The organism is Candidatus Accumulibacter sp. ACC012 (genome assembly GCF_907163155.1).
In the GTDB taxonomy this organism is placed as follows: domain Bacteria; phylum Pseudomonadota; class Gammaproteobacteria; order Burkholderiales; family Rhodocyclaceae; genus Accumulibacter; species Accumulibacter delftensis.
In genome coordinates this window covers 57672-288357 of the sequence record NZ_CAJQUC010000002.1, presented here as the reverse complement: position 1 = coordinate 288357, position 230686 = coordinate 57672, and the positions used below count along the sequence as shown (strand labels likewise).

201 protein-coding genes, 2 tRNA genes and 3 pseudogenes (2 of these 206 only partly in view) are annotated in these 230686 nt (G+C 62.3%); 111 read left to right on the top strand and 95 right to left on the bottom strand.

Translation table 11 applies throughout. From position 1 onward, the window contains the following. Window positions 1-499 carry the 3' portion of an O-acetyl-ADP-ribose deacetylase gene (locus QZ648_RS01815; RefSeq protein ID WP_169067512.1) on the top strand. The gene continues 32 nt to the left of window position 1, outside the view, so only the last 499 of its 531 coding nucleotides appear in the window; the start codon falls outside the window, past its left edge; the stop codon is at window positions 497-499. A gap of 373 nt (window positions 500-872) precedes the next feature. Here QZ648_RS01815 and QZ648_RS01810 read toward each other — a convergent pair whose 3' ends face one another. After that, window positions 873-1325: a rhodanese-like domain-containing protein gene (locus QZ648_RS01810; protein ID WP_169067513.1), complete on the bottom strand. Its 453-nt coding sequence runs from the start codon at window positions 1323-1325 to the stop codon at window positions 873-875. Between the two features lie 214 nt (window positions 1326-1539). Between QZ648_RS01810 and QZ648_RS01805 the strand changes: the two are divergent. The 10 genes and pseudogenes from QZ648_RS01805 to panD form a co-directional block, all read left to right on the top strand. Further along, window positions 1540-3336, top strand: a pseudogene (locus tag QZ648_RS01805) (FAD-dependent oxidoreductase); the annotation flags it as partial. A 138-nt stretch (window positions 3337-3474) separates the two neighbouring features. Continuing rightward, window positions 3475-5310 (top strand): 2-oxoacid:acceptor oxidoreductase subunit alpha, encoded by a 1836-nt coding sequence (locus QZ648_RS01800; RefSeq protein WP_291995917.1) that lies wholly within the window; start codon window positions 3475-3477, stop codon window positions 5308-5310. 1 nt (window position 5311) lies between these two features. Continuing rightward, complete coding sequence (locus tag QZ648_RS01795) at window positions 5312-6367, top strand: 2-oxoacid:ferredoxin oxidoreductase subunit beta (RefSeq protein ID WP_169067516.1); 1056 nt, start codon at window positions 5312-5314, stop codon at window positions 6365-6367. Window positions 6368-6519: 152 nt separating this feature from the next. Then, entirely contained in the window at window positions 6520-7380 is an 861-nt protein-coding gene (asd, locus tag QZ648_RS01790) for an archaetidylserine decarboxylase (RefSeq protein WP_169067517.1), read from the top strand. Then, window positions 7380-8168 carry a pentapeptide repeat-containing protein gene (locus QZ648_RS01785; RefSeq protein ID WP_291995916.1) on the top strand — a complete coding sequence of 263 codons (789 nt, stop codon included), beginning with the start codon at window positions 7380-7382 and terminating at the stop codon, window positions 8166-8168. The genes asd and QZ648_RS01785 overlap by 1 nt, the downstream gene beginning before the upstream one ends. A gap of 348 nt (window positions 8169-8516) precedes the next feature. Further along, window positions 8517-9638: a methyl-accepting chemotaxis protein gene (locus QZ648_RS01780; RefSeq protein WP_291995915.1), complete on the top strand. Its 1122-nt coding sequence runs from the start codon at window positions 8517-8519 to the stop codon at window positions 9636-9638. A 24-nt stretch (window positions 9639-9662) separates the two neighbouring features. After that, a complete protein-coding gene (locus tag QZ648_RS01775; protein WP_169067521.1) occupies window positions 9663-10316 on the top strand; it encodes a deoxynucleoside kinase in 654 nt (217 codons plus the stop codon). A 4-nt stretch (window positions 10317-10320) separates the two neighbouring features. Continuing rightward, the gene (gene panB / locus QZ648_RS01770; RefSeq protein ID WP_291995914.1) at window positions 10321-11133 is read left to right on the top strand and encodes a 3-methyl-2-oxobutanoate hydroxymethyltransferase; all 813 of its coding nucleotides are present in this window, start codon (window positions 10321-10323) and stop codon (window positions 11131-11133) included. A gap of 114 nt (window positions 11134-11247) precedes the next feature. Then, window positions 11248-12093, top strand: coding sequence for a pantoate--beta-alanine ligase (gene panC, locus QZ648_RS01765; RefSeq protein ID WP_291995913.1), 846 nt, complete (start codon window positions 11248-11250; stop codon window positions 12091-12093). Window positions 12094-12152: 59 nt separating this feature from the next. Beyond that, the gene (gene panD, locus QZ648_RS01760; protein ID WP_169067524.1) at window positions 12153-12536 is read left to right on the top strand and encodes an aspartate 1-decarboxylase; all 384 of its coding nucleotides are present in this window, start codon (window positions 12153-12155) and stop codon (window positions 12534-12536) included. A 189-nt stretch (window positions 12537-12725) separates the two neighbouring features. Here panD and QZ648_RS01755 read toward each other — a convergent pair whose 3' ends face one another. Then, window positions 12726-14291 (bottom strand): NYN domain-containing protein, encoded by a 1566-nt coding sequence (locus QZ648_RS01755; protein ID WP_291995912.1) that lies wholly within the window; start codon window positions 14289-14291, stop codon window positions 12726-12728. 447 nt (window positions 14292-14738) lie between these two features. Here QZ648_RS01755 and QZ648_RS01750 point away from each other — a divergent pair, with 447 nt between their 5' ends. Both QZ648_RS01750 and QZ648_RS01745 read left to right on the top strand, forming a co-directional pair. Further along, window positions 14739-15608, top strand: coding sequence for a patatin-like phospholipase family protein (locus QZ648_RS01750; protein ID WP_291995911.1), 870 nt, complete (start codon window positions 14739-14741; stop codon window positions 15606-15608). Between the two features lie 94 nt (window positions 15609-15702). Further along, window positions 15703-16884: a benzoate/H(+) symporter BenE family transporter gene (locus QZ648_RS01745; protein ID WP_291995910.1), complete on the top strand. Its 1182-nt coding sequence runs from the start codon at window positions 15703-15705 to the stop codon at window positions 16882-16884. On the opposite strand, the gene QZ648_RS01740 is transcribed toward QZ648_RS01745, so the two are convergent. Then, window positions 16881-18803: an ATP-binding cassette domain-containing protein gene (locus QZ648_RS01740; RefSeq protein ID WP_291995909.1), complete on the bottom strand. Its 1923-nt coding sequence runs from the start codon at window positions 18801-18803 to the stop codon at window positions 16881-16883. The genes QZ648_RS01745 and QZ648_RS01740 overlap by 4 nt on opposite strands. Before the next feature lie 249 nt (window positions 18804-19052). Between QZ648_RS01740 and QZ648_RS01735 the strand changes: the two genes are divergently transcribed. Then, window positions 19053-19124 (top strand) — tRNA-Arg (locus QZ648_RS01735). A gap of 585 nt (window positions 19125-19709) precedes the next feature. On the opposite strand, the gene QZ648_RS01730 is transcribed toward QZ648_RS01735, so the two are convergent. Beyond that, the gene (locus QZ648_RS01730; RefSeq protein WP_291995908.1) at window positions 19710-20249 is read right to left on the bottom strand and encodes a hypothetical protein; all 540 of its coding nucleotides are present in this window, start codon (window positions 20247-20249) and stop codon (window positions 19710-19712) included. 337 nt (window positions 20250-20586) lie between these two features. Here QZ648_RS01730 and bla point away from each other — a divergent pair, with 337 nt between their 5' ends. After that, complete coding sequence (bla, locus tag QZ648_RS01725; RefSeq protein WP_366144040.1) at window positions 20587-21471, top strand: class A beta-lactamase; 885 nt, start codon at window positions 20587-20589, stop codon at window positions 21469-21471. A gap of 210 nt (window positions 21472-21681) precedes the next feature. Here bla and QZ648_RS01720 read toward each other — a convergent pair whose 3' ends face one another. The 9 genes from QZ648_RS01720 to QZ648_RS01680 form a co-directional block, all read right to left on the bottom strand. Then, window positions 21682-23526, bottom strand: a complete 1845-nt coding sequence (locus tag QZ648_RS01720; protein ID WP_291995907.1) for an IS1634 family transposase — start codon at window positions 23524-23526, stop codon at window positions 21682-21684. 353 nt (window positions 23527-23879) lie between these two features. Continuing rightward, window positions 23880-24755 carry a DMT family transporter gene (locus QZ648_RS01715; protein WP_291995906.1) on the bottom strand — a complete coding sequence of 292 codons (876 nt, stop codon included), beginning with the start codon at window positions 24753-24755 and terminating at the stop codon, window positions 23880-23882. A gap of 183 nt (window positions 24756-24938) precedes the next feature. Next, the gene (locus tag QZ648_RS01710) at window positions 24939-26669 is read right to left on the bottom strand and encodes an ABC transporter substrate-binding protein (protein ID WP_291995905.1); all 1731 of its coding nucleotides are present in this window, start codon (window positions 26667-26669) and stop codon (window positions 24939-24941) included. Between the two features lie 89 nt (window positions 26670-26758). Continuing rightward, the gene (locus QZ648_RS01705) at window positions 26759-27067 is read right to left on the bottom strand and encodes a DUF2160 domain-containing protein (protein ID WP_291995904.1); all 309 of its coding nucleotides are present in this window, start codon (window positions 27065-27067) and stop codon (window positions 26759-26761) included. A 68-nt stretch (window positions 27068-27135) separates the two neighbouring features. Then, window positions 27136-27948: a carbohydrate ABC transporter permease gene (locus QZ648_RS01700; protein WP_169067531.1), complete on the bottom strand. Its 813-nt coding sequence runs from the start codon at window positions 27946-27948 to the stop codon at window positions 27136-27138. Beyond that, window positions 27941-28834, bottom strand: coding sequence for a sugar ABC transporter permease (locus QZ648_RS01695; protein WP_291995903.1), 894 nt, complete (start codon window positions 28832-28834; stop codon window positions 27941-27943). Before QZ648_RS01695 ends, QZ648_RS01700 begins: the two co-directional genes overlap by 8 nt. After that, entirely contained in the window at window positions 28828-29907 is a 1080-nt protein-coding gene (locus QZ648_RS01690; protein ID WP_169067533.1) for an ABC transporter ATP-binding protein, read from the bottom strand. The genes QZ648_RS01695 and QZ648_RS01690 overlap by 7 nt, the downstream gene beginning before the upstream one ends. A gap of 1 nt (window position 29908) precedes the next feature. Next, complete coding sequence (locus QZ648_RS01685; RefSeq protein ID WP_169067534.1) at window positions 29909-30994, bottom strand: ABC transporter ATP-binding protein; 1086 nt, start codon at window positions 30992-30994, stop codon at window positions 29909-29911. A gap of 98 nt (window positions 30995-31092) precedes the next feature. Further along, window positions 31093-32271, bottom strand: a complete 1179-nt coding sequence (locus tag QZ648_RS01680) for an iron-containing alcohol dehydrogenase (protein WP_291995902.1) — start codon at window positions 32269-32271, stop codon at window positions 31093-31095. Window positions 32272-32660: 389 nt separating this feature from the next. Between QZ648_RS01680 and QZ648_RS01675 the strand changes: the two genes are divergently transcribed. From QZ648_RS01675 to QZ648_RS01645, 7 genes are all read left to right on the top strand, one after another. After that, window positions 32661-32900: an oxidoreductase-like domain-containing protein gene (locus QZ648_RS01675; protein ID WP_248595496.1), complete on the top strand. Its 240-nt coding sequence runs from the start codon at window positions 32661-32663 to the stop codon at window positions 32898-32900. Between the two features lie 240 nt (window positions 32901-33140). Continuing rightward, entirely contained in the window at window positions 33141-34883 is a 1743-nt protein-coding gene (locus tag QZ648_RS01670; protein WP_291995901.1) for an ATP-binding protein, read from the top strand. Window positions 34884-34956: 73 nt separating this feature from the next. Beyond that, window positions 34957-35760 carry a sulfite exporter TauE/SafE family protein gene (locus tag QZ648_RS01665; RefSeq protein ID WP_291995900.1) on the top strand — a complete coding sequence of 268 codons (804 nt, stop codon included), beginning with the start codon at window positions 34957-34959 and terminating at the stop codon, window positions 35758-35760. Between the two features lie 197 nt (window positions 35761-35957). After that, on the top strand, window positions 35958-36548 hold the full coding sequence (locus QZ648_RS01660; RefSeq protein WP_169067537.1) for a YiiX/YebB-like N1pC/P60 family cysteine hydrolase: 591 nt from the start codon (window positions 35958-35960) through the stop codon (window positions 36546-36548). A gap of 72 nt (window positions 36549-36620) precedes the next feature. Then, window positions 36621-37076: a peroxiredoxin gene (locus QZ648_RS01655; protein WP_169067538.1), complete on the top strand. Its 456-nt coding sequence runs from the start codon at window positions 36621-36623 to the stop codon at window positions 37074-37076. Between the two features lie 43 nt (window positions 37077-37119). Further along, complete coding sequence (locus QZ648_RS01650; protein ID WP_291995899.1) at window positions 37120-38544, top strand: PhoH family protein; 1425 nt, start codon at window positions 37120-37122, stop codon at window positions 38542-38544. A 109-nt stretch (window positions 38545-38653) separates the two neighbouring features. Further along, the gene (locus QZ648_RS01645; RefSeq protein WP_291995898.1) at window positions 38654-39874 is read left to right on the top strand and encodes a transglutaminase-like domain-containing protein; all 1221 of its coding nucleotides are present in this window, start codon (window positions 38654-38656) and stop codon (window positions 39872-39874) included. Window positions 39875-39910: 36 nt separating this feature from the next. On the opposite strand, the gene dnaB is transcribed toward QZ648_RS01645, so the two are convergent. From dnaB to rpsF, 5 genes are all read right to left on the bottom strand, one after another. Further along, window positions 39911-41377, bottom strand: coding sequence for a replicative DNA helicase (gene dnaB, locus QZ648_RS01640; protein WP_248595497.1), 1467 nt, complete (start codon window positions 41375-41377; stop codon window positions 39911-39913). Between the two features lie 300 nt (window positions 41378-41677). After that, on the bottom strand, window positions 41678-42136 hold the full coding sequence (gene rplI / locus QZ648_RS01635) for a 50S ribosomal protein L9 (protein ID WP_291995897.1): 459 nt from the start codon (window positions 42134-42136) through the stop codon (window positions 41678-41680). Between the two features lie 14 nt (window positions 42137-42150). Further along, on the bottom strand, window positions 42151-42426 hold the full coding sequence (gene rpsR / locus QZ648_RS01630; protein ID WP_046531352.1) for a 30S ribosomal protein S18: 276 nt from the start codon (window positions 42424-42426) through the stop codon (window positions 42151-42153). Further along, on the bottom strand, window positions 42398-42727 hold the full coding sequence (gene priB, locus QZ648_RS01625; protein WP_169067590.1) for a primosomal replication protein N: 330 nt from the start codon (window positions 42725-42727) through the stop codon (window positions 42398-42400). Before priB ends, rpsR begins: the two co-directional genes overlap by 29 nt. Before the next feature lie 14 nt (window positions 42728-42741). Then, window positions 42742-43143: a 30S ribosomal protein S6 gene (gene rpsF, locus QZ648_RS01620; RefSeq protein ID WP_169067541.1), complete on the bottom strand. Its 402-nt coding sequence runs from the start codon at window positions 43141-43143 to the stop codon at window positions 42742-42744. Between the two features lie 471 nt (window positions 43144-43614). Between rpsF and glgA the strand changes: the two genes are divergently transcribed. Together glgA and QZ648_RS01610 are read left to right on the top strand one after the other, a co-directional pair. Beyond that, entirely contained in the window at window positions 43615-44823 is a 1209-nt protein-coding gene (glgA, locus tag QZ648_RS01615) for a glycogen synthase (protein WP_169067542.1), read from the top strand. 163 nt (window positions 44824-44986) lie between these two features. Then, window positions 44987-46945, top strand: a complete 1959-nt coding sequence (locus tag QZ648_RS01610; protein WP_291995896.1) for an alpha-1,4-glucan--maltose-1-phosphate maltosyltransferase — start codon at window positions 44987-44989, stop codon at window positions 46943-46945. A gap of 145 nt (window positions 46946-47090) precedes the next feature. Here QZ648_RS01610 and QZ648_RS01605 read toward each other — a convergent pair whose 3' ends face one another. Continuing rightward, the gene (locus tag QZ648_RS01605) at window positions 47091-49589 is read right to left on the bottom strand and encodes a glycogen/starch/alpha-glucan phosphorylase (RefSeq protein WP_248595503.1); all 2499 of its coding nucleotides are present in this window, start codon (window positions 49587-49589) and stop codon (window positions 47091-47093) included. Between the two features lie 516 nt (window positions 49590-50105). Between QZ648_RS01605 and QZ648_RS01600 the strand changes: the two genes are divergently transcribed. Together QZ648_RS01600 and QZ648_RS01595 are read left to right on the top strand one after the other, a co-directional pair. Beyond that, window positions 50106-51044 carry an N-acetylmuramoyl-L-alanine amidase gene (locus QZ648_RS01600; protein WP_169067545.1) on the top strand — a complete coding sequence of 313 codons (939 nt, stop codon included), beginning with the start codon at window positions 50106-50108 and terminating at the stop codon, window positions 51042-51044. Between the two features lie 74 nt (window positions 51045-51118). After that, window positions 51119-52144, top strand: a complete 1026-nt coding sequence (locus QZ648_RS01595) for a TIR domain-containing protein (protein WP_169067546.1) — start codon at window positions 51119-51121, stop codon at window positions 52142-52144. A gap of 116 nt (window positions 52145-52260) precedes the next feature. On the opposite strand, the gene ispF is transcribed toward QZ648_RS01595, so the two are convergent. Next, window positions 52261-52740 carry a 2-C-methyl-D-erythritol 2,4-cyclodiphosphate synthase gene (ispF, locus tag QZ648_RS01590; RefSeq protein WP_169067547.1) on the bottom strand — a complete coding sequence of 160 codons (480 nt, stop codon included), beginning with the start codon at window positions 52738-52740 and terminating at the stop codon, window positions 52261-52263. Continuing rightward, window positions 52737-53435 carry a 2-C-methyl-D-erythritol 4-phosphate cytidylyltransferase gene (ispD, locus tag QZ648_RS01585; protein ID WP_169067548.1) on the bottom strand — a complete coding sequence of 233 codons (699 nt, stop codon included), beginning with the start codon at window positions 53433-53435 and terminating at the stop codon, window positions 52737-52739. Before ispD ends, ispF begins: the two co-directional genes overlap by 4 nt. Window positions 53436-53580: 145 nt before the next feature. Between ispD and amrB the strand changes: the two genes are divergently transcribed. The 4 genes from amrB to glgB all read left to right on the top strand — a co-directional run bounded on the left by amrB (window position 53581) and on the right by glgB (window position 59104). Beyond that, the gene (gene amrB / locus QZ648_RS01580; RefSeq protein WP_169067549.1) at window positions 53581-54948 is read left to right on the top strand and encodes an AmmeMemoRadiSam system protein B; all 1368 of its coding nucleotides are present in this window, start codon (window positions 53581-53583) and stop codon (window positions 54946-54948) included. After that, window positions 54933-56042, top strand: a complete 1110-nt coding sequence (amrS, locus tag QZ648_RS01575) for an AmmeMemoRadiSam system radical SAM enzyme (protein ID WP_169067550.1) — start codon at window positions 54933-54935, stop codon at window positions 56040-56042. The genes amrB and amrS overlap by 16 nt, the downstream gene beginning before the upstream one ends. A gap of 8 nt (window positions 56043-56050) precedes the next feature. After that, entirely contained in the window at window positions 56051-56722 is a 672-nt protein-coding gene (locus tag QZ648_RS01570) for a hypothetical protein (RefSeq protein WP_169067551.1), read from the top strand. Window positions 56723-56914: 192 nt separating this feature from the next. After that, window positions 56915-59104, top strand: coding sequence for a 1,4-alpha-glucan branching protein GlgB (glgB, locus tag QZ648_RS01565; protein WP_169067552.1), 2190 nt, complete (start codon window positions 56915-56917; stop codon window positions 59102-59104). 117 nt (window positions 59105-59221) lie between these two features. On the opposite strand, the gene QZ648_RS01560 is transcribed toward glgB, so the two are convergent. Both QZ648_RS01560 and QZ648_RS01555 read right to left on the bottom strand, forming a co-directional pair. Next, window positions 59222-60274: a DUF3616 domain-containing protein gene (locus QZ648_RS01560; RefSeq protein WP_291995895.1), complete on the bottom strand. Its 1053-nt coding sequence runs from the start codon at window positions 60272-60274 to the stop codon at window positions 59222-59224. Between the two features lie 145 nt (window positions 60275-60419). Continuing rightward, window positions 60420-61265 carry a PA4780 family RIO1-like protein kinase gene (locus QZ648_RS01555; protein WP_169067554.1) on the bottom strand — a complete coding sequence of 282 codons (846 nt, stop codon included), beginning with the start codon at window positions 61263-61265 and terminating at the stop codon, window positions 60420-60422. A 247-nt stretch (window positions 61266-61512) separates the two neighbouring features. Between QZ648_RS01555 and QZ648_RS01550 the strand changes: the two genes are divergently transcribed. The 9 genes from QZ648_RS01550 (at window position 61513) to QZ648_RS01510 (ending at window position 70459) form a co-directional block, all read left to right on the top strand. Next, window positions 61513-62244, top strand: coding sequence for a methyl-accepting chemotaxis protein (locus QZ648_RS01550; RefSeq protein WP_169067555.1), 732 nt, complete (start codon window positions 61513-61515; stop codon window positions 62242-62244). A gap of 15 nt (window positions 62245-62259) precedes the next feature. Then, window positions 62260-63975 (top strand): phosphate ABC transporter substrate-binding/OmpA family protein, encoded by a 1716-nt coding sequence (locus QZ648_RS01545; protein WP_169067556.1) that lies wholly within the window; start codon window positions 62260-62262, stop codon window positions 63973-63975. Between the two features lie 19 nt (window positions 63976-63994). Further along, window positions 63995-64792, top strand: a complete 798-nt coding sequence (locus QZ648_RS01540) for an ABC transporter permease (RefSeq protein WP_169067557.1) — start codon at window positions 63995-63997, stop codon at window positions 64790-64792. Then, window positions 64789-65658 (top strand): ATP-binding cassette domain-containing protein, encoded by an 870-nt coding sequence (locus QZ648_RS01535; RefSeq protein ID WP_291995894.1) that lies wholly within the window; start codon window positions 64789-64791, stop codon window positions 65656-65658. The genes QZ648_RS01540 and QZ648_RS01535 overlap by 4 nt, the downstream gene beginning before the upstream one ends. A gap of 2 nt (window positions 65659-65660) precedes the next feature. Beyond that, a complete protein-coding gene (locus QZ648_RS01530; RefSeq protein ID WP_169067559.1) occupies window positions 65661-66536 on the top strand; it encodes a hypothetical protein in 876 nt (291 codons plus the stop codon). A gap of 107 nt (window positions 66537-66643) precedes the next feature. Then, on the top strand, window positions 66644-67357 hold the full coding sequence (locus QZ648_RS01525; RefSeq protein WP_169067560.1) for a PspA/IM30 family protein: 714 nt from the start codon (window positions 66644-66646) through the stop codon (window positions 67355-67357). Between the two features lie 15 nt (window positions 67358-67372). After that, window positions 67373-69232 carry an AAA family ATPase gene (locus QZ648_RS01520; RefSeq protein WP_169067561.1) on the top strand — a complete coding sequence of 620 codons (1860 nt, stop codon included), beginning with the start codon at window positions 67373-67375 and terminating at the stop codon, window positions 69230-69232. 10 nt (window positions 69233-69242) lie between these two features. Further along, the gene (locus QZ648_RS01515; protein WP_169067562.1) at window positions 69243-69695 is read left to right on the top strand and encodes a TerB family tellurite resistance protein; all 453 of its coding nucleotides are present in this window, start codon (window positions 69243-69245) and stop codon (window positions 69693-69695) included. Window positions 69696-70000: 305 nt separating this feature from the next. Further along, window positions 70001-70459 (top strand): hemerythrin family protein, encoded by a 459-nt coding sequence (locus QZ648_RS01510; protein ID WP_169067563.1) that lies wholly within the window; start codon window positions 70001-70003, stop codon window positions 70457-70459. 28 nt (window positions 70460-70487) lie between these two features. Here the strand turns inward: QZ648_RS01510 and QZ648_RS24780 are convergent, their stop codons facing one another. Genes QZ648_RS24780 through QZ648_RS01500 form a run of 3 tightly spaced genes read right to left on the bottom strand, consistent with a single transcriptional unit; the run spans window position 70488 to window position 73178 of the window. Continuing rightward, on the bottom strand, window positions 70488-70646 hold the full coding sequence (locus QZ648_RS24780) for an RCC1 domain-containing protein (protein WP_366144049.1): 159 nt from the start codon (window positions 70644-70646) through the stop codon (window positions 70488-70490). A 20-nt stretch (window positions 70647-70666) separates the two neighbouring features. Continuing rightward, on the bottom strand, window positions 70667-71710 hold the full coding sequence (locus QZ648_RS01505; protein WP_169067565.1) for a M14 family metallopeptidase: 1044 nt from the start codon (window positions 71708-71710) through the stop codon (window positions 70667-70669). A gap of 10 nt (window positions 71711-71720) precedes the next feature. Next, window positions 71721-73178 (bottom strand): glutamate-cysteine ligase family protein, encoded by a 1458-nt coding sequence (locus QZ648_RS01500; protein WP_291995893.1) that lies wholly within the window; start codon window positions 73176-73178, stop codon window positions 71721-71723. Window positions 73179-73578: 400 nt separating this feature from the next. Here QZ648_RS01500 and QZ648_RS01495 point away from each other — a divergent pair, with 400 nt between their 5' ends. After that, window positions 73579-74400 carry a formylglycine-generating enzyme family protein gene (locus tag QZ648_RS01495; protein WP_169067566.1) on the top strand — a complete coding sequence of 274 codons (822 nt, stop codon included), beginning with the start codon at window positions 73579-73581 and terminating at the stop codon, window positions 74398-74400. A 65-nt stretch (window positions 74401-74465) separates the two neighbouring features. Here the strand turns inward: QZ648_RS01495 and QZ648_RS24775 are convergent, their stop codons facing one another. The 13 genes from QZ648_RS24775 to QZ648_RS01430 all read right to left on the bottom strand — a co-directional run bounded on the left by QZ648_RS24775 (window position 74466) and on the right by QZ648_RS01430 (window position 88570). Further along, the gene (locus QZ648_RS24775; RefSeq protein ID WP_366144039.1) at window positions 74466-75338 is read right to left on the bottom strand and encodes a low molecular weight protein-tyrosine-phosphatase; all 873 of its coding nucleotides are present in this window, start codon (window positions 75336-75338) and stop codon (window positions 74466-74468) included. Between the two features lie 111 nt (window positions 75339-75449). Continuing rightward, window positions 75450-76916 carry a ribosome biogenesis GTPase Der gene (gene der / locus QZ648_RS01485; protein WP_291995892.1) on the bottom strand — a complete coding sequence of 489 codons (1467 nt, stop codon included), beginning with the start codon at window positions 76914-76916 and terminating at the stop codon, window positions 75450-75452. 61 nt (window positions 76917-76977) lie between these two features. After that, window positions 76978-78129 (bottom strand): outer membrane protein assembly factor BamB, encoded by a 1152-nt coding sequence (gene bamB, locus QZ648_RS01480; protein WP_291995891.1) that lies wholly within the window; start codon window positions 78127-78129, stop codon window positions 76978-76980. Beyond that, complete coding sequence (locus QZ648_RS01475) at window positions 78129-78812, bottom strand: tetratricopeptide repeat protein (protein ID WP_169067570.1); 684 nt, start codon at window positions 78810-78812, stop codon at window positions 78129-78131. The genes bamB and QZ648_RS01475 overlap by 1 nt, the downstream gene beginning before the upstream one ends. Then, entirely contained in the window at window positions 78812-80107 is a 1296-nt protein-coding gene (gene hisS, locus QZ648_RS01470) for a histidine--tRNA ligase (RefSeq protein WP_169067592.1), read from the bottom strand. The genes QZ648_RS01475 and hisS overlap by 1 nt, the downstream gene beginning before the upstream one ends. Next, window positions 80107-81351 carry a flavodoxin-dependent (E)-4-hydroxy-3-methylbut-2-enyl-diphosphate synthase gene (gene ispG, locus QZ648_RS01465; protein WP_291995890.1) on the bottom strand — a complete coding sequence of 415 codons (1245 nt, stop codon included), beginning with the start codon at window positions 81349-81351 and terminating at the stop codon, window positions 80107-80109. Before ispG ends, hisS begins: the two co-directional genes overlap by 1 nt. A gap of 25 nt (window positions 81352-81376) precedes the next feature. Beyond that, window positions 81377-82414 carry a RodZ domain-containing protein gene (locus QZ648_RS01460; RefSeq protein WP_291995889.1) on the bottom strand — a complete coding sequence of 346 codons (1038 nt, stop codon included), beginning with the start codon at window positions 82412-82414 and terminating at the stop codon, window positions 81377-81379. Further along, window positions 82411-83220 carry a type IV pilus biogenesis/stability protein PilW gene (gene pilW / locus QZ648_RS01455; protein ID WP_169067573.1) on the bottom strand — a complete coding sequence of 270 codons (810 nt, stop codon included), beginning with the start codon at window positions 83218-83220 and terminating at the stop codon, window positions 82411-82413. Before pilW ends, QZ648_RS01460 begins: the two co-directional genes overlap by 4 nt. Continuing rightward, the gene (gene rlmN / locus QZ648_RS01450; protein ID WP_291995888.1) at window positions 83217-84332 is read right to left on the bottom strand and encodes a 23S rRNA (adenine(2503)-C(2))-methyltransferase RlmN; all 1116 of its coding nucleotides are present in this window, start codon (window positions 84330-84332) and stop codon (window positions 83217-83219) included. Before rlmN ends, pilW begins: the two co-directional genes overlap by 4 nt. A 22-nt stretch (window positions 84333-84354) precedes the next feature. Next, window positions 84355-84783 (bottom strand): nucleoside-diphosphate kinase, encoded by a 429-nt coding sequence (ndk, locus tag QZ648_RS01445; RefSeq protein WP_169067574.1) that lies wholly within the window; start codon window positions 84781-84783, stop codon window positions 84355-84357. A gap of 709 nt (window positions 84784-85492) precedes the next feature. Beyond that, the gene (locus QZ648_RS01440; protein WP_169067575.1) at window positions 85493-86776 is read right to left on the bottom strand and encodes a TRAP transporter large permease subunit; all 1284 of its coding nucleotides are present in this window, start codon (window positions 86774-86776) and stop codon (window positions 85493-85495) included. Further along, the gene (locus tag QZ648_RS01435) at window positions 86773-87477 is read right to left on the bottom strand and encodes a TRAP transporter small permease (RefSeq protein ID WP_169067576.1); all 705 of its coding nucleotides are present in this window, start codon (window positions 87475-87477) and stop codon (window positions 86773-86775) included. The genes QZ648_RS01440 and QZ648_RS01435 overlap by 4 nt, the downstream gene beginning before the upstream one ends. 79 nt (window positions 87478-87556) lie before the next feature. After that, window positions 87557-88570, bottom strand: coding sequence for a TRAP transporter substrate-binding protein (locus QZ648_RS01430; protein ID WP_169067577.1), 1014 nt, complete (start codon window positions 88568-88570; stop codon window positions 87557-87559). A gap of 322 nt (window positions 88571-88892) precedes the next feature. Here QZ648_RS01430 and QZ648_RS01425 point away from each other — a divergent pair, with 322 nt between their 5' ends. After that, the gene (locus QZ648_RS01425) at window positions 88893-90887 is read left to right on the top strand and encodes an ATP-binding protein (RefSeq protein WP_169067578.1); all 1995 of its coding nucleotides are present in this window, start codon (window positions 88893-88895) and stop codon (window positions 90885-90887) included. Beyond that, window positions 90884-91483: a response regulator gene (locus tag QZ648_RS01420; RefSeq protein ID WP_169067579.1), complete on the top strand. Its 600-nt coding sequence runs from the start codon at window positions 90884-90886 to the stop codon at window positions 91481-91483. Before QZ648_RS01425 ends, QZ648_RS01420 begins: the two co-directional genes overlap by 4 nt. A gap of 12 nt (window positions 91484-91495) precedes the next feature. Here the strand turns inward: QZ648_RS01420 and tilS are convergent, their stop codons facing one another. From tilS to QZ648_RS01400, 4 genes are all read right to left on the bottom strand, one after another. Then, window positions 91496-92938, bottom strand: a complete 1443-nt coding sequence (tilS, locus tag QZ648_RS01415; protein ID WP_169067580.1) for a tRNA lysidine(34) synthetase TilS — start codon at window positions 92936-92938, stop codon at window positions 91496-91498. Continuing rightward, window positions 92907-93875, bottom strand: coding sequence for an acetyl-CoA carboxylase carboxyltransferase subunit alpha (locus QZ648_RS01410; RefSeq protein WP_169067581.1), 969 nt, complete (start codon window positions 93873-93875; stop codon window positions 92907-92909). Before QZ648_RS01410 ends, tilS begins: the two co-directional genes overlap by 32 nt. Before the next feature lie 410 nt (window positions 93876-94285). Continuing rightward, the gene (locus tag QZ648_RS01405; RefSeq protein WP_291995887.1) at window positions 94286-95896 is read right to left on the bottom strand and encodes a TRAP transporter large permease; all 1611 of its coding nucleotides are present in this window, start codon (window positions 95894-95896) and stop codon (window positions 94286-94288) included. A gap of 18 nt (window positions 95897-95914) precedes the next feature. Next, window positions 95915-96595, bottom strand: a complete 681-nt coding sequence (locus QZ648_RS01400) for a TRAP transporter small permease (protein WP_169067582.1) — start codon at window positions 96593-96595, stop codon at window positions 95915-95917. A gap of 76 nt (window positions 96596-96671) precedes the next feature. On the opposite strand from QZ648_RS01400, the pseudogene QZ648_RS01395 reads away from it, so the two are divergent. Further along, window positions 96672-97834: pseudogene (locus tag QZ648_RS01395) on the top strand (IS3 family transposase); the annotation flags it as partial. A 357-nt stretch (window positions 97835-98191) separates the two neighbouring features. Here QZ648_RS01395 and QZ648_RS01390 read toward each other — a convergent pair. The 4 genes from QZ648_RS01390 to QZ648_RS01375 form a co-directional block, all read right to left on the bottom strand. Beyond that, the gene (locus QZ648_RS01390; RefSeq protein WP_291996125.1) at window positions 98192-99181 is read right to left on the bottom strand and encodes a DctP family TRAP transporter solute-binding subunit; all 990 of its coding nucleotides are present in this window, start codon (window positions 99179-99181) and stop codon (window positions 98192-98194) included. Between the two features lie 50 nt (window positions 99182-99231). Continuing rightward, the gene (locus QZ648_RS01385; protein ID WP_291995886.1) at window positions 99232-100557 is read right to left on the bottom strand and encodes an IS110 family transposase; all 1326 of its coding nucleotides are present in this window, start codon (window positions 100555-100557) and stop codon (window positions 99232-99234) included. Window positions 100558-101740: 1183 nt separating this feature from the next. After that, window positions 101741-102190, bottom strand: a complete 450-nt coding sequence (locus QZ648_RS01380) for a cache domain-containing protein (protein WP_291995885.1) — start codon at window positions 102188-102190, stop codon at window positions 101741-101743. Between the two features lie 223 nt (window positions 102191-102413). Beyond that, window positions 102414-102944: a universal stress protein gene (locus QZ648_RS01375; protein WP_291996124.1), complete on the bottom strand. Its 531-nt coding sequence runs from the start codon at window positions 102942-102944 to the stop codon at window positions 102414-102416. 51 nt (window positions 102945-102995) lie between these two features. Between QZ648_RS01375 and QZ648_RS01370 the strand changes: the two genes are divergently transcribed. Then, window positions 102996-103160: a hypothetical protein gene (locus QZ648_RS01370; protein ID WP_169067912.1), complete on the top strand. Its 165-nt coding sequence runs from the start codon at window positions 102996-102998 to the stop codon at window positions 103158-103160. Window positions 103161-103183: 23 nt separating this feature from the next. On the opposite strand, the gene QZ648_RS01365 is transcribed toward QZ648_RS01370, so the two are convergent. Beyond that, complete coding sequence (locus QZ648_RS01365) at window positions 103184-105397, bottom strand: SulP family inorganic anion transporter (protein WP_291995884.1); 2214 nt, start codon at window positions 105395-105397, stop codon at window positions 103184-103186. Window positions 105398-106213: 816 nt separating this feature from the next. Here QZ648_RS01365 and QZ648_RS01360 point away from each other — a divergent pair. The 8 genes from QZ648_RS01360 to QZ648_RS01325 all read left to right on the top strand — a co-directional run bounded on the left by QZ648_RS01360 (window position 106214) and on the right by QZ648_RS01325 (window position 114932). Further along, a complete protein-coding gene (locus QZ648_RS01360) occupies window positions 106214-106489 on the top strand; it encodes a hypothetical protein (protein ID WP_169067913.1) in 276 nt (91 codons plus the stop codon). A 448-nt stretch (window positions 106490-106937) separates the two neighbouring features. Continuing rightward, window positions 106938-108350 carry a pyruvate kinase gene (pyk, locus tag QZ648_RS01355; protein WP_291995883.1) on the top strand — a complete coding sequence of 471 codons (1413 nt, stop codon included), beginning with the start codon at window positions 106938-106940 and terminating at the stop codon, window positions 108348-108350. 178 nt (window positions 108351-108528) lie between these two features. After that, the gene (locus QZ648_RS01350; protein WP_291995882.1) at window positions 108529-109704 is read left to right on the top strand and encodes a polyamine ABC transporter substrate-binding protein; all 1176 of its coding nucleotides are present in this window, start codon (window positions 108529-108531) and stop codon (window positions 109702-109704) included. 143 nt (window positions 109705-109847) lie between these two features. Next, window positions 109848-110993 carry an ABC transporter ATP-binding protein gene (locus QZ648_RS01345; protein ID WP_291995881.1) on the top strand — a complete coding sequence of 382 codons (1146 nt, stop codon included), beginning with the start codon at window positions 109848-109850 and terminating at the stop codon, window positions 110991-110993. 35 nt (window positions 110994-111028) lie between these two features. Further along, window positions 111029-112015: an ABC transporter permease subunit gene (locus QZ648_RS01340; protein ID WP_291995880.1), complete on the top strand. Its 987-nt coding sequence runs from the start codon at window positions 111029-111031 to the stop codon at window positions 112013-112015. Beyond that, a complete protein-coding gene (locus QZ648_RS01335; RefSeq protein ID WP_291995879.1) occupies window positions 112012-112872 on the top strand; it encodes an ABC transporter permease subunit in 861 nt (286 codons plus the stop codon). The genes QZ648_RS01340 and QZ648_RS01335 overlap by 4 nt, the downstream gene beginning before the upstream one ends. A gap of 225 nt (window positions 112873-113097) precedes the next feature. Further along, a complete protein-coding gene (locus QZ648_RS01330) occupies window positions 113098-114207 on the top strand; it encodes a site-specific DNA-methyltransferase (protein ID WP_291995878.1) in 1110 nt (369 codons plus the stop codon). Next, window positions 114204-114932, top strand: coding sequence for a hypothetical protein (locus QZ648_RS01325; RefSeq protein ID WP_291995877.1), 729 nt, complete (start codon window positions 114204-114206; stop codon window positions 114930-114932). Before QZ648_RS01330 ends, QZ648_RS01325 begins: the two co-directional genes overlap by 4 nt. A gap of 41 nt (window positions 114933-114973) precedes the next feature. Here the strand turns inward: QZ648_RS01325 and selD are convergent, their stop codons facing one another. Then, on the bottom strand, window positions 114974-117259 hold the full coding sequence (gene selD, locus QZ648_RS01320) for a selenide, water dikinase SelD (protein WP_291995876.1): 2286 nt from the start codon (window positions 117257-117259) through the stop codon (window positions 114974-114976). A 15-nt stretch (window positions 117260-117274) separates the two neighbouring features. After that, complete coding sequence (senB, locus tag QZ648_RS01315; protein ID WP_291995875.1) at window positions 117275-118294, bottom strand: selenoneine biosynthesis selenosugar synthase SenB; 1020 nt, start codon at window positions 118292-118294, stop codon at window positions 117275-117277. 14 nt (window positions 118295-118308) lie between these two features. Between senB and senA the strand changes: the two genes are divergently transcribed. Next, window positions 118309-119613: a selenoneine synthase SenA gene (gene senA, locus QZ648_RS01310; RefSeq protein WP_291995874.1), complete on the top strand. Its 1305-nt coding sequence runs from the start codon at window positions 118309-118311 to the stop codon at window positions 119611-119613. Window positions 119614-119793: 180 nt separating this feature from the next. Here the strand turns inward: senA and egtD are convergent, their stop codons facing one another. After that, window positions 119794-120753, bottom strand: a complete 960-nt coding sequence (gene egtD, locus QZ648_RS01305; protein ID WP_291995873.1) for an L-histidine N(alpha)-methyltransferase — start codon at window positions 120751-120753, stop codon at window positions 119794-119796. Between the two features lie 396 nt (window positions 120754-121149). Between egtD and QZ648_RS01300 the strand changes: the two genes are divergently transcribed. Together QZ648_RS01300 and QZ648_RS01295 are read left to right on the top strand one after the other, a co-directional pair. After that, a complete protein-coding gene (locus QZ648_RS01300) occupies window positions 121150-121428 on the top strand; it encodes a hypothetical protein (protein ID WP_291995872.1) in 279 nt (92 codons plus the stop codon). 182 nt (window positions 121429-121610) lie between these two features. Next, window positions 121611-121808 carry a hypothetical protein gene (locus tag QZ648_RS01295; RefSeq protein WP_169067926.1) on the top strand — a complete coding sequence of 66 codons (198 nt, stop codon included), beginning with the start codon at window positions 121611-121613 and terminating at the stop codon, window positions 121806-121808. 69 nt (window positions 121809-121877) lie between these two features. Here QZ648_RS01295 and QZ648_RS01290 read toward each other — a convergent pair whose 3' ends face one another. From QZ648_RS01290 to QZ648_RS01255, 8 genes are all read right to left on the bottom strand, one after another. Continuing rightward, window positions 121878-122681, bottom strand: coding sequence for an SDR family oxidoreductase (locus tag QZ648_RS01290; RefSeq protein ID WP_291995871.1), 804 nt, complete (start codon window positions 122679-122681; stop codon window positions 121878-121880). Window positions 122682-122694: 13 nt separating this feature from the next. Continuing rightward, the gene (locus QZ648_RS01285) at window positions 122695-124245 is read right to left on the bottom strand and encodes an AMP-binding protein (RefSeq protein ID WP_291995870.1); all 1551 of its coding nucleotides are present in this window, start codon (window positions 124243-124245) and stop codon (window positions 122695-122697) included. A gap of 84 nt (window positions 124246-124329) precedes the next feature. Beyond that, window positions 124330-125187 carry an alpha/beta hydrolase gene (locus tag QZ648_RS01280; protein ID WP_169067946.1) on the bottom strand — a complete coding sequence of 286 codons (858 nt, stop codon included), beginning with the start codon at window positions 125185-125187 and terminating at the stop codon, window positions 124330-124332. 305 nt (window positions 125188-125492) lie between these two features. Beyond that, on the bottom strand, window positions 125493-126107 hold the full coding sequence (locus QZ648_RS01275) for a cytochrome b/b6 domain-containing protein (RefSeq protein WP_291995869.1): 615 nt from the start codon (window positions 126105-126107) through the stop codon (window positions 125493-125495). Between the two features lie 142 nt (window positions 126108-126249). Next, window positions 126250-126579, bottom strand: a complete 330-nt coding sequence (locus QZ648_RS01270; RefSeq protein WP_169067930.1) for a PepSY domain-containing protein — start codon at window positions 126577-126579, stop codon at window positions 126250-126252. A 122-nt stretch (window positions 126580-126701) separates the two neighbouring features. Further along, entirely contained in the window at window positions 126702-127244 is a 543-nt protein-coding gene (locus tag QZ648_RS01265) for a hypothetical protein (RefSeq protein WP_291995868.1), read from the bottom strand. Window positions 127245-127339: 95 nt separating this feature from the next. Beyond that, window positions 127340-127648 (bottom strand): chaperone modulator CbpM, encoded by a 309-nt coding sequence (locus QZ648_RS01260; RefSeq protein ID WP_169067932.1) that lies wholly within the window; start codon window positions 127646-127648, stop codon window positions 127340-127342. Window positions 127649-127651: 3 nt separating this feature from the next. Continuing rightward, on the bottom strand, window positions 127652-128605 hold the full coding sequence (locus QZ648_RS01255; protein ID WP_169067933.1) for a DnaJ C-terminal domain-containing protein: 954 nt from the start codon (window positions 128603-128605) through the stop codon (window positions 127652-127654). A gap of 158 nt (window positions 128606-128763) precedes the next feature. On the opposite strand from QZ648_RS01255, the gene QZ648_RS01250 reads away from it, so the two are divergent. From QZ648_RS01250 to QZ648_RS01205, 10 genes are all read left to right on the top strand, one after another. Then, on the top strand, window positions 128764-129198 hold the full coding sequence (locus QZ648_RS01250) for an Hsp20/alpha crystallin family protein (RefSeq protein ID WP_169067947.1): 435 nt from the start codon (window positions 128764-128766) through the stop codon (window positions 129196-129198). 12 nt (window positions 129199-129210) lie between these two features. Further along, entirely contained in the window at window positions 129211-129585 is a 375-nt protein-coding gene (locus tag QZ648_RS01245; protein ID WP_169067934.1) for an Hsp20/alpha crystallin family protein, read from the top strand. 339 nt (window positions 129586-129924) lie between these two features. Continuing rightward, entirely contained in the window at window positions 129925-130104 is a 180-nt protein-coding gene (locus QZ648_RS01240) for a hypothetical protein (protein ID WP_169067935.1), read from the top strand. A 160-nt stretch (window positions 130105-130264) separates the two neighbouring features. Beyond that, window positions 130265-130741 carry a nuclear transport factor 2 family protein gene (locus QZ648_RS01235; protein WP_291995867.1) on the top strand — a complete coding sequence of 159 codons (477 nt, stop codon included), beginning with the start codon at window positions 130265-130267 and terminating at the stop codon, window positions 130739-130741. A 143-nt stretch (window positions 130742-130884) separates the two neighbouring features. Further along, complete coding sequence (locus QZ648_RS01230) at window positions 130885-131799, top strand: TIR domain-containing protein (RefSeq protein WP_291995866.1); 915 nt, start codon at window positions 130885-130887, stop codon at window positions 131797-131799. A 17-nt stretch (window positions 131800-131816) separates the two neighbouring features. Further along, window positions 131817-132104, top strand: a complete 288-nt coding sequence (locus QZ648_RS01225) for a hypothetical protein (RefSeq protein ID WP_291995865.1) — start codon at window positions 131817-131819, stop codon at window positions 132102-132104. A gap of 78 nt (window positions 132105-132182) precedes the next feature. Continuing rightward, the gene (locus QZ648_RS01220; protein ID WP_291995864.1) at window positions 132183-132551 is read left to right on the top strand and encodes a hypothetical protein; all 369 of its coding nucleotides are present in this window, start codon (window positions 132183-132185) and stop codon (window positions 132549-132551) included. 574 nt (window positions 132552-133125) lie between these two features. Next, a complete protein-coding gene (locus tag QZ648_RS01215; protein WP_291995863.1) occupies window positions 133126-133419 on the top strand; it encodes a hypothetical protein in 294 nt (97 codons plus the stop codon). Window positions 133420-133617: 198 nt separating this feature from the next. Further along, window positions 133618-134622 carry a permease gene (locus QZ648_RS01210; RefSeq protein ID WP_291995862.1) on the top strand — a complete coding sequence of 335 codons (1005 nt, stop codon included), beginning with the start codon at window positions 133618-133620 and terminating at the stop codon, window positions 134620-134622. A 215-nt stretch (window positions 134623-134837) separates the two neighbouring features. Then, window positions 134838-135071 carry a thioredoxin family protein gene (locus tag QZ648_RS01205; protein ID WP_169065964.1) on the top strand — a complete coding sequence of 78 codons (234 nt, stop codon included), beginning with the start codon at window positions 134838-134840 and terminating at the stop codon, window positions 135069-135071. A 193-nt stretch (window positions 135072-135264) separates the two neighbouring features. Here QZ648_RS01205 and QZ648_RS01200 read toward each other — a convergent pair whose 3' ends face one another. Beyond that, window positions 135265-135456, bottom strand: coding sequence for a hypothetical protein (locus QZ648_RS01200; RefSeq protein WP_169065963.1), 192 nt, complete (start codon window positions 135454-135456; stop codon window positions 135265-135267). A gap of 83 nt (window positions 135457-135539) precedes the next feature. Here QZ648_RS01200 and QZ648_RS01195 point away from each other — a divergent pair, with 83 nt between their 5' ends. From QZ648_RS01195 to QZ648_RS01185, 3 genes are all read left to right on the top strand, one after another. Beyond that, a complete protein-coding gene (locus QZ648_RS01195) occupies window positions 135540-136757 on the top strand; it encodes a hypothetical protein (protein ID WP_169065962.1) in 1218 nt (405 codons plus the stop codon). Beyond that, window positions 136754-137902 carry a HupE/UreJ family protein gene (locus QZ648_RS01190; RefSeq protein WP_169065961.1) on the top strand — a complete coding sequence of 383 codons (1149 nt, stop codon included), beginning with the start codon at window positions 136754-136756 and terminating at the stop codon, window positions 137900-137902. Before QZ648_RS01195 ends, QZ648_RS01190 begins: the two co-directional genes overlap by 4 nt. Window positions 137903-138386: 484 nt before the next feature. Next, complete coding sequence (locus tag QZ648_RS01185; RefSeq protein WP_291996123.1) at window positions 138387-140453, top strand: ATP-dependent helicase; 2067 nt, start codon at window positions 138387-138389, stop codon at window positions 140451-140453. A 22-nt stretch (window positions 140454-140475) separates the two neighbouring features. Here QZ648_RS01185 and QZ648_RS01180 read toward each other — a convergent pair whose 3' ends face one another. Beyond that, window positions 140476-142260 (bottom strand): TIGR00341 family protein, encoded by a 1785-nt coding sequence (locus tag QZ648_RS01180; protein ID WP_291995861.1) that lies wholly within the window; start codon window positions 142258-142260, stop codon window positions 140476-140478. A 296-nt stretch (window positions 142261-142556) separates the two neighbouring features. Here QZ648_RS01180 and QZ648_RS01175 point away from each other — a divergent pair, with 296 nt between their 5' ends. Together QZ648_RS01175 and QZ648_RS01170 are read left to right on the top strand one after the other, a co-directional pair. Then, a complete protein-coding gene (locus QZ648_RS01175) occupies window positions 142557-143759 on the top strand; it encodes a glycosyl hydrolase (protein WP_169065958.1) in 1203 nt (400 codons plus the stop codon). A 212-nt stretch (window positions 143760-143971) separates the two neighbouring features. After that, the gene (locus QZ648_RS01170; RefSeq protein WP_169065957.1) at window positions 143972-144229 is read left to right on the top strand and encodes a MoaD/ThiS family protein; all 258 of its coding nucleotides are present in this window, start codon (window positions 143972-143974) and stop codon (window positions 144227-144229) included. 89 nt (window positions 144230-144318) lie between these two features. On the opposite strand, the gene QZ648_RS01165 is transcribed toward QZ648_RS01170, so the two are convergent. From QZ648_RS01165 to QZ648_RS01120, 10 genes and pseudogenes are all read right to left on the bottom strand, one after another. Beyond that, window positions 144319-144768 (bottom strand): MaoC family dehydratase, encoded by a 450-nt coding sequence (locus QZ648_RS01165; protein WP_169065956.1) that lies wholly within the window; start codon window positions 144766-144768, stop codon window positions 144319-144321. Window positions 144769-144971: 203 nt separating this feature from the next. Further along, window positions 144972-145949 carry an NADPH:quinone oxidoreductase family protein gene (locus QZ648_RS01160; protein ID WP_169065955.1) on the bottom strand — a complete coding sequence of 326 codons (978 nt, stop codon included), beginning with the start codon at window positions 145947-145949 and terminating at the stop codon, window positions 144972-144974. 139 nt (window positions 145950-146088) lie between these two features. Beyond that, window positions 146089-146451, bottom strand: coding sequence for a CBS domain-containing protein (locus tag QZ648_RS01155; protein ID WP_248595288.1), 363 nt, complete (start codon window positions 146449-146451; stop codon window positions 146089-146091). 159 nt (window positions 146452-146610) lie between these two features. Then, window positions 146611-147843: pseudogene (gene ccrA / locus QZ648_RS01150) on the bottom strand (crotonyl-CoA carboxylase/reductase); the annotation flags it as partial. Between the two features lie 32 nt (window positions 147844-147875). Beyond that, window positions 147876-148874, bottom strand: a complete 999-nt coding sequence (locus tag QZ648_RS01145) for a methylmalonyl Co-A mutase-associated GTPase MeaB (protein ID WP_291995860.1) — start codon at window positions 148872-148874, stop codon at window positions 147876-147878. A 7-nt stretch (window positions 148875-148881) separates the two neighbouring features. After that, window positions 148882-150900, bottom strand: a complete 2019-nt coding sequence (locus QZ648_RS01140) for a protein meaA (protein WP_169065951.1) — start codon at window positions 150898-150900, stop codon at window positions 148882-148884. Between the two features lie 2 nt (window positions 150901-150902). Continuing rightward, window positions 150903-152084 (bottom strand): MaoC family dehydratase, encoded by a 1182-nt coding sequence (locus QZ648_RS01135; RefSeq protein ID WP_291995859.1) that lies wholly within the window; start codon window positions 152082-152084, stop codon window positions 150903-150905. Window positions 152085-152206: 122 nt separating this feature from the next. Next, window positions 152207-153883, bottom strand: a complete 1677-nt coding sequence (locus QZ648_RS01130) for an acyl-CoA dehydrogenase family protein (protein ID WP_169065949.1) — start codon at window positions 153881-153883, stop codon at window positions 152207-152209. A 40-nt stretch (window positions 153884-153923) separates the two neighbouring features. After that, window positions 153924-155375 (bottom strand): phosphoenolpyruvate kinase, encoded by a 1452-nt coding sequence (locus QZ648_RS01125; protein ID WP_169065948.1) that lies wholly within the window; start codon window positions 155373-155375, stop codon window positions 153924-153926. Between the two features lie 594 nt (window positions 155376-155969). After that, entirely contained in the window at window positions 155970-156824 is an 855-nt protein-coding gene (locus QZ648_RS01120) for a MaoC family dehydratase N-terminal domain-containing protein (RefSeq protein ID WP_291995858.1), read from the bottom strand. 375 nt (window positions 156825-157199) lie between these two features. On the opposite strand from QZ648_RS01120, the gene QZ648_RS01115 reads away from it, so the two are divergent. The 12 genes from QZ648_RS01115 (at window position 157200) to secF (ending at window position 172950) form a co-directional block, all read left to right on the top strand. Continuing rightward, window positions 157200-158420 (top strand): 2-methylfumaryl-CoA isomerase, encoded by a 1221-nt coding sequence (locus tag QZ648_RS01115; protein WP_169065969.1) that lies wholly within the window; start codon window positions 157200-157202, stop codon window positions 158418-158420. 88 nt (window positions 158421-158508) lie between these two features. Further along, window positions 158509-159552: a CoA ester lyase gene (locus tag QZ648_RS01110; protein WP_169065945.1), complete on the top strand. Its 1044-nt coding sequence runs from the start codon at window positions 158509-158511 to the stop codon at window positions 159550-159552. 33 nt (window positions 159553-159585) lie between these two features. After that, the gene (locus tag QZ648_RS01105) at window positions 159586-160665 is read left to right on the top strand and encodes a MaoC family dehydratase (RefSeq protein WP_291995857.1); all 1080 of its coding nucleotides are present in this window, start codon (window positions 159586-159588) and stop codon (window positions 160663-160665) included. Window positions 160666-160914: 249 nt separating this feature from the next. Next, window positions 160915-161511 carry a 2-oxoacid:acceptor oxidoreductase family protein gene (locus tag QZ648_RS01100; RefSeq protein WP_169065943.1) on the top strand — a complete coding sequence of 199 codons (597 nt, stop codon included), beginning with the start codon at window positions 160915-160917 and terminating at the stop codon, window positions 161509-161511. Beyond that, the gene (locus QZ648_RS01095) at window positions 161504-162757 is read left to right on the top strand and encodes a transketolase C-terminal domain-containing protein (RefSeq protein ID WP_291995856.1); all 1254 of its coding nucleotides are present in this window, start codon (window positions 161504-161506) and stop codon (window positions 162755-162757) included. The genes QZ648_RS01100 and QZ648_RS01095 overlap by 8 nt, the downstream gene beginning before the upstream one ends. An 11-nt stretch (window positions 162758-162768) precedes the next feature. Beyond that, window positions 162769-163782: a thiamine pyrophosphate-dependent enzyme gene (locus QZ648_RS01090; protein WP_169065941.1), complete on the top strand. Its 1014-nt coding sequence runs from the start codon at window positions 162769-162771 to the stop codon at window positions 163780-163782. Next, window positions 163782-165404: an NAD(P)-binding protein gene (locus tag QZ648_RS01085; protein ID WP_169065940.1), complete on the top strand. Its 1623-nt coding sequence runs from the start codon at window positions 163782-163784 to the stop codon at window positions 165402-165404. Before QZ648_RS01090 ends, QZ648_RS01085 begins: the two co-directional genes overlap by 1 nt. A gap of 162 nt (window positions 165405-165566) precedes the next feature. Beyond that, a complete protein-coding gene (ppdK, locus tag QZ648_RS01080; protein ID WP_169065939.1) occupies window positions 165567-168299 on the top strand; it encodes a pyruvate, phosphate dikinase in 2733 nt (910 codons plus the stop codon). Window positions 168300-168559: 260 nt separating this feature from the next. Then, window positions 168560-169672 (top strand): tRNA guanosine(34) transglycosylase Tgt, encoded by a 1113-nt coding sequence (gene tgt / locus QZ648_RS01075; RefSeq protein ID WP_291995855.1) that lies wholly within the window; start codon window positions 168560-168562, stop codon window positions 169670-169672. Between the two features lie 51 nt (window positions 169673-169723). Then, window positions 169724-170050 (top strand): preprotein translocase subunit YajC, encoded by a 327-nt coding sequence (gene yajC / locus QZ648_RS01070; RefSeq protein WP_169065938.1) that lies wholly within the window; start codon window positions 169724-169726, stop codon window positions 170048-170050. Window positions 170051-170112: 62 nt separating this feature from the next. Beyond that, window positions 170113-171993: a protein translocase subunit SecD gene (secD, locus tag QZ648_RS01065; RefSeq protein WP_169065937.1), complete on the top strand. Its 1881-nt coding sequence runs from the start codon at window positions 170113-170115 to the stop codon at window positions 171991-171993. A 12-nt stretch (window positions 171994-172005) separates the two neighbouring features. Next, complete coding sequence (gene secF / locus QZ648_RS01060) at window positions 172006-172950, top strand: protein translocase subunit SecF (protein WP_291995854.1); 945 nt, start codon at window positions 172006-172008, stop codon at window positions 172948-172950. Between the two features lie 23 nt (window positions 172951-172973). Here the strand turns inward: secF and QZ648_RS01055 are convergent, their stop codons facing one another. Genes QZ648_RS01055 through purB form a run of 3 tightly spaced genes read right to left on the bottom strand, consistent with a single transcriptional unit; the run spans window position 172974 to window position 175029 of the window. Beyond that, on the bottom strand, window positions 172974-173294 hold the full coding sequence (locus QZ648_RS01055; RefSeq protein WP_169065936.1) for a DUF2322 family protein: 321 nt from the start codon (window positions 173292-173294) through the stop codon (window positions 172974-172976). Between the two features lie 2 nt (window positions 173295-173296). Further along, the gene (locus QZ648_RS01050; protein WP_169065935.1) at window positions 173297-173662 is read right to left on the bottom strand and encodes a zinc ribbon domain-containing protein; all 366 of its coding nucleotides are present in this window, start codon (window positions 173660-173662) and stop codon (window positions 173297-173299) included. Next, window positions 173662-175029: an adenylosuccinate lyase gene (gene purB / locus QZ648_RS01045; RefSeq protein WP_169065934.1), complete on the bottom strand. Its 1368-nt coding sequence runs from the start codon at window positions 175027-175029 to the stop codon at window positions 173662-173664. Before purB ends, QZ648_RS01050 begins: the two co-directional genes overlap by 1 nt. A 123-nt stretch (window positions 175030-175152) precedes the next feature. Between purB and QZ648_RS01040 the strand changes: the two genes are divergently transcribed. Next, window positions 175153-175761 (top strand): glutathione S-transferase, encoded by a 609-nt coding sequence (locus QZ648_RS01040; protein ID WP_291995853.1) that lies wholly within the window; start codon window positions 175153-175155, stop codon window positions 175759-175761. An 86-nt stretch (window positions 175762-175847) separates the two neighbouring features. Here QZ648_RS01040 and motB read toward each other — a convergent pair whose 3' ends face one another. Together motB and motA are read right to left on the bottom strand one after the other, a co-directional pair. After that, entirely contained in the window at window positions 175848-176804 is a 957-nt protein-coding gene (motB, locus tag QZ648_RS01035; RefSeq protein WP_291995852.1) for a flagellar motor protein MotB, read from the bottom strand. A 32-nt stretch (window positions 176805-176836) separates the two neighbouring features. Further along, a complete protein-coding gene (motA, locus tag QZ648_RS01030) occupies window positions 176837-177694 on the bottom strand; it encodes a flagellar motor stator protein MotA (RefSeq protein WP_169065933.1) in 858 nt (285 codons plus the stop codon). A 294-nt stretch (window positions 177695-177988) separates the two neighbouring features. On the opposite strand from motA, the gene QZ648_RS01025 reads away from it, so the two are divergent. Further along, window positions 177989-178534 carry an NUDIX hydrolase gene (locus QZ648_RS01025; RefSeq protein WP_169065932.1) on the top strand — a complete coding sequence of 182 codons (546 nt, stop codon included), beginning with the start codon at window positions 177989-177991 and terminating at the stop codon, window positions 178532-178534. 115 nt (window positions 178535-178649) lie between these two features. On the opposite strand, the gene QZ648_RS01020 is transcribed toward QZ648_RS01025, so the two are convergent. The 10 genes from QZ648_RS01020 to QZ648_RS00975 form a co-directional block, all read right to left on the bottom strand. Continuing rightward, the gene (locus tag QZ648_RS01020; RefSeq protein WP_169065931.1) at window positions 178650-178790 is read right to left on the bottom strand and encodes a DUF3149 domain-containing protein; all 141 of its coding nucleotides are present in this window, start codon (window positions 178788-178790) and stop codon (window positions 178650-178652) included. Window positions 178791-178793: 3 nt separating this feature from the next. Continuing rightward, window positions 178794-179351: a FixH family protein gene (locus QZ648_RS01015; RefSeq protein ID WP_169065930.1), complete on the bottom strand. Its 558-nt coding sequence runs from the start codon at window positions 179349-179351 to the stop codon at window positions 178794-178796. Then, window positions 179348-180763 carry a cytochrome c oxidase accessory protein CcoG gene (ccoG, locus tag QZ648_RS01010; protein WP_291995851.1) on the bottom strand — a complete coding sequence of 472 codons (1416 nt, stop codon included), beginning with the start codon at window positions 180761-180763 and terminating at the stop codon, window positions 179348-179350. Before ccoG ends, QZ648_RS01015 begins: the two co-directional genes overlap by 4 nt. Before the next feature lie 165 nt (window positions 180764-180928). Next, window positions 180929-181717 carry a DUF3313 domain-containing protein gene (locus tag QZ648_RS01005; RefSeq protein WP_169065929.1) on the bottom strand — a complete coding sequence of 263 codons (789 nt, stop codon included), beginning with the start codon at window positions 181715-181717 and terminating at the stop codon, window positions 180929-180931. 144 nt (window positions 181718-181861) lie between these two features. Next, complete coding sequence (ccoP, locus tag QZ648_RS01000; protein WP_291995850.1) at window positions 181862-182770, bottom strand: cytochrome-c oxidase, cbb3-type subunit III; 909 nt, start codon at window positions 182768-182770, stop codon at window positions 181862-181864. Then, window positions 182767-182961 (bottom strand): cbb3-type cytochrome c oxidase subunit 3, encoded by a 195-nt coding sequence (locus tag QZ648_RS00995; RefSeq protein ID WP_291995849.1) that lies wholly within the window; start codon window positions 182959-182961, stop codon window positions 182767-182769. Before QZ648_RS00995 ends, ccoP begins: the two co-directional genes overlap by 4 nt. Window positions 182962-182964: 3 nt before the next feature. After that, entirely contained in the window at window positions 182965-183579 is a 615-nt protein-coding gene (ccoO, locus tag QZ648_RS00990; protein ID WP_169065927.1) for a cytochrome-c oxidase, cbb3-type subunit II, read from the bottom strand. 14 nt (window positions 183580-183593) lie between these two features. Further along, window positions 183594-185021, bottom strand: a complete 1428-nt coding sequence (gene ccoN / locus QZ648_RS00985; protein ID WP_169065926.1) for a cytochrome-c oxidase, cbb3-type subunit I — start codon at window positions 185019-185021, stop codon at window positions 183594-183596. 341 nt (window positions 185022-185362) lie between these two features. Beyond that, window positions 185363-185569, bottom strand: a complete 207-nt coding sequence (ccoS, locus tag QZ648_RS00980; RefSeq protein WP_169065925.1) for a cbb3-type cytochrome oxidase assembly protein CcoS — start codon at window positions 185567-185569, stop codon at window positions 185363-185365. Between the two features lie 6 nt (window positions 185570-185575). Then, window positions 185576-188059, bottom strand: a complete 2484-nt coding sequence (locus QZ648_RS00975) for a heavy metal translocating P-type ATPase (RefSeq protein ID WP_169065924.1) — start codon at window positions 188057-188059, stop codon at window positions 185576-185578. Between the two features lie 324 nt (window positions 188060-188383). On the opposite strand from QZ648_RS00975, the gene QZ648_RS00970 reads away from it, so the two are divergent. Genes QZ648_RS00970 through ispH form a run of 5 tightly spaced genes read left to right on the top strand, consistent with a single transcriptional unit; the run spans window position 188384 to window position 194170 of the window. Continuing rightward, the gene (locus QZ648_RS00970) at window positions 188384-189346 is read left to right on the top strand and encodes a bifunctional riboflavin kinase/FAD synthetase (protein ID WP_291995848.1); all 963 of its coding nucleotides are present in this window, start codon (window positions 188384-188386) and stop codon (window positions 189344-189346) included. Continuing rightward, window positions 189316-192174 carry an isoleucine--tRNA ligase gene (gene ileS, locus QZ648_RS00965; RefSeq protein ID WP_291995847.1) on the top strand — a complete coding sequence of 953 codons (2859 nt, stop codon included), beginning with the start codon at window positions 189316-189318 and terminating at the stop codon, window positions 192172-192174. The genes QZ648_RS00970 and ileS overlap by 31 nt, the downstream gene beginning before the upstream one ends. After that, on the top strand, window positions 192161-192685 hold the full coding sequence (gene lspA / locus QZ648_RS00960) for a signal peptidase II (RefSeq protein WP_291995846.1): 525 nt from the start codon (window positions 192161-192163) through the stop codon (window positions 192683-192685). Before ileS ends, lspA begins: the two co-directional genes overlap by 14 nt. A gap of 46 nt (window positions 192686-192731) precedes the next feature. Continuing rightward, window positions 192732-193238: an FKBP-type peptidyl-prolyl cis-trans isomerase gene (locus QZ648_RS00955; RefSeq protein WP_169065921.1), complete on the top strand. Its 507-nt coding sequence runs from the start codon at window positions 192732-192734 to the stop codon at window positions 193236-193238. 8 nt (window positions 193239-193246) lie between these two features. Continuing rightward, window positions 193247-194170, top strand: a complete 924-nt coding sequence (ispH, locus tag QZ648_RS00950; RefSeq protein ID WP_169065920.1) for a 4-hydroxy-3-methylbut-2-enyl diphosphate reductase — start codon at window positions 193247-193249, stop codon at window positions 194168-194170. Here ispH and QZ648_RS00945 read toward each other — a convergent pair. Continuing rightward, entirely contained in the window at window positions 194136-194987 is an 852-nt protein-coding gene (locus QZ648_RS00945; RefSeq protein WP_291995845.1) for a TonB family protein, read from the bottom strand. The two genes, ispH and QZ648_RS00945, sit on opposite strands and share 35 nt — an antisense overlap. 205 nt (window positions 194988-195192) lie before the next feature. On the opposite strand from QZ648_RS00945, the gene QZ648_RS00940 reads away from it, so the two are divergent. From QZ648_RS00940 to aroG, 9 genes are all read left to right on the top strand, one after another. Beyond that, window positions 195193-195639 (top strand): type IV pilin protein, encoded by a 447-nt coding sequence (locus QZ648_RS00940; protein ID WP_291995844.1) that lies wholly within the window; start codon window positions 195193-195195, stop codon window positions 195637-195639. Between the two features lie 5 nt (window positions 195640-195644). Next, window positions 195645-196226 (top strand): GspH/FimT family pseudopilin, encoded by a 582-nt coding sequence (locus QZ648_RS00935; protein ID WP_291996122.1) that lies wholly within the window; start codon window positions 195645-195647, stop codon window positions 196224-196226. A gap of 38 nt (window positions 196227-196264) precedes the next feature. Next, window positions 196265-196672: a hypothetical protein gene (locus QZ648_RS00930; protein ID WP_291995843.1), complete on the top strand. Its 408-nt coding sequence runs from the start codon at window positions 196265-196267 to the stop codon at window positions 196670-196672. 5 nt (window positions 196673-196677) lie between these two features. Further along, complete coding sequence (locus tag QZ648_RS00925) at window positions 196678-197760, top strand: PilW family protein (protein WP_291995842.1); 1083 nt, start codon at window positions 196678-196680, stop codon at window positions 197758-197760. After that, window positions 197751-198413 carry a pilus assembly PilX N-terminal domain-containing protein gene (locus QZ648_RS00920; RefSeq protein ID WP_169065916.1) on the top strand — a complete coding sequence of 221 codons (663 nt, stop codon included), beginning with the start codon at window positions 197751-197753 and terminating at the stop codon, window positions 198411-198413. The genes QZ648_RS00925 and QZ648_RS00920 overlap by 10 nt, the downstream gene beginning before the upstream one ends. 30 nt (window positions 198414-198443) lie before the next feature. Continuing rightward, a complete protein-coding gene (locus QZ648_RS00915; RefSeq protein ID WP_291995841.1) occupies window positions 198444-204518 on the top strand; it encodes a PilC/PilY family type IV pilus protein in 6075 nt (2024 codons plus the stop codon). 408 nt (window positions 204519-204926) lie between these two features. Further along, entirely contained in the window at window positions 204927-205325 is a 399-nt protein-coding gene (locus QZ648_RS00910; RefSeq protein WP_169065914.1) for a hemerythrin domain-containing protein, read from the top strand. A 126-nt stretch (window positions 205326-205451) separates the two neighbouring features. After that, on the top strand, window positions 205452-206600 hold the full coding sequence (locus QZ648_RS00905) for an HD domain-containing phosphohydrolase (RefSeq protein WP_169065913.1): 1149 nt from the start codon (window positions 205452-205454) through the stop codon (window positions 206598-206600). 104 nt (window positions 206601-206704) lie between these two features. Then, on the top strand, window positions 206705-207784 hold the full coding sequence (gene aroG / locus QZ648_RS00900) for a 3-deoxy-7-phosphoheptulonate synthase AroG (RefSeq protein WP_169065912.1): 1080 nt from the start codon (window positions 206705-206707) through the stop codon (window positions 207782-207784). Between the two features lie 184 nt (window positions 207785-207968). Here the strand turns inward: aroG and rpmG are convergent, their stop codons facing one another. From rpmG to QZ648_RS00880, 4 genes are all read right to left on the bottom strand, one after another. Next, entirely contained in the window at window positions 207969-208124 is a 156-nt protein-coding gene (rpmG, locus tag QZ648_RS00895) for a 50S ribosomal protein L33 (protein ID WP_169065911.1), read from the bottom strand. A gap of 14 nt (window positions 208125-208138) precedes the next feature. Continuing rightward, on the bottom strand, window positions 208139-208372 hold the full coding sequence (gene rpmB / locus QZ648_RS00890; RefSeq protein ID WP_169065910.1) for a 50S ribosomal protein L28: 234 nt from the start codon (window positions 208370-208372) through the stop codon (window positions 208139-208141). A 106-nt stretch (window positions 208373-208478) separates the two neighbouring features. After that, window positions 208479-209159: a DNA repair protein RadC gene (gene radC, locus QZ648_RS00885; protein WP_169065909.1), complete on the bottom strand. Its 681-nt coding sequence runs from the start codon at window positions 209157-209159 to the stop codon at window positions 208479-208481. A 214-nt stretch (window positions 209160-209373) separates the two neighbouring features. Next, window positions 209374-210012 carry a glutathione S-transferase family protein gene (locus QZ648_RS00880; RefSeq protein ID WP_169065908.1) on the bottom strand — a complete coding sequence of 213 codons (639 nt, stop codon included), beginning with the start codon at window positions 210010-210012 and terminating at the stop codon, window positions 209374-209376. A 394-nt stretch (window positions 210013-210406) separates the two neighbouring features. Here QZ648_RS00880 and QZ648_RS00875 point away from each other — a divergent pair, with 394 nt between their 5' ends. The 3 genes from QZ648_RS00875 to QZ648_RS00865 all read left to right on the top strand — a co-directional run bounded on the left by QZ648_RS00875 (window position 210407) and on the right by QZ648_RS00865 (window position 214148). Continuing rightward, window positions 210407-211849: an HDOD domain-containing protein gene (locus QZ648_RS00875; RefSeq protein ID WP_291995840.1), complete on the top strand. Its 1443-nt coding sequence runs from the start codon at window positions 210407-210409 to the stop codon at window positions 211847-211849. Window positions 211850-212042: 193 nt separating this feature from the next. Further along, window positions 212043-212119, top strand: a tRNA-Asp gene (locus QZ648_RS00870). 283 nt (window positions 212120-212402) lie between these two features. Next, window positions 212403-214148, top strand: coding sequence for a LysM peptidoglycan-binding domain-containing protein (locus QZ648_RS00865; RefSeq protein WP_291995839.1), 1746 nt, complete (start codon window positions 212403-212405; stop codon window positions 214146-214148). A 120-nt stretch (window positions 214149-214268) separates the two neighbouring features. Here the strand turns inward: QZ648_RS00865 and QZ648_RS00860 are convergent, their stop codons facing one another. From QZ648_RS00860 to QZ648_RS00845, 4 genes are read right to left on the bottom strand one after another with little or no spacing between them, the layout of a single operon-like run. Beyond that, window positions 214269-216272 (bottom strand): ABC transporter ATP-binding protein, encoded by a 2004-nt coding sequence (locus QZ648_RS00860; RefSeq protein WP_291996121.1) that lies wholly within the window; start codon window positions 216270-216272, stop codon window positions 214269-214271. A gap of 29 nt (window positions 216273-216301) precedes the next feature. Continuing rightward, window positions 216302-217774, bottom strand: coding sequence for an ABC transporter permease (locus QZ648_RS00855; protein WP_291995838.1), 1473 nt, complete (start codon window positions 217772-217774; stop codon window positions 216302-216304). After that, window positions 217774-218751 (bottom strand): ABC transporter permease, encoded by a 978-nt coding sequence (locus tag QZ648_RS00850; RefSeq protein WP_291995837.1) that lies wholly within the window; start codon window positions 218749-218751, stop codon window positions 217774-217776. The genes QZ648_RS00855 and QZ648_RS00850 overlap by 1 nt, the downstream gene beginning before the upstream one ends. Window positions 218752-218810: 59 nt before the next feature. Then, the gene (locus QZ648_RS00845; protein ID WP_291995836.1) at window positions 218811-221000 is read right to left on the bottom strand and encodes an ABC transporter substrate-binding protein; all 2190 of its coding nucleotides are present in this window, start codon (window positions 220998-221000) and stop codon (window positions 218811-218813) included. Window positions 221001-221195: 195 nt separating this feature from the next. On the opposite strand from QZ648_RS00845, the gene QZ648_RS00840 reads away from it, so the two are divergent. The 10 genes from QZ648_RS00840 to zwf form a co-directional block, all read left to right on the top strand. Next, the gene (locus QZ648_RS00840; protein WP_169065902.1) at window positions 221196-221996 is read left to right on the top strand and encodes an SDR family oxidoreductase; all 801 of its coding nucleotides are present in this window, start codon (window positions 221196-221198) and stop codon (window positions 221994-221996) included. A gap of 563 nt (window positions 221997-222559) precedes the next feature. Further along, the gene (locus tag QZ648_RS00835) at window positions 222560-222811 is read left to right on the top strand and encodes a type II toxin-antitoxin system ParD family antitoxin (RefSeq protein ID WP_169065900.1); all 252 of its coding nucleotides are present in this window, start codon (window positions 222560-222562) and stop codon (window positions 222809-222811) included. After that, window positions 222808-223140: a type II toxin-antitoxin system RelE/ParE family toxin gene (locus tag QZ648_RS00830; RefSeq protein WP_169065899.1), complete on the top strand. Its 333-nt coding sequence runs from the start codon at window positions 222808-222810 to the stop codon at window positions 223138-223140. The genes QZ648_RS00835 and QZ648_RS00830 overlap by 4 nt, the downstream gene beginning before the upstream one ends. A gap of 132 nt (window positions 223141-223272) precedes the next feature. Then, window positions 223273-223845 carry a hypothetical protein gene (locus QZ648_RS00825; RefSeq protein WP_169065898.1) on the top strand — a complete coding sequence of 191 codons (573 nt, stop codon included), beginning with the start codon at window positions 223273-223275 and terminating at the stop codon, window positions 223843-223845. A gap of 290 nt (window positions 223846-224135) precedes the next feature. Further along, window positions 224136-224588 carry a DUF302 domain-containing protein gene (locus QZ648_RS00820; RefSeq protein WP_291995835.1) on the top strand — a complete coding sequence of 151 codons (453 nt, stop codon included), beginning with the start codon at window positions 224136-224138 and terminating at the stop codon, window positions 224586-224588. Window positions 224589-224976: 388 nt separating this feature from the next. Continuing rightward, window positions 224977-226011 carry an arsenosugar biosynthesis radical SAM (seleno)protein ArsS gene (gene arsS, locus QZ648_RS00815; protein ID WP_169065896.1) on the top strand — a complete coding sequence of 345 codons (1035 nt, stop codon included), beginning with the start codon at window positions 224977-224979 and terminating at the stop codon, window positions 226009-226011. A gap of 176 nt (window positions 226012-226187) precedes the next feature. Continuing rightward, window positions 226188-228332, top strand: coding sequence for an FAD-dependent oxidoreductase (locus QZ648_RS00810; protein ID WP_169065895.1), 2145 nt, complete (start codon window positions 226188-226190; stop codon window positions 228330-228332). Window positions 228333-228413: 81 nt separating this feature from the next. Then, the gene (gene gnd / locus QZ648_RS00805; protein WP_169065894.1) at window positions 228414-229394 is read left to right on the top strand and encodes a phosphogluconate dehydrogenase (NAD(+)-dependent, decarboxylating); all 981 of its coding nucleotides are present in this window, start codon (window positions 228414-228416) and stop codon (window positions 229392-229394) included. 11 nt (window positions 229395-229405) lie between these two features. After that, on the top strand, window positions 229406-230101 hold the full coding sequence (pgl, locus tag QZ648_RS00800) for a 6-phosphogluconolactonase (RefSeq protein WP_169065893.1): 696 nt from the start codon (window positions 229406-229408) through the stop codon (window positions 230099-230101). Window positions 230102-230168: 67 nt separating this feature from the next. After that, a protein-coding gene (gene zwf, locus QZ648_RS00795; protein ID WP_248595283.1) for a glucose-6-phosphate dehydrogenase crosses the window boundary here: on the top strand, window positions 230169-230686 show its 5' end (the start). It continues 1063 nt past the right edge of the window; the window shows 518 of its 1581 coding nt (coding positions 1-518); the start codon lies at window positions 230169-230171; its stop codon lies beyond the right edge, outside the window.

The following is a 230686-nucleotide window of genomic DNA, read 5'->3' as shown; positions in this document are numbered from 1 at the left end:
TATCACCACCCTGGCGGTTGATGCGATCGTCAACGCCGCCAACGCCTCGCTGCTCGGCGGCGGCGGTGTCGACGGGGCCATCCACCGCGCCGCCGGTCGGGACTTGCTCCGCGAGTGCCAGGCGCTCGGCGGCTGCCGGACGGGTGACGCCAAACTCACCAAGGGCTACCAACTTCCGGCCAGGTACATCATTCACGCGGTGGGTCCGGTCTGGCACGGTGGCGATGGCGGCGAGCCCGCGCACCTGGCCTCCTGCTATCGTCGGGCGATCGCGATCGCTGCCGCCAATGGGCTGCGTACGCTCGCCTTTCCGAGCATCAGCACGGGCATCTATGGCTACCCGATCGAAAAAGCGGCAGCGCTTGCCGTGGCGACGGTGCAGGCATCGACAGCTGCGCCTGGCGGCCTTGAAGAGGTGACCTTCTGCTGCTTTTCGAGCGGCGATTTGCGGATCTATGAGCAACTGCTGGCAGCTTTGGACGCTGACCCGGCAGGCTGAGGCGAGCGTGCGGCGTCATCAGCCCGCGTTAATGTGAAAGTCGCGCAAGCGACTCACGAAACTCCCTTCTCCCCTTGCGGGAGAAGGGGCAGGGGAAGAGGGAAACGGTCATGACTTTCATGATTTGGGGTGTCTCCACGTGTCATGACCGTTAATGTGAAAGTCGCGCATGCGACTCACGAACCGCCCTTCTCCCCCTGCGGGAGAAGGGCCGGGGTGAGACGGGGAATTCTGGGCGCATTGCGCCCAGCCCGTCGAACGATTCCGGCGTGCAAGCCGGAATGCGCACTGCAAGTGAGAGGGAAACGGTCATGACTTTCATCATCCGGTGTATCTCGACCGTCATGACCGTTAGCCACTACCCGCAGCACGCTCAGCAGCGAGCACCGGCCGGGCACTGTGCGACGGTACTGGCCAACGGCGTCACTGGCCGCCCTTCCTGCACCCAGGCGCGCATCCCGTCCTTGACGTTGTACACCTTCGCGTAGCCTGCCTGCTGCGACAAGAGCTGGCTCGCCGCTCGCGTCCGGTTGCCGCTACGGCAAATAACGATCACCGGCTGGTCCGGTCTGGCCACGCCCTGCACCTTTGCCAGCCAGGCGGGCGCATCGACGACGCCGCGCTCGTCGACATAGGTAATCAGTTGGCTGCCCTCGACGACGCCGCTTTGCTGCCATTCGCCAAACGTACGGATGTCGATGATCGGCACCCCTGCGGCCCGCAGGCGCAGCAGTTCGGCGTTGTCGATATCGATCACTTCAGCGCGCAGCGGCAACGGTAGCGCCAGCAGCAGGAAAGACAGGGCAACAGCGAGTGTGCGAAGCATGACCAAACCTCCGAGAACTGTGATGCCTTCATCTTACAACGGGTGCCGGCGGACAGGCGTCCAGTGCGAGCTCTGCTCACGCCACTGCGCGAACTTTCGATGACATCACTCTGAAAAATAGCTCTTTTCAGGTCTGCACTGCCGCGCTAGTATGAACCCTTTGGGGCCGGTGACTGCGACCCCGGACTCGTGCCGAAGAAAGGATGCGCTCGCCTTGAAACCGACCGATATCAGCGTCCCCGACTATTTCCACAAAGTCGTTGATTGCCAGTGGGCATGCCCGGCCCATACGCCTGTTCCCGAATACATTCGCTTGATCGCTGCTGGCCACTACAGCGAGGCCTACATGGTCAACTGGGTGTCGAACGTTTTTCCCGGCATCCTCGGGCGAACTTGTGATCGCCCCTGTGAACCGGCGTGTCGACGCGGTCGCGTCGAGGACGAAACGCCGGACGGCCACGGCGAGCGCAAGGCGCCGGTCGCCATCTGCCGCCTGAAGCGCGTCGCCGCCGACTACAAGGAGGACATCCGCCACCTCCTGCCGCCGCCAGCAGCACAGAAAAATGGCCGGCGCATCGCCTGCGTCGGTGCCGGGCCGGCGTCACTGACCGTGGCGCGCGACCTGGCCCCGCTCGGCTACGAGGTGGTGATCTACGACGGCGACGCCCTCGCTGGCGGCATGATGCGCACCCAGATCCCGAAATTTCGCCTGCCTGAAGAAGTCATCGACGAGGAGACCGGTTACGTCCTCGACCTCGGCGTCGAGCTGCGCGGCGGCCAGTACGTCAGTTCGCTGAAGAATCTGATCGGCGAAGGCTACGACGCGATTTTCGTTGGTTCCGGCGCGCCGCGCGGGCACGACCTCGACATTCCCGGACGGAAAGAGGCAGCAAAGTCGATTCACCTGGGCATCGACTGGCTGGCCAGCGTCGCTTTCGGCCACACCACTTCGATCGGCAAGCGGGTGATCGTCCTCGGCGGCGGCAACACCGCCATGGACTGCTGCCGCTCGTCGCGCCGCCTTGGCGGCGAGGACGTCAAGGTCATCGTCCGCTCCGGCTTCGAGCAGATGAAGGCCAGTCCCTGGGAAAAAGAAGACGCGATGCACGAAGGCATCCCGATCCTCAACAACCTGGTGCCCAAGGCCTTCACCCACATCGGCGGACGGCTCACCGGCGCGACCTTCGAGAAAGTACGCGTGGAATTCGACGCGAACGGCCGCCGCAGCCTGGTGCCGACCGGCGAACCCGACGCGCACTTCGATTGTGACGAGGTGCTGGTCGCCGTCGGCCAGGACAATTCCTTCCCCTGGATCGAGCGCGACATCGGCATCGAGTTCGACAAGTGGGAACTGCCCAAGGTCGACGAGGCGACGATGCAATCGACCGTGCCGAACGTCTTTTTCGGCGGTGATGCGGCCTTCGGGCCGAAAAATATCATCTGGGCAGTTGCCCACGGCCACCAGGCGGCGGTCTCCATCGATCGCCTGCTCAACGGCGAGGACCTCGCCGAACGGCCCGCGCCGCAGACCTCGCTGGTCTCGCAGAAGATGGGCATCCACCAGTGGATGTACGACAACGCCATTTCCGCCGATCGGCGCCTGCGCGTGCCGCTGCGTGACTTGAAGGCCGCGTTGAAGAACATCAAGGTCGAGGTCGAACTCGGCTTCGATCCGCAACTGGCTTTCCAGGAAGCGCAACGCTGCCTGAACTGCGATGTGCAGACGGTCTTCGCGCCGAAGCTGTGCATCGAGTGCGACGCGTGCATGGACATCTGCCCGATGGACAGCATCTCCTTCACCGTCAATGGCGACGAGAAAGATCTGCGGCAGCGTCTGAGCGCGCCGGCGCTTGACAAGAGCCAGGATCTTTACGTCTCGGATTCCCTGAAGACCGGGCGGGTGATGGTCAAGGACGAGGATGTCTGTCTGCATTGCGGCCTGTGCGCCGAGCGCTGTCCGACCGGCGCCTGGGACATGCAGAAGTTCCTGTTCGCAAGTACCTACGCCGGACCCGGCTGCCGCAATGCGGGCTCTCCGCCACCTTTTCCCGAGCCCCCGAGCCCCCCGTCATCCGAGCAGAAGCCAAAAGCCAGGCACAAGCCAAAGCCCGCGCCGGCTCCAGACCAGCAAACCGCCTGAGGAAAGACCATGCAGAAGATCGAAGCGGTCAATGATTTCGTCATCAAGTTCGCCAACATCAATGGCTCGGGATCGGCCTCGGCGAACGAACTTGTCGCGCGCGCCATCCTGCGCATGGGAGTACCGGTATCGCCGCGCAACATCTTCCCGTCGAATATCCAGGGACTGCCGACCTGGTTCGAAGTGCGCGTCACCGAACGCGGCTACCTGGGTCGGCGCGGCGGTGTCGATATGATGGTGGCCATGAACCCGCAGACCTGGGACCAGGATGTCCGGGAAGTCGAAACCGGCGGCTACCTGTTCTACGACAATTCCCGACCGCTGCCCCGCTCGCGCTCGCGAGATGACATCCACGTCATCGGCATGCCACTCACCGAGCTCTGCAACAACGCTTACAGCGACCCGCGGCAGCGGCAACTGTTCAAGAACATCATCTACGTGGGCGCTCTGGCGCATTTGCTCGACATCGAAGCGGGCGAAATCGAGAAACTCTTTGCCCAGCAGTTCAAAGGCAAGGAGAAGCTGCTCGATGCCAACGTCCAGGCACTCGCGGTCGGCCGCGATTACGCGCGCGAACACCTCAAGCCGATCGGACTCAAAGTCGAGCGCCGCGACAAGGTTGGCGACCACATTTTTGTCGATGGCAACACCGCCGCGGCTCTGGGCTGCGTCTATGGCGGGGCCACGGTCTGTGCGTGGTATCCGATCACCCCGTCGTCGTCAGTCGCCGAGGCCTTCATCCGCTTCACGCAGAAATTGCGCGTCGACCCGGCGACCGGCCAGCAGCGCTGCGCCGTGGTACAGGCCGAGGACGAACTGGCATCGATCGGCATGGTCGTCGGTGCCGGCTGGAACGGTGCGCGCGCCTTCACCGCGACCTCGGGACCCGGCATCTCGCTGATGTCCGAGTTCATCGGCCTTGCCTTCTTCGCGGAAATCCCGGCGGTGCTGATCAACGTCCAGCGGGGCGGCCCCTCCACCGGCATGCCGACACGCACGCAGCAATCCGACATCCTCGCCTGCGCTTACGCCTCGCACGGTGACACCCGCCACGTGCTGCTGTTTCCGGAAGATCCCTACGAGTGCTTCGAATTGTCAGCGCAGGCGCTCGACCTCGCCGAGCGCCTTCAGACGCCAGTTTTCGTCATGAGCGACCTCGACATCGGCATGAACCAGCGCCTTTGCCGCCCTTTCGCCTGGGACGACAGCGTCGAATATGACCGCGGCAAAGTGATGACCCACGACGCACTCGACGCCGGCACCGACTTCGGCCGCTACCTCGATGTTGACGGCGATGGCATTACCTACCGCACCTATCCGGGAACGCACCCCACCAAGGGCGGCTATTTTACCCGCGGCACGACCAAGAACGCTTACGCCGGCTACTCCGAAGCGGGCCCGGACTACGTCGACAACATGCAGCGACTGCGGCGCAAGTTCGAAACCGCCAAGTCGCTGGTGCCGCTGCCGGTGCTCACCGCGGCCAAATACCCGGCGCGCTTCGCCGTCATCTTCTACGGATCGACCAGTCCGGCGATGCACGAAGCACTCGACACCCTGGCCGAAGACGGGATCTATCTCAATGCCCTGCGCGTGCGCGCTTTCCCCTTCCAGAACGAGATTGCCGACTTCATCGCTGCGCACAGCAAGGTCTTCGTTTTCGAGCAGAACATGGACGGGCAGTTGAGCACCCTGCTGATCAACGAGGCCGGCGTAGAGCCGCATAGTCTGGTAACGGTCGTCCATTACGACGGCACGCCAATCACCGCGCGCTTCATTACGCAGGAGATTGCCAACCGCGTCGCGCGCCTCAACGTGCATCCTCTAAAAGACAGAGTGGCCTGACATGACCTACCTCGCCAAACCCAAACTACACCATCCGACGCTCGCCAAGAACCGCGTCGGCTACACCCGTCGCGACTACGAAGGCAAGATATCGACGCTTTGTGCCGGTTGCGGTCACGACTCGATCTCGGCAGCAATCATCCAGGCCTGCTGGGAACTCGACATCGAGCCACACCGCGTCGCCAAGCTCTCGGGCATTGGCTGCTCATCGAAAACGCCGGACTACTTTCTCGGCAACTCGCATGGCTTCAACACCGTGCACGGGCGCATGCCATCGGTGCTCACCGGCGCCAACCTGGCCAACCGCGAGCTGATCTACCTCGGCGTTTCGGGCGACGGCGATTCGGCGTCGATCGGCCTCGGCCAGTTTGCGCACGTCCTGCGCCGCGGTGTCAACATGACCTACATCGTCGAAAACAACGGTGTCTATGGGCTCACCAAAGGGCAGTTCTCGGCCACCGCGGACAAAGGCTCGAAGTCGAAACGCGGACTGGCCAACAACGACACCCCGATCGACCTCGCCAGCCTGGCGCTGGTGATGGGCGCGACCTATATCGGGCGCAGCTTCTCGGGTGACAAGGCGCAGCTGGTGCCACTGATCCGCGGAGCGATGGCGCATCCCGGCGCGGCGGTCATCGATGTCGTCTCGCCGTGCATCGCCTTCAACAACCATTCCGGAAGCACCAAGAGCTACGACTACGTGCGCGAGCATAATGAAGCAGTCAACCGGCTGGACTTCTTCCCGCAACGCGAGGAAATCACCACCGAGTACGGCGAAGGCGAAGTCATCGATATCCGCCAGCACGACGGCTCGATCCTCCGCCTGCGCAAGCTGCACGCCGAGTACGACCCCGGCGACCGGGTGCGCGCCATGGCCTACGTCCAGGAGCACGCCGCGCGCGGCGAAGTGGTCACCGGCCTGCTCTACGTAGACAACGATGCCTGCGACCTGCACCAGCAGATCAACACTGTGGAACAGGCCCTGAACACGCTGAGTGCCGCTGAACTCTGCCCCGGCTCAGCCGCACTCGAGAAGATCAACGCCTCGCTGCGCTGAGTGCCAGTGTCGTGTTTCATTGTTGAGGAGACCTTAGGCAAGCATCCCCCAGCCACCGTCATTGCTGCCGCCTGCGCGACCGAACAAGTGCGCACTGCTGTCACCCTGCCCAGCCGTTATAATCGCGGCTTGTCCATTTCGCTGGCGCACTCGTGTCCGATCGTCTCGCCGTATCAGCCCAGTACCTGCTGCCCAAGCAGGCCCTTACCACCATCGCCGGCAGCTTCGCCGGCGCGCAAGCGGGCGAGCTCACCACCCGGGTCATCCGCTGGTTCGTAAAGCGTTACCGAGTCGATTTGAGCGAAGCCGCCGATCCAGACCCCGCCAGCTACAAGACCTTCAACGACTTCTTTACGCGCGCGCTGCGCGCCGACGCCCGTCCGCTGGCCAATGCGGACTTCCTGTGCCCGGTCGACGGCGCGATCAGCCAGTTCGGGCGTATCGAAGGTGAGCAGATCTTTCAAGCCAAGGGCCACCAATACTCGACGACAGCGCTGGTCGGTGGCGACGCCCAACTGGCGGCCGGCTTCGCCGATGGCGCGTTCGCGACACTCTACCTCAGCCCGCGCGACTATCACCGCATTCACATGCCGGTCGACGGGCGACTGAAGCGCATGATTCACGTTCCTGGCGAGCTGTTTTCGGTCAATCCGGCGACGGCGCGCGGCGTACCCGGGCTGTTCGCGCGCAACGAACGCGTGGTCTGCGTTTTCGAAGGCGAGTTCGGCAGCTTCATTCTGGTCCTCGTCGGGGCGACCATCGTCGGCAGCATGGCCACTGTCTGGCACGGCCGAGTCAACCCGCCGCGCAGCGGAAAAATTCGCGACTGGCCTTACGATGGGCAGAAAATCCTGCTTACGAAAGGCGAGGAAATGGGGCGCTTCCTGCTCGGTTCGACGGTCGTAATGCTGTTCCCGAAAGATCTGCTGAGCTTCAATCCCGCCTGGGCACCGGGCGGCACAGTCCGCCTGGGCGAGCGCATGGCCTGCAGCGCCGTGAGCACCAGCCACTGATGAAGCGGCTCTCGGCGTTCCCGGTAGTCTCGGCATGCGCCGCTCTGGCGCTCGCGATCGTCGCTCCTGTCGGCGCAGCGGACGCCCTGCCCATCGGCGACTGCGCCGATCCGCAAGCGGCGACCGATCTCTCACAGTGCGACTTCTCGCGCCAGAAGCTGTCCGGCAAGAAGCTGCGCGGCGCGCGTCTGGCGGGCGCACGGATGGAAAGCACGGACTTTAGTCAGGCCGATCTTCGCGACGCCGACTTGCGCGGCAGCAACGCCAAGTGGGCAAATTTCACTGCCGCCAATCTGAGCGCTGCCGACCTTCGCGACGCCGACCTTTTTCATGCCATTTTTGACGACGCCAACCTCAGCAAAAGCAAGCTGCAGCGCGCCAATTTGTTTGGCGCCAACTTCATCAACACGCAAGCGCCAGGCGCCGATTTCTCCGGTGCTTATCTGAAGGACATCCTGATGGAAGGGATTGACCTCAGCGGTGGCTCAATCCGCAACTGCAATGCCTTGCGTGGCGTTTTTTTGGATGCACGACTGGTCGGCACGGACCTCTCCGGCGCCGACCTGACCGGCGCCGCCATGGATAGCGCCGATCTCTCGAACAGCACGCTCAAGGGCACCCGCCTCGCCGGCGCGACCTTGCGGCATGCGCTGTTCAAAGGCGCCAACCTCGACTCGGCCGACTTCAGCAACGCCGATCTCTGGAATGCCAATTTTGAGCAGGCGACGAACCTTGATGATTCAGTGCGCGCAGCCTTGGCCGAGCCTTTCGTGGTCAGGGGACGCTGAGCGGCGTGGCCAGGCCCCTTTCTCGGTTACCGAGCGCCTACCATCGGGAGGAGCGAAGGAAGGCTCCGTTCCTGGCCATGACTCGCGACTTTTGTGTTTTTTCTGGTCTGCGGGCGCAAATTCGACCATCGCGCCGCTGCCCTGTGTATCCTAGACGCCGTTTGACTTGCCTGGCTTTTTTCACCACGCAACCACGACCATCAGCCACTGCATATCTGAAAGTCGCGCACGCGACTCACGAAACGCCCTTCTCCACTCGCGGGAGAAGGGCTGGGGAAGAGGGAAACGGTCATGACTTTCATAATTTTGGGTGTCTCCACGTGTCATGACCGTTAGCGGGAGAACGGAATGATTTTCGGAAGCGGGGGAAAAATCCGCAGCCTTGAGGGGCGCCTCGGCGAGCTTGAGCAGCAGAATCAGGAGCTGCGCGAGCAACTGGCGTCGGCACACGCCGCTCGCGACGACTGCCTGCAAGCCGCGGCAGCCAGCGAAATGCGCAGCCGGGAGGTGCAGCGGCTATTCCTTTCCTTCCAGTCCTATCGGCAATCGCTGGCGGAGTCGCAACAGACCCTCGCCGCATGGGCTCATCGCCTGCGCGACGAGAAGAGAGACACGCTCGCTGCCGCCGGCATTGCCGCGCGCAGCCGCGAATCGGTAACCGCCATCAGCACGGAATTGAACCAGCTCGCTGGCGACTCGCGCAGCGCGCTGGAAAAAGTGCTCAGCCTGCAAGGCAGTACCGAAAAAATCGGCGGCATCGTCCAGCTGATCAAGGAGATTGCCGACCAAACCAACCTCCTGGCACTCAACGCCGCCATCGAAGCGGCGCGTGCGGGTGAAGCCGGCCGCGGTTTCGCTGTCGTCGCCGACGAAGTCCGCAAGCTCGCCGACCGGACAACACAGGCCACCAGCGACATCTCGCGCCTGGTCAGCAATATCCAGGGTGAGACCGTTTCGGCGCAGAGCAGTATCAGCCATCTGGCCGAGCAATCTGATTCCTTCAGTGAGCAGGGGCGGCAGGCATCGACCGCAATCGGTGGCATTACCGGTCTCGCCAGGCAAATGGAACGAACCATTGCCACGGCCGCCCTGCGCAGTTTTGTCGAACTCGCCAAGATCGACCATCTGCTCTTCAAGTTCGACGTCTATCAGGTGTTCATGAGTGCCACGGCCAAGAACGCCAAAGACTTCGCCTCGCATACCGACTGCCGTCTGGGCCAGTGGTACTATGCGGGCGACGGAAAGCGTTACTGCACGCAGCTCGATGCTTACCGGGCAATCGAAACGCCGCATGTCGATGTTCACCGACATGGTCGCCTAGCCGTCGAAGCGCGTTGTGCGGGCGACTTCGCTGGCGGCTTGGACGCTGTCGAGCAAATGGAAACTGCCAGCATGGCCGTGCTGCTTGGCCTCGAACGAATGGCCCAGGCTGGCGAAGCCCGACCCGATACTCTTTTCGTGGAACCCTGACCCGGCAGCAATTGCCGTCACTTCATGTCTGCACGAAATACCCTGACCGCAGCCCGCCACATCGTGGTCGAGGGCCCAATCGGCGCCGGCAAGACGAGTCTTGCGCGCCGTCTCGGTACGTATATCGACGCGCAAATGCTGCTCGAACAACCCGAGCTGAACCCCTTCCTGAGTCGCTTTTATCAGGACCAGCAGCACTTTGCCCTGCAGACGCAGTTGTTCTTTCTGTTTCAGCGCCTCGACAAGCTACGCGAGCTGTCGCAAGCCGATTTCTCCGCTCGCCCGGTGGTTGCCGACTACCTGCTCGAAAAGGATCCGCTGTTCGCGCTGCTGACGCTCAGTGAAGACGAATACGGGCTGTACCGCAGAATCTACGAACAGCTTTCACCCGCAGCGAAGCCACCGGATCTGGTGATCTATCTGCAGGCCAAGCCGGAAACGCTGATCGCCCGCGTCCGGAAACGCGGCATCGACATGGAACGGCGGATCGCTGACGCCTATCTGACGGTTCTTGCGGAAAGCTATATGCGCTTCTTCCACAACTACGACGCAGCGCCGGTCATGGTGGTGAACTCCGAAAACATCAACTTCGTCGACTCCGACGACGATTTTCAACTACTCGTCAAGCGCATCGAATCGATGCGCGGACACCGCGAGTATTTCAACCGGGGAGAGTAAACCCATGTCCACCCATGTCGCGACGCGCAGACGCACACACGTCGACCTCGCCAAAATGCGTGCCAACGGCGAAAAAATCGCCATGCTCACGTGTTATGACGCGAGCTTTGCGCAGCTTTGCGACGCTGCCGACGTCGATGCACTACTGATTGGCGACTCGCTCGGCATGGTCCTGCAAGGGCGCGAGTCGACGCTCGCAGTAACGCTGACCGACATCGCCTACCACACCGCCAGCGTCGTGCGCGGCAGCCAGCGCGCTTTGATAATCGCCGACATGCCTTTCGGCAGCTTCCAGGAAAGCCCGCAGCAAGCGCTACGCAACGCCGTCACCCTGATGACCGCTGGCGCGCAGATGGTCAAGCTCGAAGGCGGTGCCGAGATGGCGGAAACGACGCGCTTCCTTAGCAGCCGAGGCATTCCCGTCTGCGGCCACGTCGGGCTCACCCCGCAATCGGTACACCAGATTGGTGGCTACCGCGTGCAGGGAAAAGACGATTCCGGGGCCGCCCGGCTGCAGGCCGACGCCCTCGCCCAGCAAGAGGCTGGCGCGACGCTGATCGTCCTCGAAGCCATCCCCGAGGCGCTGGCCGCCAAGCTCACTTCCAGCCTCGCCATCCCGACCATCGGCATCGGTGCCAGCCGGGAATGCTCGGGGCAGGTGCTGGTCCTGCACGACATGCTCGATATTTCGGCCGGCAGGAAGGCGCGCTTCGTGAAGAATTTCATGGCCGGTCAGACGTCCATCGCCGCCGCCGTCGCCGCCTACGTGGCTGCCGTCAAGGAGAGCAGTTTTCCGGGGCCCGAACACTGCTACTGACTGCAGTCGTGGCAGCGCAGGGGCCAACAAGGGATGGCTGCACGCGGCAGCGACAGAAAAACCATCGGCAGGCGAAGCGTTTTTTCGGAGTTTCACAAGAGGTCCAGCAAGCGTATGCAGATTCACTCCCCTATCCCCGACCTGCGTCTGGCGCTGAGCAAGCGTCGGCGGGTCGTTTTTGTGCCGACCATGGGCAACCTGCACGCCGGCCACATCGCGCTGATGACCGAGGCGCGCGCGCACGGAGATACCGTCGTCGCCAGCATTTTCGTCAACCGTCTGCAGTTCGGACCCAGTGACGACTTCGACCTCTATCCGCGGACCCTGCAGGAAGACTGCAACAAGCTCGCCGCGGCCGGCGTCGACCTGCTGTTTGCACCGACCGAGAGCGACCTCTACCCGGAGCCGCAGCAATACCACGTCGAGCCGCCAGAGAGTCAAAATCAGCTCGACGGCGAGTTCCGCCCCGGCCATTTCCGTGGTGTCGCCACCGTCGTTCTCAAACTCTTCAACATCGTACAACCGCAGGCGGCACTGTTTGGCAAGAAGGACTACCAGCAATTGATGGTCCTGCGCAACATGACGCGGCAGCTGGCCTTGCCGATCGAAATCATCGGCGGCGAGACGGTTCGTGCCGAGGACGGCCTGGCTCTTTCCTCGCGCAACGGCTACCTGTCGGCCGCCGAACGCGGCGAAGCGCCGCGCCTGCAAAGCCTCCTGCAGCACATCCGAACAGCGATACATGCAGGCGAAACCGATTTCGCCCGGCTCGAACGCGAAGCCGCCGCCGAACTGGACAAGCATGGCTGGAAAACGGACTACGTCGCCGTGCGTCGGCAGGCCGACCTGCAGCTTCCCGACGCTGGCGGTAAGCAAGCGCTGGTGGTGCTCGCAGCTAGCCGGCTGGGCGCTGCGCGACTGATCGACAATCTCGAAATCGATGTCCCAGACGGCCGTTGACAGGCAGCGATTAGCCGCTACAATGCCCTTCCCCCTTTAACTCAACACCCGGTGATTCCATGCAGAGGACAATGCTGAAGTCGAAGCTGCACCGCGTCAGCACCACACACGCCGAACTCCACTATGAAGGTTCTTGCGCCATTGACGAAGACCTTCTGGATGCGGCGAACATTCGCGAGTACGAACAGATCGACATCTGGAACGTCAACAACGGCGAGCGTTTCACGACCTACTCGCTGCGCGCCGAGCGCGGATCTGGCGTCATCTCGGTAAATGGCTCGGCAGCACGGCGCGCCGCGCCGGGTGACATCCTGATCATCGCCAGCTTCGCGGTGTACAACGAAGTCGAACTCGCCAAGTACGCGCCGAAACTGATCTACGTGGACACTCAGAATCGCATCGTCCGCACCGCCGGCATGATTCCGACGCAGGCCGCTGCCTGAACCATGAACCGCGCCAGCTCTGGCGCAGTTACAAAAAAGCCGCGACCCAGTCGCGGCTTTTTTGTTTCAGGGGCGGGTCCGTCAATGAGCACGTCGCGCAAGCAACTCACGAATCTCCCCTCCCCCCATTGCCGGGCCCCTCCCCAACATCATGCGAGCACACACGGCCTGGGGTCAGGCTGTGGGGGGTCAGGCTGTTTCCGGCGCAGCTTTGGGCTTGCGCGGCCGACGTGGACGCGGCGCCGGCTTGTTGACCGGCGCAAGCTCTGCAGGGTCGCTGCTGGCTGTGGCCGCGGCCGCGGCCGTTTCGACAGCGCCGAGGCTCGACTCCGCGGCCGGCTGAGCAGCGGCTTGACCACCTGGCGCAGCCGCAGGCGAATCGCTGCTAGCGTTCTTTGCGGCGGTCCGGCGGCGCCCGGTCGCACGGGGTTTTGCGGCGGGCCTATGCTGCGCGATGGCTTCCGGCGGCGAACCCTCGACTTCGCTTGCCATTTCGACCGAGGCTGGCGGCGTGAAAGCTTCTAGCGATTGGGGAATTTCGGGCGATGGTGACGCTGAAGACAAGGGCAGCGGGTCCGCAGATTTCGCAGATTCTGCATCTTCCAAAGACTCGGAAGATGCAGACGCTGGCCTCACTTCGCGTAGCGTTGGCCGGTCGACGGGTTCGTTGCCGAGAGCAGCTTCCTGGCCTTGACAGCTAGCACCTTCGATACCGTCGCTGCCCGCAGCCGTCGCAGCTGCCTCTTCGTCTTTGCCCGCCTTCTGCTCGCGGCCCCGCTTCGCAGCTTTCTCGCCGCCTTTTCGACGTCCTTGCCCCTTGCGGCGCCCTGCGGCCTGCTCAGCCTGCTCATCGGTCGTCGTCGCGCCCTCGCTGGGTGCTGCGGGCAATACCAGCAGCAGCCCCTCACTGCCCACCAACTCGACTGCCGCTTCGCCGCCGTTACTGCGATACACGTAGGTTCCCGACTTTTCGTCGCGACCAATGACCAGCAGGCCGCGCTTCTGCGCCTCTTCGAGCAGGTTGCCAAACGCCCGGAAGCCGTAGTACGACTCGTTGAAATCCGGCTTGCGCCGCTTGATCGCCTCCTTGAGCATCGACGCCCAGATCTTGCTGCTGTCGCCGCGCTCGCCAATCAGTGCATCGAAAGTGGCAACGGCCAGTTCGACGGCCTTGCTGCGACGTGCATCGAGCTCTGCCTTGCGTTGCGCATCCTCTTCCGGCGAACGCCTGACCGCGGGTTGGGCTTCCTTGGAATCCCGCCGCGCCGAGCGCTGGATCTCGCGCACCAGATCGTCATAGAAAATGAACTCGTCGCAGTTAGCGATCAGGAGGTCCGACGTCGACTGCTTGACGCCGACGCCAATCACCGATTTGGCGTTCTCGCGCAATTTGGAAACCAGTGGCGAAAAATCCGAATCGCCGCTGATGATCACGAAGGTGTCGACGTGCGACTTGGTGTAGCACAGATCGAGGGCATCGACGACCAGCCGGATGTCGGCCGAGTTCTTGCCCGACTGACGCAGGTGCGGAATCTCGATCAGCTCGAAGTTCGCCTCGTGCATCGCGGCTTTGAAGCCCTTGTATCGCTCCCAGTCACAATAGGCTTTTTTGACCACGATACTGCCCTTCAGCAACAACTTTTCCAGTACCGGCTTGATGTCGAACTTATCGTAATTCGCATCGCGAACGCCAAGAGCGACGTTCTCGAAGTCACAAAACAACGCCATGCTGGCGGTTTCGGGCGCTACGGCCATAATTCCATATTCTCCAGTGATTGTTGCGCCACGCCTGAGCATGGCGACTTGATGATCTGGTCCGAGAGCGCAAGGCAGTCGAAAAGCCCCGCCGCGGCAGACGCAGCCAACGAGAAGTGATCGACCAACTGTCAGGAAATGATCCGGAGCTCGACTTTCAGACGGCAGCTTCAGGGGACTCGGGATCCAGAGTCCATGCACGATGGTAAACAATTGCCTGCAGGAAGCAAGGAAAGTCTTTTTTCAGAGCGCTGATGGCGGCATCTGCCGCGAAGTCGTACCATTCGTACCATTCGTAGCCTTTGTACCATTTGTCGCATGAGTACATTGCCGCTCGACCTGGCGCAGTGAGGCGCGCGACCCCAACTTTCCCTGCGCTTGCGCATCGCCTGCGATCAAACGGCTTTAGTGATCGCCACACCCCAAACCTCCCACGAAAGGAACGCCATGCGTCCGCTGCTACTCATTGTTGGCTTGGCCACGCTCATCGTCAGCGGCTGTGCAAGCAAGCCGCCGGCCCCCGCTACGCAGGCAGGCAAACCGGTCAAGCTGGGTCTGGCCCTCGGCGGTGGCGCAGCGCGCGGCTTTGCGCACGTCGGCGTGATCAAGACCCTGGAAAGTCAGGGCATCGTTCCCGACATCATCGTCGGCAGCAGCGCTGGCGCGGTGGTCGGCGCCCTCTACGCCGCCGGCAACAACGGCTTTGAGCTGCAGAAGCTCGCGCACCGCCTCGACGAGACGAAAATCAGCGACTGGTCGCTGCCCGACCGCGGCGTGCTCAAGGGGGACTTGCTGCAGAAGTTCGTCAATGACGCCGTCGGCCAGCGTCCGCTCGAGGCCCTGAACAAGCCTTTCGGGGCCGTGGCCACCGATCTGCGCAACGGCGACAGCGTCGTCTTTCGCACCGGCAACACCGGCATGGCGGTACGCGCTTCGGCGACCGTCCCGGGCGTCTTCCAGCCGGTACGCATCAATGGCCACGAATACGTCGATGGCGGGCTGAGCAGCCTCATTCCGGTGCGCGCCGCACGCGAAATGGGTGCCGACGTGGTCATTGCCGTCGACATTTCGGCCCGCCCCAGCACCCAGCCGGTAAGCAGCACCTTCGACATTCTCATGCAGACCTTCACCATCATGGGGCAAAGCCTTGCTCGCTACGAGCTCAAGGAGGCCGACGTGGTGATTCGCCCGCAGGTCGGCGCCGTCGGCTCGACCGAATTCCAGGCCCGCCACGACGCCATCCTCGAAGGGGAAAAAGCAGCGCAGGCAGCGCTGCCGAAAATTCGCGAAGCGCTCAAGAAAGCGGGGCGCAGCTGAGCTGCGTCGGCTCGCTGACCCGCGCCCCATGCGTCACCGTGGCTAGCCCTCGTCGCAGCACTGACCTGCCGCGACAGCCCTGGTGGACGAAGCAATGCGCCTGATCAAGGATTTCTCGACTTCGGCCGTAACTGCCGGCTTCGTCGCCGTTCTGATCGGCTTCACCAGTTCGGCGGTGATCGTTTTCCAGGCCGCCCAGGCGCTGCACGCAAGCCCTGCCGAGATCGCTTCCTGGATGTGCGCACTCGGCGTTGGCATGGGCTTGACCAGCATCGCCCTGTCGCTGCGCTTCCGGGTGCCGGTGCTGACCGCCTGGTCGACACCCGGTGCGGCGATGCTGATCACGAGTGCCGCCGGCGTCTCGATGCCGGAAGCGATCGGCGCTTTTCTCGTCTCCGCGGCCCTGATCACGGTCTCCGGCTTCAGTGGCTTGTTCGAGCGGATGATCAGCCGCATTCCGATCTCGATTGCTTCGGGAATGCTCGCAGGCGTCCTGCTGCGTTTCGGTCTCGACGCCTTCCTGGCCATGCAAAGCCAGTTCGTCCTCGTTTTCCCGATGTTCTGCGCCTACCTGCTCGGCCGCCGGCTGCTGCCGCGCTACGCGATCATCATGACCTTTCTCGTCGGTGTCGGTATTGCTGCCGGTCAAGGCTCGCTGCGCGTCGACGAGATCCACCTCGAACTGGCGATGCCGGTATTCATCACCCCGGAGTTGTCGTGGCAGGCGCTGATCGGCGTCGCGCTACCGCTCTACGTGGTGACCATGGCCTCCCAGAACCTCCCCGGCGTCGCCGTCATCCGCGCTTCGGGCTATCAGCTACCGATCTCGCCGCTGATCGGCTGGACCGGCGCCGCCAACCTGCTGCTCGCCCCATTCGGCGCTTACGCGCTGAATCTGGCGGCGATTACCGCCGCCATCTGCATGAGCCGCGAAGCGCACGAAGACCCCGAAAAACGCTACGTCGCCGCCATCGCCGCCGGCTTCTTCTATCTGCTGATCGGCGTTTTCGGGGCTACCGTCGGCTCGCTTTTCCTGGCCTTCCCGAAGGAACTGGTGCTGGCCATCGCCGGCTTCGCACTGCTCGGGACCATCGGTAGCGGCCTCGCCGCCGCCCTGAGCCAGGAAGCCGAACGCGAGCCGGCACTGCTGACTTTCCTGGTCACCGCTTCGGGAGTCGCCTTTGCCGGGGTCGGCTCGCCGTTCTGGGGCCTGCTCGCCGGACTGGCGGCATTGATCGTCCTGCGCAGCAAGCGCCGCCCCATCCAGCAGCCCTAGCCTTCGAGCGCCTCCCAGCGTTCGAGCAGCTGCACCAGCTGATCGTCGATTTCACTCAGCCGTGCCGCCAGCCGCTGCGCCTCCTCGGGTTGCGACTGGTACAACCGGGCATCGGCCAGACGCTCGCCGATCGCCTTCTGCTCGCTCTCCAGTGCACTGATCCGCTGTGGCAACTCCTCCAGCTCGCGCGCTTCCTTCCAGGAGAGCTTGCCGCCGCCCGGTTTTTGCGCAGCCGCCTTGGCGTTGGCCGTAGTCTCCGCCGCACGCGCGTCGCTGCGCTTGCCGCTGCTCGCCGCCAGCGCCTCGTCACGCAGGCGGCCCGCCTGGTAGTCGGCCCAGTCCTGATAGCCACCGGCGTACTCGCGCCAGGTGCCGTCGCCTTCCGAAGCGATGGTCTGGGTCACCACGTTGTCGATGAAAGCGCGGTCGTGACTGACCAGGAACAGCGTCCCGGTGTATTCCTGCAGCAACTCCTCGAGCAGTTCAAGGGTCTCGATGTCGAGGTCGTTGGTCGGCTCGTCGAGCACCAGCACATTTGCCGGACGCGCGAACAGGCGCGCCAGCAGCAGCCGGTTGCGCTCGCCGCCGGACAGCGAACTGACCAGCGAACGCGCGCGCTGCGGCGCAAAGAGAAAATCACCGAGGTAGCTGATCACGTGCTTGCGCTGGTTACCGATCTCGACGAAGTCGGAGCCCGGCGAGATGACATCGATCAGCGTCGCCTCTTCGTCGAGCGCACTGCGAAACTGGTCGAAATAGGCCACTTCCACTTTCGTTCCCAGATACACCTTGCCCTGGTCCGGAGACAGCTCGCCGAGAATCATGCGCAACAAGGTCGTCTTGCCGGCGCCGTTCGGGCCGATGACACCGATCTTGTCGCCACGCTGCAAGCGACAGGAGAAATCGCGCACCACCGCCTTGTCGCCGTAGCTCTTGCTGACATGTTCGAGCGCCGCCACCAGCTTGCCGCTCTTGACCCCGGCGTCGAGCGCCAACTCGACCTTGCCCTGGCGCTCGCGTCGCGCCGCCCGATCACGACGCAACTGTTCGAGGCGCAGGACTCGCCCTTCGTTGCGCGTCCGCCGCGCCTTGATACCCTGGCGAATCCAGACTTCTTCCTGGGCCAGGAACTTGTCGGAACGGGCATTGTTCTGCGCCTCGTCGTGCAGCATCATCTCCTTGCGCGACTGGTACTCGCCGAAACTGCCCGGACAGGACATCAGACGACCACGGTCGAGTTCGACGATGCGTGTCGCCACGCGCTCGAGGAAACGCCGGTCGTGAGTGATGAACGCCAGCGTCACCCCCGACGACACCAGCATTTCCTCCAGCCACTCAATGGCGCCGATGTCGAGATGGTTGGTCGGCTCGTCGAGCAGCAACAGCTCCGGCGAGACAGCGAGCGCCTGCGCCAGCGCCAGGCGCTTCTTCTGGCCACCGGAAAGCGTTCCCACCAGCGCGTCGGCGTCCAGCGAGAAGCGCTGGATGACCCGCTCGGCCTGCGCCTCGAAGGACCAGGCGTCACGCGCTTCGAGTTCCGTCTGCAGGAGCTGCATGCGATCGAGCAATTGCTCGTGATCAGCGTCCGCCTCGCCCAGCGCGTGCGACACCGCGTGATACTCGGCGAGCAGCTTCGACAGGTCACCCATGCCGGCAACGACCGCCTCGAAGACGCTCAACGCCGGGTCGAAGGGTGGCTCCTGCGGTACATAGCCGATACGCAATCCCGGCTGTCGCCACACCGCCCCATCGTCGAGCCCCCCCGTGCCCGCCAGCGCGCAGAGCAGCGACGACTTGCCGGTGCCGTTGCGGCCAATCAGCGCCACCCGTTCGCCAGGGTCCAGCTGGAATTCGGCGTGGTCAAGAAGCGGCACATGGCCGAAAGCGAGCGAGGCGTCGGAGAGAATCAGATACGGCATGAGGGCGGGTAAGTTTCCTGTGGGGGGGTGGTCCTGCTGGGGATACTCAGCCAAGATGCGCGCCGGTGGAAGCCAAGAAATCGACGAGAACGGCAGCAGCGCGGCAAGAGCGCGCGATTTTACTCCGATGCGCGCTCCGGCAGGTTCAAATCGGGCCAAGGGCTGCCCTTACAGTTCGCGGCCCACGATGAATATGGCCACAAAGTCGAATTGGCGAAATCGAAGGCAGCGGCTACAATACCCGCCCCTCTCCTCGTAGCACAATGGATAGTGCACGCGCCTCCTAAGCGTGGGATACAGGTTCGATTCCTGTCGAGGGGACGATAACAAGCGCCGCGACCGTCCGCAGCAGTCCATAACTGGTAGTAAATACCAGGAATGGAACGGTTCTTGGCTCCCCGGAGGGCGCGCAGGTGAAACTCGAACAGCAGGCTGCACTTCTGTAGTCAGTCCCACCAGCGACCGGCGGTGCGCCGGTCCGGCGGGCTGCCGAGTGCACGGCGCTGATCGGCGTGTTCGCGCAACAGCCGTTCGAGGTGGGCTTGCTGCACCGACCAGTCATACCAGCGGCGCGCTGCGATGCACGCCGGCGGACGCGAACAGGTGCGCCTACAGCCGGAGCAGCAGTAGCGGCAGATCGGTATCGGATTGAGTGAAACCTGCCCGGCTCGGCGGTCGGCCTTGCGCTCATAGTGCCCAGGATCTTGAGCCCGCAATGCGGGCAGCACGGCGGCCGATACACTTCGGGGGTTTGCCTGATGGCCTCAAGATGCTGCTCGATCGTGTCGATGCCGGCTACAATTCGCTGCATGGGCTGGGCTCTTTTCTATGTGGGTTGTCTCGATAACTTTCCACGATAGCAGCGGTCTCCCGGCCCATCTTTCGTTCACTTCGTCCCAGCCTCGTTCAGGCAGCACCCCTCCCTTCGCTCTCGCCGTTCATGGGATAGGCGACGCAGTCAGTTACTGGAGAGCGGCGGACGTAACACTTGCGACGACGCATCGGAGGCTCGCCGTCGCAGCTCGGAGCCTTGCGCCTGAAGCTCCGAGCCTTGCGCGCGGAGCGCGCTGCCTGTCGCGGCGCACAGGCCGTGGCGACCGGACTTGGCTGACGCTTGCGGCTGTAGCGAGCGGCCATCGCTTCCTTCAAGGCATCGACCCCGGCGCCCTTGCCGAAGACCTTGGCCAGCGCATAACCCTCGAGCGCGGCCGTCAGGATGTCGCTGCCGAGCGCGATTTCGGTGTCGTCGGCCCCGGCTACCCGGCTGCGCTGCGGCGCGGCAAAGGGCCGCGTCGTGCATCGACAACAAGCCGCGCGCCCGGTCGCCCAGTGTCTGACGAACTCACCGGGTACGCCGGCCGCCGAGCAGGCGACGACCGGCAAGGGTGTTTCTTCGCTTCCCGGAATCGTCAACGACAAGCGCCGCACGAGCGCTGATAGCGCCACGTCACAAGAGCCATCGCCATGCCGGCTACTCGTCATTGCCCGATTAATCGGGCGATCCTCATCTCGCCGGCGGCTGCGGCAAATGGAGAACCCAAGTACGATCTTCCGGCTCCAACCCCTCCAAATTGACCGGGCCGGACGGCCGCCCGTGACGCGCGATTGCTTGTCGATGGCCGCTTTGCAGTACGATTACCGGGCGGCGTCTTTCGGCCAAGACCAGACAACGCAGCCTGATAAGATCGAGACGCACGAGCTGCTGATTGCCCTTTCGAAACCGGACTCTTGGGTATCCGTAGCGACGTACGCTTAGCGTGAATTCTTGCTGGAGAAAGTTACATTGATAAGCAAAGCCATTGCTGGAATAAACATCGCGCTTACCTGTGTCTTTGCATCGTTTTTTTCTACCTTTGTCTGCGCTCTAGAAACCACGAAGTTGATTAATGTTGTACAAGCTGCAGAGAATGCGCTACAAGCCAGAGTAGGCATGACGGTGTTTGACGCAAACACAGGGACGACTTGGCAATATCGGGGCGACGAACGGTTCCCTCTGAATAGTACGCACAAGATATTTTCCTGCGCAGCATTGCTCGCGAAGGTCGATGGGAAGTCTCTATCACTAGATCAATCCGTATCCATCTCGAAGGAAATGTTGGTCACCTATTCGCCGATTACCGAAAAATCGCTGTCTCCTCAAACGATGACATTTGGCGAGGTTTGCCGTGCAGCGGTGAGCTATAGCGACAACACGGCCGCAAACGTTGTCTTTGATGCCATTGGAGGAACAACCGGATTCAACTCATACATGCAATCCATCGGCGATGATCAAACCAGGCTCGACCGCAAAGAACCTGAGTTGAACGACGCAACACCGGGTGACGAGCGTGATACCACCACCCCCAACGACATCGTTAGCAGCCTGAGAAAAATCCTCCTTGGGAACGGGCTGTCGGTTTCATCCCGAAACGTGCTGACACAATGGATGCTGGACGATCAAGTCGCCGGTGCGCTACTGCGAGCTTCACTGCCATCCAACTGGAAGATTGCCGACAAGACCGGAGCGGGTGGCTACGGCTCACGCTCGATCGTGGCGGTAATCTGGCCGCCATCGAAGCAGCCAGTGGTGGTTGGCATTTATGTCACGCAAACCAAAGCATCCTTGCAGGCCAGCAATGAGGCGATTGCAAGAATAGGAGCGGCACTGAAAGAAGCGATCGGCCGTTGATGCATCAAACTTTCTGAGGACAAGGGCGAACGGCAGGTATCGGATCTGGAGTCGACTATTGATAAGGAAAAGATCATCCAGCCGTTGTGGGTCGTTTGCTGCAGCAGCAGAACTAACCCGTGTTTAACATTCTCAAAAAAACCTCTTGCATAATCAACTGCTTGCAAGGCACTTGAATCTCTAATGGCACAACAAGCGCGTAATTTCGTGTCAGGCGACCAGTTTTCGGGTTCCTCCGGGGTCTGAGTTGACGCCCAAGGCGCGATAGATCGCCATCAGCTCGGGCTCGGCGGCAGTGGCCTTGCGGACGTGCAGCGTGCGGCCATCGCGTTGCCGGAAAGTCGTCGTCACCCGGCGCTGGATCGAGAGGGTTTCGCGCAGGGTCGCCCAACTGTCGGGAATGCCCGCCGCCTTCAGCTTTAGGCGAAGGAACTGCACACACTGGTAAGCCAGCACGGTAATGAACAGATGGCCGTCGGCGCGCTCTTCCTTGTGATGAAAGACCGGCCGCAAGCCCAGCTCACTCTTGAGGCTGCGAAACACACTCTCCAGGTCAGTCAGCAGGGTGTAGGTGCGCCAGAGCCGCTCCTCGTCCCAGTCGAGTTCATTAGTGCGCAAGCAATAGACGCCCGGGTGCGTCGCTTGGCTCCCCTCGCGCGGCACCTTCTGCCAGGTGATCCCGGTGACCCGCTTGCCCGATTCGTCCGTCACCAGGTCCACCGTGTAATGCTGGCTGGTGCCGCGACTCTTCTGCTTCAGCCGGCCGAGTCGTTCGTGCAATTTGTCGGGGCGCTTCTCGGCACGTGGTTTGGCCAGGCCGTCCTGCATTTGCTGCAGTCCGGCTTCGAAGCGCTGGCTGAAGGATTCGAGCATGGCCTCCTCCTTGAGCTGCCGACCCGGTGAATGGCAAAACAACTGCAGCTCTTTCCCGTCTTCACTGAGCGCCTTTTGCAGCCGCAACGGTTGCTCGTCGGCGGTCTCGATCGTGACCGCCTGTGTTTCATCGAACTGCCGGGTCCCCCCGCGACGAACGACCAGGTAGCGATAGCCATGTTCGACCAGCCAGGCGATGTTGGCTTCGGTAGCGATGCCCGCGTCCATGATCACCAGCGCCCCTGCCGGGGCGTCCAGTCCGGTCAGCATGCCAGCAAGCGTGCCGGCTTCGCTGACATTGCCTTCGAAGGTCTGCGAGCGGCGCACAAAGCCACTGCCGTCGAGCACCAGGCCGAGCGTCACCAACGGGCAGTCGCTGCGCTTCTCCTTGGAACGGGCACGCTTGGCCTTGCGATTACTCGGAACTTCGCCTTCAAAATACGTGTTGGTCAGGTCGTAGAGCGTGATCGTCTCTTCCAGGCCAAAGAGCGTGCGAACGGTGCCGAACAAGCGCGCTTCAATCACTTCCCGATGCTTCATCAGGACGTCCGAAGCACGGTAAAGACTCATGTGCGACATCGACAGGAAGTCGACGTCGATCAGCTCGCCCAAGGCGCTCTGCTTCTGCAGCCAGCTCCAGGTCGCCCGCTCGGAGCCCGGGCGGCCCATTCTCCCGATCAGGTTGCCGATAATCGACGCCCGCAGCACGCCATTGACGCCCAACTCTCGCAATTGGTCGATGATGCCCAGTTCGGTCAGCGCATGCAGACCGACGTGCTCGACGCCAACCGAGCGCGGCTGCATCACTTGCAGCGAGTCAATATCGACTTCCTCGAACGTCACCGGCGGACGCGGCTTTCCGCAGGGCTCACTGGCCTCCGCCGCCGGCGGCGAGTCGCTCATCGGCGACCGCACGATCAGTTGCCCCGCGTAGCGCTGGGCTGCGCTTTCGATAGGGCCCGTGCAGGGCAGTGGCAGGAGCGCTTCCTGGGGATGCAGAAGCTGTTCGATGCGACGACACAGCACCGGCCAGTCCTCCTGCTTGATGGCGAAATTACGCCCGAGATTCAGCAGGGTGATCTGACGGACCTTGCCTGCGACGCGTTCGCCCCGCACCAGCCGAAAGGTGAAGTAGCCCTCGCCGGTGACCTTGTTGTTCGTTCGTGTCTGTCGGATATACATGCCCACGATCGTACAAGAAATGCAAGGGGAAAAACTAGGCTTGAAAAACTATTATGGCACAACATTGCGCCTCAGAAATGCGGCCTATTGAGAATCAATGACTTACAATCGCCGCAGCCCGGAAAAGGCCGCAATATGACAAAGAGTTGTTAAAGAGGGGCTAAGAACCGGCCGTCCAGAATGGTTCTCGGCGTTGCTCGGCCCAAGCTGTCTGCACCGGCCAGCTGAATGGTGAATGCGGCGCGACAAGCAGCCCGCACGTCACTGCGAGGGTGGGCAATGACGGTGGGTGCGAAATGCTTGCCGAAAGTCTCATCAAAAATGCAACACAACACTCGCATCGAGTCGGAAATCTACCGCCCTCCCTTGGCACGTCTCCCGACAACAATCAGCGCGACAGTGGCCACGGCGACAAACAGCATCATCGGCTCAATCGCTTCTCCCAGAAATAATGCGGAAAATCCCAGCGTAAGAAATAGTTGGAGCAACTGTACCTGACTCACTTTGGCAATTCCGCCCATGAGCAATCCGCGATACCAGAAGAAAAATCCGATCCACTGACTCATCAGGCCCAGATAAACAAAAGCCAGCCACCCTGTCAAAGGCACTGCGGCCAGGCTAACCGGGCTTACGTATAACATATAAGGCAGCGTCACTGGAAAGCCCACGAGTAGCGCCCAGGAAATCACTTCCGGACCGCTGATGTACTTTGTGGCGATTGCTCCACAGGCATAGCCAAGCGCTCCGAGCAAAACCCCCAGCAGCAGTAGACCATCAGGGGTATGCAATGTTCCCGAGGCATGAACCCAGGCGTATCCGCAGACCAAGCAAGTGCCAACTGCGGCACAAACCCAGAAGGCGGCTGGCAGGCGTTCGCGATTCAGGCTGGCGCCGATAACGGCGGTGGCCAGAGGAAGAATGCCGTTGATAACCGCCGAGTGACTCGATGACACCCATTGCAGGGCAAGGGTATTGAGCAATGGCCAGCCAAAGACAACGCCTGCTGTTGTGCCAAGCAAAGGCCACCAGGCTTCACGGGGAGGTGGTTTTCGCTTTGTCAGAAGCAGATAGGCCATGCCGGCGAATGCTGCCAACACCGCGCGCCCGGCCCAGACAAACCATGCCGACATCAGGTCGCCGGAAAGCGCGATTTTTGTGATCGGCATTGTTAGGCTGAAAATCAGTACGCCAAGAGCGCCCAATATCAAACCACGGACAGACGGAGTCATCAAGAGTGGGTCCCTGAGTCAAGAGCGCCATCTAAGTCTGCCGGCGATGATGGCAGGCCTCAACTGGCTGGCTGATTATCGCGGCAGAGCCGTCTTCGCCAAAATGCCTTCGCCAAAAAAAATGCCGCGCGCGGCACTCGGCGCGCGCGGGCAATTGCGGGGAGGCGCCCGCCCCCCATTGGATCAGCGAACCTTGCCGGCCTTCCACGCGTTCAGCAGCGTCTCATAGGCGATGGTCTCACCCTTGGGCTTTTCGTTAGCCAGTTTCTTCCACGGAGCGCCCCTGTCGCTCAGCCACTTGCTCGGGTCGCTCTTCGGGTTCAGCTTCGGTGGGCAGTGAGCCATGCCGGCGCGCTCGAGGCGAGCCATCACCTGGTCCATCTCCTCGGCGAGGTTGTCCATCGCCTGTTGTGGAGTCTTCTCGCCGGTCACGGCGACAGCCACGTTCTTCCACCACAACTGCGCCAGCTTCGGGTAATCCGGCACGTTGGTGCCGGTCGGCGTCCACGCGACGCGTGCCGGGCTGCGATAGAACTCGACCAGGCCACCCAGCTTGGGGGCCATGTCGGTCATCGCCTGGCTCTTGATGTCGGACTCACGAATCGGCGTCAGGCCGACGATGGTCTTCTTCAGCGAAGTGGTCTTGGCGGTGATGAACTGCGCGTACAGCCAGGCAGCGGCCGTCTTGTCGGCGTCGTGCGCCGCAAAGAAAGTCCATGAGCCGACGTCCTGGTAGCCGTTCTGCATGCCCTGCTTCCAGTACGGGCCGTTCGGGCCGGGGGCCATGCGCCACTTCGGAGTGCCGTCGGCGTTAACCACCGGCAGGCCGGCCTTGATCATGTCGGCGGTGAACGCCGTGTACCAGAAGATCTGCTGCGCGATCTGGCCTTGCGCGGGCACCGGGCCGGCTTCGCCGAAAGTCATGCCGGTGGCCTCTTTCGGGGCGTATTGCTTCATCCAGTCGACATACTTGGTCAAGGCGTACACCCCGGCCGGCGAGTTGACGGCGCCGCCGCGCGAGACCGAGGCGCCGACCGGCGTGCATTTGTCGTCGGCGACGCGAATCCCCCATTCGTCGACCGGCATGCCGTTCGGGATGCCGATGTCGGCCGTGCCGGCCATCGACAGCCAGGCGTCGGTGAAACGCCAGCCCAGCGAAGGATCTTTCTTGCCGTAGTCCATATGGCCGTACACCGGCTTGCCGTCGATGCTCTTCACCTCATCGCTGAAGAAGGCGGCGATGTCTTCATAGGCGCTCCAGTTCAGCGGTACGCCGAGTTCGTAGCCGTATTTGGCCTTGAACTGGTCTTTCAGGTCCTGGCGCGCGAAGAGGTCGGCGCGAAACCAGTACAGGTTGGCGAACTGCTGGTCGGGAAGCTGATACAGCTTGCCGTCCGGTGCGGTCGTGAAGCTGGTGCCAATGAAATCCTTCAGGTCCAGTCCTGGGTTCGTCCACTCCTTGCCCTTGCCGGCCATGTAGTCGGTCAGGTTCATGATCTTGCCGTAGCGATAGTGGGTGCCAATCAGGTCGGAGTCGGAAATCCAGCCGTCGTAGATGGACCTGCCCGACTGCATCGAGGTCTGCAGTTTCTCGACGACATCGCCCTCCTGGATCAGGTCGTGCTTGACCTTGATGCCGGTGATCTCCTCGAAGGCCCTGGCCAGGGTCTTCGATTCATACTCGTGGGTGGTGATGGTCTCGGATACGACCGAGATCTCATTGACTCCCCTGGCTTGCAGCTTCCTGGCGGCGTCGATGAACCACTTCATCTCGGCCATCTGCTGATCCTTGTTCAGCGTCGATGGCTGGAACTCGGTATCAATCCATTTTTTGGCCTCGGATTCGCCGGCCCAGGCCTGACTGGCGAGCGCGCAAGCGATAGTGAGGGCCATCGTCGTGTGGCGTAGTTTCATTGGTCGTCTCCTCGTGCACATGCATCCCCGTGAATAGCCTTGCTCAGCACGGCCCCGGGGACGCTGCGGGCCGGATTCGAGAAAACCATTCAGCCTTTTCGCATCACCAGTAGCAGCGCGGCGATTGAAATGGCAAAACTGATCCAGATGCTCGGATCCTGCTCAAGCGTCAACCACTCGGCGAATTTTCCCGACAGCCCGACGAAGGCCAGATTGATGTAGGCGGCGCCGAGCAGTCCGATGAACAGGCGATCGCCACGCGTCGTTGCCATGGGCAGAAAGCCCTTGCGCAGCGTCGTCGGTGATTTGATCTCCCACACCGTCATTGCCGCCAGCAGCAGGGCAATGAAGATGAAAAAAACAGCCACCGGTGTGGTCCATACCATCCAGGCAAACATCGTTCAGCTCCTGTAAGCGGCAACACAACGACCTGGCGCTGCCGGAATGCAACTTGCGGCAGCGCCCATCACACCCGCCCCATGGCAAAGCCCTTGGCGATGTAATGGCGGACAAACCAGATCACGATGGCGCCCGGCACGATGGTCAGGACGCCGGCGGCGGCCAGCGTCGCCCAGTCCATGCCCGATGCCGAGACGGTACGCGTCATGGTCGCCACGATAGGTTTGGCATCGACGCTGGTCAGCGTGCGCGCCAGCAACAGTTCCACCCAACTGAACATGAAGCAGAAGAAGGCCGTGACGCCGACGCCGGCCTTGATCAGCGGCAGAAAAATGGTCAGGAAGAAACGCGGGAAGGAATAGCCATCGATATAGGCGGTTTCGTCGATCTCGCGCGGAATACCGCTCATGAAGCCTTCCAGTATCCATACCGCCAATGGCACGTTGAACACCAGATGCGCCAGTGCCACCGCAATATGCGTGTCCATCAGACCGAGGGTCGAGTAGAGCTGAAAGAAGGGCAGCAGGAAAACTGCCGGCGGCGTCATGCGGTTGGTCAGCAGCCAGAAGAAGAGGTGTTTGTCGCCGATAAAGCTGTAGCGCGAAAAAGCGTAGGCCGCGGGCAGAGCCACGCTGATCGAGATCGTCATGTTGATGGCGACGATGATCAGGCTGTTGAGGTAGCCGGAATACCAGGCCGGATCAGTGAAGATGGTGCGGTAGTTGTCCCAGGTGAAGTCCTGCGGGAAAAACGAGAAACTGGAAAGGATTTCCGCGTTGGTCTTGAAGCTCATGTTGACCATCCAGTAGATGGGCAGCAGCGCAAAGACGATATAGAGAATCAGGAACAGGGTGCGCTTCTGGAAGCGGTTTTCATTCATGGCCGGCGCCCTCCTTGTCGGCGGTGCCGACACGCTGCATCCAATTGTAGAGGATGAAACACAAGAGCAGGATGATCAGAAAGTAAATCAGCGAGAAAGCGGCAGCCGGCCCGAGATCGAACTGGCCGACCGCTTTCTGAGTCAGGTACTGGCTGAGAAAAGTGGTCGAATTTCCCGGACCACCGCCCGTCAGAACAAAAGGCTCGGTATAAATCATGAAGCTGTCCATGAAGCGCAGGAGCACGGCGATCATCAATACGCCGCGCATTTTGGGTAGCTGGATGTAGCGGAAGACGGCCAATTTGGAGGCACCGTCTATGCGTGCGGCCTGGTAGTAGGCATCGGGGATGGAGCGTAGTCCGGCAAAGCAGAGTAGCGCCACCAGCGGTGTCCAGTGCCAGACATCCATGCTCAGTACGGTGAGCCAGGCATGCGTGGCATTGCCGGTGTAGCTGTAATCGAAACCCATCTTCTGCAGCATCGCACCCAGCAAACCAATGTCGGCGCGACCGTAGATTTGCCAGATCGTGCCGACCACGTTCCACGGAATCAGCAGCGACAGCGCCACCATCACGAGCACCGCCGAGGCTTTCCAGCCCTTCGCTGGCATGGCCAGGGCGAGCATGATGCCGAGCGGAATCTCCACCGTCAGAACCGCCAGCGAAAAGCCCAGTTGCCGCCACAGGGCGGCATGCAGTTCGTCATCGCGCATGACCAGCGCAAACCATTCCGTGCCCACGAAGACCCGCCGCTCGGGCGAGAAAATGTCCTGCAAGGAATAATTGACCACCGTCATCAAAGGCAGCACGGCGGAGAAGGCGACGCAAATGACCACCGGCAGCACCAGCCACCAGGCCTTTTGGTTAACGGGCTTGGTGCTCAGCACGGGAGGAGTTCCTCATTCTTGTAGAAACAGGTGTGTGATCCCAACACGCCCAGCCAGACCCGGTCGCCGCAGCGGGGTATCTCCTGATCGGGACGCAAGCGCGCCTTGATCGCCAGATCGCCGCATTGGCCGGTCAACAGCACGTGGGTACCGATGTCCAGTGCCTGCGTGACCTTGACCGGCAGGGCCGTCGGGTCTTCGGCAGCGCTGAGCACGACGTATTCGGGCCGGATACCAAGTTTCAGTTCGCCTGCGGGCAAGGCAAGGTCTCGGCCCAGTCCAAGCCGGTGTTCGGCGACCAGCAGTGCCCGCTCATGGACCCGCGCCGGCAGGAAGTTCATGCCCGGCGAACCAATGAAATTGCCCACGAAAGTGTGCTGCGGCCTTTCGAACAACTCCTCGGCGCTTCCCACCTGCACCGAGCGACCGCGCGTCATGACCATCACCTGATCGGCAAAAGTCAAAGCTTCCACCTGATCATGCGTAACGTAGATCAGCGTCAGTTTCAGCTCGAGATGAATCTGTTTCAGTTTTCGCCGCAGCTGCCACTTCAGGTGCGGATCGATGACGGTCAGGGGTTCGTCGAACAACACCGCCGACACGTCGTGCCTGACCAGGCCGCGCCCGAGCGATATCTTCTGCTTGGCGTCGGCGGCAAGGTTCGCGGCGCGCTGATCGAGTTGGCCACTCAGTTCCAGCATTTCGGCAATTTCAGCCACGCGCTTCCTGATCTGATCGCCGGGCATTTTCCGGTTGCGCAGGGGGAAGGCCAGGTTGTCGGCCACGGTCATGGTGTCGTAGATCACGGGAAACTGGAACACCTGGGCGATATTGCGTTGCTGCGGGCTGAGTTGCGTGACGTTGCGGCCGTCGAACTCGACGCTTCCCCGCGACGGCGCCAGCAGGCCCGACATGATGTTGAGCATCGTCGTCTTGCCGCAACCCGAGGGGCCGAGCAGGGCATAGGCGCCGCCATCGGCAAAACTCATCTTCATTGGCAGTAGCGCGTAGTCCTCATCCTGTTGCGGATTGGCCAGGTAGGAATGCGCGAGGTCGAGATCGATGCGCGCCATGTCAATGCCCTCCCCGCCGTTGCGGAGCCACGAGCAAGGTCCCCTGCGCATCGAATACATAGACATGGGCGGGATTGAGCTGCAGGGTCAGCGCTGTGCCCAGCATGAAACGATGCACACCGCCAAGCTGCGCCACCACTTCCCCGACGGCCGTGGACAGGTGCACAAAAGTGTCCGAGCCGGAGATTTCGGCCAGCTCGACGCGGCCGGCCAGGGGCACGTCGCCTGCGCTTTCCTGCAGGCGCAGGGCGCTGGCGCGTACGCCAACGGTCAGGGCGGTCGTCGCTTGTTGCGCAAGGACTGCCGGGAGGCGAATCGAAAGCGCCGGGCCGGCCTTCAATTGCACCCCATGGCTGCTTGCTGCAGCGGCGATCAGGTTCATCGGCGGATCGCTGAAGGCGCGGGCGACGCGCAAGGACTTGGGGGCATGGAAGACCTCGGCGGTGGGTCCATACTGCAGCAGTTCGCCGGCATCCATGACCGCCGTGTGCCCACCCAGCAGCAAGGCCTCGCCCGGCTCGGTGGTGGCGTAGATGACCGTTGAATCGCCGGCCGCAAACAGCTCGCTCAGTTCTTCGCGCAATTCCTCGCGCAGCTTGTAGTCGAGATTGACCAGGGGTTCGTCGAGCAGCATCAGCGGGGCACCCTTGGCCAGCGCACGCGCCAACGCCACGCGCTGTTGCTGGCCGCCGGAAAGCTCGGCCGGGTAGCGGTCCAGGAAGCCATCGATGTGCAGCCGCTGCGCCAGCGCACGCACGCGCTCATCAATATTCTTTTCGCCACGCAGCTTCAATGGCGAAGCGATATTGTCGGCGACCCGTAACGAGGGGTAGTTGATGAATTGCTGATAGACCATCGCCACGTTGCGGTCGCGTACCGAAACACCGGTAACATCCTGGCCATTCACCCTCACCACCCCGCGGGTGGGCGTGTCGAGGCCGGCCATGATGCGCATCAAGCTGGTCTTCCCCGCCTGGGTGGCGCCCAGCAGCACGGTTACCGCGTTGCGCTTCGGCGCGAGGTCCATTGTGTAGAGCCAGGACTGCGCCCCCACCCGCTTGCTGATGCCTTGCAGTTCCAATTCCATGGCGATGGTCTCCCGGAACGCAGTTTGCTTCGAAGTCGGCGCTTCATCAAGCGACTTTTCTCTATTGGCCTCCCGATCCTCACGGACCGTGCCCGCGCCTAAAGCCGCGCCGCGAGAATCTGTGCAATCTCGTCATCAGTGAGCACAATGGGATTGGTCTTCATGCTGCTGCCACGACAATTGGCCACGATGCGCGGGAAGTCGGCGCGGGTGATTCGCCAGTTTGACAGGCGCGGCAAGGCGAGCGTTTGCTCCCATTGGCGCAAGCTCGTGACCAGGAAGCTGCGTGCATCCTGAGCCTTCATTCCCTTCTGCATGGCAAAGCGACGGCCGATCTCGGCGTATTTCGGCAGCGCAGGATTCTCGGGATCGCGCCTTTCCATCGCCGCAATATTGACCGCCGTTGCCGTGGCGACCAGTGTGCCGCAGGCCGCGCCGTGGGGAATCGGAAAAAAGGCGCCGAGGGGCGAGGCGAGGCCATGAACGGCACCGAGACCGGTCTGCGCCAGGCAGATGCCCGACAGCAGCGAGGCGTAGGCCATCTTCTCGCGTGCCGGGGCAGATTGTTCGGCATACAGCGGCAACAGCGCATCCCTGGCCGCCATGATGCCGGAGCGCGCAAGCGCATCCGTCATCGGGTTGCTGCCTGTCGAGACGAAGGATTCGAGGAGTTGCGTGAAGGCATCCATGCCATCGGCGGCGATGAGCTGCGGCGGACAGCTGACGAGCAGGTCAGGATCGACGATCGCCCATTCGGCCACCAGTTGCTCATCGCGAAAGGATTTCTTGAACTGTCCGTGAATTGACAATACGGCGTTCCTGGTGGCTTCCGAGCCAGTGCCGGCCGTGCTTGGTACGGCGATCAAGGGCGTCGACGGGCCGCCATAGGGTAGCTCGGGACCGACGCCCTCGAGATGATCGAGCACCGAATTGCCTGGCTTGAGCAGGCCGGCGATGGCCTTAGCCGCATCAAGGGCGCTGCCGCCGCCGATAGCAATCACGGCATCAAACGCTTCGCCTTGCAATGCCGAGACGGTGGCATCAATAAAAGTCGGCGCTGGCTCGGTGACGATCTTGACGATTTCCCAGCGGCAATCCCGCTGGCGCAAGGCAGCGAAGAGCCGCGGCGCATGCGCCGAGCCGAGAAAGCTCCGTGCGCCCGTGATCAGCAGCAGGCGCTTGCCATAGCTGGCGGCGATGTCCGGCAAGTTGCTCAGGGAACCGCAGCCGAACCTGATCTGCGGCAGACGGGCGATGGCAAACGCAGCGAAGCTCATGCAGGGACCCTCCTTCCATGTTCCAGTGGGTGCATCAAGCAGTGCAATGCAAACCCGGATTTCGCCGGCCAGGCAGTTCTTGAACCCTGTATGCCCGCTTCGCTAGTGCCGGGCTGCGCGAAGTATGGAACCTATAAATTCCGGCTACCGCGTGGGTTTCGCGCCGCTGTAATGCTTGCTGAAGGCCGCATCGGGAACGGTGAATGCGGCACCGCACTAGCTCCGGCCGACGCGCTGCCAGGCACGCCGTGTTGACCTTCGTCATTGCCTCCGCACTTGCTTGTGGCATTCTTCAAGCATGATCGCGGAAAGCGTGGTACGAAATTCCAGCATCGCCAGCCCTCCACAGCCATCCCCCAGCGACGCCAAGCCAGAGCCAAGCCATAGCCATGATGCCCGTTAGCAGCGACCTTCCCGATGCCTTCTGCCGACCCCTGCGGGACCTCGCCGACGCTCAGTCGATCGTCGGCGAAATCGAAGCCCTGCTCAGCACGCGGCAGCTCAGTCTGCGCCTGCCGCCGCCCGTGCCGAACACTTGCTGTGGTCGGGGCTGCAACGGCTGCGTCTGGCAGGGCTACTACCAGGCGCTGGGGTACTGGCGGGATCAGGCCCGGGCCCTCTTGGGCTGATCAAATCGCGTCAGCACAACCACCGCCGTCGGGGAAGGATAGAATAGCCAGTTCCAAGAGGGTGTGACGAGCTCGTTTGCAGAGAAGGGCCGTCGCGACCAGCGGCCGTCCAGTCCTGCCGAATCCACCAATTCCGCCAATTCCGCCAATTCCGCCAATTCCACCAATTCCACCAATTCCACCCAGCGCGAATCCGACAACACCGGAACCGACGCTGCGCCTGACTCGGAGCAAGAAGGTATGAGCATGGATGATCTCGCCCTACTGCGACGGCAGCTCGAAGAGGAGCGCGCAGCGCGCAAGAAAGCCGAGGACTTGCTCGAAGAAACGGTCCGCGAGCTGACGCTTGCCAATCAATTGTTGCAGCGCTATCTCGACGCCGTGCCATGCATCGTGGTCGCTCTGGACACTCGTGCTTGCATCGCGATGATCAATCGTGCGGGCTGCGCCCTGCTCGGCCAGCCGGAGAGCGCGCTACTCGGGCAGCCCTGGTTCGAGCACTGCCTGCCGCAGCCAAGCGGCAAGTCCGTCCTCCTCCCCTGCTTTCTGCAACTTGTCAGCGGCGAGGGACAGGCCCAGGAAGCACTGTCGGAATATCCCGTCGTCGACGCGGATGGGCAGCAGCGTCTGATGGCCTGGCACACGGGTATGCTGACCGACGCTGCCGGGGTAATCGTCGGCACGCTGAGTTCCGGTGAAGAGATCAGCGAACGAAAACTGGCTGAAGCAGCGATCGCCGAATCCAGAAACCTGCTCCTGAAGGTCATTGATACCGTGCCTGCTCGCGTCTTCTGGAAGGACACCGATTTACGCTTTCTTGGCTGTAATAGGAGGTTTGCCGAGGATGCCGGGATGCCGAGTCCTGACGACCTGATCGGCAAGGACGACTATCAGATGGTGTGGGCAGAACAGGCCGATCATTATCGCGCCGACGATCGGGAAGTCATGGCCGCCGGGGCACCGCGACTGTTCTTTGAAGAACAGCAGACCACTGCCAGCGGTGAGACCGTCTGGCTGCGGACGTCCAAGATCCCGCTGATCAATGACGACAATGAAACCTTCGGCGTGCTGGGGGTGTACGAGGACATCACTGAATGCCGCCGGATCGAAGCCGACAATCGCATCCATCTCGCCGAGTTGACTGCCCTCAATGGCATGCTCATCGAAGCGCAAAACCAGATGCTGCGATCGGTGAAGATGGCTTCCGTCGGTCGACTGGCGGCAGGCGTAGCGAACGAGATCGACAAGCCCTTCGCCTTCATCAACTCCAATCTGGAAGCCCTCAAGGGGCACGTGGCGGATCTGTTGAGCGTGCTGGAAGCCTACGAGAAAGCTGAACCGGCGCTGGCCGGGCAGGTGGCTTTCCTGGCCGCCATCGAGCAGGCGAAAGAAAAGGCGCATCTTGCCTTCATGCAGCACGATATCCTGAACCTGATCAGCGAATCGCTCGACGGTGTGCAGCGCGCCAAGACGGCCGTCGAAACTCTCAAGGAGTTTTCGCGCGTGGACACCGCCGAGTGGCAGCTTGCAAACCTTGAGAAAGGCCTGGAGAGCACACTCAACATCGTCTGGAACGAGATCAAGGACAAGGCAAAAATCAAGAAGGACTACGCCGGCATCCCCGACATAGAATGCCTTGCTCCGCAACTCAACCAGGTCTTCCTGAATCTGGTGATCAATGCCGCGCAAGCCATCGACGAGCGCGGCGTGATCATCCTGCGCACCGGCTTCGACGAGCATGAGGTGTGGGTTGAAGTCGGCGATACCGGCAAGGGCATCGAGCCCGAAGACATGGACAAGATCTTCGACCCTTTCTTCACCACCAAAGCGACTGGCAAAGGAAGCGGCCTCGGCCTGTCACTAGCCGACAACATTGTTCGCCGCCATGGTGGGAGACTCGATACGCGCAGCAAACCGGGCAAAGGAAGCGTGTTTCGCGTCACCTTGCCGCGCAACCGCTTGCTCAACAAGGAAGGTTTCTGAACCCACCGCCAACAAGCGCGGCTCGTAAGCTCCCCTCTCGGCCCTTCCTCTCACCGCAACGCTGACCACTCTTATGGACGCCAGCCTGATTGCCACCTACGCTTTGCTCGCCATCGCCGCTTTCTGCGCCGGGGCGATGAACTCGGTTGCCGGTGGCGGCACCTTCCTGTCGTTTCCGGCGCTGCTCGCCGCCGGCGTCCCGCCCGTGATGGCCAACGCCAGCAACTCGGTTGCCCTCTGGCCAGGCAGCCTCGCCGCCGCGTGGGCTTTTCGTACCGAACTGCTGCGCTTTCGCACGGCGCTGCCGCTGCTGACCCTGGTTGCCTTCCTCGGTGGCATCGCCGGTGGCCTGTTGCTGCTCGCCACGTCGAACGCTGCCTTCGCGAACCTGATTCCCTGGCTGCTCCTCGTGGCCACGGTTCTCTTCGCCTTCAGTACGCAGTTTTCGGCCTTGGTCGCTGGCCTGCGCAAACCTGCGCGCGAAGCCGATGGCGGCCCCGCCAACAGCCGGCAAGTTGGCGTCGGCGGCTTCGCGTTTCAGCTCGCGGTGTCGATATACGGTGGCTTCTTTGGCGCCGGCATGGGCATCCTGATGCTCGCCGCGTTGGCGATCCAGGGATTCGACGATGTGCACGAGATCAATGCCCTGAAGAACTGGCTATCGGCGGTGATCTACTCGGTTGCGGTGGTCACCTTCGTCGTCGCCGATGCGGTTTCCTGGCCCCACACGACGGTGATGCTGGTGACCGGAACGCTTGGCGGCTACACGGGCGGCCGCGTCGCGCGCCGCATTCCTGCCCTGTGGTTACGACGCTTCATTGTCGCGCTCGGCAGCTTGCTGACCCTGGCGTATTTCTACAAGAGCGGAGTGAATTAGAAGCAGCAAGCGAAGGCAGCGCTCGATTCGGCCAGGCTCAACCTTTCCTACACCGTCATCTGTTCGCCGGTGAATGGCTCCCGGGGCCAAACGCGCGATTGACGCCGCATGACCGCGGCTCATACACTCTCGCGGGCACCATCTCTCCTCCATTGATGATCTCAGCCCTCACCCCTGCGCCTTGAAGGGAGCCACACATGGCCGATGGCCTTGGCCGCAAAGCAATCGCCAGACTGCCCATCGTCGACTACGATCAGGTTCGCGATCAGCTGCGTACCGGCGACATCGTCTTTTGCTCTGGCACCTACTTCTTCTCGCAGACCATCCAGTGGTTCACGCGATCCGTCTGGAGCCATGTCGGCATCATCTATCGCGACGACAATCTGCAGCGCATCTTCGTGCTCGAGAGCGAAACCGCCATCGGGGTCCGCCTCGCTCCCTTGTCCAAGTATCTGCGCGATTACCACGGTCGCAACAAGCCCTACAAAGGACGCATGGTGATCGCCCGCATCACCCCCGGCCCGGACGACGAGAAACTCAAGTCGGTGATCAGCTTCGGCATGGACGAACTCACCAGGCCTTACGACAACTGGGAGATCTGCCGCATCGCGATGCGGATTCTCTTCAGGCGCGGCCGCAAGAACCGAGACCGCAAGTACATCTGCTCGGAACTGGTCTACGAGGCTTTTCGCAAGGCGGAGGTCGCGTTCAAGTTCCACCGCAATTCGATCAGCCCGGACGACATCTGGAACGATGAACGCGTGATGATGCAGTTCCGTATCATGTGACGGGACTCGTTCCGCGGCCCTCTTCCGCTGCCCTCTTCCTCTTGCATTGAACTCTTTCCGAGAAAGAAAGCCATGATCGACCAGACCGTCGCCGACTTCAGCCTGCCGGCTACCGGCGGCCAGACCTTCACGCTGTCGGCCTGCCCGGGCAGCACCGTCGTACTCTACTTCTACCCCAAGGACAGCACGCCGGGGTGCACCACCGAGGCTCAGCAATTCCGCGATCTCCACCCGCAGTTCGTCGAGGCCGGCGCCATCGTCGTCGGCGTCTCACGCGACAGCATCCGCTCGCACGAGAACTTCAAGGCCAAGCAGGACCTGCCCTTCGCTCTGCTCTCCGATGCCGACGAATTGCTATGCACACGCTTCGCGGTGATCAAAATGAAATCGCTGTACGGCAAGCAGGTCCGCGGTATCGAGCGCAGCACCTTTGTCATCGATGGCAAGGGGGTGTTGCGGCGCGAATGGCGCGCTCTGAAAGTAGCCGGCCATGCGCAGCAAGTGCTGGATTTCGTCGTTCAGCTCTGATCACCAAGCCTGACCGATAAACCCTCATCCGGAAGACCTGCGCATGATCCGCTCATCTGCCACCGCCGCCGGCGACGCCGCTGCCAAGCCGAGGAAACTCTTCGTCCTCGACACCAATGTCCTGATGCACGACCCGAGCAGTGTCTACCGTTTCCAGGAGCACGACATCTTCCTGCCGATCATGACCCTGGAAGAACTGGACAATCACAAGAAGGGGATGTCCGAGATCGCGCGCAATGCTCGCCAGGTGACACGAACGCTCGATGAAATAGTCAGCAGCATCGACGACGCCATCGACCAGGGCATCGAGCTCGACGAAGCTTCGCGCGGACTGGCCAGCGGTCGTCTCTTTCTGCAGACCGAGGCGATCGCCAGTGAGCTCCCGGCAGGACTACCGACAGCCAAGGCCGACAACCAGATTCTGGCGGTTGTCATCCACCTGCAACGCCAGCATCCCGAGCGTTCGGTGATCCTCGTCTCCAAAGACATCAACATGCGCATCAAGGCGCGCACGCTCGGGCTGCAAGCGCAGGACTACTTCAACGACAAGGTTCTCGAAGACAGCGACCTCCTGTACACCGGCATCCGCGAACTGGGCTCGGATTTCTGGGACCAGCATGCGCAGGGGATGGAGTCCTGGCAGCAGGACGGTCACACGCTGTACCGCCTCAAGGGCCCGCTGTGCGCGCAATTTCTGGCCAACCAGTTCCTCATCCAGGACGGCGAGAGCCCGTTGCATGCGATCGTCCGCGACGCCTCTGCAATGAGCGCCGAGATTGCCACCCTGACCGACTATACGCACAGCAGGAACAGCGTCTGGGGAATCACCGCGCGCAACCGCGAGCAGAACTTTGCGTTCAATCTGCTAATGAATCCGGAAATCGATTTTGTCACCCTGCTCGGCCAGGCGGGTACCGGCAAGACGCTGCTCACGCTCGCCGCTGGACTCACCCAGGTGCTCGAAAGCAGGCGCTACAGCGAAATCATCATCACCCGGGTCACCGTGCCGGTCGGTGAGGACATCGGTTTTCTGCCAGGCACCGAAGAAGAGAAGATGGGGCCGTGGATGGGCGCCCTTGAAGACAACCTCGAAGTCCTCAATCAGAGCGATGAAGACGCGGGCGACTGGGGGCGTGCAGCCACCCACGACCTGATTCGCAACCGCATCAAGATCAAGTCGCTCAATTTCATGCGCGGTCGAACGTTCCTCAACAAGTTTCTGATTATCGACGAAGCGCAGAATCTGACTCCGAAGCAGATGAAGACGCTGATTACCCGCGCCGGGCCAGCGACGAAAGTGATCTGCCTCGGCAATATCGCCCAGATCGATACGCCCTATCTTACCGAAGGCAGTTCCGGCCTCGCCTACGTCGTCGATCGTTTCAAGGGCTGGGCGTACGCCGGGCATATCACCCTGCAACGCGGCGAACGCTCCCGCCTCGCCGACTACGCGGCCGAGGTGCTATAATTTTCTGCCATTGGCGGGCCGTGTCTAGGACACGGCCCGGTCGTTTGTAGCCACCGATCCGTGCTACCTGCTCCGTCCGACCAGGATCCCGCGCTTACCGGAGAGTCGATTGAAACGACGCAATTTCCTTGCTGCTTCGGCACTTCTTTCGCTACTGGCGCCGACGTCGGTGTTGGCCGCAAAAAAAAGCAAGACAAGCGCCAAAGCAACGCGTAGAAGCAGCACCAAGAAGAGCAGCCGGCAAAGCGCGCCAGCCACCGCCGAAAAGCCGAAAGCGCCTGCTGCGGCCAGTTCGCCGCAGCCAGGAGCCGAGCAACCCGACGCCACCGGCCTGCCCGATGAACCAGCGACGCCCTGGCGAATCTACGACATCACCTCGACCATCGCTCTCAAGGAGGTCAAGGGCAAGCTGCGGCTGTGGTTGCCGCTGGCGCTGCACAAGGACACGCTCTGGCAGCGTTCGCTGGGCCAGAGCTGGCAAGGTAATTTCACGAATGCCGGCATCTACCGCGACCCGGCCGAGACAATGGTGGTGTTCTACGCCGATTGGAACGAGGGGGTCGATACTCCGCAGTTGCAAATCACCAGCCAGGTCGCCAAACGAGACCGTCATTTCGACATTACCCGACGCGGCAACGCCGCTGAGCGCAGCGAAGTGCTGCGCCAGAACCTGCATGCCAGCAATTTGGTCCCCACCGACGGACTCGTACGCCGCACCGCCGAACGCGCCGTCGGTCGCATCCAGGACCCGCTGGCACGCGGCAAGGCGATTTACGACTGGGTGCTGGAAAACACCACCTACGATCCGTCGCTGCCCGGTAGCGGTCGAGGTGATATCGAAGCCATGCTCGATAGCGGCCAGTTGAGCGGAAAAAGTGCCGATATCACGCTTCTCTTCGTCGGCCTGTGTCGAGCCATTGGCATTCCTGCGCGTCCGTTTTTCGGGCAGCGCATCGACAGCTCACGATTGTTCTCCGGCCTCGGCGCGACAGGCAACCTCAGCACGGAACAGCAGTGCCGCGCCGAATTCTATACGCCGGGCTACGGCTGGATTCCGGTCAATCCGGCCGATGTGCGCAAGGCAATCCACGACGAGCACCTGAGCAGTAACGACCCGAAACTGGTCGTCCTGAGCAAGCTGCTGTTTGGTTTCTGGGAAATGAACTGGGTCGCTTTCAACAGCGCCCTGGATGTCAGGCTGCGCGGCGACAACGGTAAGGCACTACCTTTTCTGGTCGTGCCGCAGGCCGAAGTGGCTGCCAACCGCTTCGACAGCCTGGATACCAAGCGCTTCAGCTACACCGTGCACGCCAGCAGCGTCGAAGGCTAAGGCCATCGCCTGAAAAGGCTGCTCCTTGCCCGGCAATCAGTACGAGCCCGCGCTGGCGAAATTCTCGAAACGCGTGTATTCACCCAGAAAAGTAAGGCGAACGGTACCGATCGGACCGTTACGCTGCTTGCCGATGATGATCTCGGCAACGCCCTTCTCGGCCGTATCCTGGTTATAGACCTCGTCGCGATAGATGAACATGATCACATCAGCATCCTGTTCGATGGCGCCCGATTCGCGCAGGTCGGACATCACCGGGCGCTTGTTCGGACGTTGTTCGAGCGAGCGGTTGAGCTGCGAGAGGGCCATCAGGGGAACATTCAATTCCTTTGCCAGGCTCTTCAGCGAACGCGAAATCTCGGAGATCTCGGTCGCCCGGTTCTCGCCATGGCCGGTCGCGGACATCAGCTGCAGATAGTCGATGACGATCAGGCCGAGTGGACCGCACTGGCGGCGGAGGCGACGCGCGCGGGCGCGCAGATCGATCGGATTGAGCGCTGGCGTTTCGTCGATATAGATCGGCGCTTCGTGCATCTTGCCCAGGGCAAACGATAGTCGTGACCACTCGTCGTCGTTGAGCCGACCGGTACGTACGCGATGCGCGTCGAGCCGGCCCACTGAAGAAAGCATGCGCATGGCGAGTTGCGTACCGCCCATCTCCATCGAAAAAACGGCCACCGGCAGGCCGACCTCGATGGCGACATGCTCGGCGATGTTGAGCGCAAACGAAGTCTTGCCCATCGACGGCCGCCCGGCGACGATCAGCAGATCACCGCCTTGTAGACCGGAAGTCTTGCTGTCAAGATCATGATAGCCGGTGGGAACGCCAGTGATGTCCGACGGATTGTCGCGATCATGCAGTTCCTGAATACGCTCGACAACCTGTGTCAGCAGGGGGTTGATGTGCTGGAAGCCGGTCTGGTGGCGCAAGCCGCCTTCGGCGATGGCAAAGACTTTCCTCTCGGCCTCATCGAGCAAGGTCTTCGGATCGCGACCGAGCGGATTGAGCGCGCTCCCGGCGATCTCGTCACCGGCAGTCACCAGTTGCCGCAGAATCGCTCGCTCACGAACGATCTCCGCGTAACGCCGGATATTCGCCGCCGACGGCGTATTGGCGGCGAGTTCACCTAGATAGGCGAGGCCGCCGGTATCCTTGCCCTCGCCTGCCAGGTCGAGGCTTTCGGCCACGGTCACCGCGTCAGCCGGCTTGCCACGCTCCAGCAGTTTGCAAATCTGGCGGTAGATGCGCTTGTGCTCGTCGCGATAGAAGTCGCCTTCGGCCATCAGGTCGGCGATCTTGTCGAAAGCGGCATTGTCGAGCAAGAGGCCACCAAGAACCGATTGCTCGGCCTCTATCGAGTGCGGTGGCACCCGCAGCGCAGACAACGCCGGGTCAATCTGCGGGCTACGGCCGCCGTCTCGCCGCGCACCGCGACTGCTCGCGCGTGGCCCACGTTCGGAGTTTTCCGAGGGCGATGAATCTGAATCGAAGGGCTTGGCCATGACTGATCAGTGAAAAAAACGGGGCGAGCAAGGCAGCGAGTTTACCCCGCTGATGAAATTTTCCCGTTGCCCGCACGAAAAAAAGCCTTGCCCCAGGGCAAGGCTTTTTCGTGGCGCCAGCAGACGGCGCCGGATCAGACTTAGGCGATTTCTGTCAAGGAATATACCATCTTGCTTGTCTTTTCGCCCGTCTTCTATGTTACGACAACAGTTACATAGTTCGACCATGCGCCTGTTGTCGCGCCTCGAAGCCGACCGAAAATCCGGCGCAATCTGGTACGTTCTTTTCCGGCAATCGCCTTAGATCTTGAACTGTTCGGCAACGACTGAAACCGTGATCGTCGCCAGCACATCGCTATGCAGCGCGACCTGCAACTCGGTTTCGCCAATCATCTTCAGCGGACCCGCAGCCATGCGCACATCGGACTTGTCGACGGCGAAGCCGAGTAGACGCAAGCCATCAGCGATATCGAAGTTGCTCACCGAGCCGAAGAGACGGCCATCGACGCCAGCCTTGCGTTCGATGCGCACGACCACGCCCACGAATTTCTCGGCATAGGCCTGCGCAACCGCCAGTTTCTCGGCTGCCGCGCTCTCGAGTTCGGCGCGCTTGGCTTCGAATTCCTTCAGCGCCATCGGCGTTGCACGCTTGGCTTTACCCGTTGGAATGAGGAAATTACGGGCATAGCCCGCTTTGACGTTGACGAGATCACCAAGGCTGCCGAGGTTGCCAACCTTTTCCATCAGAATTACTTGCATTTCCTTGTCCTCGCTTACTGGTGATTGTCGGTGTACGGCAGCAAGGCCAGGAAGCGGGCACGCTTGATGGCCACCGACAGCATCCGCTGATAACCAGCCTTGGTACCGGTCAGGCGAGCCGGCATGATTTTGCCGTTCTCGGCGACATACTCCTTGAACAGGTCGACATCCTTGTAGTCGATCTCTTCCATCTTCTCAGCGGTGAAGCGGCAGAACTTGCGCCGCTTGAATAGGCCACCACCACGCTTCTTGACGTTCTTGTCATCCTTCTTCTTGAAGAATCTTCCCATTTTGCTTTCCTTCGACAAATTCGATCGTAGTTACATGCAGTCTCGGCTGCTTGCTGTTGCGGCTCCTGGCGGCAAGAAAGCCCGTCAGATGGAGAGCAGCGCCAGGAGTTGCCGCTTGCAGCCACTGTGCCGTTGCACCCAGGGCGATGGCCTGGATTTCGCATTCAACACGCCGTGGGCTACCCGCTTCAAGTTGCTCTGATTGATGCCTGATCAGGCATTCCACTACCGGCACACCGGCCGGTGTAAAACGTTGCGCCTTGCGCTCGATCAGGACACCAACAAGCTCGACGCGGTTCAGCAGAGCCTCGACAATCAGGCGGCCGGTTCCGCAGCCGCTTGTTCAGCGGCAGCTTCAGCCGGTGCAGGCTCGCGCGCTTCCAGCAGCGACTTGGACTTCTCGTCCTTCATCATCGGCGACGGCCCACTGACCGCACGCTTGGTCTTGATCGTCAGATGACGAAGAACCGCGTCGGTGAATTTGAAACCGTGCTCGAGCTCGGTTAACGTAGCGTCATCGCACTCGATGTTCAACAGCAGGTAATGTGCCTTGTGCAGCTTCTGGATCGGGTAGGCGAGCTGGCGGCGTCCCCAGTCTTCGAGACGGTGGATCTGCCCGGCACGCGCTGTGATCACAGCCTTGTACCGCTCGACCATCGCCGGCACCTGTTCACTCTGATCCGGATGGATGATCAGGACGATTTCGTAATGACGCATGAACACTCCTTGTGGTTGAAGCCCCCCGCCATGCAAACGGTGGAGCAAGGTGGAAAACCGAGCATTATAACGGTCTCGCGGCCTTCTCGGCAAACTGCTTTCGCCTTGCCCGGCCCTGCAGCTGCTGTTCCCGAAGATCGACACCCTGCCACACGCCGACACCCTGTTTCGGCTCCTGCGCGACCTTGACCTTCAGCCCCTCAAACAGGCCCTGGGCGGAACCCGAGGCGCAAAAGCAGGATTGCGAACTGCGCGCCTTTGCGCGCTTGAGCGAGTGCCTCAAGACCTGCTTCCCCCGCCTGCGGATTCTGCTCCTGCTCGACGGACTCTACGCCAACGGGCCCGCTTCGGCTGGGTCATGCGTCATGGCCTCCGGCTTGGCCGTCCGACCCCTTTGCCGATACAATGGCAAGGTCTTCGACGCAATGCTGTCGCGTTCGACTCCACAACCTCAGCAGAGAAAGTGCCGCCATGAAAGTACTGCTATTGACCCGCGAGTATCCCCCCAATGTTTACGGTGGAGCCGGCGTTCACGTCGAGTATCTGGCCGATGAACTGGCCAGACTGATGCATGTAGAAGTGCGCTGTTTCGGTGAGCAGGACACTGTCAACGACGGGGTACGGGTCAAGGGCTACCCATTTGGGAAAGGCAGTTTTGCGCACGTAGACAAGAAACTCAGCGGCGCACTCGACACTTTCGAGACCAACCTCGAAACCCTGAGCGAGCAGGTCGACGCCGATCTGGTGCACGTGCACACCTGGTACGCACACCTCGCCGGTATCCTGACCAAGAACCTCTACGGCATTCCTTTGGTGCATACGGTGCACTCGCTGGAACCACTGCGGCCGTGGAAGCGCGAGCAGCTCGGTTGCGGCTACGACATGTCGTCTTGGGTCGAACGCACCTCGCTGCAGATGGCGGACGCGGTGATTGCTGTTTCGGAAGGAACCAAGGCCGACATTCTCGAACATTTCGACATCGATCCGAACAAGATCGCGGTGATCTACAACGGCATCAAGGTCGAGCAGTACCATCCGACGACCGATACCGATGCCCTCGAAAAGCACGGCGTCGACCCGAGCAAGCCCTTCGTGCTCTTCGTTGGCCGCATCACGCGCCAGAAGGGCATCGTGCACCTGGTCAATGCCGTCAAGTACATCAACCCCGATGTGCAGGTCGTCCTCTGTGCCGGCGCCCCGGATACCAAGGAGTACCTTGCCGAGATGGAAGAGGCGATCAAAGCCGTTCGGCGGGAAGGTTTCAAGAACCTGATCTGGGTCCAGGAAATGCTCAGCAAGCCGCAGGTGATCCAGATGTATTCGCATGCCACGGTCTTCTGCTGCCCGTCGATCTACGAGCCTTTCGGAATCATCAACCTGGAAGCGATGGCCTGCCACACAGCCGTCGTGGCCAGCGCCGTCGGCGGCATCAAGGAAGTCGTCGTCGATGGTGAAACGGGTTACCTCGTACCGCTGGAACAATTGCGCGTCGCGCCCTTCGAGCCGGTGAATCCCGATGCCTTCTCGCGCGACCTGGCGACGGCGATCAACAAGGTCCTCGACGACCCGGCGCTCGCCGAATCGATGGCCACTGCCGGCCAGAAACGCGCGCGTGAAGTTTTCAGCTGGTCGAGCATCGCCCAGCAAACCCGCACACTCTACAACTCTCTGCTGAAATAGCGATTCGCCGCACCCTTTCGGCCACCGGCACAGACTCAGCTCAGGGCGAAAGGGATTGCGGCAAGGGATTGCGTATTGACGGCCCGCAGGGGCCGTCGCCGTGCAGATCACCTATCACCCTCTGCTTCCCGCCTCGCCGGGTCAGAATTCAGGAGCGCAAACAATGATTCCCCAGGACTACCCCCGCGTAAATATTGAAGCCGTCAAACCGCAGATCGACTGTGGCCGCTATCCAATCAAACGCGTCGTCGGCGAAAAAGTCGCCGTCAGCGCGGATATCTACAAGGAAGGTCACGACAAGCTGTCGGCCGTGCTCAAGGCCCGCAAGCTGGGCGCTAAGACGTGGCAGGAAAGCCCGATGACGCTGGCCCTCAACGACGACTGGTACGGCGAGTTTTCAGTCACCGAGATCGGTCCCTGGGAATACACCATCGAGGCCTACGCCGACCACTACCGGTCGTGGGTAGAAGAGATCAGCAAGAAGAACGTGCCGGGTGCCAAGCTCGAAAGCGAACTGCTCGAGGGAATGGCGATCATCAGGAAATCGGCCGCCTTGGCCAAGGGTGAGGATCGTGCCCGCATCGAAAGCATCATCGCGGCCATGGACAGTGCGCTGGGTGCCGGCGAGCAGCAGGGCGTGATCGACCTGGGAATCGGCGGCGTCCTGCACAGCCTGATGGCCAGGTATGCTGATCGTAGCGAGGGCTACGAGCTGGCGCCGACGCTGAAAGTGATGGTCAACCGTCCGATCAGTCGTTTTGCCGCCTGGTACGAGTTCTTTCCGCGTTCGCAGAGCACGACCCCGCACCAGCACGGCACCCTGCAGGACTGCCTTCGTCGTCTGCCCGAGGTCAAGGCCATGGGCTTCGACGTCATCTATCTGCCGCCGATTCATCCCATCGGCCACAGTTTCCGCAAGGGCAAGAACAACAGCCTGACCGCCCAGCCCGGTGACGTCGGCAGTCCGTGGGCGATCGGCAATGAGCACGGCGGTCACACCGGCCTCGAACCCAAGCTCGGTACCTGGGAGGACTGGGATCGCTTCGTCGCCACCTGCCGGGAGCTGGAGATCGAGATTGCACTCGACTACGTGATGAATTGCTCGCCCGACCACCCCTACGTCGCCGCTCATCCGGAATGGTTCTTCCATCGTCCCGACGGTTCGATCAAATACGCCGAAAACCCGCCGAAGAAATACCAGGACGTCTATCCGCTGAACTTTGGCACCACGGACCGCGCCGGCCTGTGGCAGGAGATGCTCAGAGTTTTCCTGTTCTGGGTCGACAAGGGGGTGACCACTTTCCGCGTGGACAATCCGCATACCAAGCCGGTGCCGTTCTGGGAATGGGTAATCGCTCAGGTACACCGGCAGCACCCCGGGGTAATCTTCCTTGCCGAAGCCTTTACCAAGCCGAAAATGATGCGCCTGCTGGCCAAGGCCGGCTACGCCCAGTCCTACACCTACTTCACCTGGCGCAACGAGAAAGACGAAATCACCGAGTATGTCAATGAGCTGACAAACGGCGAGATGAAGGAGTACTTTACCGGCAACTTCTTCGCCAATACGCCGGACATCCTGCCGCCAATCCTGCAATACGGCGGTCGGCCGGCATTCATCATGCGCGCTGTTCTGGCGGCGACCCTGTCCTCAGTCTATGGCATTTACAGTGGTTACGAGCTGTGTGAAAACGCGGCGATTCCGGGCAAGGAGGAGTACCTCGACTCGGAGAAATACGAAGTGAAGGTGCGCAATTGGCGGGCTCCGGGCAACATCGTCGACATCATCACCCGCATCAACAAGATCCGCCGCGAATCGCCAGCCCTGCACGGCTACAACAACGTCCTGTTCCTGGCCACCGACAACCCGAACATCCTCGCCTACGCCAAGATAAACGATGATGGCTCGGATATCATCGTCTGCGCGGTCAATCTCGATCCTTACCATCAACAGCCAGCCACTCTGCAGATCCCGCTGGGCACTTTCGGCATCGGCTGGGATGAGCAATACCAGGCACACGATGTGCTGAACGACCAGAGTTATCGCTGGAGCGGCCCGACCGCCTACGTCGAACTTAGCCCGCACAACCTGATGGCGCACATCATCAAGATTCGTCGCTGGTAAGCGCAGGCCAGGGCGCAGTCACTGTCTCACTGTCTCAGGCGCTGACAAATGAAATGGCGGCCTCTATGGCCGCCATTTCATTGTGACGTTCGCTTCTGCGCGCAGCAGGGGAAAAGCATCATTCCCCTGCGCGACTACGCTCTGCTCAAGGCGCGTCCGCAGCGGCGCGCTTGAAGTGCATGTCCTCTTCCGAAAGATCGGTGAGTTCGATGCGCACCGGCTCGACCCGCCAGATGTCCGTGCAATACTCCTGAATCGCACGATCGGCCGAGAAGAATCCGGAGCGTGCAACGTTGAGAATCGACATCCGCGACCAGCGCTCGTAATCGAGGTAGGCCTCGGAAACCTTTTCCTGACAATCGATGTACGACTGAAAGTCCGCCATCAGCATGTACTCGTCCTGGTTGAGAAGGTGTTCAACCAAGGGCCGGAAGACATCGCGGTCACCGCGGGTAAAGAAGCCCGAGCTGATCAGATCGATCACTTCACGCAGCTGCGGGTTCGCCTCGTAGTAGTCGCGCGGTCGGTAGCCGCAGTTGCGGAGTTCCTTGACCTCCGGCGTGTTCATCCCGAACAGAAAGAAGTTTTCTGCGCCAACCTGTTCGAGGATCTCGACGTTGGCGCCGTCGAGCGTGCCAATGGTCAGCGCACCATTCATCTGGAACTTCATGTTGCCAGTGCCCGATGCTTCCTTGCCGGCCAACGAGATCTGCTCCGACAGGTCCGCCGCCGGGAAGATCAACTGACCGTTCTTGACGTTGTAGTTCGGGAAGAAGACCACCTGTAGCCGGCCATGCATGGCCGGGTCCCGGCCAACGATATCGGCCACGGCAGTCGCCAGGCGAATCATCAGCTTGGCCATGCGATAACCCGGCGCAGCCTTGCCACCGAAAATCACCGTGCGCGGAGCAACCACCAGGCCCGGGTTGTCCTTGAGGCGCTTGTAGAGCGAGATCACGTGCAGCAGGTTGAGATGCTGGCGCTTATACTCATGGATGCGCTTGACCTGGACGTCGAACATCGATGCCGGATCGGCGTCGACGTGGGCAAAGCGCTTGATCTCATGGACCAGGCGCTCTTTATTGCCGCGCTTGATGCCGCGCCATGCCTCGCGGAAGGCCGCGTCCTCGGCATAGGGCTCGAGCTCGCGCAGACGCTGCATGTCGGTCACCCAGCCGGAGCCAATGGTGTCGTCGATCAGCTGCGACATCGTTGGATTGGCGAGCAGAACGAAGCGACGCGGGGTCACGCCATTGGTCTTGTTCCTGAATTTTTCCGGCCACAGGTCGTAGAAGTCCTTGAGGATGTCTGACTTGACGAGTTCGCTGTGCAGGGCAGCCACCCCATTGACGGCGAAGCTGCCGACCACCGCCAGGTGTGCCATGCGCACGTAACGTGCGCCATCTTCGTCGATCAACGACATCCGCCTGAGGACTGCTTCGTCACCGGGGAAGCGAATGCGCACTTCGTCAAGGAAACGCTCGTTGATCTCGCAGATGATTTCGTAATGCCGGGGCAGGGTTTTCCGGAACAGGTGCAAGGGCCACTTCTCGAGAGCCTCGGGCAGCAAGGTGTGATTGGTGTAGGCGAAAGTCCGCTGGGTGACCGACCACGCGTCGTCCCAGAGCATCTCGTACTCGTCGACCAGTAAACGCATCAGTTCGGCGACAGCGATCGATGGGTGCGTGTCGTTGAGCTGGACGACGAACTTTTCGTGGAAAGCACTGAGATCTTTCTCGCGTTGCAGTTGCAGACGAATCATGTCGCGCAGCGAGCAGGCGACAAAGAAGTACTGTTGCTCGAGCCGCAGGGTCTGGCCCGCTTCCATCTCGTCGTTCGGATAAAGGACCTTGGTCAGCGTCTCGGAGAGCACTTCTGCATCCACCGCCTGGTAGTAATTGCCGGCGTTGAAGGCGGCAAAATCGAATTCCTCCGGCGCCTCGGCGCTCCACAGTCTGAGCCGGTTCGGGGTATTGACGCCATAGCCGAGCACCGGCATGTCCCAGGCCGTCCCGCGCACGACTTTTGCGGGAATCCACTGCACGCGCAGGCGGCGAGTAGCCGACGCCTCGTACTGGTGTTCGGTATGACCGCCAATCTTGATATCGAAGGCGACATTCGGTCGATGGATCAGCCACGGGCTTCCCGCACGCAACCACTTGTCGGTCACTTCGGCCTGCCAGCCGTCACGGATAACCTGGGTGAAAATGCCGAACTCGTAACGAATGCCGTAGCCGATGGCGGGAATCTCGAGCGTTGCCAGCGAATCAAGGTAACAGGCGGCGAGACGCCCGAGACCGCCGTTGCCCAGTCCGGGCTCCTCTTCCTGATCGAGAAGCATATCCAGATCGAGCCCGAGTTCCGCCATCGCCTGCCGCGCGTTGTCGAAAATGCCCAGATTGATCAGATTGTTGCCAAGCTGTGGACCGATCAGGAACTCGGCCGACAGGTAGCAGACCGTACGGCTGCCCTTGTTGCGGTAGGTGCGCGCGGTTTGCACCCAGCGCTGCAGCAGGCGATCGCGTACCGTCAGGGCGAGTGCCTGGAAGCAGTCACGCCGGGTTGCCACCTCCGGAAAGCGCGCCTGCGAGTAAACCAGTCTGTCCAGAAAGGCGCGCTTGAGCGCGTCTACTCCGAGTCCCATGCGCTCGTCGTCCCTGCCCACCAACGGCACCGCTGCCGGCCCCGCATGCGACTCGCCCTGCCCTTGCTTCTTCTGAATCATGCCCGTCCCTTTCGATAGATCCGTTTGATTATTGCCAACAATTACCCTGGTAGCGTCGTTTTTTGCTGCCTTAAAAGACCCCTGAGGGGCGAGTCTAAAGCATAGTGCGCGCCCATGCCTACCGCCCCAGGCGAGGTTTTTTTCCTGGCCAGCGCTTCGTCGGTGGAGGTGGCAGCGTCGCCAGTGTCCCGGTCGATGCTTAGGCTATTTGATTGCAGTAACAATGAACATGGCAAGCGAACGCTCAATACCTGCCTGCCTGCCTACCTACCTACCGTGAGTCGCTGGCGCGACTTTCATTGTCAGGCGGCGCCGTGACGCTGGTTGGTGCTAGCATTGACGAACAGGCAGGCAGTCGGGTAGGCAGAAGTGCCTTCGGTGGCGCGTTGTCGATGCGCCGTGTTCGATCTTGTTCAAGCACAGCGAGGAAAGCACATGACTCTGAGAATCGAAAACCACCAATTGGTCGGCGAGCTGGTCAGTCATCGCAGCACACCCAACCATGGCGGCATCATGGCCCCCAGTTACCTGATCCTCCATTACACGGCCGGGCGCTCGGTTGAAGGTTCGGTGGAGTCGCTCTGCACACGCAAACCACGCGGCAACGCGTCGGCACATGTGGTGCTCGGGCGTGAGGGACAGATCGTCCAGCTGGCACCCTTCAACGTCGTCACCTGGCATGCCGGTGTCAGCCAGTGGGCCGGGCTGATGGGCCTCAATTCCCACTCCATCGGCATCGAAATGGATAATGCCGGCCTGCTCAAGAAAGTCGGTAAGCAATACCAGGCCTGGTTCGGCAAGGTTTATCCAGAAGACGAAGTCACCCTCGCCGCGCATCGCAATGGTGGCCCGGTCTCGCCCTGGCACGCCTACAGCGAAGCGCAAATCGAACGGGCGATAGAACTCGCCGAGCTGCTCGTCGAGCACTATGATCTGCAGGATGTTCTCGGGCACGAAGACATCGCCCCTGGCCGCAAGATCGACCCGGGCCCAGCCTTTCCGCTGGGCGCCGTACGTAGCCGGGTGCTCGGTCGTGAGCAAGACGAAGCGGCACGCTACGTGGTTACTGCCCGCAGCCTGAACATCCGCAAAGGGCCGGACGCCAGTTTCGAAGCCGTCGCGGCGGCGCTGAAGATCGGCACCGAAGTGCTCCTCCTCGAAGCACGTGACCGCTGGAGCCTGGTCGAGGTCGTCGCCGATCCCGAGATCGAGGGCTGGGTCAGTAACGCCTATATTGCGGCCAGCGGCGGCGGCGACAGCAGCGTCAGCCCGAGATCTGCCGTCACCGGCCCGGCGTCAACGAATCCGGGCACCGCCCCCGTCAGCCGGAAAAACGGTGGCAAGGGGAAGAAAGCACGCCGGCACGCGCAGTGAGGGATCCCCTCTCGGCTGGCAGCCTCCCGGCCCACCAGCCGCGTCGCTGAGCGGCAAAGCGCGAGCACACGCCGATGGCGCAGCTGTTCATCAGCTACCGTTCGTCCGACGGTCGCGACAAGGCAACGGCGCTGGCACGCGATCTCGGCGCCCTGTACGGCGACGCGCAGGTCTTCATCGACAAGGATGACCTGCGCGCCGGGGTCCAGTGGCGCGAAGAGATAGCCGCCACACTCAAGCAACAGCCGGTACTCCTGCTGCTGCTCACCCCGCAGCTGCTGGCCGCCAGCGACGATGACGGCAAGCGGCGCATCGACGACCCCGCTGACCCGGTGCGACGCGAAGTCGCCGACGCCCTGGCGGGCGGTGCACACCTCATCCCGCTGCTTTGCGACGGCGTCACCGCAGCGCCGCCTGCCGCCGAGCTGCCGGCACCCTTCAACCGCATCGGCGAGTTCACCTGGCGGCCGCTGCGCGCATACGACTGGGAGCACGACGTCCGGCGTCTGGTAGACGACTTGCAGGCGCTGGGCATTGCACCCGCGGCGCCGCTTAAGGCGTCCGCGCCGGCGCCAGCCACGGCGCAGCGAAGCGTCGGCGGGACGCGTCGCCGCAGGCTGATCGCCGGCATGGCGGCCGCAGCCGTCGCTCTCGGTATCGGCGGCTACACGCTGCGCCTTGCGCCAACCCCATCGAGCACCGATGTCAGCGGTTCCTGGTCCGCGACCTTGGCGCCCGACGAGACGCTCTCCCTGTCGCTACGACAGACCGGCGATCAGGTCGAGCTCAACAGTCGCCCCGTGCCGATCAGTCGACGGGCTGACTGGGCAGATTACCGCAGCTTCTGGCGCGAGCGTTTCGGCAGCGAACTCGACACCGTCAGCTACCGCGGCAAAGGGAGCGCCAGCACCCTCCCGGGAGAGCAACTGGTCGTCGATATTGCCTTGCAGATTGTCAGCACTCCCGGCGACGTGCTGGTCGATACCGGGAACCTGCACGCCACCATCGCTGCCGATGGCAGCTCGATGTCCGGGACGGTCTGGCTGAACGGAAAACAGGTCGAACGCCCCGTTCGTCTGAAACGCGTGCCGCCCCAGTGATCAGGCTGGCATCCCGCAAAGCCCTTTGCCGCGCGCCGCTTACAGCCCCTCGCGGCAGGGGCCAACGCCGCTCGCCCCCACGGCTCGTAGCGCGAAGCTGAGCGGCGACGCCCGAGTCAGCACAGTTGCGTGATCAGCACCACTGCCTCAGTAGCGATGCCTTCCCCACGCCCGACGAAGCCCAGCTTTTCGGAGGTCTTTGCCTTTACGTTCACGCAGTCGACAGCCACCTGCAGGTCAGCGGCGATGTTGGCGACCATCTGCGCCAGATACGGCGCCATCTTCGGTTGCTGGGCAATGATCGTCGCATCGATGTTGCCGACTTGCCAGCCCGCCTCCGCCAACAGGGCAAACGCGGCGCGCAGCAGCACGCGGCTGTCGGCGCCGCGATAACGCGGGTCGGTGTCGGGAAAGTGGCGGCCGATGTCGCCCAGCGCGGCGGCGCCGAGCAGCGCGTCGATAATCGCGTGTAGCAAGGCGTCGGCGTCGGAATGGCCGAGCAGGCCGCTGCCGTGCGCGATATCGACCCCGCCAAGGATCATCTTGCGACCGGGGACCAGCGCGTGAATGTCGCAACCCTGGCCGACGCGGATCATTCGTCCACCCGCGCCCTGCCCTGCAGGATCAGTTCGGCCAGGCGCAGGTCGGCGGGGAAAGTGACCTTGAAGTTGCTGGCGTCGCCGGCAACCAGGCGCGGCTTGAAGCCGGCGGCCTCGACGGCGGAGGCTTCGTCAGTACCCTGCGGGTGCTCGGCGAGCACCTGACGCAGCAAGCCATAACGAAACATCTGTGGCGTCTGCGCCTGCCACAGGCCGTCGCGCGACACGGTGTGCGCAACGCGCTGTTCGGCGTCGGCACGCTTGAGGGTGTCGGCCAGCGGCGCGGCCAGGAGGCCGCCGACCGGATCGTCGGCGAGCTGCTCGCATAGCGCATTTAAGTTCGCCTGCGACAGACAGGGGCGCGCGGCGTCGTGAACCAGCGCCCAGTCATCGTCGTGAGCGGCCGTAGCCGCCGCAGAGAGGCCATTGGCAACGCTGTCGGAGCGGCTTGCGCCGCCGCAATACACGGTCTCCAGTTTGTGGCCAAGACTCGTCCAATCGTATCGCCGCCACCAGCCGTCGTCCGGAGAGAGCACCACCCAGACGCGATCGATACGCTGGCAGCGACACAGAGCGGCAAGACTGTAGTAGATCAAGGGTCGGCCGGCGAGCAACTGGTATTGCTTTGGCATCTCGCCGCCAAAGCGCGATCCGCTGCCGGCGGCGGGAACGATTGCGTAGTGACGTAGCATGGCGTAATTTTAACCAAAGAAGGCAGGCGGATACCAAAATGAACGCGCAGCGCTGCGCACGGGCTCTCGCCGCCGGGCAACTTTTCGGGAGACCGTCCCGAAGCCGCTCTGCCTTCCCGAGCAGCATGCCCTGAGGATCGACAAGATGACCCACTCGACAGACACAGTTCGTCCGGCCGCAGTCGCCGGCACCTTCTATCCAGGATCGGCCGTCGTTCTGACGCGCACTCTGCGCCAGCTACTCGGCGACACGCCGCCAGCGCAGGAGAGTCGCGAACGGCCACCGAAAGCGATCATCGCGCCGCACGCCGGCTACGTTTATTCCGGCCCCATCGCCGCCACTGTCTATGCGCCGCTGCACGCGCTGCGCGCCACTATCCGGCGCGTCGTTCTACTCGGCCCGACGCACCGCGTCGCGGTCAATGGGCTGGCCGTGCCGTCGGTCAGCGCCTTCGCCACGCCGCTCGGCGAGGTTCCTCTGGACGCCGAGGCCATCGCCCGCATCGCGCCATTGCCTCAGGTCGTCGTCAGCGACGCCGCGCACGCCATGGAACACTCGCTCGAAGTACAACTGCCGTTCCTGCAAACAGTGCTCGAACGCTTTACGCTGGTGCCCCTGGCCGTCGGCAAGGCCTCGCCGAGCGAAGTCGCCGAAGTGCTCGAAACCCTGTGGGGCAGCGATGAGACGCTGATCGTGATCAGCTCCGACCTCTCGCATTACCTTCCCTACCCGCGTGCCTGCGAGACCGACACCGACACCGCCCGGCACATCGTCGCGCTTGACGCCAAGCTCGACCATCAACAGGCCTGCGGCGCGACTCCGGTCAACGGCCTCTTGCTGGCCGCGCGTCGGCACGGACTGCGAGCTCGGTTGCTCGATCTGCGCAATTCGGGAGATACCGCCGGCGACAAGTCACGCGTCGTCGGCTATGGCGCCTTCAGCTTTACGCCGGTGAGCGCCGATGCCCACTGGGACCTCCTCGGCAGCGCCCTGCTCGTCAGTGCGCGCAACGCCATTGCCGCAAAGTTCGGACTATCACCACAGCCGGTGACGCCGATGCCCGAACTCTCCGCGCTGGGAGCGAGCTTCGTCACCCTGACCCGGAACGGCCAACTGCGCGGCTGTATCGGCAGCCTGGAAGCGCATCGGCCACTGGCCACCGACGTCGCCGAGAACGCCTTCGCCGCTGCCTTTCACGACCGGCGCTTCGCGCCGCTGAGCGAGCAGGAGTTGCCGCGCACGCGCGTCGAGGTGTCATTGCTGTCGCCGGCCGAAGCCTTCCCGGTGCGCAACGAGGAAGACGCCCTGGCCCGCCTGCGACCGGGTATCGACGGCCTGATCCTGAGCTACGGCCGGCGGCGAGCGACTTTCCTGCCGCAGGTCTGGGAGTCGCTCGCCGACCCCCGGCAGTTCATGGCCCAGCTCAAGCTGAAAGCCGGCCTGGCCGCCGACTTCTGGGACCCCGAGCTCACCCTGGCGCGTTATGGAGTACGAAAATGGAAAGAGACCTGAACGACTCGCTGAAAACCCCCGCATCGACACACCCCGCGCGCTGGTGGCACGCGCTTGCCGAGGGCCGCATTCAGTGCGACCTCTGCCCCCGCGACTGCAAGCTGCACGCCGGCCAGCGCGGCGCCTGCTTCGTCCGTCAGAACATCGCTGGCGCGATGGTGTTGACCACTTACGGCCGTTCGTCGGGCTTCTGCATCGACCCCATTGAGAAGAAACCGCTCAACCACTTCTACCCGGGCTCGTCGATTCTTTCTTTCGGCACCGCCGGCTGCAACCTGGCGTGCAAGTTCTGCCAGAACTGGGACATCTCCAAGTCGAAAGACATGGACCGCCTGCTCGATACCGCCAGCCCTGAGGGCATCGCTGCCGCTGCGGCGGCCTATGGTGCGCACGCCGTCGCTTTCACCTACAACGACCCGGTAATTTTTGCCGAGTATGCGATCGATACCGCCGTCGCCTGCCGCGCAAAGGGCATCAAGACCGTTGCCGTCACCGCCGGTTACATCCATCCCGAGCCAGCGCGCGAATTCTTTGCGGTCATGGACGCCGCCAACGTCGATCTCAAGGCCTTCACCGACGACTTCTATTTCAAGCTCTGCGGCGGCCACCTGCAAGCGGTGCTCGATACGCTCGCCTACATCCACCATGAGACGAACTGCTGGCTGGAAATAACCACCCTGCTGATCCCCGGCCGAAACGACTCGTCGAGCGAAATCAAGGCCCTTGCCGACTGGGTGGCGCGCGAGCTGGGAGCGAACGTGCCCCTGCACTTCTCGGCCTTCCACCCGGACTGGAAAATGAGCGAACTGCCGCCAACGCCGCCATCAACCCTGACCCAGGCCCGACGCATCGCCATGGACGCCGGTCTGAACTACGTCTACACCGGCAATGTGCATGACACCGAAGGCGGCACCACCTTCTGCCCGCAATGCCAGGCGGCGCTGATCGAGCGCGACTGGTACAACATCCGCCATTACGACCTGCCGAGTGATGGTCGCTGTCCGCACTGCGCGACGCCGATCGCCGGCTATTTCCGCCGCTTCGGCAAACCTTTCGGTCCCCGCCGCGTTCCGGTCAGGCTGGTGCGCCGTTGAGTGAAGCGATGACCACCGCCGACACCAGGACGCTGGCCATCGCCTGCGGCAGCACGCGACTGAACGCCGAGCTGTTCCTGCCCGCGCGGCCTTCTGCACTGGTAATCCTGGCCCACGCCGGACCGAATCCCGAGGCCCGCGATGACGCCCTCGCCGTCGTCCTCCGCCACGCCGGCATCGGCACGTTGAGCTTCGACCTGCTGAGCAGCAGCGAAGAACGCTTCGCCGACAATCATCACAACGTTTCGCTGCTCGCCAGCCGCCTGCTCGACGGCCTGGCCCTGCTCAAGCAGCAGATGCTCCTCGAAGAACTGCCGACGCTGCCGATCGGCCTCAGCGGCGCTGCTGACTGCTCTCCGGTGGTCGTGCGCGCCGCCGCCATCCGTGACCGCGACATCTTTGCCATTGTCTGCCGCGGCGGCCTGATCGACCTGGCCGGCATGCTCTACCTGCATACCCTGATCTCGCCCCTGCTGGTCCTCGTCGGCGAAAGCGAACAGCGCGTCGAAGCCAGTAATTGGCGCGCCTTGCGCGAGCTCGCCGGGCGCAAGGAGTTGAAGCGACTGCCGGCGAGCGCCGATGCCCCCGCCTCGGCCGCGGCCTTCGAGTGGGTCGCGCGCGAAACGGCGCGCTGGTTCGTGCACCACCTGCCCACGGCGGTAAGGACGAAACGCGCTTAGAGGAGCAGAGCTGGAGCGCCATAACCCTTGCCGATGGAATAATCCCTGGCGCGTAACGCCAGGCCTTTATCCATGCTCGGCTTGTGGTACCAATGGTCAAGGAATAAAATTGAGGCCGAGCCAGATTCCCGCAATACCCTGGCCGCGGTCCACATTCGCACGCGCGGCGTCAACGCAAAATCGAGAAGGCATATGAAACCGGTAGAAAGCATCACGCGACCCACCTTAAATGACCATCATCTCAAGATCATCGAGGCCAGGCATCACGATCCGTTCGAGGTGCTGGGCAAACATCCCGACGAAAACGGCGTCGCGGTCTGCGTCTATATTCCGCATGCCGTCGAAGTCTCCATCCTGGAAGGCAATCACTCCCTGGAACGGATCGGAGAAAGCGATTTCTTCAGCTGGCGCGGCGCGGTCGACGACCTTCCCGAGCACTATCGGCTGATCTGGCTGGACGATGGTCATCGCCAGCACATCTCCCATGATCCCTATTCCTACGGGCCACAGATCGGCGATCTCGACCTGCACCTGCTGAGCGCCGGCAACCACCGCCACGCCTACAACATCCTGGGCGCGAATTGCCGCGAAGTGGATGGCGTTGCCGGCGTCTTGTTCGCGGTCTGGGCGCCCAACGCCGAGCGTGTCAGCGTGGTTGGCGACTTCAACCGCTGGGACGGTCGTCGCCACCAGATGCGCGTGCGTCCGGGCAGCGGCGTGTGGGAAATCTTCATTCCCGAGCTTGCGCCGGGAGCCTTCTACCGCTTCGAGATCAGGAATCGCAATAGCGGTGAAGTATTGCTGAAGGCCGACCCCTATGGACAGCAGTTCGAGGCACGCCCGAAAACGGCCTCGATCGTCGTCGGTGAAGCAGAGCACGTCTGGCAGGACAGCGAGTGGATGGCAAAACGTGCCGAATGGGACTGGCAGCACGCGCCGATGTCGGTCTACGAAGTGCACCTCGGTTCGTGGCAGCGTGGAGCGGAGGGAGAATTCCTGAACTACCGCGAGTTGGCCATCCGTCTGGTTGACTACGTCACGCGCATGGGCTTCACCCACGTCGAACTACTGCCGGTCACCGAGCACCCCTTCGACCTCTCGTGGGGCTATCAGGCAACCGGCTATTTCGCCCCGACCAGCCGTTTTGGCACGCCGGATGACTTCCGCTTCTTCATCGACCACTTGCATGCCCACAACATCGGCGTGATTCTCGACTGGGTGCCGGCGCATTTTCCGAAAGACGCTTTTGCCCTCGCCCGCTTCGACGGCACCGCCCTCTACGAGCACGAGGACCCGCGCAAGGGCGAGCACCTCGACTGGTCCACGTTGATCTTCAACTTCGGTCGCAACGAAGTCCGAAACTTCCTCGTCGCCAGCGCCCTGTACTGGTTGCGCGAAATGCACCTCGACGGACTGCGCGTCGACGCCGTGGCATCGATGCTCTACCTCGACTATTCGCGTGAGGACTGGGTTCCCAACATGTACGGTGGCCGCGAGAACCTCGAGGCGATCGAGTTTCTGCGCGAACTCAACAGTGTCGCGCATGTCGAGTGTCCGGGCGCCCTGATCATCGCCGAGGAGTCCACCTCCTGGCCGCAGGTGACGCGACCGGTCTATCTGGGCGGCCTCGGCTTCGACATCAAGTGGAACATGGGCTGGATGAACGACACCCTGCGCTACATCGCCCAGGAGCCGATCCATCGCCAGTACCACCACAACCTGCTCACCTTCAGCATGCTCTATTCATTCACCGAGAATTTCATGCTGCCCTTCTCGCACGATGAAGTGGTGCATGGCAAAGGCTCGATGGTAAACAAGATGCCCGGTGACGAATGGCAACGCTTCGCCAACCTGCGCACGCTCTACAGCTACATGTTCACGCATCCGGGCAAGAAGCTGCTGTTCATGGGAACCGAATTCGGCCAGGGCCTGGAATGGAACAGCGCCGGAGTGCTCGATTGGTATGTGCTCGAATACCCCCTGCACAGTGGCATGCAACGCATGGTCAGCGACCTCAACCACCTCTATCGCGACAAGGCGGCGCTACATGGTCACGAGTTCGACTGGACCGGCTTCGAGTGGATCGACTGCAACGATTCTGCCCAGTCGATCCTGAGCTTCGTGCGCCGCTCGGGGTCCGAGTTCGTGATCGTAGTGGTAAACCTGACGCCAGTGCCGCGCAGCTACTACCGCATCGGGGTCCCTGAAGAGGGTACCTACGCAGAAATCTTCAACTCCGATTCGCATTTCTACGGTGGCAGCAACCTCGGCAATGGCCAGGAGGCTCTCGTTGCCCAGTCCATGCCGTGGATGAATCGTTCGCACTCGCTGGAAATCACCCTACCGCCACTGGCGACCATCGTGCTGGCCTTGCAGCGCTAAGCTGCGAATCGCGCACGCGACTCACGAACGTTCCTTCTCCCCTTGCGGGGGAAGGGCCGGGGGAAGGGGGGCGGTCATGACTTTCATGATCCGGGGTGTCTCGCCATGTCATGACCGTTAGCGCACCACAGTAAACGCCAGAGCTCCGCCGTCGCACATGCCGTCGGACAGAATCAGCAGCTTGTAGGCCTGTGGCGTCTCTTCGAGCACTGTCATGGCCTCCGGTTTGAGCGCCTTGTCTTCGCAGGTGTTGGCTTTGCCGGCTTTGAGTTGGCGCAGTTCCACGCCTTCGAGGTCCAGAGTGGCCAGCGTTTTTGGCGTGGCAACAGCGGCGCTGCTGGTTCCGTCCCACCAGGCAATCGACCACTTCACGCGCTCCTGGTTGGCAGGGTCGTCGTCAGGGCCGGTCAGCAGCAGGAAACCGCCTGCTACGGCCACCATGTCGCGTATGCCCCGCCCTGCCCCGACCTTGATTCGGGTGACGTTGGCCTTGGCGTCGCCGCCTTTGAACAGCGCTTCTGCATCGACCGCCAGGATGAGTGCCAGGCTCTTCCTGGCCGGGCCACGGAAACCGAAATACAGGCGCCCGTCGCTGACCGCCAGGCCTTCGATGTTGACGCCATCTTGCCCCGCCAACTCCGGCGCCTCGGGGGGAGGCGCCGAGCCCAGGCATTTGCCTTCCCCGACAAACGCCTTGAGTTCGGGCTGCGCTTGCATGATCGCCCACAGGCGCCCGCTGTCCGCGTAGTCGACCAGGATCCCGCTGGGGTCGCCGCTTGGCGAGCGCAGCGCGCGGCCGGTCGCCGGATCGCGACGGAAGCGGAGCACATGGCGGCTGTGCGGATTGCTCTGGCAGTCGGAACGTTTCGCCGAATGCGAGCCAGTGACATAGAAGTAGCTGCCATCGGTGGCGGCGCCTTCAGCGTCCAGTTCGCCCGCGTCGGCACGCAGCACGACGCGCTCCGAGCCAACGACCAGAGTCCCCTCGCGTAGCGTTGCGTAACGCACCTCGACACCCTCGTCGAAGACCAGCAGGCAGATGCGCTGCTGCACGGTGCTCAGGCTGCAGGCCATGCCGCTGACCGAGCGGCGGGCTTTCGCGTCTTTCTTCTTGCCCAGGCCGAAGGAAAAGCCATCGCCACTACTCCATGGGCCACTGGTGGGCTGCACGCTTGGGACCGGGAGCGCTGCACGGGCGTCGGCACTACCTGGCACCAGTAGCAGGGAAGCGCTGGCGAACGCCAGGGCGCAGAGGTGCCAGCATCCTGAAAATTTACATACCTTCCTTTTCATGGCAGGAAAACCGTCTGAGGGGTCATTGATCTTCCCGGCACATGCGGCGGATTTCATCTTCCTTGATGGCCAACTCGACCTGTTGCAAGACCGCGTCGACATCGGCCAGGCGTTCGTCAAGAACGACTCGGCCCGTCAAGGCAAGCTCCGGGGTCAGCAGGCCACTTTCGTAGTGCGCCCAGATTTCCTTGCCGAACTGGCTGCCCACCAGCGAGGGCGCAAAACTGCTGAAGTAGCTGCGCAGATTGATCACGTCCCGCGCGAACATCTCGGCGGCGTTGCTGTTGCCCGCTGCGTCGATCGCCTGCGGCACATCGATGATCACCGGTCCGTCCTCGCCGACGAGGATGTTGTATTCGGAAAGATCGCCATGGATGATGCCGGCGCAAAGCATCCGCACCACCTGCTCGATCAGCAGGGCGTGAAATTCCAGCGCCAATTCTTCGCTGAGCTCGACATCGTTGAGGCGCGGTGCCGGATGGCCGTCGGCATCGACAATCAGATCCATCAGCAGGACGCCCTCATAGCAGAGATGCGGCTGTGGAACCCGCACCCCCGCAGCCGCCAGCCGATACAGGGCATCGACCTCGGCACTCTGCCAGACCTCTTCCTGCATCTTGCGCCCAAAGCGGCTGCCCTTCTCCATGGCGCGCGCCTGCCGGCTATTCCTGACCTTGCGGCCTTCCTGATAGGAGGCATTGTTGCGGAAGCTGCGCTGGCTGGCTTCCTTATAGACTTTGGCGCAACGAATGTCGTCGCCACAGCGAACGACATAGACGGTGGCCTCCTTGCCGCTCATCAACTGGCCGAGCACCTGGTCGACGAGGCCTTCTTCAACGAGTGCTAAAAGTCTTGCGGGTGTTTTCATGGGGTGTTCATTTTTGTGGCAATGCCGCAGTGTAGCGCCTTCCGCCGTACACCACAGCGCGGTAGGCCGCCTCGCGATCCGGCTGCAAGCTCGCCCGCCTTGACTCGGCCGACCAAGGCCAGAGATACTCTGGCTGCTATCGATGTCTTTACCGTCGCCTTCTTGCCAAGCGTGGTTTCATTCGTATAATCGCCCGACTCTGGTTCGTGCGACGTCCCACGACCTATCGACCATCCCGGGAGGTGGAATGAAGGGTATCCTGAATTTTCTGGCGAGAGCAAATCTGATTGAGCTCTCGGACGATGAGCGACTGGCCGCCGCCGAAGCTGAACAGGCCGCTGCCGACACGCAATCCTACGCTGCGGAGCCCGCAAGTGCTGCCGATATGCCCGTGGAAACAGGTGACGCTTCGCCGCCGGAATTGGCGACCGTTGGCGCTCCGGCAGAGCAACTCGCAGGTAGACAGGAAGGCATCCCCTTGCCCGACATCTACGCCGCCGCCGCTGTGCCCGCTTCGCCGTATGCGGCAGAAAAGCTCCTGCGCCTGCTCGACGGCCTGCGAGCGATGGACGCCGGGACGCGGCACGCAGCGGTCCTGGCGATGGACGCGGCTGATGACAACTGGCAGATCGTCGATTGTGTGCGCGATGCCCAGTTCAAGATCTCGGCGCTCGGCGCCTACAAGGAGCAGCTGACAGGACAGTTGCAGAACGGCGAGCAGCAAGCAGCCGAGGTGATCGACCAGATCAAGCTTTCGCTCGACAAGTCGAGCGTGGCGATTCGCCAGCAGATCACCGAACTCGAACAGTTGCTCGAACGCGAAGTGACGCGCGCTGCGCAGGAAACGACGCGAGTCGAGGCCGGCCTGCGCGCGGCGCGCGAGTCAAGCACGCGTGAAACCCGACGCATGGACGCCGAGATCGAGCGCCTGCGAGAAATTCCGAACAATTTCAAGGCGCCTGATAGCGCTGCGCACTAAGCAAGGAGAAGACAGATGGCGCAACTGACACCGATGGCCAAGGGCCTGATTACGGTCATAATTCTCGGCGTCGCCGGATCGCTGGCCTGGAACCTGGGCCTCAAGGAGCGCTTTGCCGGCGGCGGCGATGCAGCGGCGCTCTCCACGCCAGCGACCGCTACTGCAGAGGCCGCGGCCAGAGCCCAGCCGCCGACACCGACCAGGGCGCAGCCCACGGCTGCGACCGCCAAAGCGGACGCCAAGAACGCAGCGCTCGGCACCCCGGGCAACCCCCTCAAGGTGAGCCTGGTCAGCTTCCACGGCTACGCACCCGCCCTGGTCGCCAATGGCAATTCCCTGGACACGCAGCCGGGGTCGATTTACAGCAAGATAGGCCTGAATGTGCGCTTCGTGATTCAGGACGACATTCCGACGCTGGCGACGATCTTCGAATCCGGCGCGGCGCAGTGCGCCTGGCGAACCTCCGACTTCTGGGCCCAGGAGCAACCGAACCTGCGTAACGCCGGCCTCGACGGCAAGGCGGTGATGATTGTCGATAACACGCAGGGAGGCGACGCGGTCATCGCCAGCGATCCAGCGGTGAAGGCCATCGAAGACCTGGCCGGACGTTCGGTGGCGCTGCTCCAGTTCACGCCGTCGCACGGCATCCTGATCGACGCGCTGGACAACGCCTCACTGACGGCGCGCAAGAAGGAAAGTGTCAAGATCGTCTTCATCAATGCCGAGGAAGGCACGGCCGGCGTGCGCGCCGCGCTCGAGTCCGGGCACGTCGATGCGGCGGTTCTCTGGGACCCGGACCTGGCCCTGGCGCTGCGCAACGTCAAAGGCGCGCACGTCGTCTACTCGACGAAGACGGCCACCAACCTGATTTTCGACGTCATGGTCTGCGACTCGCGCCTGCTGGCGAAGCCCGAGGGACAGGCCGTGGTCCAGAAGTTCGTCGAAGGCTGGATGGAAGGCGTGCCGGCAGCACGCGCCAATCCGGACAACGCGGTGGACGCGCTGGTCAACACCGAGGAGTTCTTCAAGTTGCTCGCCGACAAGGAAGGCCGGCCTTTTGTCAAGAACCTGTTCCCGAACGTGGTGTGGACCGGCGTCGAAGAAAACGCCCGCATTCTCGGTCTGGCCGGTGGCACCAACCACTACGAGCGTGTCTACAAGCGTTTTGACGAGATCTACCGCAAGGCCGGCGCGCTGGCCAATCCAAAATCGCCGGTGATCGCGCCGCAGGACAGCTTCGACTACCGCTTCATCAAGGCCATTCTGGCCCGTGATCAGCCGGCTGCGACCGCCGCCGCACAACCACAGACCAGCTTCACGCAAGCCTCGCTCAAGGAAGCCACGCAACAGCAAGCGATGGTGACCAAGCCGGTGACCGTTGGTTTTGCCTCGGGCAGCACTGACTTGAGCAAGCGCGCCCATAAGACGATTGATGCCGAGATGGTGCCGTTCATCGAGAACAACGGCAAAGCCTACTTCGAAGTCAGCGGCAATTCCGACTCGACGGGCGCTCGCGAGGTGAATCAGCGTCTTTCGGAGGTCCGCGCCCGGGCCGTGGTCGACTATCTGGTCACGCAATGGGAGTTCCCGCGCGAGCGTTTCAAGATTGTCGGCAATGGCCCTGATCGTCCGCTGTGCAACGAAGCCAACGCCGCCGCCGAAGGCTTGTCCCTCGAAGACTGCCGAGCGCTTAACCGGAGCACCCGGGTAGCTGTGTTCGGCGGCCGTTAGAGCCAGCGATCGAACGACGATGAGCGAATTCTGGAACCCCTACGCGCCGCCGGATCCGCAGCGCCGCCGCTTGCTCGGTGTCGGCTCGGTGCTCGCCGTGCTGCTGCTGTGGAGCGCCGTCGCCGCTTCCGGGCTGGTCAGTCAGACCCGGCTGCCGGCACCCTGGGACGTCGTTTCGGCCTTTGCCTACCTGGCCTGGAGCGATGGCCACAGCATGCTGCTGACGGCAACGCTGTGGTCGGGCGGTCGGCTGCTCGTTGCCGGCCTGCTGGTGATCATCATCGGCATTCCGATCGGCATCGTCATGGGCGCCGCGCCGCAGATCAATGCGGCACTGTCGCCGCTCGTCGATCCCTTCCGCTCGGCGCCGGTGGTGGCCCTGCTGCCCATTCTGGTGATGTGGATGGGTATCGGCGAGTCGATGAAGATCGCCTTTTTGTTCATCGGCGCCGTGGTGTACCTGATTCCGATGGTCCGCGACGCCATTCAGGCGGTGCCGCAAAGCTACTGGATCGGCGCCCGCGATCTCGGCGCCACGCCCTGGGAATGCATCCGCCAGGCGGTGGTGCCGATGGCCATGCCGCGCATCGCCGACGCGGTGATCGTCGCCTTCTCGGTGATGTGGACCTACATCACCGTCGCTGAATACGTGAATGCCCGTGAGGGACTTGGCCAGTTGATCCAGAATGCTCGCCGCTTCAGCGCCTGGGATCAGGTGTTTGCCGGCATCATCGTCATCATTGCGCTGGCGCTGCTCACCTACCGCTTGATGATCTGGCTCAAGCGCCGCCTCTATCCCTGGGAAACACAGCAATGAGTGCGCCAACGACGGCAGCCGGCAGGCCAGTCGCGGCAGCTGCCGCAAAGTCGGTTGCGGTGGCCCTCAAGGACATCGTTCAGGAATATCCGGTGCACTCCGGTGCCGTCACACGGGTGATCGATCGCGTCACCCTGAGCTTCGAGCAACCGGGGATCAACATGCTGCTCGGTCCCTCCGGCTGCGGCAAGAGCACCCTGCTGCACATGCTTGGTGGCGTGCGGCCAATGGGCGTCAAGACGCCGACTTCAGGCAGCGTGATGATCGACGGTGTCGAGTGCCACGGCGCCCACGACGATTCGGTGATGGTCTTCCAGCGCTATGCCAATCGACCCGACCTGTCGGTGTTCGACAATGTTGCCTTCCCGTTTCGGCTCAAGCTCTGGAAGTCGCGCGAGCCGGAAGCCGAATGGCGTCAGCGCGTCACCGACCTGCTCAAGGCTGTCGGTCTGGCGGACAAGGCCGGCCTACGGCCAGCGCAGCTCTCCGGCGGACAAAACCAGCGCGTCGCGCTGGCGCGGGCCCTGGTCCTGCGGCCGAAAATCCTGCTCATGGATGAGCCCTTCGGCGCCCTCGATGCGCAGACGCGCGAGGAAATGCAGCAGCTGCTGATCGACCTCTACCAGTCCTGGCCATGCCTGGTCGTTTTCGTCACCCACGACGTGACCGAAGCGCTGCTCCTTGGCGACCGGGTAATCGTCCTGTCGGGCCAGCCGGCGCGTGTCGCCGACAATTTTCTGATCGGCGAACCGCGTCCGCGCGCGGCGGCATGGCAGCGCTCGGCGGCGGCTCAAGGCCTCGAGGAGCGCATTCTCGCCCAGCTCCACGCCAGTCCCGGCAAGGGCCAGGTCAGGGTCAGCATCTAGCCATGGCTGAAGAAACACCGCCGTACGTCAGGGAAGTCCTCACCAGTCAGGCCAATCTCTATGCGTTCCTCGGCTCGCTGGCCGCCGCGGCCCTGTTGTCGATCCCCTTCGGCTTCGGCATCGGGGCAGTGCCCTTGATTGCCTTTGCTGCCGGCGAAGTGCTCGCCGCCCTGCATGTCCCGTCCCTGCCCAGTTTTCGCGACCAGGTCGACCGCCGCTGGCGGGCCAAGGCGCGGCAGGCCTCGCGCGAACAACTGTTCGCGGAACTCCAGAAACGCGCCGCCAAACTGGAAGGCTATTCGAGCAGACTACGCACCTATCAAAGGATGCTGGAACGGGTCGATTCGCTCTACCAGCGCGCGGAAACCGGTCTTTCCCGGCTGCACTACCGGGACGTCGAGCAGCTCGACGACGTGACGCTGGAGTACCTTGGCCTGTGGTTGTCGGGTTTGGTGATGGATGATCGCGTCGAATCGATCAACCTGCAGGAAGTCGATGCCATGCTGGCTGGCATCGAAAGAGAACTCGCCGCGCCGCGCCGGGGAGCCGATCTCCGGCAACTGCAGAAAGCGCGCGCCGACTACGTGGATCTGATCGAGCGGCATAACCGGATGCAGAGCCGCCGCCGGGCGCTCGAGGCGGCGATGCTGTCGATGCCCGACCAACTCGCCGAAATCTACCAAACGATCATGACCTTGCCGGCCTCCGAAGACATCGGTAACCGGCTCGAAGAGGCTGTCGGCAAACTGCGCCTGCAGGAAGACATCGAGGCCGATCTGGCCAGCGGCCTGGCCGAAGCACTGCCCGGGGTGGCCATGCCAAGCGCTGGCAGCGGCGCACGGCGCCTGGTGGCCGTGGCGAGCGCCAGCAGAAGCTGAGAGGATTTGCCTGGAAAATAGCGACTTTTTTGAAGGGTTGATGACGATCGCCGTCATTCGCTCACTCATACTTGGCCGGGGAACCGGTTTACGAAGGGAAGAAGGCAATGGTTGATATCAGTCTTGTGGGGCGTCTCTCCAACCTCTGGTCGGGCTTTGTCGCGCTGTGGATCACCGACGTGGAAAAGCGACATCCCGAAATCGCCTACCAGAACGCGATCGATTCGATGATTGAAAAGTATGGCAAGTTGAAGACCGCCACGGCGGCAATCATGCGCCGCCGCGAGGACGTTTCGGCGCGCCTCGAAAGTGAGCGTAGCGAACTCGCGGCGGTCACCGCCGACCTCAACACCGCCCTGGCCACCGCTCAGGATGACCTCGGCATCGTCCTGATCCAGAAGAAGAACTCGCTCGACGCGAGCATCAAGGCGCTCGAACAGGAGATGGAGCAGGCGCGTACCGATACTCAGGAAGCGAAGGACTCGCTGCTGCAGGTCAAGTCCGAAATCCAGAAACTCAAGGACGAGAAGGACCGCATGCTGGCGCAGATGCTCAGCGCGCAGGCGCGCCTCAAGATCCAGAATCAGCTCGATGGTTTGTCGGTCGACGCCGAAGTGCGCGCCCTCGACAACGTCCGCGAACATATCAAGACGACTGTCGCCGAAGCAAAAATGGGCTCCGAAATGCGTGATTCCGACCTCGACGTCAAGCTCGCCAAGCTTCGCCAGAGTAGCGGCGCGGTGACCGCGCGTCAGCAGCTCGAGGAAATGAAGCGCGCACGTGCCGGCCAGGCGGATGCTGTCGCCGGCAAGTCGATGTAGCTGCCGCAGAACGCCATGACCCGCAGCAGCCCCGCAGCCGCAGATCAGCCGCCACATCCATCACATTCACCGCGCCCACCACTGCCGGGCTGGGCGGAGACGCTGCGCCAGAAGTATCTGGCCGGCGAAGCTTCGGTTTTCGTCATCTACCGCAATGTCTTTGACCGCTATCAGGTCGGCGATCGCTATTACACGCTATTGCCCTTGCTCAGCGAGGTGCTGCTCAAGGACAACAAACAGCAGATCTTCGAACTGAGCATCGACCGCGGCGTGCGCATCGTCCAGGGGAGCAGCGCGCAGGGAAAGATCGAGCTCTATCGCCATCTGGAAGGCAAGGGGCTGGCCGGGATCTTCGAATCGCTCGAGCGGCAGATGCTCGAGCAACGTTCGAGCGCCCTGCTGATTCCCTACGCGGGGACCCTTTTTCCGGCGGCCGAGCCGCACCTCCTGTCACTCGACGAGCGCGGAGCATTTACCGCCCTGCACCGCTGGTCGCTCGACGAAGAATTTTCCGATCGTGACAACGTCGTCATCCTGGTCAGCGAATCGCTGGCCGACATCAGCCCGGCTCTGCTGACGCATCCGCGCATCGTGGCCATCGAGTTGCCGATGCCGGATCGTGAAGCGCGCCACGCGGCGATCGGGCATTACGCAGCCGGCATGCCCGCTGCTGAAGCCGATCTGCTGGCCGATCATACCGCCGGACTACGCCTGATACAGTTGGCCAGCATCGTTGCCAGCGAAGCACCGCAGGCGCTCAGCGAGCAGCAACGACGAAGCCTGATCGTCGGACTGCTGCAGGGCAGTCCGAACGCCGAGCAGCGCGCGCAAAGACTCGCTGCGATCACCGCCGGCATGACGCCAGGCGAGATCCAGCAACTGGTCGACCCTACCCGGGCGCTGCCCGAAGAGGACCCGGCCGGCGAGATGCTGGCCGTCGTCCGCCAACGCAAGCGCGAGCTGATCGAGAAGGAGTGCGCCGGCCTGATCGAATTCATCGAACCTCGGCACGGACTCGACAGCGTCGGCGGCAACGAGCACATCAAGAGTGAACTGCTCGAGATTGCCCGGCTGATGCGTAGCGGCGACCGAGCGCGGGCACCGATGGGTCTGCTCGCCGTGGGCCCGATGGGCGCCGGCAAGACCTTCGTCATCAAGGCCTTCCTCAAGGAGGCGGGATTGTCCGGCGTGGCGCTGAAGAACTTCCGCTCCAAGTGGGTCGGTTCGACCGAGGCCAACCTCGAACGGGTGCTGGCGACGGTCAAGGCCATGGGACCGATTGCGCTGCTCATCGACGAAGGCGACCGCAGCTTCGGCAGCACTGGCGATTCGGACGGTGGTACCGGTTCGCGAGTCATCGCCCGCCTCAAGGAGTTCATGTCCGACCCCGAGAACCGCGGCCAGGTGCTGTTCATCCTGATGACCAACCGCCCGGACAAGCTCGATACCGACATCAAACGTCCGGGGCGTCTCGATCGCAAGATTCCCTTCTTTTACGCCGAAACGACCACTGAACGCGCCGCCGTCGTCGGCGCCATTTTTCGCCGCTACCAGGTCGCACTGCACCTCACCGACGCCGCCCTGCAAGAAGCCTGCGAAGTGCTGGAAGGCTATTCAAATGCTGACCTCGAAGCGCTCGCACTACTCGCTGCCGAATTTGCCGAACGCGCGCGGACAGCGCTGACCAGCGCGCTCCTGAAGCAGGCGATCGATGACTTCATGCCGCCGCAGGAGATCGCCATGGTGCGCTATATGGAGATGCTGGCGGTTTCGGAAACCTCTCGCCGCTCGCTGCTGCCGCAGCGCTTCCGCGCGCTATCGGTCCAGGAAGTGCAGACCCGACTCGCCGAGTTCAGGCGCCAGATCAACCTTTGAAGGAGCTCTTATGTTTCCCCAGTTCGATGATGTTTCGCTCAATGCCGCCCAGACCGTCGCCGCCACCCAAATGCTGCTGCGCATCGCGCACGTCGATGGCACAAGAAGCGCGGAAGAAGTGGCCCTGATTGGCCAGTTCTATGATGCCTGTCGCAATGCGGCGCTGGATTGGCCCGCTTTCGCCTCCCTGCAGACCGAGACGCCCGCCAGCGACGCCGCCGGCCTATTCACGGAGCCGGCGCAGCGCGACATTCTCGTCGCCACCTGCCTGCTGGTGGCCTACGCCGACGGTGCTCTGATTGACGAAGAATTGGCGGCGGTTCGCGACGTCGCCGCCGAGATCGGCATGGCCGCGGCACGCGTCGACGAACTGCTGGCCCTGGTCAAGGACTACATGCTTGCCCAACTCGCCAGTCTGCCCGACGCCCACTCGGTGGCGGTGGTGGCACGCGAGTTGGGCTGATGGGCGGATGGGCACTGGCAGCGCCGTCCAGCTGCTAGCAAAGTCAAATGCACAACTTAAACTAGATTGATAGTTGTCTTGACTCAGGGGACCACTTTACCGCCAAACGCATGGGCGTTCGAGCGGCCAGGATCACTTCGGACAACAAGGTCGAATGGGACGAGGTCATTGCCGCCAGCGCACGAAACGACGGTCGAGACGATATTTGCCTGACTTAATGAGAATTGTCTTGGCATTCTGCCCAAGGTCTTCCTATACTTCCTGGATAACTAGAAACCTTTGAACCTTGCCAGAGGAGACATGTAATGGAGATTGCTCTTTCCCCGTTTCTGCCAGAGGCTCTGTTGGTCCATTTGCCAGAAATTGACGCCCAGCACGAGGAGGTATTTACCCGCATCGAGTCGCTCAAGGCGGGCTGTTTTGAAAACATCTCCGTAGATATCGCCGAGTTCCAAGGCTTGATCGACTGCTTCGCACTGCATTTCGCCACCGAAGAGCGACTGGCCGATGAAGCCGGGGTGGATTTCACTGCCCATGCCGAGATCCACCGCGGCACTCTTGGCCTGCTACGCAAGGCGCTGGATGATGTCCGTAACGGCGGACACGACGCGCATTCCTTCCTGCGTTATGCCGAGTTCTGGTTTGAACGTCATATTAGGGAAGACGACAAGCGGTTCATTGCCACCCTGGCGCAACGCCGACACTTCACGCTTCCGAGTAGCCACTGGCCTGCCGTCGAACACTATTTTTCCGCCCGGGTCTGAGTCCACGCCTCGCCTGGCACGTATGTGACTAGCGCCCGAAGGTAATCAGGCGCGGTCCTTGCCGTTCGCCCCAGGCCCAGAGTTTTCCGTCTGTTGCCAGTGCAAGCGTTGTTCCATTGCCAGCGGCGGCGGTGGCGATACGCTCCGCAATCGTGGTCGGCTCAACCGCGAAACGGTGGCCCGACACCCGCAGCGAGCCATCCTTGACTATCCGCTTGCGCACCAGTGGCGAGCAGCACTTGCGGAGTGTGGAAAAGGGATGCGCTCCATCAGATAACAAAGGCAGTCCTGCCGCACCGCACGCGCGTCGAGCGTCAGCATGGCCGGTGTCGATGTTCGCCGCAGAGTGATCGTGCCGTCGCTGCAGGCGAAATAGTCTTCGCTCACGTCACGCCGTCCCTCGTCGCGGACGTCGAGCGGAAAGGCCAGGCGTGTGCGCCCAAACGCCGTGCCGGGCTCGAGTTGCCGGAAGTTCATGTGATCGAGCCGCGGATCGAAATCGACATCGGCCAGCGCATCCCCGAAACCGAAGGAAACCGCGGCCGGCACCCTCACTGTCGCTACCGTGTGATAAAGATCGATGTCATGCTCGTGGACGTCATGCGACGGGAACTGCGCCAGATGCAGGCAAGCATTGATAAAGCTCGTGGCGTGCGCTTCGTTCGCCGCTTTGCCGGGCTTGCCACATTCCAGAGTTAATGACGGACACAGCGGCGAAAAAGCCGTCGTCTGCGAACCGGCCAGGCCACGGAACCAGACCACCGTGCGCGAAAATAGCAAGGCCAGATGTAGAACCGCCTGATCGAGGCTATTCACCACGCAGTAGAGGGGATTGAGGCCTGTGTTGTTGTGGACATCTACACTGGCGAAGACGCCGCGCTCGCGCATGATGCGATGGACCTCGCTCATCGCTGCGTGCTCCGGAGCGCCGGCATGCAGCTCGGTACCCGGCCAGACGCGGTTGTAATCAGGCTGATGATCGAGTCGACGCAGGCCTTCTCGCGCCGCCGCGACATTGCCAACCAGGATCGACAGCGCCCGCGGCAGTTGCCGACCGGCGTGAGCACGCAAAACGCTTTGCAGCGCGACAACGCCGCTGTCTTCGTTGCCGTGCAGCAGCACGGAAACCAGGAGCGGAGCCTCGCGTCGTCCGGGCAGATGGATCAAGGTCGGACCGTTCAACAGGCGATGCAGTTCGCGGGCAGGGGTTTCGAGAAAGCCCGCAGGCAGGGATTCAAGTACGGTCAGCATGAACTGGGACTCATATCGGCCACTCGTGCACCGGCACGAGACGGCGTTGATGCTCAAGATAATCGGCGGTAAGCCGGAAGAAATCCTGGTACTTCGCATAGTGGGCAAGTTGCCAGGCGGCGCCGTTCTGGCGGTAGCGCAGGCGCGCGCTAATCACGTCGAGGTAGCGAGTGATGTCGCCTGCGGCAAGATCGAGCTCGGCCAGTCCTTCGCGAGCCAGCGGCAGCAGTTCGCGCAAGAGAAGTTCGGCCACATTTTGACAGCGCCCGTCGAGCCACACCACCTGCGCCTCAAGACCATAACGTGCGGCACGGTAGAAATTTTCGCGCGCAACGGCAAACGGCAGCCGGGCTTCAGGAGCTTCCGCCTGCCTGGCCAGACAGCGTACCGCGCCATAGTACAAGGCAGCATTGGCGATCATGTCGATCACGCTCGGACCAGCAGGCATGACGCGCTGCTCGACGCGCAAATGCGGCACTTGGTCTTTCTCGAGGCCGATCAGCAGCCGATTCCAACGCCAGATGGTCCCGTTGTGCAGACGCAGATGCGCATACGAGCTCACCGGCCCCGCCTCTACATACGGCAAGAGTACCGGATACGATGACAGGTTCTCCGCAAAACACGCCATCGGGTCCTTGCCGAGATAAGCTGAACCGAAGGTTACCCGCATATGCTCGGGATGGCCCGGTTGGCGGCAATCGACCGCCTGCTCGAACAAGGGTATCCGGGTTTCGTGCCAGAGCGCTCGCCCGAACAAGAATGGTGAATTGGCGGCCAGCGCAACCAAGGGTGCAGCGAGAAGCTGCGACGCATTGTACGTGCGCGCGACCTCGTTGACCGGTGTCTGCAGATGTACCTGAAAAGAGGTGGTCGCCGCCTCAAGCATCACATCGGAGTGGGTCGCGGTGAGCGTTTCGATGCCGGCGATATCCAGCGTCAACGGCCGCCCACCGCGTCGCCGCAAGACCTGGTCGTTGAGAGCCGCGTAGCGCTTGAAAGGAGACATGCTGCTCAGCGACAGATCTCGCTCGCGCAATGTCGGCAAGGTTCCGATGGCGATCAGTGCCACGCCCTCTTCTGCAGCCACCTGCTGGCATCGCTGCCAGGTTGCGGTCAGCTCACCTTCAAGCTGTGACAGCGCGGTAGCCCTCAAGGCCTGCGGCGTGCCGTTGATCTCGACGTTGAATAGAGAAAGCTCGGGCACCACCAGCGGGCTGGCCATGCGCTGCAGAAAAGAGACGTTGCGCGGCGACGGAAAGAAATGCTCATCAATCAGCCAGGCCTCAAGTTCGAAACCCGCGACCAGGCCGGCATTGGCGAAAGCTCCCGCCCTGTACGCCTTGTGGGCATGCGCGGTCTCTTGCTCAAGGCGCTGGCTGAAGCGCGCGAAGTCATCCGCCGTAAAGCCGTCACTGCCAATCTCCTTGCCCATCGCCCCCCCTTCGAAGTGTGCGACACCAGCCTCCATTTGACAGCCGAGTCTATTCGCTAGCCCTTATGAACGCTTGCGGTAGATCAAGTTCTTGTCACCCCGATACAGCGCCGCCGCACGCTCTTTATGCTATCGCCAGGCGTATGCTGCGACCGGCGACGGCCACAGCAATGAGCACCGCCCCCGCGAGCGTAGCCCGATTGCCGCACTATCGGCAAGCCAGTGACAGCCGCAGGGAGGCGTTTGTACGTCGACGACCATCGCTAGCCGCTCCAGGAGGCGAGCGAGCCGCCCCGGAGCGAGCGCCGAGCGTAACGAAAATGACACCAGAAACGCCATTCTTCGCGGTATATTGCTGACTCTGATCACCCGCCCTGTCTGTGACCTTGCACGTGCCCGTCGCCCGTAGCAGCAGTCACTCTTGCGAAAGCTCTTGATGTCCGCCGTCCGCCCCGGAAACACTGAAATCCTGCTCGCTGACCCGTGCCCCGCGCTATTGACGAGAGACTTCGTCGAAGACCCGTTCGGACGCTCGCTGGTGTTGCGCGTCGGTCACGCGCGCCAGGTCTTTCGCTGGATCGAAGCGGGAGAGTTTCTGATGGGTTCGCCGGCCGACGAAGCCGAGCGTGGGCACACTGAAAAGCTGCACGAAGTAAGGCTGAGCCATGGTTTCTGGCTCGCCGACACGGCCTGCACACAAGCCTTCTGGCTGGCTGTGTGGCCGGTCAACCCGAGCTGTTTTCAGGAACACGCCGACAATCCGGTGGAGAACGTCAGCTGGCACGATGCGCAAGGGTTCATTGGCGAGCTCAACCGCCGACTGCCCACCTTGCAGGCGCGCCTGCCAAGCGAAGCCGAATGGGAATACGCCTGCCGCGCCGGCACGACGACGCCCTTCGTATTCGGCCAGCAAATCACCCCTGCCGAGGTCAATTACCACGGCGGACATCCCTACGCCGGTGGCCGACAGGGGCCGTATCGCGAGCAAACGGTTCCCGCCGCCTCGCTGCCGGTAAACCCGTGGGGATTGTTCGAGATGCACGGCAACGTATGGGAGTGGTGTGCCGACTGGTACGACGAATACCCGGGTGAACGGCAGGCGGACCCGCTCGGCCCAAAGCACGGCAAGCAGCGGGTACTGCGCGGTGGCACCTGGAGCGACCCCGGCCGCTACGCACGTTCCGCCAACCGTAGCCGCATCGGACCTGCCTATCGGCCGCGCAGCAGCGGTTTCAGGATCGCTCTCGCCCAAGCCTGAGCAATTTCGACGCGCGACAGTTCGATGCCACCCGCCAGATCCGCGTGCCGGACGGATCGGACCCGTTAGCCGGTATTGTCGTGGTGATTCGGCAGCGCTTGTTCGCTGCCAGCGCTGACCGCCTCAGCGAGCAATCGTTGCTCGAGGCTCTCGATCAAGCCATCGGCAGCATCCTCGACCATGTCCAGGACCAGATCGAAGCCGTGGCCGAGACCGTAGTAGGGATCCGGCACTTCGTCGTCGTCGAAGTTCTTCGAATAACTCATGAATAGCCCCAGACGATCGTGCTTTTCGGGCGGGCAGATGCGTTGTAAAACCGAGAGGTTATTGTGATCCATGGCCAGAATCAGATCAAAATAGTCGAGGTCCTGGGCCGCCACCTTGCGCGCGCGCATGTCGGATAGATCATAGGTGCGAATGGCAGCCGCTCGTTGGGTGCGTTGATCCGGCGGCTCGCCGACGTGATAGCCGTGCGTTCCGGCCGAATCGACCTCGACTCGGTCGTCCAGTTCCTTGCGACGCAACATCTGCCGAACAACGCCCTCGGCCGTCGGCGAGCGGCAGATATTCCCCATGCAAACAAATAGAACCTTGATCACCATGCATCTTCCAGATACGTTCGTTCTTCGGCCAAGTTCGAGCCCCAAAAGTAGGCACCGGACAGGCATGCCAGGCCAATTTTTCCCGCCCCGCCCCGCCACTGCATCGGCAATCGCCTTATTCCTTGCGCGCCGTCCGCTGGCGCACCACGCCCGCCCCACACCGCAGGGGCCTTCATCATCCGTTGAAAAGCCGGTCAGCGCAACCGAAGTGCAGCGATTGTAAGGATTTAGCGACAAAAAAATCGCAAGCACCCAGCGCGCCGGAGGGTCCCGGGGAATCGCCAAGGCGCGGCTAACGATCATGACAGTCGAGATACCCCGGATCATGAAAGTCATGACCGCCCTCTTCCCCTGCCCCTTCTCCCGCGAGGGGAGAAGGGAGTTTCGTGAGTCGCTTGCGCGACTTTCACATTAATGACGGTCGGCAATGCCGCGACGGCTATCGGCTTACCCGCGGCGAGTGACGGCTCGCCTCTTCGGCTTCGCGGCAACCGCTTCCTTGCGCGCTGATGACCCGGGCCTGGCCGGACTTCTCGCCGCGGCTGTGGGCTTGGCAAGAGATTTGTGCTGCCTCCGACCCTCGTCAGGCGCCTTTTTTTCCGCAAATGGGTTGCTGGAGACATTGAATTGAATGCGCAATGGCGTCCCCTGCAACTTGAACACCTCGCGAAAGATGTGCTCGAGATAACGGCGATATGATTCCGGCAGTTTGTCGAGGGCGTTGCCATGGATCACGATCAGCGGCGGATTGCGGCCGCCCTGATGCGCGTAGCGCAGCTTCGGCCGGAACAGCCCGGCGCGAGGTGGCGCTTGCCTGGCCACCGCGTCGATCAGTGTTCGGGTCAGTTGCGGCGTCGGCAGGTCGGCGATGGCCGCCTTGTAGGCCGCATCGACCGAGCGGAAAAGCGCTTCCAGCCCCTGCGCCTGCAATGCCGAAACGTAGTGGAAACGGGCGAAATCAATGAACGCCAACTGGCTTTCCAGAGACCCCTTGATCTGTTCGCGAACATAGGAATCCAGCCCATCCCACTTATTCACCGCAAGCACCAGCGCACGACCCGATTCGCGGATGAAACCAGCAATGTGCGCATCCTGCTCACCGATATCCTGGCGTGCGTCGACAACCAGAACCACCACGTGTGCCTCCTCGATGGCCTGCAGCGTCTTGATCACCGAGAACTTCTCGATGGTCTCGAAAACCTTGCCGCGGCGCCGCAGGCCGGCCGTATCGATGAGCGTATATTTTCTACCGGCACGCTCGAAATCGACGTGAATGGCATCGCGCGTGGTTCCCGGCTGGTCGAAGGCGATGACCCGCTCTTCGCCGAGCAGCGCGTTGATCATCGTGCTCTTGCCAACGTTCGGGCGACCGACGATGGCCACGCGAACGATGTCACTCTCGACTTCGTCGTCCGCTGGCTCGGGAAAAAGCTCCAGCGCCAGGTCGAGAAGCGCCCGCACCCCCTCGCCGTGGGTCGCCGAGATGGCCACCGGCTCGCCAAGGCCAAGTTCATGAAAGTCGGCGATCACCAGACCGTGCTGCATTCCTTCGGCCTTGTTGACCGCCACGAAAACCGCCCCCGCCGACTGACGCAGACGCCTGGAGATTTCCTTGTCCAGCGGCGTGATGCCGGTGCGGCCGTCAACGACCAGGATCACCACATCGGCCTCGTCGATCGCCTGTTCGGTCTGGCGCGCCATCTGGCGCATGATGCCGTCCTTGGCAAGCGGTTCGAAACCACCGGTATCGATCACCAGATAGGGCTTGCTGCCCAGTCTTCCGTGACCGTAGTGGCGATCTCGGGTAAGACCCGGGATGTCGGCAACCAGTGCGTCACGCGTTCTGGTCAGCCGATTGAAGAGGGTGGACTTGCCGACATTCGGGCGCCCGACGAGGACGATGCTCGGCTTCATGGGCAACGACCCTCATCTGGAAGCGCGCGGGGCAAGGCAGGTACTGCTGATTGTCTCTCGATCACTGGACGCCAATCGCGTAGATGCCACCACCCTGGGTCTGCAACAACAACTCGTTACCGAGCTTTTGCAAGGGTGCCCGTACCGGGCTTCCATCGGTACTCAGACGCGCAGCGAAAGAACCATCGTCGCGATTGAGCAGGTGCACCACTCCCTCCACGTCGGCGACGGCGACCAGACCTTCTCTGGCCAGCGGCGAAGTCAACTGGCGCAGGAAGAGCTGGTCCTGCTTCCAGATGCTCGACCCGGTCGCTTTGTCGAGGGCATGCACGGCCCCCTGGTCGTCGGCGACATACACGTAGCGACTATCGATCGACAAACCCGCCGAACTGGAAATGTCGCGCCCCCACATCAGGTTCCCGGTGCCAAGGTCGAAACAGGAAGTGCGTCCCTGAAAAGCGACCGCGCAAATCATTTTTCCATCGATGACCGGCAGGCTGCTGACGTCGGCGATGCGGTCGAGTTCTGTGGCACCCTTTGGCAAGGCAACCGTCCCCTCCCAGAGCGGTGCACCATTGTCGGCGTTGACAGCAATCAGTTTGCCACCGGGAAAGCCGACGAAAACATACTTGTCGACCACCACCGGAGCAGCCATCACACGCACCGAAAGCGGTGGCGTCGGACGTTGGTAGATCCACTTGCGGCTTCCGTCGACCGCGCCGTAGGCAGTCAGGCGATGATCGCCGCTGCGCACGATCACCAGCCCACCAGCCACCGCTGGCGGCGCCAAAACCTCGCTGCTGGCCTTGGCCTCCCACAGCAGTTTGCCATCGGCGGCGTCAAATGCCAGAACCTCACCCTTGACGGTGCCCACCGCCAGCAGCCGTTGATCCGCACCAACCCCCCCCGAAAGTTGTTTCTCGGCCTTGATCCGCCACACTGGCCGGCCATCGTCGAAACGAACAACCGTGCCGTCGCGAGCTGCCGCGTAGGCGGTGGACCCGACCACGGCCGGAACGAAGGTATAGGGCTTGCCTTTGCCGACATCCTCCCGCCAGACCACCCGCGCCTGCGCTGTCGCCTGGATAGGCTGCAACTCGGCCATTTTCGGTCCGCTACTGGCGAACGGATTCAACGCATCGAAGCTCGAACAGCCAGCCAGCAACGCTGGCAGCAGTGCCGGCAGCACTGTCGCGACAAGCATACGCCTCATCAACTGCTCTCCCCGAGCGCGTCGAGCTTCAGCTGCAGCACTTCGCGGTAGGCAGCATTGGCCTGAGAAGCCTGCAGGGTGTTTCTTCCCTTGCCGCTAGGGTCGCCTTGATCGAGCCTGGCCAGGGCGCCCTGGTAGGCTTCACGCGCCTCTGTCTTTTTCCCAACGGCGCTGAACACGTCGCCACGCATGTTCAGGTACAGGGCCGAGAAGCCGGCACCGCTACCCCCTTCAAGCTGGCGCAGCGCTTCGTCGTAGGCTTTTTCGTCAAGCAGCACCGCCGCCAGACGCAAGCGCGCCAGATCGCGCAGCTCATGCTCGCCATTTTCGACCACCCACAGCAACTGCAACTTGGCTGTTTTCATATCCCCGGCGTCGACCATGATCTTGGCTGCCGACAACGCCGCCAGCGGCGCGTAAGCCGTGCCAGCGAATTTCTCGAGCAATTCACCGCTGGCCGCCTTGACACGCTGCGAATCATCTTCAACGACCGCCTTCTGCAGCGCACCATAAACCATCGACGCCTTGGCCGCCTGACCGCGCTGATACCAGTTCCAGCCTTGCCAGGCGATAACGCCGATCGATACGGCGGTCACAATGCCCACCATAAGATTGCCATACTGCTTCCACCAGGCCTTGATCTCGGCGATCTGTTCCTGTTCTTCGAGGTCGTAGGTAGCCATTACGATTCGTCCCAATCCAAAATGGAGTTCATGATTTCGTCGGCGACAGCATCGACGCTGACCCGCTTCTGTTGGTTCGCTTGTTCGCCGATCGCGCGCAACGGCTTCAGCGTCACTTCGCCAGCACCGGCCTCGTCATCGCCGATAATCACCGCAAAGCCCGCCCCCGAGGCGTCGGCTTTCTTCATCTGCGACTTGAAACTGCCGCCACCGCAATGGAAAAGCACATCGATGCCACGGTCGCGCAGGCCCTCGGCGACTCGTGCGGCCAAGCGCGAAGCCGCAATGCCCTGGTGCACCAGATAGACATCGACCGCCGCCGCCTTGGTCTCGCCCCCTGCGTCGCGAATCAGCGCAATCAGCCGCTCGACGCCCATCGCGAAACCACAAGCCGGCGCCGGCTTGCCGCCCAGCTGTTGCACCAGGCCATCGTAACGACCGCCGGCGCAAACCGTTCCCTGCGCGCCGAGGCGATCGGTCACCCATTCGAAAACGGTCAGATTGTAGTAGTCGAGTCCACGCACCAGGCGCGGGTTAATCACGAAGGGCTGTCCGGCATCGCGCAAAACCTGCTGCACACCTTCAAAATGGGCCATCGATTCGCTACCCAGATGATCAATCAGTTTCGGCGCGCCGAGTATCAGTTCCTCTAGCGCCGGATTCTTGCTGTCGAGAATGCGCAAGGGGTTGCTGTGCAAGCGCCTTCTGGCGTCGTCGTCGAGCAGCTCGCAGTGCTGCTCCAGGTAAACGATCAGTTCGGCACGATGACTGGCCCGTTCCGCCGCTTGTCCCAGGGTGTTGAGTTGCAGGCTGATGCCGTCGAGCCCCAGGTCGTCCCACAGGCGGGCGCCCATCAGGATATGTTCGGCGTCGATGTCCGGCCCGGGAAAGCCAAGCGCTTCTACACCGACCTGGTGGAACTGGCGATAACGCCCTTTTTGTGGCCTTTCGTGACGAAACATCTGGCCCATGTAGTAGAGGCGCTGCGGCTGCTGGGCAATCAGATTGTGCTGGATGACGGCGCGCACACAGCCGGCAGTTCCCTCCGGGCGCAGCGTCAGCGGCTCGCCATTGAGGCTATCGACGAAGGAATACATCTCCTTTTCGACGATGTCGGTTACCTCGCCGATGGCACGCTTGAAAAGCGGCGTCGGCTCGACGATCGGCAGGCGCAGCGGTCGGTAAGCATAGCTCTTCAGCCACGAACGAATGGTCTCGTCGAACAAATCCCAGAATTCGGCTTCGTCGGGCAGGATGTCGTTCATGCCACGAACGGATTGTATCTTCTGACTGATCATTCGGCGGCACACTTCCTCTGATAGCTGCGTGCCACGTAGGCATCGACAATGGCGGTGAATTCTGCGGCAATATGCTCGCCGCGCAGAGTGACCGTCTTGGCTCCATCCTCGAATACTGGCGCCACCGGCGTTTCGCCGGTACCGGGCAGGCTGATGCCGATGTTGGCATGCTTGCTCTCGCCCGGTCCGTTGACCACGCAGCCCATCACCGCCAGGGTCATGTTCTCGACACCGTCATACTCGCTACGCCAGCTCGGCATGCGCTCGCGGACGTGCTCCTGAATCGACTGCGCCAGTTCCTGAAAGAAGGTGCTGGTTGTGCGGCCGCAACCGGGACAGGCAATGACCATTGGTGAGAAGGCTCGCAGGCCCATGGTCTGCAACATCTCCTGGGCAACGATCACCTCCTGCGTGCGCTTGCCACCCGGTTCCGGGGTCAACGAAACGCGGATGGTATCGCCGATGCCTTCCTGCAGCAGCACCGCCATCGCTGCAGTAGACGCGACAATGCCTTTGGAACCCATACCGGCCTCGGTCAGGCCAAGATGTAAAGGGTAATCGCAGCGGCGCGAAAGCTCGCGATAAATGGCGATCAGGTCCTGCACACCGGACACCTTGCACGAAAGAATGATCCGGTCGCCCGGCAGACCGATTTCTTCGGCCCGAGCAGCCGACTCCAAGGCCGAGGCGACCATGGCCTCGCGCATCACCTTGATGGCGTCGTGTGGCTCGGCGCGACGAGCGTTCTGGTCCATGATGCGGGCCAGTAGATCCTGATCGAGACTGCCCCAGTTAACGCCGATACGCACCGGCTTCTCGTAGCGGCAGGCCATCTCTATCATCTGCGCGAACTGTTCGTCACGCTTTCTGCCGTGACCGACATTGCCCGGGTTGATCCGATATTTGGCCAGCAGCCGCGCACAATCCGGCTGCTCGGCGAGCAGGCGATGACCGTTATAGTGGAAGTCGCCGATCAGCGGCACATCGACGCCCATGCGCTCGAGCTGCTCCCGAATCGCTGGCACCGCCGCCGCAGCCTCAGGCGTGTTGACCGTGATGCGCACCAGTTCCGAACCGGCACCCGCCAGCTCGGCGCACTGGATTGCCGTACGCACGACGTCAACGGTATCGGTGTTGGTCATCGACTGGACAACCACCGGCGCGTCACCGCCGACCGATACCTGGCCAACTCTGACCACACGCGTTCGCCGCCGCGCGGCCACGGGCAGCGAATTGCTCATAGCGAGCCCACCGTTTGCCCGATTCTCATTTGACCGAGAGCCGCGCCACGCCCTTGCTGATATGCGGCTCCAGCGCGACGGGCTTGCCCTGGTACTCCACCGCCACGTACTTGGCGTTGCCGAGCACCAACGAGAACGGCGGCTGCCCCTTGATTTCCTGCTGACTGCCGGCCGGCTTGACGCCGAAAGCGACGACCTCACCGCGACCGTCACGCACCTCTACCCACGCCGCCTGGGCAAAACTGAGCTTGAGGCCGTCAGCTGGCGCGGCTTCGGTTTTGAGCTCCGCAGCCGACTTAGGCTTGCTAGCTGCGGTGGCCTCGGCTTTGGGGTCTGCCTTGGTCTCGGCCTTGGCGTTGGCCTTGGCCGCGGGATCAGCGACCATGGCCACCGGGGCCCGCCCGTCAGGCGGCACGGTCGCGCTCGGCACGATGGCTGCGCCGGGCCTTTCTAAAGCGCTCTGCGCCGGGATCACTGTGCTCGGCACCGTCAGCGGCGCCACTCCGGTCGCCGCCGGCTCGCTAACGCTTGGCTGCAGCTCAGCAGCCGTACGCGGGGTTTCGCTGCCGGTCAGCGCCGCCAACTGCTCCCTCCAGAAGTCCTGCGGCACATAAAAATAGGCCAGCAGTGCCAGCACGAGCAATACCAGACCACCCACCACTGCCAGGTAGTCGCGCCTTTCAGCCCGATCGTCAGCCTGCGGCAAGTGCGAGCTGGTTCCGGCGGAAGCCTCCAGTTGCAGAGTCCGTTGCATGCGCGTCGCATCGAGCCCGCGCATCAGGGCATCAGCGTCCAGATTGAGCACGCGCGCGTAGTTGCGAACGAACCCGCGAATCATCGTGTTGCCGGGCAAGGCGCCCCAGTCCTCGCTCTCGATCGCCTCCACTTGTCTCGGGGCGAGCTTCAGAGACTGCGCCACTTCGGGGACGCTAAGTTTCCTGGCTTCACGCGCAGAACGCAGCTGCTGCCCGACGCCACCGGCATCGGCAAAGCCCTCTATCGAGGCGTTCCCGCCTTGCACACGAGGCTCGTCATCATTTGAAAACACGGATTGTTTACTCATTCGAAGTTGCCTTTCAGCAGTTCCTGAGCCTCGGGTGAAAGCGGGAATTTTCGCTTCAACTGGGCGCTATAGCGGGCTTCAGCCAGGCGATCGCCCAGCTTCCGCTCGACTCGCACGGCTAACCAGAGGGCCTCAGCATTGGGCTCGGTCTTGCGCAGCAGATCCGAAAGTTGCTGACCGGCAAGCTCTACCTGGCCGCGTCGGTAATTGATCTCCGCAAGCTGCAACAGTGCCTGCGGATTGTTCGGCCGGATGAGCAGACTGTGCTGTACGAAACCCTCGGCGGCATCCAGATCGCCGAGTTTCACGTAACAGGCACCGGCGTTCAGATAGGCCCGATCCGGGGTCTCATACAAGGCGTTTTTCATCGCTCGTTGCAAGTACGGCATGGCTTCCTTCTCTCTGCCAACCTGACAGAGAAACCAGCCATAGTTGTTGTTCAGCTCGGGATCGGTCGGGTCAAGGTTCAGCGCCTGCTGAAAGTCGCGGTCGGCAAGCGCCATCTCGCGGATGTTGTAAAGCACCAGTCCACGCGCACCATGCGCCGGCGCATAGTCCGGATCGACGACGATGGCCATGGTCAGCTCTTCGAGTGCCACAGAGAAATTCTGGCTCTGCAAATAGAGCGAGCCCAACTCGGTATGCAGCTTGGCACGCGTGCGATTGTCGCGCGGTGGCGTCGGCCGTCGCGAGTCCGGCTCTTCCTCGGCTGGCTTTTGCTGCGTGCTCGGCGAAGACGAGAAGAGTCCCGACGAACAGGCGCTGACGCTCAGCAAGGCAATGATCCCGAGGACGGCGCGCCTCATCCGCAAACCTCATGACGATTCTGGTGCAGAACAAAGCTTCGCCGGGTCGTGCGCTGCGTGCGGTCGAGAACCTGCCCGGCGAGCTGACCACAGGCGGCATCGATGTCGTCGCCGCGCGTTTTGCGGGTCGTGGTCACCACCCCGGCAGACATCAGCAACTCGGCGAAACGCCGAATCCGCGGTGCAGGCGAGCGTCGATACGGCGATCCCGGAAAAGGGTTGAAGGGAATCAGGTTGAACTTGCAGGGGACGCCTCGGGTCAGCGCCAGCAGCTCGTGGGCGTGCGCTTCGGCGTCGTTGATGGCATCCAGCATCACATACTCGAAAGTCACAAAATCACGCGGCGCCTTTTCCAGGTAGCGCAGACAGGCCGGCATCAGTTCACGCAAAGGGTATTTCCGGTTGATTGGCACCAGCTCATCGCGCAAGCGGTCATTCGGCGCATGCAGGGAAACCGCCAAGGCCACCGGACATTCGTCACGCAATCGGTCCATCGCCGGCACCAGACCCGAGGTGGACACCGTGACCCGACGCCGTGATAAGCCGTAAGCATTATCGTCGAGCATCAGGCGCAAGGCCATCACCGTATTGTCGAGGTTGGCCAGCGGCTCACCCATACCCATCAATACGACATTGCTGACCACCCGCTCGACGGGGTTTGCCGCCGGCTGGTAAGCGCCGAGTGCATGCCGTGCCTGCCACAACTGCCCAATGATCTCGGCCGCCGTCAGGTTGCGATTGAAACCCTGCTTGCCGGTGGAACAGAAGGAACAATCAAGTGCACAGCCGGCCTGAGTCGAGATGCACAGCGTGCCGCGGTCGTCCTCGGGAATAAACACCGCCTCGACGGCGTTGCCACCACCGACATCGAACAGGAACTTGCGCGTACCGTCGTCGGCAACGCGGTCGGCGACGACTGTCGGCGGCGCCACCGTAGCCAGCCCTTTGAGTTTTTCGCGCAAGCTTCGCGCGATGTCGGTCATGGCGTCAAAATCACCCTGCCCGAAACGATGCATCCAGCGCAACACCTGCCTGGCGCGGAAAGGCTTCTCGCCGTGCGTGGCGAAAAAAGCCGTCAGGCTGGCGGCATCGAGATCGAGCAGATTGACCATCGTGGGTGCAGAAACCTGCGATCTAGCGACCCGAGTAGACGGCCATGGCCGGGAAGAAGAAGGCGATTTCATTCTTCGCCGTATCTTCGCCATCGGAACCATGCACGGCGTTGGCGTCGATCGATTCGGCAAAATCAGCGCGGATCGTTCCCGGCTCCGCCTTCTTCGGGTCGGTCGCGCCCATCAACTCACGGTTCTTGGCAATGGCGCTCTCGCCTTCGAGCACCTGGATCATCACCGGCCCGGAGATCATGAACGAGACCAGGTCCTTGAAGAACGGACGCTCCTGGTGCACCGCGTAAAACGCGCCCGCTTCCTGCGGCGACAGCCAGGCCAGCTTGGCGGCGATCACCTTCAAGCCGTTGGTTTCAAAGCGGGAGTAGATCTTGCCGATGACGTTCTTGGCGACAGCGTCCGGCTTGATGATGGAAAGAGTACGTTCGATGGCCATAAATGATTCTCCAAACGGAAGATAGTAGAAAAAACAACAGCAAATCATATCGCTAGAAACACAACCTCATATTATACCAACACCCGGGTGCAAATCCGAAATTGCCGGAGCACGAAATTGAGGGGCTGGGAAAGGGTCAGCATCGTCAGCCAAGGCTGACAGCAGGGTGGTGCGCGCCCGGCTGACGGGTGCCGACGATCCGGATGCCGAGCGGCTCCAGGTGATGGGGCTTCCCGTGTTGCATCTGCCTTCCTCTTCCACACATGCCGTCACCAATACCTCGGAGGAAGCACAGACGGCGTTTCGCTCGCATTCGCCTGTGACGACGGCCTTCCCCGCATTAACGCCGGATCGGCTTCCGCATCACCCTTTTTGAGGCCTACTCGGTGTTCATGCATATCACGGCCTGCGGGGTCGCCAAGTCCCGTCCCCTCCGTCCCAGAACCGGTCCTGGAATCGGGCTATCGCCTTGTTGGCGACGGCAACATGACAAAAAGCTGCGGTGCCGAGTATTGTTGTGGAAAACCGCGGTCCGCCTTGGCATACGCGCACGATTTCCGTACAGCGATCATCGTCGGCCAGCCAGCCTCGCCCCTGGTGAGCGCCATTAAGGACCGCAAGGGGATGACAAGGCTCGGCAAAAAAAAAGCGCGCGCACAGATTGCCTGTACGCGCGCCCGCAACGGACGCCCAGCGTCCGTTGCCTCACTTACATCATGCCCAACCTCGTCGGCAACCAGGTCGAGATGATCGGCACATAGGTGATCAGAACCAGGAAAGCCAGCATCGACAACAGCCATGGCCAAACCGCGATGGTAAGCTCGGTGATCCCCATCTTGGTGATCCCTGAAGCAACGTAGAGATTGAGGCCGACCGGCGGATGACACATGCCCACTTCCATGTTGACCACCATGAGAATGCCGAAGTGCACCGGGTCGATCCCCAGCGTCATCGCTACCGGAAAGAGAATCGGTGCGAAGATCAGCACGATCGACGACGGCTCCATGAAGTTGCCCGCCAGCAGCAGGATCACGTTTACCGCCAGAAGGAAGGCGATCACCCCCAGGCCGTGACCCAACATCCAGTCAGCAAGGGTTTGCGGGATGTTCTCGTTGGTCATGATGAACGAGAAGAGCACGGCGTTGGTAATGATGTAGAGCAGCATCGCCGACATGTTCGCCGAGTTGAGCAAGACCCGCGGCACATCGCTCAACGACAGGTCCTTGTAGACGAAGACGGCGACTATGAAGGCATAAACCGCGCTCATCGCCGCAGCCTCCGTCGGCGTGAACATGCCGCTGTAGATACCGCCCATGACGATAACGATCAACAGCAAACCCCAGGCTGATTCGCGGAACGCCTTCAAGCGCTCGACGAAGGATGCCTTGGCCATGCGCGGGTAGTTGTTGTTCTTCGCCCGATACCAGGTCACGCCACCGAGGACCATGGCCAGAGCAATTCCCGGAATAACGCCGGCCATGAACAGGGCGCCAACAGAGGTGTTGGTGGCCACCGAATACATGACCATGACGATCGACGGGGGGATCAGAATGCCCAATGCTCCGGAGGTGGTGATGACGCCCGCACCGAATCTCTTCGGAAAACCTGCCTTGACCATGGCCGGCATGAGGATCGAGCCAATGGCCACGACGGTCGCCGGCGACGATCCCGATACAGCCGCGAACAGCGCGCAGGCGAGAACACCGGCCAGGCCGAGGCCGCCGAACCAATGCCCGACCATGCTCGTCGCGAAGCGGATCATTCGTCGCGCCACCCCGCCGTGCGTCAAAAAGTTGCCGGCCAGGATGAAGAACGGAATGGCCATGATCTCGAATTTCTCGATCCCGGTGAACAGCTTGAGAGCGACGGCTTCCAAAGGCACTTGAGTAAATAGGAACAGGAAGCTGAGTACCGTCAGGCCGAGCGAAATCGAGATCGGCATGCCGGTGAGCATCAGACACAGGAGAATCGTGAAAATGATGATGGCGTTCATGGTTGCTGGTCTCCGTTGCCCGAACGATCTTCCGGATGCCGCTTCTCGTGAGTCCGGTCATGGGGATGCCGCTTGTCTTCCATGGCAACGCTCTGAATCTCGTCCGGAATCTCTTCCTCTTCGATGCCGTCAACATGGCCGTGGTCGTGGTGTGGCAACTCGCCGGTCTTGAGGAAACTCACCGTGACCTGCAGAAAGCGGAAACACATCAGCGACGAACCGAGCGGGATGGCACTGTAGACAACCCAGGTAGGCCACTCGAGATCGGGGGTCGTCGGCCCCGAAAACATGTCCGTGGTGTCCATGCCGAGAAACTGGAAGATCGCGTAGTGGGCACCGTTGTCCCACACGAAAGCCGCCCCAAGCGAACCGACAACGCCGGTAAACAGCGCCCCGGACAACATCCCGAAGACAATGAACCGGCCCCGGTTTCCTTCGCTCAAGCTGTTGATCAGCACGTCCACACCGACGTGGATACCGGTGCGCACACCATAGGCCGCGCCGAACTTGGCCATCCAGACGAACATGATGATGCACAGCTCCTGTGCCCATCCGACGTTCAGCCCGAGCAGCCAGTCCTGCACGATTGGAATCTGGTAACCGGCCGCGTAGCGATGCGCGACCGAGATGAAGATGATCGTCGTTGCCGCCCCCATGAGGAAGGTGATCAGCCATTCCTCCAGGTGATCGAGTATTCTCATTCGCAAGTCCCCCGACTGCCTGAAAAAAACCCGCTGGGCCAGGCGTCCCAACGGACTATCCCTTCAGCTTGCGCTGCGCTCAGAGCTTGCTTGGATCGAAGCCGGTCTCCTTGTATACGGACTGGAGAAGCTCTTTGCCGATGCGGGATGCCATCTCTTCATGGACCGGTATCAGCGCTTTCTTGAAGGCCTTGCGCTGTTCCGGCGTCGGCACGTGCACTGCGGTCTTGCCGCTCTTCTTCACTGCCTCCAGATCCTTGTCGTTCTGCTCCCTGGCGATCTTGTTGGCGTAGTCGGTAGACTCCTTCATCGCTGTTTCAAGCTGACCGCGAACGTCCGCCGGCAGACCATCCCAGAACTTCTTGTTGACGATCACCGCGTAACCCAGGTAACCGTGATCGGTAATCGCCAGATGCTTCTGGACTTCAAAGAACTTCTGGGTAAACAGGTTGGACATCGGGTTCTCAGTCCCATCGACAACGCCGGTTTGCAAAGCCTGATAGACCTCGGAGAAAGCCATCACCTGGGGAATCGCTTTCAGCGCGCGCATCTGCGCTTCAAGCACCTTGGACGACTGAATGCGCATCTTCTTGCCCTTCAGGTCTTCCGGCATCAGGATTGGCGTGTTGGCCGAAAACGATTTGAAGCCGTTGTCCCAGAACGCCAGGCCCGTGACGCCCTTCGGCTCCAGTTTTTTCAACAGACTCTTGCCGATATCGCCCTGCGTTACCTTATGCAGATCAGCGTAGTTGTCGAAGATGTACGGCAGATCGAAGACCTCGAACTCCTTGACGCCAAGCGGACCGAACTTGGCCAGCGACGGTGCAAGCATCTGCACGGCCCCCAGTTGCAGCGCTTCCAGTTCCTCCTTGTCCTTGTACAGGGTCGAATTGCCATACACCTCGACCTTCACCTTCCCCTTGGTCAGTTCGCCGGCGCGCTTGGCGAAGAATTCAGCACTCAGCCCCTTGGGCGTATCGTTGGCCACGACGTGGCTGAATTTGATGACGATCGGGTCCTCGGCCAAGGCCGCCAGTGGGGTCGCCGAAACGGCGAAGGCCATCACTCCGAGCAGCAAATTCGTAACTTTCACAGTCTCTCCTCCTTATGAAAACTTTTTTGTTAACAAAATTATTAGCCTGTTGCGATGGCGGATATTACAGGGACTGCTGCCGACGAACATTGTGGAAATCCACAGCCCACCGCGGCTGACGAAGATGGCGCGGGCGAGCCTGTCCGAAGCAAACGCCAACCGCCCATTCACGGCATGGTCATAGACCCCAGGAAGCGGCAGTCGACACCGCCATCACCGAGACTGCAGTCGCCAATGTGGCCCCCGGCGAGCGTGCAGCCCGGCCCGAATACAGGGATTTATGCACACCCCGCGGGCGATAACTTGCGTAAGATGGAGCGCCATGGAAGACGCACCCCTTCTGCACCAGAATGCGCTACGCCGGCCGGCGTCGCTGAACTGGTCGCAGTGGTATCTCTCGATTCTGAAAGGGGCGGTTGGTCTGCTTCTGATACTGCTCATCGCCTTGCTCTGGCTGCTACGCCAGAACGACATTGACGAACAGCGCTCGACCCTTATTGCCGACGTCCTCTGGCTCGAGCAGAGCGTCCGCTTTCACCTAGAGGGAAACTCCGAGCAGATACGGCAACTGGTCCTCGATTTGACGCGGGCAAAAGATAGAGACGCGCTCTTCGTTCTGCGGGCTCGCCACATTCTCAAGAATAACTCGGAACTCCTGCAGCTGCTCTGGCTTGATGCCGCGGCTGAAGCGGTGCACGGCATGCCAACGCAAAGCTTGCCACGACACGGCAAAGACGCTTCGGGCCAGGACCCGGTCAACCGCTCAATCGAACTCGCCCAGCTTGGCAAGCCAACCTACAGCGATGCCTACTGGGTGGATGACGCCGCGCAGTTCGAAGTCTACGTGCCCATTTTCGAGGAAGGCGAGCACCGCGGCACGCTGCTCGCCGTCTACTCGCTGAATCGCTTGCTCGAGCAGCAGGTTCCCTGGTGGTTCGCTGCCAAGTATCAAGTACGCGTTCTCGACGGCAATGGCAATCTCCTGGCCAGCAAGTCGAAGATCGATGCTGCATCAACCAAGCTCAGCTACCCGGTGATTTTCGACCCTCCAGGCTACGGCATGGTCTTGCAGGTCACTGCTTACCGCAGTGCCGGAAATCTTGCGCAAACGCTGATCGCTGCGCTGATAATCATTCTTGCAGCAGCCGTTTTCTGGAGTTTGTGGGCGGTGCGCGGCTTGATCCGCAGGCGCCTCGACGCCGAACAGGCCCTGCGCTCGGAGTACGCCTTCCGCAAGGCGATGGAAGACTCGTTGATGGTCGGCATGCGCGCGCGCAACATGGAAGGCCGGGTAAGTTACGTCAACCCGGCTTTCCTGCAAATGGTCGGCTTCACTGCCGACGAGCTGATCGGTCTGGCACCACCCATGCCCTACTGGGCACCGGAAGAAATGGAAAGAACGCTGCAACTACACAATGACGTTCTCGAAGGCAAGGCTCCGCACGAGGGATTCGAAATCCGCTTCATGCACAGGAATGGCAGCCGCTTCGACGCTCTCGTCTACGAAGCGCCTCTGATTGACGCGGACGGCGAGCAGACGGGCTGGATGGCGTCGATCATCGACGTCACGGCCCGCAAACACGCCGAGGAACTCGCCCAGCAACAGCAGGAAAAACTGCAGGTCACGGCACGACTGGTGACCATGGGCGAGATGGCTTCGACCTTGGCGCACGAACTCAATCAGCCGCTGGCAGCGATCACCAGCTATAACACCGGCTGCCTGAACAAGCTCGAATCAGGCAACTTCAGTACTGAAGAGCTGAAGGAAGCGCTCGGGAAACTGGCCGTTCAGGCGCAGCGCGCCGGCCACATCATCCGGCGCGTACACGACTTCGTGCGCAAGAGCGAACCCAAACGGGTGCTCTGCGATCTCGCGGAAGTGATCGACGACAGCGTCGGCTTCATCGACGGAGCAGCCAAGGCGCGCGGCGTCCATATCGTCCGCGAGATTCAGGGCATGCGCCCCGAACTGCTGGCCGATCCGGTAATGCTCGAGCAAGTGCTCCTCAACCTGATGCGCAACGGCATCGAAGCGATGCGCCACACCCCGTCCGAGCGACGGCGGCTGACCGTCAAGCTCAGCCAGCTCGACAGGCAGCAAATGGAAATCCGGGTCATCGATCACGGCCCCGGCATTCCTCCTGAAGTCGAAAACAAGCTGTTCACCCCCTTGTTCTCGACCAAGGCCGAGGGCATGGGCATGGGCCTGAACATCTGCCGCTCGATTATTGAAGTCCACCACGGCCGCCTGTGGGTTGAAGCCAACCCGGACGGCGGCTCGATTTTTATCATCACCCTGCCGATTGCCATGCAATGAATCCACACGCCTACCTCGTCGACGACGACGAAGCCATCCGCGACTCACTGAGCTGGCTACTCGAGTCGCGTGGTGTGCTCTGCCTGAGCTACCCCTCGGCTGAAGATTTCCTGGCCGCCTGGAACCCCTCGCTGCCGGGCTGCATCCTGCTCGACATCCGCATGGACGGGATGAGCGGGCCAGAGCTTTTTGAACTGCTTTGCGAGCGTGGCAGCACGCTGCCGGTGATCTTTCTCACCGGCCACGGCGACGTACCCATGGCCGTCTCGGCCCTCAAGCAAGGCGCTTTCGACTTCGTCGAAAAGCCCTGCAACGACAACGAGCTGGTCAATCGCGTCATTGAAGCCCTGCAGCTCGATGCAAACCAGCGCCTCGCCGCCGCCGATAGCGATTCGGTCAACAGTTTAAGCAGCCGCCTGACGACACGCGAAAAGCAGGTCATGGAACGGGTTCTGGCCGGCACCCTGAACAAGGTAATCGCTGACGAACTGCAGATCAGCATGCGCACCGTCGAAGTGCATCGTGCCAATCTTTTCGAAAAGATGGGCGTCCGCACAGCCGTCGAACTCGCGCAACTGCTGGCCGGCAAGCGCTGAGCCGCGGCGCGGTCAGCCGGTCGCCTGACCAATGCAGGCAGCCGGCTTCCCCGACAAAGCGAAGCCGGCAGGCGCTTGGCCATCACCTCTCTCCCAGAGAAGCTCGACACCTTCCTCCCCCGCGGCACAGGCAAAGGCGGCGTCAACGCCGAGTCCAGCAACCCAGGCCAGGCGCTCGCCGCAGCACAGCAGCGGCAGGCGCGCTCGTTCCCAGGGGGGCACGGCAGCTTCCTGCAACAGCTTGCGCAGAGTCCTTGCCGGGCGCCGAGCGTCGGGCCGCAAGCGCTCCCCACCTTGCCTGACCCGCAAAAAAACTGGCGCAGCAGCCAGCAGGCGGCGGCTGACACCTTTTCCGCTACGGCGCACGAAGGACACCCAGCCGTCGCCCCAGGGCAGCCTCAGCTCGCCATTCCAACTCACGGCAAGATTCCCAAGAGCCGGACAATGCGCAAAAATATACAACTTGCCCCGATAGGTATGAACTTCGCCATCCACAGTGGCGATGCAGGTCTGCGAAGCCGCCGCCGCTGTCTTCAGCTGGCGTAACGCCTCGTCGAGCCAGCGCGCCTCCGGGGCGCGAAAGCCGCTCGCCAGAAGTTCCGATCGCAGCAGGTTGCGCGCTCGCGCTGGCGAAAGCGCGTTGAAGCGCGCCAGATCAATCCGCCCACACTCACCAATCAGGGCAGCCCGATCGGCCTGCGCCAGTTCATCGAGAAGCTCTGTCGCCTCGGAAAAATGGCGCGCGGCACGCGCCAGTGCCTGAGCAGCGCCGGGAAAATGGACCGCAATGCGCGGCATGACTTCACGTCGCAAGTGGTTTCGGCGATAGTGGCAATCGGCATTGCTTTCGTCTTCGATCCAGGCCAGCGAATGCATTTCTGCATAGCGCAGGATCAGCGACCGCGAAACATCGAGGAGTGGGCGAATCAGGCGCGGGCCACGTGGCTGCGGCCGCTCGGCAGGCATTCCAGCGGCGCCGGCAACACCCGCTCCGCGCAGCAAACGGAAGAGAACCGTCTCGGCCTGATCATCGCGATGGTGGGCCAGCGCCAACCATTCGGCTCGACAGGCGGCAAACGCCGCATGACGCACGCGCCGCGCGGCGGCTTCCAGGCCCTCACCGCTGGCACGCGGCACCTCGACGCGATGGATTTCCAGCGGCACCTGCAGGCGCCGACAAAAATCGACGCAGAAAGCTGCCCAGGCAGCGGCATTGCTGCTCAGAGCGTGATCGACGTGCACCGCCGAGAGATCGACCTGCAGCCCGGAACGACGCAGGCAGTCGAGCGCGTGCAGCAAGACAACCGAGTCGACGCCCCCAGATAGACCGACGCACAGACGAGATCCAGACAGCAGTCGCGTTTCGAAAAACGCCGCAAGCGTCTGCAGAATCGGGGCGGCCGACGCTTGCGCCGCGCTGGTCTTAGCGGCGGGCCAGCTCTTTGACCCGGCCATAGGCCATCAGGCGCGCAAGGCGAGTCTTGAGCAAGTCGCGGGTCGGCACCGGTGCCAATTTCTGCAAAGCATTCTGCAAGGCTTCCTTGAGGTTTTTCGCCATCGCCTGATGAGCACGATGCGCACCACCGGTCGGCTCTTCGACGATGGCGTCGATCAAACCCAGCGCGAGCAAACGGGGCGCGGTGATACCCATGATTTCTGCGGCCGTGCTTGCTTTTTCGGCGCTCTTCCAGAGAATCGTCGCGCAACCCTCGGGCGAAATCACCGAGTAGGTCGAGTACTCCAGCATCTGCACCACATCGCCAACACCGATGGCCAGCGCGCCGCCCGAACCACCTTCACCGATGACGGTGACGATGATCGGCACTTTCAGCTCGGCCATTACGTAGAGATTGCGACCGATCGCCTCGGACTGCCCACGCTCTTCGGCGTCAATGCCCGGGTAGGCCCCAGGCGTATCGATGAAAGTCAACACCGGAATACGAAACTTCTCGGCCAGTCGCATAAGGCGTAAGGCCTTGCGATACCCCTCCGGACGCGGCATACCGAAGTTGCGGGCAATCTTCTCCTTGGTGTCGCGCCCTTTCTGGTGACCAATCACCATCACCGGCTGACCGTCGAAGCGGGCCAGGCCACCAACGATCGCATGGTCGTCGGCAAAGGCCCGATCACCGTGCAACTCCTCGAAGTCGGTGAAGATCAGCGACAGGTAATCGAGCGTGTAAGGGCGCTGCGGATGGCGCGCCACCTGCGACACCTGCCAGGCCGAAAGCTTGGCATAGGTATCCTTGGTCAGGGTCTGGCTCTTCTTCTCGAGGCGGCCGATTTCATCGGAAATGTCGACCGCAGAATCGTCCTGAGCAAAGCGCAGCGCTTCAATCTTGCCTTCGAGATCGGCGATCGGTTGTTCAAAGTCGAGGAAACTGGTTTTCATCAGGCCCAACCGTATTGGTAAACATGTGGGTTTGCAACAACCCCGCATTCTACCGCGAAAGATCGCGCGGGACGCGCGCCACAGCAATAGTACACGGCCACCGCCTGCGGCGGACGACTCTCGTCAAGCGGGAAGAAATCGGGGCGCAGCCGAGCAAGCGCCGCGATGCGGAAAAAAAGCCGCCGCTGGCCTCCAGGAGGTCAGCGGCGGACAAGTACTGCGTTCGGGCGGAGTGAATCGTGAAGCCGTGTGACTCCCTACTAACGGTCATGACATGTCGAGATACCCCGAATCATGAAAGTCATGACCGTTTCCCTCTTCCCCAGACCCTTCTCCCGCCAGGGGAGAAGGGCGCTTCGTGAGTCGCTTGCGCGACTTTCACATTAACTCCGCCCAGAGAAGCTAGCCCCCTACTTGATTACCAGTTCCGGTCCCATCAGGGCGTAAGGCAATACCGTCGAGATCCACGGCACATAGGTAATGATGACCAAGAAGACCATCAAGACGCCGACAAAGGGCATCGCCGCCTTCACCACCGTCGCCAGGCTCATGTTGGTAATCCCGGAGGTCACGAACAGGTTCAGCCCGATCGGCGGCGTGATCATGCCGATCTCCATGTTCACTACCATGATGATGCCGAGATGAATCGGATCCACTCCCAGTTCCATGGCAATCGGGAAGACCACCGGCGCGACGATCACCAGCAGACCAGAAGGCTCCATGAACTGGCCACCGATAAGCAGGAGGATGTTCACCGCAATCAGGAAGGTGAACCAGGTGAAGCCGGCCTGCAACATCCATGCGGTGATGTCCTGCGGGATACGTTCCGCCGACAGGGTATGCGCAAACAACAGGGCGTTGGCAATGATGAACATCAACATCACCGTGGTACGCGTCGCGTGCAGAATCGTCGCTCGCGACTCGGTGCCAAACAGCGCCGGAAAGAAGTTCTTGGCCAGCAAGAGCAGGTTTCGACGCCAGATGCCCAAACCACCCGTCACACACTTCGCTACTGAGCCATGCTCGCGGCCAACCTTGAACAGATAGCCGACGAAAATGGCAAGCGACATCCCCAAGCCCCACATGGCCCGGAGCTTGCCGGTAGCTTCCATGCCGTCAGTGGCGAAGAAGGACAGGATCATCCACACCATGAAGAAGGACACGGCGTAGACGCCAGCATTGAAACCGACACGGGCCGACTGGTGGTCCGAGGCCTCAACCCAGGGCGTCTCCTTCAGAGGTCCCATGTCACGGTAGACAAACAACGCGACGAGAATGGAGTAGACAGCTGCGACGACGGCGGCTTCGGTCGGCGTAAACACACCGCCGTAGATCCCGCCCATGATGATCACCACCAGGAACAGACCCCAGCCGGCTTCCTTGGCACCATCCAGAATCGCGCCGAAACCGCGCCACTCTTCCTTCGGCAGACCCTTGATCCGGGCAACGATGTAGATGGCGCCCATCAGCATAAAACCGGCCATCAATCCCGGGATGACGCCAGCCAGGAACATCCGGCCGACAGAAACGTCGGTTGCAGCCGCGTAAACCACCATCACGATCGACGGTGGAATCAGGATACCGAGGGTACCGGCGTTGCAGATGATACCTGCCGCGAACTCCTTCGAATAACCGACCTGACGCATGCCTGCGATGGCGATGGTACCGATCGCGACCACGGTCGCTGGCGACGACCCCGACAAGGCTGCAAACATCATGCAGGCCAGTACCGAGGCCATGGCCAAACCACCCTGGAAGTGCCCGACACTGGCGATCGCAAAATTAATCAGTCGCTTCGCCACCCCCCCTGTCGACATGAACGCCGAGGCCAGGATGAAAAACGGAATAGCCAGCAGCGTGTAGTTCTGCCCTGCACCAAAAAGCTGAATGGCCACCGACGACAGCGAGTCATGCGAAAAGAAAGCAACGAAAAGAATCGACGACAGACCCAGTGCAACGCCCACCGGGACGCCGATAAAGAGCAGCACAAGCACCATCACAAAAAGAAAGAGAGAGTTCATCCTAGGGTCCTTAGTCGTTTAGTCTTTCAAGATGTGCTTGTTCTCTTCGACCATGTCTTCTGCTTCATGGCCGCTGATGAGAAGTTTACGGCGACCGCCTGCGATATCGATAAAGGCCTGCAAGGATCGGAATGCCATCAGCGCGAGGCCCAGCGGAAGGATCAGCAACAGCAGCCAGCGGTGAATACGGGACTGAATGCCTAAGGCGTCCTGTATGAATCCCGGATAGTGCAGTTCTTCCGAGCCAATGCCGATCTTGTACATTTTCAGCCAGTACTCGATAGCGCCACCCTTGGTGTCAACACCGAGCAAGGCCACCCAGGATGCGTCGAGCAGTATCAGGCCGTAAAGCATGCAACACGCTGCGCCGATCAATGACAGCGCTTTGGTCATCGGCGCGGGGACGGCCTTGATGATGATGTCGACTCCCAGGTGCAGGCTGGTTCTCAGACCATAACCCATACCCAGAAGGATCAGCCAGGAAAAGGCCGTGGTATTGAATTCCAGTGCCCCTGACCAGCCGGTATTGAATCCGTAGCGGGCGATCACCTGGAAAAAGGCCACCGCCATGATCGAGGTGATGACCAGAACCAGAAGCGACTCCTCTGCGCTGGCCATCGCTTTCGGAAATTTCTTTTCGAGCGCCCAGAGGATCACCAAGAAAATAACTAAAACACCGTGGAACCAGTAAGCTCCCATGGCAAACACCCCTATAGTGGTCCCTGGAAATCAGACAGTGGTTTAAGCTGTGCCCGGTCATAGGGAGCAAGAAGCGATGAGTGAAGTAGCGACGCGGAAGGTACATACGCCGGAGTTCAAGGCCAAGGTTGGTCTGGAAGCTGTACGTGGGGTCAAGACGATCAACGAGATTGGGCGGGAGTACGGCGTGCATCCTGTCCAGGTTGGGCAATGGAAGAAGGCCATCCAGGAGAATGCCAAGACGCTGTTTGAAGGTAAGCGCGGCCCCAAGCCAGCGGCGGCGCACCGTGAGCCAGAGCTGTTGTACAGCGAGATCGGCAAGTTGAAGATGGAACTCGACTGGCTCAAAAAAAAGTCTGGGATCAGCCTGCCGTGATACGGCATGGGTGGATCGACCCAGGCGAGCCCGTCGCCGTGGTGCAGCAATGCGCTCTGGCAGGGTTATGCCGAGCCACGGTCTATGCGCAGCGCCGGCCGCCGGTGGTCGATGCCAGCGATCTCGTCCACAGTCGGCTGATCGACGAGGAGTACACGCGGCACCCGTTTTACGGCACCCGCCGGATGGTGATTTTTCTTGCGCAAGCGGGGCACACGGTCAATCGCAAGCGGGTACGACGCCTGATGCGACTGATGGGGCTGTCGGGCATGGCGCCGGGGCCGAACACTAGCCGTCCGCGCCCTGAGCACCCGGTCTATCCGTATCTACTGCGTGGCGTTGCTGTGGTCAGACCCAATCAGGTGTGGAGCACGGACATTACCTACATCCGGCTGGCGCACGGCTTCGCCTACCTGGTCGCAGTGATCGACTGGTACAGCCGCAAGGTGCTCAGCTGGCGGATCAGCAACAGCATGGAAGCGGTGTTCTGTGTCGACTGCCTGGAGGAGGCCCTGCGTAGCCACGGCACGCCAGAAATCTTCAACAGCGATCAGGGCGCGCAGTTCACCAGTGAAGCCTTCACGGGAGTGCTGAAGCGGGAAGGCGTGGTCATCAGCATGGATGGGCGGGGGCGCGTGTTCGACAACATCTTCGTCGAACGGCTCTGGCGCAGCGTCAAGTACGAGGACGTGTACCTGAAGGGATATGCCACCATGGGCGAATTGATGGTCGGCCTCGCCGAGTACTTTGCCTTCTATAACGGCGAGCGTCCGCACCAGTCGCTGGGCAACACGGCACCCGCGGTCGTCTATCGCAATGGCATAGGTGGCGGAGCGTTGATCCTCGACAAGTTTGGCCGCGCGGGTGGGGAATCGCCTGTTCCGCTACGCTCCACAGGCGATTCCCCACCCGCAGAAGCAAAGTCAACGACAGCATCAAAAGCAGAGTCAAAGGCAACACCGGGGCAGCGCCGTCCAGCTGCTAGCGAAGTCAAATGCACAACTTAAAATGAATCGATATTTGTCTTGACTCAGGGGACCACTTTACCCCACTCATGTTCCAAGAAAAAAACCATCAGTCGAAACGATTCGAGCCTGCCCGGCACTGCCGCGCCGAGCGAACAACCCGGGGAAACCAGCGCTGCGATTGACGACGATTGTTATCGCGTGCTCAAGGAAAAGGGCCAGATTGAGACTGCTGGCCCTTTTCGATTTGGCAACTTAGGAGCCAGCCGCCGCCTTGATGACGTCGGGGCCAATCGCTTTCTCGAACTTCTGCCACACCGGCTTCATGGCTTCCACCCATTGCTTGCGTTGCTCAGGCGTCAGCTTGTTGACCTTGCCGCCGGCCTTGATGATGTTATCGCGGTTATGAGCTTCTTCCGCCTTGACGTTCTGGTTGGTTTGATTGGAAACCTCGTCGACGATCTTCAAGAACTGATCGCGGACGTCTGGCTTCAGGCTGTTGAGCCACTCGGCCGAGGTCAGCACAATGTAAGCCAGCAGCTGGTGGTTGGTTTCGGTGGTGCTGTTCTGAACCTCGAAGAACTTCTGGGTATAGATGTTCGACCAGGTGTTCTCCTGACCATCGACAACGCCGGTCTGCAGCGCACCATAGACTTCAGCGAAGGCCATTGGCTGCGGCGAGGCGCCCATCGCCGAAATCATTGCCTTGGCGACGTCTGAGGTCTGCACGCGGAACTTTAGCCCTTTGGCATCGGCGGGAACGATCAGGGCCTTGTTGGCCGAGAAATACTTCATGCCGGACATCCAGTAGCCGAGGCCGACAAAACCGACACCCTCCATCGACCTGAGCAACTTCTTGCCCTCGGCGGAGTTGGTAAAGCGGATCGCCTGGTCCATATCGACGAAGATGAACGGCAGGTCGAAGACATCTAGCTTTGGCGTGTAAGAGCCGAACTTCGACAGCGACGGCGCCAGCAGCTGGACGTCACCAAGCAGCAGCGCCTCCAATTCCTTGCTATCGCCAAACAGCGTGCTGTTGGGATAGACCTCGATGCACATCTTGCCCTGCATCTCTTTGTTGACCCGCTCTGCCAGTTGATTGGACGCCACCACCTTGGGATGCGTCGAGCCACCGGTCACGTGGCTGAGCTTGGCAATAACTTCGCCTTTTTCACATTTCGCCAATGCAGATGTGGCGGCAAACGCCATCGCCAGAGCTGTCAGGGCAATGCTGATCTTCTTCATGTGTTTCATGCGATCTCCTCACAAGAAACAAAAACGGGTTCGGGTTGTTTTCATGCGGGCACGGGCGTCGGATTGATGTCGAAGCCCAGGGAGGCGGCGCGACGCTTGAGGGCGGCGATGCTCCGCTGTCGCTGCTGTTCTTCGTAGCGCTGCTGTCCCTGGTCGACGAAGTCTTCGCCGCGGGTCAGCATGAAATACACCATGCGTGCGAGCTTGTGCGCCGTCGCGGTGTTGGCGCGGGGCTTGTCCATTCGGCTGCACAGGCGGCGATAGAATGCGCCGAGGGCGGAGTCGCTGCGTGATAGGCTCATCGCCGCCATTTTCAGCGCCTGGCGTACCCGGTTGGCCGAGCGCTTCGTGTTGGCGGAGAGGACCTTGCCACCGCTGATCTTGGTACCGGGGCACAGTCCAAGCCACGAACAGAAGTGCTTGACGGTGGCGAAGCGACTGAGGTCGGGACCTAGCTCAGAGAGGATTTTCATGACCGCCGTCAAGCCCAGCCCGTTGATGCGCGTGAGGTCGACGCCAGCCCAGTTGGCGAGTATCTGGCGGGCGTCAAATTGCTCGCGCAGCTTGCTGCCCGTGCGAGGGGCCTTCCCGAGATCGACATTGCGCTGACCGAGAGCGCGCAGCAGGGCCTGCAGCTTCGCGTCACACTCGGTCAGGTGCCGGGCGATGTCGTCGTACATGGCCAGCGCCTGGGACAGCACGAACAGGTGCTCATCGCGCCAGTTTCCGGTCAGCGCTTTGGTGACCTTCTCGGCGCTGGCCTTGACGCGGCGGTCACGGTGCTTTGCCAACGCCCTGGGATCGCGTTCGCCAGCCACGATGGCGCGGATGATCGCCTGGCCGGTCGTGCCCATGACGTCAGTGAGCACCTCGGTGAGCTGGATGTTCATCTGCACGAGCGACTTCTGCATACGCTGAACCCAACTGGCCTGCTCGGCGAGTAGGATTTCGCGCTGGCGGGCCACCGCGCGCACGACGCACACGTCGCCTTCAGGGCGCCAGGCCGCGCGCAGGAATCCTAGGCTCATCAGCTTTTGCAGCCACTGGCAGTCCTGTATGTCGCTTTTACGCCCAGGAACGTACTTCATCTGCCGGGCGTCCACCAGCCAGACCTTCAGACCGCGCTGTTCGAGCACCTCAAACACCGGGATCCAGTACACGCCGGTGGACTCCAGTGCCACCGTGTCTACACCACTCGCGAGCAACCAGTCGGCCATGGCGTTCAGGTCGTCGGTCATCGGGCCGAACTCGCGTACAGGGTCTTCCGTCGCGTCTCGGGGTACGGCCACCCAGTGGCTTGAAGCCCCGACGTCAATCCCCGCCGAGTTGGGAAACACTAGCTCTTCATCTCGCCTGCGCATGGCCATGATGTGCTCCACGATGGTTAAGGCGATTGCCGGAAAAGAACGTACCAGATTGCGCCGGATTTTCGGTCGGCTTCAAGGCGCGACAACAGGCGCATAGTCGAACTATGTAACTGTTGTCATAACACAGAAGACGGGCGAAAAGACAAGCAAGATGGTATGTTATTTGACAGAAATCGCCTAAGGAATGGCAGCACCAGGGGAAACGTCGAAATTCGACTCGATCTCACAAACGGGATGCGCATCGCTGCGCTCACCACTATCGCCGACGATTCCCGAACCATGCTCCTAAACGGGCTCGCTTGAGCTCACACCAATGGTAGGTCGGTCATATCGGTGCTGCCGCTAACCATGTGTGGGGCAACTGCCACGTAGCGCAAGTGGGCGACACAATCCCTGTTTCTTCGCGAACGCCTGGCCCGCGCGCGGGGTTGGGAGGCTCCTAAGGAAAGTTACTACGTGTGAATATTTTGTCTTTTCGATGCGGCAAGTTGCCTGCCGCTGGCGCAAAGAATAATCATTCTGGTCCCGCAAACGCAAGCATCTGCGCTCTTCGCCTGCTCACGCAAGCACCGGATTGGCGATTGCATGGTCGAAAGTTCCTGAAGTCCGCGATTTCTCGATATGGCGCAGTGGCCAATCCTTGCGCGGACGCTGGCAAGCGCATTCCCGGCTCCCGGCTCCCGGCTCGCGGAACGCGCCAGCGCGTCGGCATCGAGGAAAAAAGTTGTTCGTCGACAAGCATTTGTGTGATTAACATCCCCCGGGTGGAGGCTAATTCTGACCGATCAGCGTCGCAACAGCCATTGTGGATTTCCGCAAGGGAACACGCTGAGCCAGCATCCTCAGCAAAGATGCGCGTGGCGATATACCGTCCAAATCGCTCTTGCGTTAGCACGTGAATCCGGAAACCGTGGTTGGCCGTAGCCAACTGGCCGTGTCGCTCCGCAGCGGCGTGCGCTGCGGCCGAATGGAAGTGCTCGACACGCGGCAGGAACAATTCGCTCGTACTCCACGCCGCTTGACATCCCCTTCTTGCCAACTGGCGCATCACAAAGAGGTTTACCTGCAAAGGGAGTACTCACGTCGGCGCGCCTGTGCCCCAGGACAGCCGCGACTTCGGACGTGGTCTTGCCGTGCTGATCGCTGGTACTGTGATCCCTGAGCCAGCCCGTCTGCAAGGCCATTACTTGTAATAGCCAACCGCACACACCTGATCGCCGATCCTGGTCACGTAGGCGACCTTTTCCACTGGATCGGTCTGACCGGGACGCGGCCACATGTACGAAACCTCGAAAAAACGTCCTTCCTCGGCTACGTCGTAGAGTTCTTTGCCCAGAGGCTTGCCATCCTTGTCCTTGAGATCCTTGAGGCTCATGCCAAGAAGTGTCGGATGGGCGGTGAAGTACCCATCCGGACCACCGCAATAAGGATACAGGTCGTGATCCATGAAGCCGCCTTCACCCTTGGTGAACATCACGAGCGCCCTGGCCTTGTCAGCCTTTAACGCAACAACCACCTTTTCGAGCATGGCTTTGGCTTTGGCTTCGGCTGGAGTCCAAGATTGCGCCGACGCGGCGATACTGACAAATCCGAAAACTGCGAAGGCTGAAGCCAAGATTGTTTGACGCAGCATCGAAACTCTCCTTGTCAAGTCATCAGACTGTAAACGACTTGCTTCCCCACCACGAGCGATGGGCAACGCCGTCTGCAAGAAAATGGTGAAGCCTGCTGCCACCAGCGAGGATTCACGGGCGTTGTACCGGCAATGACCAAGGGACTGGCGCCGCGAACACGGCGTAGCGGGCAGTGTCTGGGTGCCTGGCGGAGTGAGTCATCCCTCGCGACCGACCTCTCGCTCACGCCTTCTTGCTGCCCTTTTCGCTGTCTGCTTCCCCAACTCTCTCTGTTTCCTTATGGTGCTTGTGGTGACTAGCGTGCGCCTTCGGCGCACGAAAGACAAGGACGGGAATATTCGAGTGGGTCAACACGCGGTAGGTTTGACTGCCGACCAGTAGCGAGGACAGACCCCCTCGGCTGTGCTTGGCCATGAAGATCAGGTCGCAGTTGTTGTCCTCGGCAACCTTGACGATCGCTTCCCACGGGGTATCGCTGACCACCGCGAGCGTTGTACTCTCGACGCCGGCCTCCTTGCAGAGTTTCTTGATGGCGCCCAGATACTCCTTGGATTTCCCGTCGGAACCCGAGATCAGGCGCTGGATCGCGGCGGGCTGAATCAGATCGCCGTAATTTTCCGCGTGCCCAACCGGTGCCTTCGCGTATAACGCCGTGATCTTGGCATTGGCCGCCTTGGCAAACGCCACCGCGCGTTCCGCGGTTTTTTGCGACAGATGGCTGCCATCGGTCGGCACCAATATGTGCTGGAACATTGTTGTTCTCCTCTGGTTAGAGCCACTCAGTGCCGTTGAGCGTACCGAAAAATGGCAACCGAATTCCACACCGCAATGGCGGATTTTGGCGAGAAATATCGCGTTGCCTACCGAACGGATGACCTTTCCGGCACCTTGCGGAAAGTTGCAGCCATGCGGACTGCACAGGCCGCCTTGAAGCAAGCAGTTGGAGTAGTGATCCCGAACAGCCCGTAGCCCACGTGCTCCCTCTCCTCGACCTACTCCTGCATGGCCATGAGTTCCTTGTCAGCATAACGCAACCTCAACGCCAGCACCTTGGCGACCGCCTCGAGTATCTCGAACCCCAGCCGCTTGTGCTCCTCCTTGAGTCTTTCGAACTGTTCGCGCTGCAACACAAAGAGTTCGGTATCTTCCACCGCCGTACCGTCGTTGAAACGGCTCGTTCCTGCAATGAAGGCAATACCACCGAAGAAGTCGCCGCGCCCGTACGTCAAGGCGTGATGAACGTTTACTGTTCCCTTGATCGGGAACGTGATCCGGACTGCACCCTTGCGGATCAGGTACAGCTCATTGGCCACATCGCCAAGAGAAAAGACCTTCTCATCCTTCCCTACCGAGCGTCGCTCAAGAGCTTCCACCAGGGCGATCAGCGTCTCTTCCTTGTAGTGCTTGAACATTTCGAGCTCGTATACCTCGAGCGGTGGAAGCTCGAGCGCCTCCTTGAGATGCTCGCCGAGGATCTCGTCTTCCGTCCATTCGAGCGCGTCGTCAAGCGCAGGAAACACCTTCACATGCTCGGTCATGGTCGTAAGTTCCATCTGATCGAAGAGTTCGGCGATATTCCGGCCGTTTGGCAGGGTCCGCGTCAGGTCGCTGAAAATAAGGTAGGCGCCACGTTCGATCAGCGAGTCCCTGATCTGGGTCAGCAGATGCACGGCCGTGACGTCGACCGACTGCACGCGCCGCATGTCGAGCACGATGTAGGTGCGCCTGGTCAACTCCGGTTCAAGTGTCGAGTAAAGCTGGTCCTTGGTACCGAAGAACAGGCTACCCTGCAGCTCCACTATTGCGGTCTTATCCCCACTCTTTACCAGCAGCTCCATATCCTGCCCCAAGCGCACCCTCTTCGAAAACCTGTGACTGCCATCAAGCTTGTTACGAATGATCGTGCTACCCAGTTGCTCGCGGATGAACAGCAACATCGCCAGAGCAATCCCGACGCCCGACGCGGCGATCAGGCTGTAAGCGAGCGCCACGCCCACCACCACCACGATGACGGCGAAGTCCAACATGGTCCACGGCGAACGCAACAGATTGAAGCTGTGCCGGTCGATCATCCGGAAGCCAACGACGATCAGGATGCCGGCCAGCGCGCCGACCGGAATCCAGGCAATGAACGTCCCCAAGGCGAGAAACGCGATCAGCGACAACACGCCTTCGACGACCCCCGAGACGCGAGTCTGGCCACCGCTGTTCAAATTGACCAGCGTCGCCCCCATCTGCCCGGCTCCCGGCATGCCACCGACGCAGGCCGAAGCGATGTTTCCGGAACCCTGGGCGATCAACTCACGGTTTGGATCGTGGCGGCTGCGCGTCAACGCGTCGAGAACGACCGCTGTCTTGAGAGTATCAATCGACAACAACACGGCCAGGGTCAATGCCGTTCCAAGCAGGCCGCCAATATGGCTAAGCTTCAGTTCGCCGATATCCCGCCAACGGCCAGTGATGGCGTCGAGCATGCTTGACGCAGTTCCGCCAAGCGGGCCGATGATCAACTTGTTGCCCTCGATGACCAACATCGACTGGTCTACCGCGTAGGCCAGTCCGAAATAGGTCAGCACCCCGGCCAGCAAGCCGAGAATGGCCGCCGGCACGACGCGCGTGACCAGGGCTGCGCAGAGCATAACCGCCGCCGTCACGGTGCCGATGACCGCGCTCTGCCACTGCCAGAGTTCCGGTGAGATCAGCACCCGCCACAACGAGTAGTTTCCGAAAACGCCGAGAAATTTCGGGATCTGGCTGCCGATGATGATCAGACCGACGCCGGTGAGATAGCCGCTGACCACCGGAAACGGGATGTACTTGATCAGGCTACCGACACCCATGGCACCCAGGAGCAACTGTAGCAGGCCCGCAACCAGACCCAGGGCCGTCAACATCAGCACGATGAATACGGGTTCAACCTGTTGCTGCACGAGCCCTATGGCAAAGGCCGAGCACACCGCCGCGGCCGGCGCACACGGCGCGGTAATCAGGCGATTGGTGCCACCCAGGGTCGGCGCCACCAGTCCGAGAGCGACAGTACCGAGAATCCCGGCCAACGCCCCCATACCGGCGTAAGCCGGGCCAATCGAGGCATAGATGGTGACGCCAAAGGCGATCGCCGACGGCAGGGCAACCAACATGGCGGCAAGACCGCCCCAGAAGTCACCGGCCAGCTTGTCACTCTTGAAATTGAATGTCAGTTCCACGACCACAGGCCTCCACTCTGGTAGGAAGAAATGGTCCTGCTACGGACGCTTGGTCGGCAGCAGGGCCAACGACACGTAGCCTACCGAACAGCCTAGGCGACGCGGGGTGTTATAGCAAGCACGGCTTGTTCTCATCACCCGAAGGACGACAGCCGCCGCGCGACTCGGCAGCCTCCGGGCGAAGCTTGAAACGACCGTTCCGCAAAGCCTCGGTCAACCCATCGGGCGACAGGTCGACGCGCCGGCGCTCAGCAATCCGTGCGAGCTTAACCGGCGCGGGCTGTCAGGCGGACCATGCGGCTGCCGCGGAAATCAAGGTCGACGCGTTCCGCATGGTCCGCCAGACGATCGAGTTCCTCTACCAGATGAGTTGGGAACGGCCCTTTCGTAATTTCTTGAGCGTAAACGACTATTTTTGGGGGTTCACGACGTTGGCATTACGCGACTGCCCTGGCGTTTCCAGCGCACCGTGTCGACCGTCGCTATGCAGCACCCTCTCCAGCAGGCACCATCAATCGCATGCGGTTGTTGTGCATGGTTATCGAGAGCGGCGCCCATAGTTTGCGGCGCGGAACGCGGCAGCTCCTTGGACTGATGGCGGCCGCATGGCTAAACCGTGGCACCAGGCGGAAGCGCAATGCTTGATGCTGAAACGATAGACAACGGCAGCTCGCCCGACGCGATGGAGACCACCCGGAATCTGGGCCGGCGCGAGCACCCTGCGTGCGAAACCAAGCGCCGCGCGTGCCTGCCATCACTCCCGCGTCAGAACAAGTTGCGCTGTAGCCTCGCCCAGTTCGCGCATCGGGCCGGGACATGATTCTCTTCTTCTTCATGCTGCTGATGCTGGCCATGGCCTGGGGCGTTGTTGACCACTTTCAGAGCATCGTCAGCAACGCACCACCGCCAAAGCAAGCGCCCTTCACGCTTGAGGCCGCACACGGGCAATCGCCGCCAATCGTGCCTCCCGCGATTGCGCCTGCGCCTGCGCCAGACAAGGATTCAGCCGACGACGCCAGCGCCCCCCGCGCTGCGGCGTACGATCCCGCCGGCCAGGCGAACGCTGTCAATAAGACAGGGGAGAAACCCTGATCCTGCGCGCACAAGCGCTGCTAGCGCGGGTCTCGGCTGGCACCTCCGTCATTTCGGTCGCTTCACCGCGCTACTCGTCGCAAGACTGCTGATTGACGGCAGCTGCGACCCCTACCTATACTGCCCGCCGTTCCCGTGGATGCCCTGCCCCGCGCCTGCGGATCGCACACGCTGGCCGGCCGCCAGGGAAGCCAGACCAAATGTCGAAGTATTTGGGTGTGGATCTTTTCGGCCACGAAGGATCATAGGCACATCAAATGGTTAACGTATCAATGACTTAAAAAATTGCTCCAGTGCGGTACGTAAGGAACGCGGACGGCATTACCGAGCCTGCAGCCACCCTATTCCGATAGCGGGGAACGAACAATGAGCCAAAATCTGCCGATTAGTAGCCGCGAAAGCGTGCCCGACGAAAAGAGCCGCACCCGAAGTATTTGAGGAGCACCTGATGCGCCGAACAAAAATAGTGGCCACGATCGGCCCCGCCACCGCGACACCGAACGCCTTGCGACGACTCCTGGAAGCGGGTGTTGACGTCGTCCGCCTCAACGCCGCGCACTCAGACATGAAAACGCACAGCAATAACGCGCGTCTGGTACGGGAACTGGCCAGCGAGCTTGGGCGCAGTGTTGGAATTCTCGTTGACATGCCCGGCCCGAAGATCCGGAGCGGTCTGGTGGCTAACGACGAGGTGGAACTCGAGAGCGGCCAGGAGTTTGTCTTGAGCGGCCTCGAAGACAGCATCGGCGATGCGCAGCACGTTTCCACGACCCTGCCCGATCTCGCGCAATGGGCACGACCAGGCGACGAGGTCTACCTCGCCGACGGGGCGATCGTTCTGCGCGTACTCGAATCAATCGGCAAGGACGTCCGTACGGAAGTCCTTCGCGGCGGCCCCTTGCGCTCGCGCAAAGGCATGCACCTACCGCGTGCCGAAGCACACGTAGAGCCTTTCACCGCTCGCGATGCGCTGGCGCTGGAAATGGCGATTGCCGCCAAGGTCGACTTCCTCGGGCTCTCCTTCGTACGCCGCGCCGAAGACGTCGAACGGGTACGCGCGATGCTCCCCAAGCGCGGCATGCGACCAGCGCTGGTTCCCAAGATCGAGACCGCTGCGGCAATCGACAATCTTGCCGGCATCATCGAAGCAGCCGACGCGGTGATGGTGGCGCGCGGCGATCTGGGCATCCAGATGCCGGCGCGGCGCGTACCGCTGCTCCAGAAGGAAATCATCCGTGCCTGCAACATGGCCGGGAAGCCGGTGATCACCGCGACCCAAATGCTCGAGTCGATGACCCGCTCCCCCTTACCCACCCGCGCCGAAGTCAATGACGTTGCCAACGCCGTGCTCGACGGCACCGATGCCTTGATGCTGTCTGAGGAAACCGCGGTTGGCCTCTTCCCCTGCGAAACCGTACGCATGATGAGCGAGGTCGCCGAGTCGGCCGAGGGCTCGCCACGCGAGCACGGCCATCCAGAAGCAATCACCGCCGCCATCACCGATCGCGTGGCGTGGGCCGTCGCACACGCCGCCGTGCAAGCGGCCGAGGATCTCAAGGTCGCCGCGATCCTCTGCCCGACACGCAGCGGCCTGACCGCGCATCGTGTCGCAGCCTTCCGCCCCAAAATGCCCATCGCCGGCATCTCGACGTCACCGCAAGTGCTCGGCGGGCTCTGCCTGGTATGGGGCGTGCAACCACTGCTGGTCCCCGACAATGCCGACGCCGATCAGTTGCGACAGGCAATCGCCCTCGCGCGTGCTGCGGGACTCGTCCGTGACGGCGATCTGGTGGCAGTCGTCTTCGGATCAACCGGACCGCGTGCCGGCAGCACCGACAGCGTGCGCATCGTCCGCGTCTGAGAGCAAGGAACAGCAGGCGCCTCGGGAGCAGCGCTCGACAAGGTCGAAACCTGCTTCTCAGGCTGGCGGCTCCTGGCCCGGCCAGTGCCGCCAGCCGGGCGTGCATTGATCTGCCTCTTGGCCTGTAGCTGGCACTGCGTTACGCTTCGGCCATCGCCCTCCGCAGGAGAGAAACGCCATGTACGTCTGCTCGCCTTTACCCCCCACCGGTGCCGCCAGACTTGCCTGTCTGGGGTTCGCGGCAATCCTGCTGGCTGCCTGCGGCAAGGAAGCGGAGGTTGCTGCGCCGCCGGCAGCAGCCGTTGCCGCCGCGCCCGGCGCCACCGACGCCGAGAAGGTACTCAACGTCTACAACTGGTCGGACTACATCGCCTCGGAGACGGTCAAGAACTTCGAAGCCAGGTACGGGATCAAGGTCAATTACGACGTCTTCGATGCCAACGAGGTGGTCGAGACCAAGCTTCTGGCGGGCAATACCGGTTACGACCTGGTGATGCCTTCGGCGCAGTTCATGGAACGTCAGATCAAGGCCGGCGTGTTCCAGAAACTGGACAAAGCCCTGTTGACGAATCTCGGCAACATGGATCCATCGATCATGCAGCGCGTCGCCTTGCACGACCCAAACAATGCGCATGCCATTCCCTATATGTGGGGAACCGACGGCATCGGCTACAACGTCGACCAGATCAAACAGATCATGCCCGATGCGCCACTGGACTCCTGGGCGCTGGTGCTTGATCCCAAATACGCCGCCAAATTCAAGGATTGCGGCATCTCGATCCTCGATGCCGCCTCCGATATCCGCAGCATCGTCCTGATCTACCTCGGCAAGGATCCCAACAGCCAGGATCCCGAGGATCTGAAGCTGGTCGAAGAGCAACTGATGAAGATCCGACCGTATGTGCGCAAGATCAATTCATCGCAATACATCGAGGATCTGGCCAACGGTGAACTGTGCATTGCGGTCGGCTACAGTGGCGACGTGCTGCAAGCGCGCGATCGCGCCAGGGAGGCGGGCAAAGGGGTGAAGGTAGCCTATGCCTTGCCCAAGGAGGGCAGCATCATCTGGTTCGACATGATGGTGATTCCCGCCGACGCCAAGCATCCCCGCAATGCGCATCTGTTCATCGACTACCTGATGCAGCCGCAGGTGGCCGCCAACAACTCCAATGCGGTGCACTATCCGAACGGCAATCTTGCTTCGGAGCAGTTCATCAATCCCGAGGTCAAGAACGATCCCAGCGTTTTCCCCAGCGCCGAGGTGAAAGCCAAGCTGTCGCCTGAACTGGCAGTGGGCGACGACTACAACCGACTGTTAACCCGCAGCTGGACGCGCTTCCAGACAGGCCAGTGATGGCAGTCAATATGAAAGTCGCGTACGCGACTCACGAAACTCCCGTCTCCCCTTGCGGGAGAAGGGTCAGGGGAAGGGGGACGATCATGACCGTTTGCCTCCTTCATGGTCGCCTTCCCGGGACATTTCAAGCGGGTAGCTGAATGGCTTCGTCAGCACCGGCCCCCACCCACCCAACTCGCCCGTGGAACGATCCTGCAGTCGAGCCTTACATCCGTATCGAGCGGGTAAGCAAACGCTTCTCCGGCTTTGTCGCCGTCGATGATGTCTCACTGAATATCTATCGCAGCGAACTGTTTTGCCTGCTCGGCGGCTCCGGTTGCGGCAAGACGACGCTGCTGCGCATGCTGGCCGGATTCGAGGAACCCAGCAGCGGCAAGATCTACATCGACGGCCTGGACATGAGCGGCATCCCGCCCTACGCACGTCCGGTCAACATGATGTTCCAGTCCTACGCCCTCTTCCCGCACATGAGCGTCGAACAAAACGTCGGCTTTGGTCTGCGGATGGAGCACCGTTCGCGCTCCGAGATTGCCGAGCGCGTGGCGCAAATGCTGAAACTGGTGCGTCTTTCCGAGTTTGGCAAACGCAAGCCGGACCAGTTGTCTGGCGGCCAGCGGCAGCGAGTCGCGCTGGCCCGGGCGCTGATCAAGCAACCCAAACTGCTGTTGCTCGACGAACCCCTGGGCGCACTCGACAAGAAGCTGCGCGAGCATACCCAGTTCGAACTGGTGAACTTGCAGGAAGAACTGGGGGTGACCTTTGTGGTTGTCACCCACGACCAGGAAGAGGCGATGACTCTCTCCTCACGCATCGGGGTCATGGACCACGGCCGGATCGTGCAGGTGGGAACACCGCAGGAGATTTACGAGTCGCCGGGTAACCGCTTCGTTGCCGAATTCGTCGGCTCGGTGAACCTCTTCGCAGGCCAAGTGACCGCCAGCGAGTCCGGCGCCCTCCATATCCGCTGTGCAGAGCTCGAACGACCAGTGGAGGTGGCCAGCGCCCCCCTTTCAGCGCCGCCAAACAGGCTCTGGGTGGCGATTCGCCCAGAAAGAATCCAGATCTCCTTGCAGCCGCAGAAAGCCGCAGCCAACTGGACGCGCGGAGTAGTGAAGGAGATCGCCTATCTGGGGGATCTGTCGGTGATGTTGATTCGGCTGGAGTCCGGCAAGACCGTCCGCGTCACCCGCCCCAACGTCTGGCGTAACGACGAAGAGAGCATTACCTGGAATCAAGAGGTCTATTTGCATTGGCACGCCAGCAGCCCGCTGATCGTCAGCGAATGAAACCCGAAATGCAGCCAGGCCTGGGCGGTCCACCTTTGGCCGAACGATTCGCAGTCGGCAGCCGCCGCCTGCTCGATGCCATCGGCAAACTACCGCCCTGCCGCCGGACACAAATTCTCCTCATACGCAGGGGAATCAGCGCTCGCACTGCAGTCATTGCCGTGCCCTACCTGTGGCTCTTGCTGTTCTTTGTCGTGCCCTTCGTGATCGTGCTGAAGATTTCCTTTTCGGAAACGCAAATCGCGATGCCGCCTTACCAGCCCTTGCTCGAATGGGCAGGCGAGCGGCTCGCCGATATCCGCTTGAACCTCAATCCCGGCAATTTCCTGTACCTCTTCGCAGACAGCCTGTATCTACGCGCTTTCGTCAATTCGCTGCAGGTAGCCGCTGTATCGACCGTGGCTGCGCTATTGATCGGCTATCCGCTAGCCTACGCCATCGCCCGCAGCGCTCCTCGCTGGCGCGGCATTCTGCTGATGCTGGTGATTCTGCCCTTCTGGACATCCTTCCTGCTGCGCGTCTACGCCTGGATCGGCCTCCTGAAAAACAACGGCCTGCTCAACAACTTCCTGATCTGGCTGGGCGTCATAGACCAGCCGATCGTCATGCTGCAGACCGATTTCGCGACCTACCTCGGCATTGTCTACTGCTACCTGCCGTTCATGGTCATGCCGCTGTACGCCAACCTCGAAAAGATGGACCTGACCCTGCTCGAAGCCGCAGAAGACCTCGGCTGCCGCCCGTTACGTGCCTTTGCCAGCATCACCCTGCCCTTGTCCCTGCCCGGTATCGTTGCCGGCTGCATGCTGGTCTTCATCCCCGCCGTTGGCGAGTACGTCATTCCCGCCTTGCTCGGACCATCGGACTCGCTGATGATCGGCAAGGTGCTATGGACGGAGTTCTTCAACAACCGCGACTGGCCGGTAGCCAGCGCGGTAGCCATCGTCCTGCTCCTCATCCTGGTCGCACCAATCATGTATTTCCAACGCGTGCAGGGACGCGAAAGCGCCGCACGCTCATGAGACGCAAAGTCTCCCTGGTCAGGCTTTCCTACCTGGTGCTTGGCTTTGCCTTCCTGTATATCCCGATCCTGTCGCTGGTTTTCTACTCCTTCAACAAGTCGCGCCTGGTGACCGTCTGGGGGGGATTTTCGACCGAATGGTACGGCCGCCTGTTCGAGAACACGCAGCTTCTCGATGCCGCATGGCTGTCGCTGCGCGTCGCGGCGGTGACTGCCACCGGCGCCACCATCCTCGGCACCCTGGCTGGCCTGGCGCTGGCCCGCTTTGGCCGCTTCCGCGGACGCACGCTGTTCACCGGCATGATCACCGCCCCACTGGTCATGCCCGAAGTGATCACCGGCTTGTCGCTACTACTGCTGTTCGTGGCCAGCGAACATGCTTTTGGCTGGCCCGAAGGCCGCGGTGTCAGCACCATCACCATCGCCCACATGACGCTGACTCTGTCCTACGTGGCAGTGATCGTGCAATCGCGCCTGTCCTCGCTCGATGTGTCGCTGGAAGAAGCCGCCATGGATCTGGGCGCGCGACCGGCAAAAGCATTTCTGCTGATAACCCTGCCGATCATCTCGCCGGCCCTGATCTCGGGTTGGCTGCTGGCATTCACCATTTCGCTCGACGACCTGGTGATCGCCAGTTTCGTCTCCGGTCCTGGCTCAAGCACCTTGCCGATGGTCATCTTCTCGAAAGTACGCCTGGGCGTCAGCCCAGATATCAACGCCCTGGCGACGATCATGGTTTCCCTGGTCACTCTCGGCGTGATCATCGCCGGATTCGTGATGCTGCGCAGGGACCGTGCGCGTCAGCGGGACATGCAAATGGCGCTTGGCTCGGCTTTTCACCAGGGCCGTTCGTCGTGAGCGGGTGTCGTCCGATTGGAAAAACGTATGTGGGAGTGCTCGGATGTCCCAACTTGCGTGGATTCTTCGCTCTTTGAATTAGCCCCGTTTCCTGCTCGCTGTCGACGATTTTGGCCTGGCGACGAATCTCCGTACGCGCTCCAAACCTCGCCTCCTCACTGCTAGAAGGTGAAACATCCCTGGCTCCCGCCGCTCCAGAAAAGCCATTGACTCGAAAGCGTGAAAATGCTCCACTCGCTCCATTATGCATTCGAGATCTTTAGCATGAAAGCATTAACACGGGCAAAGAACAACAGCGATACTTCGGCCGACGTGTTGCCGATCTTCCGGCCCGACTTGACACCGTCCACCCGTGTTGCGAAGGAAGCCTATGCCGCGGTCAGAGCGGTCCTCGAGAGCCTTCCTCAATCGGACAATATTCCAGGGGCAGTCGAACAGATGCTCCGCGCAAACGGGCTAATGAGGAATCTGCCATGGCCCGCACCTTACGATGAAACCCGGCATGAGTTGCACTTGGGTGACGCCCGCTCGCTTTCATGGATTCCAGACGGGAGCGTCCATCTCGTAGTCACTTCTCCTCCGTATTGGACGCTCAAGGAGTATGAGCACAGCGATCAGCAACTTGGCGATGTGGACGATTACGAGGCCTTTCTGAGTGAGCTCGACAAGGTTTGGTCGGAGTGCGCCCGGATTCTCGCCCCGGGCGGACGGATTTGCTGTGTCGTCGGCGACGTTTGCGTGCCTCGCAAACGCATGGGAAGGCATTTCGTGATGCCACTTCACGCAGACATTCAGGTTCGTTCGCGGCGCGTTGGACTGGACTGCCTGACACCGATTCTCTGGCAAAAAATCGCCAACGGGGCCACGGAAGCGCTGGGCAATGGTGCTGGCTTCTACGGCAAGCCCTACCAACCCGGTGCGATCATCAAGAATGACGTGGAGTACGTGCTCTTCATGCGCAAGGGAGGCAACTATCGATCCCCTGACAGCCTCCAGCGCGTTCTCTCGATGTTGACCAAGGAGGAAATGCAGGCCTGGATGCGGTCGAGTTGGAGCGACATCAAAGGTGAATCGACCCGTCGCGGTCACCCTGCGCCGTTTCCGGTTGCGCTTGCCGAACGCTTGATTCGGATGTTTTCCTTTGCCGGTGACATCGTTTTCGACCCATTTTCAGGCACAGGCACAACCGCCGTAGCAGCGCTCCGATCGGGTCGCAATAGCATCAGCAACGAGTTGGAGCCCGCTTACCATGCCATGGCTGAAGCGCGCGTCCGGGAAGCCGCCTGGCTACCCATGGCATCCGGAGCCACCATCGCGACGGTCACGATCCGATGAGTAAGCAACAAAGCTCGTTCGCCTTGCTCAATAGCTTTCGTGCCACATTCGACGGTCAGAAGTATCGGCACCGCAACTCGGTCCTCGGCGACATCATCGCCAGCCATCTGTACGAGGACCTCGTCACGCTTGGGAAATCCACACTGCTGCTGGACCGCGTCACTCGCCAGGAGTGGGTCGTCAACGCTGCGAACAAGGCGATTGGCAAGAAGTCACGGCGGGGTGATGGCACCTTCGGAGAACTTGTCCCCACCACAATAGCGATCATTGAAGATGGTTTCCGCATCGCCAGGGGTGAAATAGCGAATATCGAAATCGGAGTCGAGACCAAGATCCTCGCGAAAGCCATGATCAAGCAGATTGATCGCGTCATCGGCGACCTCGTTCGTCAGGTGGAGGAGTTCAAACGTACTGGAGGCCACCCCATCTGTGTCGGTATCGTGGGGATCAATCAGGCGCTCTGCTATACCTCCTTCGAGGGTGACCGCGAGCATCCCACCGACGGGACGAAGCACAAGCATCCCAGCCAGGAAGCGGCTCCCGCCGAGGCTAGAGTTCTCGCTCAAGCCGCACCGCATTTCTTCGAACTACAGGTCTTGCGATTTCGCGCAACCAACACCCCTCCATTTCCCTTCGAGTGGGTTGATCTGGCACAAACGGAGAGGGAATATTCGTCCCTCCTCGTGCGCCTGTCACGAGAATACGATAAGCGGTTTGGCAACTGAGAAGACGTAGCCGGCCGAATAGCGGCCAGCGTGGAATGCCGCTATAGCTTCAGCCGAATCGGCGCCAACTCGTCACCAGTCGGCAAAACCCGGCCGATACACGCCGCCTTTGCGTAGCCCAGCGACCGCAAAGCCTCGATGCAGGCAGTCGCCCGCCCTGCCGGCACACTGGCCAGCAGGCCGCCAGCGGTTTGCGGATCGAAGAGCAGCGCATAGTTGGGATGCACCCGCGCCAGCTCCTGATCACGCAGCGCGCGGCGCAGGCGCACGTTGGCCGGCTGCAGCGAACTGAGGATACCCGCAGCGCTGGTTTCAGCAGCACCATCAAGAACCGGCAAGGCGGCCAGGTCGATCTCGGCATCAACTCCGGAAGCACGCGTCATCTCCACCAAGTGACCAAGCAGACCAAAACCGGTGAGGTCGGTACACGCCGTCGCCGCATGCTCACGCAGGCAGCTGGCAGCGAGCTGGCTGGACTGATCCATGGAGAGCAGGGCTGCGTCGATCCAGCGCCCTTTCGCCTGCAGGCGCGCATGCGCGGCGAAGAGAGTACCGGTGCCGATCGGCTTGCTCAGAATCAGCTGGTCACCAGGGCGCATGCCGCCTTTGCACATTACGCCCGCCAGGCTTTCGTCGATCAGCCCGTTGATGGCGAAACCGAGCGCCAGTTCGCTGCCCTCGCCGCTGTGCCCGCCGACCAGGGCGCAACCGGCTTCATTGAGCACCTCGATCGCGCCGGACATCATCTGGAACAGCGTCTCCTCGACCTTGCTCTCGAGGCCCGGCGGAACAGTGGCGATCGCCGTCGCCGACTGCGCTTCGGCGCCCATGGCGAAGATGTCGCCGAGCGCGTGGTTGGCGGCGATACGGCCGAATTGCCAGGGATCGTCGATGAAAGCGCGGAAGAAATCGACCGTGTGGACCATCGCCTTGCCCGGCGGTACACGCACGACAGCCGCGTCATCGGGAGCATGCAAGCCGATCAGCACGTCGTCGCGCTCGAGCGGGTGTACCGCCGCCAAGGCTCGCGACAGCACCGTCGCGCCGACTTTGGCCCCGCAACCGCCGCAGCGCATGGCAATCGCCGAGATGGCTTGCGTCGATTCGGCCGCGTCGAGCGGGACGGCGCCATGGCCTCGTTCCGGCTTGGTCATCGCCACGGCTGGCGCTGGCAGATCGTTGAACCGGGCCATGAAGCGCCGATCGATCCAGTCCTTCCAGCGCCATACCCAGGTGCCCGCCGTATGCAGCGCGCCGCGCGAAGCGACGGCGTAGCGGTCGCCGGTACTTATCAAGGCCAGCCAGCGCGCTTGCGGATGGTAAGCACGCAGCGGCTGCTCGAGCACCGAGCGGCGCAGGTTGTCGGCCAGCGGTCGACCCTGGCGAACGGCAAAAACACCGGCTTTCTCCAGAGGCTGATCGACCATCGCTGCGCAATCGCCGGCCGCGAAGATGAGCGGGTCGCTCACCGTCTGCAGACTGTCGTGCACCTGGATGAAGCCGCTGCCGTCGAGCGCCAGGCCGGTATCGCGTAACCACGGCGCACCACCGGCCTGCGTCACCCAGACGATCTCGTCAGCCGCCAGCATCTCGCCACGGGCGGTGCGCAAATGCCCGCTGCCGACGGCGCGAACTTCGGCGTCGCAGTGGACGACGACCGCGCGCTCGACGAGCACCTGCTCGAAAGCGCGCCGCACCCGCACATTGTGCGTTGGCAGAATCTCGCGCGCGGCGGAAAAAAGATGGAAGCGCAGTTCGTCGGGGTCGCGCCCGAGCAGGCGGAGTTCCTTGCGCAGGCGATATTGCATGGCCAGCGTCAGCTCGACGCCACCGGCACCGGCGCCAACAACAGCGATGGTCGTCACCCCGGCGTGCTGGCGAACACGTTCCAGCAAAGCCAGCCAGCGCTCGTTGAAACGGCGAATGGGCTTGACCGGAATGGCGTGCTCGGCGGCGCCCTCGACCTGGTTAACCGCCGGCATCGAGCCGATGTTGATCGACAGCCGGTCGTAGGCCAGCGGCGGACGATGCGCGCAAAGCAGCTTGCGCTGCTCGCGATCGAGGCCAAGCACCTGCTCACGGAAATAGCGTGCGCCGGCAAACTCGGCCAGGCGGCGCAAATCGATGTGCACTTCGTCGTACCTGTAGTGCCCGGCGATGTAGCCCGGCAGCATTCCCGAATAGGGGGTATGCGTATCGGTGCAGATCACCGTCAGGCGAACGCCGGGCAGCGGGCACATGGCAAAACGCCTGAGCACCACGACGTGGCTGTGGCCACCGCCGACAAGGACGATATCTCTGAGGGCTGTTTGTTCGCCAGCATGCATCCCGCGGACTCCGTTCTAGATTGCGGCAAGTGGATCGGTGAGCGGACTGACGAGCAGGTCGGCGACCAGTTGCCGCAGGGCTGCACGTTCGGCAGCCGGTGCGAAGAGCGCGGCGCGCGGCCGGCACTGCGCAGCGAGACACGCCAGCAGACCATCCCGCAGCCCCTGGCTGGCCCGGCACTGGACAAGCAGCGCGGCCAGGCCTTGCGCGTCGCCGCAGTTGTAGTAGCCCGCGTAATCGCGGCCCAGCATGCCGATATTGCCAGCGATCGCCGAAGCGATCACCGGCGTGCCGCTGCACACCGCTTCCATCACCACGTGCGCCCCGCCTTCCAGACGGCTGGCGTGAATCAGCAGGTCGGCGCGCTGGATGCGTCGTCGCGTGGCCGCGTGTGGCGGACCGCCCAGCCAGCGATAAGCGGACGTCGCCGCCATTGTCGCCGTCGCCGCTTCGCCGAGCAACGGATCGAGCGCGTTACCGATGTGATCGATACGAATGTCGTCGCGCTCGGCAAGCAGCCGGGCGGCGGCAAAGAGCGTTGCGGGATCTTTCTCTTCGCGCAGGTGGCCGACCATCAGCGCATGCAGCCGCTTTTGGCTTTTCGACAGAGTCTTCCGACGGCTCATTGATTGAAAGATCACCCGCGTCTTGTCGTGCAATTCGGCGGGCAAGGCCAGCGGACCGCGTTCCTGCAATACCACCAGCGCATCGGCGAGTTGCAGCGAACGCTGCGCACTGGCGTCAGTTTCGATGTCGCGGTAGAGGTCGGTGCCGGTGAGAACCACGGCCAGTCCGCGCACGCGACGCGCTTCGCGCCAGGCAGCGATCGACGACGACGAGCGACGGGCGTGCAAGGCCAGCATGACGCGATCCCGGTCGGCGAACTCGTCCGGCCATTGCCTGATGATCCGCGTCGGAAAGGCCAGAAACCGCTGCCAGCGACGCGCGGTCTGCCAGTTGCCGTTGTTGGCATCGGCAAGCGCCGGGCTCACAATCACCACTTGGGGAAATGGCAACAACTTGTCGTCTTTCATAAGGGCGTACCAGTATGACAAAACCAGCCAGGCAATGGGCGGCGGCGCATGCTGCCCGGGAAGGCGGCCGGCAGGTGCTGATCGCGGCATTGCAGGCTGCCCGTCAGCGCACCCTGGCCCTGCTCACTGCTTATGAACAGGCACTGGGCCCGGCCTTGCGCGTCCCATTTTCGCCACAACTGAATCCACCGCTGTGGGAAGTCGGCCATATCGGCTGGTTTCAGGACTACTGGATCGCGCGCAATGCGCAGCGCACGCTCGGCGAGCTTGCCGATCCGGATGCGCTCCGCGCTGCCGGACGCCTGCCGGAAGCCGACGCGCTCTACAACTCCAGCATCGTGGAGCACTCGACGCGCTGGCAACTGCCGCTGCCCGATCTGACAGCGACCCGTGCCTATCTCGAAGCGAGTCTCGCGGAGACCCTGGCGCTGCTGGCGCAGACTGTAGCGACGCCGGCCGATCTCTATTTCTTCCGCCTGGTCCTGTTCCACGAACAAATGCACGCCGAGGCGGCGACCTACATGGCGCAGGCACTCGACATCGCCCTGCCAATTGCACTGCAAAGCCTGCTGCCCGAGTTGCCGGCAAACATGTGCGCAGCAACAGGGCGCCAAACAAAAGTCGCCAGTCTGAAGCTGCCCGGTGGCGAGTGGCTGTTGGGCTACGACCAGCCTGGATTCGCCTTCGACAACGAGCTGAGCGCGCACCCAATCGCACTGCCAGCATTCGCGATCGACAGCACGCCAGTGAGTTGGGAACGCTACCTGCCTTTCGTCACCGCCAACGGCTACCAGCAGGCACGCTACTGGTCGTCCGCCGGCTGGCGCTGGCGCGAGGCCGCGGGCATTGACGCCCCGCGTTATCTGCGCCAGAGCGGCGGACAATGGCAACAGCGTCGTTTCGGTCAGTGGCAGCCACTGCCGATCGCTGCCGCAGCCGTCCATCTGAGCTGGTTCGAGGCAGACGCCTGGTGTCGCTGGGCCGGGCGGCGGCTGCCGACGGAAGGCGAGTGGGAGTGCACAGCACTCGCAGCACTCGCTGCGCCCTCTACCCTCGCCACGCCGAACGACGCCAGCGACCAATGCTACGAATGGGGCCAGCTCTGGGAATGGACAGCGAGCCGTTTCCTGCCTTACCCCGCTTTTCGCGCCCACCCCTACCGCGACTACTCGGCGCCGTGGTTCGACAGCCGCTACGTGCTGCGCGGTGCCAGCCAGGCGACGGCGCTGGAAATTCGTCACCCGCGCTACCGCAACTACTTCACACCGGAACGCAATGATATTTTCAGCGGCTTCCGTAGCTGCACGATCGCCGGCTGAGAAGGGCCGGGAAAGAGGGGGGACGGTCATGACTTTGCTGATCCGGGTTATCTCGACACCTCATGAGCCTTACCGTGAAAGTCGCGTAAGCGAATCACGAACCTCCCTTCTCCCTCCGCGGGAGAAGGGCCGGGGGAAGGGGGTGGTCATGACTTTCATCATTTGGGGTGTCTCGGCATGTCATGACCGTTGGGCCTGCGCCAGAAAGACGGCAAACCAGCCACGCTCGTCAGTCCAGCAGCGAATTCCCGAAAAGCCCGCATCACGCAGAAAAGCCGTGAAATCCTCGGCACGCCACTTGTACGAATTCTCGGTATGGATGCGTTCGCCGGCGACAAAGGCTCGTTGGCCACCGGGCCAGTGCACCTTGACGGATCGCCGCGCTTCGAGATGCATCTCGATACGTGACTGCGGAGCGTCGAAAAAAGCTACATGCCGCCAATCGGCGAGCGCGAAATCACTGCCGATCAAGTGGTTGAGGTGCAGCAACAGGTTGCGGTTGAAGGCGGCGGTGACACCCAGCGGATCGTCGTAAGCTGCTTCGAGGACCGCCACCGGCTTGAGCAGATCGACGCCGATCAACAGCCCGCCACCCTGCGCCGCCTGGTGTAACTGGCGCAGGAAATCGAGCGCCTGCGCCGGCGCAAAATTGCCGATACTCGAACCGGGATAGAACAGCAGACGCTCTCCGTCGCCGGCCTCCGCGGGCAAGAGCAGCCGCCGCGAGAAATCGGTGCCGACGCCGAGTAATGGCAGCTCCGGGTGCTGCAGCTGCAGACGGGCCAGCGAATCGCCCAGGAAGTCCACCGAGATGTCGACGGCAACGTAACTGCGTACCTTGAACGGCACCAGGAGGCGCGCCGCTTTTTCGCAGTTGCCCGCGCCGATGTCGACCAGAGTCAAGCCACTCGGGAGCTGTGCGGCGATTTCATCAATATGGCGCGTAAAAATCGCCGCCTCGGTGCGCGTCGGGTAGTACTCGGGCAAGCGGGTGATCGCAGCAAAGAGACTTGAACCGAGCACATCGTAGAAATACTTCGGCGCGACAACAGCCGGGAACGCCGCCAGGTCACGCAAGAGCTCGACACGAAGCGCTGCCGGGTCTTGCCGATCGGTCTCGAGCAGCCGCGGCGAACGCACTCTCAGCGAGCTCGCAACGAGTAGAACGAATGGAACGAGTCGCGCCAGCGATCGCCCGTCGCAAGACCATACTGAAATGAATGCAAAAGCCGGATCACGGTTCCTGGCTGGCCCTATCGCCACTCCCTATGATGAAAAGCAATCGGTTTATCTCCAGGAACTGGCACCCTGAAGAGCCACATGATACGGCCTGCTGGCGAAAATGCCCACGCTGCGGAGGGCGCCAGCACCGATGCGTGAGTCGCGCAGATGACTTTCATAGTCAAAGAGCGACAGCGTGACGCATGTCACACGGAATTTCAAAAAGCCGTGTGACTCTTCGCGCACGGCTGGCGGCTGCAATCGACGATGAACAGCGTCAATCGCCTTTTTGATAACCATCTTCCGAGGCTTGATATGAGCACAGTTCGCTTTCCAGCACCGCGCAAGCTGAAGGCCTTGCGCACCCTCGACAAGCTGATGTGTGCTACGCCGAGAAAACCCGGTCTCCAGCGCCCGTTCGCCAACGTCCCGCGACTCAGGCTTCTGTTTGCCGGCCTCAACCAGGGCACTCCAGGGAAGCCCCTCTGCCAGCGGCAGCCAGAGCCTGCGGACGATCCACTCGTCGACGCCAAGAAACAACGCTCCGACGAATCATGGTGGCATACCGGGTTTCCCCACTGGTCGATGTTCTGACGTCTGCGACGTTCTCCCTGAAGGCCTTCCCGCCAGCGGCTTACCCTGCGTCGCCGTCGCCATGACCGAACGCCAACGTACCGACTTGCCCCGGCCTCAGGTTTCAAGGAGACGCCGCATGCACCGCAACCGCCGGCCAGAGACTCGCCATCAGGCGGCGCTGCCGTCACTGCGAGTGGCGAGTGGCTGATCACCGCTCGGTGCTCGATCGGCGTGTCGGCAGTGAACGACGCCACCATGCTGATCGCCGCAAGCCACCCGACAAGGAAGCCTTGCTCGGCGAACTCGAAAGGCGCATCGCAGCCGCACTTCACGAGCGGGGCAGCGACCTCGAAGGGAATGGTTCGGGCTGGGACAAACTGATCGTACCTTTCGCCTGAGCAGCTGCCGACCGGGCCAGCAGCCAGTGTTCTACCGCCTTCTTGCCGTCATTGCGAGGGCGTAGTTTGTCAGGCGAAGCGCGCCGACAGGCCGCCATCGACGAGAAGTTCGGTGGCGGTAATGTACTTGGCCTCGTCGGAGGCCAGAAACAGCGTCGCATAGGCGGTATCCCAGGCGTCACCCATGTGGCCCAGCGGGCATTGCGCATCACGCGTACGGATCAGGTTCGGGATATCGCCTTCCTCGCCATAAACGCGGGTCAGCGCGGCATGTACCAGGGGCGTGTTCATCAAGCCGGGTAAAACACAGTTGGCGCGGATGCCGTCGGGCGCATGCCGGATGGCCATGGTCCGCGTCATGGCTACCATCGCCCCCTTGCTGGCCGCGTAGAAGCCGTAGTTGACGCCCGCCCAGCCGCGTACGGCAACCGAAGCGTTATTGACGATAGCCCCCTTCTTCTGGCGCATCATTACCGGCAGCACGTGGTGGCAGGTGAGGTAGGCGCTCTTGATATTCACCGCCATCAGCCGGTCCCAGGTCGCCTCGTCGAGCTCGGCAGGGCCGCCAACGATGGCCATGCCGACGTTGTTGACCAGGATATCGATACGCCCGTAAGCGTCCATTGCCGCCGCCACCATCCGCTCGACGTCGGCGGCAAGAGCCATGTCGGCAACCACGGCGATACTTTCACCGCCTTCGTCGCTGATGATGGCTTGCGTCGCCGCGGCAGCCTCGGCGTTGATGTCGGCACCGACGACCTTGGCGCCTTCGCGTGCAAAGAGCACCGAAATCGCTTTTCCGTTACCCCAACCGGGCCCCACCGAGCCGCTGCCGGTAATGATCGCCACCTTGTCCTGCAAACGTCCGCCCAATTTCAATTCTCCCTTAGCTGGTCCAGTGGCGCCGTAGTTCGGTCTTCAGCACCTTGCCGTAGTTGTTCTTCGGCAAAGCGGCGACGAAGACATAGTTCTTCGGCCGCTTGAAGCGCGCGATCGATTGCAGGCAGAGCTGATCGAGTTCCGCAGGTGGCGCAGCCAGCCCTGCTCGGCAGACAACGAAGGCGACGACCTCCTCTCCCCACTCCGCACTCGGCCGCCCGATCACCGACACTTCGGCAACCGCCGCGTGCTGCAGCAACACTTCCTCGACCTCGCGCGGATAGATGTTGCTGCCGCCGCTGATGATCACGTCCTTGGAGCGGTCCTTGAGCGTCAGGAAACCGTCGTCATCGAGAACGCCGACGTCGCCGGTGTACAACCAGCCGTCGCGCAGCGTCGCAGCGCTCGCCTCCGGGTTGCGCCAGTAGCCCTGCATGACGGTTTCGCCGCGCACCAGCACTTCACCGGCAACACCGGCGGGCAGCGGCTGGCCGTCAGCGTCGGCGACGACGACCTCGACGACGCTTTGCGCGACACCCACCGAGACAATGCGCTCCAGGTAGCGGGGATGCTCACGATCGGCGAGATGCTGCCGGGCCAGCGCGGTGATCGTCATCGGGCTCTCGCCCTGGCCGTAGATCTGCACCAGCCGGTCACCGAGGACGTCGAGCGCGCGCCGGATGTCCTCGAGATACATCGGGCCGCCACCATAGACGATGGTCTTGATGCCGCGGCAATCGCTGCCGTGCGTAGCCACATGCTCGACCAGCCGGAGCACCATCGTCGGCGCGGCGAACAGCGAAACCTGGCCGAAATGCTGCGCCAGGGCCAGGATTTCAGCGACGTCGAAGCCGCCCGACGCGGGAACGACGTGCCGCGCGCCGACCAGTACGTGCGCAAAGTTGTACATGCCGGCGCCGTGCGACATCGGTGCGGCATAGAGGATGCTGTCCGCCGGCGTCGCCTGGTCCACGTCGGTAAAGTAACAGAGGCTCATCGCCAGTAAGTTGCGCTGCGAGAGCATCACCCCCTTGGGTTGGCCGGTGGTTCCCGAGGTGTAGAACAGCCACGCCAGGTCGTCGGGCGCACGCGGTACGATGTCGATCGTCGCGCCGTCGGCGATTCGCCGGTATTCCGGCGTGTCGATCGAAAGCATGCGCAGACCGGGTGCACGGCCAGCGACAGCACCCGCATCACCGACCAGCCCACCCGCCCCAGCCAGCCCACCCAACGTTCCGGCGACAAACAGCAGCGACGCCGCCGAATTCTCGCAAATGAAAGCGACTTCGCGCGGGTGCAGCTTGTTGTTGATCGGCACCGCCACCAGGCCGGCGTGCCAGACGCCGTAGAGCAATTCCAGATACTGCGGACAGTTGGCCATGAACAGGGCAACGCGGTCGCCCGCCTGCAGGCCGTAAACGCCGCGCAGCTTGCCGGCGATCACCGCCGCGCGACGGAATAACTCGGCGTACGACCACAGCTCCTGCTCACCGCGCGTGACCGCGTTCAGCTGCGGAAAGACGCGGGCCGTGCGAGCGAGCAGGTGGGCGAGATTCATCGCCGCCAATCACGGCATGGCGAGCACCTCGCGCCGCCGCGGCGCAACGCAATCACCGCCACGACCGCCGCCCTCCCCCGCTGCTCAGCCGCGCTCGGCGAGCAGGAAGTCCTGGACGGCGCGCACCTGCGGCTCGTCGAGGAACATCGGCGCATGACCGACATCCGGCACTTCGACGAGCTTGGCCTTCGGTCCACGCAGCGTCATCTCGACGGCCGTTTCACGCAGCAGGATGTCCGATTCAGCGCCGCGCAGAACCATCGTCGGGCAGCGAATGGCGTCGTACATCGGCCACAGGCTGATTTCCGTGGCTTCGAGGAAAGCTTTCTGGTAGGGCTGCGCAAGCGCGCGATCGTAGTTCATCTCGAACCCACCTTCCGCTTTCGGGCGCGTGCCGACGACGGTCATGAACCGCCATTGCGCGTCGGAAAGCTTGCCGAAGGGCGCGCAGACCGTACGCACATAGGCTTCCGCCTCGTCGAGACTGGCGAAGTCAGGCGCCTTGCCGAGATACTCGCCAATGCGTTGCAGCGCATCCATGGCGATCAGCGGACCGACATCGTTGAGCACCATGCGCGCGATCGGCGAGGCTGGCAGGCTCGACAGGAACATGCCGATCAGCCCGCCCATCGATGTCCCCAGCCAGTGCACGGAATCGACGCCAAGCCGGGCAATCAGCGTGATGATGTCGTTGGCGTAAACGGGCAGCGCGTAGTCGTCGGGGAAGAAAAGCCGATCGCTGCGCCCGCGGCCGACGATGTCCGGGCAAATCACTCGGTAATCGCTAGCCAGCGCGTTGGCCAGCACATCGAAATCCCGCCCGTTGCGAGTCAGGCCGTGCACGCAGACCAGGACGCGTGGATTGGCCGCATCGCCCCACTCGCTATAGGCCATCGTGTGCAGGCCATGCGGGCCGAGGCAACGCACCGAATTTTCACGCATTTCCTTGACCCGCGCACCGGCGGATTGCCCGCGTCGCGATGTCACCACCAGTTCGTCGAATTCCTTGAGTATCACCTTGATTGACCCCCGATCTCGTTGATTATTTGGCGCCAAAGAATGCCCTGACGAACACCCGCGACGAGCAAGCTTTCGCCGCCGACCTCGGCGCGAAAAAGCCGGACTGGGTCGCTGGTCGAGCGTAAGGCAGCGCTTCAATGCTAGCCTGCGAGTATCCCCGCAAGGGATAGGGGAAGTCAAATTGTGGCCGCCGGCGGGCATGGCCAAACCGAGCTGACAGGCCCATTTCAGGCGCGCTTGCGCCCGGTAATCATCGCCCGCACGAGGTTCTCGCGGTGCAGCAGGCTCTCCCAGACGACACCGATCAAGTGGCCGACGACCAGCAACAAGGTGAAGTGGGTTGCCAGCTCGTGCGTCCCTTTGATAGCGTCGATCGTTCCGTCACTGGCCGCGACCAGCAAGCCGGCCAGTGGTCCCAAGCCCTTGTCGGCAGCGTACAGCGCCAGTCCCGAAACAACCGTCACCGACAGGCTGAGCAGCAGGACGATGATCATCGCGCCACCGGCTGGATTGTGGCCGAGGTGACGCGGTGCACGCCAAGCCAGCACCGCTTTGAGATAAGCGAGGGTTTCGCCCGGGCGATGTACGAAGTCGCGGAAGCGTGCGTAACGCGGGCCGACAAAGCCCCAGAGCAGGCGAAAAAGCAGCAGCGCCGCGATCGCATAGCCGGCCCAGACGTGCACCTCCTGCAGGTACTCGCCACTGAGGCGATCCTGGACACTTTCGAACAGTTCGTCCTCGGAAAACCAGGCCGCGCAGAAACTGCCGAGCAGAGTCCAGTGAAAGAGGCGGAGCAGCGGATCCCAGACTTTGACTTCCTTGGTGTGGATGGTGCTGCGCATGTCGCTACCTCGTGTGGGAAACCCGCCGACGGCAGGTAATTGCTGTGCCTGGCACAGTCGCTCGCTCCTGATTGGAGCGCCATGCGTGCATGCCTGGGCCCGAGATAGGCCCGCACAGCGCCAATCAGACAGGTGCTATGGCCTACACACCTTCTTCGGACACCAGAGCACCGCTCTTGATCTCATAGTGCAGCTCCCACTTCTTGCCGTCGGCACCCTTGACTTTCACCTCCCAGGTCTTCTTGCCTTTCTTGCTGTCCTGATAGGCCTTGGTCACTTCGCCCGGATGCGCCTTGAGCGCCATCTCGATCGCCTGCTCCTTGCTGATTTCAGTCGCTGGCGCGCTGGCGGCAGCACTCATCGGGGCGGCGGCTGGCGCTGGATTCGTGCTGTCGACGGCCAGGGCAGCGCCGGAGAAAGTGGTTAAAACTGCCACCAGGGCGGCGGCGGAAAATGCGCTAGGCTTTTTCATACGATCGGTCTCTCGATAGAAATTGAGGAAAGAAGAATGCCGCTTGTCGCTCGGAACGAACCGCAGGCCAAAGCAGCAAGGACGAACAGGCGCCACTTTGGGCGCGCATCCTTAATTCAGCCTTAGCAGCACCGAGTACAACTGCGCGCCCGCCACCAGGTCCGCGCCAGCGCGCAACAGACGAAGAGCACGCCAGCCCAGCCGAGCAGGCTGACCAGGCCGGCAATACGCGTATCGAGATGAAGCAGCTGCCAGCGCGCGAAGATCTCGCTCCAGTCGTGATCACCACCCACCAGCGGCAGCATCTGCGCACGCGCATCAGCCATGTAACGAGCGATGTTGAAGAAGTTCTGGAACAGCCAAAGCATCACCAGGGAAGTGGCGAAGGGATCGCGACGGCGCCAGAAGCTCAACGCGACGATCAGCGGTAGCGCCAGCTGGCCGAGGGTGCCACCGTACACACCCAGGCGACTGCCAAGCAGCCAGAAGAGCGGGTGCCCGGCCTCGTGGAAAGCGAGATTCGCCGAGTCGAGCAGCGGAAACCAGCGCTCGCCGGTATTGCCCAGGTAGAGAACCGTCATCGCGAAAACGACAACCACGATCAGCTGCCAGCCGGCGACCGGCTGCCAGCCGCCGCTGGCGCCGAGCTCGTGAGAAGATCGCAAAGGCTTTCTCCTGCTCATGTCCTCTTGGCGTCGGTAGTCGCCAGAGTGGTGCTGCCGTCACCCACCCGGCGAGCAACATTTCACTAGCCGCCGGCTTACCCCGGATCGGCGCTGCCAACCCGCGCGCGCAGCTCGTCGAGTTCCTCGAGCAGGTCAGCGACCAGAGCGGCCAACTCGGGAACCGCATCGAAGTCACGTTCCAGTTGGCTCATGCGCCGTGCACGCACAATGCTGATGCTGGAAAAACACCACACGCCGGCGACGCTCTCGGCCTGCGGTATCAGCCCGTCGTCGATATGACGCTGTAGCCACGCCGGTTCGACGCTACAGGCGGCGGCAAGCTGTTCGAGGGTTACCCAACTGTCTTCCATCGGGCTGCCGGTGAGAATCTCATCGTCGCGCATCGCTTACGCCCTCCCCGGCGAACGCGGATCGAAAGCGAGCTCCCGCGCCATGGTTTCATACAGTTCCTTCGCCTTGGCCGTATCGGCCGGCGGCAATACGATCTGGATATCGAGCAACAGGTCGCCCGGCGCAGCACCCGGAATTCCCTTGCCGCGGACCCGCATTTGCCGTCCGCTCTGCGTTCCTTCCGGGATACGTACGTTGACCCCGCCCTGCGGCAGATCGACCTGCACCACCGCACCGAGCGCTGCCTCCCAGGGGGCGATGGGCAAGGTCAGATGCAGGTCGCGCCCCTGTGCGCGAAAGCGCGGATGCGCTCTGAACTGAACCTCGAGCATCAGGTCTCCAGCTTGCGCGCCGCCGGACCCCGGCGCACCCTGCCCCGCCAGACGAATGATCTGGCCGGCGTACACTCCCTGCGGGACTCTGACGTTCAAGGTGCGCGTTTCGAGTGCCACGTGACCGCGTGCGTCGTTCTTCGGCGCACGCAGGGAAATCTGCCGGGTGGCGCCACTGAAAGCGTCTTCAATGTCCAGCAGGACCTTGGCGTGATGGTCTTCGCCACGCGCCTGGAACGGTGTGCGCTGGCCGCCACTGAAGCCACGCGCGCCGCCCCTGCGACCAAACATTTCGGCGAAGAAATCGGAGAAGTCGGCCGTTTCGCCCGGCGCGCCGCCACGCCCGGAAAACTCGAAACCGGCATCCCAGTTTGGTGGCGGGCGAAAATCCTGACCGGGCCGGTAGCCACGCCCCAACTGATCGTAGGCGACGCGCTTCTCGGGGTCGGAGAGCACTTCATTGGCCTCGTTGACCTCCTTCATCTGCGCTTCGGCGTTCGCTTCCCTGGAAACGTCCGGGTGATATTTCCGCGCCAGTTTTCGGTAAGCCTTCTTGATCTCGTCGGCCGTCGCCTCGCGCGACACCCCCAGAGTCTGGTAGTAATCCTTGAATTCCATTCGCTATCCCCGATCTTCAGCAGTCGTGCAACAAGGTTAGCAAATGGGGGCGAACAAGGCTCAAATCAAGATCTTGAAGTCCTCGGAAAATGCCCCATTTCGGTAGGGAGGCGCCGAGTCCGGCGCCCCTGAGCCAAGCTTATGGAGGATTTGTGATGATGATGTACCGCTCTCTGTTTCCCCGCGATGTGTTGTCGGAACTGGATCGGCTGCAGCGTGAAATGCAGCAGGGTCTGCACCTTTCCCCGAGCATTCGCGGCATAGCCCGTGGCGGCTTCCCGGCGATGAATGTCGGCGGCACCGCCAAGTCCGTTGAAATCTATGCTTTCGCACCGGGCATCGACCCGGCGACGCTGGACGTGCAAATCGAGAAAGGCGTACTCACCGTTGCCGGCGAGCGCCAGATCGAGCAGCCCGACGAGAAGGCAACCGTGCACATCGACGAGCGTTTTGCCGGCCGTTTCCGCCGCGTCGTCACCCTGCCCGACGACGTCGACGCGAATGCCGTCGAAGCCAAGTACCGCGACGGCGTGCTGCACATCAGCATCGGTCGCAAGCAAGACGCCCAAGCACGCCGCATCACCATTCAGTAAGGAGGATCGAAAATGTCTGAAAACACTGCTGTCAGCAAAGCCGACGCCCGGGACGATGCGGCCCTGCAGCCACCGGTCGACGTCATCGAAGATGCCGCGGGAATTACCCTTTACGCCGATCTGGCCGGCGTTCCCAAGGACAAGCTGCATCTGCACGTCGAAGGCGACGCCCTGACCATCGAAGGCGAAATCGTTCTCGAAATGCCCGAGGGCATGGAGAACAGCCACGCCGAAGTCGGCCTGGCCCGCTACCGGCGGGTGTTCACCCTGTCCAAGGAACTCGACGCCAGCAAGGTCGGCGCCGAGTTCAAGAACGGCGTGCTCAAGCTCAGCATCCCCAAGGCCGAGCACGCGCAACCGCGCAAGGTGCAGGTCACGGTCACGTAAGCATCGCCGGCGGGGGTACGCCCCCCGCTTCGACGGGGTCGAAAAAGATGCCGTGCCTGCTTTAGCAGTTGAGTGAAGGTGGCTTCACGCATGACCATTCTTCGCTGGAGAGGTGTGCATTCCAATGTACATCAAGGGCCCCGCGGTGCACGCGAGGCCTCGCATCTCCAGGCGCAGAAACGCGGCATTTCGGCCCATCTGGCTGTCGACATTCTTTACATCGTTTCCTGAAGGTCGTCGCGAAACATCAATAAGCAATTGTTTTTCCTAAACTTCACTCCTTCGGCTCGGATCTTGCTCACGACACCTACGTTCAGTTCTCGCAAAGGTAGCCGCCACATGGAAGCCGAAGGCGCATTTTCCACCCGCATGGTGGAGCAGGTGCAGCACATCGAGCACTATCGCCAGGAAGTGCTGCGCGTCGAAGGACGACTACTGGACGACGATAGCGCGGCGCTGGAGTGGATCACACGCTACGCCGCGACATTCCCGCCAATCGAGACCTACAGCAGCCACTGAGCGTAAACTCTGGCCAGCGCTGCTTATCGGCTCACCACCACGGCGGAAGTCTGCCCGCCGAGATCAAGGCAGGTCCGCTGAACGCACTCGAAAATTTCGCCCCGTCGGACAGCCTCGAACGCTTCAGGGCGCTGGGCGGCCAGGCCTGAGGAGAGCCCACATGCACGACCACAAGACTGTCCACGCTGCGATCACCGAGTGGGGCGAAGCCTTCTGCAACAAGCAGCTCGACCGCCTGATGGCACTCTACGCGCCGGACGCGGTGGTGTTCGACGCCATACCGCCCTTCTCCAGCGGCATCGAGGCCATGCGCGCCAAGGTCGCCGCCTGCTTCCCGCATTTCCCCGACGGCTGCGCGATCGAAACGCGCGATCTCACGGTCAACATCGGTGCTGAAATGGCGGTCGCCCATTTCCTCTGGCACTTCGTCGACCTGCCAGCAAACCACCCCGCCGGGCGGCACTGGCTGCGCAGTTCGATCGTCTGGCGAGCGCATGCGAACGGCGGCTGGCTGATCGTTCACGACCATTGCTCGGCGCCCTTCGATCCCTACACTGAAAAAGTCGTTCTCCACCCGGAGACTGTCGACGTCGAGGCAGCAGCCAGCAATTGCGGCGGACATGACCCTGTAGGGTAGTTTCGCGCAGCTCTACGCAGACGGATCGGGGCGGCGACGTCCGGGCACTCGCGCGCCATCAATCCCCCTCGCCTGGCTTGGGTATTTGAAGGTGTTCGTGCACTATTCGCATTTGCCAACCGAACCCGCCGTACCCTCGACTCATGCCAACCCGCGCCGTGCCTGAAAGATTCCTCGTCGCATTCTCCCTCGCCGGCGAACAGCGCGAGCTCGTGCGAGCTATCGCCGAGGCGGTGGAGAATCGGCTGGGGCGCGGTAGCGTGTTCCTGGACGAGTGGTTCGAGCACTACATCGCTGGCCACGATGCGGACCTGAAACTTCAGGAGATATACGGTAAACGATGCGAACTGGCCGTCGTGTGCGTCTCGGAACGTTATGGGTCCAAACCCTGGACGCAGGCCGAGCACCGGGCAATTCGCGCCCGCCACATGAAATGCAGCGCAGCCGCCCAGGAACGCGAGCGCGACGCTGTTCTGCCGATCCGCGTCGGCGATGGCGAGATCGAAGGCATCCTCTTCAACGCCATCGTGGCCGACGTGCGCGGGCGCAGTGCCGCCGCCAGCGCTGAATTGATCATCGCCCGCCTTCACCTCCTCAGGCCCGACTTGCAAGCCGTCTCAGCGGGCGCGCCGCTCGGACCGGCATGGCCGAAAACGCCCCCGCCACTCGCATGGCCCATGGCCAACCATAGCGGTGCGCGGGAAGCCTTTGCTCAGCTGCTGACCTCCGACGTGGATTGGCGCCTGCTGCGGATCCGCGGGCTGAGCGAGACCGGCAAGAGCCACATCACCCGGCAGATGCTCGCCAATACTCTTCCCCGTGCGGGCATCGCCTGCGGACGCTTCGACTTCAAGGGAAGCACGGACATGGACCGCGAGCTCCGTGCCTTCGTCCAGGAGCTGGGCGTGACCGTGCCGCCATCGACACCGCGGCTGCCGCACGCATCGAGTGGATTTACCACCGCCTTTGCTGCGCGCCGGATGAAGCCGCCAGCGAGCTTGAGCAACTCGACCGTGATTGGTCTGGCACCGCACACCCCGAAGACCGCAATGCGCTAGCGGTGGCGTTGCGGGAGTTGGCTGGGACGGACCTGATCCACGCTCGCGCCCTCTTATGGGCATCGCTCTGTATCGCGTGGGTACGGCTTGGTCGGGGTGAAGCGGCGCAACTCGGTGATGACGCGCTCGGCATTCGCAAACTCGCGCGCGACGTGGGCGACGCGCAGGCAGAAGCGGATGCCGAATGTATCCTCGGCGACGTGCTGCAGGCGCAGGGCAAGCTGGGCGAGGCGCAGGCGGCCTTTGCGGAATGCCTCGCGATCAACCGCCGGCTCGCGGAGCAGGACCCGGGCAACGCTGGCTGAGAGCGTTGAGGCGCATGACCCGTGTGGCTAAAGCTGGCGAAAGCGAAGCGGACGTAGACTTTTTCGAGCGCGCTTCGCATGGCTGCTGGCCGCGAATGCCGAGCCACTGTCCGTCGTCACCGAAAGGGCTTCATCCTCGGGAAGGTGCTCCATGGCACCGGCGAACAGGGGATCAAGAGCTTCGAAACGTTTGGCTGCGGGATTCGAGGGTTTGAGCGGCCGGCAACGAATTTCTGGAGGTTGGCAGGGCTCTCCGGGATGAGCGGCTTCAAGCGCCTCGTCATCGCAGCGGCGGCGAGCAGCCAACGACCGATCTGGCGCTTGATCTTGTCGATCGCCGAGCTGCACTTCACCGGCAGCTCCTCCTGGACCAGGGCCATCAACTTCTTATTGACGTCATCGAACACCAACGCACCAATCCTGAAGCGCGCTGTGCAGAACGCTTGAGCGCTGACCAGGCGGACCGAGTCCGCACGATTGCGGAGGTTGCTAAGGAACTGCTCCAGTTCAGAGTGGACCGCACTCTGCACTCTGCACTCTGCACTCTGCACGCCGGACAGTAAAAGCTCAGGATTGTTGGAAAGCTGAGCGTACGCTCGACGTGCAAGGCTCCGAGCTTCGGGTGAAATGCGCGGAGCTTCGGGCGCAAGGCTCTGAGCTTCACGGTGCAAGCAACAAAAGCTTCGCTGCAAGGCAAAAAGCCTTGCGCGCAAGGCTCCGCGCTTCGATCGAGCTGAAAAACGGCAGCAAGGACAAGCTTCGCGAGCTTGCGCGCGAGGCTTTGCGCTTCGCCCGCAAGGATCAAAGCCTTGCGGTGCAAACCTCGATGCCTTGCACGCCGAGCAAAAAGGCTTGCGGGAACGGCTTTTTGCCTTGCCGGGGAAGCGCAGAGCCTTGCCCGCGCAAGCTCGGAGCCTTGCCAGCGAGGCTCCGAGCCTTGCCGGGACGCTTCGCCGCGGCGCCGATCGAGCAAAAAGCTTCGCTGCAGCACTCGGCGGGCTGACGAACGCGGAACAAAGGCTTGCCCGACGAGCACGGGAGCAGGCGCATCGAGCACGCGGGCTGGCGCATCGAGATAGTCGACCACCTCGCATTTGGCCTGCAGCAGTTCGGTGGGAGCGATCTCGCGTGGATCGCGCGCCAGCTGGCGCTGCTTGGCGTCGATCAGACGCTGGCCGTGCTGGCGGAAATAGAGTTCGTGCAGCGGTGCGCGGGTCGCAATCGGCTCACCCGCCATCACCTTGGCGATGCACCGTACTGCGCCTCGATCACGCCCGCGAGCGCGCGGGTCAGATCACGATGTTGCGAAGAGTAGCTGATGAAAAGATCGGCTGCATGGCTATCCCGGCTTTGCTTGGTTTTCTCTATTTTGAACCCTTGCTGGCGCTGCCGGGAAGGTCAAGGCACAATTGAAGGCCGCGGGGCGGGAACTTGAACCCGGTTTGCTGCGCACGATCGCGAAGCTGACACTGCCGCCGCTGGCCTCATCCAAGAAAGCAATCAGGACCTGAAGATGGAAGTTTTCAAGTGGTTGAACGATCAACTGCTGCGTATGGACTGGCTGGCCTGGCTGGTCGGCCGGCTGGTCGAGGACGGGTTCGGCATGGACCTGGCCGGCCGCAGCGGGGCCAGCGTGCATTTCTTCATCTATGACGTCATCAAGATCTTCATTCTGCTCGCGGTGCTGATCTTCTCCATTTCCTGGGTGCAGAGCCATTTTCCGCCCGAGCGCACGCGGCGTATCCTCGGCGGCATGCAGGGCTTCAGTGCCAAAGTTGCCGGCGCACTGCTGGGCACGATCACGCCGTTCTGTTCGTGCTCGTCGATTCCGATCTTTATCGGTTTCACCAGCTCGGGATTGCCACTGGGAGTGACTTTCGCGTTCCTGATCTCTTCGCCGCTGGTGGATCTGGCTTCGGTGATCCTGCTGGCCAGCATCTTCAACTGGACGATTGCCATCGCCTACGTGCTCCTTGGCCTGGTGCTGGCGGTGATCGGCGGCATGCTGATCGGCAGGGCGAAGATGGAAGCTTATGTGGAATCCTTCGTCATGCACAACGCGGTGCTCGACACGCCTCAAGAGCAGCTGAGCAGCCGCGATCGCCTGCAATTTTCCTGCGCGCAAGTCAGCGACATCTTCGGCCGTGTCTGGGTCTACGTGCTGATCGGTGTGGGTATCGGCGCCGCCATCCACAACTGGATTCCGGCTGCATGGACCGAATCATTGCTCGGCCAGAACAACTGGTGGTCGGTGCCCCTCGCCACCCTGATTGGTGTGCCGATGTACGCTGACATTTTTGGCACTTTGCCGATCGCCGAGGCCCTGGTCGGCAAAGGTGTTGGACTCGGTACGGCGCTGGCGTTCATGATGGCCGTCACGGCGCTGTCGCTACCTTCCCTGATCATGCTCAAGAAAGTCGTCAAGGCGCCGCTGCTGGCCCTGTTCTTCGGCATCGTCACGTTTGGTATCGTCCTCATCGGCTATCTGTTCAACGCCTATGCGTATCTCTTCATCTAACGGTCATGACATGTCGAGACACCCCTGATGATGAAAGACATGACCGCCCCCTCTCACTTGCAGTGCGCATTCCGGCTTGCACGCCGGAATCGTTCGACGGGCAGGGACCATGCTCCCTGAATTCCCCGCCTCACCCCCGGCCCTTCTCCCGCGAGGGGAGAAGGGAGTTTCGTGAGTCGCTTGCGCGACTTTCACATTAAGCTACGGAGCGCAATATGATCATCAAGATTCTCGGACCAGGGTGCAAGAAATGCAGCACCCTCACGGAAAACACCGAAAAGGCACTCGCCAGTCTGGGCCTGACGGCCGACGTGATAAAAGTGACCGACTTCGCGCAGATCGCTGCGCATGGGGTGATGTCGACGCCGGCCCTGGCGATCGACGACAAGGTGGTCTCGGTCGGCAAGGTGCTGACGGCGGCAGAAGTGGAGAAGATGCTGCGAAGGTGATTTGCCAGGCGTCGCAAACGCGATTTGTCGCGCGCGATTTGTTGTGCACTGTTTCTGGCCCGGCGTGCGCGGTGGGGGCGTGCGCAGTGGGAGGCACGAAAGTGCTTCGACGCGGCGCAGAAATTCGTCCGGCCCGACAAGGGCAACAAAAAAGCGGGCCGAAGCCCGCTCTTGTTTTCAGGAAGCCGTACGGCTATTTCTTCTCTTCCTTCATGTCCTTCTTGTCGTCCATTTTCTTCTCGTCCGCCTTCATGTCTTTCGTGTCGGGCTTCTTCTCTTCCATCTTCTTCTCGTCCTTGGGGGCACCGCCATGCGACATGGCGAAGGAACTAGCGGAGACAGTGGCGAAGGTCGCTGCAATCAGAACGGATAGTAGCTTGCGCATATGAAACTCCTCTGGATTTGTTGGAGAATGTGACGGCCGATTTGGCACGCACAAAAATAGTAACGCGAATGGACCTTCTCAAGTTGACCTCTTGCACCCACTTTCGCTTTCTGCCCTGGTTGCTGGCGGCCGGGGTAGCGCTGCTGGCGCTGACCGCGCATGCCGCGCCGCGCAAACCGAGCGACGACTCGGAAGTGCTGGAACGGCTGCCGACGCGGGCCGGCGACGCCAGTGCCCGCGAACTGGTCGCCTTGCGCGCGGCGATGGCTGCCGCCGGCAAGGACCCGCTGCCGGCAGCGCGGCTCGCCGAGCGCTATTTCGACCTGGCCATGGCCCGTGGCGATCCGCGCTACGCCGGCTATGCCGAAGCAGTGATCGCGCGTTTTCCAGAGCCACTGCCGCCCGAACTGCTTTCCATGCGCGGGATATTGAACCAGTATCGGCACGGCTTTCAAGCGGCGCTGGACGATTTTGCGGCGGCCCTGGTGCAAAATCCGCAACTCGCGCAGGCGCACGCCTGGCGCGGCGCCATTTTTCTGGTCCAGGCCAACTACGCCGCTGCGCAAGAGGAATGCGCTGCCCTGCAGGCGCTGGGAAAAACCATTCTTCATGCCAGCTGTAGCGGCCTCGCGCAGGCCTACGGCGGTCAACTCGCAGCCGGCTACGGCGCCTTGCAGCAGGGGCTGGCGAGCAGCCGCGACCCCGACAATCGCCTCTGGCTGCTGACGCGTCTGGGCGAAGTGGCGGCCTGGCGTGGCCAGCCGAAAGTCGCGGAAGAGCACTACCGCGAGGCCTTGCGCATCGGTCGCGACGACGGCTATCTGCTTGCCGCCTGGAGCGACTTTCTGCTCGACAACGGCCGACCCGCCGAAGTGCTCCGCGAACTGGCGGATTGGCAAGCATCCGACACCCTGCTGCTGCGCCTTGCCGAGGCAGCAGCCCTGGAGAACTCGCCGGACGCCGCACGCCTGGCGCAGACGCTCGATGAGCGCTTTGCGGCCGCCCGCCAACGTGGCGACACCACCCATCGTGCCGAGGAGGCGCGCTACGCCCTGCATCTGCGCAAGGACCCGGCAAGCGCCGTGCGCCTGGCTGCGGAAAACTACGCCGTCCAGCGCGAACCGCGTGACGCGCGCATCCTGCTCGAAGCGGCGATCGCCGCAGCTGACCCGGCAGCGGCACAGCCGGCGCGCGACTGGTTGCGCGACAGCGGCTTTGAGGATCAGCGACTGCGCGAGTTGGGTCAGAGGTTGGCGCCGGGCCCGGCACAAGCAGCGTCCAGGGCGGAAGCTCCGCGATGAGTCTCCGCCATTGCCCGTTTCGCCTGCCGGCGTTGCTGCTTTTCTTCGTGCTGTTCGCCCTCTCTCCGCTCGCCTCGGCGCACAAGGCCAGCGACAGCTACCTGATCCTCGATGTCAGCGGTAGCCAGGTCACCGGGCAATGGGACATCGCGCTGCGCGACATCGATTTTGCGCTCGGGCTCGATGTCGACGGCAACGGCGAGATCACCTGGGGCGAACTGCGCGCACGCCAGCCCGATATCGACGCCTGGGCGCTCGGCCGCCTCGGCCTGCAGCGCGGCGGTAGCTGCCGGATAGGGGTCGCCGACCACCTGGTCGACACGCACACCGACGGTGCCTACGCCGTGCTGCAACTGCGGGGCGAATGCCCGCGCACCGATGCCGAGCTGAGCGTCAGCTACCGCCTGCTCTTCGAGCTCGATGCCTTGCACCGCGGCCTGCTGCGCCTGACGCTGGACGGCAGCTCGCATTCCGCCGTCCTCGCCCCGGAGCGTGCCGAACAGCGCTTTGTCGCCGGCGAGAGCTCACGCCTGGCGCAGTTCGGGCAGTATCTCGTCGAGGGTATCTGGCACATCTGGATTGGCTTCGATCACATCCTCTTTTTGCTCGCCCTGTTGCTGCCCGCGGTGCTGGTGCACGAGAACGGCGGCTGGCGCGGGGTGGCGCGCTTCCGCGACGCGCTGCACGAAGTGCTGTGGGTGGTCACGGCCTTTACCGTCGCCCATTCGATCACCCTCTCGCTGGCCGCACTGGGCCTGATCCAGCTTCCGTCGCGGCTGGTCGAGTCAGCGATCGCCGCGTCGGTAGTACTGGCGGCGGCCAACAATCTCAAACCGCTGGTCGAAGGCCGGCGCTGGCTGGTGGCCTTCGCCTTCGGCCTGATCCACGGTTTCGGCTTCGCCAGCGTGCTCGCCGAACTCGGCCTGCCACAGCAGGCGCTGGTGCTCTCCCTGCTCGGCTTCAACCTCGGCGTCGAAGTGGGCCAGCTGGCGATTGTCGCCGTCTTCCTGCCGCTGGCCTACGCGCTGCGCAACACCGGCTTCTATCGCCGCGGCGTGTTCATCGGCGGTTCCCTGGCCACGCTGGCCATCGCCCTGGTCTGGCTGCTCGAACGCGCTTTCGATCTGAAGCTGATCGGCAGCTGATCGATAGTGTCGTGTTGCACGCACTATGGAACATATGAATCCCCCGGCCACCGCGCGGATCTTACGCCGCTGTCAGGCTTGCCAAAGTCTTGCCGGGAATGGGGAATGGGGAATGCGGAATGCGGCGCCACATCAGCCCGCACGTCATTGCGAGGAGGCGCAGCCGACGTGGCAATCCAGAGGTTTGGCTTTTCGCATTGTCAATAGGTCAATGCGGCGGGAAATAGTGAGAGGATGGAGCTGGATTGCCGCGTCGGCTACGCCTCCTCACAATGACGGTGGGTACGGGATGGCTGCTGGGTCGGGGTGGAGGGGGTGGGATGGCACTATAGCAGCGTGACGTGTTCAGCCAGGCGGCTACGTTATACTGTTGTTAATTACAGCACACAAGGAATCGCCGGTGCGCGCCCCGCAAGCCGTTGAACATGCTCAGTCTGAAAGCGCAGCCGCGCAGAAGGCGGCAACGCCGCGCGCTGTCGATCCGCTGGCCCAGCTAAATGCAGCGCAGCGCCAGGCGGCGACTTTCGGCATCGACGACACTGGCCTGGCAGCCAGCGATGCTGCGCATCCACCGCTGCTGGTCATCGCCGGCGCGGGATCGGGGAAGACCGCGACGCTGGCGCAGCGGGTCGCGCAGCTGGTCGCCCACGGTGCCGACCCGGGGCGAATCCTGCTGCTCACTTTCTCGCGACGGGCGGCGAGCGAAATGAGCCGCCGCGTCGAGCGCCTTCTGACGCGTTGCGCCGCGGGTCAGGCGCGTACCGCCGCGCCGTCGCTCAACTGGTCGGGCACTTTTCACGGCGTCGGTGCACGCCTGCTGCGCGAGTACGCGGGCCGCATCGGCCTCGACCCAAATTTCACCATTCACGATCGGCAGGACTCGGGCGACCTGACCAACCTGGTGCGCCACGAGCTCGGCTTCGCGGTCAAGAGCAAACGCTTTCCACTGAAAGGGACCTGCCTGGCGATCTACTCGGCGACGGTGAACACCCAGTCGCCTCTGCGCGAGGTATTGCAAACGAGCTTTCCCTGGTGCGCCGAATGGGAGGGCGATCTGCAGCGACTGTTTCTCGCCTACGTCGAAGCCAAACAGGCGCAGCAGGTGCTCGACTACGACGATCTGCTGCTCTACTGGGCGCAGATGGTCAGCGATCCGGCGCTCGGTGGGGAGCTTGGCGCGCGCTTCAGGCATGTGCTGGTCGACGAGTATCAGGACACCAATCGCCTGCAGGCGGCGATTCTCCTGGCCATGAAACCCGATGGCAGCGGCCTCACGGTGGTCGGCGACGACGCGCAGTCGATCTACGCTTTTCGCGGCGCAACGGTGCGCAACATCCTCGATTTCCCGGCGCACTTCGAACCGCCCGCGCAATTGGTGACGCTGGAGCGCAACTACCGCTCGACGCAGCCGATCCTGGCCGCCGCCAACCAGGTCATTGCCCTCGCCGCCGAGCGCTTCAGCAAGGATCTGTGGAGCGAGCGTCAGTCATCGCAAAAACCGACCCTGGTTTCGCTTCGCGACGACGCCGATCAGGCGAACTATGTCGTCGAGCAGGTACTCGCCCGGCGCGAAGCCGGTGTCCGGCTCAAGGCACAGGCGGTGCTTTTCCGGAGCGCACAACACAGCGTGCGCCTGGAACTCGAACTCACTCGCCGCAACATTCCTTTCATCAAATTCGGCGGCCTCAAGTTTCTCGAAGCCGCACACGTCAAGGACGTCCTGGCGGTGCTGCGCTGGGCCCGGAACCCGCGCGACCGGATCGCCGGCTTCCGGGCCATGCAACTGGTCGCCGGCATCGGCCCGAAGACGGCCAGCCAGGTGCTGCGCAATGTCGCCGAAACCACTCCCGCTCCCGCCCTGCTCGGCGAGCAGCCGGTCCCTGCAGGCGCGCGCGCCGCGTGGCTGGAATTCACCACGCTGGTCGATTGCTGCGGCGCGGCTGGCGCGGCCTGGCCGACCGCCTTCGATCAGATCTGCCGCTGGTACGAGATGCAGATCGACCGCCTGCATCAGGATGCGGAAATCCGCCAGGCCGATGTCGAGCAGCTCGGCCGCATCGCCAACACCTACGCCAGCGCCGAAAGCTTTCTCACCGAACTGACCCTCGACCCGCCGGACGCCAGCAGCGACCAGGCCGGACCACCGCTGCTCGACGAGGATTACCTGATCCTGTCGACCATTCACTCGGCGAAGGGGCAGGAATGGACCGCCGTCACCATTCTCAACGCCGTCGATGGCTGCATCCCGTCCGACATGGCCACCGGCTCGGCGGCCGCAATCGAGGAGGAGCGGCGCCTGCTCTACGTGGCCATGACCCGCGCCAGGGAGTACCTGGAAATCATCGTCCCGCAGCGCTTCTACGTCACCCATCAAGCAGGCTTCGGCGACCGGCATCTCTACGCCAGCCGCACACGCTTCATCAGCAACGCGCTGCTGCCCCACTTCGAGCAAGGCTCGTGGCCACCCGCGCCAGAAGCTCCGGCCGCCAATCCCGAAGCCAAACAACAGGCGCTCGACCTGGCGGCGCGGATGCGGGCGATGTGGAAATGACCTCCGCCGCCCGCTACCCTCATCACTCCTTGCGCAATTTCTCGGCGACGACCGGCAGCAGCACCGACACCGCTCGAAAGGCCGCTTCGCCCCGTTCGCGTTCGGCGGCCAACTGATTCGGCAGCGGATAGCGGGCCACCGAAACCACCTCGATCCCGCCGGCGCGCAATGCCTCGGCAACGCGTTCGGCACGCACGCCAGCGAGCCGCGGCGGCCCCCCACGGTCACTACTGGCGTGCCCGACGACTTCGACGCGATCGATGTTCCAGCGTTGCAGGGCCCAGACGATGGTCGCGATGCGCAACTCTGCGGCCTCATTGAGGCCCTTGCTGCCGGGTTCGAAATAGATCGGCGGCAGTGCCTGCGGCGGCGGCAGCAAGCGGATCTGCCACTGCGGATGACGCTTTCCCAGGTCGCTCTCCATTGCCCGCCAGGCGGCGAGGTCGATTCCCGCTTGCGCTTCGGGAACCAGCGTCGCGCGTCGCTGCGCAGAATCGGCATCAAAAGCGGCCAGCGGCAAGGGAAAGGCGCTGCGCAGACTGTCGGCGACGCTGCTATCGAGCTTGGGCGCACTCTCGCCAAGCCCGAGCGCGAGCACCTGCGGCGACACTTTTTCAGACGTGCGTAGCTGTGTCAGCTGCAAATCGACCGGCTGGTGCAGTTGCCGTGCGATCTCCTCGCCCAGGCGCAGCTCCAGCTCGGCCTCAGGTTCGGCGCTCAAGACCATGGCGCGCACCCGCGGTGGCTTGCTGTCGATGAACAGCACCTCTACTGCGCCCAGCTGGCCGCCCGGCAGCGAGGCCGCGCCGGCCTCGAGCACGTTGCGAATACGAATCTGCGCGAAACTCTCGAAAGCGATCGCTTTCAGCGAAATGAACAGCGGTATGCCGAGGGGCACCAGCACCAGAAAAGAGATCGCTGCCTGGCGGGCAAAGCGCTTGCGCAAGCCACCGCGGCCGAAACCATACCATTCGGCAACGGCGGCGACCGCAAGACTGATCGCCGCCATGTTGGTGAAGAACAGCAGCAGCGCGCCGCGCGCCACCGGCCAGCGCTCGGTGACCAGGCCATAGCCAATGGTCGCCAGCGGTGGCATCAAGGCCGTGGCAATGGCCACTCCGACGATCGCCCCACCGCGGCCGCGGATCAGGGCATAGCCGCCCGCGGCACCCGAGAGGATGGCGACCACCAGGTCGAAAAGATTCGGGCGGGTACGCGCCAGCAGCTCTGGCGTCAGTTCCTTGACCGGCGAAAGCAGCACGATCAGCGAAGTGAACGCCACTGCTGCGGCAGTACCCAAAGCCAGCGCACGCAAACTTTTACGCGCCAGATCGAAGTCGAGAGTGGCGATGGCCATGCCGCTGCCGACGATCGGCCCCATCAGCGGCGAGATCAGCATCGCGCCGATGATCACCGCCGGCGAGTTGAGCAGCAGGCCGATGGTCGCTATGCCGCCGGCGACCACAATCATGAAGCAGAAATTGAACGAGAAATTGGCGTCCTGTTCGACCTGATCGAGAATCCCCCGGTGATCGATCTCGCGCACCAGAGCTCGCCACCAGCGCCCCCAGGCACGCGGCCCCAGCCACAGCACGCGGACGAAGCTGCCCGTGCTGAGCAGGTCCTCGCCGAGGCCGGCAGTCTCGGCGACCTCGGCGACTTCGGCGACTTCGGCGACTTCGGCAGGCGCGGCAGCTCCGCTTGCTGTCGCGCTTGCTGTTGGTGGCGTAGTGGATGCTTGGCTAGCGGGTGATGCAGGTACGGGCGTGGGCATATTCGGGCTTTGTTGGCGACGGGAGAGTGTCACGCTCTGACTCTTTGGAGTGCTTGCGACAGGCGTCGAGAAGGGAGCGCGTCGCTGCCGGTGCGACGCCGACCGTCGCCGTTCTGGGAGGCATGTCCACGGATTCCGGCATCCGCAGCGATGCAGGCAGCGATTCTACCAAGGGATGGCACGGGAAGGGGCCGCGTTGAACAGCGTGACGAACACGGGCATTCCTATTGGGCGCAGTCCGACTGTGCGGTAAAGTGGCACCTCGAGAAATCGGCGCCAGGAGCGACCAGCACCGGCAGGGCAAGTGACAACGAGAAGGAGAAATAGTAATGGCCGACAATACGAATACCCGGCACGCTGACCATGGCGGTGCCGGCACGGCAGAGCAGGGTCAGGTCGTGCTGCTGGTGGCCACTCGCAAGGGCGCCTGGCTTTATCACGGCGATGCGGCACGCGAAAACTGGCGCGTCGATGGCCCGCACTTTCTCGGCCACATCATCAGTCATCTGGTGCTCGACCCGCGCGACGGCCAAACCCTGCTCGCTGCGGCCAAGACGGGACACCTCGGTCCGACGATCTTCCGCTCGACCGATCGTGGGCGCAGCTGGAGCGAAGCAAAGCGCCCGCCCGCTTTCGCTGCGAGCAGCGAAGGGGCCACCTCTGGCACAGCCCTGCCCGGCCGCACGGTCGATCACACTTTCTGGCTGACGCCGGGTAATGCCCAGCAGCCGGATGTCTGGTACGCCGGCACTTCGCCGCAGGGACTGTTCCGTTCCGACGACGGTGGCATCAGCTGGGCGCCGTTCTCGTGCATCAACGACGATCCGCAATACCGGCAGTGGATGGGTAGCGTACAGGACGGCACGCCGGACGGGCCAAAGCTGCACTCGATCATCGTTGATCCCCGCAACGCCGATCACCTCTACCTGGCGATGTCCGGTGGTGGCGTGCACGAGAGTAGCGATGGCGGCCAGAGTTTCAAGCCCCTGCTCGACCAGCTCGACGTCGTCGGCGGTTTCGATCGCGCCGATCCCACTTTCCACGACCCGCATTGCGTCCGCCTGTGCCCGAGCAACCCGGATCGTCTCTATCAGCAGAACCATTGCGGCATCTACCGCCTTGACCGGCCGTCCGAGCAATGGCTGAACATCGGCAAGAGCCTGCCCGCAGAGGTCGGCGACGTCGGCTTTCCGATGGTGCTCCACCCGCGCGACGCAGACACCGCCTGGGTCTTCCCGATGGACGGCACTTCCGTCTGGCCACGCACCAGTCCGGACGGCAGGCCGGCGGTGTATGCGACAGGCGACGGCGGCCAGAGCTGGCAACGTCGCGACGCCGGCCTGCCGACCAGCCAGGCGTGGTGGACGGTCAAGCGCCAGGCGATGAGCGCCGACGCGCTGCAGCCGCTAGGCCTCTATTTCGGGACCACCAGCGGCGAGTTGTGGATGAGTCGCGACGAAGGCCTGCACTGGCAATGCATCGCCCGCCACCTGCCGGAAATCTACGCCGTCGAAACCGCATTCCTGGCGTAACGGACATGGCAGTCGAGGCACCCCGGATCATGAGAGTCATGACCGTCCCCCTCTCACTTGCAGTGCGCATTCCGGCTTGCACGCCGGAATCGTTCGCCGGGCAGGGACCATGCTCCCTGAATTCCCCGCCTCACCCCCGGCCCTTCTCCCGCGGGGGGAGAGGGGAGGTTCGTGAGTCGCTTACGCGACTTTCACGGTAAGGCTGGCCGCCCATGAAAGTGCTCATTCCGAGCGCCTTGCGCTCCTACACCACACACGGCGAGGTCGAGGCCAACGGCGCGACCCTCGCCAGCGTGCTTGCCGACCTCGACCGCCGCTACCCGGGAATTCGCTTCCGCATGATCGACGAGCAGCAGCAGATACGAGCACACATCCGCTTCTTCTACGCCAGCGCGCAGCTACGCGACCTCGCTCAGCCGCTGGACGCGAACGGCGAACTGATCATCGTGCAGGCACTGAGCGGCGGGTGAGCGGCGGCGGCGCGTCGGCAAAGTCGGCTGCGGCGGGGTGGCGTCGCGTGCAGTTTCGCCAACCCCCTGCCAGCGGCCGTAGCGACGAACTACTTGCCAGCCGCTTCGCGCTTTTTGCGCGAGGTGGGCATCAACATCGCTTCGCCATCGATGACCACGGTGTCACCCACGGTGCACACGGTGTCGAGCGCCACCCGGCCCTTTTCGGCGAACACTTCCTTGACCGTCACCTTGGCATGCACCGTGTCGCCGGGACGCACCGGCGCGCGGAAACGCAAGGACTGGTTCATGTAAATACAGCCGGGCCCGGGCAAGCGATTGCCGAGCACCGCCGAGATCAGGCTGGCGGATAACATGCCGTGCGCGATACGGCCGCCAAACATCGTCGTGCGCGCAAAATCCTCGTCCATATGCACCGCATTGACGTCGGTGGACACGCCCGCAAACAGGACCAGATCTGCGTCAGTAATGGTCTTGGCAATTTCCGCGCTCATACCGACAGACAAGTCTTCAATATCGTAACCGTTCTGGGGATTCATGATAGGCCTTTCATAATGATTATCAGCACGGATATGTCCGTGCCCAGGGAAAACAGCGTCAGCTATCGCTGGCACCGGTGAATATTTTTCAACATAGCAAAAAACTTGAATCCAAAACGTCCAGAGGACGAGAATCTTTAATAAGCGACAAGGAGTATCTCTGATATAGGCACAGCGGTCAATGCAAAGGTCATCACGGTGCTTCAGTCGATAGCAATCACGACTTTGCCGGTCGATTTTCTGCTCACCACCTGATCAAGCGCTTCACACGCCTCCTCCAGTGGATAGGTCGCCGAGACATGCGGCTTGATCGCGCCGTCGAGATACCAGTGAATCAGCGTCTGGAAACTCTCGGTCATCACCGCGGGGTTCAGTTCCACGTACGCCGGCCAGTTGACACCGATGACGTCCACATTCTTGACCAGCAAGTGATTGGCAGGAATCTGCGGCACGCTGCCAGCGGCGAAACCGATGATCAGGATGCGCCCTTCGAAAGCAATACTGCGTAGCGAAGCGGTAAACAAGTCGCCGCCAACCGGATCGTAGACCACATCGGCACCGCGACCGGCGGTCAATTCCTTGATCCGTTCGCGAACGTCATCACGGCTGGAATCAATCAGATGATCGGCGCCGTGCTCACCGGCGACCGCGAGTTTTGCCGGGCTGCTGGCCGTGGCAATCACCGTCGCCCCCAGTTGCTTGCCAATCGCGACAGCGGTCAAGCCGACGCCGCCGGAGGCGCCATGGACGACCAGGGTTTCACCGGCACGCAAGCGGGCCCGGTGCCACAAGGCGATATGCGCAGTGCCAAACACCACCGGAAAGGCAGCAGCGTGCTGCCAGGACATTTCGTCTGGTATCCGCAGGCAGCGCTGCGCATCGGCGACGACCTGCTCGGCATAACCGCCAGACGGCGTCATGGCCAGCACCCGATCGCCACGGGCAATCCCTTTTACGCCCGCTCCCAACTCCAGCACCTCACCGGAAACTTCAAAGCCCGGACTGAAGGGAAGTGGTGGCTGCTTTTGATATTGGCCGCGGATAATCAGGCTGTCGGCGAAATTAACGCCGCAGGCGCGGACCCGGATGCGCAGTTGGCCAGGACCAGGGCGAGCTTCGGCAAGCTCCTCCAGCCGCAAGGAGGATGGACCGCTCAGTTCACGGCAGACGATGGCTCGCATGCTGGTAAATTCTCCATGGTTGCGGAGAAAAGTCCCTCCCCGTCGCGAAAGACGGGAAGGGTCTTTGTGGACTCCCCGACCTGGCCAGCGTGAGATGCGGCCAGAGGCCAGGCAGCGGGGTCGATTGAAACGGCTGTGACTAGTCGCCGATGATCTTGCGCACCACGTCGGTCATCGAAATAACACCGACCGGCTGACCCTGCTCGGTGACTACCAGACGATGCATGCGCCGTCCGGTCATCAGGCTGACCGCGTCGCTCAACAGCATTTCCGCATCGCAGGTCGCGCAACCCGGCGTCATGACTTCGCCGGCCAGCATCGAGCGTGCCTGATCCGGAGTGCGGCCCTGCCGCGCCAGCACCATATCGGTCTGCGACACGACGCCAACTGCCGCGCCCTGCGCATCCATGACTACCACCGCATGGATTTCGTTGCCGACCATGATCTTGGCCACGGCGCCGACGGTATCATCCGGCGCGCAGGAAATGATGCCACGATGCATCAAATCGCGAACCTTGCTGCCGTCGTCGGCAATGGTGATCGGCTCGCCCTCGGCAATGCCCGGCAACGGCGTGGACATCGGGTACGGCGCCGGCGTGGTGTGCACGTCGCCCTTGGGCAGCGTCGGTTGTACCATCGCGACCGCCGGCTTGCCGCTGGCACCGAGACCGAAGTCGGTGGCGCCGATGAGCACCGACATGTTGCCGTGTGGGTGTTTGTTGTCGGCCATCAACTGATGGGCAATGGGTAATTCTTCATAGGTAAACGCCCGCGACATACAGGGATCAAGCTGGCCGCTCTGCGCCAACTCGTTCATCTCGTTGCACTGCTTGGTATTGGCGAAATGCGAGCCTTGCAGGCGCTTTTGCCGCATCCACAGGTAGCGCAAATCGACCGTCGCATTGTAGCCGCTGGTACCGGCGCAGACCACCACCATGCCGCCGGTTTCGCAAACAAAAATTGAACTCGGAATAGTCGTTTCACCGGGATGCTCGAAGACAATATTCGGCGCCCGCTTTTCACCCAGCACTTCCCAGATTTTTGCGCCGAAGCCGCGCACGCCCTTCAACCACTTGGCGTAGCCGGCATTGTCCTTCCAGTGCGGCAACATTCCCCAATGATCGAAGTCATTGCGGTTGATGCAGCCCTTCGCGCCGAGCTTCATGCAGTAGTCGTATTTGTCCTCGCCCGAGACGATGGCCACGGAGGTTGCACCGACCGCTTTGGCGATCTGAATCGCCATCGAACCGAGACCGCCCGCGCCACCCCAGATCAAGGCCACGTCGCCCTTCTTGACCGAACTGCTTTCCCAGCCGTGCAGCATCCGCCAGGCGGTCGCTGCAACCAGGACATAGGCAGCGGCCTGTTCCCAGTTCATGTGCTTGGGCTTGGGCATGCACTGTTGCGCCTGCACTCTGGTGAATTGGGCAAAACTGCCGTAATTGGTTTCGTAACCCCAGATCTTGAACGACGGCGAGTACATCGGATCGCCACCTTTTTTGACCCACGCACAATTGCGATCATAGGTCCCGCAATGCATGACCACTTCGTCGCCCACCTTGACGTTGGTGACGTCCTTGCCCACTGCGTAGACAATGCCGGACGCATCGCTACCGCCAATGTGGAAATCCTCGGGCTCGCCGGCCTTGTTGCGAGCGCCGATCACATTGACGGGAACACCCATTCCCGCCCAGACGTTGTTGTAGTTGATTCCTGCCGCCATCACGTAAACGAGGACCTCGTCGTCGGCAATCGACGGCGTATTCACTACTTCCTTCTGGAACGCTGCTGTCGGCTGGCCAAAGCGCTCGGCGCGAATCAACCAGGCGTGCATCTGTTCCGGAACTTCGCCCAGGGGAGGTCTATTACCCACTTCGTAAAGCTGCTTGCTCATCAGGATGCTCCTTCGTTGGTTGAACTACTTGATCAATCTGACGACTTGAATCTGGAAATAATCTGCTGCCGCATTCGCTCACATTCTTCGAATTGATTACCTGGCGTTGCGTTCAGGCGCTTGCCGATTTCAGCGTAGCCGCCGACCAGCCCAACGCCAAAAGTCCCGAACTCCTCCTTCAACACCCGCATTACCCAGCCGCTCTGGTGGCGAGCGCGCAGTTTGCCCAACAAGCCGGCCGCAACGAGAAAGCTGCGATGTCGATCGAAATGCCCGTGCAACTGCTTTATGCCGGTATTCATCGTGGCGCTCACCAGGCACACCGGATAATCCCAATCATCACGGCGATCCTGCCGGGGGGCGCTGCGGCCAATTTCGCTGGCGGTCTTGTGCGCCGGAGCGCCAAGGTCCGACTTATTGACTGCAAAAACATCCGGAATCTCGATGATCCCAGACTTCAGATACTGGATCGTGTCACCCGAGGCCGGTTGCGCCACATAACAGACCGTGTCGCCAATCTCGGCAATATCGATTTCCGTTTGCCCGACACCAACCGTCTCGACGACGACGATATCGAAGCAGGCCAGCAGCAGCCAACTCATCGGCCAGACCTCGCTCGCCACGCCACCCAACTGGTTGCGGTTGGCCAGCGAGCGAATGAACAGGCCTTCGTCGTAGGACGCGTTCTTGATACGAATGCGATCGCCCAGCAAAGCGCCACCGCCCAATTCGGGGCGACTGGATGGGTCAACAGCGAGCACTCCGACCGTCCGACCCGCCAGCCGCCACTCGCGAATCAGCGCCGACACGAGCGACGACTTCCCGGCGCCGGGAGGGCCGGTAACGCCAATAAGGTGGCCGTCATTGAGCGCCCGCTCAGCGGACAGCGCCGCCAGCAAACGTGCCGAGCGCTGACGCGCGGCCGCCAGCTTGTTGTCGAGCAGATTCAAGCCGCTGGCCACCGCCGCACGCTCCCGGCGCAGTATCCGCACGGCCAACTGCTCGGGATCGGGAAGCGGCACCTGTGTCATGTGCGGGTCAGGGCAGCGGTCCAAGGCGTCCCAGCCCGTTGGCTGCGCGGATCACGTCCACCATATCGGCCATGATGGTGTTGAAACTGAAATCCTTGGGCGTATAGACCGCACTGACGCCCAGCGCCACCAGTTTCGTCGCATCCTCCAGCGGGATGATCCCGCCGGCGATCACCGGCACGCTTGCCAGATCGCGCAGGCGCAGTTCATCGAGAACCGACTCCACGAGTTCCATATGGCTTCCCGACAGTATCGACAGGCCAACCATGTGCACGCCCTCTTCCTCCGCGGCCTGGGCAATCTGTTGCGGCGTCAGCCGGATACCGTCGTAGACCACCTCGAAGCCGACGTCCCTGGCCTTGACGGCAACCTGTTCCGCGCCGTTCGAGTGTCCGTCCAGGCCCGGTTTGCCGACCAATAGTTTCAAGGGACGACCGAGAGCCTCACCCGTACTGGCGACGCGGGTCCTGAGTTCGGTGACCTGATCCTTCCTGCCGAGTACTGCGCAGCTGTCGATGGCGATATCGATACCGGTCGGTGGCCTGAACTCGCCGAACACGGCGCGCAGCGAATCGCCCCATTCGCCGGTGCTGACTCCCGCAAGGGCGCAGCGAATCGAACTGGGCATGATGTTTTCACCGCTCCTGGCGGCATCGCCAAGCCCTTGCAAGGCAGCCTGCACGTCGGCGTCGTTGCGGTTTTTTCGATGCGCCTGCAGGCGTTCGATCTGCTCGCGTTCGGCGGCCGGATCGGTTTTCATGATGCCGCCATCGCTGCCCAGGGTCAGTGGCGATTCGGCGGTTTCCTGGAAGCAGTTGACGCCGATGATTTTCAGCTCGCCCGACTCGATGGCACGCAGGCGGTTCATATGACTGGCGACCAGTTCACGCTTGACGTAGCCGGACTCGATGGCGGCGATGATGCCGCCCTGCGCCTCGACATTGGCGATCTCTTTTCTGGCACCTTCGACCAGTTGCCTGACCTTGGCGGCAATGACCGGCGAGCCATCGAAGATATCTTCATACTCCAGCAGATCGGTTTCGAAAGCCAATACCTGCTGCATGCGCAGCGCCCATTGCTGATCCCAGGGGCGCGGCAAACCCATGGCCTCGTTCCAGGCGGGAAGCTGAATGGCGCGCGCCCGCGCGCCTTTGGAAAGCGCCACCGCGAGCATCTCCAGAACGATTCGCTGGACGTTGTTTTCCGGCTGCGGCTCGGTGAGCCCGAGCGAGTTCACCTGCACGCCATAACGGAAGCGGCGCAGCTTCGGGTCGGCGACCTTGTAGCGGGTAAGGGTCAACTCATCCCACATTTCGCCGAAGGCGCGCAGCTTGCAGCACTCCTCGACGAAGCGAATGCCGGCGTTGACGAAGAAGGAGATACGCTCCACGACCTGTGAAAACTCGTCCGGCTTGATCTCGCCAGACGCCTGCACCCGGTCCAGAACCGCCATCGCCGCGCACAGGGCATAGGCCAGTTCCTGCACCGGTGTCGCCCCCGCCTCCTGCAGGTGGTAACTGCAGATGTTGGTGGGATTCCACTTCGGCACGTGCTTGATGGTGTAGTTGATGGTGTCGGCGATCAAGCGCATCGACGGGCCCGGCGGATAGATGTAGGTGCCGCGCGACAGGTATTCCTTGATGATGTCGTTCTGCGTCGTGCCGCTCAATTTTTTCGGATCGATTCCCCGCCGTTGTGCCAGGCCGATGTACAAGGACAGCAACCATGGTGCGGTGGCATTGATGGTCATCGCCGTATTCATCTGATCGAGCGGGATCTGGTCGAACAACTGATCCATATCCTCGATATGCGATATCGGCACGCCGACCTTGCCGACTTCGCCCCGCGCCAGGGGACTGTCGGCGTCGTAACCGGTCTGCGTCGGCAAATCGAAGGCCACCGACAATCCCGTCTGACCTTTGGCCAGGTTCGTTCGATAAAGCGTGTTCGACGCCTTGGCCGAGCTGTGACCACTATAGGTGCGCATCAACCACGGTCGATCGCGCTTCGTTTGCAGAACATCCATGGCTAGCCCCTTTTCCTGATCAAGAGACGTCTCTCGATCTCAAAAATCTTCGCATCGATCTTCTCCTTGGCCAGCGCTTTCTTGTCGCCTTCCTTGACGAACAAATCGACGCCGTATTGGGCAAAGGCCCTGGCAGCACTAACATTCTTGACGCCGATCAGCTGGAAACTCACGATGCCGAACTTCGCAGCCAGGTCGCCCGGCGCATCTTCGGCCGCCAGTACCCGCGACAAGGCGGCCACGGTATCGCCACTGACCGACGGCTGCGTGTGATAGCCCTCGGTAAAACCCAGCTCCCAAACGCTGTTCTCGCTGACGTCGCGACTGGCCAGGCCTTCCAGCCAGGCGAAGACCAGACCGCCATAAACGATGGGATCACCGCTCATCTTGCCGGACAGGCCGGAACTGAAGACGCGGTCAAAATGCAGCGGATGTGTATTGCCCACCGCGTAAGTCAGTGGCAAATGCTCGTCAGTGATTGTTCGGCCATTGGCATGGACGATGATCTCGCCGACGGAAAAGTCCTCGAAACAGGAGTTTGGACCAGTCAGTCCGGCAGGGAGCGACTCCGGAAACTCCGGCAAGGCGACCTCGGCAGCGTCCACCCAGGGGAAGGCCGGCATCACGGTCGACGGCGGCAAGGGCGTCGTTGGCGGACGATCGCCCTGCCCGGCGACCATGATTTTCCGCTCGTACTGCAGCACGACCTCGTCATTCTGGTTGAGGCCCAGAGTACGGATGGTGACAATGCCCGGCTTGCCGGCACCGCGCTCTTTGCGGTCCATGACCTTGGTCAGCGAGCGAATCGTATCCAGCTGATAGACCGGTCGCAGGTACTGGGCATCGTAATAACCGAGATTGGCCATCGCCTTTTCTGAATCGTTCTGCACGCCCAGCGAGAGAACGACATTGAAGACCATCTGCGGCGAAGCGACCAGACCGGCAAAGCCGCTGGCCCGCGCGTACTGGTCATTGACATACAGCGGATTGCACTGCATGTAGGTACGCGCAAAAGCCTCCATCTGGGCAGGGAAGAAGGTGAAACCACGCGGGTGAACAAACACCTGCCCCGGTACAAACTCCTCCAGATAGCGGCCATAGTGGGGATAGCGGACTTGCTGCACGTCCAGCTTCACTTTTTCAGCCAGTTCGACCTGCGCTCGGAAACGAATCGCTTGCGACATGAAATCTTCCTCTTGCGGTAAGAGTCGCATTTAACCTTCAACCTTCACCAATCGCGACTCACGAATCCCCCTTCTCCCGCGCGCGGGAGAAGGCTTGGGCGAAGTGCAGACTGAAGCCGGACCTACGCGGCGTCGATCAGGGAGCGAGCGATGACCTTCAGCGCCAGCGTTTCTTCGGCGCCTTCGAAAATCGACAGCACACGCGCATCCAGGAAGTAGCGACTGACCGGTGACTCCTCGGCGTAGCCCATGCCGCCATGAATCTGCAGCGCTTCACGGGTCAGCCATTCGGCCGTCCGACAGGTAAACAGCTTCACCATGCTGGCTTCCATCTGCCCCGAACCCTCATCCATCAAACGCCCGACGGCGTAGGTGAATTGGCGGGATACGGTCAGCAGGGTCGCCATGCGCGCCAACTTGACCAGCGTCAGCTGATACTCGCCAATGGGTTTGCCGAATGCCTTGCGCTCGCCGGCATAGGAAACCGCACGTTCGAAGGCGGCCTGCATGACCCCAATGGCACGCGCCGCCGTTTGAATGCGCCCGCCTGCAAAGCCGGCCATCGTGAAGTAGAAGCCCTTTCCCTCGCCTTCCGGCCCGCCAACCAGGTTCTCGTCGGGGACGAAAACATTGTCGAAGAAGACTTCATAGGAATGCATTCCCCGATAACCGATGGTCGAAATCGCCCGACCGCTGAGCACACCGCCCTGCGCCTGCCGATACTCGAAATCGTGGCCGTCATAGGAGTCCTTTTCGACCAGGAACATGCTCAGGCCCTTGTGGCCAAGCGAGCGGTCGGGGTTGGAACGTGCCAGAACCAGGAGCACACCCGCTTTGCCGGCCATGGTGCACCAGGTCTTGACGCCGTCGAGCAGCCAGCCGCCATCGCACTTGGTCGCCTTGAGGCGCATGGCAGCAACGTCGGAGCCGGTATCCGGTTCGGTGACGGCAATGGCACACAGTGGGTCGCCCATCGCCACCAGTGGCAACCACTTCTGTCGCTGCTCTTCCGTGCCCCCTTTTTGCAGGGCGCGACTGAGAATTTCCGGACGGGTAATCAGGCTGCCTGCGGCGCCGAGCGAACCACGCGACAGCTCTTCGGTGACCACGATCATGCCCATGTTGTCTTCATGATCGTCGCTCTGGATGCCGCCGTAACGTTCCGGAATCGACAGCCCGAAGCAGCCCATTTCGGTCAGCGGATCGAGGATTTCCTGCGGAATGATGCGGTCCTGGCGATGAATCTCCTCGGCCAGCGGCATCACCACATTGGTCGCCAGCCGGCGAAATGCGTCCTGCATCATCAGCGCGTCGTCGCCGAGCATGTAGGCGCCGCTATCGCCCTCCAGGGCCACGACCTCGCGGCCCAGAGCCGCCAGCTTGTCGGCATCCAGTTGCGCCTGGCAGAAGGTGGCAAGTGCGCTTGAAGCGAAAGCCGCCAGGTCGGCGGCGTTCAGACCGAAACTCTGCGGCCGTGCCCAGAAACGATTATGGATGTTCTGCAAAGCCTCGGCACAAAAGGCCTGCGCCATCCGCTCTTCCAGACACAGACCGTCGTTGTCCGCCGCGGCAGCGGCAAGCTTTTCGGCATACTCCACCGCAAAGCGCGCGGCGGTCGCTTCAGCGGCACACCAGGCCAGATCGAAGCTGGCCATCTGATGTGCGTCCAGTTTCTCGTTCGAGACGCCCTTCTCGCCGGCGCACTGCTGCTTCACCCAACTCAGCGATTTCTTGATCAGTGCATCGGCTGCCTGGAGATACTGTCGTGCTTCCTGCGTCCCGTTCTTGACCTCAGTCATGGCTCATCCCTTTCGTGCTTGCTTGGTACCCGATCGGCTGTTACGTCCCTTGCTTACCGGTTCTATTATTGACAATCTGCACAAACGAACGCGAGCGTAATTCGTCGAGGGTGATGCCCGTCGCCAGAACTTCCTGCTCGGTGATCGCGCCGCACGCCATTCCGCGCAGGAAGAAGTTCAGCAAGCCCTGCCCTGTCGCCGCGTCGTCAAAAGTATTGCCAACCAGGGTCGCCTGAGCAGCCTTGTTCAGGAAAGCGTTCAGTCGCGCCGAGGCATCCTGCAGACTGCTCAGGAAGAAGGTATCGATCGCGGCATAGCGCACCGGCAATTGCCCCGGATTCAAATCCCATCCCTGGTAGTAGCCGTGCCGCAAAGAGTGCATGATGTTGTCGTAATGAAGCTTCCAGGCACCGTGCACCACGGTGCGGTTTTCGTCCATCTGCTGCGCCGTCAGCGGCGCGTCCTTGGCTGCCTTGTGGGGTCCAATCGGCATACTGGTGGTCGCGCCGTCGCTAATCGTGATGCCGGTTCCGGCGAGGCTGACCTGCATCACGTGGCGGGCAAAATCGCAGGCTGGATGGGTGTGATTCTGGTGTGCGGCGGTGATGTTGCACGAGGCCGTGTAATCGTAAGTCCCGAAAATTGCTGAGCGGCAGCGGCTACCCGCAGCGGCCACCAGTAGCGGCACCGTATTCTCGCCCAGGTAGTTGATGATCGACTGCGTCGTTTCGATCATGATTTCCATCTTCAGCGAATCTTTGGGGAAAGCAAGTCTGGCTTCAAGATTTTCGAGGATCTTCGCGCAGGTCGACACCTGGCTTGGCGTCGTCACCTTGGGCAGAGTAACGATGAAGTTCTCGGGCAGCTTGCCGCCGGTCTGTTCGGCCAGCCGGGTCAGGAAAATATCGAGGGTGCGAATCGAGCGCTGCTTGCACTCGTCCGAAAAGGTCTTCACGCGGATGCCGATGAACGGCGGTAGCAGGCCTTCGCGCATACCTTTGGCGACTTCGTCTGCCGCCGCAGCGGCATGGTCATCTTCCTCAGCGTCCGGGCGATTACCGTAGCCATCCTCGAAATCGATGCGGTTGTCCTCAACCGGCTCGGTTTTCAGCTTCTTGACGACCCGGTTATAAACCGTAAAAGCCAGCCAGGCCGCCTGCTTGGTCTCACGCACCTGCTCGGGATTCGCTTCCAGCGCACGCGTCAGACTCGCTAGCTCCATGGCGTTGGTCGGCAAGGTATCGGCGCGCGGCAAACCAAGAGCACGGGCAAAAACACTGTAGCTGGGCGCATACGTTTCCAGCGTCTTGAGCGCCACCTCACCCAACTTGGCGGCAAAGCCGGCCTTGAGCAGATTGGCCCCCCCGTAAACCGTGTGCACCGGCTGCCGGTCGAAAGAATCTGCCGGATAATGGGACTTGAACGCCTCGTTGGAAGCGTGCAAGTCGCCACAATAGGCAGCTACTTCGTCATGGGTCAGTGTGAGTTTCATGTCCACCCTCCATAATTGCGCACAATAGATACCCCCGACTATTATGCGGTTGTCTTGATCAATTATTCCCCGTCGCTGATAATGATTCTATCGACGATCGTGGTGCAAGGCAACACGCTCACGGCTCCCAAAAGAAATCTTTTAAGTCTTATAAAAAACTCAAGACAAAAGTCTGCAGCGCGCCAGGCCTTGCCGAGGGCCGTAAAGGTCGGCGCCTCAAGCGAACGCCTGCCTCGCCATCATTCGCCCGCGGAGGAGCGCCCTGTGCAGGCCAGGTGTTTTTTGAAATGATCGCGACCTTTCGGATCGCCGGATTACTCACCTTGAACAGAATGTGCTTACGATAAAATATAAGCAGCCGCGCATTCGTCAAGGACATCGTCCACGAGAGGAAGACGGGTAATTCGCCCATGACCGCTTGCCAATCAGTTTTTAATGGACTATTGGGCGAACGCCCGCTACGCGATAATGCGATCGCTTTGATGACTGCGGGGTATTCAGGAAATTCACCTGCGCTTGCTCAGATCTAGAAACAGCGCCAGCGGCATCAACGTCTAGCGGCGACCATGCACCGCAAGCCCGACCGCAATACAACTACAACGGCATGAGCTCGGCGCGGGCGCTCATTGCCACCACGCCGTCGGGCGCCTGAGCCTCGAGAGACATCTGGCCGTCCTCGCCGGCGCAAACGATGCGAAACGGGGCCAGGTCAAAAAGCGGCGCCAGTCCGCGGAAGCTGAAGCTGACTACCGGGCGCAGCGAATTCTTTCGCAGCAGTTCGATCAGCAAGACGGCGGTCAAGGGGCCATGCACCACCAGCCCCGGATAGCCCTCTTCGTCGACCGCATACGGCCGGTCGTAGTGAATGCGATGGGCATTGAAAGTCAGTGCTGAGAAGCGGAACAGCAGCTTCGGGTCCGGGGTCACAATGTGCGACCACGTTCCGTGCTCGACCGGCGGCCACTCGATCACAGACGGGCGAGCGACCACCGCGCCCGGTTCGCGATAGACGATGTCCTGCTCTTCCTCGATGCACAACACATCATCCTGATAGAAGCGGCAAAGCACGGAAACAAAGGCCAGCGACCCGGATCGCCCCGATTTCTGCCGGACATCGCGAATCACGGCCTCGCGCCGCGCCGGCTGACCGATCAGTAGCGGCCGGTGGAAGCGCATGCGGGCGCCGGCAAACATCCGGCGCGGATAGGGGATCGGCGGCATGAAGCCGCCACGCTGTGGGTGCCCGTCGACATCGAGCTGCGCCTGCGCTGCCCGGGGAAGAAAGTAAAACCAGTGCCATAGCGGCGGTAGCGGGCTACCCTTCGCGAAGCGCGTCGCCGTGTCGTCCAGCGTCGCGGCCGCCGCCAAGGCCGGCGCCAGAGCCAGCTCATCGTCGGTGATCTCCCGGCGGCCAATCCATACTGCATAGTCTGCTGTCGCGTTCGTCATCAAGTCCATCCTTTTATGTGAAAGTCGCGCAAGCGACGCACGAATCTCCTTTCTCCCCTGGCGGGAGAAAGGCCGGAAAAGAGGGGGGCGGTCATGCCTTCCATGATCAGGGGGTCCGACATATCATGACCGCTTGAGAGTTCGCCCTACGGGCATTCGGCAAGTACAGCACAGCGTTCCGTCAAACTCAAGCCGGCGCACGACCATCGCGCGTCGCTACCCAAAAACTCGGAACGTGTGCGCCCGCCCCCCCCTTTTCCCATATACTGTGCGCTCCGCGTCCGGACAGGAGCCAGCCTTGAGCAAGGTGGCGCTTCGCTCACCTGGCGAATCGATGGGCAGCCGTACGGCACGCAGGCAGGATTGGTGAAACTCATGGACGGAATTCTCAAGGGCTTGCGCGTCGTCGAAGGATCGGCTTTCGTCGCCGCGCCGCTTGGCGGCATGACGCTGGCCCAACTCGGCGCCGACGTCATTCGCTTCGACCCGATCGGTGGCGGCCTCGATTATGGTCGCTGGCCAGTGACCCTTGATGGCCAGCACAGCCTTTTCTGGGCCGGCATGAACAAGGGCAAGCGTTCAATCGCCGTCAATCTCCGCAATCCCCGCGGTCAGGCATTGCTGACCCAGCTGATCTGTGCGCCAGGCGACAACGCCGGCCTGTTCAGCACCAACTTCCCGGCCGAGGGCTGGCTGAGCTACGAGGCGCTGAAAGTCCATCGTCAGGACCTGATCATGGTCAACCTCACCGGTCGCCGCGATGGTAGTTCGGAGGTCGATTACACGGTGAACCCGCAGATCGGTCTGCCCTACATGACCGGGCCGAGCAATTCCCCGGAGGTGGTCAACCATGTCTTTCCTGCCTGGGACTTCATCAGCGGCCAGATGATTGCCATCGGCATGCTTGCCGCCGAAAGGCACCGGCGCATGACCGGTGAAGGACAGTTGGTGCGCCTGGCGCTGAAGGACGTGGCCCTGGCGATGCTCGGCAACGTCGGCATGATCGCCGAGGTGATGGTCAACGACGCCGACCGACCCAAGCAGGGAAACTACCTGTACGGCGCCTTCGGGCGCGACTTCCAGACCCTCGACGGCAAGCGCCTGATGATCGTCGGACTGACCCGCAGGCAGTGGCGCAGCCTGCTCAAGGCGACCGGACTAAAGGAGTCGATCGACGCGCTCGCTGTCCGCCTCGGCCTCGATCTTGACGACGAAGGCAATCGCTTCCGCGCCCGCCAGCAGATCGCTGCCCTGATCGAAGCCTGGTGCCAGGCGCGTACGCTGGCCGAAGCCGCAGCAATCCTCGATGAGCACCGCGTCACCTGGGGCCCTTATCGCAGCGTTCGCGAGGCGCTGGCCAACGATCCCGATTGCTCGATCGACAATCCGCTGTTCACCATGACCGAGCAGCCTGGCGTCGGCAGCTACCTGATGCCCACGACGCCGCTCGACTTTAGCGCCTCGCCACGCCTGCCGGCGCTGCCGGCGCCGGCACTGGGTGAGCACACCGACCAGATTCTGCTCGAAGTTCTCGGCATGAGCGAAGCGGAAGTTGGCCGCCTGCATGACGCCGGCGTCGTCGCCGGACCGGCCTGAAATCTTCGCCGACGAGACTTTGGCCACTTGTGGCCACCTCGTGCCGCCTTTGCCAACCAGACAGTTCTTTTCACCAGGGGAAAACGCCATGAAGCTACCCGTCCATTTCTACAAGCCGCTCGCCATCGGTGCGCCACCACCCCTGCGCGAATTACCGGTGCGACCGGAGCGAATGATCCATTTCTTCCCACCGCACATCGAAAAAATCCGCGCCAAAGTACCGGAGACGGCCAGGAGATGCGACGTGATGTGCGGCAACCTCGAGGACGCGATCCCGATCGAGTCCAAGGAGGCCGCTCGTGCCGGCTTCATCGAAGTGCTGGAGAACAACGACTTTGGCGACACGGGCATGTGGGTGCGCATCAACGCGCTGAACAGCCCCTGGGTTCTCGACGACCTCAGCGAAATCATCAAACATGTCGGCAACAAGCTCGATGTGATCATGATTCCCAAAGTCGAGGGGCCATGGGATATTCACTTCGTCGATCAGTACGTTGCTCTGCTTGAGGCGAAGTACGCGATCCGCAAGCCGATTCTGCTGCACGCCCTGCTCGAAACCGCGCAGGGGGTAACCAACGTCGAGGCGATCTGTGGCGCCAGTCCGCGCATGCACGGCCTGAGCCTCGGCCCGGCCGACCTGGCCGCGTCGCGCGGCATGAAAACCACCCGCGTCGGTGGCGGACACCCCGGTTACGGCGTTCTTGCCGACGCGCAGGAAGCCCAGGAACAGCGCGCTTTCTTTCAGCAGGATCTGTGGCATTACACGGTGGCGCGCATGGTCGATGCGGCCGTGGCACACGGCCTGCACTCGTTCTACGGCCCCTTCGGCGATCTCAAGGACGAAGCGGCCTGCGAAGCGCAATTCCGCAATGCTTTCCTGATGGGCTGCTCAGGCGCCTGGTCGCTGGCACCAAACCAGATTGCCATTGCCAAGCGCGTCTTCAGCCCCGACGTCAAGGAGGTCCTGTTCGCCAAACGTATCCTGGAAGCCATGCCCGATGGCAGTGGGGTAGCGACCATCGACGGCAAGATGCAGGACGACGCGACGTGGAAACAAGCGCGGGTGATCGTCGATCTGGCGAGCCTGGTGGCCAGGCGAGATCCGGACCTGGCGGCAGCCTATGGGCTGTAGCACAGTAATCAACAACAGCAGAGAGAAGAGAAAATGAGCGAGAAAACCAGATGGGGCAACTTTTTTGAGGATTTTCGCGTCGGCCAGGCCATCGTGCATGCGACCCCGCGCACCATCACCGAAGGTGACGTGGCCCTGTACACGGCGCTGACCGGCTCGCGCTTTGCCCTGACCTCGGCCGACACGTTCGCGCACAGCCTGTCCTTTCTCCGTTCCCCGGTGGACAACCTCTTGGCTTTCAACGTGGTTTTTGGCAAGACGGTGCCCGATATCTCGCTCAATGCCATTGCCAACCTCGGCTACGCCGCTGGGCGCTTTGGCCACCGCGTCTATCCGGGAGACACGCTCACCGCCGATTCGACAGTGATCGGGCTCAAGGAGAACCGCGATGGCAAGACAGGCATCGTCTACGTACGCTCGTGCGGCGTCAATCAGCGACGGCAAATTGCCCTCGATTACTGCCGTTGGGTCATGGTTCGCAAGCGCGACCCGGCGTCGCCGGCGCCCGAAACCGTCATTCCCGAGCTGCACGATGTCGTGCCGGTGAGCGAGCTGGTGATTCCGCCTGGAATCAGGGTGGAAGGCTACGACACCGCCCTCTCGGGCAGTACTGATCTATGGGACGACTATCGGGTCGGGGAACGAATCGATCATCTCGACGGGATGACCATCGAAGAAAGCGAGCACATGATGGCCACCCGCCTCTACCAGAACACGGCGCGGGTACACTTCAACCAGCATGCGGAAAAGAGCGGGCGCTTCGGACGCAGGATCATCTATGGTGGCTACATCATTAGCTTGGCGCGCTCGCTGTCGTTCAACGGCCTGGCCAATGCCTTCAGCATCGTGGCGATCAACGCCGGCAGGCATGTCGCGCCCGCATTCGCCGGTGATACGGTCTACGCGTGGTCGGAAATCATCGAACAGATGTCCTTGCCGGGCCGCCATGACCTTGGCGCACTGCGCGTGCGTACGGTGGCGACCAAGGACCGTAGCTGCGCCGACTTCCCCTACAAGCAGGCCGACGGTTCCTACGATCCAAGCGTCCTCCTGGACTTCGACTATACGGTCCTGATGCCGAAAAGACCGGGGAGTAGCCCACTGCCGGCATGAGCACTGACCAGCAAGCGGGTGGCATCGCCGCACGCATCGGTAGCACCAGCACCAGACCAAGCTGCTGCAGAGAGTCGGCAGTTGAGCAAATCTCGTCTATCGGACGCCGATTCTGACGACTTTCCGGAAAATTGCGGCTGCCTGCGATCCAGATCGAGGTCGATGTTTTCAATGAACTCGAACTGAGCTATGCTGCGCAAACTTCAAAACGACACCGATGTACAACCGAAGTTCAACACTGGAGGAAACATGTTCCAAGTCCGAATACATGGTCGCGGTGGCCAGGGCGTGGTTACCGCTGCCGAGATGTTGTCGATTGCCGCATTCGAGGAAGGCCGCCATGCACAAGCCTTTCCGAGCTTCGGATCGGAGCGCACCGGCGCCCCGGTAGTCGCTTTTTGCCGTATCGCTGACCAGGAGATCCGGCTGCGTGAACCAATCATGGAGCCCGATGCCCTGATCATTCAGGATCCGACCCTGCTCTTCCAGGTCGATGTCTTCTCCGGCTTGAAGAAAGGCGGCTATATCCTGATCAACACCAGCCGCAGCTTTACCGAGTTGGGCCTTGCTGATTTTGTCCGTGACTGGCCGGCAGAGCGACTTCTCACCGTCCCGGCCACCGATCTCAGTCGCAAGCACGTTGGCCGACCGATGCCCAACGTGCCGCTGCTCGCCGGATTCGCCGCCGCCTCGGGAATCATCCGCCTGGAGTCGGTGATCAAGGCCATCAATACCAAGTTCTCGGAGAAGATCGCCAGCAACAACATCGCCGCCGCCAGCGAGGCTTATCAGTTCGTCCTTGACGAAGTTGCCGGGGCAAGTCACCAGGAGGCCGCACATGCTTAAACAGACTGAAGGTTCACACGCGGTTGCCGAAGCGGTCGGCCTTTGCCGGCCCGAAGTCATCTGCGCCTACCCGATTTCGCCCCAGACACACATCGTCGAAGGCCTCGGCGAAATGGTCAAGGCCGGCGAAATAAGCGACTGCGAGTTCATCAACGTCGAATCGGAGTTCGCGGCAATGAGCGTCGCCATCGGTTCCTCGGCAACCGGTGCTCGCACCTATACCGCCACCGCTTCACAGGGCATTCTGTTCATGTGCGAGGCGGTCTATAACGCTTCCGGCCTCGGCCTGCCGATCGTCATGACCGTCGCCAACCGTGCCATCGGAGCTCCGATCAATATCTGGAACGACCATACCGATGCCCTCTCGCAACGCGACAGCGGCTGGATCCAGCTCTTTGCCGAGACCAACCAGGAAGCGCTCGATCTGCACATCCTGGCTTTCAAACTTGCCGAGGAAGTCAGCCTGCCGGTAATGGTCTGCATGGACGGCTTCATTCTCACGCATGCTTACGAGCGCGTGGACGTACCGACTCAAGAGCAGGTCGATGCCTTCCTGCCGCCTTACGAGCCGCGCCAGGTCCTTGACCCGACCGATCCGGTATCGATCGGCGCGATGGTCGGCCCGGAAGCTTTCTCCGAAGTGCGCTACCTCGCGCACGCCAAGCAGATGCAGGCCTTGGAACTGATCCCGAAGCTGGCCGCGCAGTTCAAGACCATATTCGGTCGCGATTCGGGTGGTCTGACCCATTCCTATTTCACCGACGATGCGGAAACCATCGTCGTGGCGATGGGTTCGATCCTGGGTACCATCAAGGATGTCGTCGACGAGATGCGCCAGGCGGGCGAGAAGATCGGCGTCCTGGGAATCATTTCCTACCGTCCTTTCCCGCTCGAAGAGGTACGTAAAGCGCTGCAGAACGCAAAACGCGTCGTCGTGCTCGAAAAGAGCCTCGCCGTCGGCATCGGCGGCGTCGTGTCTACCGATGTGCGCATGGCGATGTCCGGGCTGCAACTCGAAGGACACACCGTCGTCGCCGGACTCGGCGGGCGGGCGATCACCATGAAGTCGCTGCACGCGCTGTTCGCCAAGGCCATCCGCGGCGAACTTGAGCGCCTGACCTTCCTCGACCTCGACTGGGACGTGGTCAACAAGCAACTCGAACGCGAGCGCACGACGCGCCGTTCGGGCCCGGCAGCGGAAAGCATGCTGCGTGACGTCGGCGTCGTCGCCGCACGGATTGGCTGAGGAGAACCACGATGAGCTTTCAACCCGTCCATTTCTATCAGACCGGCACTTTCACCGTCGGCAATCGTCTCCTGGAAGCATCAGAACGCAGTGTCCAGGCCAACATTCAACGCACCAATTCGCTGAACTCCGGACACCGTGCGTGTCAGGGTTGTGGTGAAGCACTCGGCGCACGTTACGCCATCGATGCGGCGATGAATGCCGCCCGTGGCCGCCTGATTGCCGCCAATGCCACCGGCTGCCTCGAAGTCTTCTCGACGCCCTACCCGGAAACCTCGTGGCAGATTCCCTGGATCCACTCGCTGTTCGGCAACACTGCGGCGGTTGCCACCGGCATTGCCGCAGCGATCAAGGTGAAAAGAAACAAAGGCCAGATGGGTGACGTCCGCGTCGTCGCCCAGGGCGGTGACGGCGGCACCACCGACATCGGTTTCGGCTGCCTGTCGGGCATGTTCGAGCGCAATGACGATGTTCTGTACATTTGTTACGACAACGGCGGCTACATGAATACCGGCGTACAGCGCAGTTCGGCAACGCCACCGGCAGCGCGCACCGCGACGACCATGCCGGTCGGCCCCGAACCGGGCAACCAGTTCGGCCAGGGCAAGTTCCTCCCGGCGATCGCCATGGCCCACGAAATTCCTTACGTCGCGACGGCTACCGTCGCCGACCTGCGTGATCTCGAGTACAAGGTCACCAAGGCCATGGGCATGCGTGGCGCGCGCTACATCCACATTCTCGTCCCCTGTCCGCTGGGCTGGGGCGCGGCGTCCGAAGACACCATTCTGCTGGCGCGCCTGGCCAAGGAAACCGGCATTTTTCCGGTCTTCGAAGCGGAGAACGGCGAGCTTACCGGCACCTTGAAGATCCGCAGAAAGCAACCGGTTGAGGAATACCTCAAGCGGCAGAAGCGCTATGCACACCTCTTCGGCAAGAAGCCGGCAGTGGCAACGATCGCCCGCCTGCAAGCTGCGGCAGACAAGAACATTCGCAAATACGGACTGCTCGACCAGGAGGCGAACTGATGGAAAAACCCTTTGCCATTACCCTAGACCCCGGCTCCTCGCTGGCCAACCACACCGGCTCGTGGCGTACTTCGCGGCCGGTCTATATCGACCGCTTGCCCCCCTGCAACAAGCAATGTCCCGCTGGTGAGGACATCCAGGGCTGGCTGTTTCATGCCGAATCCGGCGACTATGAAAGCGCCTGGCGGCACCTGACCAAAGACAACCCTTTCCCGGCGATCATGGGACGCGTTTGTTACCACAGCTGCGAAGGTGCCTGCAACCGCGGCCAGATCGACGAGCCGGTGGGCATCAATTCGGTCGAGCGCTTTCTCGGCGACGAGGCCCTCAAGCTCGGCTGGAAACTCACCCCACCGAGCAGCGAGTCGGGCAAGAATGTGCTCGTCGTCGGTGCCGGTCCGTCCGGCATGTCGGCGGCCTACCACCTGCGCCGCCTCGGCCATAGCGTCACGGTGTACGAGGCGGGACCGCTGCTTGGTGGCATGATGCGCTTCGGGATTCCGAAATACCGACTGCCACGCGACATTCTCGAGGCAGAAATGCAGCGCGTCGTGGAACTCGGCGTCAAGGTGAATCTGAACACCAAAGTCGATAACATTCTCAACACCATGGCCGACGGCAAGTTCGACGCCGCCTTCCTGGCCGTTGGTGCGCACATCGGCAAACGCGCGCGCATCCCGGCTGGCGACGCGGCGAAAATCGTCGACGCCATCTCGCTGCTACGCAGCATGGAGGGCGAAGAGAAGCCGATGCTCGGTCGCCGCGTGGTCGTCTATGGCGGTGGCAATACCGCTATCGACGTGGCGCGTACCGCCAAGCGCATGGGCGCCGAACCCTTGATCGTCTATCGCCGCACACGCGCGGCAATGCCGGCCCATGATTTCGAGATGGAAGAAGCCCTTCAGGAAGGGATCATGGTCAAGTGGCTGTCGACCATCACCCAGGCCGACGAGTCATCCTTGACCATCGAAAAGATGGCCCTGGATGAGACGGGCTTCCCGCAGCCGACCGGCGAGTTCGAGACCATCGAGGCTGATTCACTGGTCCTCGCGCTGGGACAGGATGTCGATCTCGGACTCCTCGAAGGCGTTCCCGGCCTGGAGGTCAGCGACGGCGTAGTCAAGGTCGCGGCGAACATGATGACCGGTCATCCGGGAATTTTCGCGGGTGGCGACATGGTTCCCGCGGAGCGCAACGTCACCGTCGGCATCGGTCACGGCAAGCAGGCGGCGCGGCATATTGACGCCTGGCTGCGCGGCGAGGAACACGTTCCGGCAGTGCAACACGAAGTGGCCAACTTCGAGAAACTCAACACCTGGTATTACGCCGACGCACCGAAAACCGTGCGCCCGATGCTGGACATCATTCGTCGCCAGTCGACTTTCGATGAAGTCCAGGGCGGCCTGGACGAGAATACGGCGCTGTTCGAAGCCCGCCGCTGTCTGTCCTGCGGCAACTGCTTCGAGTGCGACAACTGCTATGGCGTCTGCCCGGACAATGCAGTCATCAAGCTCGGCCCCGGCAAGCGCTTTCAATTCAACTATGACTACTGCAAGGGCTGCGGCATGTGTGTTGCCGAATGCCCCTGCGGCGCGATCAAGATGGAGGCAGAAGAAATCTGATCGCTGGCGCTGCGCCCGTTTTCCGCTCCTGGTCCGCTTACGGGTCGGGAGCGCTGCAATTCAGTGACCCGCGGCGTAACTTGCCCGGGTAACTCCCTCTAGGGCCCCTTCGAGCGTACTGCTCGAAGCTCCCTTCCTTCTTCCCTCATACGCGAGGTATTTATGTCAACTGAAACAAAGAACGTGTACGTATTTGGTGCCAGCCGCACTGACGGCGATGCCACGATGAAGAATCTTCTCGGTGGCAAGGGCGCCAACCTGGCCGAGATGTGCCGCCTGGGAATCGTCGTTCCGCCCGGTTTGACCATCAGTACCGAAGTGTGCACGGTCTACACCGAGCAGGGCCAGGATGCTGTCGCCAAGTTGATCGATGCGGAAGTCCGTGCCAGTGTTGCCTTCATCGAAAACGAAATGGGCAAGAAGTTCGGCGACTCCGCAGATCCGCTGCTGCTATCCGTACGCTCGGGCTCGCGCGCCTCGATGCCGGGTATGATGGACACCATCCTGAATCTGGGCCTCAACGACGAGGCCGTCGCCGGCTTGGCCAGCAAGGCTGGCAACGAACGTTTCGCCTGGGACTCGTACCGCCGCTTCATCCAGATGTACGGCGATGTGGTGATGGGCCTCAAGCCGGTATCGAAGGAAGAGCATGACCCCTTCGAAGTGGTCATCGACATGCTCAAGGAAAAGAAAGGCGTCGAGCTCGATACCGATCTCAGCACCGACGACCTGAAGGAACTGGTGCAGCGCTTCAAGGGGCTGATTCGTGCCCGCATCGGGCGCGAGTTCCCGACCGATCCGTGGGAGCAGCTGTGGGGTTCGGTGATGGCCGTCTTCCAGAGCTGGAACAATGACCGCGCCGTGGTGTACCGCGAACTGAACGACATCCCTGACGCCTGGGGTACGGCCGTAAACGTGCAGGCCATGGTCTTCGGCAACCTTGGCGACAACAGTGGTACCGGCGTGGCCTTCACGCGCGATGCAGGCACCGGCGAAGACCTCTTCAACGGCGAGTTCCTGATCAATGCGCAGGGTGAAGACGTCGTTGCCGGCACCCGTACGCCGCAACAGATCACCCTCGAAGGATCCCGGCGCTGGGCACAACTGGCGATGGTCAGCGAGGAAGATCGCCGCAGCCGCTTCCCATCGCTCGAAGAGCTGATGCCGGACATCTACAAGCAGCTGCTGGCCGCCGAAACCAAGCTCGAAGACCACTACAAGGACATGCAGGACGTCGAGTTCACCATCCAGGAAGGCCGCCTGTGGATGCTCCAGACGCGTGGCGGCAAGCGTACCGGCGCGGCTATGGTGCGCATCGCGATGGAAATGCTGCGTCAGGGCATGATCGATGAGAAGGAAGCCCTGCGCCGCGTCGGTCCGGATCGCCTCAACGAGCTTCTGCACCCGGTCTTCGACCCGGCAGCAATCAAGAAAGCACGTTCCATCGCCCACGGCCTGCCGGCATCACCGGGCGCCGCCACCGGCCAGATCGTCTTCTTCGCCGACGAAGCCGAAGAATGGGTCCGCAAGGGCAAGGCCGTGATCCTGGTGCGTCAGGAGACCTCCCCCGAGGACCTGCGCGGCATGAGCGTTGCCACTGGCATCCTGACCGCGCGCGGCGGCATGACCTCGCACGCGGCAGTCGTTGCACGCGGCATGGGCAAGTGCTGTATCTCGGGTGCCGGCGCGGTGCGTGTCGATTACCACGCACGGACAATGACGGTCGGTGGAGAAGTCTACAAGGAAGGCGACTGGATTTCCCTCGACGGCTCGACCGGTAATGTCTTCGAAGGCCAGGTGCCAACCAAGGAAGCCGAACTGACCGGCGACTTTGGCGCGCTGATGGACCTGACCGACAAGTACAAGCGGCTTGGCATTCGCGCCAATGCCGACACCCCGGACGACGCCAAGGCCGCGCGCAATTTCGGCGCCAAGGGCATCGGCCTCTGCCGTACCGAGCACATGTTCTTTGAAGGCGACCGCATCAAGGCCGTCCGCGAAATGATCCTCGCCGAGGACGAAGCAGGCCGCCGCAAGGCACTCGCCAAGCTGCTGCCGATGCAACGTGGTGACTTTGAAGGTCTGTTCCGTGAAATGAGCGGGCTGGCGGTCACCATCCGCCTGCTCGACCCGCCGCTGCACGAATTCGTCCCGCACGACGAAGCCAACCAGAAGATCATGGCCCACGAAATGAATGTGCCGCTGGGGGTGATCAAGATGCGGGTTGATGACCTGCACGAGTTCAATCCGATGATGGGTCACCGCGGCTGCCGCCTCGGCATTACCTATCCGGAAATCACCGAAATGCAGACCCGCGCGATCATCGAGGCGGCGCTCAACATGAAAGCCAAGGGGTTCGACGTCAAGGCCGAGATCATGGTGCCACTGGTCGGGACGGTACGTGAATTCAACGCCCAGGCCAAGATCATCCGCAAGACCGCTGACGCCGTCTTCGCCGCGCGTGGCGAAAAGATCGACTACATGGTCGGCACGATGATCGAGACGCCACGTGCGGCCCTGATCGCCGACAGCATTGGCCAGCAAGCGGAGTTCTTCTCGTTCGGAACCAACGACCTGACGCAGATGGCGATGGGTTTCTCGCGCGACGACGCCGGCAAGTTTCTGCCGAGCTACCTGAAAGACGGCATGTACGAGCGCGACCCCTTCGAATCGATCGACCAGAAAGGGGTTGGCCTGCTGGTCGAAATGGCCGTCGCGAAAGGTCGTGCGGCGCGCCCGGGGATCAAGCTGGGCGTCTGTGGTGAGCATGGTGGCGACCCGGATTCGATCACCTTCTTCCATCGTACCGGCCTCGACTACGTCAGTTGCTCACCTTTCCGGGTGCCGATTGCCCGCCTGGCAGCGGCGCGAGCGGCCATCGACGACGCCAGCTGAGCTTAGCCGCCACTCATCCGGCAGTCTTCGTTCCCGGTTCGCCTGCGCAGCAGCATCGCCAGGCTCCGGGCACGCAGGAGGTCGGATCTGTCAGTTCTTGCGACCGCCAGCGCCCCGGCCCTGGCGAACCCGTAATCGCCGACGAAACGCACCGCCTGGCTCCCAGGCGGTGTTTTTTATCCGGAAAGCCATTTGCCCGCGTTTTCACGCCGTGACGCGCAGTGGCGTGCCACCTCCAGTTTCCTGATGGCCTTCAATAGATGAACTTCGAACTTCTCGCCGCCGACGGCGCAGCCCGCCGAGGCCGCATCAACCTCGCCCATGGCATCGTCGAAACCCCCACCTTCATGCCGGTTGGCACCTACGGGACGGTCAAGGCGATGACCCCGCGCGACCTGATTGAAAGCGGCGCGCAGATCTGTCTCGGCAATACCTTCCACCTTTGGTTACGACCGGGTCTGGAGGCCATTGCCGCACATCGCGGACTGCACCGCTTCATGTCCTGGGATGGACCGATTCTCACCGATTCGGGCGGTTTTCAGGTTTTTTCGCTCGGGGCCCTGCGCAAGATCACGGAAGAAGGAGTCACCTTCCAGTCGCCGATCAACGGCGACCGGCTTTTTCTGACGCCGGAGGAGTCGATGCGCATCCAGCATGTGCTCGATTCGGACATCGTCATGATTCTCGACGAATGCACGCCCTATCCAGCGAGCCACGGCGAAACCGCTACCTCGATGCAGCTTTCGCTACGCTGGGCGCAGCGCTCGCGTGCCGCGCACGACCTGCTCGCCAATCACAACGCACTGTTCGGGATCGTTCAGGGTGGCATGTACGAGGACCTCCGCGACGAGTCGCTGGCCGGGCTCGCCGAAATCGGCTTCGATGGTTACGCCATCGGTGGACTGTCGGTCGGTGAGCCAAAAGACGACATGGCGAGAATCCTCGCCCACACCGCTCCACGCCTGCCAGGCGACAAGCCCCGCTACCTGATGGGTGTCGGAACGCCCGAGGATCTGGTAGCCGCGGTGCAGGTGGGCATCGACATGTTTGACTGCGTGCTGCCGACGCGCAACGCACGCAACGGTCATTTTTTTACCCGTCATGGTGACATCCGGATCAGAAACGCCAAGCACAAGACAGACCCTCAGCCGCTCGACGACAGCTGCGACTGTTATACCTGTCAGAACTTTTCACGCGCCTACCTGCATCACCTGCACCGCGTTGGCGAAATCCTCGGCGCGCAACTCGGCACCATGCACAACCTGCACTATTATCACCAGCTGATGCATGAACTGCGCACGGCGATTGCTGCCGGCACGCTCGCCGAAACGGTGCGCAGCTTCCACAGCCGCCGCCGGCGGCCGCCGGAATGATAGTGCTATAATTGCGGGTTCAATTTAAACCTTCCATTCTAGGAGACTGATGTGCTAATCAGTACCGCCCACGCCCAAACCGCTGCCGCTGCCGACCCAACGGGTGGCTTTATGCAGCTCCTGCCCATCATTTTGATGTTCATCGTCCTCTACTTCCTGATGATCCGGCCACAGATGAAGCGCACCAAGGATCACAAGGCGCTGGTCGAAGCCCTTGCCAAAGGCGATGAAGTAGTCACCGGTGGCGGCATTGCCGGCCGCATTACCAAGGTCGGCGAGAATTTTATCGCCATCGAGGTTGCCACCGCCGTCGAAATCCAGGTCCAGAAACAGGCGGTCACGCTGCTTCTGCCAAAAGGCACGCTGAAGGCACTCTAACCACCAGCCGGGCGCCTGTCTCCGGGCAGCGCTCGCGTCCTCTGACGGCACAAAAAGTATTCATGAATCGCTATCCGCTCTGGAAGTACGTCCTCGTCGGCCTGGCACTGCTGTTCGGCCTGATCTACACCTTGCCCAACTTCTTTGGCGAATCGCCTGCGGTGCAGGTTTCAAGCGCCAAGGCGACGGTGAAGATCGACAGCAGCACCCGTGAACGCGTCGCCAGCACTCTGCAGGCAGCCGCGATAGCCAACAGTGGCCTCTTTGTCGACAGCAATGGCGTCAAGGTTCGCCTGTTGAGCAACGACACGCAGCTGCAGGCAAAGGATGTCCTGGAGAAGCAATTCAACCCGGACAGTAGCAACCCGCAATACGTCATCGCCCTGAATCTGCTGTCGAGCTCGCCGCAATGGCTGACCAGGCTGCACGCGTTGCCGATGTACCTCGGCCTCGACCTGCGTGGCGGCGTACATTTCCTGCTGCAGGTAGACATGCCGGGCGCGCTGACCAAACGCCTGGACTCGCTCGGCGCCGATCTGCGCACCCTGCTGCGCGACAAGAATGTCCGCCACGCCGGCATCGACCGCCAGGGCGAGCGCATCGTGATCCGTTTTCGTGACCAGGAGAAGCGCAACCAGGGACGCTTGACCCTCGAGGAGAACCAGCCCGATCTGCTCCTGCTTGATCAGGGCGAAGACAGCGACCTCAAGCTGGTCGCCAGCCTGCGGCCGGAAGCGATCAAGCGCCTACAGGATTTCGCGCTCAAGCAGAACATCACCACCCTGAACAACCGCATCAACGAACTCGGTGTTGCCGAGCCGGTGATTGCCCAGCAAGGCGCTGATCGCATCGTCGTGCAGTTGCCGGGCGTGCAGGACACAGCCAAAGCCAAGGACATCCTCGGGCGCACCGCGACGCTGGAAATCCGCATGGTCGAGGAAACGCCAGGCGCCGTCGAAGCGGCACTGGCTGGTCAGGTGCCCTTCGGCAGCGAGCTCTATGTCGAGCGTGACGGCGCACCGCTGCTGGTCAAGAAGCAGGTGGTGCTCACCGGCGACCGCCTGACCGACGCCCAACCCGGTTTCGACGGCCAGACCAACGAAGCGGCCGTGCACCTGACGCTCGACTCGCCGGGTGCACGCATCTTCAAGGACATCACCCGCGACAACGTCGGCAAGAGAATGGCCATCCTGCTGATCGAGAAAGGCAAGGGCGAAGTGGTCACTGCGCCGGTGATCCGGGCAGAGATCGGGGGTGGTCGCGTGCAGATTTCAGGCCGCATGACGACCACCGAAGCCAACGACACGGCGCTGCTGCTGCGCGCCGGTTCGCTGGCCGCGCCCATGGAAATCATCGAAGAGCGCACCATTGGTCCCAGCCTTGGTGCCGAAAACATCGCCAAGGGCTTCCAGTCAACGATGTGGGGCTTTGCCGCCATCGCCGTCTTCATGATCGCCTACTACCGCTTGTTCGGCCTCGTCTCAGTCATTGCCCTGGCCGCCAACCTGCTGTTGCTGATCGCCCTGCTCTCGTTGCTGCAGGCAACCCTAACCTTGCCCGGTATCGCGGCCATCGCACTGACCCTGGGCATGGCCATCGACGCCAACGTCCTGATCAACGAACGCATCCGCGAGGAACTGCGCAATGGCTCATCGCCGCAAGCAGCGATCCACACCGGTTATGAACGAGCCTTCGGCACCATTCTGGATTCCAACATCACGACCCTCATTGCCGGTCTGGCGCTATTGATGTTTGGCTCCGGCCCGGTACGCGGCTTCGCGGTGGTGCACTGCCTTGGCATCATGACTTCACTATTCTCGGCAGTGGTCGTCTCGCGCGCGCTGGTCAACCTGATCTATGGCCGCCGCCGCAAGGTCGAAAATTTGTCCATCGGCCAGGTGGACTGGAAACCGGCCGACGCTGGCTCGGCCGCCGTCAAATAGAGAGGCACCACCATGGAATTCTTCCGGATCAGCAAAGACATCCCGTTCATGCGCCATGCGCTGGTGTTCAACGTCATTTCGTTGCTCACTTTCCTGCTGGCGGTGACCTTTCTTTTCACCCGAGGTCTGCATCTCTCGGTCGAGTTCACCGGCGGAACGCTGATCGAGCTCCACTACACGCAAACGGCGGACCTCGAAAAAATTCGCGACGGGCTTGGCAAAGCCGGCTATAACGACCTCTCGGTCCAGCATTTCGGGTCTAGCCAGGACGTCTTGGTCCGCCTGCCTCTGACGGCCGATCAGAACACGGCCAGCATCGGTCAGGCGGTCATCGAGGCGCTCGCCGTTGAAGCGCCGGGCGCCACGCTGCGCCGTGTCGAATTCGTTGGCCCGCAGGTGGGTAGAGAACTGGCCGAGAACGGCGCCCTGGCGCTGCTGGTGGTGATCATCGGCATCGTCCTCTACCTGTCGTTTCGTTTCGAGTGGCGATTCTCGATATCGGCGATCATTGCCAACCTGCACGATGTGATCATCATCCTTGGCTTCTTCGCTTTCTTCCAGTGGGAATTCTCGCTTTCCGTTCTGGCGGCAGTGCTCGCCGTGCTCGGCTACTCGGTCAACGAGTCAGTGGTCGTTTTCGACCGTGTCCGCGAGACTTTCAAGAAGGCGCGTGGCCTGAGCACACCACAGGTCCTCGACCATGCGATCACCAGCACCATTTCGCGCACCGTGATCACCCACGGATCAACGCAGGTCATGGTTCTGGCGATGTTGATCTTCGGTGGCGAGACGCTCTATTACTTCTCGCTGGCGCTGACCATCGGCATTTGTTTCGGGATCTACTCGTCGGTTCTGGTCGCCAGCCCGCTGGTCATGTGGCTCGGTGTCTCACGCGAGCAGTTCGTCAAGCCGAAGCGGAAAATCGAAGGCGCCAACGAGGACGGCGCCGTCGTGTGAAGTGTGGAGTGTAAAATCCGAACTCAGACCGCGAAGATGTGCTTCGTGCGCAGCGTCTTGCGCTCCTCCACAAGCATCAGCAAACGATCAATATTGACATGCTTGCCGGGATTGGCGCGCGCGTCCTCAGTGTGCTCGGCAAACATCTCCAGGCCTTTCCTGGCCGCCTCCGGGGTAATCGCCCCGTAGGTCTGTGCCAGGTGGTTGTAGACCGCCACTGAACCCTGGCTGCCCGCCTTGTTCTCGAGCACGGCCTGCACTTCGCCGGCAGCGTCCAACAGATTGATCGCCGCGATGTGCGACACCCCCGGCAGCTTCTTCAGATTCTCGGCAAACTGCGCCATCGTCAGCCCTTCCGGCGCGTGCGAAGCGTGCGAAAAATGCCGATCGCCACGCCGATGGTGATGCAGGTCGCAAGCGTCGCCAGGACATCGCTCCAGCGGGTTTGCTCTACACCAACGGCAGAAGACCAGACGGCGGCGATCAGACCGCCGGCGAGGACACCAAGTACGGCACCAAGAAAGATGGCGCCTTGCAGCGCACCGCGCCGACCGTCCTCGCCGCAGCAGGTGGGGCAGTAGCGGGCGTCGCCGGGGAGCATCCGCTGGCAGCTGCCGCAAACGATCGGCTCGAGCACCTCGCCGTCGCTCTTCGACACAGGCGTCGCATCGGTATCGGGGCCATCGGGACGCAGGGGAGCAGCGCTGCCCATCAAATCCTCCTCGCCAGTTCAGCGGCCTTGCCGGTATAGTCCCAAGGCGTCAGCGTCAGCAGTTCGGCCTTGGCTGCCGCTGGAATCTCCAGCGTCGAGACGAAATCCTGCATCGCCTGCCGTGAAACCCGTTTGCCACGAGTCAGTTCCTTGAGTTTCTCGTACGGATTGGCCACCGCATAGCGCCGCATCACCGTCTGCACTGGCTCGGCGAGCAGTTCCCAGTTGGCGTCGAGATCTGCATGCAGGCGCTCTGCATCGGCCTCGAGCTTGTTCAAGCCACGCAGCAGCGAGTCGTAAGCGAGCAAGGTATATCCCAAGGCCACCCCCATATTGCGCAACACCGTCGAATCGGTCAAGTCACGCTGCCAGCGCGAGATCGGCAACTTCTCGGCAAGGTGACGCAGCAAGGCATTGGCCAAGCCGAGGTTTCCTTCCGAGTTCTCGAAATCGATCGGATTGACCTTGTGCGGCATCGTCGACGAGCCGATCTCGCCAGCCTTGAGCTTCTGCCTGAAGAAACCGAGCGAGATATAACCCCACAGGTCACGGTTCAGGTCGACCAGAATCAGGTTGGTGCGGGCAAAGGCGTCAAACAGTTCCGCCATGGCGTCGTGAGGCTCGATCTGAATGGTATAGGGATTGAACTCCAGGCCCAGCGATTCGACGAAGCGACGCGCCAGACTCTCCCAGTCAAAATCCGGGTAAGCGGCGAGATGGGCATTGTAGTTGCCCACTGCGCCATTGATCTTGCCGAGCAGCGCTACCCGGGCGATGCCGGCGCGTGCGCGGCTCAGGCGATGGGTGACGTTGGCCATTTCCTTGCCGAGCGTCGTCGGCGTCGCCGGCTGGCCGTGCGTTCGCGACATCATCGGCAGTTCGGCAAATTCGTGCGCCAGATCGCGAAGGCGCGCCAGCACGCGGTCCAGCATCGGCAACATCGTTTCGTCGCGAGCCGTCTGCAGCATCAGGGCGTGCGCCAGGTTGTTGATGTCCTCCGAGGTGCACGCGAAATGGATGAACTCGGCGACGGCCATCACTTCTGCATTGCCTGCCAAGCGCTGCTTGATCCAGTACTCGAGCGCCTTGACATCATGGTTGGTGACCGCCTCGATCGCTTTCACCTCGCCGGCCTGCTGGACACCGAAGTCACTCACCAGGGCATCAAGCTCGGCCAGCGTTGGCGCAGAAAAGGCCGGTATTTCGGCGAAATGCGGCTCGGCAGCCAGAGCCTTCAGCCACTCGATTTCGACCTGCAAACGACGGCCGATGAGTCCGTATTCGGAAAACTGGGGGCGCAGCGGGTCAAGCCTGCCCGCGTAACGGCCATCCAGCGGGGAAAGGGAAACAAGTGCGGAATCGGGCATGGCGGGCGTCCTTGAGGCGTGTGCAGGGTAGCCCGCTATTTTACCCGTCCGCGGCATGCGCTCGTAATTGAGATACCGCTGCAATGGTATAATTGTGCGCAAATATTTACTGTCGGGAAACAAATGAAGCTCATCGGATCGCTGACCAGCCCCTACGTCCGCAAGGCACGCGTCGTTCTGGCAGAAAAGAAAATCGACTATGAGTTTGAGTTGGATTCGCCATGGACTCCGGCAACGCAGGTGGCCAACGTCAATCCGCTGGGAAAGATACCGGTCCTCGTCCTGGATGACAGCACCACCCTATTCGACTCACGAGTGATTGTCGAGTACCTGGACAATGTCGCTCCGAACAACAAACTGATGCCCAACCAGAATCGTGAGCGCATTGAAGTCAAGCGCTGGGAGGCGCTGGCTGACGGCGTCTGTGATGCGGCCGCGCTGACCTTCCTCGAAAAAAAGCGCCCGCCCGCTCAGCAAGCTGCTGACTGGATCAAGCGCCAGGAAGACAAGATCGGCCGCAGCCTGGAGTTCATGGCCGAAGAACTGGGTGACAAAAGCTTCTGCATGGGCATGCATTTTTCGCTCGCCGACGTCGCCGTGGGCTGCGCGCTTGGCTATCTGATCCTGCGTTTCCCCGAGATCCACTGGCAGGAACAGCACGCCAACCTTGCCCGCCTCTACGGCAAACTGATGACACGCTCCGCCTTCGCCGAAACCGTGCCGCACGACTGATCAGGATTGCCCGAGCGCGCCCCCGGCCGGCGTTGCGCTTGAGCAAACAGCAACTGCCATCACACCGCGCACGGCACAGTTCAGCCCTAGCGGCCGCTCCCTGGCGGTGAGGCGATGGCGTCGGCATTGATTCCCTGGCCGCTAACCTCGACTGCATCCGCCTTGCCGTCTTCCTGTAACAAGGCCTCTTCCGCACGTCGATTGAGAACGATGATACTGATCCGGCGATTGATCGAGCTGAGCGGATCGTTCTTGTCGAAGAGTACGGTGGACGACAGGCCGACGACGCGCAACACCTTGTGCTCATCCATGCCACCGGCAATCAGCTCGCGCCGCGAAGCGTTGGCGCGATTGGCCGACAACTCCCAGTTCGAGAAACCCTTGGCACCGCCACCGAACTGAGCGGCGTCGGTATGCCCCGACAGACTCAGCTTGTTCGGCACGGCATTCAGCGCCTTGCCAATTTCATGCAGAATGGTACGCGTATAGCTCTTCAGGTCGGCGCTACTGGTATCGAACATCGGGCGATTCTGCTCGTCGACGATCTGGATGCGCAAACCTTCGCTGGTAATATCGATCAACAACTGGTTCTTGAACTGCCTGAGCGCCGGATTGCTTTCAATCAGCTTTTCGATATTCTGCTTGAGTTCCCCCAGCATCAGCGTCTCGCGCTCTTCGAAGACCTTGCGCGCATGCTCGGCGTTGGTCTCCTTGAGGTTGATGGTCTTGCTCTGAGCCTCGATATCGCCTCTCTTGACCTGCCCGGCGGTGCGCGTCAGGTCCTTGCCACCACCCTTGAGGACACTCGAACTGTCGCCGGTGCCCGACCCTCCCTGCGAAGCAATCTTCAGCGGGTTCTGGAAATAGTCGGCGATCCCCTGCAGATCACCGCTGGCCGTCGAGCCGAGCAGCCACATCAGCAGAAAGAAAGCCATCATCGCCGTCACGAAGTCGGCGTAGGCAATCTTCCAGGCGCCCCCGTGGTGCGCCGCTGCCACCTTCTTGATACGCTTGATGACGATTGGGCGTACGTCTTCGCTCATTCAGCGCCTCCCCTGAGTCGCATCCGCATCGCCTATTTGCCTTTGCGATTCTTGAGTTCGTCTTCGAGTTCGCCAAACGTCGGACGCACCCCGGAGGCCAGGGTCTTGCGACCGAATTCGACGGCCACCTGTGGCGCATAGCCGGACATCGACGCCAGCAGGACGACCTTGATCACCTGATAGATCTTCGCGCCGTCCTGGGCCTTCTGTTCGAGCAGGCTGGCCACCGGCGAGACGAAGCCGTAAGCGATGAGAATACCGAGGAAGGTGCCGACCAGCGCACCACCGATCATTTTTCCCAGCACCGCCGGCGGCTCGCCGACCGAGCCCATGACGTTCACCACGCCCATCACGGCAACGATGATACCGAAGGCCGGTACCGCGTCGGCAATCTTGGAGACGACATGTGCCGGCGTCTCGGCCTCGTGATGGTGGGTGTCGATTTCGATATCCATCAAATTCTCGATCTCGATGGCGTTGAGGTTGCCGCCGACCATCATGCGCAAATAGTCGGTAATGAACTCCATCACGTGATGATCGTTGGCAAGCACCGGGTACTTGCTGAATATCGGGCTGTCGTGCGGGTTCTCGACGTCGTTCTCGATCGACATCAGCCCTTCCTTGCGCACCTTTGCCAAGACCTCGAAGAGCATCGCCAGCAGGTCGACGTACAGCGCCTTGGTGAACTTCGAGCCCTTGAAGATTCCCGGCAAGGCAGCAATCGTCGACTTGATGATTTTCAATTCGTTACTGGCGACGAAGCCACCAATGGTCAAACCAACGATGGCAATGTATTCCATCGGCACCCACAGCGCCGCCAGGCTGCCGTGAACCGCGTAGGTGCCCAGTGCTGCCACCAGAATGATTACGTAGCCAACAATCAGAAACATCCGCCCCCCCTTGTCATCGCGCCCAAGGCGCGTGTCGCTGACTTAACACAGCATTGTCGCGCATTGTATAGCCAGATGGCACACTGCAGGCACAGGCCAAACGGCAAGGCAGCGCCTCTTCGGCAAAAGATTGTGCTCTTTCGAGCCCCGCTTGCCGGGCCGCCTCCCCAGCACGCGACCCGCGACCGCCACTTGCCCTGCGGCAGAGGCCAGAGCCATCGCCACAGGCGATGCCCTGCCGGCCCGAATCATATAAACTTGCGGCGTCATCGAACGCAGCGGGGACTCCGAGAAATGTATTTCTGCAGCCAATGCGGCGAAGCGGTCAGCCTGTCGATTCCGGAGGGCGACAACCTCCCCCGGCACGTATGCGAAAGCTGCGGCACGATCCATTACCAAAATCCGAAGCTGGTGATCGGTTGTATCGCCGAATGGCAGGAACAAATCCTCCTGTGCCGGCGTTCGATCGCCCCACGCTACGGCTTGTGGACGCTACCTGCCGGCTTCATGGAGAACGGTGAAACGACCCGCCAGGGCGCGCTGCGCGAAACACTCGAAGAAGCCTGCGCACGCGTCGAGCTTGGCGAACTGTTCTCGCTGGTCAACATCCCGCACATCAACCAGGTGCACCTCTTCTACCGTGCCCGCCTGCTCGATACCGGCTTCGCAGCCGGATTGGAAACCCTGGAAACAGCGCTCTTCGCCGAAACAGAGATCCCGTGGCAGGAACTCGCTTTCCAGAGCGTCACGCTCTGCTTGCGGGCCTATTTTGCCGACCGTAAGGCAGGCCAATTCGTGCTCCACGAAGAAGAGTTGCGGCCAGCGGCGGCACACGCCTGAGCCCGCACACGCGCCGATGAGCACCGGCGGCAGTGGCGCGCGCGTCCTTGCCGCCGCCAGCGCCGTCGGCGCCTACGCTCGCCGCCCGCCGAAAATGGCGATCAGGCGTTGCGGCCTAAGTCTTGTTCCGCTGTTCGCCCTGACGCATTTTCTTGTGGAAGTAATACGGGAACCAGACCGACATGCCGAGGAGGAAGACAATCACGAAAACGCTGAACAGACCGTAATCACTCGAAAACAACAGATCCCAAGCCATTCCTTACCTTTCTTTATCAACTGAAATTTTTTCGTCAGCAGGCAGTACTCGGGCCGAGGGTATCAGCCGCAGCGCAGGCTGTTTGTCACTCTCCCAGTCACCCGCCAACAGCCACTCCTGCTGTTCATCTTCAAGGACAAGATGCCAGCGACCATGGATCGGCAGCAGCTTGGCGCCATAGACGCCACCCCCTTCGGAGCGCATTGAAACGCTCTGATCGAAACCCGGCCGCGTCGGGTGCGTAATGCGCAAGCTGAGCGTGGCCGGCAATGGCGTCCCCTCCTTGGCGCGCAGCAGAACGCGAATGCGATCGCGATCCCCGCCGAGAATCAGCTCCGCTTCGAGTCCCAACTCGGCCGCACGCAGGTGACGCTCGCTGCGTTGATTGATCGCCAGTCCCTGCTTGTAGTAATCGTCGGCTACCAGGCCATCATTGCTGATCACTGCCAGATAGGCGGTCGCCACACCAGCGACAATGACCACCGCCGGCCCGAGCATGATCAGCCAGGGCCAGGGCTCGCGGTACCATGGGCCGCTATCGGTCGCGCGCCTACTCTTCATGGCATGAAAAAGCTTGCTTTTTCGCGAACCGAGAGCTTGTCGTCGCTCTCGGAACGAACCTCGAAGAAGATTTCATTGGAGCCCTTTTTCCCAGCCCCTGGCTCGACCCGTGCCGAGAGGGAAACGGTCTGCGACGAAGCGGCCGGAAGATCAACAAGGCGCTCGCCAACGATATCGATACCGTCCATGCCGCTGACCGTGATCGCATAGCGGTGCGGCACTTCGGCGGTATTCGAAATACGCAGCGTGAACACGTTCTCGATACGCCCGTCGGTGGCCTCGCGTGACAGGCTCGAACGATCACGCAGCACGTCCAGCTTCAGCGGCACGCGCTGGCTGAGGCTCCACACGGCAGCGAGGATGATGGCCAACAGGATGCCGCTATAGAGCAGCGTTCTGAAACGCCACAGGTGCCCGATGATCTCCCGCGCCGTGTAGTGTTTGGCCAGGGCGTTCTCGGTCGAATAGCGAATCAGACCGCGTGGCGAACCGACTTTGTCCATCACCTGATCGCAGGCATCGATACAGGCCGCACAGGCAATGCACTCGAGCTGTAGACCATTGCGAATATCGATACCGGTTGGGCAAACCTGAACGCAGATGCTGCAGTCCACACAGTCACCCAGTGGCGGCGCATCGGCAGCCCCTTTCTTCTTGCGCAGCCCGCGTGGCTCGCCGCGCTCAGGGTCGTAAGTAATGATCAGGGTGTCGGAGTCAAACATCACGCCCTGGAAGCGTGCGTACGGGCACATGTACTTGCAAACCTGCTCGCGGAGAAAACCGGCCATCATGTACAGGAAAAAGGCATAGAAGAAAACCCAAAAGGCCTCCCATGGCCCGATCCGGAACGACACCAATTCGGCGAGCAACTCCTTGATCGGCGTGAAATATCCGACGAAGGTAATCCCCGTCCATAGCGCAACCAACAGCCACAGCGCATGCTTGACGAACTTGAGCCGGAACTTGCGCGCATTCATCGGCTGCGCGTCGAGCTTCATTCGCGCCGGACGTTCGCCCTCGATCTTGCGTTCGATCCACATCAGTATTTCGGTGTACACGGTCTGCGGGCAGGCGTAGCCGCAGAACAGGCGCCCCCCCACGGCGGTGACCAGGAACAGTCCGTAGGCCGAAATCACCAGCAGGATCGCCAGATAGATGACATCCTGCGGCCAGAAGACCATGCCGAAAATGTAAAACTTGCGTTCGATGATATGGAAAAGTACCGCCTGGCGGCCGTTCCATTCGAACCAGCACAAACCGTAGAACAAGGCCTGGGTAAAAAACACCATCACCCAGCGCCAGTTGTTGAACAGCCCCGTCACGGTACGGGCATACACCGTTTTGTGCTTCTCGTACAAACCTTCGACGTTGATGGGAATTGCCTTGGCCTGTCTGCTGGCCGCCTCATTCATGATCTTAGCTCCGATCAATTTCAGAATTACACCAAACGCTAATATACAGATTGGCGTCCGAAGTGGGTTTGATATGTATCAGCGACAGGAGCGATTCGGGAGCAGCACATGTTCCAAGCCTTTTCGTCAAGCCGCCGACGACTCGTCAACGGCCGTTTGGCTCGCTTACTGCTGGACGCCACGCAGTTCGCCGAGACGCTTGGCAACCAGAAGCGACCACTTGTCGAAGGCATTCTTGGCGTACGACCAGGCCTGGAAAGAGTTCAGGTAGCCGCTGGCCCAGGTCTGTGCTGCGCCGACAGCGCTCCCGTCGACGTCTGCCGCGTACTTGCGTCCGATCTCGGTATCGCGGCATTCGGCGACGATAGTGCCCGACCCGCCATCGCGGAACTGCATCTCCATGCCCGTCTCGCCCATGTAGGGGGTGGAACCGGCCGGCCGGCCAGTGGCGGCACCGGAGCCCGCTTCAACGACGAAACCGTAGGGAATCAGCGTCCCGGCGACGCTATCGGTCACCTTGGTGGGTACCAGGTCAGTGAGCGCGATGCGCATGACCAGCACCCCTGGTCCAGCCTGAGCGACCACCTGCATCTGCGGCTTCAAGGCCTTGACCAGCGAAGCGTGGAAGTAGTCGGTCAGCGTCTTGAGGTCACTTGGATCGATGGTCTGCGGCTCGCTCTGGTCCTTCGGCGCGACGAGCGACACCACGATGCGCGAAATCAGCACCTTGTCGTACTTTTTGGCGTCGAGTTTCGGATCTCGCCAGCATTCGGCTCCCTCAGCTCCCGGGGCTGGCGTCAGGCGCGCGTAATCGGACAAGAAACCGCTGTGCGTCATGCGCGTCTTGTCACTGGCGGTGACCGTTGCGCCACTGCCCATCACAGCGGTGTCGCTCGCGCAGCCGGCGAGGAGAAGGACGGCAGCAAGCGTGGTAAGGGTTGCGGATTTTTTCATGAGGGTCCCTGAAGACAGTTGAATTTGAGGAACTGGCTTTGCCAGCGCTGCGCTTGCCGCTTCCAGGAGGACGCTGGCAAAGGATCGCGCAGCAAGAAAAAAGAGCGGCCAAGCGGCCGCTCTCGCTCAGACTGAACGCCCGTGCTACTTGCTTTCGCCACCCTTGCCCAGGCTCATCACATAGGCGGCCAGGACATGCACCTTGGCGTCACCGAGAAACGCCTGCCAGGCGGGCATCTGGTTGGTGCGCCCCTTGGCAATGGTCTCGATGATAGTCGCCTCCGAACCACCGTACAACCAGACTTTGTCGGTCAGATTGGGCGCCCCCAGCGCAGCCATTCCTTTTGCATCCGCCCCATGGCAGCCCGAGCAGCCGACGCTGTTGAAAGCTTCCTGGCCCTTGGCGGCGCGCAAAGAATCGGCAGGCAAACCTGAAAGTGAGCGCACGTAGTTGGCGAGATCCTTGATCGTGTCGGCGCCCACTTGAGCGTGTGCAGGCATGACCCCCATCCGACCAGCACTGATCGTTTCAGCGATCTGGGCCGGATCGCTGCCCCACTGCCAATCGTTGTCAGCGAGATTCGGGAAACCTTTCCCGCCGCGTGCGTCGGCACCATGGCACTGCATGCAGTAGGTCAGATACAAGCGTTTGCCGGTTTCGACGCCTTCCTTGTCGGCGGCCAGGGCCGGCAGATCCATGGCCAGGTACTTGTCGTACAGCGGCTTGGTTTCGGCATCCGCTTTCGCCACCTCCTTCTCGTACTGCCCACTCGACGACCAACCCAGTACGCCCTGGAAACTGCCGAGCGTCGGATAGAGAACACAGTAAACCAGCGAGAAGACCACGGTAATGTGGAACAACCACATCCACCACTTCGGCAGCGGGTTGTTGTACTCCTCGAGGGTCTCGTCCCAGACATGACCGGTGGTATGCGCCTGATCGCTAACCGGTGTGATGTTTTGCGACCAGAGCACGACGCTACAGGCAATGATGCTGATCGCCGTCAGGAGAATAACGTACCAGTTCCAGAACTGATTCACAAAATCGCTCATGATGCTTTCCTTTGTCCGTTGCGATCCAGGCCGAGCTCGGCCCAATCCGCTTCCTCATCGATGAACGGCAGCATGGCCGCTTCCTCGAAGCGCTTCTTGTTACTTTTAACGCCGTAGGCCCACCACACCACTCCCAGGAAGGTGAGCAGCGAAACGACTGTGACGATGGCTCGTAGATCATTGATATCCATGAGTTACTTCGCGTCCTTCAGTTCGAGGCCCATGCCCTGCAGATAGGCGATGATGGCGTCGAGTTCACTCTTGCCTTCGAGCTGTGCCTTGGCGCCGGCGATCTCCTCGTCGCTGTAGGGAACGCCGACCTTGCGCAACTGGCGCATCTTGGTCTCGATCAGCGCCGCATCGGCAGGATTGCCCTCCAGGAAAGCGAAGGCCGGCATGTTCGACTCGGGAACCACGTCGCGTGGATTGATCAGGTGCGCGCGATGCCACTCGTCCGAATAGCGACCACCAACCCGATGCAGGTCCGGGCCGGTACGCTTCGATCCCCACTGGAAGGGATGATCGTAGACAAACTCACCGGCGACCGAATAGTGGCCATAGCGCTCGGTCTCAGCCCGGAACGGACGAATCATCTGCGAGTGGCAAAGGAAGCAACCCTCACGGACATAGACATCACGCCCGGTCAGGCGCAGTGGATCGTAGGGCTTGAGCCCGGCCACCGGCTCGGTGGTCGACTTCTGAAAGAAGAGCGGCACAATTTCGACCAAGCCACCGACGCTGACCACCAGAATGGTCAGCACCACCATCAGCCAGACATTGCGTTCAATACTGTCATGCGTGAATTTCATTTCATTCCTCTCTCTTAGGCGTGCTGGGCAGCTGGTTGCAGGACCAGCGCATCGTCCACCGTGCGCCCGCCAGCCATCGTCTTGACCATGTTGTAGGCCATGATCAGCATGCCGGAAAGGAAGAGAACGCCACCGACGAAGCGGATCGCCCAGAACGGATACGAGGCCTTGACCGATTCAACAAAGCTGTAGGTCAGGGTACCGTCCGCGTTAACCGCCCGCCACATCAGCCCCTGCATGACGCCGGCAATCCACATCGAAGCGATGTAGAGCACCACACCGATCGTTGCCACCCAGAAATGCACCGTGATCAGTTTGACGCTGAACATTTCCGGCTTGCCGAAGAGGCGCGGCAGCAGGTAATACATCGAGCCGATGGAGATCATCGCCACCCAGCCAAGCGCACCGGAGTGCACGTGCCCGACCGTCCAGTCGGTGTAGTGCGAGAGCGCATTGACCGTCTTGATGGCCATCATCGGACCCTCGAAAGTCGACATGCCGTAGAAGGACAGCGAGGTGATCAGGAACTTGAGGATCGGATCGTCACGCAGTTTGTGCCAGGCACCGGAAAGGGTCATCACGCCATTGATCATGCCTCCCCAGGAGGGTGCCAGCAGAATCAACGAAAACACCATACCCACCGATTGCGTCCAGTCCGGAAGTGCCGTGTAGTGCAGATGGTGCGGGCCGGCCCACATGTAGGTGAAGATCAGCGCCCAGAAGTGCACCACTGACAGACGGTAGGAGTACACCGGGCGACCGGCCTGCTTGGGGACAAAGTAGTACATCATGCCGAGGAAGCCGGCGGTCAGGAAGAAACCCACCGCGTTGTGGCCATACCACCACTGCACCATCGCGTCCTGCACGCCGGCATAGGCCGAGTAGGACTTGGTCAGGGAAACCGGGATAGCGGCGCTATTGACGATGTGCAGCAGCGCAACGGCGAGGATGAAGCCGCCGTAGAACCAGTTGGCGACGTAGATATGGGTCACCTTGCGCTTGGCGATGGTGCCGAAGAACACGACAGCATAGGAAACCCAGACCACCGCGATCAGGATATCAATCGGCCATTCAAGCTCGGCATACTCCTTGCCCTGGGTCATCCCCAGCGGCAGCGTGATGGCCGCCAGAACGATCACCGCCTGCCAGCCCCAGAAAGTAAAAGCAGCCAGGCCGTCCGAAAAAATTCGCGTATGGCAGGTGCGTTGTACGACGTAATACGAGGTAGCGAAAAGTGCGCTGCCGCCAAACGCAAAGATCACCGCGTTGGTGTGCAGCGGACGCAGGCGACCGAAATGCAGAAAGCCCAGATTAAGGTCAGGCCAGACCAGCTGCGCGGCAATGATCACCCCGACCAGCATTCCGACAATACCCCAAATGACGGTCATCACGGCAAACTGCCGCACCACCTTGTAGTTGTATGTTGACTGAGTTTCCGACATGGACTCACCTCGTTTATGACTGTAAAGCGGTTCTCACCGCCCCGTACACCGCAATGCCCACTATCACCCCATGGACACCGGCTTTGCGGATGCTATTTTAACCTCTTGCGGCGCAACTTGACACCCGTCAAACAGCCGCCAAACGATCATCGACGTCGAATGGGCAAAAAAAGGGTGCGCCGAGACGCACCCCAACCCCAACCGAGAAACCGCCTTTCACATCCCGCAACGCACAATGCCAGCGTGTTGGCGACACCCAATGCTGACAATTATCGTAGGCGCAACGGTATTTGTTTTGATGTGCGTCAAGAGTGCTGGCGATCGGCGGTCCGGGAATTCGCTCAGCTTGGCCCGCGCCGGTCTTCGGTCGGCGCTGGATCGGCGCCCTTCTCCAGTGGACTTGTGACCCGGTCGTCGTCCATCAAAACGCGGTAGGCCGGGCCCTCGAGGTCGTCGAACTGACCGTTGCGCAGCGACCACCAGAAGGCGATGCCGATCAGGAAGACCAGGACAATCGAGATCGGAATCAGCAGGTATAGCGTTTCCATCAGCCCTCATCTCCCGCCGACTTGCCGCAAGCGCATGGAATTGAGCACCACCAGCAGCGAACTTCCCGACATGCCGATACCGGCCATCCACGGAGTGATGTAACCGCCCATCGCCAGTGGCAGGGCGACCACGTTGTAAGCGAAAGACCATAACAGATTCTGCCGTATCACCGCCAGCGAGCGGCGTGCGACAAATACGCCACGCCGCAGGTGATCCAGATTTTCGGAGAGCAGGACCAGGTCGGCCTGCGTGCGCGCCAACTGCGCGCCGCCGCCCATGGCCACCGAAACCTGCGCCTGGGCCAGCACCGGCGCATCGTTGACGCCATCGCCGATCATTGCCACCACCGCTCCACTGTCCTGCAATTGGCGAACAAAATCCTGCTTCGCCTGCGGCGACGCACCCGCCACCACCTCATGGATGGCCAGAGCCTGCGCCACGCGCCACACCGCCGGAGCCGCGTCGCCACTCAGCAGAATTACCTGCCGCCCCTGCCCCTGCAAGGCGGCGACCAGAGCCGCGGCTTCCGGCCGCGGCTCGTCGCCGACACGAAACAGCGCCATCCAGCCGCTCTCGTCACCGAGAGCAACGACGGTATCACCGCTGGCCAGCACGGCCTCGGCCGCCGCCGGCAGCGGCTCGCCGTGCAAGGTGAGAACATAGCCGGGTTGGCCGAGGCGTACGCGGCGGCCAGCGTGCCGGGCCGTGATCCCCTGACCCGGCTCGTTGCACAGCGCGTCGACCAGCGGCAGCACCTGGCCATTGCTTGCGGCGCGCAAAGCGGCAGCAATCGGGTGTTCGGACGCCTGCTCCAGCGCCGCCGCCAGAGCCAGGCAATGCGCCGGCGTCACCTGCTCGTTCAAGGGCACGACTTCAAGCAGGCGCATACGCCCACTGGTCAGCGTGCCGGTCTTGTCGAACACGAAATGGCTGGCCCGGGCGAGGGTTTCGACGGCGTGGCTACGCGTCACCAGCAGGCCTGCCCGGGCCATCGCTCCGCTGGCCACGCTCAGGGCCACCGGCGTCGCCAGCGACAAGGCGCAGGGACAGGTAACCACCAGCACCGACACCGTGATCCACAGCGCCTGTGCAGGATCGATGGTCCACCAGACGACGGCGACCGCGGCCGCCAGGGCGAGCAGGCTGATGATGAAGCGACCGGCAATGCGATCGGCCAGTTCGACGATGTGCGGCTTCTCGGCCGCCGCCCGCTCCATTAACCGGATGATCGCCGATAGGCGCGTCGCCTCGCCGACGTGCACCACCTCGACCAGCAAAGGGCTCTCGATATTCACCGCGCCACCGGTCACCGCCAGCCCTGGTTCCTTTCTCACCGGTGCGCTTTCGCCGGTGAGCAGGGCCTCGTCGCTACTGCTCGCCCCTTCGAGCACCCGCCCGTCGGCCGGAATCGTCTCGCCGGGCCGGACCAGCACGACATCGCCGGGATGCAGGTCGGCGACCATCACCTGCTCGACCTCGCGGCTCTGCGGATAAGCGGCAAGGCGGCCGGCCACGGCCGGCATCAGCTTGGCCAGCGCCTCGGTGATGCTGACCGCGCGTTGCCGCGCGCTCATCTCCAGGAAACGCCCGGTGAGCAGGAAAAAGACGAACATCGTCACCGAGTCGAAGTAAACCTCGCCGCTCGCCGTCAGAGTGGCCCAGACGCTGGCCGCAAAAGCTGCGCCAACGCCGAGGGCAACCGGGAGATCCATGCCGACCCGGCGCAGGCGCAGATCGCGCCAGGAATTACGGAAGAACGGTGCCGCCGAATAGAAGACCACCGGCGTGGTCAGCAGCAGGCTCGCCCAGCGCAGCAGCAACTCGATGTCCGGCGTCATTTCGCCATCGCCGGCCAGGTACAGTGGCACGGCGTACATCATCACCTGCATCATGCCGAAACCGGCGACGAACAGCCGCCACAGCGCGCGCCGCCGCTCTTTTCCGGCCAGCTCCTCACTCTTCGCCGGATCGTAGGGATGGGCGTGATAGCCAATGGCGGCGATCGCCGCCAGAATGGCGGAGAGCTTGATGCGCTGCTCGTCCCAGCGAATTCGGGCACGCCGCGTGGCGTAGTTGATGTCCACCGCGGTGACCCCGGCGAGCCGCGAAAGATGCTGCTCGTTGAGCCAGATGCACGCCGAGCAGGTGATCCCTTCGAGAATCAACGACGCCTCCCGTTCGCTGCCGCCGGCAGCGCCTTCGCGGCCAGCTTCGCCAGCGGCCGGAAGAACGCGCACGAAGCTCTTCTGGAAATCCGGGTGATCAAAGACCTGCAGGCCGGCGACCAGCGCCGGCAGCGCCTCGCGTGGCGCATTCGGCAGCTGGTCACGGTTATGATAATAGTCGGCCAGCCCATTGGCGACGATCGCCTGCGCCACCGCCTGGCAGCCGCCACAGCACATGGCACGCGGCTGACCGTCGATGCCTACTTCAAGATCGACGCCAGCCGGCACCGGCTGACCGCAATGGTAGCAATTGCTGTTGTTCATCACTGCCAGGGAGAAAGAAAACGGGAAAGAGCAGCGCCCGGCGCCCGCATGCAGCGCCGGCTTGCGGCTCCGCTGAGCCCTTGCGCTGAGCGAGCGCAGACGCGAAACTGTCGGCATCTTACTGCCAATCGCGCCGCAACACGGACAACAGCCGGCCGGCAAAGGCTCCGCGCAAGCAGCGGACGATGCGTCCACTCTGGCCTGGAAAGCGCCGTCAGACAGCCCGCACTGGCCCGCGGAACACGGTCGAGCGCTGTTCGATAGCCGCTGACGGCGCAGGAAACTGGTTATAATCGCACGTTTTTTCGGCCTCCCCTGCCCCCGATGCTCGTCTATCGAGGTTATTCCCGGAAAGCACACAGCGCCACTGTATTGACCATCGGCAACTTCGATGGCGTACACCTGGGCCATCGCGCGCTGCTCGCCCGCCTGACGGCGACTGCGGCCAACGCCGGCCTGCCGGCTGCCGTGCTCACTTTCGAGCCGCACCCGCGCGAGTTCTTCGCGCCGCAAGCAGCGCCCTCGCGCCTGTCCACGCTGCGCGAAAAACTCGAACTGCTCGCCGACGACGGCGTCGACCTGAGCTATGTCTGCCACTTCAACGCCGCCTTCGCCGCTTTGACGGCCGAAGTGTTCATCAAGCAGGTGCTGGTCGACGCGCTGCGCGTCCGCCATCTGATCGTCGGCGACGACTTCCGTTTTGGCGCCCGACGCAGTGGCGATTTCGCCTTGCTGCGCGCGGCCGGCGCCCGCCTCGGTTTTCAGGTCGAAGCCATGCACAGCGTCACTCTCGAAGGCGAACGCGCATCCAGTTCGGCGGTTCGCGATGCGCTCCAGGACGGGCGCCTGGAGCACGCCGCGCGCCTGCTCGGCCGCCCCTATGCGATCGACGGACGCGTGGTGCGGGGTGAACAGCTCGGCCGGCAGTTGGGCTTCGCTACCGCCAACATCCGCATCAAGCACCAGAAACCGCCGCTGCAAGGCGTCTTCGCCGTCGAGGTCAGCGGTCTGCCCGGCGGCCCGCAGCGCGGCGCCGCCAACCTTGGCTACCGCCCGAGCGCCAACCAGGTGACGCGACCGCTGCTCGAAGTACACCTTTTCGACTTCTGCGCCGACATCTACGGCGCGCACCTGAGCGTGCGTTTCCTGCACAAGCTGCGCGACGAAATGAAATTCCCCGACTTCAACGCCCTGAAGGCGCAAATCGCCGCCGACGTCGAAGCCACGAAAGCCTATTTCCAGTTCCGAGACCCGCCATGGCTGACTACAAGCAAACCCTCAACCTGACCGACACGCCGTTTCCGATGCGTGGCAATCTCCCCAGCCGCGAGCCACAGTGGGTCGCCGCCTGGCAGGAGAGCAAGCTCTACGAACGCATCCGTACGGCCGCGCAGGGACGGCCACGTTTCGTCCTGCACGATGGCCCGCCCTACGCCAACGGCGACATTCACATCGGTCATGCGGTCAACAAGATTCTCAAGGACATCATCGTCCGCGCCAAGACCCTGGCCGGTTTCGACGCCCCCTACGTTCCGGGCTGGGATTGCCACGGCCTGCCGATCGAGCATCAGATCGAATTGCTGCACGGCAAACACGTGCCGGCCGACCAGGTGCGTGCGCTTTGCCGCGCCTTTGCCGCCGAGCAGATCGAGCGTCAGAAGAAAGACTTCATCCGCCTTGGCATTCTCGGCGAGTGGGACAATCCCTACCTGACGATGGACTTCAAGACCGAGGCCGACGAAATCCGCGCTCTCGGCGCGATTCTTGAAAAAGGCTACCTCTACCAGGGCCTCAAGCCGGTCAACTGGTGCCTCGACTGTGGCTCGGCGCTGGCCGAAGCGGAAGTCGAATACGAAGACAAGAGCTCGGCGGCGATCGATGTTGCTTTCGAAGTGCATGCCAATCACGCCGACAAGGTAGCCAGGGCCTTCGGCCTGAGCCACCTGCGTGGCCCCGCCTTTGCCGTCATCTGGACGACCACCCCGTGGACCCTGCCGGCCAACGAGGCGGTCAGCGCCCACCCGGACTTCGAGTACCAGTTGATCGACACCCCGAAAGGTGCGCTGATCCTGGTTCGCGAACTCGCCGACGCCTGCCTGCAGCGCTATGCCCTGACCGGCAAGGTGCTCGGTTCCGCCAGGGGCGCGGCACTCGAGCAGGTCCTCCTCCGCCACCCCTTCCAGGCCCGTGACGTAGCGATCGTCTGCGGCCGCCACGTGACCGTCGAAGCCGGCACCGGCCTGGTGCACACCGCGCCGGCGCACGGCACCGACGACTACCTGATCGGCAAGGTCTATGGCCTGCCGGTGAACAACCCGGTCGGCGACGACGGCCGCTTCGTGGCCGGCACGCCGCCGCTGGCAGTCGGCGAACTGGTCGGCAAGAGCGTCTGGGAGGCCAACCCGCTGGTCCTCGAACAACTCGCCGGCAGCGGCCACCTGCTCTGCTCGGAGAAGATCCAGCACAGTTACCCGCACTGCTGGCGCCACAAGACGCCGATCATTTTCCGCGCCACGACGCAGTGGTTCGTCGGTATGGAACAGCGAGCGCGGACGCCAGGCGACGACTCGCCGGCGGCGGGCCAGCCACAGCTCGCCCACAACGACGAGGAAGCGAGCCTGCGTTGGTGCGCCGAACGCGCCGTCGACGAAACGCAGTTCTTCCCGAGTTGGGGTCGCGCCCGCCTCGAAGCAATGATCAAGACGCGCCCCGACTGGTGTGTTTCACGACAGCGCAACTGGGGCGTTCCGATCCCCTTCTTCCTGCATCGCGAGACCGGCGCAGCGCATCCGCGCACCGCCGAGCTCGTCGAAGCCGTCGCCCAGCGCGTCGAAAAAGCCGGCATCGAAGCCTGGTTCGCGCTCGAAGCGCAGGAACTGCTCGGCGCCGAAGCCGCGCAGTATCGCAAGATGAGCGACACCCTCGACGTCTGGTTCGACTCCGGTGCCACCCACTCGAGCGTCCTGCGCGGATCGCATCGCACGCAGCTGAGCTACCCCGCCGACCTCTATCTCGAAGGCTCCGATCAGCATCGTGGCTGGTTCCAGAGCTCGCTGCTGATCGGCTGCGCCATGGACGGCCGCGCGCCCTACAAGGCCTTGTTGACGCACGGCTTCGTGGTCGACGGCAAGGGCCTGAAAATGTCCAAGTCGAAAGGCAACGTGATTGCCCCGCAGAAAATCGCCGATACTCTGGGCACCGAGATTCTCCGCCTGTGGGTCGCGGCCACCGACTACTCGGGTGAACTGTCGATCTCCGACGAGATTCTCAAGCGCGTCGTCGAATCCTACCGGCGCATCCGCAACACCCTGCGCTTCCTGCTCGCCAACACCGCCGACTTCGACCCCAGGCGCGACCTGCTGGAGGTTGAGCAGTGGCTGGAGATCGACCGCTACGCACTGGCCATGACGCGCGAAATGCAGGCGCAATGCGAAGCCGACTACGCGCGCTTCGAGTTCCATCACGTCGTCCAGTCGTTGCAGACTTTCTGCTCCGAAGATCTCGGCGGCTTTTATCTCGACATCCTCAAGGACCGTCTCTACACCACGGCCGCCGGATCACCCGCGCGGCGCGCGGCGCAAAGTGCCCTGTGGCACATCCTGCAAAGCTTCGTCAAATTGATGGCGCCGATCCTCTCCTTCACCGCCGAAGAGATCTGGCAGCTGCAGACCGGCGACACGGCGCAGTCGGTGATGCTGCACACCTGGCAAGCGCTACCGGAACCGGCAGACGAGGCGGAATTGCTCGGCAAGTGGCGCAAAATCCGCGCCTATCGCGCCGAGGTCATGCGTGCGCTCGAAGAGCTGCGCATCGCCGGCAAGATCGGCTCCTCGCTGCAAGCCGAGGTGCGCCTGCACTGCGCTGGCGAAAAGCACAGCATCCTCGCCTCGCTCGGCGACGACCTGCGCTTCGTATTGATCTGTTCGCAGGCGACGGTGATCGAGGTGCTCGACAGCGCTGCCGAGCAGTTGCTCTGCGCGCCCCTGGTGGCGGCCAAGTGCGAGCGTTGCTGGCACGTCCGCGACGACGTCGGCAGCCAAGCGACTCGGCCCGGCCTCTGCGGCCGCTGCGTCAGCAACCTCGACGGTGAGGGTGAAAGCCGTGCCTTCGCGTAATATCGAGCGCTGGCTATGGCTAGCCGGGGTCATCGTCCTCCTTGACCAGCTCAGCAAGTGGCTGGTCCTGGCCTGGCTACAGCCCGGCGATTCGATCTACGTCACCCCCTTCTTCAACTGGGTGCTGACCTTCAACGCCGGCGCCGCGTTCAGCTTCCTCTCCGATGCCGGCGGCTGGCAGCGCTGGTTCTTCACCGCGCTGGCGCTGGCCATCTCGGCCTGGATCGTCAGCCTCCTGCCGCGTCATAGCGGTGAATTCACCATCTCGCTGGCGCTTACCCTGATCCTCGGCGGTGCGCTCGGCAACGTCATCGATCGCCTGCGCTTCGGCGCGGTGGTCGACTTCATTCAATGGCACGCCGCCGGATTCTACTGGCCGGCCTTCAACATCGCCGACGCGGCAATCAGCGTCGGCGCGGTGTTGATGATCATCGACCAGTTGTTCGGCACGCACAACAGCGACGCGACGCCTGGCCAGGCCACAAGGTCGCACCGCGGCGAACGGCATTGAGCCACGACCCTGACCGCGGCGCGGCCGCCAGCAAACGAGGAAGCGCATGAAGCCCACTCCAAGCACTCCAAGCACTCCAAGCACGCCAAGCACTCCCGCCTCCCCCGCCTCTCCGGAAAGCGCTCCGATCGTCGGCCGCGACAGCTACCTGACGCTGCACTACAGTCTTTCCGACGTGGACAACACCGACTACGTGAGCACTTTCGATCTCTCTCCGGCGACCCTGCAGATGGGCAGCGGTCAGCTCGCCGAGACGCTCGAGGCTTGCCTGATGGGCATGGCCGCTGGCGAACGCCGGGTCTTCGAACTGGCGGCGGAAGACGCTTTCGGCCCCCACAATCCACGCCTGATCGAACGTATCGCACGCAGCGCGCTGCCGCCGGAGGTCGAACTCAAGGTCAACTCGCTGATCGAGTTCAGCTCGCCCGACGGCGCCGGCGACTTTGCCGGCTTCCTGCGCGAACTGACCGAGAGCAGCGCGACCTTCGACTTCAACCATCCGCTGGCCGGCAAGGCGGTGCGCTTCGAAGTCCACATCATCGCCGTCATGTGAGGCCCAGCATGCAGATCATTCTCGCCAATCCCCGCGGCTTCTGCGCCGGCGTGGACCGAGCCATCGCCATCGTCGAGCGGGCGCTCGAAAAGTTCGGCGCGCCGATCTATGTTCGCCATGAAGTGGTCCATAACAAGTTCGTCTGCGACGATCTACGCCGCAAAGGCGCCGTTTTCATCGACGAGCTGGCCGACGTGCCCAGCGGCGGCACGGTCATTTTCAGCGCTCATGGCGTCTCCAAAGCGGTTCGCGAGGAGGCGGCAGGGCGTGGCCTGAAGGTTTTCGACGCCACCTGTCCGCTGGTCACCAAGGTGCACCTGGAAGTTGCCCGGATGCGCAACGAAGACCGCGAGATCATCATGATTGGCCACAAGGGACATCCCGAAGTCGAAGGCACGATGGGACAAAGCGGTGACGGCATGTACCTTGTCGAAACCGTCGCCGACGCCCGCCAACTGCAAGTTAAAACCCCTGCCCAACTGGCCTACGTCACGCAGACCACGCTCTCGATCGACGACGCCGCGCAGGTCATCGCCGCCCTGCGGGAGCGCTTCCCGGCGATCATCGGCCCGAAGAAGGACGACATCTGCTATGCCACGCAAAACCGCCAGGACGCCGTCAAGCAACTGGCCCGGGAAAGCGACGTGGTGATCGTCGTCGGTAGTGAGTCGAGTTCCAACTCCAACCGCCTGCGCGAAGTGGCGGAACTGATCGGCAGCCGCGCCTACCTGGTAGACCAGGCCGATCAGATCGACCCCGCCTGGCTCAGCGGCGCCAACCGCGTCGGCGTCACCGCTGGCGCCTCGGCACCCGAAGTGCTGGTGCAAAACGTCGTCGATCGGCTCGCCGCGGGTGATCGCAGCAAGCTCGAACAACTCGACGGTGCCGAAGAAAACGTCACCTTTGCGCTGCCCCGCGAGTTGCAGGGCTGAGCCCACGGCGATCGCTGGCGTGACTGCTGCCAGGATCGCCAGCGTCGAAGCCGACCTCGAAGCGGCTCTCGCTGCTTACCGCGACTCCCTGAATTTCACCCGGGCGAAAGCGCAAGCGGGAAAAAGCGGCGACCGCCGCCTCGTCATACGCGGGTGGCAGATTGCTGCTTGCCACTTCGACGCGGTCGACCGCCCCATCCGCCGCCAGGAAGACGCGTAGCACCACCTTGCCGCCGCGCAGCGCATGGCCTGCGCTGTCATCGGGCGGCTCGATCGCGGGCTCGTCCAGCGGCACGGCGGCGACGGTCAGTTCAGAGCGACGAAAATACCACAGGCCCGCTGACAGCTCTGCTGGCAAGGGCTGCACCAGGTAGGGCGGCATAGACGCGGCCAGCAGGCGCTGACCACGCGCCGCAAGCCTCTCGGCAGACAGCGGTGGCGGTGACGGCGGCGGCGCCTTGCTGGCGTCGGCACTCGCTCCGGATTCGCTGCCTGCGCTGCCTGCGCTGCCTGCCCCGCTTCCAGGCGCTGCGCCGGCTGCACGAACCTCCTCTGCTGCCCTGCCCGCAGGCGCCTCGCTTGCCGGCTGCGGCCCTTCCCGTCCCGGCTCTTGCAGTGGCGCAAGAAGGACGGCGCTGATCGCCGTCGCTGCACGCCCCGCCGCCGGCGGCGATGCCACGTCAGCCGCCGCGCCGACTACGCAGCGCAGGGCCGCCAGCCCGCCCAGATGCAAGGCCAGGGATAGGCCCAGCGCCAGGCCCAGCCGCTGCCATTTTGGCCACCACCCCGCCAGGCTGTCCGAGAAGACCGATGTCAAGAAATCCACTGTCCGAAAGAGAATGCCGAAACCGGCAGCAGCTGGATTCTAGGCGCCCGAGTCAATGCCGGTCGCGCCACTCGTCCGCTACCAGGCACCGTATGTCACCCCGGATTGGCGCCTCAGCCCGCCTCGACTATGATGGCAGCAGTTGCCTTTGCGCCGTGCCCGCCCAAGCTTGCCGCCCTTGAGGAAAGAAAACGCTGTGAAAAGACACGCTGGCTTCACCCTGATCGAGATCATGATGGTGGTCATCATCATCGGCATCCTGGCGGCCATCGCCGTTCCCAGTTACAGCGATTACCTGATCCGCTCCCGCATCACCCAGGCCACCGCCGGGCTTTCCGAGAAGCGGGTACGCATGGAGCAGTTCTTTCAGGACAATCACCTCTACTTTCAGGCGGATCCGGCGATCAGTGCACCCGCCTGCGCCGACGACACCACCGCCAGCCAATACTTCAACTTCACCTGCCCGACCCTCACCGCCACCACCTACACCCTGACCGCCACCGGCAAGAGTTCAATGAGCGGCTTCACTTACACCCTCGACCAGGCCAACGTGAGAAGCAGCACCATTGCCAGCCCGGCACCATCCGGCTGGGTACATGCACTGACTGCCTGCTGGATCACCAACAAGGGAGGTGGCTGTTGAACGGCATGCGTGGCTTCAGCCTGATCGAACTGATCGTCGGCATGGCCATCCTCGGCATCCTGATGAGCCTCGGCATTCCGGCGTTCAGCGACTGGATGCGCAACGCCAGGGTGCGTACGACAGCCGAATCGGTACTGAACGGCCTGCAGTTGGCCAGGGCCGAGGCGGTGCGACGCAACACCACGGTTGGTTTGTACCTAGTTGACACGACCACCAGCGCTTGCGCGCTGAGCACTGCAGGCCCCAACTGGATCGTCAGTGTCGATTCGCCTGTCGGGCAGTGTGACGTGGCCCCCTCCGATACCCTGGCGCCACGCATCATTCAGTTGCGCGGCGGAACCGAAAGCGGCGGCGCGGCGACAACGGTGGCGGCGGGGCAAGCGGCGATCGTTTTCAATGGCCTTGGTCGCCCCACGCCCTTGCCTGACGTCGTCCTCATCACCATCAGTTTCACCGACGCAGCGGGTGCCGCCTGCGTGGATGCTGGCGGAGCGGTGCGCTGCCTACGTGCCGAGATCTCGGTCGGCGGCCAGATACGCATGTGCGATCCGGCATTAACCGCTGGCGACGCGCAGGGGTGCATATGAACGAGCACTCCAAACTCGCCGAGGGGCAGGCAGGCGTCATGCTGCTGGAGGCGCTAATCGCGATCCTCATCTTCTCGCTGGGCATCCTTTCGCTGGTCGCCCTGCAGGCCACCGCGATCCAGCTCACTGGCGACGCCAAATACCGTACCGATGCCACGCTGCTGGCCAACCGATTGATCGGACAGATGTGGGTGAGTGATGGCGACCTGAACGCGTTCGCAACCGGTGGTGCAGCATACGACGCATGGCTGGCCGACGTATCAGGCCCTGAAGGTCTGCCAGGCGTTGTCGCGGCTGCGGACGACGTCATCTCGACCCTGCCGACGGTGACCGTTGGCGCTGCAGGGGTGGTTGAGATCACCCTTTTCTGGCGCACGCCGGAGATGGCAGCGGCTGAAGCCGGCCACCGTCACGTCGTGGTCTCACAGATCGTCAGGAATCCCTGAACGCCATGAAATTACACTCAACTCTTCCGCCGGCAATGCCAGAGCACCACCGCGGCTTCACCCTGGTTGAAGTGATGGTCGCCATGGTCATCGGCATGCTCGGCCTGATCATCATGATGCAGGTCTTCTCCGCGGCCGAAGGCCAGCGGCGAGCCACGACCGGCAGCGGCGATGCGCAAAGCAATGGCGCCATGGCGCTCTATGCGCTGCAGCGCGATATCCGTCAGGGCGGTTACGGCTTCAACGCCGTCAACACCTTCGGCTGCCCGCTCGCCCTCCCGGCGCCGGCCAGTCGCACCTTGGCGCAGCTGGCGCCAGTGATCATCAATCCGCCGACCGCAGACGTTCCGGCCGGCGATGCCAACACGGACACCTTGCTGATCGCCTATGGCAACAACGAAGGCCCGCCTGAGGGCGATGTGATCACAGCGGTCAACGGCTCTCTACTCGCGGTAGCGGCGGCGACAAATTACCGTACGGGGCAGCAAGTCATCGCGGCACCGTCTGCCCCCACCGCAGGCTGCGCCCTCACTTTGACAGACGTTAGCGCGCCACCTACGCCACCCAATGTGCCGGTCCGCGACGCGACCGGAGCAGTCGATGGCGGCACGCTGTTCAACCTCGGCGCCAACCCGCGATTCCTGGCCTACGCCATTCGTGGCGGCAACCTGACGGTCTGTGACTATCTCGCTTTCGACTGCAGCTCAGCCGCCAACTACATCGCCATTGCCAACAACATCGTCAGCCTGCGCGCGCAGTATGGACACGCCTCGACGGACGTCAGCGGGGTCGATGTCTGGGATCAACAAACGCCACCACTTACCACTGACCCTCCCATCGCAGCTCCAACCACTGCAACAGAGTTTGCCTGTCTCTGGGCGAGAACCTCGGCGCTACGGATCGCCATCGTCGCTCGCAACAGCCAGCTGGAACGTGACCAGATCACCGCCGTTGCACCGCTCTGGGCGGGTAGCGCGGGCGCAGCGCTCACTCTGAGTGGGCGCGCAAATTGGCAGAACTACCGCTACAAAGTCTTCGAAACCATCATCCCGATTCGCAACCTGCCCTGGATGGGAACATGTACCTAAGGCCAGCTCTCCACCGCCGCCAAGCCCTCGCCGGTCACCTGCGCAGCAGCCAGCGCGGTGTCGTCCTGCTCGTCGCGCTGATCATCCTGGTCGCCCTGACCCTGTCCGGAGTGGCGCTCATTCGCTCGGTGGATACCGCCAACCTGATTGCCGGCAACCAGTCTTTTCATCAGTCGGCCGTACATGCCGCCGAGAGGAGCACGGAAGTCGCCATCAGCTGGCTGGAGTCGAATAACGCCCTCGGCGACCGTGACCTTTTCGACAACAACGCCGCTGCCGGCTACCTAGCATCACGGCCGCCTGACGGCAGCGGCGACCCCAGCGCCGACGAGTCCTGGGACGCGTTCTGGTTCAGAGTGTTGAGAGCGCAATCTGTTGTCGCCCCACCTTCTGCTCCGACCTGCCCGACTGACGACAACGCCGATGCAGCCTGCAACAACGTGCGTTACGTCATTCAACGGCTATGTGCAACAACCGGCGCGCCACACGTCGCCAACTGCGCCAAGCAACCCGCCTCGATCAGCAGCGGTGGCAGCTTCGGCGCTGGCGGCGTCTCGCCGCTGACCAACAATCAGGTGTATTACCGGATCACCACGCGCATTGCCGGACCACGCAATACTCTCGCCTTCATCCAGACGATCGTTGCGCTATAGGTCCACAGAGGATTTGACCAGGAGTTCGCCATGGAAACCATCAAACACATGAACCGATCGAGCGCGTTGTTCGCGTTGATCGCCTCGCTCCTCGTCGCCACCAGCGTCCACGCGGCCCCGACGCAACTGGCCGCTTCGCCCCTCTCCGGCGCCTCGTCGGTGGCGATAGAGCCAAACATCCTCTTCGTGCTCGACGACTCGGGAAGCATGGACTGGGATTACCTGCCCGACTGGGCAGGGCTGAGCTCGCAACTGAACCAGACGCACAACCCACGCTTCAACGGCATCGCCTACAACCCGGCGGTCACCTATTCTCCACCCAGGTATTTCCAGGCCGACGGCACAGCCGACACCACCACCTACCCCAGCCAGACCACATGGACCGCGGTCAAGGACGACGGTTACGGCGTACAGAGTGCCGGCATCAGCAACCTGATCGGCAACGCCTATTACTTCACGACCGTCGCCGGCGAATACTGTACCAACCAGAGCATGAAGAACTGTGGCACCGACCCGACAGCGGTCCCTGCCTATCTGCGCTGGTGCAAGACGGCGGCCGACGCAGTGGCAGCGGCCCCTGCCGATGGAGCCTGCCAGGCGACCGAGGTCGACCCCAGCCCGCCGCCGCCGGCCGTCGCCGCCAATATTCCCTTCAATTTCCCGCGCATGCCGGCGCCGCGCACCAGCACGATCACCATCAGCGGCAGCAGCAGCACGTCGATCAGCAGCATCAAGGTCGACACCAAGGAGATCCTGTCGGTGGCGATCGCTGCCAGTAGCTCGCCGGCGGCGCTGGCCAGCGCCATCGAGGCCAGTATCAATGCCTGTACGTACGGGCTGGCTGGCGACTGCACGATCGTCGGCTACAACGCCGTCGCCACGGCCTCCGGGTCTGATTACACGATCACCATCAGCGCCCCCGCCGTGCCGACATCCGCACCGGTGCTCACCCAGATTGGGTCAATGGCCGGGACGCCAAGCGCTTTTGCCCGCCCGGCGAGCAACCTCGCTCCGGGCGAGAATCTGTTGACCGTGATCACCTCTACCACGACCGCCTACCCCAAGGCAGTCACCCGCAGCGACTGTGCCGCCAGCGAGTGCACGTATAGCGAGGAAATGACCAACTACGCCAACTGGTGGGCCTATTACCGGACGCGCATGCAGGCCATGAAAACAGCGACCAGCCTGTCTTTCGAGCCGATCAACAGCAGCTTCCGCGTCGGCTACATGACCATCAACAACAATACGACGACCGACTTCCAGAACATCGACTCATTCAACCCCGCCCAGAAGAAGGCCTGGTATGACAAACTGTTTGCCGCTTATCCCAAGAAAGACGCGCTGACGCCCTTGCGCGTCGCCTTGTCGAACGCCGGGCGCCTCTACGCCGGCCGGCTGAACGAGCTGACGTTCAACGGCGTCACCGTCGTCGACCCCGTCCAGCATTACTGCCAGCAGAACGTCACCATTCTGTCGACCGACGGCTACTGGAACGAGGGTGCCGGTTTCCAATGGAACGGCGTCACCGCCGTCGGCGACCAGGACGGCCCGGGACTCGAAGTTCGCCCGCAACTCGACGGCGGCGCCCCGCAGCAGTGGAAGACCACGTCGCAGACCACCAAGACCGAAACGCCAACCTTGCCGACCCTGCGGCAAAAGACAACGGAGCAGGAGCAGAGCCAGGCGGCGCTGGTCGAAATCACCACCTTCACGCAGGAGCAGACGCGGACGTCGCAGCTTCAGAGCCAGGACCCGCAGTGGCAAAGCAAGACTTCGCAACTTCAGATCAGCACCTTCACTCAAAAACAGATTAGTACGCTGACCCAGTTGCAGCAACAGACTGCCACCCTGCAAAAGAAGATCTTGACGCTGCAGGGGCGGACGGCCAACCTGCAGACGAGAAGCAAGACGCAGGACGAGGAGAGCACCTCGCAGCTACAAAGCCAGGCGGCGCTGCTACAGAGCAAGACCTACCAGTTACAGCAGAAGCTGATCCAGGTCCAGCAAAGAACCTCGAGCAACGGCGGCACGACGTGGACCGGCTGGAGCGATGTCGCTGCGTGTTCGCCGGTGAAAAGCGGAGCCAACCGCGTCGATTGCCAGACATTGGCCCCGTCGCCCTGGAACAGCGTGTCAAGCTGCACGAAAGTGGACGGCGGTGAAACGGGTACCGGGGGGGAATACGACCCCAAGATCTACACCACCGATTCGCAATGCCAGTACACTTCGCCAGCGTGGGTCGACGCCGACTCCTGCACGCCGCTTGCACCGTCCCCGGGTCCTACCAGCTACACCGTCGGCACGGCGGTCGAATGCCAGAAGACCTGGCCGAACCCCTGGATCAACGCCTCGTCATGCACGAAATCAGACACTATGGAGTGCCAGTACACGCCATGGACCGGCTATTCCAAGGTCGACTCGTGCACGCCCCAGGCCCAATCCAGCGGGTCGCCCTACACGGTTGCGGTTGCAATTCAATGCAGGACGAGCAGCTGGACGGACTGGGCCGACACCACGGCGAGCTGCACCAAGTCGGCAACGGTCGACTGCCAGTACGGCGACTGGACCAGCTACGTCGATGATCCTACCTGTGTTGTGGCCAATAAATCGACTGCCTCACCCTATACGGTCACGAAGGCCAAGCAGTGCAAGATGACTGACGGCGGCTGGAAAACCGTAGCGGCCGGTTTGACGTGCACCGAAGCGAGTTCCGGTGCGACGGAAACGCAGTGCCGATACAACGACTGGACCGACTGGAAGGATGTCGCTACGTGCACGGCCGTGGCGCCGTCTCCCGGACCGACCTACAGCGTCAGGACGGCAAGAAACTGCCAGACCGTCTGGACCGCCGCCAAAGATACGCCAACTTGCGTTCCGACGGCAACCACGGTGTGCACGACGGTGTGGACCGCGTTCGCCAACACCTCGTCCTGCACCAAGGACGACACGACAAACTGCCAATATACGCCCTGGACCGGCTGGAGCAATACCGCCTCATGCACCCCGCTGGCGCAATCGACCGGGCCAACAACATACACTGTCGGAACCGCTACCGAATGCCAGACGACGTGGCCCAACCCCTGGGTCGATGCTGGCTCGTGCACCGCTTCGGACACCAGGAAATGCCAGTACGAAGACTGGAGCGGCTGGAGCCCTACTGACGGCTGCACGGCAGTAGCGCGAGCCGACGACTACAGCGTTGGCCTGGCCAGAGAGTGCGGCACCGACTGGACGCCCTGGAGCACAACCGCCAGCTGCGACCCAAGGGCCCCCGATACGAAATGCCAGACGACATGGCCAAACCCCTGGGTTGACTGGACGGACGCGAGCGCCTGTGCGGCAAACGAAACTCTGAAATGTCAAACCGTTCCGGTCATCGCCGAGTGGACCGATGATCCCTTGTGCACGGCAGGCCGCGTCGCCGGACTGACCACCTATTGCCAGAACGTCGTCCCGCCGCCCGCCAAGTCCTTCGTGGCCACCGTCGACGACTGCAAGGCGGGAACGTTCGACGGTGTGATAACCAGTTGCGACACGGTAACGACCGGGCCGATCGACGACGACTCGTGTGTCGAGGCAGCAGCCAGCAAGGACAACGACTGGCTGACGACGAAGTGCCCCACGGTCGCCCTCGGCCCAACCAGCGACACCCTCGCTGACGTCGCCCAATACTACTGGAAGACGGATTTGCGCGATCCCTTGCAGCTTCCCGATCGCTGCACCGGTGGTCCAATCGTCAGCGGCGACTTCACCACTTACAACGACGTCTGCGTCAACGACGACACGAACCCGCGGCAATTCATGAACACCTATACGCTCGGTCTGGGCGCTTCCGGCCTGATGCAATACCAGGCCGATTACCTGACCGCGAGCAGCGGGGATTTTAACAGCCTCAAACTGGGCGTCACCGCTGACCCGGCCACCGGCCTGTGTCCATGGCAGAAAGCGGGCGAATGCAACTGGCCGAAACCGGAAAGCGACTCGCAGACCAATATCGACGACCTCTGGCACGCCGCCGTCAATGGCCGGGGCACCTACTTCAGCGCTTCCGACCCCGCTTCGCTGGCAACCGGCATCAGTGGCGCACTGTCCAGCGTCCGCGACAAGGCCGGTGCGCTGGCAGCGGTGACGGTCACCAGCCCGAACCTGGTGGCCGGCAGCGAGAACAGCCTCTTCGAGGTCTCGTTCAAAGCCGGAGAGTGGTCGGGTGACGTCGTCAAACGGACCATCAACGCAAGTACCGGCGTTCTGTCGGACCCGGTCTGGGCGGCACAGGCACTACTCGACGCCAAGGTCTCGGCGGGCACCCATACGGCACGCACAATCTACACTTACGATACGGCTCCCGACTCGACGAACAAGCTCAGGGATTTCCAGTGGGGCAATTTGAGCGCAGCCGAACAGGCCTACTTCGAGTTGCCGGCGATCAAGCCGCTGTCGCACTTCTGCGACGTCGGCACGATCTGCCTCACCTCCGAGACGCAAGGAAACGCCGACGGCGAACCGCTGCTCAACTTTGTGCGCGGTGACAAGACCAACGAAGGCCCGCTGGTAAACCTCGGCGCCTACTATCGCCAGCGAGCGCATCTGCTTGGCGACATCGCCGGCTCTGAAGCAGTCTATGTCCAGGGCTCGCCGTGGAATTATGCCGACTTGCAGTACGGCGCCTTCAAGAGCGCCAACCTGAGCAGAGCCGGCCGAGTCTACGTCGCCGCCAACGACGGCATGCTGCACGCCATCGACGCGGCGACCGGCGAGGAAGCGTGGGCGTATGTACCAACGCTGGTGATGCCCAAGCTCTACAAGCTTGCCGACAAGAACTATGCACTCCCCGGACGGCATCAGTTCCTGGTCGATGGCACGCCCGTCGCTGCTGACATCTGCATCAGCGACTGCGCGACCACATCGGCCGTCTGGAAGACCATCCTCGTTGGTGGCCTGAACCACGGTGGGCGCGGCTACTACGCACTGGACGTCACCGATCCCGCGGCCCCCAAGGGCTTGTGGGAGTTTACTGACGACAATCTGGGCTACACCTACGGCAACCCGGTGATCACCAAGCTCAAGAATGGCACCTGGGTGGTAATTGTCGCCTCGGGCTACAACAACGTCGTCCCAGGCGACGGGGAGGGACGACTGTTCATTCTCAACGCCACTTCCGGGGCCGTCATTCGCACGATCAGCACCGAAGTCGGTGATGCCAGCACCCCGAGCGGTCTGGCGCGGATTGCCGGCTGGGCAAACTTCCCGGACAACAACAACACCACGCAGCGCGTCTACGGCGGCGACCTGCGTGGCAACCTGTGGCGTTTCGACATCAACGGCGATATTCCCGTCACCGTTGAGCCGCCGGTCTACGAGGCGCAGCGGCTGGCGAAGCTTGTTGATGCCGATGGTGTCGCGCAGCCGATCACCAGCAAACCCGAACTTGGCAAGGTCGGCAGCCATCCGGTGGTGTTTGTGGGCACCGGCCAACTGCTCGGCTCGGATGACCTGGTGACGGCGCAGCAACAATCGCTCTACGCGATCAAGGACCGCCTCACCGTCACTGACCTCACAGCAGACCCGCCTGTATATGGTGATTACGGAAGCCCACGGCAGCCGTTGTCGCCGCCACAGGAAACCCCTCCGCCCGGCGACTTCGTCAAGCAGACGCTGACCAGCGTGTTGTGCCCGGACAGCACGACCCTCTACTGCACGGTCACCAGCTCGGATTTCGCCGTTGATTTCAACAGCAACGACGGCTGGTATGTCGACTTCCCAGTCCTTGGCGAAAGGATCAACACCGACCTGCGCCTGCAGCTCGGCACGCTGGCGTTCAACACCAATACGCCAACCACAGGCGCCTGCGTTCCGGTCGGCGTCAGCTACGCCTACTTCCTCGACTACCGGAGCGGTGGTGCTGTCGAAGGAACGGACGGGCTGGTCGGCACCAAACTGGGCGACTTCCTGAGTACCTCGCCAAGCGTCATCCGCCTCGAGGACGGCACGATCAGGGAATTGATCCGGACCGACACCCCGGATACGATCAGTGCGCCGGTTCCGACCGCGCCGACGCCGCTCGATACACGCCGCGTTTCCTGGCGGGAGCTGGTTACCGAGTAGCCCGCCCGCGCAGCACCAGAAGGCCGCGAAAGCGGCCTTCTGCTTGATTTTCCCCGCCAAGCCCAGCGGCCAAAACGCCAAGCGGGTGATCGCGCCCTATCAAGGGCCACGCCGCGCGCGCAATCGCCTGCGCGTGCACCGCTCACTCGGCGGCGCTCTTCCGGCGTGCTGTCCATGGACCGCCCCTCAAAACGCCGACACCGAGGCCTGTCATTCGCTACAATCGCCGACTGTGAGAGCGGGCTCGCCGCAACCAGCCGCAACACGCGGCGAACCGGCCGTCTGACTCTGCTTCGCCAATCGCAATCGATGTCGCTGCGATCGCTGCCGCCATTGCCCGCCGCCCGCCGCTACCCGTTTGCTCGCCCGACCCAGACGGGACCGCATAAACACTCAAGGACTCTTGCCATGAAACGCCACCAGACTCTCCAGGACCTCTCGCGCGAGCACCATAGTGCGCTCAAGCTGGCGCTCGGCGCCCGCCGTGCGGCCACTTCGGGCGATGCCGGGAAAATCGCCGCGGCAATCGCGAGTTGCGCCGACGTTTTTGCCGCGGAGCTCGAACCTCATTTCAGGATTGAAGAATCCAGCCTGCTGCCGGCCATGGCCCAGGCCGGCGAAGAGGCCCTGGTTGCGCGCACGCTGCGCGAGCATGCCGAGCTACGTACCCTCCTCGGCCGTGTGCTGGATGCCGATGCCGATGCCACCACCCTGCTCAGTTTCGCCGACCTGCTGTCGGCACACGTACGCTTCGAGGAACGAGAACTGTTCGAAGTTGCCCAGCAGCGTCTTGTGCCGCAAGCTTGACCCAGCGCCGCCGGCCCAGGTTTTCGCCAAGCATCCGTTCCTCGCCGCGACTTTCTTCGCGGTCCAGGCCTGGCAAGCCAGCCATCGTTCATTTTGGCTGCTTGCGACTTCCCCAGCAGGATCCTCATGGCCACACTTCTGATCGTCGACGACACCCCCGCAAGCCTGTCGCTGCTGAGCGACCTTCTCAGCCCGCTGCATCGGGTGCGCACCGTCGACTCGGGGCCGCGCGCCTTGCAGGCAGCAGCCAGCCAGCCGCGGCCCGATCTGATCCTCCTCGACCTCGTGATGCCGGAGATGGACGGCTACCAGGTACTCGGCCACTTGTTGGCCGACCCGGCCAGCGCCGACATCCCGGTGATCTTCGTCAGCGCGCTCGATTGTAGCGATGACGAGGAGCGCGGCCTGGCACTGGGTGCAGCCGACTGCATCAGCAAACCGTTCCGGCCGGCGATCGTCCTGGCGCGGGTCAAGGCGCAGCTCGAACTGAAAGCAGCCCGTGACCTGCTGGTACGCGATCACCACTGCAAGCTGCAGCGTGAGATCGACCGGCGGATGGCCGAAAATCGCCAGATCCAGGATGTCAGCATCCGCGCACTGGGGCGACTGGCGGAAATTCGTGACCCTGAGACAGGGAATCATTTGCGCCGCACGCAAGCCTACGTCCGCACGCTGGCCATGGAGCTAAGTTCGCACCCGCGCTTCGCAGCTTTCCTGACGGCACACAACATCGAGGTGCTGGTCAAGTCGGCGCCGCTGCACGACATCGGCAAGGTCGGCATTGCGGACCACATCCTGCGCAAGCCCGGCAAGCTGACCGCGGAGGAATGGGTCGAAATGAAAAAGCATAGCCTCCTTGGCGCGCAGGCCATCGAACAGGCCGACAAGGACGCCGAACGACCTCTCGAATTCCTCAGCATGGCCAGGGAAATCGCCCACTATCACCACGAAAAATGGGATGGCTCGGGCTACCCGGAAGGCCTCGCTGGCGACGCGATTCCGATTTCGGCACGGCTGATGGCCCTCGCCGACGTCTTTGATGCCTTGCTCGCGCAACGCGTCTACAAGGCGGGGCTACCGGTCGAAGACGCGCTGCGGATCATTCGCGAAGGGCGCGGCAGCCACTTCGACCCGGATGTCGTCGACGCCTTTTTTTCCCGCCAGGACGAGTTCCTCGCCATCGCCGCCCGGCACGCTGACGGCGACGCCCGCCGGGCCGATGAGCGAACACCTTCGCCAACACAGACTCCGAGCCGCGCAGAAAATAGCAGCTGAGCCCTTGCCAAGCGCTCGCAAAGCACAAGCCGTGCCGTGTATCTTCCCGGTTTCCATTAGAATCGATCCTTTGCCGACTCAGGCCGCCCTCCGGAGAATGCCTCATGACCTTGCAGAGCAAGCCCAACACCGACGACGTTCGCATCCGGGAAATCAAGGAGCTGGTCCCGCCAGCGCACGTTTTTCGCGAATTTCCGGTCGGCGTTCGCGCTGCAACGACCACCTATGAAGCGCGCCAGAACATCCATCGCATCCTGCACGGCGCCGACAATCGCCTGCTGGTAGTGATCGGGCCGTGTTCGATTCACGATGTCGATTCGGCCATCGAATACGCCACGCGACTGCAGAAGGAAGTGCCGCATTTCGAGGACGATCTGCTGATCATGATGCGCGTCTATTTCGAGAAGCCGCGCACGACCGTCGGCTGGAAGGGCTTGATCAACGACCCGCGTCTCGACAATAGTTTCCGGATCAACGAAGGCCTCCGCCTGGCACGCGGCTTGCTGTTGCAGATCAATGATATAGGCCTGCCCTGCGCGACCGAATTCCTGGATACCATCACCCCGCAATACACCGCCGACCTGATTGCCTGGGGAGCGATCGGGGCGCGCACCACCGAATCACAGGTGCATCGTGAACTGGCCTCCGGCCTGTCCTGCCCGGTCGGCTTCAAGAACGGCACTGACGGCAATATCCGCATCGCCATCGACGCCATTCGCGCCGCGCAGTCGCCACACCACTTCCTCTCGGTGACCAAGGCCGGCCATTCGGCGATCGTATCGACCTCCGGCAACGAGGACTGTCACGTCATCCTGCGCGGCGGCAAGGAACCAAACCACGATGCCGCACACGTCGACGCCGCGTGCAAGGAAATTGCCGCCGCCGGACTCGCCGCGCGGCTGATGATCGACGCCTCGCACGCCAACAGCGAGAAGCGCTTCAAGCAACAGATCGAGGTCGCCAGGACGACCGCCAGGCAGGTAACGGCCGGCGACGAACGGATCATCGGCGTGATGATCGAATCACACCTGGTGGAAGGACGCCAGGATCTGGTGCCCGGCCAGCAGCTCGAATACGGCAAGAGCGTCACCGACGCCTGCCTGGGCTGGGAAGACTCGCTGCTGGTGCTGGAGTTGCTCGCCAAGAGCGTCCGTGAGCGCCGCCTGGTCGAAGCCGCCGCGTAAGGTTTGGCATCCGAGAGGCGGCAAGGCGGGGCCTGCCGCCGCCAGCAGCAAGCGCGCAGCGACGGGGCCGTAGTAAGCCGGGGCGACACCAGGCCGGGACGACAAACAGCGGGGCGGCCGCTTTCGCGGCCGCCCCGCCGGTGGGAACAGCTTTCCGTCAGCAGCGCGCGAGCGCGCGCGTCGCTCAGCGGAGCTTGATCTCCTTGTAGATCACGTGCTTGCGGACCTTGGGATCGTACTTCTTGATCTCCATCTTGCCCGGCATGGTGCGCTTGTTCTTGGTCGTGGTGTAAAAGTGGCCGGTTCCGGCGGTCGACTCAAGCTTGATCTTGTCACGCATAGCTGCTCTCCTGGTCAGATCTCGCCGCGCGCACGCAGGTCTGCGAGCACAACGTCGATACCGTTCTTGTCAATGGTGCGCAAACCGGCGTTCGATAAGCGCAAGCGCAGCCAACGGCTTTCGCTCTCGATCCAGAAGCGGCGATACTGCAAATTCGGAAGGAAGCGGCGCTTCGTTCTATTGTTGGCATGGGAAACATTGTTCCCCACCATCGGGCCTTTGCCCGTGACTTGGCAAACACGCGCCATGATTGTCGCTCCAATTGTCTGAGGGAAGAAAACCCGCGATTCTAGCGCAGGCAAGGGTCTACTTCAAGCGTTTTGGCCCACTCGTCCAAGCTGCTGTCGTCGCAAGCTACAACAAGCCGCGCTCGGCAAACGAGAGTGGCGGCGATTGCCCGGCAACGATGAAATGATCGAGCACCCGCACCTCGATCAGCGCCAACACCTGTTTCAGCTCGCTGGTCAGCAGTTCGTCAGCGCGCGAGGGTTCGGCAACCCCCGACGGATGATTGTGCGCCAGCACCACCGCCGCCGCATTATGCCGCAGCGCGTGCTTGAGCACCTCGCGCGGATAGACGCTGGTTTGCGTCAAGGTGCCGCGAAACAGTTCTTCGGTGGCAATCAGGCGATTCTGGGCGTCCAGCCACAGGGCCAGAAAGACCTCATGCTGCAAGCTGGCCAGATGCAGCCGCAAATAGTCGCGCACCCCGCCGGGAGAAGCGAAAGTCAGCCCCTCCTCCTTCAGCTCTTCGCCGAGCGCCCGCCGCGCCATTTCCAGCACCGCCTGCAACTGCGCATACTTCGCCGGCCCCATCCCCGGCACCGCAGAAAAATCGGCCAGGCTGGTCGCAAACATGCGGTTCAGCCCACCAAATCCGCCAATCAACTCGCGCGCCAGATCCACCGCGCTTTTTCCCTTGCTGCCGACGCGCAAGAAAATCGCCAGCAATTCAGCATCCGATAGGGAAGCGGCACCGCGCGCCAGCAGGCGCTCACGTGGTCGCTCGTCTTCAGGCCAGTCGCGAATTGCCATGTCGACACCTCAAGGAAAAGCCTCGGTCAGGCATATTACCCACAGCACAGCCGCTGGTACAGGCGATTTCGCTGCCGATACAGCACCTTGGCACACCTAGGGCCGGCTTATCGCTTATCGGACGGGGAATCGCGCGCCTACAAACGCCGGCGAGAAGCCCCTCGCGCGACATTCGGAGCCCGTTCGACCCCTGGCGCTTGATTGTCTCCGAGGTTCAACTGGGCGGCATCACGGCGTGCACGCTGCTGCGCTCGTTCATGCGCCCCAACCAGGCCTCGATGCTCGGCGCCGCGGCAAGCAGGGCCAGGCCTTCCGGGGTCGCGCGCAGGTAGGTCACTACCGGCAGGACGTGCAAATCGGCGAGGCTCACGGTCGCACCACCGAAGTAGTTTGCCTCGCCCAGCAAGCGCCCGATCTCTTTGAGGAACAACGCCGCCCGCGGCTTGGCCGCCTCGATTTCGGCTTCGTCGGTCTGGCCACCGAGTGCCGGCACCAGGACACGGGGAATGAAAATATGAGTGATCGACGCCGGGTAGCCGTAGCTTTCAACGATGCCCATCACCTGATTGACCCGGCTGCGGCCAACGGGCGTCGCGGGCATCAAGGCCGGTCCCGGAAACACCTCGTCGATATAGCGCATGATCGCCGCTGCCTCGTAGATCGAATGGCCGTCGTGTTCGAAGGCGGGCATTTTTCCCCAGGGATGGCGGGCCAGATGCGCCTCTTCCAGATGCTGACCCTTGACCAGATCCACGGCGACCAGCGTGTGCGCTACGCCCTTTTCCTCCAGGGCCAGGCGAACGGAACGAACGTAGGTGCTGATGGCATCACCGTAAACGAGAGTTTGGCTCATGACTTGTCTCCTATGGGTTTGTTCCAGTGAGTTTGTACAGGACGAGCCTCGACTGAAGTCGGCCGTACGAGCACCATTCTGCCCGCTGATCGCCGCTTTTGCACTCGGGAAATAGCGCTGCTGCTTGCTCCCACGCGCTGCTGCCGTTGGGCGGGATGTGCAAAGCGACCCGAAAAAAACTCCCGGAAAGCACCGCCGAGCGGATCGCCGCTGCGGTCGGCAAGCGTGCTCGCCAGCCGCTGCCAAGCCACCGCGCCGATTGACGGCAGTGACCGGAAGCCGGGATACTCGCTTCGGCGCGGCCAAATTCCTGACCCCTCAGCGCCCACCCGCCCGCCCGTCCAGCCGACAGCGACGGCCGACGATCTCCGACAACGAACGAGCGAGGCAGCAAATGGCACCGGCAGAACTTACCTTGGGCGATGCTTCGCTGATCACGGCCACCTTCCTGTTTACCGACATTGAAGGCTCGACCAACCTCTGGGAAACCGAATCGCAGGCCATGCGCGTCGCCCTGCAGCGCCACAACGCGCTGCTTTCGGCGGCCATCGAGCGCCACCACGGCTATGTCTTCAAGACCGTTGGCGATGCTTTCTGCGTCACTTTCGACGATGCCAGCGAGGCGCTGCACGCCGCCTGCCAGATCCAGGCCAGCCTCGCCGCCACGCGCTGGCCGACGAAGTCAGCGCTGCGCGTACGCGTCGCGCTGCACACCGGCCCGGCGTACCTGAGCAGCGGCGACTACTTCGGAACGACGGTCAACCGCTGCGCGCGCGTGCTGGCGGTCACGCTTGGCGGACAGACACTGCTCACTTCGCCGACCGAAGCCCTGGTGCGCGAATCCTTGCCGGCGGAAACCAGCCTGCGCGATACCGGCATGCTGCGCCTGCGCGACCTGCCGCACCCGATACACGTCTTCCAGCTGATTCACCCCGGGCTGTCGCCGAGCTTGTGCGAGCTGGGCGCCACCGCGGACGGACACAAGCTGACCACGGAACCGATGGCCCGTTTCCGCCCCGTCGACCTCTACGAAGTCCCGACGCTGCCGGCGATCGTCGTGCAGGCACTCAAGGTCCTGCAGAATCCGAACAGCGATGCCCGCGCCGTCGAGCGAGTGATCGTCAATGATCCAGCGATCTCGGCCAAGATCCTGCGCGTCGCCAACTCCGCTTTCTTTGGCTTCTCGCGGCGCATCAGCACCATTTCCGAAGCGGTGCGGGTGCTCGGTTTCACCAATGTTCAGGGAATGATCTTCTCGGTTGGCGCCTTCGATTCCTTCCGCACCGAGCGCCTGAACCTGACCGAGTTCTGGAAGCATTCGATCGCCACCGCCGCCGCCGCACGCTTCCTTTCCCCACACCTCGAGTGCTCGGCCGACGAAGCGTTCATGGCCGGCATCCTGCACGACATCGGCAAGCTGATTTTCGCCATCCAGGCCGAACCTGCCTACCATCAAGTACTCGAGCTGCGGCGCGGCGCGGCAGCGATGAGCAGTCTCGAAGCCGAGCGAACGCTGTTCGAATTCACTCATCCGGAGGTCGGCGAGATGGTCGCCGAGCGCTGGGCTCTGCCAGCGCGCTACATCGCCGCCATCGCCCACCATCACGACCCGCAAGCGGCTGGCGAGGAGCGCGCTTTCTGCGCCCTGATCGGACTGGCCGACCAGGCCGCCTACGCCGCACTGGGTGGCGCGACGCCGCCACCAGCGGAACATGACCGCCAGCGAGCCGCCCTGCTCGAGCTCCTGGCCTTGCGCCCACGGCACTGGGACGAGTGCCTGCAACACCTGCACGACGCGCACACCGACATCAACGGCTTTGTCGGTGCGATCCGCTGATGCGACGAAATGCAGCGAAATACAGCGAAATGCAGCAAAAACATGCGCGGCGCTGCGAGCGGCGCTTTTCCCCTTGCTTGCCCGCCAAATTCCGCTATAATGCGCAGCTTCCCGGTTGCAAGGGCCTCGCCAGACAGCAGCAGAGAGGCCGCGACAGGGAGCAGCAGGGCAACAAAAACACAAGAAAACACAAGGAGTGGTAGTTCAGTTGGTTAGAATACCGGCCTGTCACGCCGGGGGTCGCGGGTTCGAGTCCCGTCCACTCCGCCAGCACAAGAAAGCAAAAAGCCCAGCCAGCCTGGGCTTTTTCTGTTTTACGCCTGGCAACCGCCAAGGGCGCGCTCCCTTTCCGGGGGCCAGCAGCCAGCCCCCCCGTCGGCGCGAGCGCATCTCTGCGCCGCAAATGATCACTACAGCAGCGAGATGGCTGTTCTATAATCAGAAGCTTGTCGGGCAAAATTCCACCAGGTGAACCGGCTCAGGTGAAGCGCACAGCTCAACCGATTTCGTCGGGACAACTGGCACCGCCCGCGAACGAGGACAGGACCACCGGATGACGTCACGAATCGCTTTCGCACTTGTTACTGCTCTTGCCTGCGCTACCGCCTGGTCGAACGACGCGGCGAGCGTAAATCCTCAGTCAGAGGTTCCAGCGCTGACCGCCCCGGCACGCAGCGAGGCCGCGGCAAGCGCCGTCCCGGCAGGAAGCGATGGCCCCTTGCCGGTGGTTGAAGTAGCCGCGCCGGCGCGACTCCCCGAGACCATCGACCTGACCTACGAGTCGGCGGAGATCTTCCAGCACCTGCGGCGCGGCTTCGCGATGCCGAACATCAACAGCGAGCTCGTTCTGCACCATCAGCAGTGGTATCTGAACCGCCCGGACTACTTGCGGCGGATGATCACACGCAGCAGCCGTTACCTGCATTTCATCATCATCGAGCTCGACAAGCGCGGCATGCCGCTGGAAATTGCCCTGCTGCCGATGGTCGAGAGCGCCTACAACCCGACGGCCTACTCGCGCAGCCATGCCTCCGGCCTGTGGCAGTTCGTGCCGGCGACCGGCAAGCAATACAATCTGGAACAGAACTGGTGGGTCGACGAACGGCGCGATATCGTCCAGTCGACCGGCGCGGCACTCGACTACCTGCAGTACATTTACGAACTGCACGGCGACTGGCACCTGGCGCTGGCCTCCTACAACTGGGGCGAAGGCGCGGTCGGTCGGGCGATCAAGAAAAACGCCGCGCAGGGTCTGCCGACCGATTACATGAGCCTCAAGATGCCTGAGGAAACGCGTAACTACGTCCCCAAGCTGCAGGCCTTGAAAAACATTTTCAACAATCCCAATATCCTCGCCGACCTCGACATGCTCGGCGTCCCGATGCGTCCCTACTTCGCGACGGTTACCAACTCCGGCAATATCGACGTCAAGCTGGCAGCAAAACTGGCTGAAATGCCGGTCCAGGAGTTCGTTGCGCTGAACCCTTCGCACAATCGCGCGGTGATCAGATCCGAAACGCCCATGGTCATCCCGGCCGACAAGCTCGAAACCTTCGCCCACAACCTCGAAGCGCACGAGGAAAGCGACAAACCTCTCTCTTCCTGGCAAGCCTATACCCTGCGCCCGGGCGAGAAACTCGAAGAGGTCGCGCCACGCTTCGGCATGACGGTAGCCGGCCTCAAGGCTGTAAACGGTCTCCAGGGCCGCATGCGGGTTGCTTCGGGAGCGACACTGCTGGTCGCAGGTGAAGGAAACGAACCGCAAGACATGGGCCTGAAGGCTTCGCCAGAGGAGCAGCCGCTGGTCTTTGCAGCGCCGGCCCAGCGAGCGGAAAAACCGGCAACGGAAAGACCGGCTGCGGAAAAACCGGCGCCAGGCGTGGGCACGCAAACCAGCACGCACGAGGTGCGCAAGGGCGAGACGCTGAGTGCGATCGCCCGGCGCTACGGAATGAGCCTTGCCGAGCTGAAAAGCCTCAACAAGCTCCGCTCCAATACCGCGAAATACGGCACCCGGCTAACGGTGACCAGCAGCACCCAGGCCAGCGCCTCCACTCGAGTCAAGACCGAGATCGCCAGCAAGGAAACGCCAGCGAAAAGCAAGCCAACGCGAGCGGCGAGCGGGCCCACGACGGCTGCGCCTGCCGCGGCCGCTCCGCGCACACATACCGTGCGCCGGGGAGAGACGCTGTCCAGCATCGCCCAACGCTACGACATGAGCATCAGCGAACTCAAGAAGCTCAACAAGCTGCGTTCGGATCAGGTGACCTCGGGCACGAAATTGCGGGTTCAGTCCTGATCCTGAAGTAGCCGGCAAAGCCTCGTCAGCGAAGCGTCAAGCGGGCTTGCCAACTTTCCGGCTTTTGCCAACTTTCCGGCTTACCAACACCGCGCGCTGCCATGGCAGGAGCAGTGGCAGCTACGCATGGAGATGGCAACGCACCGTGTGCGTGCTCGACAGCGCCGTCGTTTCCGGATAGCGCTCACGGCAGGCAGCCGTGGCCTGCCGGCAGCGCGGATGGAAATGGCAACCGCTCGGCGGATTGGCTGGTGACGGCGTTTCCCCGGGCAGGCGAATGAAGGCCGGCTGCGCGTCGAGGCGAGTGCTGGGCACCGCCGACAACAAGGCGCGTGTATAGGGGTGCTGCGGCGAACGCAGAACCTCATCGACTGTCCCGCGTTCGACGATGCGGCCAAGGTACATCACCGCCACCTCGTGGGCGAGATGGTCGACCACCGCGAAGTTGTGGGTGATGAACAGATAGGCCAGCCCGAGATCGGCCTGCAGCGTCGCCAGAAGATTGAGAATCTGTGCCTGCACCGAGACATCGAGCGCCGAAGTCGGCTCGTCGCAAATCACCAGATCCGGCTGCACCGCCAGCGCCCGCGCAATGGCGATGCGCTGCCGCTGCCCGCCCGAGAATTCATGCGGATAGCGACTGGCGGCCGCCGCTTCGAGGCCGACCTGCTCGAGCACGGCAGCAATCGCCGCGCCCCGGCCCTGGCGCTGCATATCGATGCGCAAAGCGCCCATGCCCTCGCCGATGATTTCGCCGACCGACATGCGCGGGTTGAGCGAAGCGAAGGGATCCTGGAAGATCATCTGCATGCGCCGCCGCAGCGGACGCCGTCCCTTGCGCGTCAGGCTACCCAGTTCCTGCCCGAGCAGGTGCACGCTGCCGCTGCTGGCGGCGATCAACTGCAGGATGGCCTTGCCGACCGTCGTCTTGCCACAGCCCGACTCGCCGACCAGCGCCAGCGTCCTGCCCCGCGCCAACTCCAGCGAGACGCCATCGACCGCGCGCACCTGTCCGACCGTGCGCTGCAGGATGCCGCGCCGGATCGGGAAATGAACACGCAGCTCGTCGACGCTGAGCAATACCGGTGCCACTACATCACCGCCCCCGCTAGACAGCGCTTCGCTGCTGCCAGCACTGGTGGCCGTGCTGGTACGCGCCACGGCGTCCGGCAAGGCGTCCAGATGGCAGCGCAAGCGATGGCCCAGCGCCACCTGCCGCCATTCCGGCGCCTGCTGCCGGCAAAGCTCCCAGGCGTACTGGCAACGGCTCGCGAAGCGGCAGCCGGCGGGCATTGCGGAGAGCGGCGGTACCTGTCCGGGGATCGTATCGAGCCGACCTCCGCGCCGTTCCAGATCGGGCAAGGCGGCGAACAGCTTCTGCGTGTAGGGATGGCGCGCCGCCGAAAAGAAGACCGCGTGTGGCGCCTCTTCAACGATCTGGCCGGCGTACATCACCGCCACCCGCGTCGCCATCTGGGCGACGACGCCGAGGTCGTGGGTGATCAAGAGCATGCCCATCGCGCGCTCGGCCTGCAGCCGGCGCAGCAACTCGAGAATCTGCGCCTGAATGGTCACGTCCAGCGCGGTGGTCGGCTCGTCGGCGATGAGCAGGCGCGGATTGCCGGCCAGCGCGACGGCGATCATCACCCGCTGCTTCATGCCGCCGGAGAGCTGGAAGGGATACTCGCCGAGACGGCGTGGCGCATCGGCGATGCCGACCGCACTGAGCAGTTCGAGCGAACGTTCGCGCGCCGGCTGGCCGGCCAGGGCAAGGTGGCGTTCAAGCACTTCACCGATCTGATGACCGACGGTAAGCACCGGATTGAGGCTGGTCGCCGGCTCCTGAAAAATCATCGCCATGCCGCCGCCGCGCACGCCGCGCATTTCGGCTTCCGGCAAGGCGAGCAGATCGCGGCCTGCAAAACGCACCGCACCGCCGGGAATCCGCCCGGCAGCGGGCAGCAGGCGCAGCAGGCCGAGCGCCGTCGCCGACTTGCCGCAACCCGACTCGCCAAGCAGGGCCAGGGTCTCGCCGGCAGCGACCTGGAAGTCGACGCCGTCGACCGCCGCCAGCAATGAACGGCCGCTGGCGAAAGCGATGCGCAGATTCGCCACTTCGAGCAGCTTTTGGTCGCTCAAGCTCGTTTCCTCAATCATGCCGAGCCCGCCATCCGCGGATCAAAGGCGTCGCGTACCGCGTCGGCGAGCAGGTTCGCCGCCAGCACCAGCGTAAACATGAACGTAAAGGCGGCAGCCAGCGACCACCAGACCATCGGTTCGCGCGCCAGCTCCATGCGCGCGTTGTTGATCATCGTGCCGAAACTGATCATCGTCGGATCGACGCCGATACCGACGTAGGAAAGCACCGCCTCGGCGAGCACCAGACTCGAGAAATCCATCACCAGCGCGATGATCACGATGTGCATCAGATTGGGCAGGATGTGGCGGCCGATGATGCGCAGATCGGCCACTCCGAAAGCCTGGGCGGCCTGGATGTACTCCAGTTCGCGCAGCTTCAGGGTCTCGCCGCGCAGCAGGCGGCAGAGGCCGGTCCAGCTGGTCACCCCGAGGATGAAGCAGAGCGCCAGCAGGCGCAGGTCGGCGCGTTCGGCGGCGGTGGCGAACCACTGCGGATGGTTGTCGATCAGCACCTGCATCATCAGCACCGCGGCGGCGATCAGCAGCACCCCGGGAATCGAACTGAGCGTGGTATACAGGTACTGGATCAGGTCATCCACCCAGCCGCGGAAGTAACCGGCGAGGACGCCGAGGAAAATCGACAGCGGCAAGGTGACCAGGGTCGTCACCAGCCCGATGACCAGCGCCGTGCGCACGCTCTTGAGGACCTGATAGAAGACATCCTGGCCGACCTTGTCGGTGCCGAAGACATGGTAGTGGCCAGCGAGCATCGCCAGCGGCAGGGCGACCAGCAGGACGACGCCGAGCGCGGCGAGTACCGCGTTCCACGCGAAGTCGCTCTCATTGCTCCAGATGCGTCGCCAGGCCTCCATGTGCGCACAGCTCTCGCGGCGCGCCAGGCGGGCCGCAGTCGCCGCCGCCAGCACCCACCAGGCAAGAATGGCCAGCACCAGGGCATGCAGCAGGCGCTGCCCGACGTCGGCGTCGCGACCCGCTTCGTCGGCGCCGAGATGAGCACCGCCATGGCGCAGGCGCGGATAATCGCGCGTTTGCTGCAGCTCGCCAGCCGCGTCGCGCGACTCGATCGACTCCTTGGCGTAGGCACGCGTCGCCAGGGGTTCGGAATAGGTTTTCTCGTTTTGCGTGCGTAGCGGCGTCAGGATCGCGTCGAGCAGCGACAGCACTTCGACGGCGTAGGCTGCCGGCTGCTTGCTGACGTCGCTGGCCGCCGGGCTGGCTTCGCCACTGGGCCGCTGCCCGGCCGCATTTTCCAGGCGCGGCCGATAATGCAGCGAATCCAGCAGACCGACGACAACGAAGACCAGCAACACCGTCGCCGAAGCCATTCCCGCCCGGCTGTGACCGACGCGCTGCCAGGCCGTCCGCCACAGCGGATTGCGCAGGGACAGCCAGCCGAAAATAGCGGCCGCGACGAAGAGCAGCCAGATCAGCACATCCGACCAGAGGATGACGGGGAGGAAGGCCATCAGTTGAAACGAATCCGCGGATCGACGAAGGTGTAGGAGAGATCGGTAAGAATCAGGCCGACGATGTACAACACCGAGCCGATGAAGACCATCGCCCGCACGACCGCAAAATCCTGCGCGTTGATGGCGTCGATGGTATAGCTGCCGAGGCCGGGAATGCCGAAGAAGGATTCGGTGAGCAGCGAGCCCATGAACAGCAGCGGGATGACCACTACCACCCCGGTCAGGATCGGGATCATCGCGTTGCGCAGGACGTGGCGAAAAAGCACCGCCAGTTCGGAGAGCCCCTTGGCACGCGCGGTGCGCACATAGTCGCGCGAGATCTCCTCCAGGAAGATGGTGCGATACCAGCGCGTCGACGAACCAATCCCCGAGATGACCCCGATCAGCACCGGCAGGATGACGAATTTCCAGGCATCGAGGCCGCCACCATAGCCCGAGATCGGCACCAGCTTCCACATCTTGCTGATCAGAAACTGGCCGCCGATGATGTAGAACAGGCCGGAGATCGACATCAGCGCCACGCACAGCACGACGCCCCAGAAATCGAGGTAGCTGGCGCGAAAAAAAGTCAGCATCAGCGCAAAGGAAACGGTCACCAGCAGGCCGAGGATGAAAGTCGGCAGCGCAATCGCCAGCGACGGCCCCATCCGCGAGCTGATTTCGCGGGCGATGTCGCGGCCGTCCTCGGCGCGCCCGAAATCGCCGGCAAACATGCGCGCCGACTTGCTGAAGAAGATGGTATCGGTGAACACCGCGCTGCCACTCGCCACTTCGTTGATAAACAGCGGCTTGTCGTAGCCGCGCTGGGCCTTCCATTTATCGATCGCCTCCGGCGTCACGCGCTTGACGCCAAGCTGCATGCGCGCCATGTCATCGGGGGTATTGACGATGAAGAACAGCGCGAAAGTGATCACGTTCACGCCGATCAGGATCGGCAAGGCATAGAGCAGACGGCGAACGAGGTAAGCGAGCATGGTGCGCGACTATACCTCAAGCCGCAGCGCAAAGCGGCTTGCCCGGAGCGCGGCGCACATCAGCGCGCGGTCCCGCGCTCGCGGCGCCGATAGCCGATCGCCGCCGGCAAGACGACCGCCACCAGCAGCAGCAGCGCGACAAGCAGCGGCCAGAGCACCGGCTCATTCCATTGCTGCCGCAGGCGCTCGCGCTCGGCGACGTCGATGCGCTGATATTTGAGGATATTGTTGCCGACATCCGTCGACTTGCGGTTGTGCAGCCAGTCATGGCCGAGGGTATAGCTCTTCGGATGAAAGCCGAAGATCCACGGCGCGTCGTTCTGTAGCAAGGCTATCGCCTGACGGATGATGGCCAGCCGTTCAGCGCCGCGTGGTCCGTCGCTTTCCATGTTCTTCATGCGCTCGAAGAGGCGGTCGTACTCGGGATTGGCGTAGTTGGAGGCATTTTCACCGCCGACCGCAACCTTGCCGTCGGTGCCGTCGAGCAGGAACAGGAAGTTCTCCGGATCCGGGTAGTCGGCGTTCCAGCCGAGGTAGTAGAGCTGCACCGCCCCCTTGCGAATCTTCTCCTGAAAGCGGTTGAAGTCGGTCGAGCGCACGAGCAGCTGGATATCGAGCTTGGCGAACTGCCGGGTCAGCCAGTCGAGCCGCGACTTCTCGCCCATGCCACCGCTGGTGGTATCGAGACTGAGGACCAGCGGCTCGCCGGTTTTGGCGTTGCGACCATTCGGCCAGCCGGCTTCGGCGAGCAGCTTCTTCGCCACCTCGATCGACTTGCGTCGCGGCCGCCCGTCGACCCAGTCGTACACCACCGGGTTATTACCCTCCTCACCGTCGAGATAGCCGAAAATCCCCGGCGGCAGGGGGCTGGTTGCGGCGATGCCGCGACCGTTCATGAAAATCGAGATGAACTCCTCCTGGTCGATGGCGATGGACAGCGCCTGGCGCAACTTCGTCGCCTCCTCGGAGAGGCCGCCGACGACCGGATCGAGCATGTTGAAACCCATGTAGAAAACCGAGGGACGCACGCTGGTCAGCAGGCGGATGCCCTTCCCGCGCATCTCGTCGGTCAGGCTGACGTCACCCCCGCCGCCGAGACGCACCGCCTGGTCGAAGCTGTCCGAGGAAATCCCGGACGCGTCGTAATAGCCCTGCAGGAACTTGTTCCAGTAGGGAATCGCCTCTTTCTCGCGCGAAAAGACGGCCTGGTCGACGAACGGCAAGGCCTTGCCGCAATCCGCCAGCAGCCCGGCCGCCTCGTCGCCGGCCTCGCCGACACAGGGATGGCTCTCGCCATGGAAGTTCGGGTTGCGCTCAAGCACCATGCGGCTGTTGGGATCGTTGCGGGTGAGCATGAACGGCCCGGTGCCGACCGGATACCAGTCCAGCGTCAGGTTCTTCTCGGCCATTCCCGGCATGCTGTAGAAACGGTCGACCTCGCGCGGCACCGGCGCGAAGAAAGGCATCGCCAGCCAGTAGGGAAACTGCGGATACTTGCCGCGCAACTCGATGCGATAGCTGTAGCGATCGAGGCGACTGACGCCGCTCAGCGGAAAACGATCGAGATCCAGCCAGGCCTCTGGCGGCAGCTTTTTCGCTTCCTCGTTCAGCGCCGCACCCAGTTCCGGCAGGCCGATGATGCGCTCGCTCATCATGCTGAAGATCGGCGAATGCAGGCGTGGATGGGCCAGGCGCTTGATCTGGTAGATGTAGTCGTCGGCGACCAGTTCGCGGCTGCCGGTCGCGGCGAAATCGGCGATCACCTCGATGCCGCGCAGCTTCTCGGCGTCCAGTTCGCCATAGACCGGCTGCCCGGCGGCGTCGGTGGCAAAAGCCGGATGCGGCTGGTAGCGAATGCCCGGGCGAATGTGAATGTCGTAAACACTGCGCGCGATCTCGGCGGCCGGTGCGTCGGCCGGCAACTCGCGGCCCTCGGCGTCGTAGTAGCGCGGCACCGGTACGCTCTCACTGGTCGCCGGAATCAGCGTGTACGGCCGCTTCAGGTAGTGGTACTGCAGCGGCGGCTCGTAGATCTGCGCAGTGAAGGTGATTTCGTCCTCGCTGTACGACTGCACCGGATCGAGGTGTTTCGGACGCTCGGTGAAGGCCGCATAGAGAATATTTTTGCCGCGCTCGGCCTGCGGATAGGGATCGTTCTGCTCACTGCTGCAGGCCGCCAGCAGGAACAGCAGCGACAGCAGCGCAAGCAGAAGAAGCAGCGGGCGAAGGGCAAGGCGAAAGGGGGGCATGGGCGGCAGTTTACCTTGAAGTCCGCCGCTTTGGCTGCACGGCGCAGCATCCGGCACTCGCCATTGGCAAACGCCCGCCACCTGACAGACTGCGTGCTTTTGCCGAGCGAGTGATGCAATTCCTTTATAATGCGTCGGTTATGCTGATTCGCAGCCAAGCTGCCAACGCAACCCATTCTAGTTACGGGAGAAGTCATGGGATTCCTCGCCGACAAGCGAATTCTGATCACCGGCGTACTATCGAAGCATTCGATCGCCTACGGCATCGCCAAAGCCTGCCACCGCGAAGGCGCGCAACTGGCCTTCACCTATCAGAACGAACGCTTTGAAGCTCGCGTCGCCAAATTCGCCGCGGAGTTCGACAGCACCCTGGTCTATCGCTGCGACGTTGCCGAAGACGCCGATATCGACGCGCTGTTCGCCGCTCTCGCCGAGCACTGGGACGGCCTCGAAGGCCTGGTGCATTCGATCGCCTACGCCCCCGGCGAAGCCATCGAAGGCGACTTCCTCGACGGCATCTCGCGCGACGCCTTTCGCATCGCCCACGACGTTTCCTCGTACAGCTACGCCGGACTGGCCAAGGCCGCCCGGCCACTGCTCCTGAAAGGCCGCAACCCGGCCCTGCTGGCGCTCTCCTACCTCGGCGCCGAACGCACCCTGCCCAACTACAACACCATGGGCCTGGCCAAGGCCAGCCTCGAAGCGGCCACCCGCTACCTCGCCTTCTGCCTCGGCCCGCAAGGCATCCGCGCCAACGCCATCTCGGCCGGCCCGATCAAGACCCTGGCCGCGTCCGGAATCGGCAACTTCTCGCGCCTGCTCGCCTACAACGCCCACAACGCCCCCCTGCGCCGCAACATCACCATCGACGAAGTCGGCAACGCCGCCGCCTTCATGCTCTCCGACCTGGCCAGCGCGATTACCGGCGAGATCATGTACGTCGATGGCGGGCTGAATACGACGGCGCTGGGTAACGCGGATCCAATGCCCGGCTAACGGTCATGACATGTCGAGACACCCCTGATCATGAAAGTCATGACCGCCCCCCCTCTCACTTGCAGTGCGCATTCCGGCTTGCACGCCGGAATCGTTCGCCGGGCAGGGAGCATGCTCCCTGAATTCCCCGCCTCACCCCCGGCCCTTCTCCCGCGACGGGAGAAGGGAGTTTCGTGAGTCGCATACGCGACTTTCACATTAATGCTCGGAAAGTCCGGCACGACAGTGCCGGCGACTCGCCGCCGTAGAACATGCCGACGAGGGAAACCTGCTTACCGCATGCGTCGAGGGCGGCCACGGCGCGCTTCTTGTGGTGAGCAGAAGACAGGCGGTTGGCCAAGCGATGCTTCGTGGTTCGGAGGGCAGCCACGGCATTCGGAAACAATCCGAAGCGAGGTTTCTGTCATTTTTCGTGATGGTCTCTTGACGACCCTTATGGAAAGCTTTCCATAAGGGTCGTTGCAGTCATCAGCGCGACAAGGAAGCGGTCGTCCAGCGCAACTGATGAGACGGAGGCGAATAAGCGACTTGCCAAATTTTGCCAAGAAGCCTAGTCTGCGTCCATGAGCACAATGAATATTTCCTTGCCCGACAGCCTGAAGTCCTTCGTGGACAAGCAGGTGAGCGAACGTGGCTACGGCACCAGTAGTGAGTACGTGCGCGCATTGATCCGCAAGGATCAGGATCGTCAGCACTTGCGTGGTTTGTTGTTGGCCGGCGTAGCCACTGCGCCGACGTCGCCGGCTGATGCCGCCTACTTCGAAAGTCTGCGTGGCCGGGTACACAAAGCCGCCAAGTCGGTTTCTCGCGGGTGAAGGTCAAGCCCGTCGTTCCCCGTGAACGGGCAAACCAGGACGTCGACGACGCGATAGCTTACTACCTCGAAGAGGCTTCCTCGGCGGTGGCGCTGGGCTTCATTGACGCACTGGAACGGAGCTATACCCACATCGCGCGCTATCCTGGCACGGGTTCGCCTCGCTATGGACATGAGTTGGACCTTCCCGGCCTACGCGCCTGGGCGCTGTCGTCCTACCCCTACCTCGTGTTCTACGCCGAGCAACCGAACCACATCGACGTCTGGCGCATACTGCATGGCCAGAGCGACATTCCCGCCTGGATGCAGGATCCAGACGTCTTCTCCTGACGTGATCGCCGGGCACCCCACGGGGCGGTTGTCACGGTCCGCTTATCGGAGCTCCGCTCCAGTGGCAGTTAATGGCCGAAACACGCCGCCCGGCAATCGTACTACAAGGCCGCCATCGACAAGCAATCGAGTTTGACAGGCGGCCGTCCGGCGCGGTCAATCAAGAGTCATTGGAGCCAAAACCTCGTAACGCCGAATATCAGCCCCGACGACCTGGCGGCGATTGCCGCCGCGATCACGACCCTGCAGGAGAAACTCGGCGGCCTGATCGAGTTCTCGGTCGAGCAGCGGCGTAGCCTGGCGAAGATGGGCGACAAGTCGGAAGCCTTTTGCCGACAGACGCTGATCGTCCTGGCGCAGAACAGGCAGATCATCCCGCCGGAACTCGATCTCGCCGAAGCCGAGCGCGATCTCCACAAGCTCGATCTCTTGCGACCGCACCTGGCCAGCCTGCGGCAGCTGGTGGGCAAAGCCGACGACACCGAAATAGCGCTCGGCAGCGACATCCTGACGGCCGCGCTCGAGGCTTATGCGCTGGCCAAGGTCTTCGGCAATGGCGCCGGGCGTCGACCTGCCGATTACCATCGCGAAGTGAGCGCTAGGCGAACCGGCCACCCGTGGTCCAGCAGCGCACAGCTGCTGCACAGGCGTTTGCTGAAGAAGGGGTCGTTCTCGGAAAACAGAAAACAGAGCACGCTAAGGTAGCGTTGCACACAGTATGGAAGCTATGAATTCCCGCTACCGCGTGGGAATTGTTCGATCTGCTCGATCGTGCGAAGCCGTGTTTCGTTCCTGTTGATCACCATCGTCAGGATGACCAAGCCGTTTCGTCCTTCGCCGACATCTACTTTGAGGGTCACACCACTTTGGACAAGGCTCACCTTTCGCGGTGGACAAGTGAGCGTCTGGCGAAGCCGGCGCCGGGCTTCTTCTCGGAACCCTGATTTACTGTCATAGTGAATGACCCCCCTGAGCCCACCTGAAAGGAGTTCATCATGAAGACCCTGCACTCGCTCGTCGCCCTCGCCCTCATGGCCATTGTCTCGCTGGCCTCCGCCGCCGAAGGTCTGGTGGTCGTCAAGAGCCCCTATGGCGTGCTGGCGACCATGGACCGCTTCGAGAAAGTCGTCAAGGAACGCGGACTCACCGTCTTCGCGCGTATCGATCACGCTGCGGGCGCGGCGAAGATCGGCAAGTCCCTGCGCGCCACGGAGGTCATCATCTTCGGCAATCCGGAAGGCGGCACGCCGTTCATGGAATGCGCACAAACAGTCGGCATCGATTTGCCCCTCAAGGCGCTGATTTGGGAGGACGACAGTGCGCAGGTCTGGCTGGGCTATAACGATCCCCTCTTCCTGGCCCAGCGACACGACGTCGCGCAGTGCCCGGTCGCCGAGAAGCTGAGCAAGGCCCTGGCCGGCCTGGCGAAAGCGGCTCTCGCACCCTAGGGGCATGCGCTGCATTCTTGATGGGCTGTCGGCAAGCATCCACCCACCCATCCACCCATCCACCGTCATTGCGAGGAGGCGCAGCCGACGCGGCAATCCAGAGGTTTGGCTTTTCGCGTTGTCAGTATGTCAGTGCGGCAGCGTGTCACTGCGGCAGGAGATAGTGAGACGATGGAACGGGATTGCCACGTCGGCTGCGCCTCCTCGCAATGACGTGCGGGTTGGTGTGGCGCCGCGCTCCCTTTCCGGTGGCCAGCGCAATCAGCGAGTTCCCGGGACGCGTTGTAGCCTGCGCGTCGAGCGTCCTGCCTGGTGCCTGAGCGCGCGCTGTAAGGAAACACCGCTTGCGCTCGACCAAGGCAGGACGATCAACCGGAGAAAAAACAAGATGCACGCCACCCTCCCCCTTCTCGCCATCAGCACTTTCCCGGCCTTGCGCCGGCGCTCGGTGGAAACCCTGCAGGTCAATCTCGGCTATCGCTGCAATCAAAGCTGCCTGCATTGCCACGTCAATGCCGGCCCGCAGCGCAAGGAGGAAATGACCGCCGAGACGATCGATGCGCTGCTGGCCTTCATTGCCGCCAGCCCCGAAGTCAAGGTGCTCGACCTGACCGGCGGCGCGCCGGAACTGAACAGGCATTTCCGCCGCCTGGTGGTCGCCGGTCGGCAACGTGGTCTGCGCGTCATTGACCGCTGCAATCTGACCATCCTCGAGGAGCCGGGCCATGAGGATCTAGCCGATTTCCTGGCCGAACATGGCGTCGAGGTGGTCGCCTCGCTGCCCTGCTATCTCGAAGAGAACGTCGACCGGCAACGCGGCAAGGGCACTTTCGACGCCAGCATCCGCGGCCTGCAGCGACTCAATGCGCTCGGCTACGCGGCTCCCGACAGCGGCCTGCTGCTTAATCTGGTCTTCAACCCGCAAGGACCGACGCTGCCGCCACCGCAGGAAGCGCTGACCGCCGCCTACCGCGAGCATCTCGGGCAGGAGTTCGGCATCGTTTTCAACGAGCTGTTCACGCTCAGCAACATGCCGATCCAGCGCTTCGGGTCGATGCTGATCTCGAAAGGTCAGTTCAACAGCTACATGCAACTGCTGCGCGGCGCGCATCGCGACGACAACCTCGAGCAGGTGATGTGCCGCAATCTGCTGTCGATCGACTGGCAGGGCTATCTCTACGATTGTGACTTCAACCAGCAGCTCGGCCTGCCCCTCGGCCTGGCAGCGGGCAAGCCACCTGGCCAGCCCGGCCAGCCACGCCTGCACATTACCGAGCTCAGCGCCGCGGCCCTCGAAGGACGCCCGATCCGCGTTGCCGATCACTGCTATGGCTGTACGGCGGGACAGGGCTCGAGTTGCGGCGGCGCGCTCGGCGAGGTGCTCGGCGACCAAATCGCTGCCGCGCCGACTTGCGGCAGCTGATCGCTTGCTGAGAATCGCGTCGGAAATACGCCGCCACACCAGCGCGCACGTCATTGCCACGACGGCAGCGCCACCAAGCGGGCGAAATCCCGCGACCTCACGGCTTTCAGGCTGCGCTCAGGGTCGCTGAAAGCCTGATCAGGAAAGCAGCACCACTCTAGATCGGAAAGGCGGTAATGAATACTCGACGACTGCTGCTGATGGCTGCCCTGGGCGGCCTGCTGGTGGCCTACTTCGCGCTCGACCTCGGTCGCTTCCTGAGCATCGACTACTTCAAGAGCCAGCAGGAAACAATCGAAGCCTGGCGTGCGGCGCAGCCGGTCAAGGCGGGCTTGCTGTTCTTCCTCGCCTACGTGGCCGTGACCGGGCTGTCGCTGCCCGGTGCCGCTGTGCTGACGCTCGCCGGCGGTGCCATTTTCGGACTCTTCTGGGGCTTGCTGCTGGTCTCCTTTGCCTCGTCGCTGGGCGCCACCCTGGCTTTCCTGGCCTCGCGCTTCCTCTTGCACGACTGGGTACAGAAGCGCTTCGGCGAGCGCATGCGCGCCATCAACGCCGGCATCGCCAGGGAAGGCGGCTTCTATCTGTTCACCCTGCGCCTGGTACCGCTCTTCCCCTTCTTCGTCATCAACCTGGTGATGGGGCTGACGCCGCTGAAGACGCGCACTTTCTACTGGGTCAGTCAGCTCGGCATGCTCGCCGGCACGCTGGTCTATGTGAATGCCGGCACGCAGCTGGCCAGGATCGACTCGCTGGCCGGGATTCTCTCGCCGGCGCTGCTCGGCTCCTTTGTGCTGCTCGGCATCTTTCCGCTGCTTGCCAAGAAGATCGTCGACACCCTGGCGGCCCGCAAAGTCTATGCCGGCTGGACGAAGCCGGCGCGCTTCGATCGCAATCTGATCGTCATCGGTGCCGGCTCGGCCGGACTGGTCACCGCCTACATTGCCGCGGCGGTGAAAGCCAAGGTGACGCTGATCGAAAAACACAAACTCGGTGGCGACTGCCTGAACACCGGTTGTGTGCCCTCGAAGGCAGTGATTCGTTCGGCCAAGCTGCTCTCGCACATGCAACGCTCGCAGGAGTTCGGCATCCGCGCAGCAAAGGCAGAGTTCGACTTCGCCGAGGTGATGGAACGTGTGCAGCGGGTGATCAAGACCGTCGAACCGCATGACTCGGCCGAGCGTTATACCGAGCTCGGCGTCGAAGTGATCGCCGGCAGCGCCAGGATCATCTCGCCGTGGGAAGTCGAGGTGCTGCGCAACAGTGGCGAGCGCGAGCGGCTGACGACGCGCAGCATCGTCATCGCCACCGGCGGTCGCCCTTTCGTGCCGCCGCTTCCCGGTCTCGAAGAGGTCGGCTACCTCACCTCCGACACCATCTGGGAGCTGCGCCAACTGCCGCGCCGGCTGCTCGTCCTCGGCGGCGGCCCGATCGGCTGCGAACTGACGCAGGCCTTCGCCCGTTTCGGTGCGCAAGTCACGCAGGTGCAGCAGGGGCCACGGATCATGGTCCGCGAAGATCCGGAAGTCTCGGAAATGGTCACCAAACGCTTCCGCGACGAAGGCATCAGCGTGCTCCTCAATCACCAGGCGAAAGCCTTTGTCGTCGAGGACGGCGAGAAGATCCTGCTCGCCGAACACCAGGGCCAGGAAGTGCGCATTCCCTTCGACGCCTTGCTGGTAGCGGTCGGCCGGGCAGCCAACCTGAGTGGCTACGGCCTCGAGGAACTGGGCATCGCGACGAATCGGACGATCGAGACCAACGACTTCCTGCAAACGAAATATCCGAACATCTACGCCGCCGGCGACGTCGCCGGCCCCTTCCAGTTCACCCACACCGCCGCGCACCAGGCCTGGTACGCGGCGGTCAATGCGCTCTTCGATCCGTTCAGGAAGTTCCGTACCGATTACTCGGTGATCCCCTGGGCGACCTTCGTCGAACCCGAAGTGGCGCGCGTCGGGCTCAACGAGAGCGACGCCAGGGCGCGCAACATCCCTTACGAAGTGACGCGCTACGGTATCGACGATCTCGACCGGGCGATCGCCGACGGCGAAGCGCATGGCTTCATCAAGGTCCTCACCGTTCCCGGCAAGGATCGCATTCTCGGCGTCACCATCGTCGGCGAGCACGGCGGCGACCTGATCGCCGAGTATGTCCTGGCCATGCGCCACGGCATCGGCCTGAACAAGATTCTCGGCACCATCCACATCTACCCGACGCTCGCCGAAGCCAACAAGTACGTCGCCGGTAACTGGAAGAAGGCGCACGCGCCGCAGCAGCTGCTCGCATGGGTCGCACGCTTCCACGCCTGGCGCCGCGGCTAGGCAGCTGCTTCACCTCGGCGCCGCGCCCTTCCTGCGAGCCAGCGTTTTGCCGATTGACCTGTCGATCAAGGAGTAATGACGATGCAAATTGCGATGCTGGGATTGGGCCGCATGGGCGCCAACATGGCGCGGCGACTGCTGCAGGGTGGACACGACTGCGTGGTCTACGACCCCAAGCCGGAAACCGTCGCCCAACTGGTGCAGGCGGGCGCCAGCGGCGCCGCCAGCCTGGCCGAACTGGCCGACCAGCTGAGGCCGCCGCGCGCCGCATGGATCATGGTCCCGGCGGGCGAGATCACCGACGCGACGGTGATGGAACTGGCCAGCCATTTCGCCGCTGGCGACGTCATCGTCGATGGTGGCAACAGCCATTTCAAGGATGACGTGCGCCGCGCGCGAGTGCTCGCCGAACGCGGCATCCTCTATCTCGACGCCGGCACCAGTGGCGGCGTCTGGGGCCTGGAACGTGGCTATTGCCTGATGATCGGCGGCGATGCGGCGGCGGTGAAACGCCTGGAGCCGGTTTTCCGGACGCTGGCGCCGGGCCCTTCCGGCGTGCCGCCGTCGCCAGGGAGAACGCCTGGCGGCAGTGCCGAGCAGGGCTATCTTCATTGCGGCCCGGCCGGGGCGGGACACTTCGTCAAGATGGTGCACAACGGCATCGAGTACGGCCTGATGCAGGCCTATGCCGAGGGTTTCGACATTCTCCGCAACGCCGACAGCGAAGCCCTGCCGAGCGCTGAACGCTACCCCTTCGACCTCGCCGATATCGCCGAGCTGTGGCGGCGCGGCAGTGTGGTGACTTCGTGGCTGCTCGACCTGTCCGCCGCGGCGCTGGCCAGGCAGCCCGACTTGTCCGGCTATAGTGGCTTCGTGCAGGATTCCGGCGAGGGCCGCTGGACGGTGCAGGCGGCGATTGACGAGGCCGTGCCCGCGGAAGTGCTCACCGCCGCGCTCTACGCCCGCTTCCGCTCGCGCCAGGAACATACGTTTGCCGAGAAAATGCTTTCCGCGATGCGCGCAGGCTTCGGCGGCCATGTCGAGCCGAGCAAGGCCGAGTAAGGCGAAGCGCCATGCAACAACGCCGCTGGCACGAATTCGATAGCCGCAGCGACCTGGAAGCGGCGGCTGCCGATGCCATTCTCGCCAGCGCGCAACAGGCCATCGCCGAACGCGGCGCCTTTCGCATCGTGCTCGCCGGCGGCACGACCCCGCGCCAGGTCTATCGGGCGCTGTGCGCGGCGAGGACCGAGTGGTCGGCGTGGCACATCTATTTTGGCGACGAGCGCTGCCTGCCGCCGGCAGATGCGCAGCGCAACAGTGCCATGGCGAGCAGTGCATGGCTCGCGCAGGTGCCCATCCCGCAGCTGCAGGTGCATCCGATTCCGGCTGAACTGGGCGCCGAAAAAGCGGCGCTCTGCTATGCGCAGGAACTCGCCACGCTGGGCGCGGGAACGGACTTCGACCTGGTCCTGCTGGGCCTCGGCGAAGACGGCCATACCGCCAGCCTGTTCCCCGGAGAAGCCTGGGAAAAGGCAACAAAGCTGCCGCCGGTGATCGCCATCCTGCACGCCGCCAAGCCACCGCCAGAAAGGGTCACGCTGAGCCCCGCGCGGCTGAGCAGCGCCAGACAGGTGATCTTCCTGGTCAGTGGCCCGGACAAGCAGGAAGCACTGCAAGACTGGCGCCACGGCGCACCTGTCCCCGCCAGTCGGATCACTCCGACTGGCGGCGTCGACATCTTTTTCCATACCTCACCCGACTCTTGACGCGCCGGCCTTTGCTGCGCCCGCCGTTGACGCTCCCCCTCCCGCTCGCTTTCGCAAGGAAAAACCGATGCCTCCCATGGCTGCGCTGTCTCCACAAAACGATCCGAGCACTCCCCTGGCAACGCCGGCCGCGCCCCTGCCCGCCGCCGAGCCATGCATCGTCGTCATTTTCGGTGCCACCGGCGACCTGACGCGGCGCAAGCTGATACCGGCGCTGTTTCGTCTGGCCTGCGAGCGCTGCCTGACCGAGAAGTTTCAGCTCCTGGGAATCGGGCGCCAGGTGCTGGCCGACGATGCCTTCCGCGAACATCTGCACGGCGGCGTCGCCGAATCGCCCGAGACCAGCGACCTGGCTGACGTGGCCGAGCAATGGCCGGGCTTCGCCTCGCGGCTGCATTATCTGCAAGGCGACTTCGCCGATCCGGACACTCACCGGCGACTGGCAGAATCCCTGCAGGCGCTGCCCCTGCCCGCCGCCGCCAACCGCCTGTTCTATCTGGCCACTGCGCCCAGCGCCGCGCCGACCATCATTCGCCAACTGGCCAGCGCCGGGCTGAACCAGGAGCAGCAAGGCTGGTCGCGGCT

Coding starts and splice junctions, on each gene's coding strand:
- QZ648_RS01810 (WP_169067513.1), bottom strand. CDS start 1,325: ATGCTTCGCACACTCGCTGTTGCCCTGTCTTTCCTGCTGCTGGCGCTA.
- QZ648_RS01800 (WP_291995917.1), top strand. CDS start 3,475: ATGCAGAAGATCGAAGCGGTCAATGATTTCGTCATCAAGTTCGCCAAC.
- QZ648_RS01795 (WP_169067516.1), top strand. CDS start 5,312: ATGACCTACCTCGCCAAACCCAAACTACACCATCCGACGCTCGCCAAG.
- QZ648_RS01785 (WP_291995916.1), top strand. CDS start 7,380: ATGAAGCGGCTCTCGGCGTTCCCGGTAGTCTCGGCATGCGCCGCTCTG.
- QZ648_RS01780 (WP_291995915.1), top strand. CDS start 8,517: ATGATTTTCGGAAGCGGGGGAAAAATCCGCAGCCTTGAGGGGCGCCTC.
- QZ648_RS01775 (WP_169067521.1), top strand. CDS start 9,663: ATGTCTGCACGAAATACCCTGACCGCAGCCCGCCACATCGTGGTCGAG.
- panB (WP_291995914.1), top strand. CDS start 10,321: ATGTCCACCCATGTCGCGACGCGCAGACGCACACACGTCGACCTCGCC.
- panC (WP_291995913.1), top strand. CDS start 11,248: ATGCAGATTCACTCCCCTATCCCCGACCTGCGTCTGGCGCTGAGCAAG.
- panD (WP_169067524.1), top strand. CDS start 12,153: ATGCAGAGGACAATGCTGAAGTCGAAGCTGCACCGCGTCAGCACCACA.
- QZ648_RS01755 (WP_291995912.1), bottom strand. CDS start 14,291: ATGGCCGTAGCGCCCGAAACCGCCAGCATGGCGTTGTTTTGTGACTTC.
- QZ648_RS01750 (WP_291995911.1), top strand. CDS start 14,739: ATGCGTCCGCTGCTACTCATTGTTGGCTTGGCCACGCTCATCGTCAGC.
- QZ648_RS01745 (WP_291995910.1), top strand. CDS start 15,703: ATGCGCCTGATCAAGGATTTCTCGACTTCGGCCGTAACTGCCGGCTTC.
- QZ648_RS01740 (WP_291995909.1), bottom strand. CDS start 18,803: ATGCCGTATCTGATTCTCTCCGACGCCTCGCTCGCTTTCGGCCATGTG.
- QZ648_RS01720 (WP_291995907.1), bottom strand. CDS start 23,526: ATGTATATCCGACAGACACGAACGAACAACAAGGTCACCGGCGAGGGC.
- QZ648_RS01715 (WP_291995906.1), bottom strand. CDS start 24,755: ATGACTCCGTCTGTCCGTGGTTTGATATTGGGCGCTCTTGGCGTACTG.
- QZ648_RS01710 (WP_291995905.1), bottom strand. CDS start 26,669: ATGAAACTACGCCACACGACGATGGCCCTCACTATCGCTTGCGCGCTC.
- QZ648_RS01705 (WP_291995904.1), bottom strand. CDS start 27,067: ATGTTTGCCTGGATGGTATGGACCACACCGGTGGCTGTTTTTTTCATC.
- QZ648_RS01700 (WP_169067531.1), bottom strand. CDS start 27,948: ATGAATGAAAACCGCTTCCAGAAGCGCACCCTGTTCCTGATTCTCTAT.
- QZ648_RS01690 (WP_169067533.1), bottom strand. CDS start 29,907: ATGGCGCGCATCGATCTCGACCTCGCGCATTCCTACCTGGCCAATCCG.
- QZ648_RS01685 (WP_169067534.1), bottom strand. CDS start 30,994: ATGGAATTGGAACTGCAAGGCATCAGCAAGCGGGTGGGGGCGCAGTCC.
- QZ648_RS01680 (WP_291995902.1), bottom strand. CDS start 32,271: ATGAGCTTCGCTGCGTTTGCCATCGCCCGTCTGCCGCAGATCAGGTTC.
- QZ648_RS01675 (WP_248595496.1), top strand. CDS start 32,661: ATGATGCCCGTTAGCAGCGACCTTCCCGATGCCTTCTGCCGACCCCTG.
- QZ648_RS01670 (WP_291995901.1), top strand. CDS start 33,141: ATGAGCATGGATGATCTCGCCCTACTGCGACGGCAGCTCGAAGAGGAG.
- QZ648_RS01665 (WP_291995900.1), top strand. CDS start 34,957: ATGGACGCCAGCCTGATTGCCACCTACGCTTTGCTCGCCATCGCCGCT.
- QZ648_RS01660 (WP_169067537.1), top strand. CDS start 35,958: ATGGCCGATGGCCTTGGCCGCAAAGCAATCGCCAGACTGCCCATCGTC.
- QZ648_RS01655 (WP_169067538.1), top strand. CDS start 36,621: ATGATCGACCAGACCGTCGCCGACTTCAGCCTGCCGGCTACCGGCGGC.
- QZ648_RS01650 (WP_291995899.1), top strand. CDS start 37,120: ATGATCCGCTCATCTGCCACCGCCGCCGGCGACGCCGCTGCCAAGCCG.
- dnaB (WP_248595497.1), bottom strand. CDS start 41,377: ATGGCCAAGCCCTTCGATTCAGATTCATCGCCCTCGGAAAACTCCGAA.
- rplI (WP_291995897.1), bottom strand. CDS start 42,136: ATGCAAGTAATTCTGATGGAAAAGGTTGGCAACCTCGGCAGCCTTGGT.
- rpsR (WP_046531352.1), bottom strand. CDS start 42,426: ATGGGAAGATTCTTCAAGAAGAAGGATGACAAGAACGTCAAGAAGCGT.
- rpsF (WP_169067541.1), bottom strand. CDS start 43,143: ATGCGTCATTACGAAATCGTCCTGATCATCCATCCGGATCAGAGTGAA.
- glgA (WP_169067542.1), top strand. CDS start 43,615: ATGAAAGTACTGCTATTGACCCGCGAGTATCCCCCCAATGTTTACGGT.
- QZ648_RS01610 (WP_291995896.1), top strand. CDS start 44,987: ATGATTCCCCAGGACTACCCCCGCGTAAATATTGAAGCCGTCAAACCG.
- QZ648_RS01605 (WP_248595503.1), bottom strand. CDS start 49,589: ATGGGACTCGGAGTAGACGCGCTCAAGCGCGCCTTTCTGGACAGACTG.
- QZ648_RS01600 (WP_169067545.1), top strand. CDS start 50,106: ATGACTCTGAGAATCGAAAACCACCAATTGGTCGGCGAGCTGGTCAGT.
- QZ648_RS01595 (WP_169067546.1), top strand. CDS start 51,119: ATGGCGCAGCTGTTCATCAGCTACCGTTCGTCCGACGGTCGCGACAAG.
- ispF (WP_169067547.1), bottom strand. CDS start 52,740: ATGATCCGCGTCGGCCAGGGTTGCGACATTCACGCGCTGGTCCCCGGT.
- ispD (WP_169067548.1), bottom strand. CDS start 53,435: ATGCTACGTCACTACGCAATCGTTCCCGCCGCCGGCAGCGGATCGCGC.
- amrB (WP_169067549.1), top strand. CDS start 53,581: ATGACCCACTCGACAGACACAGTTCGTCCGGCCGCAGTCGCCGGCACC.
- amrS (WP_169067550.1), top strand. CDS start 54,933: ATGGAAAGAGACCTGAACGACTCGCTGAAAACCCCCGCATCGACACAC.
- QZ648_RS01570 (WP_169067551.1), top strand. CDS start 56,051: ATGACCACCGCCGACACCAGGACGCTGGCCATCGCCTGCGGCAGCACG.
- glgB (WP_169067552.1), top strand. CDS start 56,915: ATGAAACCGGTAGAAAGCATCACGCGACCCACCTTAAATGACCATCAT.
- QZ648_RS01555 (WP_169067554.1), bottom strand. CDS start 61,265: ATGAAAACACCCGCAAGACTTTTAGCACTCGTTGAAGAAGGCCTCGTC.
- QZ648_RS01550 (WP_169067555.1), top strand. CDS start 61,513: ATGAAGGGTATCCTGAATTTTCTGGCGAGAGCAAATCTGATTGAGCTC.
- QZ648_RS01545 (WP_169067556.1), top strand. CDS start 62,260: ATGGCGCAACTGACACCGATGGCCAAGGGCCTGATTACGGTCATAATT.
- QZ648_RS01540 (WP_169067557.1), top strand. CDS start 63,995: ATGAGCGAATTCTGGAACCCCTACGCGCCGCCGGATCCGCAGCGCCGC.
- QZ648_RS01535 (WP_291995894.1), top strand. CDS start 64,789: ATGAGTGCGCCAACGACGGCAGCCGGCAGGCCAGTCGCGGCAGCTGCC.
- QZ648_RS01530 (WP_169067559.1), top strand. CDS start 65,661: ATGGCTGAAGAAACACCGCCGTACGTCAGGGAAGTCCTCACCAGTCAG.
- QZ648_RS01525 (WP_169067560.1), top strand. CDS start 66,644: ATGGTTGATATCAGTCTTGTGGGGCGTCTCTCCAACCTCTGGTCGGGC.
- QZ648_RS01520 (WP_169067561.1), top strand. CDS start 67,373: ATGACCCGCAGCAGCCCCGCAGCCGCAGATCAGCCGCCACATCCATCA.
- QZ648_RS01515 (WP_169067562.1), top strand. CDS start 69,243: ATGTTTCCCCAGTTCGATGATGTTTCGCTCAATGCCGCCCAGACCGTC.
- QZ648_RS01510 (WP_169067563.1), top strand. CDS start 70,001: ATGGAGATTGCTCTTTCCCCGTTTCTGCCAGAGGCTCTGTTGGTCCAT.
- QZ648_RS01505 (WP_169067565.1), bottom strand. CDS start 71,710: ATGCTGACCGTACTTGAATCCCTGCCTGCGGGCTTTCTCGAAACCCCT.
- QZ648_RS01500 (WP_291995893.1), bottom strand. CDS start 73,178: ATGGAGGCTGGTGTCGCACACTTCGAAGGGGGGGCGATGGGCAAGGAG.
- QZ648_RS01495 (WP_169067566.1), top strand. CDS start 73,579: ATGTCCGCCGTCCGCCCCGGAAACACTGAAATCCTGCTCGCTGACCCG.
- QZ648_RS24775 (WP_366144039.1), bottom strand. CDS start 75,338: ATGACTTTCATGATCCGGGGTATCTCGACTGTCATGATCGTTAGCCGC.
- der (WP_291995892.1), bottom strand. CDS start 76,916: ATGAAGCCGAGCATCGTCCTCGTCGGGCGCCCGAATGTCGGCAAGTCC.
- bamB (WP_291995891.1), bottom strand. CDS start 78,129: ATGAGGCGTATGCTTGTCGCGACAGTGCTGCCGGCACTGCTGCCAGCG.
- QZ648_RS01475 (WP_169067570.1), bottom strand. CDS start 78,812: ATGGCTACCTACGACCTCGAAGAACAGGAACAGATCGCCGAGATCAAG.
- ispG (WP_291995890.1), bottom strand. CDS start 81,351: ATGAGCAATTCGCTGCCCGTGGCCGCGCGGCGGCGAACGCGTGTGGTC.
- QZ648_RS01460 (WP_291995889.1), bottom strand. CDS start 82,414: ATGAGTAAACAATCCGTGTTTTCAAATGATGACGAGCCTCGTGTGCAA.
- pilW (WP_169067573.1), bottom strand. CDS start 83,220: ATGAGGCGCGCCGTCCTCGGGATCATTGCCTTGCTGAGCGTCAGCGCC.
- rlmN (WP_291995888.1), bottom strand. CDS start 84,332: ATGGTCAATCTGCTCGATCTCGATGCCGCCAGCCTGACGGCTTTTTTC.
- ndk (WP_169067574.1), bottom strand. CDS start 84,783: ATGGCCATCGAACGTACTCTTTCCATCATCAAGCCGGACGCTGTCGCC.
- QZ648_RS01440 (WP_169067575.1), bottom strand. CDS start 86,776: ATGAACGCCATCATCATTTTCACGATTCTCCTGTGTCTGATGCTCACC.
- QZ648_RS01435 (WP_169067576.1), bottom strand. CDS start 87,477: ATGAGAATACTCGATCACCTGGAGGAATGGCTGATCACCTTCCTCATG.
- QZ648_RS01425 (WP_169067578.1), top strand. CDS start 88,893: ATGGAAGACGCACCCCTTCTGCACCAGAATGCGCTACGCCGGCCGGCG.
- QZ648_RS01420 (WP_169067579.1), top strand. CDS start 90,884: ATGAATCCACACGCCTACCTCGTCGACGACGACGAAGCCATCCGCGAC.
- tilS (WP_169067580.1), bottom strand. CDS start 92,938: ATGGCCGGGTCAAAGAGCTGGCCCGCCGCTAAGACCAGCGCGGCGCAA.
- QZ648_RS01410 (WP_169067581.1), bottom strand. CDS start 93,875: ATGAAAACCAGTTTCCTCGACTTTGAACAACCGATCGCCGATCTCGAA.
- QZ648_RS01405 (WP_291995887.1), bottom strand. CDS start 95,896: ATGAACTCTCTCTTTCTTTTTGTGATGGTGCTTGTGCTGCTCTTTATC.
- QZ648_RS01400 (WP_169067582.1), bottom strand. CDS start 96,595: ATGGGAGCTTACTGGTTCCACGGTGTTTTAGTTATTTTCTTGGTGATC.
- QZ648_RS01390 (WP_291996125.1), bottom strand. CDS start 99,181: ATGAAGAAGATCAGCATTGCCCTGACAGCTCTGGCGATGGCGTTTGCC.
- QZ648_RS01385 (WP_291995886.1), bottom strand. CDS start 100,557: ATGGCCATGCGCAGGCGAGATGAAGAGCTAGTGTTTCCCAACTCGGCG.
- QZ648_RS01380 (WP_291995885.1), bottom strand. CDS start 102,190: ATGCTGCGTCAAACAATCTTGGCTTCAGCCTTCGCAGTTTTCGGATTT.
- QZ648_RS01375 (WP_291996124.1), bottom strand. CDS start 102,944: ATGTTCCAGCACATATTGGTGCCGACCGATGGCAGCCATCTGTCGCAA.
- QZ648_RS01370 (WP_169067912.1), top strand. CDS start 102,996: ATGGCAACCGAATTCCACACCGCAATGGCGGATTTTGGCGAGAAATAT.
- QZ648_RS01360 (WP_169067913.1), top strand. CDS start 106,214: ATGATTCTCTTCTTCTTCATGCTGCTGATGCTGGCCATGGCCTGGGGC.
- pyk (WP_291995883.1), top strand. CDS start 106,938: ATGCGCCGAACAAAAATAGTGGCCACGATCGGCCCCGCCACCGCGACA.
- QZ648_RS01350 (WP_291995882.1), top strand. CDS start 108,529: ATGTACGTCTGCTCGCCTTTACCCCCCACCGGTGCCGCCAGACTTGCC.
- QZ648_RS01345 (WP_291995881.1), top strand. CDS start 109,848: ATGGCTTCGTCAGCACCGGCCCCCACCCACCCAACTCGCCCGTGGAAC.
- QZ648_RS01335 (WP_291995879.1), top strand. CDS start 112,012: ATGAGACGCAAAGTCTCCCTGGTCAGGCTTTCCTACCTGGTGCTTGGC.
- QZ648_RS01330 (WP_291995878.1), top strand. CDS start 113,098: ATGCTCCACTCGCTCCATTATGCATTCGAGATCTTTAGCATGAAAGCA.
- QZ648_RS01325 (WP_291995877.1), top strand. CDS start 114,204: ATGAGTAAGCAACAAAGCTCGTTCGCCTTGCTCAATAGCTTTCGTGCC.
- selD (WP_291995876.1), bottom strand. CDS start 117,259: ATGCATGCTGGCGAACAAACAGCCCTCAGAGATATCGTCCTTGTCGGC.
- senB (WP_291995875.1), bottom strand. CDS start 118,294: ATGAAAGACGACAAGTTGTTGCCATTTCCCCAAGTGGTGATTGTGAGC.
- senA (WP_291995874.1), top strand. CDS start 118,309: ATGACAAAACCAGCCAGGCAATGGGCGGCGGCGCATGCTGCCCGGGAA.
- QZ648_RS01300 (WP_291995872.1), top strand. CDS start 121,150: ATGAGCACAGTTCGCTTTCCAGCACCGCGCAAGCTGAAGGCCTTGCGC.
- QZ648_RS01285 (WP_291995870.1), bottom strand. CDS start 124,245: ATGAATCTCGCCCACCTGCTCGCTCGCACGGCCCGCGTCTTTCCGCAG.
- QZ648_RS01280 (WP_169067946.1), bottom strand. CDS start 125,187: ATGCGTGAAAATTCGGTGCGTTGCCTCGGCCCGCATGGCCTGCACACG.
- QZ648_RS01275 (WP_291995869.1), bottom strand. CDS start 126,107: ATGCGCAGCACCATCCACACCAAGGAAGTCAAAGTCTGGGATCCGCTG.
- QZ648_RS01270 (WP_169067930.1), bottom strand. CDS start 126,579: ATGAAAAAGCCTAGCGCATTTTCCGCCGCCGCCCTGGTGGCAGTTTTA.
- QZ648_RS01260 (WP_169067932.1), bottom strand. CDS start 127,648: ATGCGCGACGATGAGATTCTCACCGGCAGCCCGATGGAAGACAGTTGG.
- QZ648_RS01255 (WP_169067933.1), bottom strand. CDS start 128,605: ATGGAATTCAAGGATTACTACCAGACTCTGGGGGTGTCGCGCGAGGCG.
- QZ648_RS01250 (WP_169067947.1), top strand. CDS start 128,764: ATGATGTACCGCTCTCTGTTTCCCCGCGATGTGTTGTCGGAACTGGAT.
- QZ648_RS01245 (WP_169067934.1), top strand. CDS start 129,211: ATGTCTGAAAACACTGCTGTCAGCAAAGCCGACGCCCGGGACGATGCG.
- QZ648_RS01240 (WP_169067935.1), top strand. CDS start 129,925: ATGGAAGCCGAAGGCGCATTTTCCACCCGCATGGTGGAGCAGGTGCAG.
- QZ648_RS01235 (WP_291995867.1), top strand. CDS start 130,265: ATGCACGACCACAAGACTGTCCACGCTGCGATCACCGAGTGGGGCGAA.
- QZ648_RS01230 (WP_291995866.1), top strand. CDS start 130,885: ATGCCAACCCGCGCCGTGCCTGAAAGATTCCTCGTCGCATTCTCCCTC.
- QZ648_RS01220 (WP_291995864.1), top strand. CDS start 132,183: ATGGCTGCTGGCCGCGAATGCCGAGCCACTGTCCGTCGTCACCGAAAG.
- QZ648_RS01210 (WP_291995862.1), top strand. CDS start 133,618: ATGGAAGTTTTCAAGTGGTTGAACGATCAACTGCTGCGTATGGACTGG.
- QZ648_RS01205 (WP_169065964.1), top strand. CDS start 134,838: ATGATCATCAAGATTCTCGGACCAGGGTGCAAGAAATGCAGCACCCTC.
- QZ648_RS01200 (WP_169065963.1), bottom strand. CDS start 135,456: ATGCGCAAGCTACTATCCGTTCTGATTGCAGCGACCTTCGCCACTGTC.
- QZ648_RS01190 (WP_169065961.1), top strand. CDS start 136,754: ATGAGTCTCCGCCATTGCCCGTTTCGCCTGCCGGCGTTGCTGCTTTTC.
- QZ648_RS01175 (WP_169065958.1), top strand. CDS start 142,557: ATGGCCGACAATACGAATACCCGGCACGCTGACCATGGCGGTGCCGGC.
- QZ648_RS01170 (WP_169065957.1), top strand. CDS start 143,972: ATGAAAGTGCTCATTCCGAGCGCCTTGCGCTCCTACACCACACACGGC.
- QZ648_RS01165 (WP_169065956.1), bottom strand. CDS start 144,768: ATGAATCCCCAGAACGGTTACGATATTGAAGACTTGTCTGTCGGTATG.
- QZ648_RS01160 (WP_169065955.1), bottom strand. CDS start 145,949: ATGCGAGCCATCGTCTGCCGTGAACTGAGCGGTCCATCCTCCTTGCGG.
- QZ648_RS01155 (WP_248595288.1), bottom strand. CDS start 146,451: ATGCATCGTGGCATCATTTCCTGCGCGCCGGATGATACCGTCGGCGCC.
- QZ648_RS01145 (WP_291995860.1), bottom strand. CDS start 148,874: ATGACACAGGTGCCGCTTCCCGATCCCGAGCAGTTGGCCGTGCGGATA.
- QZ648_RS01140 (WP_169065951.1), bottom strand. CDS start 150,900: ATGGATGTTCTGCAAACGAAGCGCGATCGACCGTGGTTGATGCGCACC.
- QZ648_RS01135 (WP_291995859.1), bottom strand. CDS start 152,084: ATGTCGCAAGCGATTCGTTTCCGAGCGCAGGTCGAACTGGCTGAAAAA.
- QZ648_RS01130 (WP_169065949.1), bottom strand. CDS start 153,883: ATGACTGAGGTCAAGAACGGGACGCAGGAAGCACGACAGTATCTCCAG.
- QZ648_RS01125 (WP_169065948.1), bottom strand. CDS start 155,375: ATGAAACTCACACTGACCCATGACGAAGTAGCTGCCTATTGTGGCGAC.
- QZ648_RS01120 (WP_291995858.1), bottom strand. CDS start 156,824: ATGACGAACGCGACAGCAGACTATGCAGTATGGATTGGCCGCCGGGAG.
- QZ648_RS01115 (WP_169065969.1), top strand. CDS start 157,200: ATGGACGGAATTCTCAAGGGCTTGCGCGTCGTCGAAGGATCGGCTTTC.
- QZ648_RS01110 (WP_169065945.1), top strand. CDS start 158,509: ATGAAGCTACCCGTCCATTTCTACAAGCCGCTCGCCATCGGTGCGCCA.
- QZ648_RS01105 (WP_291995857.1), top strand. CDS start 159,586: ATGAGCGAGAAAACCAGATGGGGCAACTTTTTTGAGGATTTTCGCGTC.
- QZ648_RS01100 (WP_169065943.1), top strand. CDS start 160,915: ATGTTCCAAGTCCGAATACATGGTCGCGGTGGCCAGGGCGTGGTTACC.
- QZ648_RS01095 (WP_291995856.1), top strand. CDS start 161,504: ATGCTTAAACAGACTGAAGGTTCACACGCGGTTGCCGAAGCGGTCGGC.
- QZ648_RS01090 (WP_169065941.1), top strand. CDS start 162,769: ATGAGCTTTCAACCCGTCCATTTCTATCAGACCGGCACTTTCACCGTC.
- QZ648_RS01085 (WP_169065940.1), top strand. CDS start 163,782: ATGGAAAAACCCTTTGCCATTACCCTAGACCCCGGCTCCTCGCTGGCC.
- ppdK (WP_169065939.1), top strand. CDS start 165,567: ATGTCAACTGAAACAAAGAACGTGTACGTATTTGGTGCCAGCCGCACT.
- tgt (WP_291995855.1), top strand. CDS start 168,560: ATGAACTTCGAACTTCTCGCCGCCGACGGCGCAGCCCGCCGAGGCCGC.
- secD (WP_169065937.1), top strand. CDS start 170,113: ATGAATCGCTATCCGCTCTGGAAGTACGTCCTCGTCGGCCTGGCACTG.
- secF (WP_291995854.1), top strand. CDS start 172,006: ATGGAATTCTTCCGGATCAGCAAAGACATCCCGTTCATGCGCCATGCG.
- QZ648_RS01055 (WP_169065936.1), bottom strand. CDS start 173,294: ATGGCGCAGTTTGCCGAGAATCTGAAGAAGCTGCCGGGGGTGTCGCAC.
- QZ648_RS01050 (WP_169065935.1), bottom strand. CDS start 173,662: ATGGGCAGCGCTGCTCCCCTGCGTCCCGATGGCCCCGATACCGATGCG.
- purB (WP_169065934.1), bottom strand. CDS start 175,029: ATGCCCGATTCCGCACTTGTTTCCCTTTCCCCGCTGGATGGCCGTTAC.
- QZ648_RS01040 (WP_291995853.1), top strand. CDS start 175,153: ATGAAGCTCATCGGATCGCTGACCAGCCCCTACGTCCGCAAGGCACGC.
- motB (WP_291995852.1), bottom strand. CDS start 176,804: ATGAGCGAAGACGTACGCCCAATCGTCATCAAGCGTATCAAGAAGGTG.
- motA (WP_169065933.1), bottom strand. CDS start 177,694: ATGTTTCTGATTGTTGGCTACGTAATCATTCTGGTGGCAGCACTGGGC.
- QZ648_RS01025 (WP_169065932.1), top strand. CDS start 177,989: ATGTATTTCTGCAGCCAATGCGGCGAAGCGGTCAGCCTGTCGATTCCG.
- QZ648_RS01020 (WP_169065931.1), bottom strand. CDS start 178,790: ATGGCTTGGGATCTGTTGTTTTCGAGTGATTACGGTCTGTTCAGCGTT.
- QZ648_RS01015 (WP_169065930.1), bottom strand. CDS start 179,351: ATGAAGAGTAGGCGCGCGACCGATAGCGGCCCATGGTACCGCGAGCCC.
- ccoG (WP_291995851.1), bottom strand. CDS start 180,763: ATGAATGAGGCGGCCAGCAGACAGGCCAAGGCAATTCCCATCAACGTC.
- QZ648_RS01005 (WP_169065929.1), bottom strand. CDS start 181,717: ATGAAAAAATCCGCAACCCTTACCACGCTTGCTGCCGTCCTTCTCCTC.
- ccoP (WP_291995850.1), bottom strand. CDS start 182,770: ATGAGCGATTTTGTGAATCAGTTCTGGAACTGGTACGTTATTCTCCTG.
- QZ648_RS00995 (WP_291995849.1), bottom strand. CDS start 182,961: ATGGATATCAATGATCTACGAGCCATCGTCACAGTCGTTTCGCTGCTC.
- ccoO (WP_169065927.1), bottom strand. CDS start 183,579: ATGAAATTCACGCATGACAGTATTGAACGCAATGTCTGGCTGATGGTG.
- ccoN (WP_169065926.1), bottom strand. CDS start 185,021: ATGTCGGAAACTCAGTCAACATACAACTACAAGGTGGTGCGGCAGTTT.
- ccoS (WP_169065925.1), bottom strand. CDS start 185,569: ATGGAAACGCTATACCTGCTGATTCCGATCTCGATTGTCCTGGTCTTC.
- QZ648_RS00975 (WP_169065924.1), bottom strand. CDS start 188,059: ATGAACAACAGCAATTGCTACCATTGCGGTCAGCCGGTGCCGGCTGGC.
- QZ648_RS00970 (WP_291995848.1), top strand. CDS start 188,384: ATGCTCGTCTATCGAGGTTATTCCCGGAAAGCACACAGCGCCACTGTA.
- ileS (WP_291995847.1), top strand. CDS start 189,316: ATGGCTGACTACAAGCAAACCCTCAACCTGACCGACACGCCGTTTCCG.
- QZ648_RS00955 (WP_169065921.1), top strand. CDS start 192,732: ATGAAGCCCACTCCAAGCACTCCAAGCACTCCAAGCACGCCAAGCACT.
- ispH (WP_169065920.1), top strand. CDS start 193,247: ATGCAGATCATTCTCGCCAATCCCCGCGGCTTCTGCGCCGGCGTGGAC.
- QZ648_RS00935 (WP_291996122.1), top strand. CDS start 195,645: ATGCGTGGCTTCAGCCTGATCGAACTGATCGTCGGCATGGCCATCCTC.
- QZ648_RS00930 (WP_291995843.1), top strand. CDS start 196,265: ATGCTGCTGGAGGCGCTAATCGCGATCCTCATCTTCTCGCTGGGCATC.
- QZ648_RS00925 (WP_291995842.1), top strand. CDS start 196,678: ATGAAATTACACTCAACTCTTCCGCCGGCAATGCCAGAGCACCACCGC.
- QZ648_RS00920 (WP_169065916.1), top strand. CDS start 197,751: ATGTACCTAAGGCCAGCTCTCCACCGCCGCCAAGCCCTCGCCGGTCAC.
- QZ648_RS00915 (WP_291995841.1), top strand. CDS start 198,444: ATGGAAACCATCAAACACATGAACCGATCGAGCGCGTTGTTCGCGTTG.
- QZ648_RS00910 (WP_169065914.1), top strand. CDS start 204,927: ATGAAACGCCACCAGACTCTCCAGGACCTCTCGCGCGAGCACCATAGT.
- QZ648_RS00905 (WP_169065913.1), top strand. CDS start 205,452: ATGGCCACACTTCTGATCGTCGACGACACCCCCGCAAGCCTGTCGCTG.
- aroG (WP_169065912.1), top strand. CDS start 206,705: ATGACCTTGCAGAGCAAGCCCAACACCGACGACGTTCGCATCCGGGAA.
- rpmG (WP_169065911.1), bottom strand. CDS start 208,124: ATGCGTGACAAGATCAAGCTTGAGTCGACCGCCGGAACCGGCCACTTT.
- rpmB (WP_169065910.1), bottom strand. CDS start 208,372: ATGGCGCGTGTTTGCCAAGTCACGGGCAAAGGCCCGATGGTGGGGAAC.
- radC (WP_169065909.1), bottom strand. CDS start 209,159: ATGGCAATTCGCGACTGGCCTGAAGACGAGCGACCACGTGAGCGCCTG.
- QZ648_RS00880 (WP_169065908.1), bottom strand. CDS start 210,012: ATGAGCCAAACTCTCGTTTACGGTGATGCCATCAGCACCTACGTTCGT.
- QZ648_RS00875 (WP_291995840.1), top strand. CDS start 210,407: ATGGCACCGGCAGAACTTACCTTGGGCGATGCTTCGCTGATCACGGCC.
- QZ648_RS00865 (WP_291995839.1), top strand. CDS start 212,403: ATGACGTCACGAATCGCTTTCGCACTTGTTACTGCTCTTGCCTGCGCT.
- QZ648_RS00855 (WP_291995838.1), bottom strand. CDS start 217,774: ATGGCCTTCCTCCCCGTCATCCTCTGGTCGGATGTGCTGATCTGGCTG.
- QZ648_RS00850 (WP_291995837.1), bottom strand. CDS start 218,751: ATGCTCGCTTACCTCGTTCGCCGTCTGCTCTATGCCTTGCCGATCCTG.
- QZ648_RS00845 (WP_291995836.1), bottom strand. CDS start 221,000: ATGCCCCCCTTTCGCCTTGCCCTTCGCCCGCTGCTTCTTCTGCTTGCG.
- QZ648_RS00840 (WP_169065902.1), top strand. CDS start 221,196: ATGGGATTCCTCGCCGACAAGCGAATTCTGATCACCGGCGTACTATCG.
- QZ648_RS00835 (WP_169065900.1), top strand. CDS start 222,560: ATGAGCACAATGAATATTTCCTTGCCCGACAGCCTGAAGTCCTTCGTG.
- QZ648_RS00820 (WP_291995835.1), top strand. CDS start 224,136: ATGAAGACCCTGCACTCGCTCGTCGCCCTCGCCCTCATGGCCATTGTC.
- arsS (WP_169065896.1), top strand. CDS start 224,977: ATGCACGCCACCCTCCCCCTTCTCGCCATCAGCACTTTCCCGGCCTTG.
- QZ648_RS00810 (WP_169065895.1), top strand. CDS start 226,188: ATGAATACTCGACGACTGCTGCTGATGGCTGCCCTGGGCGGCCTGCTG.
- gnd (WP_169065894.1), top strand. CDS start 228,414: ATGCAAATTGCGATGCTGGGATTGGGCCGCATGGGCGCCAACATGGCG.
- pgl (WP_169065893.1), top strand. CDS start 229,406: ATGCAACAACGCCGCTGGCACGAATTCGATAGCCGCAGCGACCTGGAA.